Raw genomic sequence first — 230,686 nt, 5'->3', positions numbered from 1 at the left:
GTATCACTTGTTACAGCACCTAATAATTCGTCTTTAACAATACCGTTAACTAATGCAGCTTTTACAGAATCAACGTTCATTGCTTTGTCGAAAGTTACTAAAATAGCGTTGTCGCCAGCAGCTTCGATTGTTGCTGTTGGAGCTACAGTATCTACAGTTACTTCAAATGCTTTTGAAGCTTTAACTGATTTGTTACCAGCAGTATCTACTACATTGAATAATTCAACAGTGTGAGATTTACCAGCTTCAACTGTAACGCCTTCTAAAGTAACAGTTTTGCCTTCAACAGTAATTTTGTTAGAAGCTACATCAGTACCATTGATTTTCGCAGCACCGATTGAAGCTTTTTCAGATAAAGTTACTACTACAGTTTCTGTAGCTTTACCTTTTGTTACAGCTTTAACTGAAACGATTGATGGAGCTACTTCATCTTTGTAAGTTACTACAGATACGTATTTAGCAGTTTTTACTAAACGATCTTTAGCAGTACGGATAGGTTCTACTACTACAGCAGCATCTTTAACATTAATTGCTGATTGAGAAGTTAATGTTAATGTTTTACCGTCTTCAGATAAATTAGCTGTATCTAAAGTTGTACCTTGGATAGATACTTTGTTGTTAATATCAGATTTTAATACTGCTTCGCTGAATTTAACTTCAACAGTTACGCCGTCAACGATGTTAACTGACATTACTTTTGGAGCTTCAACTTTGAAAGTTACTGTAGCAGTATATTCTTTACCGTCGATTGTGAAAGTTACTTTAGTTGCTTCGTTAGCTTCTAAAGCTTTTTCTAATGCAACTACATGAGTAGAATCATCAGATAAAGTAACGTTTAAAGTTTTAGCATCTACTGCTACTGCTTCTTTAACAGTTAACTCAACAGAAGTGTTGATTGTTTTGTTTAAGAATGATGCGAATTGGCCACGAGTTACTGTATTTTTAGGGTTGAAGTTTTCAACTACAGAAATACCTAAGTCACGTAATGATTGGATAGCTTCACGAGCTTCTGCTTTAGCAGTAGCTAAGTCAGCAACTTTAACGTCTTCGATTTTAGTAGCTAATTCTACTAAAGAAGTTTCGTTGATTGCTTTGAAAGCGCGGTCTAAAACTAGAGCCATATTTTCACGAGTGATTTTGCCACCTGCATTTAATGCACCGTTAGAACCGTTGAATACGCCAGTGTCAGCTACTAATGCAGCATACTTTACTAATTCTTGGTCTTTAGCATCTACAGCTACGTCAGTGAAACGAGCTTTAGTTGCGAAGTCAGCTGGGATTTCAAAACCTTGTTTTTCTACCCATTTACCTAACATTTTAACAACTTGGCCACGAGTTAATTCTTGACCAGGCTTGAATGTACCATCTTCAAATCCTTTAATGATACCCGCTTCAACTAATGCTTCAATGTTTACAGCGTGTGAGTTAGTTTCAGCAACGTCCTTGAATGATGCAGCAGAAGCTACAGGAACGATTGCAGATGCTACTAGAGTAGCTGTAGCAGCAGCTGCTACGAATTTAGTATATTTCTTTGGTTGGTTAGCCATAGAATGATTTCCTCCAATAAAAACAAATTTTTATCATTTACTTACTTTGTGTCTCGTATATTACGATAACATTTTTAAGTATATTAGTAAGAAAATTTAATGTCAATGCTATTTTGTTAAATATCAACAAAACCTTACAAACACTGTTAAATTCAATGTTTAATTATCTGAACTTTCTAGTATTATTATTTACCAATAATTATTTTACATGGGAATAATTAGTTTTATAATATAATATCTATCCCTTTAAAATTTCGTTTCACATTATATTATTGACATTTTTTTGACTTTATAAAGTATTTAATTGGTAAAACTGGTATATATGTTTCCTATTAAAAAGCGAAAAAGCCGCCTCTATGTAAGAGACCGCTTCACCATAAAACAAACCATTAACTTTTAATTTTTCTTTTGTAAAATAAATATGCCCCACCAAATACGCTTAATACTAATGCTAATACAATTAGAATCATACTCCATGATACAGCGTTTTCTTCCTTAGTCATCTCCGCATTTACTCCCTTAGTAGCTGCTGATGCAATGAGCGGTTCTTCGGTTTGATCTACCTCAACTTCCCCTGCATTTTGCTGCTCAGCGATTAAGCTTTGCAATAGCGGTAATGTATTTTCATAAACTTGATACTTTTTAGTATCGATTAAATCAAGATTTGAAATAGTATCAATATATACCCATTCCATTCCGGATTTAAATGGAAGGCGCTTGAACACGACATAACCTTCCTGCAATTGTTCACCTGCAATTAACATTTGTTCGTTTGATTCTGTTACGGTTACATCAATAGGCATTTGATAATCAGCAAATCCAAGTACATCATATGTATTTTCGAACTGATCTACACTTAATAACTGTCGGTAAACATATGTGTCAGATGGTCCCTCATCCCCCTCTACAGGAAACTGGTACACCTTTTCATTGAGAAATCTATCCTTATCCAAAGCCAATGCATTAAATTCATCGGTATTAATAGTTGCTCCATAAAAATCCCCAATAATATTTTCGATTAGTGACCGATCAATATATTGTATATTTGGCTGTAGAGAGTCCACGTTACCTTTAGTGAATTGGCTAGCTCCATAACCTGGCAAACCATATTTCATTCCTTCTTCTACATTTTTTATCATTGTATATGCATTGCGCGAAACAGCCTTTTCATAAGGCATTTCTAGGAATACTGATTGGGCAAGCTTTAATTTCAGCGTTTCTATTTCTCCGGATAGCATTTCGGTCTTCTTCAATGAAGTCGCATTAGATGCTAAATTCAGCAATTCATTTTTTGCCCGGTTTAAATCAAACGTATATTTATCCGAAAGCGATGCTGAATTATAATCATCACTGTAGATTATTTTTGTACCCTTAGCCTTTTCGTACTTCGCAAAAAATTCCTTATACTCTTTTTCTGAAACTTCCACTGTTTTACCACCATTTGATAAGTGGAATTTTTCTAAATAGACCGTTTCATCATATTCATTCTTTTTTTCTCCGCCATAGAAATCTTTTGAGGTTACCTGTTCATGTGTAAAGGTAAGCTCTGAAAGTTTTCCATTGCTTGATTGCACGACAAAATAAGTATGCATATATGTATTAGCAACTATTTCGTATGAACTTTCCCCTTCACTAGCTTCATAATAATCCGTTTTTGCCTGATCATTTAATTCCGATAATTTAAGTTTCTTTTCGGAGTTTGTCTGTGCATGATGAAATAAATAATAATCTGTCGTATCTTTCAATACGGTTAAACCATGTTTTAAGTTTTTTTGATATATGACTGAATTGCCACTGTATATCTTTTCAATATATTGTCCTTTTGAAGGATCCGCATCAACAATGATATATAAATCTTCTATACCATCTTGTGTAAAATCATTCACTAATGCATAAACGAGATTCTCTGTCCCCTCAAGCAATTTATAATATATCGAGTAAATGGAAAGTAAGTCTTCTGCAAATGGCGTTATGGCTTCATTCCGCACCCAGCCAACCCGACCATTATATTCAACTTTCGACCAACTATCCTCCTGACGTATTAGCTTCACTCGACCACCCTGTTTCAATACCGCTACCTTCATACCATCCGGATTTGCTGTAGCTGTCATGTTGGTCCCTTGCTCAGCAGAAATAATGGCAAACTTCACTTCCTCTGCACCTACATCGCCTGCAAACCCAATCCCACCGAATAAAACTATAATAAATAGCATAAAGCTTTTTTTCATTAAAATTTACCACTCATTCCTTTAATATCCTTACGAAGTAATTTTAACAAAAATAGGGTTACTAAATGTGGATAATTTATGTTTATTTATAAATCGGCAGTGATAATTGCCTACAGGTATAATTTTGTATATACATATTAATTCATTTTCTTAACTAGAAAGTCTTATAATGGATTTAGCCCTCTAGGGACTGTAAATAAATGTGTTATTTCCTTTAACTTGGGGTACTTATCATATGTTATTAAAATTATTGAGGTGAATTTATGTACGAGTTCAAATTTTGGCAGCAGCTTTCTCACCCCTCACAGCTAATACATAACCTGGAAAGTAGCGAAGATCATAAACTTAAAGGGTATTTAACAAGTGTTTGGGTAATTTTTGGCTTTACGTTACTTTTCTTTATTGTACGTAACTTTTGGGGGATGAACACTGCGGATTTAACCGCTCTACTTGTAAATGGTGAAGATCATTTATATAGTTTTGCCCGCATGATGTCTTTATTTGGGGCCATTTTAGCAGGCATATTATTTTTTGTTTTCCATTATTATGTCATTACATACGTGATTTACTTACTTACGAAAATTCCTTTTCGTTGGATTCAAAAGGTACAACTTTATACGTTATTTTTCATTGTCCTTGAGAAAGCTCTGACAATCATCATTTTTGCAGTTGCAGGTTTTTCTACTCCATTCACATTGTTCTCATTGGCTCCGGCTATGGCATACGTGTATTATCAAGATTATTTATTGTTTTTCCTAAACCAATTAACAATCGCAACGATTATTACAGTATGGATACAATACATATTTTTATCGAATTGGGTTGAGCGTCCAAAAGTATTACTTATAAAATTAATATTGATTCAAGTTATATTTGCCTTGCTTGTTGCGTTATATAGCATTCTTCCTGTTTTAACTTGGATTGAAGGGTGGCTTGGTCTGTAATGCTTATTACAAAAAAAGTAAAATTCTTTAGTATACTCGCCCTGTTCTTTGTATCGATCAATGGCTATTTACTATTAAAGGACAACGATATTATTTTAAAGAAATACTATATTAATAATGTGCAATTTGCCGTAGCGGAAAATCATGAAAAAGTTTTTGAAACCGAGGCAGTAGTATCATCTAAATATGAACATTTCATCGCAGCACCTGTCCAGTCTATTAGCGAAGTGCTAGTATCAGAAGGCCAAAGCATTAGTGCACTAAGTGAACTCGCGATTTATAAGCCCGAAGAAGCCGAACGTGAAGTAGCGCGACTTCAAACTGACCGGGAAGCTTATGCAAATGAATTAGCTGAATTAGAGAGAATTGTTTCCGATTTACAGTATGAAAGCGGTAGTTCTACACCAAGTACAGCTACAGATTCAACAACACTTGGTGATAATGAAAACTGGAATATTAACTTAACACTAGAGCTTGGAATCGAGCAGAATACACCAACTGCAGAAGGCATCGCAGTTATCCAGCGCTCCATTGCTGAAACCGAGCGCCAGCTTAGTATATTAGATAGTATGATTTCCCAATTAAGCAGTAATAACTCTCTAACCTCTCCAGTTGACGGTGTTGTAAAAGAGATTGTACTCGAGGGCGATTCTATTACCTTTAAAATTCAGTCACAAGAAAAGAAAGTTGTGGCCTATGTAACATATAAAGACTGGCAGGAAATCGAAATAGGACAATCTGCTACAATTTCTTTTGATGGTAAGGAAGAGACTAACGTTGAAGGTCATATATTGGAAAAGCAGCAAATCCCAGCACGAAATTCAATAGCATTTGACGAAATGATCAAAAAGAAAAAGATCAATCGTGATGAGACGGTCTATGAAGTTAGTATTGAACCTACTGATTTGTTATTAGAAAAGCCTATAGGTACTCTAGCTACAGCAAAAATTACAACAATAGAAGCTAATGATAGTTTCCAAGTACGAGATCATTGGCTTGTCCAATATAAGGCGGACAATACAGAAAATCTGATCTATGCAGTTGGGGACGATGGAAGAACGAAGCTTGAGCCTGTCGATGTCATATTTAAGCATAAAGCAGAAATCAAGCAAAAGGATTTTATGTATGAAGAATCGGTTGAGGAAAACTCTGAAGAGACTAAGATACCTGCTGAACCGCGTATTCAAACTGTTCAACTAAAAGATCCAGACGAAAAAGAAGATGAGCCTACTAATCACGATTTGGAAGATACAGCCGTCTTCACAGCACCTATTGCTTCAAATCAGATTTTTATAGACGGAGATGAAAAAAACCTGTTTGCTCCGACATTCAGACCATATCCATTGCAGAAATTTGACTGGGACTATGTAGATGTCACGTGGAGAGAAACGTTATGGTATTTAATAAAATAGCGAGTGTTTGAGAATAAAGCAAGCGGGTAAAGTCAGAAATAAATAATGACTCCCGCTCTTTTTTGTAAACATAACCACTCACGAAAATAAATAGAAATAAAAAGGAGTAGAAACGAATGACAAAAAGAATGACAAAAACTTTCCTGGCCGCTACTTTCTTCGCTTGTGCATTATTCATAGCCAGCGATGACGCTTCTGCCAAAAAGACATTTTATGATGTAGAAAATAGCCGAAATTCCCACACAGAAGCTATTCAATATTTAAATAACCTTAACGTTTATGACTATAAATCCGGCAATCAGTTTAACTTTAGCCGCCCGGTTTCACGAGCAGAAGCATCGAAAATTCTTCATACAATATTATCAAATGATTCAAATTTAGCTATTCCGAAAATACGCTCTTATAATAATCAATTAAAGGATTTAATAAATTCAACCACTTTCTCTAAAGAAATTATTTGGGCATATGAAGCAGGTATTTTTGACGGCGATGAATACGGCAACTTCAATCCCGATCAGGCAGTAAAACGTTCACATCTATCAAAAATTTTAGTAGAAAGCTTTAAACTAAAAGGAAAAGATACTTATAGTTTTAGAGATGTTTCAAAATCTAGCTGGTATTACGACTATGTCAATATTTTGGCAAGTCTCGGTATTACAACAGGTAATGAATCGAATCGTTTTTTACCGAACAATAATGTAACGAGTGCGCAAATGGCTACTTTTTTATATCGTACACTAAACTATAAAAATACTGGACAAGTAGGTGGAAACACCCCTCCCCCACCAGCTGCAGAAAAACCTGATACAGCCACAACAACTTACAATAGTGAATATGACTTTGCCTGGAAACAGACTGGCAAGAATATAGATTTCGAGCTAGAGGGCGTTGATAACAATAAAATTGTCGCGCGATATATGACGAAAGAAGGAAAAAGCTTCTTCGGTGCCCAGGATTTAAAAATAGGAACCGCTACTGCAACGCAAGTAAAGGCAAAATACGGAACAAAAAATGCATCAGTACTTCGCGGAAACGTTAACTATAATACCGCATCGTCCAATGAATACAATTTCTATTTGATTGATGATTATTATGTGACATTTTTCTATGATTTGCATAAAAAGAATGTAATCCGTTCGATTTTATATGTACACAAAGATTATGAAGTGAAAAAGGATGGCTTCTACGGAAATATTTCCGATACGCAAAAGCATTCCGAGCAACTAATGGTCGAGCTCATGAACCAAGCACGTGCTGCTGAAGGCGTTCAGCCATTAACCCATTCACCGCAATGGGCCGCCATTGCCCGAAAACATAGTAAAGATATGATTGATAACAATTATTTCTCCCATACGAGTCTTTCAGGGGCCTCTCCTTATGACCGCATGCTTAGCGGTGGGATGAGTAAAGCCGAGCTTAGAACATGGGGCGAAAATATTTCATATGGCCACTATAATGTAATTTACGCACATGAAGGCTTTATGAACAGTAAAGGACATCGTGACAACCTGTTACAATCTCGTTTCAACAATGCGATTGTAGGCTTGGAGTATAGTAGTAAGAAGGCACCTTACTTTACGATTAATTTTTATTAGATAATAAGTAATGAAAACACATTTCGCCTCATAAAAGCGTAATGTGTTTTCATGTTTTAAATGTTCTAGTACCGTTTCATTAACAAGGGAATTAGTCCATCCACCAGTCAAATTGTTCATACCACTTTAATAGATTTTCATCATGCGCATACATTATTTTCTCTAATGGAAAAAGCTCTTCATGTATTTCACGCATTAGTAATTTTATATCGATTTTGTTGTTAGAGTGATAATACAATTCAGTTAATGCTAAGAGAATATGTTTATATTCATCATATAAAGGAATCGTATAAAGAGCTATATCAAGAGAATCAGCTGGTTTTATTTGAGGTAATCTTGACCATAGTTCAATTATTAATGGGTTAATAATATCCGTTTCATGTGGAATTGAGCTTCTCAAGTAATTGGTTGTTTTATGAAAAATATAATTATAAAGTTGAACAGCGTCATTATTTCTTTCCTTAGCTACTAACCATTCAGAAGCCATAGCCCCAACCATATATAAGTGAATTATTTGCTTATCCTTTTTATAAGTTGCATTCTTTGGTATACTCCACCCCTCTGAAATATGATTTATCCGATTCACTGCAAGTTTCAAACTTTCCAATGGTATATCCTGTTGTGTTAATATTCCTGCTGAAAGCCATAAAAATTGATAATCATCTAAATCCTTTTGAAGATTATAAGACCAAAAGAGTTCATCGTTCTCGATCATGGTTAAATATGCTTCCCAAAGCTTCTTACTATTTTTCGAATCAGGTACCTCAAAGTGCAGTAGCATTCCGACTAAAAGAGAAGTGTGTGTTTGTTTACTAATAAAAAACTCAATAGAATCATTCAAATGGGTTGATAGATGCTCTATACAGGCCTTCCTTATATCTAAATTTTTTTTCTGTAGAGGAAGAGTTTCTATTTGAATACTACTAAGTATAATTTGTACAATTTCAGTGAGTAATTCATTATTTATAACCGACAACTCTTTTAAAAATTGCTGAATATTTATTTCTTCGTTAGTCTCAAAATATTCATTTATTAGTAATGTTGCGAGCAATTTTATTTCTTCTTTACTTTTTTCACGATGATTAAGTCGGGAATACTCGAAAAGAATGATTAAACCCTCTTTCAAATCCTCAAATTGATTTCTTAATTGTACTGATTCATTTGATTTAAGGTCAGAGTATGTTTCAACTTCCAGTCCTAAAGAATTTAAAACACGTAAAGCCATTGACGCTGATAACTTCGACCAGAACTCAACTGGATAATTCATCAGATATTTACTTCTCTCACTCTTTTTTTGTATCTATCCCGTTGATTATTACTGTTATGGAATTGCCAGTCTTCTGAAATCATATAAATCCTCCAAGCATAAATAATCTATTTATTTGACTCATCACCATAAAACGGAGTTGCTTTTCCAATAAATTTTCACTTGATTGGTGGGCTACGGTAAGACAGCGCTAAAGCCACGTGATACATGTCTTTATCACTGCCTTTATTGCCGTTTGCGAGGCCCACCAATCTCCAAATTTTGCCCTCGTTATAAAGTGAAGTAAAAAATACCTAATTAAGCCGCTTGCGCTATCGCGAGGCGGTATTTTGTCATCCCCAACTTACGTTAATGAATCATTCGATTTACTTTTAATTTAATTTTTAACACAATATTATTTTGTCCTCATAAATTAACTGCTTATACGTATCAAATAATTTCACATTAACTTCTTTTACTATGTATGGTAATTTAATATGCATCTTATTTTCTAGAATCACTTTTTTTATTCGAAAGCCTTGACCAGAAATGCGAATATCCGTAATTTCAATTTCCCCGTCAATAATTGTTTTTCCCATTCTTTCGTAAAATGAGAGAATAACTGATGCTTCTTTTGGAATTCCTATTATTTTTATCATCCTTAAGTAGGGGTTTGGAAGTGCCATTAGCATTGCACCAAAGTATTCTTTATAAATAGACAAATTAAAACCGAGGTATTTTTCAGTCAAAGTATCTACCTTAAAAATGTCTTGCGCATTTAATTGACTTGATATTATTTGTTTGTCATCAAGAGTTGCCCATACCCGAAATGCAACAGATCTTTTCGGTAATATATATTCCAAATGCGTGCTTGGATATTTTGTTACTTTTGTTAAAATAGGATTTATTTTTTCAATTGAATCTATTGTTAAATTATCTTGTGAATTACTTGGAGATCTTTGCGAAATTTTAGGATTAAGAAAATAGGTCAACCCATCTTCCGGGTTATTTTTAAACTCTCTACTCATATAAAGTGTTCGATGTTGATCAAGTTTAAAATATACAAAGGGTACACTTTCCCCATTTTTTCTCATTGATTCAATTGGAAGTGAGTATTGCTGTTCAAATGGACAAAGTTCTACAATAGAGAAGACATTATAGTATTTATCTTCTATTCGATGATGCATCCATAATGTTGTTATTTCTGTTCTTGAATATTCTTGAATCAACGATTTTATATGTAAACCCATAACAATCCTCCCCTATATTTCTAGTATTCACTTTGCGCCATTGCATTATTTTAGCATCTATTTACCTATTTAAATTAAATGTCCACTATAATAGACTTTTTTATTATTTAAATAAAAAAAGTAGAATTTCTCACCATTGTTAATGGATAGAAATTCTACTTTTCAAGAATTATTTTTTTGTTATCTGAAAGGCAATCTCTAAGTTTTTATTCGTCTTTTTTTCAACTTGAAAATTTAATTTTTCTAAAAGTGCAATACACTGTTTTTGTTTATTACTCATATTGAAATATCCTAAATATGTTATAACCTTTTCTAAATCTTCTGTAGCTCGCTTTTTATTTGTAACTATTTCAAGAACTTCACGGAAATATATCCGCATCGTTTGAAAGTACATATCATTTTGCAACACTTCGTCCATTTCCTCATACTCTTTATAATATTTTTCAGCCACTCGGAAATTCGATTCTAGTATATTTTTATTAATAATATTTAAAAGAAGCATTGCGTATTCATTCCGGTATCTTCTTAATATACGGAAGTTTGTTATTATGTCTTTACTACGCTTAAACACAATATCAATCAAATCTTGTGAGAAGTAATTAATTGAATTGGAAAATAACATAATTTCATAATAACCCCATGAATCACAATTCATTAAATAATTACTTAATTGTTCGAAATCTTCGGATGGTGATTCGTTTTTTAGTATACGCAGCATATTTTCTACCATAATTTTATAATGGTAATACTTAATATTATTTGTTCTCTTATACTCTTCGCTTAATTTATTTATTAACAATATTAATCCTTCGATATCTTTTTTGTAATATACAGAAGCGATATCGGTAAACAAATGAAATTCAACACTTTCTTTTTGTGTATGAAGAACATAAAACTCGTCTAGTGAAATATTTAAACGATCCAATAAGATGAAAAACTTGCTTACCGTTGTATCACTCTCACCTTTCTCAAAATTGCTGCGAGCTTGGCGAGATAAAAGGTCCGTATAAAGCGATTGAGAAGGTATTTTTTTGGCTAGTCTTAATCGCTTGATTGTCTCACCAATATTATTCATTTCCATCCCTTTACACCTCTTGTCTAACAATTATTTACAATAATTATACCATGAAATTAAATACTATAATATAATATAATTGAAAATATATGGTATTAAAGGATAAACATTTAGGAAATAGAAAAAACCAGTTTCTTTTCCTGAATTTCTAGGAAGATACTGGTTTTCTGAATTAAATTCTAGTCTTTTAAATCACTATTTTAACCGTTTCAATAATTGTTCTTTTTCTTTACCATTCGGCAACTCACGTACTATTTTCATTGCTAAATTACGATTTGTCTCTGATTTTTTCTTCTCATAATTTGCGACACGTGTTTTTGCTTTTGCCATATTATTATTTACGGTTTTTTTAATTTTCAATTCGAGCTTTGAACGTTCCTTATCATCAAATACAGCTTTTATGGAATTTTCAGCATTTATATAATTTTTCAATGTCTGTTTTTTCTCATATGCAGAAATTTTAGCTGTTGCTTGCTTTACTGCAGTTTGTACTTGCTTCTTCATTTTTTCCATTAGCTCAGATTTGACAGACGAATCCGGTAAGCTATTAATTGAAAATAGAGCATAATCATAATGTTTTTTGGTTGGTTGCTTTTCATATTGTGCTAAGCCATCAATCGCTTTTTTGGCAAACTGTTGCAACCCCTCATTTAATGCCGCTTCAAGCTCCTGCTTCGGCTTTAGCGAAGGCAACTTTTTTAATTCGGTCTCCGCTTTTTTATAATTATAATTTGTTTTATTTCTGTTAAATACATTTACAGCATTAGTAGCCGGCTCAAATAATCTAGCAATAGTAGCGTCTAGTTGCTTTTGCTTGTGGAGCTTTATATCAACTGACACTACTCCTTCTAAAAGGCCGATTAATTGATTATATTTCTGCTCAGTAGGAGTTCTAACAAAGTCCGCTAATATTTGATCGATTTGCGAAATGATTGTTTGTTGCGATTTATTCCAGTCATTTTTTAATGCTAACTTTTCTATTGTATTAGGCATTGTTTCGATTTTACTTATCGTAGATGTTGCCGATAAGTCACTATTTAACATCTCACTCATCATCATACTATTTGGCATTTTAAATTTCGGTAGCCCATACCCATATAATGAATCATATCCAACTTCCCCTAAATCTTCTGCAATATAACGTAACCCATCACGTAATTCTGTCGCTGTTGCATAAGGATATTGCTCCATTAACAGTGCAAGCACCCCTGTAATATGAGGTGTTGCCATTGAAGTTCCGTTATATGTTGCATATTGCCCATTTAAATATGTACTGTAAATCTCTTCACCTGGTGCAGCAAAGTCATTTGTATTCCCTGTCCCACTAAATGAAGAACGTTTGAATTGTCGATTAATCGAGGCTACAGATATTACTTCATCATGACGCGCCGGGTAATTAATTGTATTTCCCGTTCCGCTGTCATTCCCTTCATTACCGCTTGCAGCTACAATCATAATGCCGTGGTCAGCCGCCTTTTTTACTCCTTCATGAAGAGATTTTGCATATTCTAAATCACCAAAACTTAAATTAATGATATGCATCTTGTTTTCAATTGCCCAGTCAATTGCTTTTAAGACATCGGCTACATCGCCTTTGCCATCTTTTCCAATTGCTTTTAAAGCATAAACTTCAGCATTTGGTGCAATTCCAGCTACACCAATTCCATTGTGCTTCCCAACAATAATACCCGCAACATGAGTACCGTGCCCGTGATCATCCTCATAACTATTTCCGACAAAGGAAGCCCCTCCTACAACTGTAAGGTCTGAATGGTTTGCAACTCCAGAATCGATAATTGCTATCTTTACCCCTTTACCAGTAAACCCAGCATTCCACCCATTCTGGACATCCATCGCTTTTAAATTCCAACGTTCCAATTCAGTAGATGATATGTTTGCTACTTTAAACTGATTTTGAATAGAAAAGGATTTATTTTCTTCATAAAATACAATATGTTTATTACTTATTAATTCTTGTAATACATCTTTAGAAATATTAATTTCCAGCAAAGGAAGCTGACTATATTCCTTAACGACCGAATCCGATTGTTGTATAATGAGCTTCTTATCATGCTCTGTTTCATATTTCACAATAATATTTGTTTGCTGTTCCGAAGCAGCCTCCCCACTAGATACCGGTGTTAATATCATCATTCCTAAAAGCATAATAATTCCCAAAAAAACTTTCTTCATACCTTCCACCTCTTACTTAATAAGTATAGATTACCTATATATAACATACCATATTAATCAAAAAAACCCAGCCTCTACTTTATAACTTTTAGAGACTGGGAACTATATTAATATTTTAATCTTTTATTAAAATTGATATCCATTACTTAAATTCAATTTCCTCTGCTGAAGCTCCTTTTGTATACGTAATGTTCGCTCCTGCAGGTAAATTGCGAATTTCTTTTACATTTTTTCCTTCAATAATAATTTTCCCTATTGGCGTTCCTTTAAAATCAATAATTGCCTTCCCTTTTTTCGGACTGATTGTGACTGTTTTGTCCGCAAATCCTACTCCGTGGAATTCTGCATATTGACTAAATACTGCAACTCCATTTTTAATATCCGTATTCTTCCCTAAAGTGAGAGAAATACTTGGACGATTCATGATTAACTTACCTGTTTTGTAGTTTTGATAGCTATAGATATCTTCAGGTACGATTGGTGCTGGTGTCTCTTCTTTTCCTGCCTTTAAGTCTATTTGCACTAATACTGGATCATGGTCAGATGCACGACCCTGCGCTTCTGTAAAGTTCGCATTAATATGAATCAAATCAATCTCCGTCACATTAGCAAGATTATTCGATACTAAAATATGATCCAGCACTTGGTTGTTCCCTTGGAAATAGTAAGTGAAACGATCTTCCTCCGGAGCTTTATCCACCATATTCGTTAAAATATTACCCTTTAATGTTTCAAGAGCCGGTGTGAATTCAAAGTCATTCATATCACCTGCTACGACAACATTTAAATCTGGATCTTTTGCAAGCCCTTCATTGATAAAATCATTGATTGCCTGTGCAAGCTCAAGGCGTTCTGGTACAGACCCTAAAACTGGTGGCTGTGTTGGTCCCCAAAGTGAATCATCCCCGCCTTTAGAGTTTAAATGTGCTCCAATCACGATAATTCGTTCTTCTTGGAATTCAAATTCTGCTGCAATTGGTTTACGTGTATCTTCAAATTTTGATGGATCGACAAAACCTGGATTCAATGTCAGGCTTCCATCTGCTGTCCATGAGTTTACTTGATTACCCGTTCCTTTTACACCTTCCACAAGTGATACACGTGTTGGGTTGTATAAGTAACCTACACGAATATTGCCGCCTGGTGCACCGCCAACTGTGTTGTTAATTGGCGTAACGTCAGTCCAATCATAAGAAGGACCACCTGCAGCTATAATTGCGTTAATTAAACGCATATAACTTTCCGATGCATCTGCATTGCCTGAATCAATTTGACCATCATTATCTTGTACTTCCACTAATGTGATAATATCTGGTGACTTCATATTATGCACAAAGCTTGAGGCAATTTTTCTTACTTTTTCATCTGGCGTATTGGCACTATTATTCGAGAAATTCTCGATATTATAAGCTGCGACATTCAGCTTGTCTGCTACTGGCTCGAGATGTGTTACTTCTTGCTGGATATTTGCCTTTGTTACTTCCGGGAATATTTTATTCGTATTTAGTCGGTAGCCATCCGAGAAATTTTCTACAAATCCAATCAGTTCTTCATTAAAACGATCGCCTGATTCATAATTTTTACCTGCTACCCCTTCAAGCATAATTTTCTCCGGGTTGTAATCATCGGCAGCAATATTTAAACCACCATTTACGTTAAATGTGTTATTTGTTGTACTTGGTACGACGATCGGAGAATCATTATTGTAGATTGGTCCAATTACTCTCGCGTCAGGGAACGATACACGCATGTACTCGAGTGATTCCCAGAAATCAATCCCGTCTTCCTGTGGATCAAAAATTGCAAAACTATCATTGTCGATAATTTTGTTCGGAGGGAATAAATCCTCTCCTATTACAAGAGGTTCTGGCATTACTGTATTACCTGTTTTTGTAATTGTTGTTGCTGAAATTTGCGTATCTTTTAAACGCGTATTTCCACCTACTTCAATTACATCTCCTGAAACTTCCACAATGTCTCCAACTGCCACATTATGTGCTGATTTATTTACTTTAATCGCTGTTGACTTTACGCCATCGAAAGCCGACTCATCTTCTTGCATAATAAAGCTCGATGAATCAATAACAAAAGTTATGACCCCTTCTACATCATTTACGGAAAAACCTAGATACGGGGATGTATGACCCGCCCCTTGAATATCGCTAATTGTGGCATTCTCAATATCAATAATTTCGTAAACAAACGTTGCAATGGCACTGTTTGTTAAGCCTTCTTTCACTGCAATCGCTTTAATCGTCATCGGATTATTAACGGTAATTTCACCTGTGTACTTTGTATTTGCTGTAGTTGGCGTTGAGCCATCCACTGTGTAATAAATTGTTGCACCTTCTGTAATTGTAGAAAGCGTTACATTGGTACCCGCTGTTACTCCCCCAATATGAGAAGCTTGAATGTCCTGAACTTTTGTTGTATCTTCAATGATTTGAATCGGAAGAAGCTGATGATTTGTAAATTGCCCAACGATTCCCGTAATTTCACCGTACGTTTTACCTGTAACCAAACCTGAATTTCTTGTTTTATCATAAATAGCGAATGTACCAGCCGTGTCTGTTCCTGTGAAATTTTGGCCTGATCCAGTAATCGCTACATTTTTTATCGTTACAAGTTTTGATTCATTTTCTTCTGCAATGCCTGCACTTGTCACAATATGTGGCTGTGGTACTGCCGATAAAATTGGTGTGCCTACGAGCTTAATATTAGTTAATTGTTTTAATCCACTGTACTCGGCCACTTTGCCTTGAACCGTTACAAGGTCTCCCACCTTAGCAGAAAGACTATCAACAGGGTAAATTGCAATAGCTGCCCCATCTTCATCTTGAATATGGGCAGTAGCTGTTTCGAGCTTTGCTGTCACAATACCTGATACAGTTACTACTTCCCCGATTGCAGCTTTACGTGCATCACCAATAGAAATAATTTCTACATCTGGAGGATCGGTTGGCTCAACAGGCTCAGTTGGATTATCTCCCACAAAACTTATGGCAGATAAAGATTTTATACCTGCATGGTTGCCAAAGTATTTTTCCAACGAGCCAGTTAATTTAATTTTAGCCCCTAAATTACTTGGGTTCGATTTTAAACCAAATTCTGCTCTAAATGTAGAAGGTGAAGATGGTAATTGAATATAAAGCATCTTCGCCACATCGGTTTCACCAGGTGTTTGTGCTATCGCAATATTCGTATCGCTTTCTGCTTCTACCACATAAGATGTTTCACTTTTGGCAAACCCTACTATATAACCCTCTACTGTAACATTTGGCTTAACAGCTGTTGCATCAAACAAACTGATAGCTTCATCAACACCAATGGCCTCTGTCGTTTCCGCATTAACAACTGCCAGATGAGGTAAAATCATCGATATAACAAGTAAAAATGATAATGCAATTTTAGAAATGAAATGATTAAATCCTGTTTTTTTCATTCTTTAAGCTCCTTATCTTGTTTTATAGTTTGCTAAAAACTCTTCATATTACTACAAAGGTTACATATCCTCTCCTTTATTACACTATTCTTATAAATTACTATAGTTAACGAATATATTTTAACAGGAAAATGTTAAATAAATTGTAAGTTAATATGAATTTTTAGAATTATAATAAAAATATATATTTGATACTATTATCCTTCTAAATAATGCATTACTTAATACCTTCTATTAGCTTAAAAATTTATGTAATTTGAACGGTCAGCTTTATCGAGCAAATTGACAATGTAAATTTTATTGTAAATTAATAAAATTTCTATAATCGGTTAATCTATAGAGTGAAAAGGTGAAGTCATATTCATGATTGGCTTTTTCAAAACTTAATGAAGGTTGAGGTATCAAATATGAGCAAAAATTCTAACAAAATTATTGTTAAGAAGGCACGTACTGTAAATAAGTTACAAGTAAATCAGCAGCTACGTCAAAAGTTCCTGCATGAAGAATTTGGTTCTGAATTACATCCCGATTCAGCAAATCCTCTTGCAGAAAAGCAAAGATCTACTGAAGAAAATCAACCTGTCAGTGAACGCACAGCTTGGAACTAGTTTATATTTGAATACATTCAACACATTAACGAGATGGAATCAAGGTGTATGTGCCTTGGTTTCTTTTCTTTTTGTAGAGGCGGATGCCCTTGAGCAGGTTTCTACATACTTCTTGAAATCTTCTATATTGCTGGCGATTCGTTCTACTTTTCCTTTTATATTTTCTACTTCTATAAATAAAAGGTTAACTTTATTCAGAAAATGTTCTACTTTTCATTAGAAACGCCCACTTTTGGGTAATTAGTAATCAGTAATTCAGCACTAAATATACTATACATATCAGATGAATTTACTAGACATTTGTGTTAAAGTAAAATTTATACAGAGATAGTAAAAAAATAGTAGTGAAAAGGAGCTTGAGAAAATGAGAACTATTCCATATTTAGTAGATGGCGACTGGTTAGAAGCACGTTTAAAAGATCCTAACTTGCGCTTAATCGATGCCTCTACTTTTTTAAAAATTCCAGAAGGCCAAGGTTTCCCAGAATTATGGTCTGGTTTTGAAGCCTATCAAGAAGAACATATCCCGGGAGCTGCTTATGCTGATTTACTGAAAGATTTCACTAATCATGAAGGCGCGGCACCATTTACAATTGCAACCCGAGAACAATTTCTAAAAGCAGTGGAACCATTAGGAATTACCAATGAAACATATGTAGTAATCTATGACCGTGGACCATTAGTAAATGTTGATATATTAGCATCGGATTGGTCAGCACGGTTACGCTGGCAGTTAAAATATGAAGGCTTTGATAATGTAGCTGTACTAGACGGTGGATTCCGTAAATGGAAGCTCGATGGACGCCCTACAGAATCCGGTATTTCGGAATATGTACCTGCACCATTTTCTGGAGAACGCCGTGAACATTTAATTGTTTCAAAAGAAGAGGTAAAGGCTGCTTTAGGTGATGAAAACACAGTATTAATCAATAGTTTGTCAGAGGCAGATTTCCGCGGTGAAACAACAACATACCCGCGCCCTGGTCATATCCCTGGAAGCAAGCATGCCTTTTTCGGAGCTCATTCTAATCCGGAAACTCGTTTACTTAATGATGATGCTATATTACGCGCGACTTTTGAAAAGTTAGGCGCACTTGATCCAAACAAAAAAGTCATTACTTACTGTGGTGGCGGAATTGCCGCGACATGGAATGCATTATTGTTGAATAAATTGGGGCAAGAAAATGTGGCTGTGTATGATGGGTCTTTAAATGAATGGGCTAGTGATGAGAGTTGTCCGTTGGTGATGGGGTAATTGAGAATTTCTCTTAAGTAAACAGTCCATAATTACAGGCTTTAAGAGCAGTAAAAATAAAGATTCAAACCCTATAAAAATACTAGCTCAATACATTTAGTAGATGCCAAGTGTATTAAAAATCATGAACACTAAAAGTATTGTTCCTATAGAGCTTTATATATCAACAACAATTACTGAAGATGAGAAAGTGTTATTCACTTTGAATGTTACGATAGTTATAAATAGAACCCCTTCCATAACAGTGGAGGGGTTCTATTTTTGGTATTATAAATAATCTCTGATATTTGGTATATATAGTACTTTTTTCAAGTACTTATAATTTTTTATTCTAAAGATGATGGCACAGTTAAAGTATATTCAACACTACCTAAAACATTTGAATTTCCTTCTAATTCTTCCTTATTAGCAAATTTATTATTTATATCTTTACGTGCCTTACCATACATTGTAACCGTAACTTTATATTCCCCTGGTATAACATCTGGTTTTAAAGTTCCAGTTAAATTAATTTTAACTATCGCATTTGCTTCAAAATTCACACCTGCAATGTTTGAATGTAATCCATAGTATAATGTGCCTTCTTCATTTATTAAATCTGTTCCATCCGCATAAATTTTAGTACCTTTATGCGTTATTGAATTTACGCCAAAGTCTCCACCTATACGTCCTGTGGAATTTTGAGAGTATTCTTGTACATTGGTACTTCCATCTGTTTGGATGTTAAAAGTCTCAAATATTTTGGCAAATTCAACTGGCTTATTATCACTATCAGTCAATGAAACTGAATAGAAAGCACCATCTGTTGTATAAATAAATTGTGATGTCTCCCACTCTTGTACCTTATAATCAATACCTTTAATACCATTAGATCCTAATGGATTATTTACTGTTTGAACAGTAAATTGATTAGTTTCATTTTGTCCAACTTTAAAGACCTTTTCATTTTGTGTTAAATTTACACTGCTATTCTCGCCTTATTAATCCTTTTCAGATATTTTATAACGAGCCTACACCGTACAGGCGACTTTCATCGCATACGGCGTGCCATCAGCATTCCACAATAAATACTGACTAGATTTCTTCGCTCCTACTGGTTTTATCCTTCTCATATGTTACCATACAAGTCCAATCGGCCAGCAATCTTCACTACTACAAACCTGCTGCCATTCTTTATATGTCTTAAAGACGACCATCCCTCGATATAAAGAACTTCAAACGTTCCATTAAGATGCTCCCTTAATTTAATTTCCTTAGGTTTCCACTTTGCATTCTAGAAGAACGACTGATTTAACAGTCAATTTTTTCAGCCACCTCGTCATCATTTCAGATTACGGGACTTGTACAAAACCCCTAGCGTAGCTTTTATATCGTACAAGCTTACTTCTTAGTGCTTTAAATAATGGATTCGTTGTCCTAACCATAGAAACCTTTTAAAGAGCTCCGCCTCAGAAATGCCTGAGTACGACTTCACCTGACTTCACCCCTTCAGCATGGTCGTGCTTCACTGGATGCAGGAGGATTAAGCTCATGTGATATGACTGTTTCACATGGGTTGGTATTACACCAACCTATACACCTTAATAGTTATCACTTCTTTAGTGACACACTTTTCGCCTCTTTATTGCTTATAGTGTAACGTTTCGTTTTGTTTTCTTAAGGGGTTACATCTAGTTTAATCGTAGGTATTTTATATTCATTACCTGTTACCCCTATTAAAGTTGTCAAGCTTGTTCCATCTTCAGATTTCAGAATAAATGTTACTGTACCTGCCACCCCTGCAGTTCCATTATTTCCTAAAGGTTTAATTATTAATTGTTTTCCTTCATCTGAACTCGCTATTGTCCCATATTTTACTTCCTCACCATCACCAAACTTCATAAATACTTCTGTACCATTTGGTAATTCAACTGCCTTATCAAAAGTTGCCACAATTTCAGTTGTTACAGAACCTTTAGTAACTTTTAGCGTTACTTCGCTCGAATCATTTGTAGTTGCTTGAACATCCTTATCGTTAACTTTTGCAATTAAGTTAGTTAAGATTGGGGCATCTTCTGCGTTCATAGAATTTTTATAGTATTGCGTTTGATTAATTTTAATAGTTGTATTTGTTGACCAAGAAGGAACATTTTTTACTGTTCCTTGACCATTTAATAACCATATTGTCGGTTGACCATACACTTCAGTTACATTAATTACATCTCCAGTTACGGTTAACTCTGAAGAACGTAAACCTCCAGCTGTTCCTTTCGATACCTCAATTCCACCGAATTCGTTTCCTGAAACGGTTGTAATACCAGTCAATTCAACTTCTGATCCGTTTACAAGAATACCACCATCTGCACCTGATGCAGTAATATCATTTAGGACAACATTCTCTGCATTATATACTTGAATGCCGTATACACCTTGCCATGAATTAGCACCATTCATTTCAACTGATAAATTACTGATTTTTACGTCATCAGCTAGCACTAGAATTCCTTGACGCTTTCCGTTTTCTAATGTGTTTAATGCTGAAGTAAATTGCAATTTATTACCTATGCCATTAATTGTTACTGCACGGTTTACAATGATTGCCTCTGAAATGTCTGAAATATCATTTGTAATATCAATAGTTACTATATTTTCATCTGCTAATGCTATTTTTAAATCTTCATATGTTTTGACTACTGCCACATCTGGAGTTGATGGACCTGTTACTGGAGAAAATGTAACAGTTACTTTCAACTCTTCAGTATCTGCTATATCGCCATCTTTTGATACCGTAAACACCACTTTAGCTGCATCCGTTGTTGTGGCTGCTGTATATGATTTAACCGTTACGCTATAACCTACTGTTACTTGTTTTTGTGCTTCCGCTGCTAATTCCGCTTTCACTTGTTCTTCGCTAGCATCTTCTAATACAGTTACAACTATATCTTTAATCTTTGCCGCTTCAATTTCTGCTGTTTCAGTTACCACCGGCGTTATATTTACAGTTACTTCCAACTCTTCAGTATCTGCTATATCGCCATCTTTTGATACCGTAAACACCACTTTAGCTGCATCCGTTGTTGTGGCTGCTGTATATGATTTAACCGTTACGCTATAACCTACTGTTACTTGTTTTTGTGCTTCCGCTGCTAATTCCGCTTTCACTTGTTCTTCGCTAGCATCTTCTAATACAGTTACAACTATATCTTTAATCTTTGCCGCTTCAATTTCTGCTGTTTCAGTTACCACCGGCGTTATATTTACAGTTACTTCCAACTCTTCAGTATCTGCTATATCGCCATCTTTTGATACCGTAAACACCACTTTAGCTGCATCCGTTGTTGTGGCTGCTGTATATGATTTAACCGTTACGCTATAACCTACTGTTACTTGTTTTTGTGCTTCCGCTGCTAATTCCGCTTTCACTTGTTCTTCGCTAGCATCTTCTAATACAGTTACAACTATATCTTTAATCTTTGCCGCTTCAATTTCTGCAGTATCTGCTGACGTAGTATCATCTGTTGGATCTGTTGGATCTGTTGGATCTGTTGGATCTGTTGGATCTGTTGGATCTGTTGGATCTGTTGAGTATCTGCTGACGTAGTATCATCTGTTGGATCTGTTGGATCTGTTGGATCTGTTGGATCTGTTGGATCTGTTGGATCTGTTGGATCTGTTGGATCTGTTGGATCTGTTGGATTTACTGGTGTCGGTGTTGCCCCACCTGTATTACCACCTGTCGAGCCGCCACCACCAGCTCCTGAACCGCCTGTTCCTGGTAATCCAGTACTTGGCGTAGTTCCCACAATAACATTCACAATTTGCGACGCTATTGCTGCATAATTTGAAACAATTCCTGCAGCTGTTGAACCGGCTGGAACAGTTAATTCATTGATTTTTAAATCAGTACCAACTGTAATTTTTGCTGTTGGGTTAGTAACTGCTAATTTCTCAATAGTACCTGTAATCTGTAATGCAAGTTCTACCGCTGACGTTAATAATAATTGAGCGATATTTGCATTACCTGACAATTCAAGTTTTGCTGTCGATTCAACTACAACTTTTGTAACCGTTCCATCAATGTTCATTACAGTAACTGTGGCAGCAACTGTAATTTCAGTAATGATAGAATCCGATTCAATAGCAGTATCATTACGTTTCACATGAATTTTACCTGCCTTTGAATTTTTAAGTTTTACTTTCGGACCTTTTTCCCCATCATTTGCAAACTTGTTATCTAATGAAGCCACTTTACCAACAATTGCATCATCTACGATTAAGTCACCATTTACCGTAGTACCGTTTAGTTCTACAGAATTTTCAACATTTGTTGTTACAGTAGCGTTTCCTGTTACTGTTAAACCAGACACAGATACATAGTCTGCATTAATTGTTAATGCATCAATCGTCGTATTTGCAGAGAAAGTTACTAATTTATCTGCTGTTCCTGCGTTATTTAATGTAAGAGAATTTACATTAGTTAAAACGCCATCTTTAACTGTTGCTACAATAGTTGCACCAATTAATGCTTCTTTGTTTCCTTCAGTAAAGATTGATTTTACAGAATCACTGTATGAATAAGTAGCGCCGTTCGCATCAATACCAGCTGTTGTATATTCTGCTACTTTGAATGTTACGCTTTGAGTTGTTTCCGGAGTTGCTTGAGCTACAGCTTCAGCACGTGTAATAAATGCTGCCATTTGTCCACGTGTAACACTTGAAGAACCGTCAAATTTCGTAGCTGTTTTACCAGTTGTTACGTTATTATCATATAAAGCAGCGATTGCTTCTTTATAATCAGCACGTACGTCAGTGAAAGGCAATGCATCAGCATATGTAGATTTTAAATTTAATGCGTTCGCAATAATTTTTGCAACGTGGTTACGTTGGATGTTTGCCCCTTGGCGGAAAGTACCATCTTCATAACCATCGATAATGCCAGCTTGCTTTAATGCAGCGATTGCTCCGTAATATTGATGTGATGTTGGAATATCTTTGAAGTTAGGATTGATTACATTAGTCGTGTCTAAACCTAGTACACCTGCAATAATTTTTGCTGCTTGACCACGTGTCAAGTTTTGTCCAGGTTTGAAAGTCCCATCTTGATAACCATTAATGATGCCACGATCACTTAAACTTTTAATCGCTTCTGAGAATTGATGTGATGATGGTACATCCTTAAATGTGCTTGCCTCAGGTGCGATTGGAGCAGCTACTGCTACAATTGAAGCGGCAACCGCTGCTGCTGTTGTTGCTTTTACGAATTTCGATTTTTCTCTTTTCTTCATACCTAATACCTCCTATAAATCATTTTATAGTCGTTTATGACTAAATCACATTATATTACTTTAGATACAAATTTTTATAAATGTCTATAATAGTTGACTTCGTGTTAATTACAAGGGATTAATTAATTGTAAAAAAAATAACATTTAAACAAGTGATTAAGTTTAATATCAACCTAAGACAGAAGATAAGTAAAAAAATTTATAAACCTCAAATAAGGTAAGGTAAACAATAATAGTAGGATGCGTAATGCATTAACCATTCTCTCGTTATACAAAAAACTGCGTGAATCCTTAATATTAGGATCACGCAGTTTCTATTATTATTAGTTAATGCTTACTTCAAGCTCTTTTGTTACACCATTTACATCACGGAAACGAATTATTACTTTAGTTACATCCGTCTCAATTAAGTTTGCAAATCTTGTTTTGTTAAATGTGACATTAATTATTCCTTGTTGAGAAGTTGTTACAGCAATGCTATCCGCACTTGTAATTGTTACTGTATCTGCAGTTGTACCAGTAATTAACTCAATTGAGTCAATTGTCGTTAAATGCGTAATTTCTGTGTTTGTAAACGCAATATTCACTGTGTCCGCTGTAGTCGTAATTACACCTGCCGTATCATTCGTAGTATTTTCTGGAGTTTCTGTTTCTTCTCCTGGGTTACCTGTGTTTCCTTCTGAATCCTCACTGTTTTCTGGGTTATCCGTATTATCTTCAGGATTTTCAGTGTCTTCACCTGGGAATTCATCTTGTGGTTCACGTGGCTCTGATAAAGTATTAACCGGACGAACTTCTACGTTTTCACCATTATTCGTTACAACTAAATCAAATACATTCCAATAAATTTCTGTGCCTTCACCTTCTGGTACTTCGAAAATATGGGCTGGAGCTGTCGCATTCCCTAAGAACACTTGAACTTTTGCGCCAGATGTACGTAATGTATTGCTACCATAGAAATGATGTACATAGAAACGGTATTCTCCGTCTAATAATTGACGAATTGTTGTCGTTTCTGGACCGTAAGAATCTACATCATCCCAATCCAAATCAGCATAAACAATTCCATTTGAAGTTGTACGCTTCTCCCCGTAATAAATATGGAATTTCTCGCCATCTATTGTTGGTCCCTCTAAATGTGAATCTAAATCTCTTGGATCCTTGTCCCAAGAAAGCATAATTTTAATTTCTTGTGAAGCGGCTGCACGGATAGCTGTTTCATGTTGATCCGTTAAAAATACATCCGCTGAAGCATTTGCAATCATGTAAGATGTTACATAACCAGGTGCTGAGAATTCCCCAGTATAAACACCTGCCGGTAAATTAATCGAATAGTAACCGTACGCATCTGTAGTTGCAGTTGCTACTACCTCACCTTGTGTTGTACCTGAACCTGCTCGGAATTTAATCGATAAGTTTGGAATACCAACATATTGAATATCTGTAATACGACCTGCAAACCCTGTTTTTACTTCGTATGAAGAAGCTAAATCAACCCCAGTTACTTTAGCATTTTTAGAAGTCACTTTTACTTCAACAGTTTTCCCAGCATTTTCAGCTACATTAAGTGGTGTAAACGTAATACGCTGTTTATTAGCATCATATTCTAAACCTTGTAATACCACTTCATTGCCATCAATGTATGCTTTCACTTCAAAATCAGACATCGTTAAGCCAGCAATAAAGTTTGTTAATTGTAACGAAATTGCATTTTGTGAAGCTAATGCCGATGTTAATGTTGCCGTTACATTAGGATCAGAATAGCTCTCCGTAATCGTTTCACCTGCAACCGTTACTGCATTGTATCCTCGATTAATGTCTAATACTAAGTTTTGTGGACGTTGAGATAGTGTAGAACCTTCTGCGTTAATGTGAGCTTGTTGAATAACGCCCGTACCTAATACTTCTGCTGCTGCATTTAATACTAAAGTACGAATATCCGTTTGTTCACTTAAATTAATACGAACATTTGTAGCTCGTGAGTTAATTGTTTCAAATACACCCGTTAATTCAACTTGGAAGCCTTCACCAGCTGTTTGCATTGCTTCAGAAACTGTGATGTCTTCAAAGCCAGAAGAACCTTCAGCTAAATTATGCTCGACTACTAAAGTTGGTGTTTCTAATTGTACTTCATATACTTGTGTGCTACCTTGTGCAACAATACGAACCGCACCTGTATTTTTATTTACAATTACTGTCGCTAATACTGAATCGGTAAAGTAAATACTGTTTTTACCGCCGCCTTTAACAATTGTTTGGCCAGTTACATTAACTCCTTTTAAATGAACATCTCCCTCTCCAATCCCTTCACCTAAAATAAGGTTTCCGTTAATTGTAACGTTTTGTAAGTTTACATTCGCTGTATTAATGAATAAGTCACCATTAATTACTTGATTGCCCGTTGATGGACCGTATGTACCGGCAGAAGAAATTGTAGAGCCTGAAATTTGTTCTACGCGATTATCATTTGATGTCGGAATGTATACTGAGTTCGAGCCAGAAGTTGTCGGTGCTTCTACCTTAACTCCATCAGACGTTACGATTTGAGTGATGTTAGATTTAATCGAGTCATAATTTTTAATAACATCAACCGCATTAACATCTACTGGTAATATAAGTTTATCAATTTTTGTATTCGCACCTAATGTAATGTTTGAATCTTTTCCAAGAACATTTAATGTTTTAATTGTTCCTTCGATATTAATTGAAACTTCTCCAGCTTTTACCACTGTTAATGTGTCAACAGTTGCTGTACCAGCTACCGTTGTTTCATTACGGTTTACTTCAATTGTAGGAGCAGTAACCTGGTCTAACGTAATCGTAGAACCTTTTGTACTATTTGCTACAATTGCACCTAAAGATGCTACTGGTGAAGCTTTAATAGGATCAATAACTAATTTACCTTGAATTATAGCATTTGATATTTTAACAGATGCACTCTTTAGTATTACATTACCTGTAATGGTAGCTTGACCTAAATCTAATACTGCCGGTGCTTCTTCAGAGCTAGCTGCTTCAATGGATAAAGACTTCACTTCTACGATCTCATTATTTTTTACAACTGCTGTTATTTGTGCACCTTTTAAAGCGGCTGTATTTGATTCGGTGAAAATTGCTTGTGTTGCTGAAGTTACTTTTAATTCACCTGTTGAAGTTTTAATAGTATTTCCTGTCACTTCATCAATCGTGAAGGTTGCTTCTTCAGTAGCCTGTACATTTTCTGCACGTACCACAAAAGTCGCTAATTGACCGCGCGTTACATTAGAGGCACCATCAAATGTAGTGGCTGTTTTACCAGTCGTTACTTTGTTTTCATATAATGCTGCAATATATTGTGCATAATCTTTACGAATATCTGTAAATGGTGTAGTACCTTCTAATGTCACTAACTTAAATCCATTCGCAATCATTTTCGCCATATGGTTACGTAAAATTGGTTCACCTTGACGGAATGTTTGATCTTCATATCCACTAATAATCCCAGCATTCGCTAAAGCTGCAATCGAACTGTAATATTGATGAGTTTTCGGAATATCTTTAAAACCTGGATTTGTTACGTTTACTGTATCTAATCCTAAAGCACCAGCTAAAATTTTTGCTGCTTGACCACGTGTAACCTCAGCATTCGGACGGAAAGTACCATCTGCAAAACCTTGGATAATTCCACGTTGTTGTAGATTTAAAATATCATTGTAAAAATAATCAGTCGTCTTTAAATCTTTAAAACTCGCCTCAGCAGTTGCCGGAGCCACTACGGCAACACCAGAAGCTACAAGCGCTGCTGCAAGTGTTGCATTGAAATACTTTTTCTTAGTCATTGTCTCATTTCTCCTTTTTCTCAGTAATATATTTAAAGGTTAATATGCGGATAAAATAATGAATTCACCACCTAAAAACCTAGATTAATTATAAGTAAAAATAAATATTTATATCCATAATTTTCAATATTAAAAGGTAATATGATATATAACAGTAGAAATAGGATGAAATTGAGAGGTATTAAGCGATAGAAGAAATTAAATATTTCATTTACATCTATGTATTATTTTTTATAATATTAGCCTCATGATAATCAGCCAAAAAATAATTCAGTAAATATGAAGTTTTCGGGTATATTTTACTGTTATTAATTTAATGAATGCAAAAAGTGTAACCGTCAACCCAAATTGAACATTTTTTGCTCATTAAGGATGAACACTTTTTATTCGTTAAAAATCTTTTGCTGATGTTTTAAACGATGACTTTCGTTGTTCATATGAATAACCTCGACTCGATGTAACAGCCGATCCAAAATAGCTGTCATCATTCCCTGATTGTCCACTAATTCTGTCCATTCTTCTGGACTTCGATTCGATGTTAAAATGAGTGAACTTTGCTCGTACAGCTGGTGCACGAGTTGAAAGAATAACGTTGCTTCGCGTTGATCTAAAGCCATATACATCACATCATCTATAATAATTAAATCTGACGCCCGCAAACGTTTTAATTGGATTTGTGAGCGATGCGTAAACTCCTCCGTTTTCAGTAACTGAATTAGTTCACCCATTGTAATAAAATAGACTTGAAAGCCTCCTTGTATTGCCTCAATGCCTAAGCCTACGGCCAGTAATGTTTTACCTGCACCAGGTGGTCCTAAAAGAATTAAATTATAACTTTGTTCTAACCATTGAAACTCTTGCAGCTGCTTCATTTGACGCTCTGTAATCGCTGTTTGTTCTTCTAGTTGAAACATATGCAAGGGTTTATGATAAGGAAATCGCGCCCAAGCCAAGCGTTTCTCTATGCTCTTTTCTTCACGTCTTCTAAGCTCTAATGTTGTTAATTCCTCAAGGAATTCTAAATAAGTCCATGATACTTGTTCAGCTTGACGGAGAAGCTCAGGGAGCCCCTCAGCCGTTTCTGCTAAACGTAATTGTTTAAAAGCTTGTTGAATATCTACCACACTTTTGCTCATTTTATTTACCTCCCATACGATGAATGTATTCTTTTAAATCTCTCGTTTGAACAGCTATTTTTAGAGATTCTTTTGATTCTTTTACAACAGTTGTGGGTTGCTCTGGTTCGATTTTTGTCCGCTTAAAATAGGCAACAACGTCTCGAAACTCATTTGCACTATATAACTTTTCTTGAATACATTTATCAATCGCTGCTGGAATCCATTCTGGACTCTCTTTCGCAACCTTTTGGAACAGTAATAATTGATCTCTACGATAACGACCGTATGTATGGCAAACATCTTCAATATATTGCTCAGCATCTTCATAAGGAAATAATGTAAGCACTTTTCGTTGTAATTGATCGAGCGATGTGGAGCGATCACGTCCATGATTTAAATTTTTTATAAGTTTTCCTTTTTCTAAACTAATTGTGTGTTCCGCAAGAATTTCTCCAGTATGCGGTGCTAAAATTTTTAGTTTCTGCCCTTGGGGCACTAAATGTATGATTGGATATTTCGTATAAGTCCCCAATGGAACCGAATATCGATTTGATGCGTACCGAACTGTATTGTCCTTGTTCACATTCCTTGTTATAATTTCTGTATGGTTGCTTTCTATTATAGAAAGCGGTGTAGAGACTTTTCTTAAGTGTTGCTTTTCCAGGAGAAACACTTCGAAAGGTCTTTTTTTTGTTGTATTGTGCACTTTATAATTACCTGTACGTTCTAACCATTTCAAAGACCGATGGTTCCAATCTTCAAGTGTTGTATAGATGCGATTTTTAGCGAAATTATACTTAATGTATTTTACAACGTTTTCTATTTTCCCTTTAGACTCAGGGTCTGCTTTTCGACAGAGGTATACTTTAAACTTACGGTCTTTGACATACTGCTGAAAATCCTTCGTTAAAATGAGATCGCCGGCATTTTCACTTACCGCAATTAAATTATCTTGATCATAAACAATTTCATCTGTCACACCTTCGTAAAACTGAAAAGCCTTTTCATGGCAACCAATGGTGTCCCTTGTTGTAAAAGGACGATCTAACCAAAGGACATATTTATGACGAGAATGTGCTAAAACAAAGGCGATAAAATATAATTTTACTTCTTTGCCATCTGTTGTTTTTTGAATCGTTTGTCCCCAATCTACCTGTAATTGTTTGCCTGGTGGTTGTTCAATTACCGCTTCGTATTCTCGAGGTTCGTCTATCTTTTCAATTTGATAAATCTCACGTATTTCATTTACATAGCGTCTTACAGTACTTTCTCCAACATTAATTGATGGAAACTGCTCCTGCAGCCAATCTAAAATTTGTGCACCCGTTAAACTAGGATACTCACGTAACCAATTCACAATCCAATCCCGGTATTCATCTAGCTTTTTCTTTCGACCAGTATGACTAAATTCAATTACTGCATCTTCAAATGACATATCTAAATATTTATACACAGTATTACGTGAAATTTTAAGTCGTTTAGCAATCTGTGCAATTCTTAAACGACGTTTTCGTAATTGATGGATTTCAATATGTAACACAAGCTTCTCCTCCATTGGGACAGCCTCCTTATAAACTGATATTTCCAGTTTACAGGAAACTATTATTTAGATGAAAAGTGTTCATTTGAAATGAGCAAAAACTGTTAAGTTTATTTTAGCGGTTACAAAAAGGCATAGCTTATTAAAAAGCTACGCCTTTATACTTATCAGTAGTTATACTAAAATGCTTTCTTTTAGTAACGCTAGGAATTTGTTTGCTCGTGTTCCTGGATCTGTAGTGCCATCTTATATTGCTGCCATTCTTGTTAAATAATAATTATACTTACTTTTAAACTCTTCTATTATATTCCTACTTTATTCAAAACTTAAAGTGACTTTATATAATAACTTTAAGTAAGCTAATTACTTTATTGATAAATTTTTTTCAAAATTCCAAGCATCTTTACACATATCTTCTAAATTACGTTTAGCAGACCATTTCAACTCTTTTTTTGCTTTTGATACGTCCGCATAACTAGAAGCAATATCCCCCAATCTACGTTCGACTACTTTGTAAGGAATTCTTAAATGATTGATACGTTCAAAAGTGTGAATAATTTCCAAAACACTTGTTCCAAGTCCTGTACCTAAGTTATAGACATGCAAACCAGGAGTTATATGTGTGAATGCTGCAACATGTCCTTCTGCTAAATCCATTACATGAATATAATCACGAACTCCAGTACCGTCCTGGGTAGGATAATCATCTCCAAATACTTTTAGCTCTTTTAACTTCCCTTTTGCTACTTGAGTAATATAAGGCATTAAATTATTAGGTACGCCATTAGGTAATTCACCAATCTCACCACTTGGATGAGCACCAATTGGATTGAAATAACGAAGTAAAGTCACTTCGAATTCTTTATTAACCTGTACAAAATCAGTCAAAATCCGTTCACACATAGTCTTTGTTTCACCATATGGATTTGTTGTAGGAAGTAATGGCATCGTTTCATCAAATGGGACTTGATTATCTCCATAAACTGTAGCCGATGAACTAAAAACCAATTTCTTAACCCCATACTTTTTACATGCATTTGCAATATTAATTGTACTTAATAAATTATTACGATAATATTTTAAAGGCTCTGTAACCGATTCACCTACTGATTTGTAGCCTGCAAAATGTATAACTCCCTTAAAATCATAACTTTCAAACAATCTATTCAATGATACTTCATCAGCTACATCTATTTGATAAAAAGGAATTTTCACTTTCGTGATATTTTCTATTGCATGTAAAACTTCTTTCTTACTATTACTTAAATTATCTGCAATTACTACTTTAAAATCTTGTTCTACTAATGCCACAACAGTATGAGATCCAATAAACCCTAGACCACCAGTTACTAATATACTCATCAAAAATTTTCTCCTTTTGCAAGCTCCAATATTTTACGTTTAAATATTAATTATAACAAGTTACTTGGAATTTATATGTATACACAGACAATAATTAGATATATTTATTATGACATAGAGAAAGGTAAACCAACCTGCAATATTTACAAGCTGGTCTTCAATAATACTTATTTGAATCTTAAAGTATTCTTAATAACTTTAATTACCCGTTCTTGCTCTTCCTCTGTCATTTTCGTATCAGAAGGTAAGCAAAGACCAGTTTCAAATAATCGTTCACTAACTATATCATTATCTATATGTGCATAAAAGTCACACCCTTCAAATAAGGGTTGCAAATGGAGTGGCTTCCAGATTGGACGAGCTTCAATATTTTCAGAATCCAATGCATCAATTAATTCATTTGGCGTTATAGAAATTTTTGCTGGGTCCAGCAACATTGTTGATAGCCACCGATTTGAAAAGGTACCTTCCAGTTCCGGCATCATAATGAGACCTTCGTACTTCTGAAACTCATCTGAATAACGAGTAAAAATTGCACGTTTTTGAGCAATACGTTCATCTAACACTTCCATTTGACCGCGCCCAATTCCCGCAACAATATTACTCATGCGATAATTATAACCAACGACACTGTGCTGATAATGCTTGGCTGCATCCCGGGCTTGAGTAGCTAGAAAACGCGAACGAGAAATCAATGATTCATCTTCTGAAACAAGCATTCCTCCACCTGAAGTAGTAATAATTTTATTACCATTGAATGAATATATACCAAATTTGCCGAAAGTCCCACTAGCTTTCCCTTTATAGATAGAGCCTAAAGATTCTGCAGCATCTTCTACTATTGGAACACCATATTGCTTACAAATTGCCATTAACTCGTCCATTTTAGCACTTTGTCCATATAAATTTACAATAATAACAGCTTTCGGCATGGTTTTTTTTTGATATGCGACTTCAAACGCTTTTGTTAAAGCTTGTGGAGACATATTCCATGTATCCGGTTCAGAATCAATAAATATAGGTTCTGCGCCTAAATATAAAATCGGATTCGCACTCGCAATAAAAGTTAGTGTAGAACAAAACACTATATCTCCTGTCTTAATACCTAAAAGATCTAGAGCAAGATGAATCGCACCAGTACCGGAGGTCGTTGCCGAGGCTGCCTTACTTTTCACATACATTGCTAGTTCATGCTCAAATCCATTGACATTCGCTCCTAATGGGGCAATCCAGTTAGTATCAAATGCTTCTTGAATATATTTTTGCTCTCCCCCCCCCATATGTGGAGATGATAATAAAATACGATTTGTCATTTAATAACTCCTTCTTTCTTTATGACAGTTGTTGGCACACCTGCAACAGTTACCATTTCTGGAATGTTTCGAATAACTGCACTCCCAGCTCCAACGACGCTCCATTTCCCTATTTCCACTTGTGGATTCACAGAAGTTTTAGCTCCTATTTGAGTACCTGTTCCCACTTCAACTCCCCCGGTTAATACCGCTCCTGGAGAAATATGTACAAAATCATTAATATTGCAATCATGTTCGATAATACTTGATGTATTTAAAATAACATGCTGACCTATCATACTATTAGCATTAATTACAACATTCGGCATAATCACTGTACCAACACCTATAGAAGAAGACGGACTGATTACTGCGGAAGGATGCTTAATAATTCCATACCAATCTTCTGATAATGCCAGCCTTTCTTCTATCTGACTACGAATTAAATTATGACCAATTGAAATAATAACTTTTGTCTCTTCACTTAATAGTTCTTCAACCATAGAAATTGGACCTTTTAAATATGGACCTTCTTGAAATTTCGTATTATATTTATCATCAAGTTTTGCTACTACACAATTTCCGTTTGCAACTATGCAGTCTTCAATTACTTTTGCATGTCCACTGTCTCCGATTAGTATATATTTTGTCATAGTCTAATCCTCCGTTCGGGTACCTGTAAACTTCTGCATCGTCGCTTGACCTTGTTGTGAAATTCCTTCTCTTTCAAAAACCTTTTTCACCGTTAGTAACAATATTTTTAAATCTAACCGCAAAGATTGATTTTCTACATACCAAACATCAAACTCGAATTTTTCCTCCCATGTTATAGAATTTCGACCATTAACCTGTGCCCACCCAGTAATTCCTGGGCGCACCTCATGACGGCGTGCTTGTTTTTCATTATAAAGCGGCAAATATTCTACAAGCAGCGGTCTTGGCCCCACAAAACTCATATCACCCTTTAAAACATTCCATAATTGCGGCAACTCGTCTAAACTCAATTTCCGCATTAATTTTCCAAAAGGTGTTAAACGTTTTGCATCTGGTAACAATTCACCTTGTGGATTCCTTATGTCTGTCATAGTTCGAAATTTGTATACATAGAAAATTTGCCCATTCATACCCGGACGAGGTTGCTTAAACAATACAGGAGCACCAATCTTACATCGTACAAATAATGCAACCAATGCAATTACTGGCCATAATATAAGCAATATAATAAAACTCACTATAAAATCTATTAATCTTTTCATTATTAACACCATTTTCGATTCTAAGACTTAACCTTCATTTATTGATAATACCTTATCGTACATAATCTAACCAAATTTCCCATCTATCGTTGCATAATCATTTTTATTGAACTAATAAAACCTAGATGTATGTGGAATACTTTCGTCTATAACAATTTTTCATATATCTCTATATATTCCATTAATACATTTTCTAATAAATATGGCTTAACTAATTCTTTGGCTTGTCCACCAAGCTCTCTTCTTAATTCTTTCGATTCTATCAGTTGTTCAAATGCAGTCACAAGCGCTTCCTCATCTCCATGGTTCACTACATAACCATTCTTTCCATCTGAAATTAAGTCACGTAAACCTCGCGTATTCGTTACAACACAAGGTAACCCTTCAACCATAGCCTCCATAATACTTTTAGGTAACCCTTCACGATGAGACAATAACGTAACCATGTCTGATATTTGCAATAAAGAGGCTACATCTCGACGGTAACCTAAAAAATAGACATCATCCAAATTTTCTGCTTCAACAAACCTTTCTAGTTGTTTAGCTAACTCACCTGTCCCAATAATGCAAAGAGCTATTTGTGGGCATCGCTTTTTCAAACGATTCCAATTGCGAAGCAAAAATTGATGATTTTTATTTAAATTTAATTCTGCTACAAAGGAAATCATTACATGTTCTTCTGTTAACCCAATTTTTTCTCTTAAGTTCTTTTTTTCTTCTTCACTCAACCTCACAGAATTAGATTCAACACCAACTCCGTGGACAAATGACAATTTATGATTTGGTAATAACCTATTGGCATTGACATAATCTTCTTTATTAATCGTTATAAGATGGTCAGTCCACTTCGCTGCAATCTTTTCCACCGTGTAATAAATAAGCCAATTTCGCTTTGGCGCACCTTTAAAAAAATGAAACCCATGTGCTGTATAAACAATCTTGCCGTACTTAGCTACCTGAAAAGCCCTTCGGGTCAATAGAGCAGCAACAGGAGTATGAACGTGAACCAACTCAAATTTCATTTCACTAAACAGCTTCTTTAATTGTTTATATGCATAAATATTATCTTTACTTATTGGGCTTCTACTAAATACTATATCTATACAATGTACATTTAATGCTTCCAACTCTTCACGAACCTTAATATCTTCGCCCGCTCCAACATATACTTCATAGCCATTACGTTGAAAATATTGTATATATGGAAGATGGAAGGCAGTTAAATGGCGGTAGACAGAAGCGACAAATAAAATATTTTTCCCCATGAAGCACCTTCTTCTTAATCAATATGTTTGCCCTTTTTTCCTCTCAAGTCAATATTCAAAGTCGTTTATTTTTCAGATCGAAATTCCATCAAGTAGATGTCAATGACTTAAATGCTAATGAAAGAGCTCGTTCTTAGTCTTAATCGATAATCTTAAGACAGTCATTAATACATATACTGGATTTAAAATTTAAATTTATTATCAAATTCAATGCTTAAATTGAAGTACTGGTTCTTAAATCTGTACAACAGTATTCAGACTACGGAAACATAGTTAAAATATTTATTTTCTATTAAATACTAAGCATTTTCCACTTTTAATTTTTTCCTTCGGAGGATTTTATAGATAAAATAGGGTAACGCTCCTATTAATAATGGTCTTAATATTTGAATATAATAGATTGGTGAAATTTCAAGTAATCTAAACCCTTTATATTTCACTATACTTTCATTCAATCTATATTTAAATTTCCGTCGATTAAAAGCTTCTCTATTGTCATACATGGTATATAAAACTTCCTCTAAATTAATCCCTCTAAACCCTTTACTATATACTCTAAACCATAATTCATAATCTTCGACTCTTAATGCATAAGCTTTTTCTGAATATCCATTTACTTTCTCAAAGACGGTATTTCTTAGCATTATAGTAGCGTGACAAAACGGTGTGCCTTTAATAAAATTTTTTTTTGTTGGTGACATCACTACTTGAGACCTACCCCAAACTCCTTCTTCATCCATATATTCCATATTTGTTCCTACCAAGGAAATTTCAGGATTCATTTCCAAGTAGTTAACTTGTTTTTCTAATCTATCACTTTTAGAATAATCATCTAAGTCATGACGTGCTATATATGTACCTGTTACATAATTAAGACATTTATTTAATGATTTATTTAAACCCAAATTTCTTTCATTTTTTAAAATCAAAAATTTATCTGGATATTTTTTTTTATAAGTATTCAAAATCTCTAAAGTTTTATCATTAGACCCATCATCACAGATAATAAATTCCCAATTTTTATAGCTTTGATCTAATATAGAATTAATACTTTTTTCTAATGTTTTCTCAACATTATATGCACCAGAAATAATTGAGACTTTACACATCATTATCACCCCAATTGAAAATTCTTCTATAAAATCTCCCAAAATTTGTACGAATTTTGGTTTTTTTACTTAACCATGACCCATTAAAATGGTGAATTGAATAAGTATTTTTTGTTGATTTTAATATACCTGTCTTATAATCTTTAGCACAAAAATATTCAAATGGATATATTGTCAAGTCTTGCGATTCATAAACTCTTTTTGGGTTAGAATTTTCGATATCCTTATATATCTGCTTCGTAATTTGAGTAATTATAACTGTATTAGTTAAATGACCATTTGAATCATAAAAACTTTTATTTGTATAGTAATCTAGAAGCTCTTTTATCCATAAATGGCCTTTTTCCGCTCCCAAAGTACCTGTAACATATGAATCATCAGATTCCCTACCAGTAAAAGCTTTTAGTCCCAATAAATTATTTAGAGATTTTTTAACTTCTACGTCTGTATCTAAATATATTCCCCCATAATTATATAAAACATATAACCTAACATAATCAGATACAAATGCATATTTCTTTGCCTCGTAAGCCTCTTTAACAAATTGATTTGATTTTATATCAAAGTTACTTTCATTCCACTCGATTAACTCATATTCCGGTAAATATTTCTTCCAAGATTCTATGCAATCTTTCATTAATTGTGGATATTCGTTACCTCCGAACCAACAATAATGAATCTTTTTCGGTATCATATTTTACCTCCTTTACTGAATTTTCCTTTTAAAAAACGAACTATAAAATCAACTTCCCTATTTTTGAACAATATACTCAGAAAGATGTATATAAATAACCCAATACTAGATATTAATATAAAAGTAATTTCATTATATTTAAAATACGTTTTATATAATATTTTTAAAGGAAGAAAAGTAATTATACTAACTATTATAGTTTTATATAGAAGTGAAATTAATTCATAAGGTTTAATTCTAATCTTAATTTTCCTCAAACTTCTAAACATTAATATAAATGCTACAATACTTGCTAAACTTGTTGATAATGCTAAACCTTTCAAACCTAAATAATGGGATAAAATAAAATTCAACAGAATACTTACCAACATTGAAATTGCCGTATTTACCATGGGTGTAATTGTATCATTTAAACTAAAAAAAACTCGACTTAATATTTCTCTCATACATAATGCAAAGACTCCAATTACATAAAAAGACAAAATTTCAGCTGTCATAATAACATTTTCAAACGTAAATTCTCCTCTTCCAAAAAGTAGAGAAATAATTTCTTTTGAAAATAACAAAATAAACAAACTGATTGGAATCACAAAGTACATTACTAAGGAAATTGATTCTAACAAAGTATTCTTAAATTTTTTTAGATCCTCTTCAATAGCCTGTATACTGAATTGAGAATAGTAAAAGTTAGCAATTGTTAAAGCAAAGACTGTAAATATAAAACTGTTTACTGTTCCAGCATAATTTAGAGCTGATATACCACCAATAGATATTGTGGATGCCAATGATCTGTCTATTAATGAATTTAATTCATTTGCCGACACTCCAATTAAAACTGGCAATGAGAGCTTTATCATTTTTTCTATATTTTCGTCAAAGGAAAGATTTATTTGAAATTTAAATTTTTGTTTCTTTAAACTTGGAAACATAATTAACATCTGAAAAAAATAACCGCTTAAAATTCCTAAAGGTAAAACAAGTAAATTATTTGTATAGAAACTAATAATAATACTTAAAATAATGCATATATTTAAAGGTATTCCTAAAATACTAATTATAAAAAATTTTTTTCTAACCTGTAAAAAACCTTGAAAAACAAAGGTAAAACCTAAAAAATACAAAGAAAAAATAGTTATTCTTGTAAAATTCACCGCAAGATTTAAGGTCTCTTTATTAAATCCAATCGCAAATAATTTTACAATATGTGGTGTGAATATAAATAAAATCACAACTAGTATTGAAATTATAATGAATAAGTAATTTAATACTTTATTTGTAAATGCAATACCTTCTGTAAAAGATTTTTTAATAAATACTTCAGTAAGTAATGGTAAAAATGAAACTAAGATTCCCGTACCTACTATGGCAAATAAAAAAGCAGGGATTGTAGTAGATATAAAATAAACATCACTAATATCTGTTATTCCATAATATTTTGCTAAGATTATTTCACGTACAAAACCTAGCAACTTTGAAAGTATTGTTAATAGAATCATTATTAAGGCTATTTTTTTCATATTTATAATCTCTCAATACATTATTTATTTTTATCCTTTAAATCCAATTGGTTCAAAATTAATAGTACCATTATTATTGGTACATATATTACTAATAAATTATAAAATGTATATCCAGAGAATAACACTACTAAGAATGGTAATATAGAATTGAGATAAACATATTTTTGGTTGAAACTTTCTATAATTTTTAGAATTAACCCCATAACTATACTGTATAATAATAGCCCTACAATTCCACCATTAATTATCGCTTCTGTGATACCACTTAAAGTTACCCCCCAATTTATATCACTTATTGATAATACTCTCCAAGTTGATTCATAATAATTCCCCATATTAAATACAAACCATGTTTCAGTAGAATATCCTTTGAAATAGGCTATACTTCTAGGTATAAAGGTGAACAAAGTATATATATATCCTTCAAAGGTATTATCCATAAATTTGTTAGTAAGAAAACCAGTATTATCAATAGCCATCCAGAAAGTCCAATTTCTGTCAATATCACCTTTTAATATTTCGATAGCTGCATTTACTATATTCAAATTTAAATTCTGTAAATTTGTTTTCAGGGTTGTAGCATAATATGAACAAATAATTAATGCACCAGAAAACCCATATAAAAGTATCTTAAAATTTCGGCTCTTAAAAAAATAATAAAATATAGGTAAGAGTGGAATTAGTATTAAATCCGTTCTTTGTCCTCTTGAAAATGCTACTATTAATGCTATAAATGTAAATAAGAAAATTGATATAAAGTTTTTTAAAGACTTGTCTCCATTAATAAATTTTATCCAAAAATATGTACTGTATCCTATTGGTAAAAGTAATATAATCGAAAATGGACCTAAAACTGATATTTTTGATCTTAAAATATTGTTATTTGAAATATTTTCAATCCCTATCGATAATATATTATTAATAGCAAATAAAAAAGAAAATAAAACTAAAAATATCAGTATATAGTTTAATAGTCTTAAAAATAAACTATTAAATTTTAAATTAAAATTTATTCTATAACTTAATTTATAGAATATATAAATTATCAAATTTGATAAAATTAAAATTAACCATCCTTTTAATTTTACTTCTAGCGAAAAATTATATTTAAATTCAAAATTGAAAATTTCAATTATTGAATATGGAAGTACAAAGAAAAATATTTGACCTAAAATATACCAAGAATATAGATTTATAGATTTTTTATTTTTTAAATTACTAATAAAAAAATAGCTACCAAAAAGTATTAATATTAAATACAAAAAAAGTATAATTATCTCTCCAATCTTTTATTCAATTTCAAAGCTTAAAAAAAGCTGAGTTGTTAAAATACCTATTCGAGAGAAAATCCAAAATAAGTTAATACAAATCATATGTTCTAAAAGATACTAGTAATGCTTTCTAAAAAAATACGCCTAAAATTTATACTAGTAAAGGGATTTATAAGATATTTAAGAAAGAGTTGTGAATCACTTAATTTTGGCTATTAACTGGGGAGAAAAATTTCCCTGTTTATACAAGTGATACTGAGAAATTATTTTGTAATGCATGAAGAATGGCGCGCATTATCTTCTCCCACGATGATGCGCAGAAATTCTATCATTCTCCAAATAAAAATGTTTGGTGTCATAGACAACCTGTGAACTAATAGCTCTTGTTTTTATGTAAATAAGTATTAACAATCAACATTTAACAAGGCAAACAATCTCTTTATCCGACAACAAGCTTTCGAGAGCTATCCTAAACTTTGTATAAAGGAATTATTCTGCACTACTAACTTTAATTCTATTATTCGCTATATCAATTAATAAAGACTTCATCCCTTCGATGGGTTCGTTCTTGATTTGCCTTAAAAGTTCATTCAGTTCCTGCTGTGATAAAGTATTCGCTTTACCAATATGGATTTTGGGATACACATGCTGTTGTTGTATTTCTTCTGGGTTAAGCAACTCTTCAAACATCTTCTCACCTGGACGAATTCCAGAAAATTTTATTTCAACATCTTCTTCTGTGTAACCTGAAAGTTTAATTAAATTATTTGCTAAATCTACAATTTTTACAGGTTCCCCCATGTCCAACACAAAAACTTCTCCTCCATTAGCAAGAGCTCCTGCTTGTAAAACCAATCTACTTGCTTCTGGAATGGTCATAAAATATCTTGTCATTTCTGGATGTGTTACCGTTATTGGACCCCCTGCAGCAATCTGTTGTTTAAATAATGGAACTACACTTCCTCTAGAACCCAAAACATTACCAAAACGAACCGCAGCAAAAATAGTATTACTTCTTGTAGCTAACTCCTGTATTACCATTTCTGCTACTCGTTTAGTTGCACCCATTACGTTTGGTGGATTAACAGCCTTATCCGTGGAGACTAGCACAAAATTTTTTACATTAAACTTATGTGCTGCCTCCGCTACGTTTTCTGTACCAAAAACATTATTTTTCACGGCTTCTCTAGGATTGTATTCCATCAAAGGTACATGCTTATGTGCAGCAGCATGATAAATGACGTCAGGTTTATAATTTCCTATAATCTCAAAAATCCGCTTTCGATCCTGAATATCCGCAATAATCGGAATTACTTCAATACCTTTTCCAACTTTTTGTGTAAGTTCATAATGAATGGTGTAAATAGAGTTTTCACCATGGCCCAGTAAAAGTAGCTTTTTAGGTTGGAACTTCATAACTTGCCGGCAAATTTCGGAGCCGATTGAACCCCCGGCACCAGTTACTAAAATAACTTTATCTGTTAGCTTTTCAGAGATAGCAATCATATCAAGCTTTACTTCTTCACGACCTAATAAATCATTAATATCTACATCTCGCATTTCGTTAACAGATACTTTCCCAGTCATTACATCTTCAATTTTTGGCATAATTTTAATTTTCACATCTGCTGTTTTACATTTATCATATATCGTTTTTATACCTGTTTTTGAAAGCGATGGTATCGCAATAATAATCTCATCAATTTGTTTTTCTTCTACTATTTTTACAATGTCACCTATTGTTCCCCATACAGGTAAACCCATTATATTTAAATACTTTTTATTGACATCATCATCAACAAATCCAACTGCCTGGATATCTTTTTCGCTTCTATTTTGAAGGTTTTTTGCAAGCATTGAGCCACCTTGTCCTGCTCCGACAATTAATACACGTTTTATATCATGTGGGTTTTTGAAAGATTCCTTGTCGTTTAACAACCTAAGCAAAAATCTAGAACCACCAATCATTATAATGTGAAGCATCCATGTAACTGCCAGTACGCGAAAATAAATATCATTGTTAATAAATTGCTGTAACATACTTGCTGTCCCTACAGAAATAGTAACTGCATAAGCGATTGTCAATAATTCACGAACAGAGGCAACGCTCCATACTCTTGTATACAGCTTAAAGAAATATGCTGCGATATGATGGCTTATTAATAAAGTAATCGCACTCAATACAATAACTTTATTAGAATATACGTTTAACGTTGGATGAAGTAGCCAATAGCTCATAAAAATAGCAGAGAGTACAATACATGAGTCCATTATAAAAAATATGATATACCTTAGCTTATAACTCATTTTTGATCCCTCTTTCCCATTATTTTTTGGCTAATACTTTCCATGAAGAACGGAAAAATACTAATCCTATACCAATCAATAATCCTAAGACTAAACCAATTGTTAAAATTAAAAATTTATTTGGAGATATTGAATCTTCATTTAAAGTCGGATCAATAATTACACGAATAAATGGATCAGTTTTAAAACTATCTAATTCTGTTTTTACAGTTTGATATTTAGTTAATACCTCTGTATACTCTGCCGACTTAGTATCTATTTGCGCTTTTAGCTGTAATAATTCATTTTGTATAGTCCCCGTTACATTTGATAATGCATTTGATTGTTCTGTTGTTAAATTCAATAAAAATTGTGAAGACGTTATTGTTTGCAATATTAGTACTTCTGGTAGCTTATTCTTTGTAATTACACTATTATAATTTGACATTAGTTCTTCAATTTCATTTGATAAACTATTAGATTCGTTTAAATATGTTTTCTCTAATTGATTTAGTGTTTCCTTAATGGAGGTACTAACTTCATTTTTGGTTTTATCCATTAGAAGCTGCAAATGTTTTTGTGCATCTTCTGGGTTTGTTTCCGTATATTTCATTTCCACTAAATTTGTGTCCAACTGATTAATAACCGTTAAATTATCTTTATTAAAATCCTCTAAACCATTTGCTTGGAAATACTTTTTATTTTGTTCAACATTTTGCATTCGATGCATGTATACTGTAGGTGTAAATTCATTTGAAACAAAATTTGACATAATCCCTGCATCCTGTACACCACTTGAAATTTGCACAATAGCTTTAGACTCATATTGTTCTTCTAACAGAAACCAACTCACAATACTTGAAATTATCATAGCAATAATTGTACAAAGTACTATAATCCACTTACCTTTTAATAAAATATTTAATATTTCACGAAATTCAATTGTATCTTCCATCTGTATTCTCCTTATTCTCAAATTGTCCTATCGAAATCAACATACCCATAATAATAAATACAAATGCCGAAGTCGCAGGTAATGAATCATTAAACATAGCTTGTGCAAAATATGCTAAAGCGGTAATAGCTATAATAAAATTCGACCACTTTTTTGTAAAAATTAGGTTAACTGTTTTAAGTACAATTATAGATAATAAAATTATAAATGCACAAAAGCCTGCTATTCCAAAACCATGTAGTATTCCGACAAATTCATTGTGCGGTTTATCTATGATTGTGTTTTCATCCCACATTCCTGCGCGTGAATCAATATTGTAATGAGGAAAATTGTATACTAATGAATCCTTTCCGTAACCTAAAAAAAGACGATCTTGCACTAACTTTATCGTCTTATCCCAAATATAAACACGTCCTGATCCAGCAGCAGTTTCACGATTAGGTAAAATCGGTAGATCGAAATGATTCTCACTTGCAAAAGCAACATTATTATTCTTAATAATTGTTGAAGAGTCTTCTAAAAAAGGATTTTTATCTATAAAGAAACCAAATGACTCATTCCATATACGTAAATCTTTTTCAGCTAAAGAATAGAATACAGGTGCTGAAATAACCAGGAAAATACTTAAAGCAATTAATCCACGCTTTTTATTTTCTAGTTGGAATATAACCAATAAAATCAAGGGAAACAAGAGAGCCACTGTTAAAAATCCACTTGTAGAGATAGACATAAACATAATTGAAATAGAGACACTTGCTGTAATAATTCCTACAAACATTACAACCCATCTCTTCGAAGTAACTGCCCATGCCAAATACATAATCGTCATCATAGCAAACATACCACTCATATAGTTCCACTGGTTAAGTGTACCTATCAATGCAGAGCCTTCTGAAATACTTGCTCCTTCAGGTAAAAACAACGAAACAAAACCTTGCACCCGTGTGTTATTAATTAATAAATCCTTTCCTAGGAAATTCATTGTAATTATATAAAGGTTTATGTATACAAAAGGAATCATTGTATACATAATATAAGAAACTACTTCTTTTGGATATTTAATATTTATCGCTATAAACATTAAAGCTATATAACAAAGCCAGCTAACCGCACCCTCTGACCGGTTATGTTGCCCTGTTAATGCAATTGTAATATTTGGAGAAGCTATAGTTGAAACTACTATTGCTACTACAAATATACCAAGTACATAGTTTAAATATGTTTTTCGAATCGTTCCACCCATAAATAAGATTTTAGCTAAAAGCATCGTGCCTGTAATAATCGTTATCACTAGCACAAACAAGGCTTTATAATGTGTAAATAAATCTCCTTTTACGCCTGATGAAAGTAGCTCTACATTCGATATTAAAGGGCTGATTACTTCTTCTACTTTTGCCATTACGATTAATGGCATAAGACCGATTAATAATAATAATAATCGAAAAATCCATTTATCTATTGTGGCACGGGACTGAATATTTTCAGTTTCGTCACTAAATTTTTCGGTTTTGTGAAGTTCTTCATAAAATGAAGTCATTTTAATTTACCTTCCTTATTACATATTCTCTATTTGAGTTAACAATTCTGTCACACGTTCTTGATAGGTAGGATAAGATTCTGGTATCCAACCCCATTCACGGCATTTTTCGAGAACAATTTTAGAATCTCCAAAGCGTTCAGCAAATAACAGTACCTCTCCGAATTGCAACATGAACATTGGATCCTCTACTTTATGGGGATTAATATCCATTGTCTTTTGAAGTAAAATAACAGATTGTTTATAATCACCATTATTGGCTTTAATTAACCCCCCCAAATAATTGACGATTTCAGAATTTGGTTGGCGTAATAGTAAATCATCAATTAATTCCCCTGCGGCTGGATAATTCCCCTCGTTATATAGTTGACTCGCTTGTTGATAAAGCGTATCATCTATTAAAAACTCTTCGTCCTGTTTACTTCCTAGAACTTTTGCCGTAATAAAACCAATGATAATAAAAGCAACAAACCCTAATAATATATATTTTCTTCTCGATTCTGTAAATTGCATTGCTCACAATCCTTTATGTATTGACTTTTGAATAACATTTACATTATACACTATCATTCACTCTTTTTCCTTATAATTCCCTATATTTATAATTTAAACTAGAATTCAGATTACCTAACATAAGTGTATTTTAAATTAATTCAATGCATTTAATAAATTCTAAATCGTAATATTGGATTAGATTTTTTAAGTTATAAGACCCAATTTAAAAATGATTTAGCTGATAAAAAGTTATCACAGGGCCATTACCCCCATTACAAAAAAGAATACATACTAAATATTGGGATTAAAATTAAAAAGCAGAATTGCATACGCAATTCTGCTTTTTATACTAGTATTATATTAATCCTAGCATTTTAACGTAAAAATATTATTGTGCTCTGAATACGTTTCTACCGTTAGCATTTGTTTCATAAACAAAGTTGTAAACTTTACCTTTGTAAGAAATAGATACTGTTTCTCCAACAGATACAGGGTCAGCACCAAAGCCTACATATAGAACTTTGTTGTTAGCAGCGTCAGTAGTGATTGTACCACGTGTACCACCTGTTTTAGTTGCTTCAATACTTGTAGCTGCTACAGCTTCAGTAAATGTTAATGTAATTGACGCAGCATCTCTAGAAGTAGGATTAGTTTCAGTAGTTTGTACTACATCCGAAATCGTGAAGTAAGAAGTACTTGCACCTGATAAGAATGTTGCTGTTTTAGTAACAGATGTTAAACCAGATAAACCAGTGTTCGTTGGTGTTGCAGTAACACGAACATCTGAACCGTTAGATTTTAAGTAGATAGAAACCTCAGTTTGCCCAGCAACTACAGTACGGTTTAAGATTGTTTTTGAAGTATAAGCAGGAATTACAACAGCTGCTCCATTTTCTACAACAGGGTTACCAGCTGCATCTACTAATTCAACTGCTTGTGCACCTGCACGTACTGTAAATTGTACTGGTGTATCTGAGCCGTATGAACGAGCTTTACCATTTTGATCAGATAATTGGTAAGCAAACTCTGCAATAGTGTCACTTCCAAATGTTGTAACTTCTTTATCATCTTCATTTGTAACTACTAATTCACTTCTGTAATCAGCAGCTCTTGTAGTACGGAAGTAAGTAATTTCACCAGTAACTTGTAAATCTTTAGCATCTAATTTACCTTGTTCAGAACCTGTACCTGTACCATTATCAATAAATACGATAGGCGTTACGAATGCATCTGCATCAGGGTGTGAAACTGTAAATTTAGCAACTCCGTCTTTATCAGTAACAATACGGAATGTTACTGAGTCAGTAGTTGTTGTGTTTACACGATCACCATTAACATCATATACACGTACTTCATTACGCTCTGTTGTTGTTTCATTTTTAAATGTTACTAAAAGTTCTGCATTCGCTAATGCTTTACCTTCTCTATTCTTAAGTGTTGCAACATAGTCGCGTCCACCTGTTTGAACATCATTTAAGTTAATAGAAGCTGTTTGGTTACCTTCAGCTTTAATTGATAAATCAAATACTGATTCTTTAGCAAAAGTTACAGTTGAACCTACAGCTTGTAGAGCAGTAGCATCATACTTAGCGTTTGTACCAGGGTTGTTAACGAAAGCAATTGGAGTTACCGCTGCGTCATCACCAGTTAATACTAAGTTTGCTTTACCTGTAGCGTCTAATTTAAGAACACCAACAGCGTATCCGCCAGTTGTATATTCATAAGCAAATTTTGCAGTACCTGAATCACCAGTTGTGTTTAAACCTAAGAATTCAACTCCACGAACAGCTTTCTCAGGAGCAACATTGATGTTCTCTTTGAATGCCACATATACTGTTTCGTTAGCCTCACCAGTAATTTGGTAAACTTTTTGCTCACCATTAGCTAAAGTTGTTCCTTCAGTAACATCTTTAATTGCTAATGTTGCATCCCAGTAAACTTTTGCAGCCGCTTTTAATGCAGGTTTGCCAGTTGCATATGCATTAACAGTGTCTGTTACACCTTGTGAACGAGTATAAGTATAAGTTGCTACACCATTTTCGTCAGTCTTAACAGTTTCTGTAATTTGAGGAACGATAGTTGTATCGTTAGCTAATTTTTCATGGAAGATATCAAACTTCACAGGAATGTTTGTTGCTGATTCCCCTTCTGCTACAGTTACTTTAGCTTTTAAAGTTACTGTTACACCGTAAGTACCTTGGATTGAAGATTCTTCAAACGCGATTGCAGTTGGTAATACTGCTGAAACTGTTTCATCTTCTTGACCAGCAGCTGTGTAATCAGCAGTGATTGTTTTGTGTAAGAATGATGCGAATTGACCACGAGTTGTGTTACCTTTTGGGTTGAACGCTGGTGCAGCTGGGTTTGTAATGTCATAGAAGTCTAATACAGAAATAGCTGTACGAGCTTCTGCTTTAGCTTGGTTTAAGTCAGTTACATCACCTTTGAAGTCTTGAGAAGCAACGAATTCTTCTAAGCTAACATTGTATACAGTGTTAACTGTACGTACTAAAGTGATAGCCATGTTTTCACGAGTGATTGGGTCACCAGCTAAAAGGTTACCGTTAGATCCAACGAATACGCCTGCTTCTTTAACTACAGAAGCATATTTTAATAATTCTTCGTTAGTTTTTGTAGTTAAGTCAGCGAATGCTGGACGAGTTTTGTAGTCAGCAGCAGCTTCATAACCTTTAGTTTCTAAAAACTTACCTAATAATTTAACTACGTCAGAACGAGTTAATTCTTTGTTAGGCTTGAATGTGCCATCTTGGTAACCAGAGATGATACCGTCACTTACTAATGCAGTGATCGCTTCCTCGTGTGTGTTACCTGAAATGTCCGATAATGATGCAGCAGATGCAACTGGTACGATTGCAGATGCTACTAATGTAGCTGTCGCAGCTGTTGCTACGAATTTTTTGTATTTCTTTGGTTGGTTAGCCATTGAAAAATTTCCTCCTCATAAGTGAAAATAATAATTTTAGTTACCCACACGAAAAATGTGCAGAAAAACTAACTACACATAAATTCTAGTAGTATACATTTACTATGTCAATCTTTTTTTACCAATAAACCCACAAATCACCTGTTTATATTAGGTAGAAGATATATAACAGCAAATATATTCAGATAACTTAAAATTTCTTTAATTATGACACACATATACTCACAAAGACAACATTTTCTTTCACAATTAATCAATAAACCTATTTCAATATAGTGATTTTATTTGTAAATTTTAGGTTTTCATAACTTAATAAGGTATTATAATGGTTATATAATACAGTAATACCAAGGTTTTAAACGGAATTATCACATTACAAAAATTACTAAAATATTACTTTTATAATATAATGATTATTTATGTGAACATATTTTTTACTACCTAGCTAGTATATTAATCCTGCAAATTTATAGAACCAATTCGATAAATTTCGACAAAAATAAAAAAAGAAAAAGGCTTTAGCATATAGATGCTAAAGCCTTTTTCTCGGGCTACCAACCGTTTTTTTCCTTGCAGGGAAAAGTATAAATTTAACTATATATTGTAGAGGAAATCTTACTACTGAATTTAGTGTAACACTTACATTACAAATACACAATCAAATATTACAAACATTACACTATTTTTTTTCCATTACTTGTTCCTTTTAGAATTCCGTGCCACTTCCAGCAAGAATAAAGGAAGCGCTACTTGACGTTTAATCCGATGTGGTTCTTTCATTAAACGATAAAACCACTCCATACCCACTTTTTGGAACGCTTCTGGTGCACGCTTCACATTTCCTGCAAGCACATCAAATGACCCACCTACCCCTTGATAAATTGTTGGGTGAAGTTGGTCTCTATTTGCGTTAATCCAATTTTCCTGCTTCGGTGATCCCATTGCAACAAATAATAAATCAGGCTTTGCTTCATTAATCTTAGCTAGTACCTTTTGATTATCCTTTTCATATCCATCCTGTGTACCAGCAATTTGAATCGTTGGGTAAAGCTCTTTTAACTTCTCTGCTGCTTTATCAGCAACACCTGGCTTTCCGCCGTATAAAAAAATCGGCTTTCCTCGTTTTGCTGATTCTTCACATAGACGGAGCATCATATCTACACCAGTAACACGTGATGTGATTTGTCCCTTTTGTATTTTGGAGGCTAAAATGACACCGATGCCATCTGGAATTTGAAATTCAGCATTATTGAGAAGTGTTTTTAATGCTGGATCTTCTTTTGCTTTTATAATTTTTTCTGGGTTAATGGCCACAATTAATGATTTTTGCTCTTTTTCGATCTGATCGAATACAATTGGCAACAAATCATCATAGCTTTCGGTATTCACTTGTATGCCGAGTACAGTTTCTTTCATTTCACTCTTCCTTTCTCAATATTGCTTCTATAAAAACAGCAGGCAGTACGTTTTATACGCACTGCCGAATTTACTTTATTAGTTCTTCGCATCTCCTAGTAAGTGGAACTGGAAGCCTGCTTTTTCCCACACTTCGCGGTTTAAGCAGTTTTTCGTATCAAATACGATTTTGCTTTTTGCATTTAACGTTGCAGGATCAAGCTCACGGAATTCTTTATGATCTGTTAGGAATACTAAAATATCCGACTGCTCCAATGCTTCCTGCATGCTTTGTGTTTGTGTTTCATGCTTATTTTGCTTAATATGCGGGTCATGTGACACAACTGTTAAGCCAAGTTTTTGCAATTCATCAATAACAATTGTTGATGGGCTTTCACGCATATCATCTACATTTCCTTTGAATGCTAAACCGAAAGCGCCTACTGTTGCACCAGCAATACCATTTTTATTTAAAATAGCTTGTGTTTTTTGTGCAGTGAAGCTTGGCATAGAGTCATTTGTATTACGGGAAAGGTGAATAATTTGGGCTTGTTCGCCACCTAATTCCACTAGGAACCATGGATCTACTGCGATACAGTGACCACCTACACCTGGACCTGGGAAATGGACGTTTACACGTGGATGGTAGTTTGCAAATTTAATTGCTTCCCAAATATTCACGTCTAATTTCTCTGCCATTTTCGCTAATTCATTGGCAAACGCAATGTTTACATCACGGTAAGTGTTTTCCATAACTTTTACTAATTCTGCTGTCGTAGCGTCTGTTAAATGGATTTCGCCTTTTACAAATGTTTCGTATAGCTCCTTTGTAAGCTCAGCTGATTTTTGAGAAATCCCGCCAACAATACGATCATTGTTAACTAGCTCTTCAAAAATACGTCCTGGAATAACACGCTCTGGAGAATGGGATACAAATAGTTCTGTCCCAATTTCAAGACCAGATTTCACTAATTCCGGCAACATTACATTTTCAACAGTTTTTGGAGGAACTGTTGATTCTAATATTACTAAATCGCCTTTTTTCACGAAAGGTACGATTGAAGCCGTTGCCTGACGAACATATTCTAAATTCGCTGTATTGTCCGGATTAATCGGTGACGGTACCGCGACAATGTACACATCTGAAGTTACCGGTGTTGTAGATGCAGTTAAAAAGCCTTCATCTACTGCCTTATTCAGGCGCTCCTGCAAGCCATTCTCCTCGATATGTAATTGTTTCTCCTGAATACTTTTCACAGCTGCTGGATTCACATCAACACCGTGTACCTTTACGCCGTGATTTGCAAACATTACCGCCGTTGGTAAGCCGATATATCCTAACCCAACGACACAGATTGATTTTGTCATGATCGTTTCTCCCTTTCACTTTCAAAAAAGCTATATCTCATTGTTTGATTATTGTTTATTTTGTTCCGCGCATTTCGCCCGCATTCAATTTTATACGGTTTTTAGATCCGCTTTATATATGTAACGAAATTATTAATCGAATGGTTGCAGTTTAATGCTTAGAAAAATAGTCCTGCCTTACAGTATACAACTTTCTATACGCTGTGTGAAATAGTTTTTATTTTTTGTTGAAGTAGCATATTTAATAAGGAGAGCGTTCAGTATAAATCCGCATTTTATTATAAACTTCCCCTTTTGGGAGGTATTATACGGACTGTTGTGAATTGGGGTAGACCAACATTCCACTTTTTGTAGTAACTTTAATGATTTTTTCACAACCAACTTTATTCGCCGCTATTTTCTTCTTATTCGCCACTTTCGAATCGATAATCGACTATTCTCATGTGATATTAGACACTCGGCAAAAAATAATGTCCACTTCTCCATTGATATTCGTCAATCAGAAATATTTTAGACACTTTTAAGTTTTAATCGTCACTCGCATCCGCATATTCGCCACCCTTTGCAATTACTTCTCCGTTAGCTACTGCACAAAACTTTATTCGCCACAATATTTGATTTATTCGTCACTTCAGAACTGATAATCGCCTACTCCAATGTGATATTAGACACTTAGCAATAAATAATATCCACTTCTCCCTTGATATTCGTAAATCAGGAATATTTTAGACACTTTTAAGATTTAATCGTCACTCACATCCGCATATTCGCCACTTTTAACTAATAGCGATTCACCTGCCATTCACTTCCCCCACATTCAAAAAGAAAAAACCCCATTAGCTACACTAAGCTAACAGGATTTAATATTGATGTTGGTCGATCACGATGCATAGCCTCCAGTTAATTTTGCTTTCTCTGCCATTAGGTCATGGAATAATGCTTCGTTGCGTGCTTCTAGGGCATCATCGATTAAGCGTGTTAAATTATGCTCTTCTAAGTTACGCACAATACTTTCAACCTCTTCATTAAATTGGTACTGCTTTTCACTATCCGTAGGTCTTACTTGATTGGACACTTCCTCGATAAGAGGCATTAAATATTCATGTACGTTAGATACAAGTAAAAGTTGATAAAGTGGAAGACGTACAAATCGATTACCGCGCTGGAAGACAAATACTTCTGATAAATTTTCAACTTGCATTGAATTTAAATCAATAATCATTTCTTTGCCCTCGATCGGAATGAAGTGGAAAATTTCCTCTTCTTTTGTGATTGAAAAATATTGATAAGCAAAAACTAAGCGTAATTTTGTACCTGTCATTTTTGTATAGAATGGCTTCATAAATTGAACTTGAATCATTGGAATTCCTCCTTTATTTTAATTTTCACGCAATTTATTCGAGTCCTAAGACCTAATTTCAATTATCATATGGATTGTTTCACCGAAAAGTTCCTGCTGCTTTACTCATTTCTTATAGTTTCCCCATACTTTCTTTTTTTCAAACTTCCTAAACTTAACATTCCTATAAAAAATTTATTCTGTACTATTCAAATTACCGCTTTGTAGTAATTCGTATTATAATGGAAGGAACGACTTTTTTAACTTCTTACAGGAAAACCCTTTTTTTAGGTTATTGACGTATACAGACCGCTCCTCCCATCGGGTGGCAAGATCGCTGTAAATTTTAACCTGTTTTTTGCGGAAGTTAAAGCCTCCAACATTCAAGTAAGGATTCTTTGCGCTATCGAACAGCAAATCCGAACAAATAACACGAGGCGTAATTGATAATTAGGAGGGGAAACCCGTTTTGAGTTTAACGTTTTCTGAAATTGCTCATGCTCATAAAGATTTTATTCAACATACATTACAAACTTTTGAAGATCAGCTTCACCCTTCAGCAGATGAAGATGCAGAATTGGTGACTCGCGCTATGTTTTCTATTCGCAATCAGGCAATCAAGCCGCCACATTATTCTACATTCACTCAAATCCTCGTATGCCAAATACAGGATGTGAATACTGCTGAAGTGACAATTAATTTCCCCCATAAGGAAATTAGCTGTAGTTGCCCTAAAAAGGAGCTGTGCAGGCATCAGCTCGCAACTATTTTAAAGCTATCGCAATACTTTATTTCCTTACAGCAATGGCTTACCAATTGGCGTTCTAAAAAATCAATTCCTTTGCATTCACTGGCAGCAACACGAAGCCCGGAAAACTGGCAAAGGATGGCCGACGAAATACTGAATTATGCGGTAAAAGGTCCCCAGCCGATTGAGCCGTATGCAATGTCTGCACTAAGCGAAAGTATTCGTTCTAAAATTCAGCGTCATCGTCCGTATGAGCAGGAATGGCAAGAGCTATACCAATTGTTTATGGACGTTGCCATTTTGAAGCATTTTCTTTTGCATGCGGTTAAAACAAAAACAGATATGGAACATCATTATTTTCAATTCTTTTTGGAAAATACATTAAGCCGCATTCAACGTTCGATTGATGTATTAAGTAAAACGACACGCTTATTTGCTACAGAACCGTTTTATGATGCCTTGCAACAAAGTGTACGAGACATTCTCTTTATTGAAAAGGGAGCAAAATCATTCCGCCTGGCACTGTATTTGCAATTTTGGACGAAACTCTTTGATGAAAAGAAACGCATTACAAACGAATTAACACTTTTGGAACAAAGCTCTGATATCGAAACGGATTTGGATTTAGATGTAGTATTGGCGATTTTCTATATTTTATTAGGTTCTACATCACCTTTGGAGCGTGTAACGGAAATATTGGATGAAGATAATGTAGAAAGCTTTATAGAAGTCGCACAATACGCTCTTCATAAAGGACATGTCGATGAAGCAGCGATTATATTGAAAAAGGCGCTTCCTTTATTACAGACGTTTGTACAGGACAATTTGCTCCCAATTCGTCGTCAGAAATTTACACGTAAGCTAGATAAATTATATGGGCAAATTTCGTTAACTGAAGAAGAAGAGCTGGCATTATACGCTTCTTTTGGACGATATGGCATTGAGTCGTTTTCCAATTATTTATTGCGCCACAATCGCTTGGATGAATGGGTCGCTCTGCATCAGCTTTATAAGTCCTCCATTCCTTATTTGGAGCAATGTGGCTTAAAGGATGTTGTTACGCAATCTCCCGAAACTGCGCTTCCTCTTTATCATTACTATGCGATGGAGGAAATTCAGCAAAAGTCACGTCAAAACTATAAACAAGCCGTACGAATTTGGCGTGCCATGAAAAACGCTTCCAAAAAAGCCGGAAAGCTCGACTATTTCACATCATATATCGAGGCCGTACAGCAACAATTCAAGCGTTTGCGTGCGCTACAAGAAGAAATGAACAAAAGCAACTTACTCGGATAAGTTATGTATTTTGCTAATAGGAGGTGACATTGCGTTTTTAGCGCAAATACTATGCATTATTTATTTAATACAAAGCTACCCTTTTTAAAAGTATTTCGCATTAAGCTTACGGAGTTACGTCCTGGTTACTTCCGCGCTACTGCGTACAATAAAAATGACTTAATTTTACCGACAGCCAACTGGATTCCGTCGCTATTTTTTAAGTTTGAACAAAATTTCTATGGATTAAGCACTTCGTTGGAAGAACGTGATTTAATCCTATCAGCAGCTCAATTGCTCGATGTTCTATCACCTGCTAACCGTCATCCATTTTTGGACTTTGCTGCTTATGACGAAGAAACCGCTGAGTACTTTAAGACATTGCAAACGACTTTACCACTATGGAACGCTCCAACACTTTGGCAACAGGCAACAGTGACAGCAGATGATTTTGCTTTTCCAAATGACCTATTACAATATGCGGTTGAACAAAAATTGATGGACGCAGGATTAACTAAGGAAGATACATTGGCACTCATTCCTTTTTTCCAAAATGGTGGTTGGCCGATGCAAACTTCACATGTTTTTGACGGTGTTAAAATGGCACTACGCTTAAGCGAACCAGAAGAAAATGAAGAAAACTGGGTTTTAGAAACCGTCCTTATTAGCCCCAGTTCCGTTAAACATTGGACACCTGCTTCGTCAAAACGCAAACTTCTAATTGAAGAGGCATTGCCGAAAAAATGGAGTACGATTGCAAATAACATTGAAGAGATACAAAAGCAAATAATTGATTTAATTCAATTAAATGCGGAAAGTACGCACTTTATTCATACCCAATTCAATGATCTTGAAGTTCGTGATTTTCTGCGTCAGGAACTAGCCAAATTACAAGCATTAGGTTTTGAAGTAATTTTACCTGCATGGCTTAAAGAATTAAGGCAATCTAAAATGCGCGTACGAGTAAGTGCAAATAACCAATCCGCTCGAAGTGTGGCAGGTCTTGACGATATATTGACATTCAAATGGCAGTTTTCGATGAATGGCGAAGAAATTTCAGCTGAGGCTTTCCAAAAACTTGTGGACGAAAAACGGGAATTTGTTCGTGTCGGTACAGAATGGTTCCGAATCGATGCAGAATGGCTCAATGAAATGCGTGAACTGATGGAACAGGCGAAAGAAGAAAATTGGACAGTACGCGATTTACTGTTCCGTGAACTCCCTGAAACGCTGACTGCGCCTTTGGAAGATGAAGGAGATTCAGATGCCGAGCGTGATGACCCATTATTCGCATTTGAAATGCAGCAATCGCTTCAATCTTATATTAACCAGCTGCAAAATAAAAAAGGATTACCAAAAGTCAAAGTGCCAGCTAAGCTCCATGCTGAATTACGTCCATATCAACAGGAAGGTTTTGAATGGCTCGTCTTTATGCGTGACCAAAAATTCGGAGCCTGTTTAGCAGATGATATGGGGCTTGGTAAGACTGTACAGCTTATTACGTACATGTTGCATACCGTATCTGTGCTTCAAATAGATAAACCGACATTAATTGTATGCCCAACATCTGTTGTCGGAAACTGGCAAAAAGAGCTGACTCGCTTTGCTCCTGATTTAGAAGTGTATACACATTATGGTCCTCGTCGTCTAAAAGGGGATGACTTAACAAGCTATGTAGCGTCGCAACGTCCTCATGTCATTCTTTCGACATATGGAACAGTTACTCAGGATTCGGATGATTTACAGCAAATTGATTGGTCGACAATCGCTTTGGATGAAGCGCAAAACATTAAAAATATGCAAACATTGCAATCCCGTGCGATTCGTAAATTAAAGGGCGACCATCATATCGCGCTAACTGGAACACCTGTTGAAAACCGCCTTTCAGAGCTTTGGGCCATTTTTGATTTTATCCATAAAGGTTACTTAGGTAGTTTTACGAGGTTTGCGGATAATTTTATTACGCCAATTGAACGCGATGAATCAGAAACTCATAAACGCGTTTTACGGATGAAAATTCGTCCGTTTTTACTACGTCGTTCAAAACGCGATCCAGATCTTCAGTTAAACTTACCGGAAAAGCAAGAATCACATGAGTTTTGTGCACTTACACCTGAGCAAGCTGCACATTATGAAGGATATATTCAAGATACACTTGCATCACTTGAACAACTGACAGGTTTTGAGAAAAAAGGGCGTATTTTAAAAATGCTCAATAAATTAAAACAGCTATGTAATCACCCTGCGTTATTCTTAAAAGAGCCATTTGATAGTGCCAATAGTATGGTCAAACGTTCAGTAAAGCTAAAGCGTATTATTGAAATGACAAAGGAAATTATTGATAATGGTGAGCAATGTTTAATTTTCACTCAGTACATCGGAATGGGTAATTTAATCCAGCATTGCTTAACAGAGCTTTATGATGTGGATGTACCGTTCCTGACCGGGAGCATGCCAAAACAACAGCGCGACAATTTAGTCGAACAGTTTCAGGCAGGTGAATTCCCTGTATTTTTACTTTCGCTTAAAGCGGGCGGTACCGGGCTCAACTTAACTGCAGCTACACATGTACTCCATGCCGATCGATGGTGGAATCCAGCAGTTGAGAACCAGGCGACAGACCGGGCTTATCGAATCGGGCAAACACAGTTTGTCCAGGTGCATAAGTTTGTTACGATTGGAACAATTGAGGAGAAAATCGATAAAATGATTGCAATGAAATCTACACTGTCCGAAGAATTAATACAATCGAGCAAATGGCTGACTGAGCTTGATGATTCAGAACTAATGGATTTACTCGTTCTCGATACCGGTAATTTAAAATAATAAAAAGAGTCTACTTTTACGCCATGAAGTAGACTCTTTTTTATGCTTACTTCACTACTTATATTCAGTTGTTATAGGATTGTGAGAAAGAATGTACTACTGTGCGGTCAAACAGTAGATTAAAGCTATTCACCTCCGCTATAGGAATTTACTTTTAGGAGAGTACACAATAATTTAAAGTGTTTTTACGAGTTTGCTGTCATGTTCGGGTAGTACGAAATCTGCTGAAATAGAGGGGGATGATGCAAGTATTTCTGCTTCACCAGGGGTTTTTAATGCATAAAATTGGACTTCCTCCGCATTCACTTCCATCGTATACACCTTTTGGTTATCACGATTTGTATAAGTTCTTGACTGTATACGTCCTTTAATACCGATGAGCGAGCCCTTTCCACAATACTTCGTGATTACTTCGGCTATTTTCCCCCATGCAATACATTGTACGAAATCCGCATCGACCTTCCCTTCACTATTTTTATATGGGCGGTTAATAGCGACTGCAAAACTTGTCTGCACACGCCCTTCCGATAATTGTCTGAGTACAGCATCTTTCGTCGTTCGTCCAACAAGTCCAACATGATTCATTCTTTGACCTCCCTTCTTTCGGAACTAGCTTTATCATAGCCGACATGATTCTTTTTTGGCAAAACGGCAAAATGACAATTTCAAGCCATATGAGCTTCGAAAAAATTAATTTAACCTCCTTGGTTACAGACGGATTTTCAGGTAAATGCTAATAAACAGTAGCTTGAAAGCATTAATTTAAGTATGCTGATTCTTACAGTTTCGCATTTTTTATATGTTATACTTTTACAAAAGACAATTGAGGGGGATTTAATAATTGAAGACATTTAAAATGCTTGGTTTCGATTTATTACTTTCGAATGAAATTAAAAAGATCCCTTTAATTGATGGGATTATTATTAACCAGGAAAACAGCCATCAAATGTGGATTTTAGAACTTTTTACAGAAGATACATACTATGATTTTTTCCAAAACTATATCACATCCGGCGAAGCAATTGATGCACGTGCCATTATCTCTCTTCCTGACAATGAACCCGCACCATTCGCTGTTGTCGTGCATTCCATTACAAAATTGGACGATAAAATTTCAGTACTTATAAAAGGTCGGTTAAAAGCACAGCGTAAAAAGTACGCAGAGCTATTATTAGGAAAGCTGCTTGAGGATGGTTTACGTAACGATGAACTTCTTGAGGCATTTGAACAAGGAATGCGTAATCGTCCTTCATTAAAAGATAAAAAGTGAAAGTACAGTAATTGATACTGTGCTTTTTTTGTAGAATTGAATATTTAATATGAGCAGATATGGTGAAAAAAGCAATTTACTTTAGCAAACGATTTGAAATTGAAATTTTGGTGTAATTTGTAAATGAATTTCACACATCGTATATTTATGGTGGAGGTGAAATCAGTGCAAAAATCAAGGCATTACCTTTATACAGAAACCTTAATAAAACGAATTTTACCAGATGACTATGAGGTGAGTTCAATTCAGCAGGAGTTTTATCGGTTGGAGGCGGGATTATCGGGTGAAGTGAAGCTAAAGCAAGCTCTTTCTGACTATTTTTTTAAAACGGAATATCACATTATTTATAATTTCGAATGTATAAATGAAAATGGCTTCTCGCACCAAATTGATGCGATTTTAATTACTCCATTCTTTGTTTTGATATTTGAAGTAAAGCAACTATCCGGCGCATTATTCTACAAACCTGGACAGCATGAATTTTTCCGCATCCATAACGACAAGCGTGAAAATTTCCGGAATCCGCTTGATCAAGTATACCGCCACCAACTATTTTTGGAACAATGTTTGCGGAAATGGCAAATCAATATTCCTGTTTATTTTGCTGTCGTCATTGCAAATTTCCAGGCAACCTTGGATGCATCATTGGACAAATTCCCTATTTTTCATATTAGCGGTGTTCCTAGTTTTATCGAAAATCTATACTGCACTACATCTAAAACAAATGCTAATATTGATGTTATTTTTGCAAAGCTTAATCAACTTTATAACCCTCTTCCTCCACGCCGTTTCATAAGCCCGAATCGACTTCGTAAAGGTGTCCTCTGTAAACAGTGTAATTTTGAAAATACTATGTATTATCATTATGGTTTATTTATTTGTAATTTCTGTAATTTGAAAAGCCGTTCTGCCCTTTTCGAAACATTCTATCACTACCGTACTTTAATTAGCGAAAAAATTACTAATCAACAGTTCCGCGAGTTTTTTGGAATTCAAAGTATCCAAGCTGCTTCAAAGCTTTTAGTACGACTCGGCCTCGAGCGCCATGGTACGAAAAAAGGTACTTATTATATTATTCCCGAAGACATTTTACAATGGGAAGAAAGAAGACCGCGAAAAGCACGCATTAAGTAACTTTAGCGGATGAAGATTATAATAAAAAAATGGCATATTTTCTATTTGACGATTATCATCGCTGAAGTGGCGAATATCCGATGCTAGGTGACGAATACCTCAGTCCAATTGACGATTATCGATTCATAAGTGACGATTATCTTGATCAAAGTGACGATTTTTTTCTATTTGACGATTACTGAGGCTGAAGTGGCGAATATCTGATGCTATGTGACGAATACCTCAGTACATTTGACGATTATCAATTCATGAGTGACGATTATCTTGATCAAAGTGCTGATTTTTTCTATTTGACGATCACTGAGGCTGAAGTGGCGAATACCTCAGTACATTTGACGATTATCGATTCAGAAGTGACGAATAACTTGATCAAAGTGACGATTTTTTTCTATTTGACGATTATCATCGCTGAAATGGCGAATATCCGATGCTGAGTGACGAATACCTCAGTTCATTTGACGATTATCTTGATCAAAGTGACGATTTTTTTCTATTTGACGATTACTGAAGCTGAAGTGACGAATATCCGATGCTAGGTGACGAATACCTCAGTACATTTGATGATTATCAATTCATAAGTGACGAATAACTTGATCAAAGTGGCGGTATTTTTTCTATTTGACGATTATCATCGCTGAAGTGGCGAATATATAATGCTAAGTGACGATTATGACAGAAGACTTGACGATTATCGATTCAAAAGTGACGAATAACTTGATCAAATTGACGAACAACCCCAAAAAGCTCACTCGGAACCAAAAAAACCAGCGTCCTAATTGAACGCTGGTTTCCTTTTATTAACGGTTGTCTATCTTGTCTTTATCATCGCGGTCTTTTTTATCCTCAATGATATCTTCTTGGTTAACGGATGGTGCACCTGGTGCAGTTACGCCGTTATCACCATTTGGACCGCTTGAGCCATTCGGTACATTGGTATTGTTGTCCATTGTACTTTCATTTGTTTGCCCGTTTTGGCCATTTGCATTTGGATCAACCGTGTCAACCGTATCATCAATGACGTCACGTGTATCATCCATTACATCATTGACACCATTTTTAACATCCCCCGCAGGAGTATTGCCGTTTTGAGCGTTGTCGTCGTTGTTACATGCCGCTAAAAATAACGCCGAACCAAGTGAAAGTGCTAACAAAAATGATTTTCGCATAAAAAAATCCCTCCTCTCCGTATGCATTCATTGCTCAATCACATCATGTCCTCATGTGATCGTACATAGATTGCCCGGGAAAAGAAGGATCTATCCTACAAAAAAAGTGTGGTTATTTTAATTTATCTTTTAAAAGCTGTTCAACATAAGCGGCTTCTGCTTTGCAGTCAAATTTGAAATTTGTTCCTAATTTTTTCTGCAATTGAGCAATGTCTTTCTTTTGCTTTTCTGTTGGCTCTTCATTTAAAATTTTTGCAATGACCTCATCCATTTTCTTTGCAATTTCTTCATGGAATTCTGTGCTAAGCAAAATGTCTGCCGGTATTTTATCAATCCAAGCTGCATTTTCCTTAAAATAATTTTGCCAGCTTGCCATGAAGTCTTCCATTGAAAACTTTTCTTCATCCCAGCCAATGCTTGCTAAATAAGCTTCAAACGACGTCGATATTGATCGTGTAATGCTAATTTTTACGCCTGAAGACAGTTGTTTATACATCTATTTTAAAACCTCCTACGTTTAAAGCCGAACTTCGCTCATTATATATGAGTGTTTGAAACTTCCATAAAAAGGGGTAACTTACAATAATCTCACTCTTTGTAATATTTGGTAACTTTTTGTGAAAAGATGTCGGATAATATCTTTAACCTTTATATTTTATAATCTTTATGTTATAAATGCAAATCGCTTACTTTGGCTGTTCTGGTCCAATAGCAAACAGAATTTCACATTCACATACGAGCTCGCCGTCAACCGTTGCAGTTCCTCGGCCTTTACCCATTTGTCCACGCAATTTTATAAATTCGACTTCCAACTTTAATTGATCGCCCGGTACAACTTGGCGTTTAAAGCGACAATTATCTATACCTGTTAGGAAAACAAGTCTCCCTTTATATTGTGGTGCATTTAATAGAGCAACACCGCCAACTTGAGCCAATGCCTCGACAATTAAAACCCCTGGCATAACCGGATAGCCCGGAAAATGACCATTAAAAAATTCTTCATTTATCGAAACGTTTTTTAAACCTAGTGCACGCTTTCCTTCTTCTATTTCCAGAATACGATCTACTAATAAAAACGGATAGCGGTGTGGTAATATATTTTGAATTTGTTCTGAGTTTAACAAAATAATCCCCCTCATTACTCTATAATATTATGTATATAAATGTTCCCAAATATGTATGGCTCATTAAAACAACGAAAGGATGGAAGAAAAGCGCATATTTCCTTGCTGCTTTTGTTCCGCATATACTTTTTCGTTGCAAAGGGATTGCTCGGTAATGATCTTCCCGACAATCCCTACTCTTTCCCATTTATAATATTGAGAAGATGCTGCCATGTATCGCCTTTTAAAACATCTGATGTCGCGCCATCCCCTATAATACTATAGCCAACAATTAGCCCTGCAATTGTTGCGATGCCAAAGACAAGGATGACAACTATTATACGCAGCCAAATGGGAATTAGACGAAGTCGGACCCAGCGAGTAGGCTGATCCGTATTGGGCTCAGAAGCTTCTTTTAAGCTACGTCTCGTCTTTTTTGCTGGAGACGCTTGTTCTACAACTCGTCTATCTAACTCTTTTGTCATAAATTTTCTCCCCTAGAAATACTGCTTAGCGAATGCCGTTAATTAGTCCAAGCATTTGGTCTGCAATAGTTACTGCACGTGTATTAAATTGATATGAGCGTTGTGCCTGAATCAGATTGGTCATTTCTTGCGATAAATCTACATTCGACATTTCAAGCGCACCTTTTTGAATACCTACTTGACGATTCGCTCCCTGTAAATCCGTTAGCACTTGCGCTTGTGTAAATCCAAGCTCATCTAAGTTTTCCGGTAACCCAATATATGTCCCACCCTGTAATTTTTCCATTACTTGTGGTTTTTGCAATGATGAAATACCTAATTGAAACGTTAAGGTTGTACCATTCTCATAGTTCGCAACTAAAGTACCATCTGAATTCATCGTGAATTGTGTCACATCATCTGGGAAAGTAATCGGTTGACCGTTTGCATCTGCTACTTGGTATCCGTCACTGTTCACAAGTGTCACAATTCCAGCTTCTGTAGGAGATACGTAAAAGCTACCATTACGTGTGTATGCAGTACGCACTTCACCTGCATCATTTTGCATCAATACATTAAAGTATTGATTTTTCGTTGTTAAAGCAAAATCCAAATCACGTTCTGTTAATTGGATTGAACCCTGTGCCTGGTTTGATTGAATTTGACCAATTTGTGCCCCAACACCATAACGAATGCCTACTGGCGTATCCCTTACAGTACGGTCATATTCATCGTTTTTAAACTGTTGATAAAGCATTTCAGAAAAATTTGCCTGCTGCGCTTTATAACCATGCGTATTACTATTTGCAATATTTGAACTGATTGTATCTAGTTGCTGTTGAACTTGTGACAATGTGTTTGTCGCAGTCATCATTGTACGTAACATTTTCTAGTACCTCCTTAATTATACGAAACTTCGACGGTTAATGAAAATCATTTGCCATTTCCTTATTTAGTTAACGCGCCCAATTTCGTTTACGGCTTTCTCCATGCTCTTATCATATGCCTGCAGCACTTTTTGATTTGCTTCAAATGCGCGATATGCGGTTAAAAGGTCTGTCATTGCTTTTGATGCATCGACATTTGAACCTTCTAAATACTGTTGTTGCATTGAAAACTGAACATTTGCCTGGCCGTATGCTGAAGGTAAATCGACACCATCCAATGTCGTAAATAAACCATTCTCTTGTTTCATAAGTACATCTGGATTTTCAGAAAATGCGACACCTAATGTGCCAACCTGTACATCATTTTCGTCAAAAATTGCACCATCTGCACTAATACGAATATTGTCGTTTGAAAATTGCAGACGCTCGCCATTCGAATCTAATACAAATAGTCCTTGAGGATTTACTAGATTCCCTTGTCCGTCCATCGTAAAGTTCCCGTTACGTGTATAGCTTTCTACACCATTTTCATTTTCCAGACGGAAAAATATTTGAGCAGAATTGCCTGAAGCCTCGTCAATTGGTAACGAACTATTTATTAATGCTACATCTGTCGTTAGGCCTGTAGAGTAAATTTGGCCTTGCGCTTGATTAGGCATTGTTTCTTGTAAATATACGCCAGCATTTAACGCGCCCACTGGATTTAGCTTTTTTAATGCAAAGCCCTTTTCGGTAGGGATTGTTGTCGAATTTACTGCAGACATTAACATATCCGGAAAAGAACGAATTGTCGTTTGGTCTGATTTGAAGCCAGGTGTATTAGCATTGGCCATATTATTTGTCAGAATTTCTGTTTTACGTTGTTGTGCAACCATTCCTGTAGCTACTGTATAAAAACCTTTAAACACCCTTTTCACCTCTAATTATGTTTGTATTTATAATTTATCGGTAAAATTTAAAGAATTATTAGTAATTTAACTTATTTATTTACCGCACGATCAATATTGTCTAGCATAATTCCAGTTCCAATTGCGACACAATCCATTGGGTTTTCCGCAACAAATACAGGTACTTTCAGCTCTTCAATTAACAGCTGGTCAATCCCGTGCAATAATGCACCACCGCCTGTTAAAATAACACCTCGATCGATAATATCTGCCGATAATTCCGGTGGCGTTTTTTCCAGTACATCTTTCGCTGCCTGAACAATCATCCCAATCGATTCTCGCAATGCTTGCTCAATCTCTTCTGAATTGATCTCGATTACTCTTGGTAAGCCAGTAACCATATCTCGACCGCGAATTTCCATTGTGTCTTTTCGTCCACCAGGGAAAACTGTACCGATTGTTGTTTTAATATTTTCTGCTGTGCGTTCACCGATTAACAGCTTGTATTCTTTCTTTATGTATTGCAAAATATCATTATCGAATACATCCCCTGCGACTTTTATAGATTCGCTTGTTACAATATCCCCCATAGATAGCACCGCAACATCCGTTGTACCTCCACCGATATCAACGACCATATTGCCACTAGGCTGGAAAATATCCATTCCTGCTCCGATTGCTGCAACTTTAGGTTCTTCTTCCAAGTATACTTTTTTGCCGCCTGATTTTTCTGCAGCCTCACGAATAGCTTTTTGCTCAACGGAAGTAATATTAGTTGGACAGCATATTAAAATACGTGGCTTTGACATAAAACCTTTTAAGTCCAATTTATTAATAAAATGCTTTAGCATTGCTTCTGTTACATCAAAATCAGCAATTACTCCATCTTTTAATGGACGAATTGCAACGATGTTTCCAGGTGTACGTCCTACCATTTGACGTGCTTCTTCACCGACTGCCAGTACTTTATTTGTCTTTTTATCAATCGCTACTACAGATGGCTCATTTAAAACAATCCCTTTACCTTTTAGGTGAATGAGTACATTTGCAGTACCTAAATCTATCCCAATATCTTTAGAAAACATGTTTTGTAATTCTCCTTCCGACCTTTTCAACATGCATACGAATCTTTATATCTGTATCTTAGTTATTTTATCATATACAATACTTAATTACATCAATATTATGGGAAGGTTTTTCCTTTATAATGGATTTTAATGGAATAATTCTGGAGTTATAATCACTTAAAAAAGCATTTAGTTGCTATAAAAACAGCCTAAATGCTTTTTTCTTGTTGCTTTGATATCCATTTTTTACGTGTTGCTTCACCACCGCGTAAATGGCGAATTGATTTGTTGTAGGATAATACCTGTTGTACTTGTAGCGCAAGTGGTTCATTCACTTGTTTTAGGCGCTCTGTCAAATCTTTGTGTACAGTACTTTTAGAAAATCCCGTCATTTTCGCGAGTGCACGCACGGTTACCCCTGTCTCTACCAACAGTTCACCCAATCGAACGCAGCGTTGCCGAATATGTTCGTGCACGTCCTCTCCCTCTCTATCTCAATTCTAAAAAGCCTTGCTTTCTTAATATTTCACCTTATGTGAGTTGGCTCTTATTTATTCGAGTTAGAATGAAGGAATCGATGAGATCTTGCTAAAAACATTTCCGTATCTATCCATTTTGTCAGGAAATCAAAAGGATAAATATTTGTTCGGGTTCACTAATACCCCATTTTCAACAACTTCGAAATGTAAATGGATACCTGCTGTAGGATTCCATTCATTTTCTTGGGAAGTAGCGATTGGCTCTCCTTGAGAAACTTTATCTCCTTGTTTTACAAGAATATCTGCCACTGAGTTATAGCGCGTTTGCATACCGTTTGGATGCGTTAGGGTAATCATATTGCCCGTAAATGAATCCATCTTAACCTCAGTCACTTCACCGCTCATTGCAGCTACTACTTCAAAAGGCTCGCTATTAATCGCAATTGATACCCCAGTTGATGTTGTAAACACTTGATTAAATACTAGTAATGCATTTTCTCGTGTTGCTTCATCTTTTGTCACATCATAAAAATCTTGTAAAATTGTTACTTCACTTAAGTATTGTTCTTTAAATGGATACTTTAATGTTTCCTGAGCTGTAGAAGTTGGAATAATTGTTTCTTCCACTGGTGCAGTTACTTCAGTTAATAATTCTTTTTCTTCCTGACTTTCGTATAAAGCGGTAAAACTAAAAATTACAGCCACAATCATTAATGCCATACTACTGTACGCTACCGGCCAAAACCACTTTTTTTGTGTAAATGGTTTCTGAGAAGGCTTTTGTTTAACTTCTCTCATGTTCATCACCTCAAGTGAAAGTGTAGACAGGAGTTTCAAAAGTTAAACATTATTTTTTACAATAATTTATCAATTTTAAGGTAGTATTTGGATAATAATGCGCAAGTATTTGTTCAGCTGCTGTTCCACTATGTGCCATCGCATTGGCCCCATACTGGCTCATACCTACCCCATGCCCGTACCCATAGGTCGTAATTGAAATACCGGTAGCTGTAGCTGACCATGTAAAACTGCTGGATTTTAAATTTAAAAGTGTTCTGATTTCTCGTCCTGACCAGATTTTTTTCCCAATTTTTATCTGCTCTATACGTTTAGAATCATTGAGCTGAATTTTAGCGTTTTGTAATTCGGATTTCGTGAATTTCTGTTGAAGCATTTTATTTAGTTGCTCAAATGTGTAGTGCGTTTCTTCAGGGTCGACTTTTTCAGGTGAAGTGGTAGTTTTTAAGTATGGAATGGAATTACCGCTATAATTTTTGGCGGATTCTGTTTGTTGATAGGACGCAGCATGAAACATTGCGGTAATTAGTTCATCATTGTAGGTGAGGATTTGATTGGCTGTTTGCTGAACGGCTTCTGTTAGTTTTTGTTCATATTCTGCAAAGGTAGTTTGCCATTTTTGTTCACGTAAATTTTGATCATTGTATACTTGGTGTGCGGTCGTTGTAAGAATTGGTTTTGCTCCATAGTCTGTCTGCTTCAATACGTATGTGCGTGCAGCAATAGCCTGAGCTTTCAAAGCTTCTAAATGGAAGCTTGCCGGCATCTCTCCTGCAAGTACACCGATTAAATAGTCTTCAATTGGTATTGTTTCATTGTTTGCAGTTATAAGTAATGGACATGACGCTGTTTCTGTTATTGGATCAGCTGAAGTAATATTTGGTTTTTTAGTCTTAAAAGTAAGAGGGATTAAAAATAACAAAACACAAATGATAAAATAAATTATAATTTTTTTCATGAGACAGTATATGAGAAGGTTGGAGGATTATGAGTTGGATTATTTAAGAGAAAATGTGGTATGAACATTCTACTTTATATTGTCATTATCTGTTTTTCGGGACATATATTTTACTGAATAGGAATTTTCGTTGATTCCTATATAAACTCTCTATTATTTATAAAATCTCCCGAAAATTAAAAAGCATTCCGAAAACTTTACTAGTCCTCGAAATGCCTTAAACTATTTATTTTTATACTGATACGATTGTTTCCTGTAAGATTTCTTCTTCTGTATCAATACGCTCAATATGGGCACCTAGAGAAGCCAATTTTTTGTGGAAATCAACATACCCTCGGTCTAAATGGTGTAATTTTGTTACTCGTGTTATACCTTCCGACACTAACCCAGTTAATATAAGTGCTGCTGCTGCGCGTAAATCTGTAGCTGAAACTTCAGCTCCCTGAAGATTTTTTCCACCTTCAATAAATACAGAGCGTCCTTCGATCTTTGCATCTGCATTCATTCGACGGAATTCTTCAACATGCATGAAACGGTTTTCAAAAACTGTCTCCGTAATGATGCTTGTTCCGTTCGCTGTTAACATTAAGGCCATCATTTGTGATTGCATATCGGTAGGGAATCCTGGATGTGGCATAGTTTTGATATCCACCGCTTTTAAGGGGTCATTTGAACGTACGCGTACGCCTTCATCTTCCTCAATAACTTCAACGCCCATTTCGCGCATTTTCGCGATTAATGCCGTCATATGCTCAGGTACTGCATTTTCGATAAGTACATCACCACGTGTAATTGCTGCTGCTACCATAAATGTTCCTGCTTCAATACGATCTGGAATAATGTAATGCTCGCAACCTTTTAGTTCCTTAACACCCTCGATGCGTATAGTATCTGTACCGGCACCGATAACACGACCACCCATTGCGTTAATAAAGTTTGCTAAGTCTACTATCTCAGGTTCTTTTGCAGCATTTTCAATAATCGTTGTACCTTTTGCAAGTGCTGCTGCAGTCATGATATTTTCTGTAGCGCCAACACTTGGGAAGTCTAAATAGATTTCTGCGCCTTTTAATTCATCTTTCACCTTTGCTTCCACATAACCATGTCCAAAGGAGATTTCAGCACCCATTGCCTCAAAGCCTTTTAAATGAAGTTCAATAGGACGAGAGCCAATAGCACATCCACCAGGTAATGCAACACGTGCATAGCCGTTACGTGCCAAAAGCGATCCCATTACTAAAATCGATGCTCGCATTTTACTAACAAACTCAAATTGTGCTTCACTTGATAGTTTCATAGAGGCATCTATAATCATTTCATTATTCTCAGCATTAAACTCTACAATTGCATTTAAACTTTTTAATACTTCACCAATCGTTCTAACATCTGCTAGGTTCGGTACGTCTTTAATCATATTTTTATTTTTAGAAGCTAATAGAGAAGCAGCTAAAATTGGTAATACGGCATTTTTTGCACCTTCAACACGTACTGTACCTTTTAGAGTCTGACCCCCAGTAACAATAATTCTCTCCACAATTCGTCCCTCCGAATTCAATTCTCATATAATAAATGGATAAGTTCAATTTAATAATAATTATTTTAAACTTCATTTGACTTCAATTTTACACACAAAAATCATACTACATTTATTGGCACTGTATTTCAAGCACCCAAATTACTATTTTAAGCTAATTTTTCTGAAAAGGCTATTAAATTATAATACGCAGTGCAACTATTTAATGTGAATAGACAAATTTCCACAAATAAGTACCACCATCTACTAACTACCCAAAACCTGTATATTCGCAAACGTCTATATTTCCTAGGAAATTTTATTTCTTGGAGTGAAAAACAAACAATTATTGCTCCCTGCAAGAAATAAAATGGTCACATCCCCTTTAACCGAAAATATAAGGGATAGTTTTAGACCAATCCAAAAAATTTAAAAAGAAGTCTGCTACAGCTGAGCCGATTGCAATACTCACAAATATATAGAATAGCTGGATCTGAAACGTTTTCCCTTTTTTAAATAATTGTTCAATACGTAAGCCCTGTAATGCATAAAGAGCCATTCCTATAAATATAATATATGCTAAAACATTAATGATTGCCTGTTGACCAGCTTCAACAAATAAATCCATTTTTCTCCACTCCTTTTATACAACGAAAATATGTTTTGTGCAATATTATGACGAATCCTACTTTCAACTTTTTTTGTTACTCGAAAATATGTTACACCCAAAAAAAGCGGGCAGAGAGACCTCTGCCCGCGTATCATCAAATTTAGATGTTACCCTCATGAACGTTGATACGATTCATCGCACGATTTAAAGCTAGTTCCGCACGTTTGAAATCGATGTCATCTTGTTTCTTTTGAAGGCGACCTTCAGCACGCGCTAAAGCTTCTTTAGCACGTGCAATATCGATTGAAGCAGCAACTTCAGCAGAAGGAGCCAAAATCGAAATTTTATCAGGACGAACTTCAATGAAACCACCGCTAATCGCTGCAACTTCTGTCGTGCCATCTGCTTTTTTAAGCTTCACTGCACTAATAGCAAGTGGAGCAACCATAGGAATATGGCCAGCTAAGACACCGATTTCACCTGAAGTCGTTTTAGCGATTACCATCGTAACCTCTGAATCGTATACTGAGCCGTCGGGAGTGACAATATTGACTGTAACTGTCTTCATATTTTTTCCTCCTCGTCAGCTAATTAAACTTGTACGCCCATTTCTTTAGCTTTCGCTACTACTTCATCAATTGAACCAACTAAACGGAAAGCATCTTCTGGTAAGTGATCCCATTTGCCATCAAGGATTTCCTTGAATGAACGAACAGTTTCTTTAACAGGTACATAAGAACCTTTTTGACCAGTGAATTGCTCCGCTACGTGGAAGTTTTGAGATAAGAAGAACTGGATACGACGAGCACGTTCTACAGTTTGTTTATCTTCATCAGATAACTCATCCATACCTAAGATAGCAATGATATCTTGTAACTCACGGTAACGTTGGATTGTACGTTGAACACCAGTTGCGATTGCATAGTGTTCTGGTCCAACGATTTCCGGTGATAATGCACGAGAAGTCGAAGCTAGTGGGTCTACCGCTGGATAGATACCCATCTCAGATAATTTACGCTCAAGGTTAGTTGTTGCATCTAAGTGGGCGAATGTTGTAGCCGGAGCCGGGTCAGTATAGTCATCGGCTGGTACGTAAATCGCTTGGATAGAAGTTACAGAACCTTTTGTAGTAGATGTGATACGCTCTTGTAATTTACCCATTTCTGTAGCAAGTGTTGGTTGGTAACCTACCGCTGAAGGCATACGACCTAATAGGGCAGAAACCTCAGAACCTGCTTGTGTGAAACGGAAAATGTTGTCGATGAATAAAAGTACGTCTGCACCTTGCTCATCACGGAAGAATTCAGCCATTGTTAAACCAGTTAAAGCTACGCGCATACGTGCTCCAGGTGGCTCATTCATTTGACCGAATACCATTGCAGTTTGTTTGATTACGCCTGAATCTGTCATTTCGAAGAATAAGTCGTTACCCTCACGAGTACGCTCACCTACACCTGCGAATACAGAGATACCTGCGTGTTCTTGTGCGATGTTGTTGATTAATTCTTGGATTAATACTGTTTTACCTACACCGGCACCACCGAATAGACCGATTTTACCACCTTTGATGTATGGTGCTAATAAGTCTACTACTTTGATACCTGTTTCAAGGATTTCTACAGTAGTTGATAATTCATCGAATGTTGGAGCTTCGCGGTGAATTGAATCACGACGAACGTCTGCAGGAATTTCTTCACCTAAATCGATAACTTCACCAAGTACGTTAAATACGCGACCTAATGTAGCATCACCAACTGGTACTGAGATCGGTGCTCCTGTGTTTGTTACTTCTGCTCCACGTTGTAAACCATCAGTAGATGACATGGCAATTGTACGAACAGAATCGTCACCTAAGTGAAGCGCTACTTCTAATGCAAGAGTAGTCGGAGCTTCGTTAGGACGTTCAATTTTAACTGTTAATGCGTTATAAATATCTGGTAATTGACCATTAGCAAACTTTACGTCTACTACTGGACCCATTACTTGAAGAACGTGTCCGTTGTTCATTACTTTGTACCCTCCTATCGTATTCTTATACGACGTTGGTGAATGCGCCTATTCTAAGGCAGCAGCTCCACCAACGATTTCTGTAATTTCTTGTGTAATCGCCGCTTGACGTGCACGGTTATATTGTAGAGAAAGGTCTGCAATAAGATCGTTTGCATTGTCTGTAGCGTTTTTCATGGCTGTCATACGTGCTGAATGTTCACTCGCTTTTCCATCTAATATAGCGCCATAAATTAAGCTTTCCGCATATTGTGGAAGTAATACTTCTAAAATGGCTTCACCTGATGGCTCAAATTCATAAGCAGCATCGCTTGATGAAGGTGCAATATCAGTTAAAGGAAGAACTTTTTTCACAGTCACTTCGTTTTGAATAGCAGATACGAAGTGATTGTAGTACATATAAAGTTCATCATACGTACCGTCAATGAACATACCAACAGCATTACGAGCGATTTCTTTAATATCAGCAAATGATGGTTGGTCTGGAAGACCGATAACATCTGCGATAACATTGTGTCCACGCTTTACAAAGTAATCACGAACAACACGACCTACTGCTAAGATTACATACTCATCTGTAGAGTTGTGACGTTTAATAATAGTGTTTTGAACCTCACGTAAAATGCTTGAGTTGTAAGCACCTGCTAACCCGCTATCAGAACCGATAACTAAGTAAGCTGTTTTCTTAACAGGACGAGACGTTAACATTGGATGTCCACTATCTTTAGTACCTGCTGCGATTGCGCCTACTACCTCTTGAATTTTCTCCATATATGGAACGTAAGCCTTAGCGTTTTGCTCTGCACGGCGCAACTTTGAAGAAGAAACCATTTGCATTGCTTTAGTAATTTGTTTCGTAGACTTTGTAGAGTTAATACGACCTTTAATTTCGCGTAAGTTTACCACTGGTATTTCACCACCTTTTGATTTTTATCAAGCTCTTATTAAAAAAGAGTTGTCCAGTTTTTCACGCTTTATAAACATGCGTGAAAAACCGTTCAATTCTTACTTACTCAGATTTAGCGAAAGTCTTTTTGAATGCGTTAATTGCTTCAACATACTCTGCATCTGGAGCAAGTTCTTTAGTTGTACGAACATGATCTAAAACATTTGTGTGGTTTGTATCTAACCAGCTTAAGAATTCGTTTTCAAAACGAACGATATCTTGTACTGGAATATCATCTAAGTGACCTTTAGTTAATGCATAAAGGATCGCAACTTGTTTTTCAACTTTAAGTGGTTTGTTTAAGTCTTGTTTTAACACTTCAACTGTACGTTTACCACGCTCTAATTTACCAAGCGTAATTGGGTCTAAGTTAGATCCGAACTGAGCGAATGACTCTAATTCACGGAACGCTGCTAAGTCAAGACGTAATGTACCTGCTACTTTTTTCATCGCCTTGATTTGTGCAGAACCACCTACACGTGATACTGATAAACCAGCGTTGATCGCAGGACGTACACCTGAGTTGAATAAGTCAGATTGTAAGAAGATTTGACCATCTGTAATAGAGATTACGTTTGTTGGGATATATGCAGAGATATCGCCCGCTTGCGTTTCTACGAATGGAAGCGCTGTAATCGAACCATTTTTGTAAGTTTCGTTTAACTTCGCAGCACGCTCAAGTAGACGGCTGTGTAAGTAGAATACGTCACCAGGGTAAGCTTCACGACCTGGAGGACGGCGTAGAAGAAGTGAAAGTTCACGGTATGCTGATGCTTGTTTAGTTAAGTCATCATACACGATTAATACGTGCTTACCATCTAACATGAATTCTTCTGCCATAGAAATACCTGCAAATGGAGCAAGGTATAATAATGGAGCTGGTTGTGATGCAGAAGCTGTTACAACGATTGTGTAATCTAATGCACCGTGCTTACGGAAAGTTTCAACTACGTTACGTACAGTTGATTCCTTTTGTCCGATTGCTACGTAGATACAAATCATATCTTCGCCTTGTTGGTTTAAAATTGTATCGATTGCTACAGATGTTTTACCAACTTGACGGTCACCGATGATTAACTCACGTTGACCACGACCGATTGGAACTAAAGCGTCAATCGCTTTAATACCTGTTTGTAATGGCTCATGTACTGATTTACGTGCCATTACACCGAAAGCAGGACTTTCGATTGGACGAGATTTTGTTGTGTTGATTGGACCTAATCCATCCACTGGCATACCAAGTGGGTTTACAACACGGCCAATTAGTGCTTCACCAACTGGTACTTCCATAATACGACCTGTACGACGAACCTCATCGCCTTCTTTGATGCCTAGGTAGTCTCCTAAAATTACGATACCAACGTTACCTTCTTCTAGGTTTTGTGCCATACCCATAACACCGTTTGAGAACTCTAAAAGCTCTCCAGCCATGGCGTTGTCGAGGCCATGAGCACGAGCGATACCGTCACCAACAGTGATAACTGTACCTACTTCGCTTACTTTTAATTCCGATTGATAACCTTCAATCTGCTGTTTAATCAGACTGCTGATTTCTTCAGCTTTGATGCCCATGTATGTTCACCTCTCACATTTCTTAAGATTTAGCCAACTAATACTCGTTTTAAGTCCTCTAGCTTAGAAGCTACAGTGCTGTCGAAAATATAGTTGCCGATTTGAACGCGTACGCCACCAATTAATGACGCATCGATAATGTTTGTAATGTTCAGTTGCTCTTTGCCGACTAACTTACTGAAAGCAGCAGAAATTTCTGCTCTCTCCCCTGCCGTTAACTCGCGCGTAGAGTAAACTTTTGCATCTGCAGAGCCTTGAGCAGCTGCTGCTAATGCTTGATACTGTTCTGCTACAGCTGATAATTCGTTTAAACGTTTCTTTTCGATTAAGAATTGAACCATGTTAATTACGATTGGCTGTGCACCAGTTAAAACTTGTGCAATCAGTTCTTTCTTACGGTCAGTAGAAATTTTAGGAGCAGATAGTAATGCTATAAACTCATCGTTTAAAGCCATTACTTTTGTAAGTTCCTGCAAATCTGCACTTACTTCAGTAAGAACGTTTTGTTTAATTGCTAATTCATACGTTGCTTGAGCATAGCGATTTGCTACAGTCGATTGACTCATTTCGCTTCGCCTGCCTTCGCAATCGTTTCTTTAATTAATGCGCTGTTATCAGCTTCGGAAATTTCTTTCCCAAGAACTTTAGACGCAGCAAGTACTGATAATGAAACGACTTCTTCACGTACAGCAGCGATTGCTTTTTCTTTCTCTGCTTCGATATCACGAACAGCAGATTCTTTTAAACGGTTCGCTTCAGCGCGTGCAGCGACAACGATCTCTTCGCGTGTTGCTTCGCCTTGCTTTTTAGCACCTTCAATAATTGATTGCGCTTCCGTACGAGCTTCTTTAAGAAGGCTCTTTTGTTCTTCTAATAGTGCTTGTGTTTCTTTTTTGGCTTTTTCAGCCGCGTCGATACCGTTTGCAACTAACTCTTCACGTTCGCGCATAATACCCATTAAAGGACCCCAAGCGAACTTTTTAAGAAGTGCCATTAATCCTAAGAAAATCACTAATGTTGCGATAGCGTCTCCTAAGTTAAGGCCAGTAGCACCTGCACCTAGTACAAGATAATCTAAAAACACGATTGTTTCACTCCCTTCAAGAGCTTGAATAGAAATCTATATTTTGTATTACTTTTTATTCATTTTAAAATTTGTAAAAAAAGGGTACTCCTTTTTTATACAAAACTAATGGCGAAGGGTTTCAAAAGAATTCTACTTCGCCACTGGGTTTAAAATAATCTTAATGAAGACTATTGGTTCATTACGATGAATGCGATTACTACTGCGATGATCGGTAATGCTTCTACTAACGCTACCCCGATGAACATTGTAGTTTGAAGAACGCCACGTGCTTCTGGTTGACGAGCGATACCTTCTACTGTTTTTGAAACGATAAGACCGTTACCAATACCTGCACCTAGTGCTGCTAAACCGATTGCGATTGCTGCTGCTAATAAACCTACTGAACCTACCATTGATAATATCCTCCTTGGATGTGTTGTTTTTTTTTTTTTCAAATTGCCGCGCTACAATGAATGCGGAAATTTATAATTAATGGTCTGCACTCACTTTGTGAGCCATATAAACCATTGTTAACATAACGAAAATGAAAGCTTGGATAAACCCGATGAAAATTGAGAATCCCATCCATGCCATCATTGGTACGATTGCACCGAAGAAACCAAACACACTTGAAACTGCTAAACCAGTTAGCAACGTTAGTAAAATCTCACCGGCGTAAATGTTACCGTAAAGACGTAGACCAAGAGTTAGCGTATTTGCGAACTCCTCGATAATTTTTAACGGGAACATAAATGACATTGGTTGGACGAATGTTTTAGCATAACCACCTGTACCTTGCATTTTCACGCCGTAATAATGTGTTAATACTAGAATCATCGACGCTAATGTCATTGTAACGACTGGATCGGCTGTTGGTGATTTCCACCATAAATCACTGCCATACAAAATACCACCCATTGGTAAACCAAGTAAGTTGGATACGGCAATGAACATGATTAATGTAATACCTAGAATGTGGAAGCGACCGCCTGTTTTCCAGTCCATGTTACTCTTAATAATATTTTTCACGAAATCCATAATCCATTCCATGAAGTTTTGCATACCAGTCGGTTTTAATGCGAGTCTTCTTGTAGATACAACTGCGATTAAAAATACGATGGCTGCTGCTGCTAAAAGAGTTAACACTGTAGATAAGTTGAAAGTAAGCGTCATAAAGCCTAAATCCAAGTGGAGCTCTGGAGCTGTATGATCCATTTTTGCATTCACCTCTCTTTCAAATGCACCTTAGTGGCTTTTTGTTTGATGTACGATTCTTTCTACTACTAAAAAGATGTACGGAATCATCAGCCCAATGACCGTGCTTATTAAATGAAAATATTGTGGCAACGATATTGCGATTGCGACTGCGGCAACACCTGATCCAAAGCGAAGCGCTGTACCGATAGATGCTACTTTTGTCCCTTCACTAATGGAACGGTCAAATTTTTCCATACGTCGAACTAATATCCAAAAGTTATACGTACCAAAGAACGCACCCAGGGCTATACCAGCAAATACAGAATCATATGGCGAAAATCCCCAGCCTAACGCACAAACAACAAGCAAAAAAAAGAACGCTTTCTTCTGCATTGTAAAAATGTGATGCAAATTTAGCATTGGCAATTAATCTCCTGAAACTTTTTCGAGTAAAGAAAGTGTTCATCGACCATTAAATGAATTAAAATCGTAGTGAATGCACTACAAAATTAGAGGCCGTTACAAGTACTAAATAATTTTTACTATAGACAAATCACATAGTAAACATTCATTTCATACTTCTAAATGTCTCTTAATCTTCACGGACTTAATCCAGACGCAACGTTGCAAATTGACGAATTTCGTTTCAACCGTCAATCTAGTAGAAACTTGATATAACAAGTGTTTCAACGTCTTCAGACTAAACGAAACCCTTATCATTCTTACCCTTTGTAAGCATACAATAGGGGGTTTTTGATGTCAATTAGTAATGGTGAAAAACTTCACACAGTTAAATTCCTTGTCAAATTGTTGACAAATTTGTGTATTCTTGTTCATAATTATTCTCTGCTTTTTTTCACTAAAGCTAAAATTCGCTATTTCATGCATTTTTTCCATTCCCACTTAATATGAAGCATCATAGAAAAAATTTTTTAGCAATAATAGCGAATTTTGCTATTGACAAAATAGAAATAAGTGTAATCTCCTATTTTTCCCTCTTAAATGTTAAAATTATTGCGCTAGGATAAGTTTATCTAGTTTCTGCATTTTTAATTATATCTTCCAATAGTTGCTTTTGTGCGAACTTTAACAATGCTTCCACGATACGAGCAGATGCAAATCCATCACCATATGGGTTCGATGCATGAGCCATCGCTTCGTATGCTTTATTATTTGTTAATAGTTCTTTCGCCATTGAGTAAATAACTTCCTCATCTGTACCAGCAAGCTTTAATGTACCAGCCGCAATACCTTCCGGACGTTCAGTCGTATCGCGTAATACGAGCACTGGCTTCCCTAACGATGGCGCCTCTTCCTGTACTCCACCTGAATCAGTTAAAATCATATACGAACGGGCTGCAAAGTTATGGAAATCAAACACTTCCAATGGTTCAATTAAGTGAACTCTCGGGTTGTCACCTAAAATTTCATTTGCAACTTCTCGTACTGCCGGATTCATATGCACTGGATACACCACTTGAATATCTTTATGTTCATTTAATAAACGCATAATAGCACGGAACATATTGCGCATTGGATTACCTAAATTTTCACGACGATGTGCCGTCAGTAAAATCATTCGGTCTGTCCCTATCTTTTCAAGTACTGGGTGGGTATAGTTTTCGCTAACAGTAGTTTTCAGCGCATCTATCGCCGTATTACCTGTCACGAAAATTGATTCATCCAATTTATTTTCTTTTAGTAGATTTGCTCTTGATTGTTCTGTAGGAGCAAAATGCAAATCCGCCATTACACCCGTTAACTGTCGATTCATCTCTTCTGGATAAGGCGAGTATTTTTGCCCTGTACGTAAACCTGCCTCTACATGACCAATTGCAATCTGATTATAAAAAGCAGCTAAACTTCCGACAAATGTTGTCGCAGTATCTCCATGAACTAATACAATATCCGGCTTTGCCTCTTTCATTACGCGGTCAAGACCAAGTAATGCATTTGTCGCTACATCGACTAATGTTTGGCGATCCTTCATTATATTTAAATCATAATTTGGTGTTATATCGAACGTTTCCAATACTTGATCAAGCATTTGACGGTGTTGCGCTGTCACAGTTACGATGGATTCAATTTCCCCTGGATGCTTTTCTAACTCCAACACAAGTGGTGCCATTTTAATTGCTTCTGGACGCGTCCCAAAAATCGTCATAACTTTAAATTTTTTCGTCATCATTCTTCTCCTTGTCTAATCTAGAGTATTAATTATTGCATTGATCCAGCAGGTGTTTCAAACACTGCCGATTCAAGATAAAACGCCCGTTACTTGTGTACGGGCGTTTGTTGTTTTCATTATTTTGTACCGAATAAACGATCCCCAGCATCACCTAAACCTGGTACGATATAGCCGTGGTCGTCTAGTTTTTCATCTAAAGATGCAATGTAAATATCTACATCCGGGTGTAATTTTTGAATTTCTTCTACACCTTCTGGAGCAGCAATTAAGCACATAAACTTAATGCTTTTAGCGCCACGTTTTTTCAGTGAGTTGATTGCTTCAACAGCTGAACCACCTGTTGCTAACATTGGGTCGACAATAATAAAGTCACGCTCTTCAACATCAGCTGGAAGTTTTGCATAATATTCTACAGGCTTTAGCGTCTCTGGGTCACGGTAAAGACCAATATGTCCTACTTTTGCAGCAGGAATTAGCTTTAATACTCCATCTACCATTCCGATACCTGCACGTAAAATTGGTACAATCGCAATTTTCTTACCTGACAGTACTTTTGCCTTTGCTTTTGTAACAGGTGTTTCCACTTCAATTTCTTCAAGTGGTAAATCACGTGTAATTTCAAAAGCCATCAATGTTGCGACTTCATCTACTAGCTCGCGGAATTCTTTTGTCCCAGTATCTTTATCTCGAATATAAGTTAACTTATGCTGAATTAATGGGTGGTCAAATACGTATACTTTACTCACATTGACATCTCCTTACTGTTGTTTATCTAAGTTAGTATAACAGAAAATAAAGTTAACGAAAACTCTCACAGGAATGTTTTGAAAAACGTCTTATTTTGTATAGTAGAGTTTATATTTCACAATAATTAAAATGGATATATTTATCACTAAAATAGCTAGTATATGTCCACTCTCTCTTTCAGCTAGCTTTATCCTTAACTTGCCCTCCATATAAAAAAATACCCTTCTTAATATTTGCATGCAGAACATAATAAAAGCCTTTCTAACTACAAATGCGTAGTTGGAAAGGCTGAAATTTAATTAAGCATATAATGGGTATTTCGCTGTTAAAGCTTCTACACGTTTAAGAGCTTCTTCTTTTACTGCAGCGTCTTCATGATTTTTAAGAACAGATGCTATGATTTTGCCTACTTCAATAACATCCTCTTCTTTAAAGCCACGAGATGTTACAGCAGCTGTACCTACACGAATTCCAGAAGTTACAAATGGAGATTCAGTATCGAATGGAATTGTATTTTTATTTGTTGTAATCGCTACTTCATCTAATACATGCTCCGCAACTTTACCTGTTAAACCTAAAGATTTTACATTTAATAGAAGTAAGTGGTTATCTGTACCACCTGATACGATTTCAACGCCTTCTTCCATTAAAGATTTAGCTAATGCTGCTGCATTAAGTTTAATTTGTTTTGCGTACTCTTTAAATTCTGGTTGTAATGCTTCACCGAATGATACTGCTTTTGCAGCGATGACATGCATTAATGGACCACCTTGAATACCTGGGAAAACTGATTTATTTAATTCTTTTTCCCATTTCGCATCATTTGTTAAAATCATACCGCCACGAGGACCACGTAACGTTTTATGTGTTGTTGTTGTTACGAAATCTGCGTATGGTACTGGGTTTTGATGTTCACCCGCAGCAACTAGACCAGCAATATGTGCCATATCTACCATGAAGTATGCGCCTACTTCATCAGCAATTTCTCGGAATTTTGCGAAGTCAATTTCACGAGGGTAAGCTGAAGCACCTGCAACAATTAACTTTGGCTTAGATTCCAACGCTTTTTGTCTTACATCTTCATAGTCGATAACATTTGTATCTTCAGTTACACCGTACTCTACGAAATTATATAAAATACCAGAGAAGTTAACTGGAGAACCATGCGTTAAGTGACCACCGTGAGATAAGTTCATGCCTAATACTGTATCACCCGGTTTTAAAACTGTATGGTAAACTGCCATGTTTGCTTGTGCACCTGAGTGAGGCTGTACGTTAACATATGTAGCACCGAATAATTCTTTTGCACGGTCGCGCGCAATATTTTCAACTACGTCTACGTGCTCGCATCCCCCATAGTAACGTTTCCCAGGATAGCCTTCTGCATACTTATTTGTAAGGTATGAGCCTTGTGCTTCCATTACAGCTTCCGATACGAAGTTTTCTGAAGCGATTAACTCAATGTTCGTGTTTTGACGTTTTTTCTCTAAAAGAATTGCGTCTAAAATTGCTTTGTCTTGTCCAGCTAAGTTTTCAAATGCCATTATAAAAATCCCCCTAAATTTTGTTCCGAACAAATCGGAGTTTCCAATTCAAAATGATGTATGTAACGTTAAAGCGTTACTTATATTGCGCACGTTCTCCACCGATAAGTTTTGGACGTGTTGTCGCTAATGTAATGACAGCATTACCTAAACGTTTAACAGATGTCCGAATAGGTACCGCTACGGCCTTTAAATGCATGCCGATTAAAGTTTGACCGATATCAATCCCATAGTGTGCCTGAATTGATTCCACAACAACAGGTTCAGTCATTTGTGAAAAAGCATAGGCGGACATGGAGCCACCCGCTGTACGCACTGGAATGACTGAAACTGGTTCTAAGTGATACTTTTTAGCCACAGCTGACTCAAGCGTTAAAGCTCGATTAATATGTTCGCAGCCCTGAAAAACTAAATAGATATTGTTTCTTTGTGCGAATTTTGAGAATTCTTCATATAAAACTTCTGCAACATTGAGTGCGCCGGCTGTACCAATCTTTTCGCCCATTACTTCCGACGTGGAACAGCCAACGACAAAAAGCTGATCTTCGGTAAACTTCACTTGTTGCTCAAATTCAATTAATGCTTGTTTTAAATCATTTTGCAAATCGTGTAAGTCCGTCATTAGATCACTCCTTGTTACCCTTCAATTTCTGAAATCTTTTCTACGCGGCGAATATGACGTCCACCTTCGAATTCAGTATTCAACCAAGTTTCAACAATTTCTCTAGCCAATCCTGGTCCAATTACACGCTCGCCCATCGCCAATACATTGGAATCATTATGACAGCGTGTTGCTTTCGCAGAAAATACGTCATGTACAAGTGCACAGCGGATGCCTTTAAACTTATTGGCAGCAATCGAAATACCAATACCTGTGCCGCAAATTAGTATTCCACGGTCGAACTCACCTGCTGCTACACGTTCTGCTACGGGACGAGCATAGTCTGGATAGTCTACAGAATCATTCGTTTGTGGACCAAAATCTTCATAACTTATCGACATTTCGTCCAATAGTGACATAATTTCTTTTCTTAAATTATTTCCACCGTGGTCTGATGAAATCGCAATTTTCATAAAGGTACCTCCTACCTCTTTTTTACTCAATTATATTCAACATCAGTGTACCATTTATTACATCAAAATGACACGTGTTTTCCTCAGAAGTTTCGCATTATCAGTTCAAAACACGAATATTCAACCTATAACATTATTATATTGTTATTTTTTTGGACAATTCGCTTTAAAAGTTTACATAAAAAAGATCACCCTTATCAGAGTGACTTTTTCCAATTATTGTATGGATAATAAATAATCTGCTACTGCTTCTTCTTCACCTGCTGCAGTTCCTGCTGGCATTGCGCCTTTACCATTTTCTAAAATATCGATAATTTCCTCTTTAGATAATGAGATGTTAGTTAAGTCCGGTCCCATTGCCCCTGATAAATCTCCCCCGTGACAGCCGATACAGCTGGCATTCACTACTTTTTCCCCTTCTGAAACATCTGACGTAGCTGAGTCATTTGATTCGGTTGATTCAGTAGGTGTTGAATTTGTAGTGTCCGTATCTGTTTCTTCTGCATCCCCACATGCAGCTAAACCAGCTACTACTACACCCATTAATAACCAGTATTTGAGCTTTTTCAAAACGATCCCTCCAGGATTAATTTTTATACGTAATATTCCGTACATACCCTATTCATTTCAACATGAAACGACAAACCCCTTTTATAATGCACATAGAGTCATAATTTTGACAAATAGAAACCCCTTATAAAATTGGATTTTGTCCAAGTCTATAAAGGGTATTGACAATCTATTGATTGCGGTCGAATTGCTGAATCATTCGATATAGCTCAGCAGATTGCTGTTTTAGATCGCTCGCCAATGCTTCTACTTGCTTAATAGCATGCGCTTGTTCTGAAGAAGCAGCACTTACTTCCTGCGCACTTGCGGATGTTTGTTCAGCAATTGCGGCTACTTCTTGTGATTGATGCGATGTATGCTCGATATTTTTCATTTGCTGTTCAACCAATTGAGAGATTTGAACAACATCATCTGCCATTTCATACACTGATTTCGTCATACCTTCAACGGCTGTTGTCGTTTCAGATACACGCGAAGACTCGTTGGCAGCAAATGAAACTTGTTCGTTCATTTGTTTTACTACAATAGATACATTTTGTTGCATCGTCTGAATTAATTTTGTAATTCCTTGAACCGCGTTAGCACTTTCATCGGCTAAACCACGTACTTCTTCTGCTACTACCGCAAAGCCTTTACCGTGCTCGCCTGCTCGTGCTGCTTCAATTGAGGCATTTAATGCAAGTAAATTTGTTTGACCCGCAATATCTCCAACTAAGCCGATAATTCGTTCAATTTGCTCTGCATTTTTTTCTAATTCGCGAATATTAACTAATGAATTTTCATTATCCGCCGCAATTTTTTGAATACTATTTACGACTCCGTGAATCGCATCTGTAGTTGACGTTAAATTTGATAAAAGATCTTTCGAACGACTAGCTGTATGTAATGCTTTATTGTTTACTTCAGATGCTAGTGTACGTACTTCTTCAATAGCTTCTACTGTTTCCTGAATCGCAACTGCAGAAGATTCAGCTCCTAATGAAATTTGACTGATATTGCTCGTAATTTGCTCTGCATTATTTGTTACAGATATACTTTCATCTGAAAGCTTTCGAATAGTTTCATCTGTAGTTTTATAATTCCCCTCAATGCCATTAACCATTTTGCGCAAATTAACGACCATCGCCTGAAATGCCTCAGCTACAGTCCGGATTTCATCATTTGTTTTCGGCATGTCGACATCTTTTCCAATTTTACCCTCAGCTACCTGATTGGCACTGCTCTCTAATCGCTGTAATGGACGTACAATTACTAAACTAAACACAGCTGCCAATGCACAAGACCAAAAGATTCCTAATACATATGTAATAATTTGAAACATGCTCGTACTAGTATTTTCGAAAAACATCGGACGTAAATATTCGATAAATACAAAACTACATGTATATGTAATAAGCGCTAATATCCCGACAAATAATACGAGCTTCCGACGTAAACTAAATGATTTTTTCTGTGAATCCATGTTAAATTTTTCCCTCCAACTGTAATTTGGTCTCTAGTTTATTAATCGCTTCGTTTAGTTGGTCATATGTCTGCTCATATATTTGCAGGTTGCCTCCAAATGGATCTTGAATATCCGGTCCACCCTCCATCGCTACATATTCTTTTAACGTAAACGTTTTATGTGCAGCTTCTTCAACAAGATTAATGACCATTTCTTTATGTGCCGTCGTCATAGTTAAAATCAAGTCTGCCCACTGTGCATCGTTCTTTGTAAATTGCGAAGAATGATGGGGTTGAAAAATATCCTTTTGCAATAATATTTCTTCGGCATTTCGGGACATCCCATTTCCCTCGTAGGCATAAATACCCGCAGAACGTACATTTATATTCTCATAATTTTTAGCTTTTAAAATTGCTTCTGCCATAGGACTTCTACATGTGTTTCCTGTACAAATAAAGTAAATATTTATCTTCCTCACACCCTCTAATCTACCATTTTAATAACATAATACTCATTACAATCAGTAATAATCCAGCAATTTTCTTTAATGCGTTATTTCTCAAAATAGTAGTTTTTTGCGCTACTACTAAAGCTGCATAAGACAATAAGAATGTGGATAACCCTGCACTGATAATAAAAACATATTTTTCTAAATTTAGCATACCAAAAGATAGGCTAACTGAAAAGGTATCAATGCTCGCAAATATGGCAATAATCGGTAAAGATATGGCAGGGAAACTTTCATCTTTTTTTGACAGCAGTAATTGCAAACCTACAAAGAATAGTAATATTGTAGAAAGGCTTGTTGCCCAGTTATTTAAATACACGGCTATCCATTCCCCAAAACGGTATCCTATTAACGGGAAAATCATATGTAATAATGCCGTCCATAACGCTAATAACCACTTAGCTTTAACATTTGTAGCAATTAAATAAAGTGCAACGACATCAAACGACATTAATATCCCAGCAACCACTTCCTGCATTTTTTCCCCTCTTCCTCTATGCGCTGTTGTAATTTATGCTTTTCCAATTAAAATTATCCTACAGATTTACACACAACAAAAAAAACCACATCTACAAAATTTGCAGAATGTGGTCATAAAGATTATTTAAGGGAAAACCAATTGCCGCCAGCTGCTTTTTCCAGGCGGTTCATAATTGCTGTCCCTACCCCGGATTTTGTTGTAGCCGTTGCTAAAATAATTGTTGCATCTGTTTTATCACAAGCGCGCAAAGCATCATACAAAGTTGCACTCATCTGTTCAAGATTATGCGCTTCGCCAAAGGAAAAATAGTAGTCTACTTTTATATCTTTAAAGCTTTCTGGAGCCAATAGAGCAACTTTATGCTCAGATTTTAATTGTTTTATTGCATTTTCAATTGTTTCTTTATTTGCATCTATTAAATAAACAGGTGCATTTGGTGCATAATGGATATATTTCATCCCTGGTGCTTTCGGTGTCGACTCAATTTTTTGTTGTTCAATGCTTGGCTCATCTACCGGACCGATTACTGCTTCTAGCATTTCTTTCGTTACTCCACCTGGACGTAAAATAACAGGGGTATTTAACGTAACATCGAGTACGGTTGATTCTACACCGATCCCTGTCATTCCCCCATCTAAAATGCATGGGATAATACCCTGTAAATCTTCGAAAACATGATCCGCTTTTGTCGGGCTTGGCTTCCCACTGCGATTTGCACTTGGCGCAGCTAATGGTGCTTTTAAAGTTTGCAGCAGTTTGAGAGCAACCGGATGATTAGGCATACGGATGCCAACTGTATCTAAACCCGCTGTTACGCTCGGTGCCAATATATTTGGTTTTGCATGCATAACAATTGTGAGTGGACCTGGCCAAAAAGCCTCCATGCATAATTTAGCAACTTCAGGAATATATGATGTATAGAGGGATACTTCTTCCGCAGTTCCAATATGTACAATAAGCGGATTATCGGAAGGACGACCTTTTGCATCGAATATTTTTTTCACTGCTTTCTCGTCTGTTGCCACTGCACCCAGCCCGTAAACTGTTTCGGTAGGAAATGCAACAACTTCCCCCTTTTTCAACAAATCCACAGCTTGTGTATAATTTTCTGAATTATCCACAAAATAATCCACAGTTAATTGTAAAGTTCGCATCATTTCATCCCCCTATCTATAAGTATTTCAAAAGATTATCCACAATTTGTTAATAACTAACAGTTACCTGTGTATATTCTTTTATTTTCTGTTGATTACTTTTTTGTTTATTTTTCTTCCACCATTCAGAAATATAAAATGTTGGTCGTTCAGTTTTCGCTGGTTCATCTTTTTTACAAAGCGTTGGAAATACTGCACAGAACCAATTTTCTCCGCGTCCTTGTCCAATAACAAAATTGACAGAATAATATTTATTTTGTGGATAAAACTGCCCTAAATACCATTTTGGCGGCATTAAGTTATCCCCAAATTTATATGAAACTTTTAATTGTGGGTAAGTTTTCTGAATTTCTTGATAAATCTTTTCCACACTGTGGATATCTTCCGAAAAATCTGATGTTTCCTGCATATAACCTTGAATTGTTTCTACGACCTCATACTTTACCAATTGATCAGCTTTTGTTGAGCTATTTGCAATTACACGGATTTTTAACTGCTCATCGCTTAGCGCCTGCCCTTCACGTACCCCCTCTACAAAATCAGGTACTATACAAGCTGCACTATATATAAACAACACACTTATTAGTAATTTAGCAACCGCTAAAAATAGATTGGATTCATTTTTAATATCGTAATCATGTAACATTTTCATTCCCCCTTGCAAAACATTGTTTACAAGGAATCTAGTTTTTATTCACTAATCTCACAAAAAATAATTCGATCTTTTTTATTTATATCTTTAACTATTGTTACATCAGCATTTGGGAAGCTCTTTTTGAAAAATCCAGCTACAGCTTCTCCCTGGGTATAGCCAATTTCAAGTCCGATTAAGGCAGGTGTATTCATAATCGCCGGTAAATTTTCTGCTAGTTTACGATAAAGCAACAGTCCATTTTCCTCGGCAAACAATGCACTATGTGGTTCATGTGCTACGACTACATCCGACATGTCCTTCATTTCATCAAACGCGATATAAGGCGGATTAGATAATACGATATCCCATTTTTCATTGGCAATCGGTGTTGTTAAATCACCTTGCTTAAATGTAATTTGTGCGTGGAGTTGCTCTGCATTTTTCTTCGCTTTTTCCAATGCGGCTTCCGAAATATCCGTTGCTGTTACATCAAGATTCGGGCATTCTTTTTTCATCGTAATAGCGATTGCTCCACTACCTGTTCCGATATCCGCAAATTTAAGTTCTTTTTTTTCACCGAATAGCTTTTGTATCCGCTCTATTGTCCCAACGATCAATTCTTCCGTTTCAGGACGTGGAATTAAAACCGACTCATCCACATTGAAAGTTCTTCCATAAAATTCTTCTATACCTGTAATGTATTGTATAGGGCGTCCTTTAATATGTTCCTGCAAATAAGCGTCAAATTGCTGATGATGTTGAACTGCGAACGGCTCATGCATTTTCATCATCAAGCCTGAATAATTTGTCTGTAAAATATGCTGCAATAGTAATCTTGCGGCATTTCCTTCGCGACCGTTTTCCTCTAAAAAAGAAGAAGCCCCATTCAGGGCCTCAAAAATAGTTTTATGCATCTTCATTTAAGTTGGCTAAGCGTGTTGCTTGCTCATCTAAAATAAGTGCATCAATGATTTCATCCAACTTACCTTCAACAATTTGATCAAGTTTTTGAATCGTTAAGCCAATTCGGTGATCTGTTACACGGTTTTGTGGATAGTTGTAAGTACGGATACGTTCAGAACGGTCGCCTGTTCCTACTGCTGTCTTACGTGTTGCATCGATTTCAGCCTGTGCTTCTTGACGGTGTTTATCCGCTACACGCGCTACTAAAATTTTCATCGCTTTTTCTCGGTTTTTAATTTGTGAACGCTCATCCTGCATCGAAACGACAACCCCAGTTGGTAAGTGGGTCATACGTACAGCGGACATAGTTGTATTTACTGACTGACCACCTGCACCTGATGAAGCGAATGTATCAACGCGAATATCCTTTTCATGGATTTCCACATCTTCTACATGTACTTCCGGTAAACACGCAACTGTTGCAGTTGATGTATGAATACGGCCTTGTGATTCCGTAGCCGGAACACGTTGAACACGGTGTGCACCGTTTTCATATTTGAATTTTGAATAAGCACCTTGACCGTTAATCATCAAGATTACTTCTTTATAGCCACCTGCCGGATTTGGCGTTGCTTCCATAATATCCACTTTCCAGCCTTGTGTTTCTGCATAACGTGTATACATACGGAACAAGTCACCAGCAAAAATATTCGCCTCGTCACCGCCAGCAGCACCGCGGATCTCCATAATTACGTTTTTCGAATCGTTCGGGTCTTTTGGAATTAATAAAATACGCAGACGTTCTTCCAAATCGGGAACTTGTTTATTTAAGTCGTTAAACTCTTCCTTCATCATTTCAAGCATTTCTGCATCTTTTTCAATTTCCATTAATTCGCGTGTATCAGCTAGTTGCTCTTTTACTGATTTGTATTCACGATATACGTCTACCATTTCCTGAATATCGGATTGCTCTTTTGAATACTCACGTAATTTGTTCGAATCACTTACGATATCTGGATCGCTCAGTAATTCATTTAATCTTTCATATCGGTCCTCAACCGCCTGTAAACGATCAAACATTTGTATTTCACCTCTAAAAGTTATTTTATTTTATTTCCTCACATTACCATGTGTTGATTTCCATTCCGGGTCGGACGCTTTCCGCGGGCACGAGGCCAATACGATGTTGGTCACAAAAGCGTCGCCACAGGACGTGGCGTTCTTAGCTTTTGTTCCTTTTGCTCTACCTCGTGCTCCTGCGATTACTCGTCGCAAATAGCCATTTGCTATTCCCGCAGGAGTCGCCTCCCCTCCATTCCAATCAACGGTCTTTAACATCTAGTTTTATTATCTTCATCTTTAATGAAGCATCAAATTAATTTCTCGAGTTACGTTAAAATGCACCTTTACTAGTATAAAGAAATTTCACGGTTGTTGCTACCTCTACGGCGAACTTTATTCATATCATTTATACTTTGCATAAATACATTTAGGATTCCAGTTTTCTTTGAAATATATACTATATGCCTGAAGTTATAAAGGTGGGTTTGAATGACATTTACGACAAACGGGATAATAACTATCATTACCCCCAATTTGGATTTGATCACCTGTACGAACGGGTTTTTTATTTTCATCTACTCTTAAATTCATCGTCGCCTTTTTATGGCAGAACCAGCAAATTGTTTTCATTTCTTCAATTTTGTCAGCATAAATCGTCATGTAACGGCTACCTTCAAACAGTTCGTTCTGGAAATCATTTTTTAAGCCGAATCCCATAACCGGTATATTCAACTCATCGACAATTTGAGTCAATTGAAGAACATGCTCTTTTGATAAAAATTGAACTTCATCAACGAGTACACAGTATAATTTCCCTTCATGATCTTTAACGATCTCATAAATATTTGTATCATTAAAAACGGCAATTGCCGGGCGTTTTAAACCAATTCGGCTTGATACCACTCCTACTTCATCACGTGTATCAATGCCTGATGTAAATATAAGAACTGATTTATTTTGTTCTTCATAATTGTGAGCAACTTTTAAAATTTCAATTGATTTCCCGCTGTTCATTGCACCATGTTTATAAAATAATTGAGCCATTATAATTCCTCGTTTCTCCACGTAATTACAGACAAAAGAGCATGGGACAAAACGAAAAATATCTATTTTTTCAAAGAAAAAATAGATATTTTTCTGTTTCTGCCAGAATTGATTTCCGTTACAGGGACGCTTTCCGGGGGCACGGCCTGAGCCTGTAGTCTCAGGCGTCGCGCTATTCCCCCAGGAGTCGCCCCTTCACTTCAATCAATTCATATAATATCAATTTCTACATAAGAGTATTTTCCTTTTACAAAGAAATTTCTACTTATGTCCCAGCCTCTTTACTTTTTATTTTTCTTCTTTTATCTTAGCTATTTTTTCACGATTCGTCTATTGCAAACGATGCTGTACTTTAAGAAAACTTGTGTGAAAGACTTCTAATATAACTAAATTTTTGCTAATATAATTTTATTTTTTCTAATAAAACTCGTGTCTTCTAATAAAGTATGTATATTTTCTAATATACGTTTTCCGTTTTCGAATATACTTTTCATGCTTTCTAATAACCATTAAAAGTATTCTAATAACTTCACAATATGATCTAATATAATTATTTTGCTTAATATAAAAATCAAAAACCCATCTCCAACAACGTGGAGATGGGTTAAGGTATTATTTCATACCATATTTTTTGTTGAACTTATCAACACGTCCGTCAGCAGAAGCGAACTTTTGACGACCTGTATAGAATGGGTGACATTCGTTACAGAACTCGATTGAGATCTTTTCTTTAACTGAACCTGTTTCAAAAGAATTACCACAAGAGCAAGTTACTGTTGCTACTTTGTAATCTGGGTGGATACCTTGTTTCATATTCGTTTTCTCCTCTCGCCCTGAACCATCCGGAACAGAGTATTTTCGAACTGCACCTTACATAGCCCGAATATGTCACTACATACGTAATGTGTGGAGGTCAGCTATATATGTGCACGTTTCATACTTAAAGAATTATAGCAACAATTAAAATAGGTTGCAACTATTTTTGATTATTTTATGAAAAGCATTGGAATACAATTCGTTACCTTCACATGAAGATTGATTTCCATTCCGGGTCGGACGCTTTCCGCGGGCACGGCTCGAGCCTATAGTCTCTCCCTCGCGCTATTCCCGCTGGAGTCGCCTCCCCTCCATTCCAATCAACTTTCCTAAAATAGCTTATAATCTTTCAGCAATTACTTGATGAAAGATTACAATAACCCTTTACCGTTCGTTGCTTTTTTCATATCCGTATCAAGCTTCTCGAAAAATTCTTCATTTGATTTCGTTGTGCGTATTTTGCGTAAAAACTTCTCGCCGAAATCATGAGAGTCACTAAATGTTTTACGGATTGCCCATAACTTATCCAACTGATCTTTCGGAATAAGAAGCTCTTCTTTACGCGTACCTGAACGGCGAATATCTAGTGCCGGGAAGATACGGCGCTCTGCCAAGCTGCGGTCTAAGTGTAATTCCAAGTTACCCGTCCCTTTAAACTCCTCGTAAATCACTTCATCCATACGGCTACCTGTATCGATAAGAGCAGTCGCCAAAATTGTTAAACTACCACCCTCTTCAATATTACGAGCCGAACCGAAGAAACGTTTTGGACGATGGAATGCAGCTGGGTCAATACCACCTGAAAGTGTACGGCCACTTGGCGGAATAACTAAGTTGTAAGCACGTGCTAAACGCGTAATGGAGTCCATTAAAATAATGACATCACGCTTATGTTCTACTAAACGACGTGCACGTTCTAGTACGATTTCCGCTACTTTCACATGATTTTCCGGCACTTCATCAAAAGTAGAAGAAACAACATCAGCGTTTACTGAGCGCTCGATATCTGTTACTTCCTCTGGACGCTCATCAATTAATAATACGATAAGTTCCGCTTCCGGATGATTTGTCGTAATTGCATTGGCAATTTCTTTTAATAAAGAGGTTTTACCTGCTTTTGGCGGTGCCACAATTAACCCACGTTGACCAAACCCAACAGGAGCTACTAAATCCATAATTCGTGTTGAAAGTTTTGTAGGTACTGTTTCCAATTTAATATGACGGTCCGGGTAAAGTGGCGTTAATGCAGGGAAATGCACTCGCTCTTTAGCTACTTCCGGATCTTCGCCATTTACTGCATCAACTTGCAATAGTCCATAATAGCGTTCGTTTTCTTTTGGAGGACGAACTTTTCCAGATACTTTATCTCCATTTCGTAAATCAAAACGGCGAATTTGCGAAGCTGAAATGTAAATGTCCTCTTTCGAAGGGGAATAGTTAATCGGGCGTAAAAATCCGAAGCCATCTGTAGGAATGATTTCTAAAACACCTTCCATGAAAAAGAAGCCTTCCTGTTCAGAGCGTGATTTTAAAATCGCAAAAATAAGTTCCTTTTTATTTAGCTTACTAGCATTCATAACTTTAAATTGCTTCGCTAAAGCATATAATTCTTTTAATGTCATGCTTTCTAATTGAGCAATGGTTAATGCTGTCATAGGTTTTCTCCAGTCTATTAATTTTTTGGGCTTTTACATATAGAAAATTTAGGAATGCGCGTTGGAAGAAGATTCACTTATTTGAAAGATGCCCGGCTATTATACCGGGCATTAATTATATAATATCGTAAATTAAATGAAAATGGGTTTTTCTATGTTAATTACAATATATGAGAAGTTAGAGTTGACCGTACTTTGGCTTTTTGGCAATACTGTGGCGCCCTTCGATAAAGCGTACTGTACCGGATTTTGCGCGCATTACAACCGAATGTGTCAGTGCATAGGAACCTTTATATTGAACACCACGTAAAAGTTCTGAGTCAGTAACAGCAGTCGCTGCAAAAATTGCATCGTCGCCCTTAACTAAATCATCCATCATTAATACTTTATCTACGTCGATGCCCATTTTTTTGCAACGTTCTAGTTGTTCTTCATCTTCCGGAACTAGTTTAGCTTGGAAATCGCCACCTAAACATTTTAATGCTACTGCTGCGATAACACCTTCCGGAGCGCCACCCATACCAAACATAATGTCGATACCTGTTTCGTCAAAAGCTGTATTAATTGCAGCCGCTACATCGCCATCTTGAATAAATTTAATACGAGCACCTGTTTCACGAATTTCATCAACAATATGCTGATGACGCTCACGATCTAAAAGTGTTGCTACAACATCAGAAATATCTTTATTTTTTGCCTTAGCTACTTGCAGTAGGTTATAAGTAACAGAGGCATTAATATCAACTTTACCTGCTGCTTCTGGACCTACTGCAATTTTATCCATATACATATCCGGTGCGTTTAAAAGATTTCCACGGTCTGCAATAGCCAGTACTGTCATCGCGCCATTTGTACCTTTTGCTACGATATTCGTACCTTCTAATGGATCCACTGCGATATCAACTTCAGGTCCGCCATTTCGAAGCCCTAATTCTTCACCGATATAAAGCATCGGTGCTTCATCCATTTCTCCTTCACCAATTACAACTGTCGCATGCATTGGGATTGTATCAAACATAACACGCATCGCTGTTGTTGCTGCGTCATCTGCTTCATTTTTAAGTCCGCGTCCCATCCATTTCGCTGATGCAATCGCTGCTGCTTCTGTTACACGTACTACTTCCATTGATAAACTACGTTCCATTTTGTGTTTGCCTCCTGTAATCGGGTAAAGCCGATTTTAACAGCATTAAAAACCGCTGTTTTGAAATTGTATAATTAACTTAACATTATTTTCAAATTTAATTTTAACATATTCTAAAGGTGCACGAATTTGCGCATCAATTATGGCAAATTTTATGCTTTATTATTCGTTTTAATGACTGATGACTCTTTGCGGATATTCGCACCTAACGCACATAATTTTTCAATTAACGAACTATACCCGCGTTCGATATGATGAATCTCATGGATTTCTGTCTCACCTTTTGCAATTAAACCGGCTAAAACCAATGCCGCACCTGCACGTAGGTCAGTTGCTGTTACAGCCGATCCTTCTAAAGAAACGGGTCCTTGTATAATTGCGGTATTCCCTTCTACTCGTGCCTTTGCACTCATGCGACTTAATTCATCGATATGTTTGAAGCGTGCTGAATAAATTGTGTCCGTTATCATTGAAGCGCCTTCTGCTTGGGTCATTAATACCGATAATGGCTGCTGTACATCAGTTGGAAACCCTGGATATACAAGAGTTTTAACATCAACTGCCTGTAAATTCGTTTGTTTTGGAATGTACAAACTTTCTTCGTTTTCTTCCACGATTACGCCCATTTCCCGAAGCTTCGCTGTCACTGCCTCTAAATGTAGTGGAATAACATTGTCGATTACTACGCCATCACCAATCGCCGCTGCCATTATCATAAATGTTGCAGCTTCAATTCGATCCGGAATAATCGTATGCTTCGTTCCTTTTAACTCATCGACACCTTCAATACGTATAACACTTGTACCAGCACCTTTAATATTTGCGCCCATATTTGTCAAAAGTGTCGCAACATCAATAATTTCAGGCTCTTTAGCAGCGTTTTCAATAGTTGTTTTACCTTTTGCCCGCACTGCTGCCAGCATTATATTAATTGTTGCACCTACACTTGCCACGTCTAAATAGATTTTTGCGCCGATCAGTTCATCTGCACGCAAATAAATTGCACCGTGCTCATTCGTCACTTTTGCACCTAAAGCTTCAAATCCTTTAATATGCTGATCAATTGGACGCGGACCTAAAAAACAGCCTCCTGGCAAACCAATTACGGCTTGCTTAAAACGTCCTAACATAGCACCCATCATATAGTAGGATGCCCGTAATTTTTTTACATTGCCATTCGGCAGAGGCATTGCTACCATTTTCGACGGGTCGATTGTCATCTTCCCATCTTCAAATGTTACTTCCCCACCGATTTCTTCAAGTAGTGCTTTTAATGTCCACGCATCCGAAATCTCGGGAATTCCTCCAATTGTAACGGAAGAATCCGCCAAAATTGATGCAGGAATTAAAGCAACTGCACTATTTTTTGCACCACTAACAGTAATTTTCCCTTTTAGTCGACGTCCGCCTTGAATTTTAAATACATCCATTTTGTGTTCTCCCTTATAATTGGACAAATTTCACAATGAACCAGATTGCTGTGAAGTATTCTTATTATTTCCCTTCACGCTTTGCCCAATCCGCTAAAAATCCTTCAATTCCTTTGGCTGTTAATGGATGGTTAAACAGTTGCTGTAAAACTTTGTATGGTGTAGTTGCAATATGTGCACCTGCCAATGCAGCTTGCGTAATATGTTGTGGATGACGAATAGAAGCAGCAATTATTTCAGTATCAATCTCATGGATTGCAAACATTTCTGCAATTTCACGAATTAATTCAACACCGTCTTGACCAATATCATCTAAACGTCCTAAAAATGGAGATACATATGATGCGCCTGCACGAGCGGCCATTAATGCTTGGTTTGCAGAGAAAATTAATGTCACATTTGTTTTAATCCCTTTTTCAGAGAAGTGTTTACATGCTTTTAAACCATCTGGAGTCATCGGCAGTTTTACAGTAATGTTTGGGTGAATTGCCGCTAATTCTTCCCCTTCACGAATCATGCCTTCAGCATCTAAAGAGATTACTTCACCAGACACCGATCCGTTTACTAATTCCGCGATTTCACGTAAGCGATCGTGGAAATTTACACCTGATTCTTTCGCTACTAATGAAGGGTTCGTTGTTACACCTGAAAGAATACCCCAAGAGTATGCTTCTTTAATCTCGTCAAAGTTTGCTGTATCAATAAAAAATTTCATTTATATGTCCTCCGATTTATGTGTACTTAGAAAAACACATCCCGCCCAGTTGTGAACGAGATGCTTGAAGTTGAAAACAAGTGTTCACAAAGAAATGTGCTCTACTTTGCGCATTTCTTTTGTGGAATCATTTATTTGTTAAGCTTTCCCCGAGCTACCGAATTCACGCATTTTTCCGATAACTGTCGCTTTAATCGCTTCTCGAGCCGGCCCTAAATATTTTCGTGGGTCATATGTTTTCTTGTCGCCATCCAAAAATTCACGGATCACTTTAGTCGCCGCGATTTGGTTTTCTGTATTTACGTTAATTTTAGCTGTACCTAACGAGATAGAACGTTGAATATCCTTTGTTGGTATTCCAGTACCACCATGTAAAACTAAAGGTACATCCGTTAGTGTAGAGATTTCTTCCATTTCAGTGAATCCTAAGTTTGGCTCCCCTTTATAAGGACCGTGTACTGAACCTAGTGCTGGTGCAAGGCAATCTATTCTTGTAGCTTCCACTAAAGCTTGGCACTCTTGTGGGTTAGCATACATAATACCACCGATAACACCATCTTCCTCGCCACCTACTGTACCCAATTCAGCTTCTACAGAAACACCTTTTGCATGAGCATATTCAACAACAGATTTTGTTGTTTCTATATTTTCTTCGAATGGATGATGTGAAGCGTCAATCATTACAGAAGTAAAGCCAGCATCGATTGCTTCTTTACATTTATCGAAGCTCGAACCATGGTCTAAATGAATGGCAACTGGAACTGTTGTTTTATAGCTTTCCATTAAGCCCTCAACCATTTTTACAACAGCAATGAATCCGCCCATATATTTACCGGCACCTTCTGACACACCTAAAATTACCGGTGATTTTTCTTCTTCTGCTGCCTGTAGAATAGCTTGTGTCCACTCTAAGTTGTTAATATTGAACTGACCTACTGCATAACTTTCTGCTTTTGCTTTAATTAACATTTCTTTCATTGAAACTAACGGCATTATTAAAATCCTCCTCGAAGATACATAAATAGTTTGCTACTAGAAAAACATAGTTTGTGCAATATGCTTTTTTTAAGTATTTTTTCTATTGTCAATTCTATGCAAATTTAAAAGAATTGATATAAACAATCAGATTAATCATAACAAAAACAGACAGTATGCGCTACTGCCTGCTCACCGGTTAATTTATATTTTTTCGTGGATTGTTAATATTTTTTTGACCTCATCACGTATTTCAAATATATTGAATGGCTTAGAGAAGTACTTTGTCACGCCGAGTTCTGTTGCGGTATCAATCATATGCTGTTCAACGTACGCTGTCATCATTATTACCGGTAAATCTGGATTTTCACTTTTTAAATGAGCTAAAATCTCCAATCCATCCATTCCAGGAATTTTCATATCCAGTAAAACGCAATCTATTGCATTTTCCTTTGCTATTTTTAATGCATCGTAACCATTTGCAGCCAGATGTGTAATAAATCCTTCTTTTTTAAATAATTCATCTAACAGCAGCCTTATCCCTCTTTGATCATCTACGATTAATATATCCCTCATAGTCATTCCCCATTTACGATAATGATTTTATATTACTAAATTCAATTTTTATCTTTATTTTCCTTCTTTTACAATAAGTATATATGATTTTGCTTTTTCTTGAGCACAATTTTATAATAGCTTTGAGGTGGAATTATGTCTAAAATTTTAACTACTCAATTAACAGGGCTATTTCAGCGCATTCAACAGTCCGAAGAAGAACCGATTGAGGAAACAGCCCGTTTATTGGCACAGGCGGCAATCGGACAAGGAACTATTTACTTTGCTTCTTTTGGTGAAATGGAAGCTGTCGCAATCCATGCAGAGCTTGGCGCAAATCCTTTTGCAAAGTTTGCCCGTTATACGGATGAGGTAGAGTTGCTGCCAGCCGATCGTCTCATTATTTTTACGCAGCATGCAACGGATGAACAAGCGTTAAAGCTCGCGCAAAAACTACATGATGACTTTATTCCCTTTGCAGCTGTCGCAAGTGAGGTTGCTGAGACCGGCAATAAATTAAGCGAGCTTGCCTATACGTATATTTCATTAAAAGTACGCGGGGGAATTTTACCCCATCCAACAAAGCTTGGTGAGCGAATTGTATTTCCTCATTTAATGGCTGCTTTATATATTTATGAAGCAATTAAAATGGAATTTGATGAAATGCTGGTCGATGATGAAGAAGATGACGAAGAGGAGTCTATTTCTCCATTTGCTTAATTCGCAAACGATTCTTATTACGTTTCAATACGTAATAGGGGTCGTTTTTTATACGGACTTTCAGTTTCCCCAAAATAAAAGCGTGCCCCATTTAAAATAGGACACGCTTCTGAAGCATTATTTTCGGTTGTTAAACGCAGCTCCAACAAACTCACGGAATAGTGGCTGTGGGCGTTGTGGGCGAGAAATTAATTCTGGGTGGAATTGACCTGCCACAAAGAATTTTTTCTCTGGTAATTCAATAATTTCTACTAACTTATTATCGGGTGATACGCCTGAGAATACCAAACCTTCCGCTTCCATTGCTTCACGGAATTCATTGTTGAACTCGTAGCGGTGACGGTGACGCTCATACACTAATTCTTCACCATTGTATGCAGCGCGTGCGCGTGATCCTTCTTTTAATTTACATGGATATAGTCCAAGACGTAACGTACCGCCTAAATCGATCTCCTCAGATTGATCTGGCAGGAAGTCAATGATTGGGTACTTCGTGTTTTTATCTAATTCTGTTGAATGTGCACCATCTAATCCCATTACATTACGCGCAAATTCAACAGTAGCCATTTGCATACCTAAACAAATACCGAAGAATGGAATGTCATTTTCACGTGCATAGCGAATGGATTCGATTTTACCTTCAACACCACGGTCGCCGAAACCACCTGGTACTAAAATACCGTCTGCTTGTCCTAATAATTGCTCCACGTTTTCAGCTGTAATATTCTCAGCATTAATCCAGTCAATTTCGATATCCGAATTGTAAACATAACCTGCATGCTTTAATGCTTCTACTACTGAAATATACGCATCCTGAAGCTCTACATATTTACCGACTAATGCGATACGTGTTTTATGTTCTAAGTTTTTCACTAAATGTACAAGGTCTTTCCAATCTTCCATATTTGCCTGTGGTGCGCTAATGCGGAAATGGTCAAGAACGATTTGGTCGAATCCTTGTGCATGTAAGTTTAATGGTACTTCATATAAATGTTCGGCATCACGCGATTCGATAATATCAGAAGATTGCACGTCACAGAATAGCGCAATTTTCTCTTTCATATCCTGAGGTACCGGCTGTTCAGTACGTAAAACGATAATGTTTGGCTGAATACCTAATGAACGCAACTCTTTTACAGAGTGCTGTGTTGGCTTTGTCTTCATTTCTCCTGCTGCTGCGATGTAAGGCATTAATGTACAGTGGATATACATGACATTTTCATGACCTAGATCACGACGCATTTGACGAATTGCTTCAAGGAAAGAAAGGGATTCGAAGTCACCTACTGTACCGCCAATTTCCGTAATTACCACATCCGCCGAAGTTTCACGGCCTGCACGTTGAATACGGTCTTTAATTTCATTTGTTACATGAGGAATTACTTGAACTGTGCCACCGTTGTAGTCACCACGGCGCTCTTTATTCAATACAGACTGATATACTTTACCAGAAGTTACTGTTGAGTGTTTTCCTAAATTAATATCAATGAAACGCTCATAGTGTCCTAAGTCTAAATCCGCCTCTGCGCCATCATCAGTAACGAAAACTTCACCGTGCTGGTAAGGGCTCATTGTACCTGGATCGATGTTTAAATACGGATCAAACTTTTGGATTGTTACTTCCAATCCACGGTTTTTTAATAAACGACCTAAAGAAGCAGCTACAATTCCTTTACCAAGAGATGATACTACCCCACCTGTTACGAATATATACTTTGTCATATAATAAATTCCTCCTTCTTTCTAAAACAAATTAGAAAAACACCCGGTTACTTGCTTGAAGCAAGTGAATGTTTTTCTAATATACATATAAAAAAATAAAAAACGCTCCTCCTGCATCAGTTTGCAGGGGGAGCGTATTACTTATACGGTCAATCTCCTTTTTAAAGGAGCCCAAGTAAAAGATTATACGTAACTGAAAAAGAAGTCAAGCACTTTCAATTTTTCAATTGAAACACTACTTATTTTAAATCTTCTTCCTCTTCCAGCTCTTCATCCAATTCCTCTTCGTCGTCATCCTCGATAATAAATGTATCATCTTCATCGATCAGCTCTTCATCGATGTCGGCGTCGATTTCCTCGATGTCTTCTTCTACAAAGTCAATGTCTTCTTCCACTTCATCTTCATCGTCTTCGTCGTCTACGAATTCATCATAATCTTCCTCGAATAATACATCCTCTTCTTCAAGGTCAAGTACTTCTTCATCTTCGTCATCCGCGACTTTAGCTTTCTTTTTACGCGTCTTAATAGTCGGTGCAGTTTCTTCTTCGATTGTTTCTACTTTATACCATTCACGTAATCCCCAACCATTTTCCTGGTTTAATAAGAAACGACCTTCTACATTTAAGTCTGTATAAAATTGCACTAAACGAGATTTCAAGTTTTCATCGGAAATTCCATTTAATTCTTGGATACCTTTTAATAATTCATTTAAAGGCATTGCTTGTTTTTTTTCTTCTAGTAGTGCGTATGCTAAGTCGATTAATGACTCTTCTGCTAATTGTTCATCTGTCATACCACGAAAGTTCAAATCGTGCACGTCCTTTCTTATCTTACATATCTATTTATCCAGAGGCACTATGTTCATTCAACCACACTCAAACACCAGCCGAATGAAGATAAGCATAATACCCATTATATACAAACATGCCATCACTATGCTAGTTTCATTTCTTGTTTTTTAAATTTGTTGCTTTTTTATATGCTACATAAAATAAAATGAATGATAATATCAGCAAAGGGACTGCTGCTAATTGCTGATTGTATAAAAAGAAGGTTGCGATCAGGCATGCTAATATCAAAATGTAATGTAAATATTGCTGCACAATGCCGCACCTTCTTCCTTTAAAATATCATGTGTTTACTAGTATAACGAAATTTACTGTCCACGTGGTATGCCAAATTAATTTATTTGCAATTTTTGCAAAATATTAGTGATTTTTTGCTTTTTCTATTACATATTGCGTCGGTATTGACCGCCAACTTCATAAAGTGCTTGTGTAATTTGCCCTAAGCTTGCTACTTTTACAGTTTCCATAAGCTCTTCGAAAATATTGCCACCCGTTTTTGCAACTTCCTTTAACTTATTAAGTGCTTCAGCACAAATATCCGCATTTGCACCTTTAAAACTTTCTAAATTAGCAATTTGTAAATCCTTTTCTTCTTTTGAGGCACGTGCAATCTCCATATTATTGATCGTATCCTCAGAAGGCGGATTTGGATTTAGGTACGTATTTACCCCAATAATCGGCAGTTGCCCTGAATGCTTTAAATGCTCGTAATACATTGATTCTTCCTGAATTTTTCCGCGCTGATACTGTGTTTCCATCGCACCGAGCACACCACCGCGGTCATTCATGCGATCAAATTCCTCAAGCACTGCCTGCTCCACCAATTGTGTAAGCTCCTCGATAATGAAAGCGCCTTGTAAAGGGTTCTCATTTTTCGATAAACCATGCTCTTTTGTAATAATCATTTGAATCGCCATTGCACGACGAACCGATTCTTCTGTCGGGGTAGTTATAGCCTCATCATATGCATTTGTATGCAATGAATTACAGTTATCCTGTAACGCCATTAATGCCTGTAATGTTGTACGAATATCATTAAAATCGATTTCTTGTGCGTGCAGGCTGCGACCCGATGTTTGGATATGATACTTCAGCTTTTGTGAGCGTTCATTTGCCCCATACTTTTCACGCATAACGACTGCCCAAATACGGCGGGCTACACGGCCGATCACTGTATATTCAGGGTCCAGACCATTCGAGAAGAAGAAACTTAAGTTTGGTGCAAAATCGTCAATGTTCATACCACGACTTAAATAGTATTCCACATACGTAAAGCCATTTGCGAGTGTAAATGCCAGCTGTGAAATTGGATTTGCTCCTGCTTCGGCAATATGATAACCCGAAATCGAAACAGAATAGTAATTGCGGACTTTATGATCGATGAAATATTGTTGAATATCCCCCATCATACGAAGTGCAAATTCTGTAGAGAAGATGCATGTGTTTTGCCCTTGATCTTCTTTTAATATATCCGCTTGTACAGTACCGCGTACAACTTGCAATGTTTGTTCTCTTGTTTCCGTAAACTCTTCCATAGTTAATGTACGACCAAGCTCTTGTTCGTGCTTACGTACTTGTTGATCTATTGCTGTATTCATAAACATCGCCAAAATAATCGGTGCCGGTCCATTTATAGTCATCGAAACGGACGTTGAAGGTGCACATAAATCAAAGCCTGCATAAAGCTTCTTCATATCTTCAAGTGTACATATACTTACTCCTGATTCACCAACCTTCCCGTAAATATCCGGGCGTGTATGAGGGTCCTCCCCATATAGTGTTACTGAGTCAAATGCAGTTGATAGGCGCTTTGCATCATCATCCTTCGATAAATAATGGAACCTTTTATTTGTACGTTCTGGTGTTCCTTCGCCAGCAAATTGACGTTTCGGATCTTCTCCTTCTCGTTTGAACGGAAACACGCCTGCTGTATAAGGGAATTCCCCTGGTACATTTTCTTTATACACCCAGCGTAAAATTTCACCGTAATCTTTATAGCCCGGTAATGCTACTTTTGGGATTTTTAAGCCGGCCAAAGACTCTGTTCGTAAAATGGTTTTAATTTCTTTATCGCGTACTTTAGTAATTAGCTCATCACCCGCATACGCTTCTTTTAATGTTTGCCAATTTTTTAGAATACGCTTTGATTCTGCTGTTAGTTCATTTTGTACCCCTTCCAATAAAGAATTAATCGACAAAATCAATGCTGTTTCACTTTCGTTCAGCAATGCTTTTGTTCCTTCGAGCTGATACCATTTTGTTGCGAGGTTTACCTGTTGTTCTGCATGCTTATGATAGTTACGTACTGTTTCTGATATTTCGCGTAAATAGTAGCGGCGATCATTTGGGATGACAATGTTTTGCTTTTGGGTTTTCACAAATTGCTCATAGGAAGTTTCCCAATTGTAGCCGAACTTTTCGTTGATTTTGGATACGAGTGCAGCAAACAATGAATTCGTTCCTAAATCGTTAAATTGTGAAGCGATTGTCCCGAATACCGGCATTTTTTCAATTGGCTCTTCCCATAGCTCACGTGAACGCTGGAATTGTTTTTGCACTTGGCGTAGTGCATCTTCTGAGCCTTTTCGCTCGAATTTATTGATTGCGATTAAGTCGGCAAAATCTATCATATCAATTTTTTCGAGCTGTGTTGGCGCACCAAACTCACTTGTCATTACATACATTGAAAGATCTGTATATTTTGTGATTTCTGCGTCCCCTTGCCCAATACCGCTTGTTTCGACAAGAATTAAGTCAAATCCTGCTGCTCGTACTACATCGAGTACATCGCCAATTGAGCTTGATAATTCTGTATGCGAGCCACGTGTTGCCAAACTACGCATATAAACCCTATTATTAAAGATGGCATTCATACGAATACGGTCACCAAGCAATGCACCGCCTGTTTTTTGCTTCGTTGGATCGACTGATATAATAGCGAGCTTTTTATCCGGAAACTCTTGCAGGAAACGGCGGATTAATTCATCCGTTAATGAAGATTTCCCTGCGCCACCAGTACCGGTAATTCCAATAACTGGTGTGTTTAAGTTCTTGCTACGTACAAGCTGCAGCATATTTTGAATCTCTTCTCCATCACCATTTTCGGCAGCTGTTATTAAATTCGCCAAAACTTCCGGTGTATCTGTCGAAAGCTTTTCTAAAAGCTCTTTATAACTCCCTTTTAATGTAGAAAAGTCCGCGCCTTCTAGCTTTTTATTAATCATTCCTTGTAAGCCTAATTGACGACCATCCTCCGGCGAGAAAATGCCGGCAATCCCATACTCATGGAGCTCTTTAATTTCACGTGGTAAAATAACTCCCCCACCACCGCCAAAAATCTTAATATGCGGGGCACCTTTTTCACGAAGTAGGTCATACATATATTTAAAATATTCCATATGTCCACCTTGGTATGATGATATCGCTATCCCTTGTGCGTCTTCCTGTATAGCAGCGTTAACAACTTCCTCTACTGAACGGTTGTGACCTAAGTGAATTACTTCTGCACCACTTGATTGTAAAATTCGGCGCATAATATTAATCGAAGCATCATGACCATCAAAAAGACTAGATGCTGTAACGAAACGAATATGATTTTTTGGTTTGTATACTTCAATTTTCCCCATTTTATTACCCCTTTGTTATAGTGAAATAATGAAAAAACACCATACAAAGCACACTTCCTAAAATAGTTGCTCTACATGGCGTTTTTCCTTTCTTATTTTTCAAACTGCATAATGCCTTGTAAAAACATTGTTGTTTGCAATTCAATATATTCTTCAATTGTATAGCGTTTTTGTAACGCCCATTTACGGAAAGCCCAACTTTGCCCCTGAACGACAATTTGATGCGCCGCCAAATAGATGGCATCGTTTGATAACGATAAATTACCAGAGTCGACACAATCTTTTAGTATACGCTCAAAAATCGCGACCATTTCAATCTCCTTGTCGAGAATATAATGCATTGCTTCTTTCGGCAGTGACTTCGTTTCCTGATACATAATCGTAAACTCTTCAGGCATTTTATCAATGAGCAAATAATATTGACGGATTGCTTTTTCCAAACTTGCCACTGAACCTATTTCAGAAGGAAATTCCAATAAACATTCCGTCACTTCATTGAAGATATTGTCACATACTAAAAATAAAACATCTTCCTTAGTCCGAATATATTCATACAATGTCCCAATTGAAAATCCGGCAGCCTTTGCAAGTTCTCGTGTTGTTGCACGGTGGAAGCCTTTTTCCTTAAAGAGCTTCACGCCTGCATCGATAATTTGCTGGCGACGCTCTATAATTTTATTTTCATCCTTTATTGACGATCGTACGTGCAGCTTATCATTGTTCGCCATACACTATTTCGTAATCATACGCGAAATTACGAGGCGTTGAATCTCTTGTGTGCCCTCATAAATTTGCGTAATTTTCGCATCACGCATATAACGCTCTACCGGATAGTCTTTTGTATAGCCGTAGCCACCAAAAACCTGAACAGCTTCTGTCGTTACTTTCATCGCTGTATCTCCCGCAAGCAGCTTCGCCATTGCCGATGCTTTTCCGTATGGTAAATCGTTTGATTCCAACCATGCTGCTTGGTACGTCAATAAACGTGAAGCTTCAATTTCTGTTGCCATATCTGCAAGTTTAAACGAGATACCTTGATTTGCTGTAATCGGTTTTCCGAATTGGACACGCTCTTTTGCATAGTCAACCGCTGCGTCCAATGCGCCTTGTGCAATTCCTACTGCCTGTGCAGCAATCCCGTTACGTCCACCATCAAGTGTTTTCATGGCAATTTTAAAGCCTTCTCCTTCTTCACCTAACATATTTTCTTTCGGCACACGGCAATTATCAAAAATAATTTCAGTTGTAGGAGATGAACGAATTCCTAGTTTTCTTTCCTTCTTGCCTACTGAGAAGCCTGGGAAATCCGCTTCAACGATAAAGGCAGTTGTACCGTTTTTCGCCTCTGGATCTGTTACTGCAAACACGACATAAATATCTGCGATTCCACCATTTGTTATAAAGATTTTTGAGCCATTTAAAATGTAGTCATCGCCGTCTTTTACCGCATATGTTTTCATCCCGCCAGCATCTGAACCTGATGCCGGCTCTGTTAAGCCGTAAGCACCGATTTTCTTGCCTTCAGCCATTGGTCGAAGATATTTTTGTTTTTGCTCTTCATTTCCGAATTTAAAAATTGGCCATCCTGCAAGTGATGTGTGTGCAGACAATGTTACCCCTGTTGATGCACATACTCGTGATAGCTCTTCTACTGCGATACAGTACGCTAAGTAGTCAAAGCCTGCTCCGCCGTATTCTTCCGGCCATGGAATACCCGTTAAACCTAGCTCTGCCATTTTGTCAAAAATGCCGCGGTCAAATTCTTCATGCTCATCGCGGTGTTCCGCTGTTGGTGCTACTTCATTGATTGCAAAGTCGCGAATCATTTCGCGTAGTTGTTGGTGTTCTTCTGATAATTGAAAGTTCATATCCCCATATCCCCTTTAAATTTAGATTACCTGTTAATTTCCGTTACGGTTACGCTTCCCACGGTTTTAAGCATTTGTTCCTCTTTACTTGCGACCACCGAGAAGCAACCTTAACTACATATCAAAAATGCCTATCCAATCACATGCTTACTAATAACAATGCGTTGGATTTCGCTTGTGCCTTCATAAATTTGCGTAACTTTTGCGTCACGGAAATAGCGTTCTACTGGATAGTCTTCTGTATAGCCATAGCCACCGAAAATTTGTACTGCTTCAATTGCCGTGTCCATCGCTGTTTGTGAAGCAAATAATTTGGCCATTGACGCTTCCTTACCGCATGATAATCCTTCACTTCGTAAGTTTGCAGCACGGTAAACGAGTAGCTTTGCCGCTTCAACTGCAGTCGCCATATCGGCAAGCTTAAAACCAACACCTTGCTGCTGGGCTATCGGTTTTCCAAATTGAATGCGCTCTTTTGCATAATTCGTCGCAGCTTCCAACGCAGCTTCGGCAATGCCTAAGCTTTGGGCTGCAATACCAATCCGACCTACATCTAAATTGGCCATTGCAATTTTAAAGCCTTCCCCTTCCTGCCCTAAAAGATTTTTGGCAGGAATACGCATGTTTTCGAATGTTAGCTGTACTGTTCTAGAGCCATGCAGTCCCATTTTGCGTTCATCTTTGCCGATAATTAGGCCTGGTGTATTCTTTTCTACAATAAATGCTGAAATACCGCGTGATCCCGCTTCAGGATTTGTAGAAGCAAAAACGATATATACATCGGCTTCCCCGCCATTAGTTATGAATACTTTTGCACCATCCAGTACATAATGCTCTCCATCTCGGATTGCCCGTGTTTTTAAAGACGCTGCATCACTTCCTGCACTTGGTTCTGTTAAACAAAAGGCCCCAATATATTCACCACTTGCAAGCTTCGGTACATATTGTTTCTTTTGTTCATCATTGCCGAAATACAAAATCGGATTTGTGCCAACAGACGTATGGACTGATAAAATCACACCCATTACTGCACTCACTTTCGATAGCTCATTGATGGCAATAATATAGGAAGTAAAGTCCATTTCCGCCCCACCGTATTCAGCAGGTGCTGTAATGCCCATTAGGCCGAGCTCCCCCATTTTTGTTAGTAAATGCCTGGGGAATTCACCCGCTTCCATTTGCTCGATAAATGGCTCGATTTCAGTTTTGGCAAAATCACGAACCATGTTACGCATCATTATCTGCTCATCAGTAAATTGTAGATTCATAGGAGTCCCTCAGCTTTCGTATATGTAGAAACCTCGGCCGCTCTTTTTGCCTAACCAGCCGGCTGCCACATATTTGCGTAATAATGGACAAGGGCGATACTTACTATCACCAAGTCCTTCGTGTAAAATTTCCATAATCGATAAACATGTATCCAGCCCAATAAAATCAGCTAATGTGAGTGGACCCATCGGATGATTCATCCCCATCTTCATCACATCATCAATCGCTTCTTTCGTTGCTACCCCTTCATATAAGGCATAAATCGCCTCATTAATCATAGGCAATAAAATACGATTTGAAATAAAGCCTGGGAAATCATTTACTTCTACACCTGTTTTACCAAGTTGCTTTGTCATGTCGGCAACCATTTCATATACTGCATCTGTTGTTGCAAGACCTCGAATAATTTCCACAAGCTTCATGACAGGTACAGGATTCATAAAGTGCATGCCAATAACCTGCTCCGGACGCTTAGTAACTGCTGCAATTTCTGTAATTGGCAAACTTGAAGTATTCGTTGCCAAAATCGCATGTTTTGGTGCAATTTCATCAAGCTGTTTAAAAATTGATTGTTTAATATCCATATTTTCAACGGCCGCTTCAATAATAATATCGGCGTTTTTTGCATCTTCAATGGTCAAAGATTTTGTAATGCGTGCTAATATAGCTGATTTTTCCTCTTCTGTTTTACGACCTTTTTCTACATCACGTGTCAGGTTTTTCGTAATGTTATTTAAACCACGTTCGAAAAACTCATCCTTCATATCATTTAAAATGACTTCATAGCCTGCTTGTGCACAAACTTGTGCGATCCCGGAGCCCATTTGTCCTGCACCGATGACCATAACTTTTTGAATCGTCATTTATTTCATCCCCTTAGTTTGTTACTTCGATTAAAACTGCGTCCCCTTGACCACCGCCTGAACAAATTGCCGCAATCCCTAAACCACCGCCACGACGCTTTAATTCGTAAGCGAGTGTTAAAATGATACGGGCACCACTTGCTCCAATCGGATGACCTAATGCAACTGCGCCACCATTGACATTCACTTTATTCTCATCTAATCCGCTAATTTGATTGCTTACTAGCGCAACTGCTGCAAATGCTTCATTAATTTCGATTAAGTCAATGTCTGCCAATGTTTTACCTGACTTTTTAAGTAACTCATTTATTACAAGTCCCGGTGTTTGAGGGAAGTCTTCCGGCGCTACGCCCACTTCTGCATGTGCTAGGATTGTTGCAAGTGGCTGGCGGTTTTCCTGTCTTGCCTTTTCTTCACTCATAAGTATTAATGCACAAGCCCCATCATTCACACCCGGTGCATTTCCGGCTGTAATGGATCCATCGCTACTGAATGCCGACTTTAATTTTGCAAGCGTTTCCACTGTTGTCCCTAAGCGTGGTGCTTCATCCGATTCAATGTGGAGCGGCTCACCTTTTCTTTGTGGAATTTCTACAGGTACAATTTCCTCAGCAAATTTGCCTGATTCAATTGCTGCAAGCGCTTTTTCATGGCTACGTGCTGCCCATTCATCCTGCTGTTCACGGGATACCTCAAACTTGCTCGCTGTTTCATTTCCGTAAATGCCCATATGCACTTGTTTTGGATGAAATGCACATGACAAACCATCATAAATCATTCCATCTACTAAACTCGCATCGCCCATACGTAAGCCGAATCTCCCTTTCGGCATATAGTACGGTGCATTTGACATCGACTCCATTCCACCTGCAACGATTACATCTTCTTCTCCTAAACGTATAAGTTGATCGGCAAGTGTGACACTGCGCATTCCTGATGCACAAACTTTATTAATCGTTTCTGTTTTCACATTCCATGGTATACCGGCTTTATTTGCTGCCTGTCGTGAAGGAATTTGCCCCTGACCTGCCTGCAAAACTGTCCCGATAATCACTTCATCTACAGCTTCTGCTGCTACATTTGCTTTTGCCAATGCCTCTTTAATTGCAATTCCACCTAAATCACTCGCTGTTAATGAACTTAAACCACCGCCCAATTTACCGAATGGTGTTCGTGCTCCGTCTAAAATGACTGTTTTCGACAATCCATACACCCCTTTGTTTGAATCTGCTGATCTTGCAAAATCCTAAGTAGAATTTTGCCTTTTTCCATACCTTTAAGTAACCCCTTACTTAATATCCCTTTGTTTAAATCACTTTTTTAGTTGTTCGACTGAACGCTCGCTCAATCAATATTTAGAAAAAAATGAGAGTAATAGCTACTCCCATTTTTTCACTTAATTTCATTGTATTAAATAGTATTCTAAACTGCAACAATTATTCAAATATACTGACTTTAAATATTATTCTCTTTAATTCTTATTTTCTTTATCTTGTTCGCTATTTTCCTCTAAAGGAGTATTCACCGAATTTTCATCCGTTGCGACTTGCTGTTCTTCTGTAATTGATGATTGTTCCACAGGTGGTGCTTCTTTTTCAACTTCTACAAGTTCTGTTTCCTGCACTTTTTCGATAGTCGGTTCTTCAAAAACTTCCACTGGTGCTAAAACAATTTCTTCTTCAATTTCTTCTACTTGCTCTTTTTGTACTTGAACTTTTTCCGGTGTACCGAATACTGCTCGCTCTAAAATTTCCGCAATATCAAATGTTCCAACCGTTTCTTCCACTTCTTTTGCTTTCGTACCATCTGAAAGCATTGTTAAACAGTACGGACATCCTGATGAAATTACAGAAGCCTGTGTTGCCAGAGCCTGCTCTGTACGTGCTACGTTAATACGGTTTCCGACATGTTCTTCCATCCACATTAAGCCACCACCAGCACCACAGCACATACCGTCTTGACGATTACGTGTCATTTCAACCAGCTTAACACCTGCTATGCCTTTTAAAATTTCACGTGGTGGATCATATACATCATTGTAACGACCTAAATAACATGAATCATGGAATACAATCGTTTCATCCACACGATAGTCCATTGTTAGACGACCTTCTTGGATTAAATCGTATAAAAGTTCTGTATGGTGAAGTACTTCACCTTTCCAGCCGAAATCCTGATATTCATTTTTGAAAATATTGTATGCGTGCGGGTCAATTGTAACAATTTTCGTTACACCATTTTTTTCAAATTCATCAATATTTGCTGTTGCCAGCTCTTGGAACAGGAATTCATTTCCTAAACGACGTGGTGTATCACCAGAGTTCTTTTCCTTGTTACCTAAAATTGCGAACTTAACCCCAGCCTTATTCATTAATTTAGCGAATGCTAATGCAATTTTTTGTGAGCGGTTGTCAAATGAACCCATTGAACCTACCCAGAATAAATATTCCATTTCTTCGCCTGATTTTTTAAGCTCTTTAACTGTTGGAACATGAACAGATTCGTCCAACTCTCTCCAGTTTTCTTTTTCTTTACGGTTTAAGCCCCATGGATTACCTTGGCGTTCGATATTTGTCATCGCTCGCTGTGCATCCGGGTTTACTTTACCTTCTGTCATTGTTAGGTAACGGCGTAAATCAATAATTTTATCCACGTGCTCATTCATTACTGGACATTGATCTTCACAGTTACGACATGTCGTACAAGCCCAAATCTCCTCTTCTGTAATAACATCGCCAATTAATGATGGGCTATAAATATCTTCAATTACCGCGCCTTCAGCACCAGCTGCCATCGCTAATTGGTTCCCTTGTGTATTATTGAAGAAAGAAAATGGTACCCATGGCTTTTTCTTTAATTCAACTGCTCCTGTAAATGTTAAGTGATCACGTAATTTTACAAGTAAATCCATCGGAGACAGCATTTTCCCTGTACCTGTTGCCGGACACATATTCGTACAGCGCCCACATTCTACACAGGAATATAAATCGAGCATTTGCTTTTGCGTGAAGTCATGGATTTTACCAACACCGAGCGGCGGCATACTTTCCTCGTCTTCCGCTTCTTCCAAAGCAGCAAAATCGATTGGACGTAATGTACCCATACGTTCCTGACGATTAAAATAAACGTTTAAAATCGACGTGATTAAGTGGAAATGCTTACCTTGTGGAATATAAACAAGGAATGCTAATAGCGCTAATAAATGCGCCCACCACATTACAAAGAACATTACAGCAGCAATTGTTGGGTTCATCCATTGGAATACCCATGCAATAGCTGAGGCAACAGGTTCAGAGCCTGTTAAGCCATGATCATGCCAAATTAAATAAAAACCGTTACCAAATAGTGTAGCAAACATTAAAATTGCTAAAAACATGTATACTAAACCGTTTTTAAATCCTTGCTTTAAACGAGCAAGCTTCTCCATATAACGACGGTAAAATGCGACTGCAACTGCGATTAAAATCGTTAGTACGACAAGCTCCTGTGTAAATGTAAATACTGGGTATAAGCCCCCTAATGGCAAATGTGAACCTGGTGCCAGCCCTTTCCAGATCAGGTCAATTGCTCCGAACTGAACCATTAAAAACCCGTAGAAAAACAGAACGTGTACAAGTCCCATCTTTTTGTCTTTTAATAATTTTGATTGACCAAATACTTTCTCAATAATATCTTCCATACGCTCAGAAAATTTTTGATTGAACTCCTCTTTACGGCCAAGCTGAATGTAGTCATAGCGTGTTTTCAATAAGTATGCAAATAACCCTAATGCATAAAGTAGCACAGCAATGAATGCAATCCAGTTAATAATTAAAAATGTATTCATACTTTTCCCCCCTGGAATACTAAGTTTCCGAACCCCTTTGTTCCTATAAACTATATTACCCTATTAATCTATAACCTCATTGTAGTTATGAATGAGCATTCAGTCAACAGATTTCATCATTAATTCTGAAAATTAAATCAAAATATAAAAAATGCTAGATTGACAATTTATTTGTCTAAGCTAGCATTTTACTACTTTATTTAAAGACGTCACCACTGCGAATATATTCAACATCCGGGATGGATAAGCGATAATTCACTACCCGTGCTGCAGCAAATAGATAATCCGATAAACGATTTAAATATTTTTGTACAACAGGTGAAACATCTTCAATTTCTTTCATTAACGATACAGTTTGTCGTTCTGCGCGACGGGCTATCGTGCGAGCAATATGCAATGTGGCAGCAGCAGGTGCGCCTCCTGGTAATATGAAACGTTTTAATGGAGGTGCTTCTTCAGATAATAGGTCAATCCGATTTTCTAGAACTGCAATAGGTTCCTCTGCTAATTTATAGTGACGTTCCTTCATTACATTGGCCAAATCGCCGCCGCCATCGAACAATTCATGTTGGATAGCTGTTAAATCTTCAATAATATCCTGAAATTTACTTGAATCGAGTTCCGATACTGCTTTACCGATAAATGAATTTAATTCATCAATTGTTCCGTATGCCTCTACACGTAGATGATCTTTATCAACACGCCCTCCAATAATGCTGGTCTTCCCTTTATCGCCTGTCTTTGTGTATAATTTCATCAAATTTCATCCTTTCGATTTAGCGTTGCATTAAAGAATTGTATGATCTTTATACTTTTTTATTGCGGACACAGTAACTTCGAAAACTGCTCTACCGATTAATTTTCCGACTTCAGTAATTGGTCCTGCATACGGCATTTCTTCACCTTGCTGGGTCGCGGCGATTAATAAGCTGTCCGTTGCGGTACTAGTTGCCGTTGTGTTTGTTAAAGGGTCTTTAATTTGTTGGTCTGCCATTGCTTTTGTTTTCGCTTCTGTTGCCGTAATCATAGCTTGGATAAATGCTTCATCCGTTAGTTTACCATTAATAAAAACCCATGTATTAATAGTCCCGATATGCGGCTCATCTTCGCGTAAATAAGCCTTTGTGACATCAACACCATTTCCTACCCCTGCTGTTACCATAACACTAATTTCAACATTATCTTTTGAAAAATGCTGAATGGCTGCACATTTCGTTTTCACAGCTGTTAACATAACAACCGTATTTGTTGGTGAAAAGTGATTTATTTGTAAAAATTGTTCTGTTTCTTCTTTCACATTGTATATATCATATTCCGGTGCAATCGCACGGTTTAAAAATGTATCATACCAGCCTATTCCCGCATTATGTACTGCCGAAGAAATAACTTTTAATGGGGATGGAGAAATGTACTTAACATATTCATCTGTTATTTTGAAATTATTTTTATTTATAGTCGATTGTTTTTGTTCTAATTCATTTGTTGGCATCATTGTTATTTGTGGCTTTGGCAGTTCAGGATGTGGATAAGTCACCACACGCGCCTGGTAGACATCGGCAATTTGATCTTGCATGATGACTTCATGTGGCTCCCCAAAAGCACGTATTTCCCCATTTTCAATTAAAAGCAGTTCATCACAATATAGCGACGCCAAATTAATGTCATGAAAAATTGATACAACCGTTAATCCATTAAGTTCTACTTGCATTCGAATCATGTCCAAAATTTGCTTCTGGTGAGCAATGTCCAAATGATTTGTCGGCTCATCCAAAAGAAGCAGCTCCGAATCCTGTGCTAGTGCCTGTGCAATAAATACACGCTGTTGCTCACCACCAGAAAGAAACTCCAGATGTCGATTTCTGTAATGCGAAACCCCGGTGCTTTCCATTGCACGATTTACAAGGTTTTCATCTTCCTTTGACCATGTGGAAAAAAAGCCACTTTGGTGTGGATATCTGCCCAGTGAAACAGCGTCGTATACACTGTTCGTAAATACACTGGCGTTTAATTGAGGAAGAACAGCCATCTTTTTTGCCAACTGTTTAATATCGTAGCTATTAATCGGGCGATCTTCAATTATGATTTCCCCCCGTGTAGGTTTTAAAACGCCACTGATCATTTTTAATAATGTCGATTTCCCACTACCGTTTGGACCAAGAATCCCGAGGATTTTACCTTTTTCCACGTGAAACGTCATATTTTTCACAATCTGTTTTCCGTCATAACCACCTGACAATTCGTTCACTTTTAACACTATGCAACAACCTTTCTACGTTGCTTAAAGAAAATATAGGCAAATACCGGTGCACCAATAAACGAAGTAATTACGCCAATTGGGAGTTCTACAGGTGAGATGATCGTCCGTGATACTAAGTCGCAAATGACGAGTAGACTCGCACCATTTAAAAAGGATAATGTCAGTAAATGTCGATGATCGGCTCCGACTAATAGACGAATCATGTGCGGCACAACTAAACCGACAAAACCAATCGTACCGGAAGCAGCTACAGCAGATCCCGTTAAGATGGAGCCACCTGCTAAAATCATATATTTACTGCGCTTCACATTTACCCCTAAATATTGAGCACGTTCCTCTCCATATATCATTGCATTCAGCTCACGGCGGTTGAACCATATAATACTCGTACCGATAATCATGAATGGTAAAATCATATTTACATATGACCAGCCACGCATCGATACACTACCAAGCAGCCAACCAATAATTGCTCTAAGCTCTTCCCCCGTTAAAGCAACCATTAATGAGATACATGAACCTAAAAACGAGCTAAATATAATTCCTGTTAAGATTAACGTTTCCATTTTCATAGAACGATCCACAAGTCGCGCAAATGTTAATACTATGACCATTGTACATGCGGCACCTGCCATACTGAATACTGGTAATGTAAATGCACCAAGAAACGGAATCGATATACCTAAAAAAATTGTCATAACGGCTCCGACTGATGCACCTGATGAAATCCCTAGCGTATAAGGATCGGCCAATGGATTTTTTAATAGCCCCTGGAAAGCCGCCCCTGCAATCGCCAGTGATGCACCAACGATTGCGGCTAAAATTACCCGTGGCATTCGAATTTTCCACAGTATACTGTAAGCTATCGGATCTGTCGTTTTATCCCATAATGTCGAAAGGGGGATATTAACCGTTCCAAATGATACTCCGATCCACAAGCTGCAAAGAAGCAATGCAATGGAAGTAGCATAAGCATATATATATTTTCTATTCTTTAAATACATCTGGATAAATTGCCTCACCTAGTGATTCAATACCTTCTACAATACGTGGACCTTGGCGACTCGTCGTATCCCCATCTACGACATGAACATTGCCATTTTTAATTGCATCCATTTCGTTATAGGCAGAGTTATTTACGATGCTTTCATAGTCGTTTTCATATGTTACAATCACTTCGTCTGGATTACTATCAACAAATTGCTCAGAGCTATACATCGGCCATCCAAGCTCTTGTACTGCATTTTCTACATTTAACACTTCTAGCATTTCATTAATAAATGTTTCTTGTCCTGCTGCATATAAGTCCGGCTCTGTGCCCACTACGATAAACACAGATTTTTCTTCTAAATCAGCCACTTTAACTTCAATGTCTTGAATTCCTTTTTGAATGGATGCAATCATCTCTGTTGCCTCCGCGGTTTTCCCTGTTAATTGCCCAATTTGTTCAATAGTCGTATATGTTTCTTCAAATGTTGTAGTATTTTTCACTACAAATACAGGAATGCCCACTGATTCAAGCTGCGCAATACCTTCTTCGTTAAAGCTATAAAGACCTGATTCATGAGCTACTACTAGATCTGGCTGCAATGCAATCAATTGTTCCAAGTTAAATTCCATCCCACCGACTTTTTCTTTTGTCTGAGCTTCTTCCGGGTAATTATCATTATCGGATACTCCAATAATTTGTTCATTTAAGCCTAAGCCAAATAATATTTCTGTATTCGATGGAATAAGGGAAATAATGCGTTCAGGAGCTTTTTCCACTGTCACTTCTTTGTTTAAAGCATCCGTTACCGTTATAGGGAACTGTGCTTGTTCCTCAACCATGTCTTTCGATTGTTGAGCTGAATCTTTTTCTACTGCTGTTTCTTCAACCCCACAGCCTGCAAGAAGCATAATTGAAATAATTCCTGTTGAAGAAAGTCGCTGCCAAGTTTTCATATGTAATTAATTCCTCCTAAAATTGTTCTAACTTGTTATTTTACACAAAAATAAAAAGCCTCCTACATACTAGGAAGCTTTATGAAAGCAAATAAATTCAAATAAAAAATTCATTCACCACATCCTATCCGCGTAGGTATTAATCGGGCATTATAAAGGCAGGTCTCCTGGCTTATGCATTAACGTTTATGAGCTGCCTTCCCGAAAATTTCAGTGGCATATAGCTCCAAACTAGCAATTACAGTGGCGGGACCGCATCGGATTTGAACCGATTTCCCTTTTACTTCTTACTTTAATTAGATATAGTAAGAACCTTTATAGTACATATTTAATTAATATTTTTATTATAGCGGATATTTCACTTAATGTATGCAAAATTACCAAAGTTTCAGATAATTTGTTTATAATTCAGTTTCTGCGTAGTAAATAACACAGATCATTCTTTTGTTTTTAAATTGTTTTCAATTGCTGTCTCTGCTAAACGCTTAATTGTAATGTCATCCATTGGTGGATTGTGTAAGCCTGCACGTACATCACGGTAATAGCGTTGAAGTGGGTTGGACCGTTGAAGACTCTTTGCGCCAACTAAACGCATCGCTTTATCAACGACTTCAATCGCTGTATTTGCCACAACATGTTTAGCAATATTGATTTCGTTAACTAAGGTCGCCTTCTTCGTCGGGTCATCATACAGTCTTGCTACCCCATAAATAGTAAAACGAGCTTTTGTTAATGCTAAATCCATTTCTCCGATGAGCGTTTGAACATTCGGCAATTGTGCAATTGTCCCTTGAATACTATTTGGTGAATGGCTATTCGCAAAATCAACCGCATAATCACGTGCTGCCTGTGCAATCCCTAAATAAGTCGCCGGGATAAGCAGTAACCAGCCGTTTAACTTAAAACCTGTTGTATAGTTTGGGATTTCCACTAAGTTCGTCTGATCAATGCGTACATTGTCGAGCACTAAATCATCGCTTCCCGTACCGCGCATTGATGCCACATCCCACGTGTTTTCGACCAATACTCCTTCAGCTGTTTTCGGAACAAGGAAAAACCCTAACTGATCCACATCTTCAATCCATGCAGATACTAAAAAATAATCGAGATCCGGTGCACCGCTCGTATAGTTTTTACGCCCGTTAATTATATAATGTTCGCCATCACGTTTTGCGGAAGTCGCCGGACGCCCACCACGCACTGGACTTCCCATCGCAAACTCACTTACTGCACGATTTACTGTCGCACCATTTGCAATTTCTCCACCAAACCAATCAAGCTTTTGAGGATTCCAGTAACGGTTTTCAAAAATCTCGCCTACATTTTGAATTGTCCACGAAACTGCCAACCCCGTACTTCCGCAATAGCTTGCCAATGTTTCATGTAGTAAAAGCGCATCATATACGGTGAAGCCATCTCCACCGTATTCCTTTGGCAACGTTATTTTTGTATAGCCAATTTCGCGTAGCTTTTGGAAATTTTCAAATGGAAATGTCGCTTGCTCATCTGTTTGTTGTGCCAATTGCTTTATACTCTCTGAAATTGTTTCGAGCTTTTCCAACCATTGTCGCTGCTCGTCCGTTTCAATAAATAATTCCTTGCTCATGGAAAGCACCACCCTTGTCTGTTGTCTTACGTAGTTATTTCTTCAAATTAATAGTACGTTTCGGGAATTTACAAGTCAATAGATATCCCTAGTTTCTTTGTAGGGATTCACTCACTTAATAAATAAGGGAGGGATTTCCAGTTTAAAGTGGAACGGTGGTAGGAGAAAGGCGAAAATATTCACGCTAATGTAGAACGTTTCGATCCAAAAGGAGATCCTTTACAACAAAAGGTAGAACGGCTCAGCTAAAAAGTAGAAACATCGCATTTTCAATGAAAAAACACCCTATTTTCCGTTAATAGAAAATAGAGTGTCGTGAAATTTTGTATTACATTTTCTCTGGTGCACTTACGCCGATTAATTTCAACGCATTTGCTAAAGTTGTTTTTACTGCTGTAATTAACGCTAAACGCGCTGCAGTTAACTCTTTGTTATCTTGGTTTAATACTTTTTCAGCATTGTAGAAGCTATGGAATGCTGCTGCTAAGTCTTGAATATAGTTTGCGATTCTGTGCGGTGTACGGTGTTTCGCTGCATCTGCCACGATTTGTGGGAATGCGCCGACCTTTTTCAGAACATCTTCTTCTTTTTCTGCTACAAGTAAGTTCAGGTTTTCTAATGATGCTTCAAAACCTTGCTCGCTTGCTGCACGTAAAATTGATGAGATACGTGCATGTGCATACTGCGCATAATACACTGGGTTTTCATTAGATTGTGATACTGCTAAGTCTAAATCGAAATCCATGTGTGAATCACCTGCAGTTTTTACGAAGAAATAACGTACTGCATCCAAGCCTACTTCTTCTACTAATTCACGCATAGTTACGGCGTTACCTGTACGCTTACTCATTTTGAACTTCTCACCGTTTTTGTAAAGCTGAACCATTTGAATTACTTCAACTTCCAATGTTTCACGCTCGTAGCCAAGTGCTTCAATCGCTGCTTTCATACGTGGGATATAACCGTGGTGATCAGCACCCCAAATATTGATTAATTTATCAAATCCGCGACGTAATTTATCTTCATGGTAAGCAATATCTGGTGTTAAATATGTGAATGAACCGTCGTTTTTAATTAATACGCGGTCTTTGTCATCGCCAAATGTAGTTGAACGGAACCAAGTTGCTCCATCTTCATCAAATACGTGTCCATTTGCCTTTAGTTTCTCTAGAGCAACATCGATTTTGCCGTTTTCATATAATGAAGTTTCAGAATACCAAACGTCAAATTCAACACGGAAGTTTTTCAGATCGTTTTGTAATTTTGCCAACTCTAGCTTCAAACCGTGCTCACGGAAAAATTTAAAACGTTCTTCTTCTGATTTATCTAAAATTGCAGCACCGAATTCTTCAGTTAACTTCCCTGCAATATCAATAATATCTTGTCCGTGGTAGCCATCTTCCGGCATCTCGGCATCCATACCTAAAGCTTGTTTATAGCGTGCTTCCAATGAGTAAGCTAAGTTGTTGATTTGGTTACCTGCATCGTTAATATAGTATTCACGAGATACATCAAAACCGGCAAAATCCATAACGTTACATAAAGAATCCCCTACAGAAGCACCGCGGGCATGTCCTAAGTGTAAGTCCCCAGTTGGGTTCGCTGATACGAACTCGACTTGTACTTTTTCCCCAGCTCCAGCAGTAGAACGACCGTAATTTTCACCTTGTTCGAATGCTGCTTTTACTACACCTGCTAAGAAGTCTTTACGAACTGTAATGTTTAGGAAGCCAGGACCTGCGATTTCGATTTTTTCGATATCTGTCCCTTCTGTTTTTACATTCTCTAAAATGCTTTCTGCAATGGCACGCGGTGGCTTTTTCGCCAATTTAGTTAATTGCATCGCTACGTTTGTAGCAAAATCACCGTTTGCTTTGTCTTTTGGTGTTTCCAGGTGAATATTTAGTTCTGTGCCAGCTTCGACTAAGCCTGCCTGATTGATCGCTGCTTTTAAAGCGTCTTTAATCGATTGCTGTAATTGTTCTACTGCATTCATGAATATACCTCCGTAAATTGAATTTCCAATGTGTATTGTCCGACAGAATTGCCGCCTATTATAAGATCATATTGCGTTTTAAAACGCCCTGATACTTTTTCGCTTTGTGTTACTTCAATGGATAACTGATGCGTATCGGTAACGATTGGCAATGATCCGAATGGACTTTCATAATGTCCATTTTCCCGTAAGCCCAGATTTAAAGGAAGACGCATGTTGACACCACCGCTTCGCATTATAAAGGCTTTCGCTTCATCTAGCTTTATCGTCGTTTGAATTCGTGTCTCTTCCTGAACTTCTTCATAGCGTAAATAATGATTTGCGCCTTTTTCTACACAGTTGCCTTCTAGCCACATTTCATATTTTTCAAGCTCGCCCTCGGTAGGAATGATGGAGGAAATTAGCTTAATTTTGACTGTTTTCCCATTCTCGTTCGCCACAGCAGTCAGCTCCTATGCATATATTTCTATAACCTTTTTATTATAGGATAAGTTCCTCTCTTTAAGCAACATCGAACTTAAACTTTGCCTTAGTACTTTTATCATCTAGTTTTGAGTATTTTTCCGTTATTTAAATCATTTTTATAGTATTTTGGGTAGAAAAGAGTAATGATTATTTTATAAAGGAGTTAATTATGTTTATCGAAATATTATCTTATTTTTGTATATTATTTACGTTTACACTTTTAATTTATTGGCCATTTATTAATTATTTTAAAATTACACCATTGATTAATCGATCAATTCCATATGTGACAGGTATAAAATTTGGCGTGACGGGGCTTATTTTAACTTATTCTGCAATACATCTTGTTGATGGCGTATTGGTAAATTCCCAGTTTATTTCCGTTCTGTTTAGTGGATTATTAGGTGGACCTTTTGCGATATTAATTAGCGGCCTAATTATAGGGATTGGTCGATTTTTCCTGTCAGAAATATCGATGGCTTCTACTATTTTTAACTACAATTTTATTTTACTAGTATTGGTGCTATTTCTAATTACACGAAGGTATGCAATGACCGCTAAAACAGTATTCATATATTTTTGGTTATGTTTGATTGAAACGATATTGATTTCTTTTATCGGACTTTGCTTTATTAGTAAGGGATTCGGATTCCTCCTGTTATATGGTTTATTTACTATTTTCGCATTTTACTTTATTTTCATCGTAATTCATCATGTAAAACGTACGAATGATACTGTACAGGAAACTACTTATTTGCGAAAAATTGATTATTTAACACAGTTGCCTAATACAGCAGAATTAGAGAAGTGTCTTCAACAACTTGTTAAGAAAAACGGTGTATTCAGTTTATTATTGGTAGATATTCGGGATTTTAAAATGATTAATTCCCGATACGGATTTTCAACAGGCGATTTAATTATTAAGCAGTTGGCTTTTCAGCTAAAAGAGTATGCAGCTAAAAATGATGCATTTGTTGCCCGGTTAGGCGGCGAGGAGTTTGCCATTATTTTAAGGGATATCCCTCCAGCTCTAGCGATTTTTGAGGCGGATAATTTAATAAAGACTATAGCCCAACAGCCTTTTAATGAAATAGGAAAAGAGGAAATTTATATATCCGTTACGATTGGATTAAGCTCTTATCCGGATAATGGCCCAAATTCACATAGTATGATTGAAAATTTAATTAGAGCTTCTCAACATGCCAAATCGAATCTAACATCAGGCTACTTTCATGCAAACAACTTAAAGTAAATACTTAAAAAGCGAGCGACAAAATTTCGTCGCTCGCTTTATTTTTCTTTTTATTTCACCCAACCTAAAATCATTTCGCGAATTAACTTTGCTGCTGTGTTTACTGTTATTTCTGAATGGTCGTAAATCGGTGCCACTTCTACAAGGTCAAAGCCGACAACATTAACTTCAGCGTGCGCGATTTCATGAATCGATGCTAAAAGTTCTTTTGGTGTAATGCCACCTGCATCTACAGTACCTGTGCCTGGAGCATGTGCCGGGTCCAATACATCAATATCAATTGTCACGTAAACATTGCGCCCTTTTAATGTTGGCAGGATTTGCTTTAAAGGCTCGAGTACTTCGAATAATGAAATGTGCATCCCGTTTTCCTTTGCCCACTGCAATTCTTCCTTTAAGCCTGAACGAATTCCGAATGAATAGACATTTTCAGGTCCGATTGTATCCGCAATTTTACGAATTGGCGTTGCATGTGAATACTGTTCACCTTCATAATCGGTACGCAAATCTGTATGCGCATCAAAATGAATAATTGCTAAATCATCATACTTTTCGTATACCGCTTCCATTACTGGCAATGATACTAAGTGTTCGCCACCCATGCCAACTGGAACTTTGTTGTCTGCCAATACTTTACGAACAAATGTCTTAATTTCCGCCAAAGATTTTTCCGGATTACCGAATGGCAACGGAATGTCTCCCGCGTCAAAAAATGGAACATCCGCTAATTCGCGGTCTAAGTAAAAACTGTATTCTTCCAAACCGACTGATACTTCACGGATTCTAGCTGGCCCAAAACGTTGACCTGGACGATAGCTTACTGTCCAATCCATTGGCATGCCGTAAAGAACTGCCTTACTTTCTTCGTAATTTTGGTGGCTTTTAATAAACATATTGCCAGCATAAGTTTCATCAAATCTCATTTACGATCACCTACATCCTTCTCTATTTTAAATTATCAATTATAAATCAATTTGTTCTCAATTTCGTATGCATAGCGACCGGTGATTTTGCTCATACTAAATCTAACAAATGAAACTTTTGATCGCTATTTTCGTATAATTAAGTACAACTGACAAAATTCGACATTGTGAATACGTATAGTCATAGCAGTATTAATGCTTATTTCCATTTAATGTGCTACGACAAAAGTATAGTTGTTTTCATTGAAAGTGCAATAGAATTTTTATAACTTTTCATAAATGACTGAAAATTTTTTGCTTACTATAAAAAAGAAATGAGGTGGAAAAACTTGAAAAGACAGCAATATAAAAAACGAAAAAGCCGTAAAAGATTTATAAAAAAAGTAGGACTCGTTACTATTGCCCTTTTATGTTTTTTCGCTGTAACGTTCCTTTCATTGCGTATATATGCACAAGTTGCCGGAGCACCACCACTTACTGTTCCGAAAGCTTCGATCTTTTTGGATAGCAACAATAATAAAATTGGCGATTATTTTACCGAGGAGCGTCGCTATTGGACAGAATTGGATGATATTTCACCTTATTTAATTGACGCTACTGTAGCCGTGGAAGATAAAGACTTCTTTGACCATAGTGGTTTTGACTATTCCCGAATTGCCGGTGCCGTTTTAGCAGATATTAAAGCGGGAGGTAAAGTCCAAGGAGCTAGTACACTCACTCAGCAATATGCGCGTAACCTTTATTTAACTCATGAAAAAACATGGACCCGAAAAATAAATGAAGCCTTATTTGCCTATCGTTTAGAATTATTTTACTCAAAAGAGGAAATTTTAGAAGGCTATTTAAATACGGTTTACTACGGACATGGAATGTATGGTGTAGAAGCAGCGAGCCGTTATTTTTATGACAAATCAGCAAAGGATTTAACATTAGCCGAAGCTTCTATGCTTGCCGGTGTTCCAAAAGGGCCGACGTATTATTCGCCACTAAATGATTTAAAAAAGGCGACAAATCGTCAGCAAGTTATTTTACGATTAATGGCTGATCAAGGAAAGATTACAGAAGATGAAAAAACACGTGCTACGTCTGAACAAGTTGTACTTAAAAGTGATCAATGGATTGCGTCAAAGTCGATAGCACCTTACTTTTTGGATGTTGTTAGGGAAGAAGCGACTGACATATTAAAATCCAAAAACCTTAGTATTAATGAAGGTGGATGGACGATTCAAACAACATTGAACCAGGCGCATCAGCGTGCAGCTGAAAATGCGATTGAAAAGAATATGCCTAATAGTGATTTACAAGTTGGTTTAGTCAGTATGGATGCGTACACTGGCTATGTAACAGCTCTTGTAGGAGGACGTGATTATGGTGTAAGCCCCTTTAATCGGGTCTCATTGGGAAATCGTCAACCCGGCTCCGCCATCAAGCCGATTTTATACGCAGCGGCTCTTGAAAAGAATTTTACCCCAATGTCGTTTTTGGATGTTAGTGAGACAACATTCACTTATGATAGTGGGCGAGCAACTTATACACCACAAAACGTCAATAATAAGTTTGCAGATCATGCCATTTCCTTAGCCCAAGCATTAGCTATTTCCGACAATATTTATGCAGTAAAGACATTGGAAGGGATCGGCTACCGTTCCTTCCGAGATATTCAAAAACGCTTTGGACTTCAATATTCTGAAAAAGATATCCCATCCATTGCTTTGGGAACCGCTGAAAATTCGCTGTATGATTTAACAAATGCATATAACATACTTGCAGCTGGTGGAGAAAAGAGAAAACCGGTTACCGTATTATCGATTACTGATGCAAAAGGGAAAGTTGTTTATAAATATAAAAAACCGGAGAAAGAACAAGTAATTTCTGAACAGGATGCTTTTGTTCTCACACAAATGATGACAGGAATATTCGATCCTGTATTCAGTGATTACTCTCCTGCAACCGGCCTATCTTTACGCTCTAGAATGTCCCACACGTATGCAGCAAAATCGGGGACGACAAATAGTGATCAATGGATGATTGGCTTTACACCTAGCTTAACTGCCGGTGTATGGAATGGCTATGACCAAGGGAAAACACTATCTGTGCAGGCAGATATGGCAGCTTCCAAACAAGTGTGGATCGATTTTATGGAAACCGCCCTTGATGGAAAAGCAAACGAAACTTTTAAAATGCCAAGTGGCGTCGAGCCTGTTACGGTTGATATTCTAAGTGGTAATTTAGCCGATGCCTCCTGTCCGAACCAGCGTGTCGTTTATATGAAAACGGCAGATATCCCAACGGAATCATGTGGAACATTCGATTTCTTCGATACTGATACATGGGGTAATTTCTTCGAAACATTACCATTTGAAGCATTTAAAGGTTTTTGGGACTAAAAATTAAAAAAGCTCTTTCGTTTCCGGTTCTAGTCCGTAAAACGAAAGAGCTTTTCTATTGTGGTTAACGAAAGGATGAGAATCATGGGGCATTCGGCTTGGGAATGTTCAAATGCCGCTTAATACTCATCACTATTCATTTTCCACGTGTCCTAGCCTACTACTTTGCAAGCTTTAAAATCAGTTTACTTTCTTTTGGAAGCAGTTTCAACCACCGATTAGTATGTTCTTTAAATGTCACATATTGTTCACCGGATGAATTCATTTTCCCAAAAAATAATTGACTGATTATAAATTTATTTGTGTCTTATATTTACCCTATAAGTAGTTTTACGCTAAATCATTTGCTAATTTTTCATCGCTATTGTTCCACATTTCTTCATTGTGGCTTTTCAGGAAGTCTGCCAATATTTTTTTCGATGGTGCATCCATATGGTCAACGATGATATGGCGCTTCATAGATTTATCCATTCTATTTACATGATCCGCCAATATTTTGTAGCCGCGGCGCTTTTCACGGTTCACAACCATTTCACATGCAGTTACGCCTGCAAAGTAGGCACCGGATTCCTTATGGTCAATCGTCACCCATACTAACCAGTAATTCTTCCCGCCTGCAGAGTCTTCACGGTTCGTTGTAAATTTAATGCCACGCTCTACTTCACTTTTTGCATGCATTGCACCTATATCAACAATCGCCGTTCCTTCTGCGACATCGACAATGACTGGCGACACATTTTCCAGAGAAAGTGAGCCAATGCCAAAACCTTTATGCCCATCGGTTGGATCATTTTTAATAATCGTAAAACCCATTTTTGGTTTAGATTTTTCTTCATTTGCCATTGTAAATACCTCCAAATACGCTAATATAAATACTATACACTATATCTTAACTAGGAGGCGACTATATGCCAATCGTTACAATTAAAATGGTTGAGGGGCGTACAGAAGAACAAAAGCGAGCGCTTGTAGAAGAAGTGACACAAGCTGTTTCAAAAACAGTTGACGCACCAGTAGAAAATGTATCCATTATCATCGAAGAAATGTCTAAAAACCACTTTGCAAAAGGTGGCGTGCGATACAGCGACAATTAATTTGTCCTATATTTCAGTTGACTACGCAGTACACAATGAACATTGCAGTACAAAAGGGATGAATCTGTAAATGATTCACCCCCTTTTTTATATATGCTCAATTAGTTTCTGTATTTCCTGACGTAAAGTTTCCGGAATGTTCTCGTCATCGAATAACTCTTCCGGGTAATAAACTTTATGATCCACTTTTATACGGCCGGCAATTGCTTCAACTATTTGACTTTCCTCTGATAGCTCACACTGCCCACCGTCTTGCATAAGTAAGTATATCGGCTTTTTTGTCCCTTCAATTCCAGGTCGATAAAAGTCATATGGTAAATCGGATGTGGAATCATGTACTAAATAATAATCAGGGTCCATACCCGCCTCTAAAAATAGACGGCGCAGCTCTGCATAAACTTCAGGTTGCTTGAATGGGTTGAGATTTGTATATTGGAACAATTTCCGATTAACGAACCTTCTACATAAATCACGTAAAATCAGGTCCTCTTCCTTCATCCAAAATTGGAAGTATGCGAGCATAATACTTTCATCTAATGCAATATAATCTTCTAGCGTGACATCACCTTTGAAAAAAGCAATAAAAGGCGTTGGCTCATATTTAAACACATAATTACTAGCACATAACACTTTTACCCGCTTTAAAATATTATTGAGTACAACTTCCGCACTCCGTGATACAGGGTGGAAGTAAATTTGCAAATACATTTGGTAACGGCTCATAATATAATGCTCTACTGCATGCATTCCACTTTCTTTTATAACTACGCCATTTTCGCGGGGGCGCATAACACGCATAATACGTTCCATATCAAAATGACCGTAGCTAACGCCTGTATAATAAGCATCACGCTGTAAATAATCCATTCGGTCGGCGTCAATTTGACTTGAAATTAAGCTGACAACCAATTCATTCGGATATGTTTTTTCTATCACTTGGGCGACTTTCTCAGGGAAGTCCTGTGAAACCCTGCGCAGTACTGCATTTACTTCAGTCTCCCCTAGTAGAATTTGACGCGTAAAATATTCATGATCGGTCTCAAATACATTTTCAAAGGCATGGGAAAACGGGCCGTGCCCTAAATCATGCAAGAGCGCTGCACATAAAACAAGTAACCTCTCAGATTCGTCCCATTCTTTTCTTCCTCTGAATACGTCATCTACAATACGGCGTACAATTTCGTACACTCCTAGTGAGTGATTAAAACGGCTATGTTCCGCTCCGTGGAATACTAAATATGTGGTACCTAGCTGTTTAATACGACGCAGTCTTTGAAATTCTCTTGTTTTTATTAAATCCCAAATCACTTGATCCCTAACATGAATATAACGATGGACAGGGTCTTTAAAAACTTTTTCCTCTTGCAGTTTTGTTTTTGCGTATGTCGTCAACATAGCCGACCTCCTTATCCCTTTTCCTTATTATAAGTGAGTTCTCAGTGAAAAAGAAATGAATCCATTAGGCAAAGGTATTATTGCCTTAAATTATTTAAATTCTTTATAAATTATTTTCATCTGCAAAACCCTTATAAACGCGAAAAGGACCTATTCTGAAAATTATTTCAGGACTGGTCCTTACGTCGTTACTTTTTTAGTTTGTCGAGTACCTTTACCATTAACTCCTCTTCAGTTAATGCGGCAACCGGACGATTATTTACAAATGTAAATGTTTTTTTGCGGCCTGGACCACAGTATGAATGACAGCCAATTTCAATCGTTGCTTCTGGATCAATTTCTTTTAATTTTGGAATTAACGTCTTTAAATTAACGGCCTGACATTCATCGCAAACGTGAAATAAGTTTGCCATAGTGTCAACACCTTTCTCTTAGCTATTTTAACCTATTCTTTATTGTATCGCATATTGCTTATTCCATTCAAGTATATACTAGCAATTCCGTCAAAGGTCTGATAGGAATATATTTCTCATTATTCTATCAACAATTTACGATATAGTGAATAAATGTTTTCCTCTTTGGACATGATAGATTTACAACAACAAAACTATCAAAAGATCAGGGGGAGTTTTAAATGACAAAAACAAGACAAGATGCGTGGGTAAAAGAGAATGATGAGTTATTAGCAGAAGCTGTTTTGCGCCATGTTAAAGAAGGAAGCACACAGCTTAATGCTTTTGAAGAGGCTGGTGATTTACTGAACCGAACAGCTGCAGCGTGTGGTTTCCGCTGGAATGCAGTAGTACGACGCATTTACGAGGAAGATTTAGCACAGGCGAAAAAGGAACGAAAAGAGCGTATGCGTATGATGAATACAGCAACAAAGCGCAGAACAACGCCTTTATACTTAATGCCTTCAAATGAAAATCAGCCGACTTCCATTCCACTATCGGCATTATCATTGGATATCGTTATTGCATATTTAGTAAAGTTGCAACATACGAACTCAAATGAGCAAGATTTAGTGAAGTGGCGTAAATTAACATCACTGTTAACAGAACAAAAGAATCAGCTTGAACAACAATTGGCTGCACTTCAAAAAGAAAATAAAGCAATTAAAGAAGATTACGAGCAATTTGTATCTATTATGAATCGCGCTAGAAGACTTGTGGCACTAGAAGATTCAGAGCCGAATGCACCAACATTCAAAATGGAGCGAAACGGCAACTTAATTTCACAATCATCATTAAATGATTCAGGCGAAGCGCTATATTAGCACCTCGCCTTTTTTTATTTATTTAACATTGATTCATTGCGTTTCAATACGCGTTGTAAATAATATTCATATAGTTTCAGTTCACTTTGCTGCAATGGTTTTTCATTTAACTGTCCATTCCATTGAGCTAATAATTTTCGGAGGCGCTCATTCACTTGGGACACAGTGATGTCTTGTCCTGTCAGTTGCTGTAATGAGGCCATAACGTCCGGTTTAATGTCCGGATATTGAAATTTCGTTTCCTCACCTTTTAGACCTGCCCCGTAAAATTGCTTAATCAGCTCTGCTCGCTCACTTCCGCTACCCTCTACACATAAGTAGATTTGTACAGCAATTCCATTTTTCATACGGCGCTGTGATATTCCGGCAAACTTTTTACCATCGATACTTAAATCATATGAACCTGGACAATACGAGCCAACAATTTCATATGCTTCTATTTTAGTTGCGACTTCCGGAAAAAGCTTTCGAATCAATTCAACCATCATTTCAAAGGCATTGTTAATACTAAGAGGTTTGTCTTCCCCTATGACAATGGAAATGTTCAGCACTCCCCCGTCCAGTACAACAGCTAACCCTCCTGAATTCCGGACAATCGGTTCATGACCGTGAAAAATTAATGTTTGCATGCCTTCTTCTATATGCGGTAATCGGTGATCCTGAATGCCTAACACTACTGAATCATCATGCACCCATGTACGAATTGTGGCATCTGACATGTGCTGTCCAACAAGATGGCAAAGTGTGTCATCCATCGCAAATGACTCTAAAGGTGAGCGTTTGTTTGCACTAATCGATTGATCAATGAATCGCCACTTCGTTTGTTTTAAAATTTCGTTCATACATATACTCCTAGCTTAATTTCTCTTCACTTTAGCATACCTCAATTCAAAGTGATGTCAAATTGGTGAAAATATCGATTATGCAGGGTTGAAATGATTTTTTTTTATTGATTTATGCTACACTAACTGTGAATCATTTTCATTTACAAGGAGTGTTTAAGCACATGAATGAAGCAGCAATTACTTTAGATGGCTGGTATGCATTACATGATTTCCGTTCGATTGATTGGGCATCATGGAAATTAGTTTCAGCTGAAGAACGCGAAGCCGCTACGAAAGAATTTATCGCATTTTTAGAAGACTTAAATAAAGATACAGGTTCGAATGCTTTCTACTCTATTATTGGTCAAAAAGCAGATTTCATGATGATGACATTACGCGAAACACCGGAAGAGCTAGGAGAAATCGAAACAAAATTTGCTAAATTGGCAATTGCAGATTTCACTATTCCAACCTATTCTTACGTTTCGATTGTAGAATTATCAAACTACCTAGCTGGTAAGTCGGATGAAGATCCATACCAAAACCCACATGTACGTGCGCGTTTATATCCTGAATTGCCAAAATCAAAATATGTTTGCTTCTATCCAATGGATAAAAAGCGCGATGGCAATGACAACTGGTACATGCTTTCAATGGAAGATCGTAAAAAACTGATGTATGACCACGGTCTAATCGGACGCAGCTATGCAGGTAAAATCAAACAAATCATCACTGGTTCAGTTGGATTGGACGATCATGAGTGGGGCGTTACATTATTCTCTGATGATATGCTTCAATTCAAAAAAATCGTTTACGAAATGCGCTTTGATGAAGTATCAGCCCGCTATGGCGAGTTTGGTGAGTTCCTTGTAGGTAACTTATTAGACAATGAAAAACTGGAAAAATTATTAGCGATTTAATACTCATATACCCGTTCAACCTCTTGATATTTGGTTTATCCATTCATTCGAGTTGCTGAACGGGTTTATTTATGACCTCAAGTTAACGAGAAAATTTTTATTAAACACTTTTCTCTTATCTATCATCAATCGTCCCCACTTATTCACCACTCCCCTATACATAATCGACATTTTATAATGCATATTCGCCACCATCCCCATGAAACGGAAAAAAGATGATTCGATTAGTTCGACTCACCTCAGATCGTCGACAAAAGTCTCGAGAGACCTTTTGTCTTTTTATTATAAATTTTTACTAGATGCTTGCAGGAATAGTTGTTCATGTTCATTGATTTGAATTGATTACTAGTCATCGTAGATATCGTATCTCACTTTATTTAAAGCGATGAATAAGTTGATTGGAGTGGAGGGACCGTGACTCCACCGGGAATCGCACGCGCGGAAGATCCACTAAATTGTGCCTGCCGCCCTTGGCACAATTTAGTTAGCTGGAGCCGTGCCCGGGGAAAGCATCGGTCCCGGAACGGAAATCAACGGTTTTCATTAGTTAACTTTATTTTAATAAAAAAGACTGTAGGCAATCTCGAATTTCTTCGAGTTTGTCTACAGTCTGAGATGAGTCGATTAGTTCGACTCACCTTCAGTATGATCATCCTGTAATTTTAAAATAATAATAATGGTATTAATGAACAAACCCGTTACGATGAGAAGGATTAGTAAATACCAATGAATCGGTTGTTCATAGAATATCGCAACTGCATAGGACAAAAATGCACTAATTATTATCCCTAACCATATACCTATTTTCATGAGGTTCCACTCCCGCGATTTTCATTAACAATGGGCAACAATCTTCTATTTATGTAATTTATATTACCCATTTCATTAAAATTTATTACATCTCCCCAAATAAATTACTCTATAGTATGTTAGGTATTCAAAAAATAACACTGTATCGGTGTTCAACTTTTTTTTTATGCATATACTAAAACGAAAAAGGAGGTTACTTAGAACGCCTATAGTTCAAACAAAAGATAATCTTCCTGTTCGATTAAGACGCTACAAAAGGTTATTCAGTTGACCTGCCTAGTAGTATGGACAATAGCGTAGTAGTCACATATTGAATCTGAGTGTGATGAGTATCGGCAACTGCAACTTGTCTAGCGGTAAACTAAATTTATTTAATGAAAGGATGCAAAATTGACTTATTACTGGACGTCTCCAATGCAACAAATGAACCCTTCGGCGGTTACAATGCCTTCGACTATGCAAGGGGTAGGCTTTCCACGAGAGGAATCCTATATTGAAAATATTCTACGGTTAAATCGTGGGAAACCAGGTACGTTTTATTTTTCATTTGATAATGCGGTAGCTGGCAGCAATACGCGTGCTGTTCGCGGTGTTGTCGAAGCAGCAGGACGCGACCATGTTATTTTACGTGATTTAAAGAATAACCATCGCTTCTTGTTCCCGATGATTTACTTTGATTATGCTGAATTTGATGAGGAATTAAGCTACTTTACACAAACACCTTAATAGGCGGTAAGTCTTTTAAGGTGCATGAAAAAGCAAGGTGCCTTCACAAAGCACCTTGCTTTTTATATTTACACTTTAAATTGCTGTATTTCCTGTTGTAGGTTTTGGGCATTGTCACTTAATGTAGCTGCCACTGCATTGACTTGCTGCATCGTTGCCGTTTGTTCTTCCACGGCTGCTGCTATCATTTCGAGGTGGCTACTCGATTCGTTTGAGCCATTGGCAATTTCATTTACCGAAGCAGTTACTTGTTCTGCACTTGCCGAAAGCTGTTCCGATGTAGCTGAAATTTCTTCTATTTGCATAGACATTTCGGTTACTGCATCCACAATCGATGTAAATGATTGTCCTGCATTTGTAATGATATTCACTCCGTCGTTTACAGATATTAAAGAATCCGATACAGCACGCTCGACATTTTCTGTATCTGCTTTAATTTCAAGTGTTAAGTTGACGATTGAATTGGCTGAGTTTTTCGATTGCTCCGCCAGCTTACGTACTTCATCCGCTACAACTGCAAATCCTTTTCCGTGCTCCCCTGCCCGTGCTGCTTCAATGGCAGCATTTAATGCAAGCAGATTCGTTTGATCTGTAATTGCCGTAATAATTTGCGAGATATTATTGATTTCCTCTGTTTGTTGGGCAAGCTTTTGCACTAAATCATTAACTGAATTTGTAGAGGAACTAATAATTTTCATTTGCTGTTGTGCATCATGAATAATTTGACCACCATTTCTCGCTGTTTGTGTCGCATCAACAGAATTGCCATGTAATTTTTGAGTCGCTTCTGCAATTCGCTGTACTCCGGCTGCTGTCTCTTCCATTGCACGAGCACTTTCGTTCGAAGCATGTGCAGAGATTTGAGATCTTTCTGCGGTATGACTAACACGTGTCGTCACATCTTCTGTTGTTGCCGTAATTTCTTCTGTACTCGCTGAAAGTTCTTGCGCAGCAGCACTTACTTGCTCTGAATTCATTTGCATATTTTTAATAAGGTTCGCTAAATTGCTTTTCATCAAATTGAAGGATTTACTTAGCTGACCGATTTCGTCAGTTGTTTTCACAACAAAATCCTGCTGTGATAAGTCTCCTGATGCAATAATATTCGCTTCTTTTACTATGTTCTTTAACGGTGATGTAATTGTTTTACGAATAAATAACATCACAAGTACAGCTATAAATATACTAATTGCCAAGGCAATACTTGCAACCGTTTGAGAAAAGGAAATTGAATTGGCGGCTTTTGTACTAATCACTTCAAGCTGCTGCTCCTGATATGAAACAATCTGATTTGTCACATCAAACATGCCGTTACTTGCCACATGAAGCTTCGTATTAATAAATCCATTTGCCAGTATTTGGTCTCCGCGATTATATGCATCGACCATATCTAGGTAACCATTGTTAAAATCATCTCGGAACTTCTTTACTTGCTCCATATATTCCTGCATTGTATTACTTACAACCAATGATTCCAAATAATCAATTTCCGTGTCCAATAATTCATTGTACTGCTTAAAGTTATCGAAAGATTCCTCTTTGCCGTCCAACACGATGGCACGTGCATACATCCCTTGCATTCCTATATTCAGGCGGATTTGATCGACCGAACGGATTTGTTCAACACGATGGTTTAGTGCTTCATCCATATCGCCCTGAATTTTATTTAAACTAATAAAGTTAAGAACTACAGTAATCGTAATTAAAACAATCATTAAAATGAAAGCAGAATTTAACTTTTTCCCAACACTCATTTTGATATCCCTTCCTTCTGTCAATCATTCTCTAGAAAGTCCAATGCAGCCTGTCCTAAAACTTTTGCGGCAATCAGCATGGCTCTTTCATCAAAATTAAATTTGGCATGATGATGTGGGTAAACCGTTTCCCACTGTGGATCTTTGGCTCCAGTAAAGAAAAATGTGCCTGGAATATGCTGCATATAATAGCCATAATCCTCACCAATCATAAACGGAGGACACTCCGTCACCTTTTCTACTCCACTTGTTTGCTCTGCTACTTTTGCTATAAACTTTGTTTGTTCTTCATGGTTAACAACAGGTGGATATCCATCAAAATATTCATAACTATACGTAGCGTGCATTCCTAAACAAGTTGCTTTTAACAATAATTCGATTTCTTCTTTTATTTGCCTGCGGACCTGTTCATCTAGAGCACGTACTGTCCCTTGTATTTTCACTGTATCGGCGATGACATTAAACGGATTGATTGCTTCAAACTGACCAATTGTCACAACCCCCGATTGCAGCGGTGCGATCCGGCGGGAAATAATCGTCTGTACTTGCGTAACAAAGTGGGCTCCTACGACTATTGCATCCACCGAATGCTGTGGCTCTGCGCCATGTCCGCCCTTACCTTGAATTACAATTTCAAATCGGTCTGCTGCTGCCATAATTGCCCCATCTTTTACAAGCACTTCTCCTAATGGGGTTGGTGCCCATAAATGTGTCCCAAAAATAACGTCCACACCGTCTAGGCAGCCATCTTCAATCATGGCCAATGCACCACCAGGAGCTAACTCCTCTGCATGCTGATGAATAAAAACAATATTACCGGACAATTGATCCTGCATACCGACCAATACTTTTGCTAAAACGAGTAATGTTGCCGTATGACCGTCGTGACCACACGCATGCATTACACCATCGTTTTTAGATTTATAAGGCACATCATTTAATTCCTGAATAGCCAATGCATCAAAATCCGCACGTAAAGCAACCGTTTTTCCTGGCTTGGTACCTCTTAGTGTGGCTACAACTCCACGTCCCCCTACATACTCGCGCACTTCTAATCCAAGCTCACGATGAAAATTTGCAATATATGCGGGTGTATGTACTTCCTCATGCGATACTTCAGGATGCTCATGTAAATAGCGACGTATAATCACCATTTCTTCAAAATGATCTTCCAGCTTTAATAATAATTGGTTCATTTTCCTTACCCCTTTACTAACCTACTTTATAACTATACAATAAATTCAAACAATTTAGATAAAAGATTTATTTTTCCTAGTAAAATAATAAAAAAAGCATATACTACCATTTTTAGGAGTATATGCTTTCTATTTACCTATGACTTTTTTACTACTGATATTATAACCATTATCCAACCAATTAAAAATAGGACACCACCGATAGGAGTAATAGCTCCCAATATGCCGATTCCTGTTAAAGCTAATAGCATTAGACTTCCTGCAAAAATGACGATTCCTGCATTAAAACAAATCATTGCTATTTTCAATTGCTTTACTTCACCTAAAATAGCCTTTGACATTAATATACCGACTAATATGAGTGCTGTTGCATGGAACATTTGATATTGTATGGCTGTATCCCATATTCCTGTACTGTAGTCATCTAGCATATCTTCCAGTGCATGTGCTGCGAATGCGCCTAATGCAACTGCTAAAAAGCCATGAATCGCTCCTGATATTATTGAACCTTTCATTATCTTACCTCTTTCTTTTATATATTCAACGATTCCCTATTTAGTAATAACAATTAAAAATCAAAAAGTGAATCCCCATTTGCATCCTCTTCCTCGAGCTTTTGCGACGGAATTGCAACAGGCTGTGTATATACAGGTGAGGAAACAGTCGTACTAACAAGATTTGTAGCCGGGAGCTTTGTAGAGTTTATTTTTTCGTCCAATACGACATCACACAATGCACGAATAGCCGTGAGCTTTTCACGAGCCCGTTGCTCCGTTGTCGCATGAGTAGCTTCTGCGGTCAACTTTTCAATTTGTTTGATGATTGTTTCATACGTGATCATCTCCCATTGTCCCCTCCTCTATTTTTCGGCACAAACTTTAAGCAATCCATTCCCGATGACTGTTTTACAACGAGAGATGGTAGCTGCTTCGTTTTAAAACCATAAGCCGTACACCCGCGCGGATTATTTTGATCCCATGTCACACGGAAAAAATGACATTTAAAGCAATCAACTTTCATTTGCCGCTCCCTCTCTTTCTATCATTACTTTACCATGCTTCACAGTAAAAGTTTAGATTGTTTAGAACCATTCTCATCTAAACACCAATTTATGGGCTTTTCACCTATCGACTGAAGTGCTTCATTTGTTTTTGAGTAGGGTCTGCTTCCAAAAAATCCACGATGGGCACTTAATGGGCTTGGGTGAGGTGCCTGGAGAATAATATGCTTATCGGAAATTCGTTCAATTAAAATCCGTTTACTTTGCGCTGGCTTTCCCCATAATAAAAAGACGATTGGTTGAACGCGCTCTGCAAGTTTTTCTATAACTGCATTAGTAAACTGTTCCCATCCTTGTCCTTTATGAGAATTCGCTTTTCCTGCCTGGACAGTTAATACAGTATTCAGCAATAAAACACCTTGTTTTGCCCAAGATGTTAAGTCTCCATGCTCAGGTATTTCGCAGCCCATGTCCTGCTGTAACTCTTTCATCATATTTCTTAAGCTTGGTGGCAATTTTTGACCTTGTTCGACCGAAAAACTAAGTCCATGCGCCTGATTGGGACCATGATATGGATCTTGTCCTAAAATGACTACTTTAACCGAATCATAATCTGTCAGCATAAAGGCATTTAAAATATGTTCTTTTTTTGGATAAACAGTTTCCAACTCATACTGCGTGGATAAAAAACTTTGCAGGTTTTTATAATAAGACTGCTGCACTTGTGCTGCCAAAATTTCCTTCCAACTATTAGTTAATTGTTCAATCATAGTTTCACCTCACCTCAAACGGTATTGAAATTTATAGAGAAGTTCAAGTAATTTCTTCTGACCTTAAAGTTTTTTCTTTTTCTGGCTATTTTTATATAGTCAGATAAGCGCTATACTAAGCATTATTATTATTCGAATATTCACTTTAAGGAGATATGTTTTATGACACTAAAAAAAACTTTAACAATTGCAGGTTCTGACACTTCCGCAGGTGCAGGGATGCAGGCAGATTTAAAAGCTTTCCAGGAACATGGTACTTACGGAATGGTCGCATTAACAGTAGTCGTAACAATGGATCCTATAACTTGGAGCCATACTGTGACACCATTGCCGACAGACCTTTTGCAAAAACAAATCGATACAGCCCTTTCTACAGGAGTAGATGCAATTAAAACAGGAATGCTTTCTACAGAAGAGATTATACAAATGGCATCACAGGCCATTCAATCTTCAAGAACGGATAAAGTAGTTATCGATCCAGTAATGGTATGTAAAGGCGATGACGAAGTATTAAATCCTGGCAATACAACAGCTATGGTTAATTATCTATTACCTCATGCTACAGTTGTTACACCTAACCTTTTTGAAGCAGGTCAACTGGCTGGAACAGGTACACCAAAATCAATTGAGGAAATGCAGGCTGCCGCAGTAAAAATACATGAGCTTGGGGCAAAAAATGTTGTCATTAAAGGCGGAAAAGCATTAGTACATGATAAAGCGGTTGATTTATTTTATAATGGACAGGAATTCAAATTACTTGAATCCGAAAAAGTCACTTCAACTTATAATCATGGGGCAGGCTGTACATTTGCAGCTAGTATTTGTGCCAATTTAGCAAATGGTCTTTCTGTTGAAGAATCCGTAATAGAAGCGAAGGAATTCGTTTCGGCTGCAATTAAACATGGCTGGGCTTTAAACGACCATGTCGGTCCAGTTATGCATGGTGCTAAACCCCGATTTGGCGCACCGAAAGTAACGGTCACAACGATCCCTAACTACATTAATGCATAAAATATACTAAGTCGCACAGGAATTCGCTTCTTGTGTGACTTTTTCTTTTCATACTCCACAAAATTTGACTATACTATTAACAGATAGATTCGAAAGGAGTTAATAAGAGTGATGAAGGAAGTAAATACTAACGAGCTCCAGGAATTACTTAATTCTTTTGCGAACAAAGACGTTTTTATTCATCTAGAAACTACGAATGGCTCTTATGCAACACACTATAATGAAAACTTTTTCAATGCAGGGGCGTTTATCCGCAATGTACAATTACGTTATGAATTAGGGAAAGTTGTAGGAGATGCCCCGCACCGTGTTGGCTTGAAAATGCCACATGGTTGGGTATATGCACAAGGAATTACACATTTTGAATTAGACGATCAAGGTCGCTTATTAATGGCTGGAATTGATAATACAGGAAAGCTAGCGATTGCGTTGGAAATTAGCGAATCGCCATTTGCTTATTAAGGAGGTTGCTTACATGACATTACAAGAAGAACGCCATGTTTTGGTCGTTTACCCTCACCCAGATGATGAAGCCTTTTCGGTTGCAGGTACATTACGCTTATATCACAATATGGGAGTTCCTGTTACATATGCTTGTTTAACATTAGGGGAAATGGGCCGGAATCTAGGAAACCCTCCGTTCGCCACTCGTGAATCATTACCGGAAATACGTAGAAAAGAACTGATTGCTGCTTGTGAAGCAATGGGTATAGAAGATTTACGTATGATGGGTTTACGTGATAAAACGGTGGAATTTGAAGATGATGAAAAGATGATCAAACTCGTAACCGATTTAATTGTGGAACTTAATCCTTCTTTAATTTTCACATTTTTACCTGGTTTTGCAGTGCACCCTGATCATGAAGCAACTGGTCGTGCAGTAGTAGAGGCCGTTCGTCGAATTGATAAGCAATATCGTCCTCGTATTTTAGCATGCGCTTTTGCCAACGATACAGTCGAGAAAAATGGAGAGCCCGATGTAACAATAGATATTAGCTCTGTCAAAGAAGACAAATTAAAGGCGTTAAAAGCCCATATTTCCCAAACGGGCTGGATGTTGCAAGAAACAGAAAAACGTATCGATGAAGGTGAAGTTTTATCGGACAGCTGGTTAAATACTGAAAAATTTTATAATGTTACATTTAACGATTAATTCTTTCTATATTCTTAAAAGGTATTGAATTTACATCAAAAATAATCAAAATAAAAAGCGTCGCAAATTTTGTTTTGCGACGCTTTATTGTCTATCTGGAATTAGAAATAGTTCCCCTACTCTTCTACATAAGGAATAGTCAATGGACCAATTGGTAATATTGCAATAGAATAGTTTGGACCATATTTCTCCTTCAATTGCTCCAGTAATACTTCAATATCTTCTACATAATTTAACATACTATTCTCAACTTGCTCTCGTGTTAATGTTGAATATAAATGAACATCCGCCCATACTTGGATTACAGCTTGTTTTTGAACTTGCCATTGATCAAACTTTTTAAAATTTTCATCATTAATCATGTCAAGCAGTTCTTGTGGGGTTTTTCTCATTTGCAATATTTCTGCATAATTTCCGTGGTTAGGTAAACCATCTATACACTCTGCAGCACAAATAATCGTACCACCTTCTTTTACAATTTTTTGTGCGGCACTCATACCTTTAACCGCTTGATATAAATTTTGGTCTAATGGATAACCAGAATTCGATGTAATAACTACATCAAATCGATCTTCGCATTTCACCATCGTATGTTCTTTTACATATGCACAGCCTAAATCATGAGCTTCAATTAATTCTCCTGCAAATACATTTGTAATTTTCTTTTCGCGATTTAATGTAACATTTAACATAAAATGGGGTTTACACATACCATTAATTTCACGTGTCATATCTTGCAATGGATTATCAATCATATTTCCCCATGTAGCTAAAGGATGTCCAATCATTTTTGCATTATGAAATGTCATAATTGTTTCAATACCGGCAATACCAGGCATTATTCCTTTTGGTCCTCCAGAAAATCCAGCAAAAAAGTGTGGCTCTATAAATCCTGTTACAATTCGAAAATCTGCTTCTACATATTCAGAATTCAGCCAAACATCACAGCCAAATCTGCTTGTTCCAACTTTTGTTTGAGTAGATTTATCATGACAACTATTATTGATAATCCGAATATTTTTGACAATATCTTCACCCAACATTTGAATAAATTCTTCTTCCGTTTGATCACGATGTGTCCCCGTACCATTTATAATAACAAAATTCTCTTTTGGGACATGGGGTAGCGCATTAATAATCGCAGGAACGATTTTTTCATTTGGTGTAGGACGTGTAATATCACTTATAACAATTGCAACTTTGTCTGTTTCTTTTACGATTTCATGAATCGGTGAAGTACCAATAGGGTTTAATAACGCTTCGTTCAATGCCCCCATCTCATCATCCATACCGTTAATGCTTTTTGGTTCTAAAACGACAGAATGGTCAGGTACATTAATTTTTAATTCTCCTTTTCCATACAATAAAGACACTTCCATTGTATTTCCCCCTCTATGCATTCACTTGTGGAAGCTGGTTTTGTGTTTGAAATTTTTCAATTGCTTTTACAAGTGGAATAATGATTAATAATTGAATTAGAATTCCTGGTAAAGCTATTATAAATGCGGCTTGAATAAACATTTGGAAACCAAAATCGAAATTTGAGAATCCATATAAAATAGCGGCTGCAACTCCGTATACTATTCTTCCTATTAGCATCGAAACTAAAAGACTAACATATGGGTTTAACTTCAAGTTTTTATATGTGTAACCAGCTACAAAACCATAAGTAGCCAATTCAAACATCATACTAAGACCTACAGGGAAAATAATTGGCATGCCCGAAATTAAAAAGGCAACAAATGGAGTAAGCATTCCTGCTAGTAAACCATATTTTTTACCACATATAAAACCACATAGTAAAATCGGAATATGCATCGGTAATAAAACAGCTCCTGGAGTACCGATTGGTATAACCTTAACAATTTGTGCCAAAACGATGGCTATCGCAATAAACAATGATGTATATACTAAATAACGTACCTTCAATTATTTCACTCTCCCATTTGGTTTAAATATTCAAAATATCTGTCCTCCAAAGGAATCCATTCTTGAATATATTTTTCTACTATTTGAGGTGTATTTCTCTTTTTAAGTCTAGTCATTTGTTCTGACTTTGTAATTTCTAAAATTAACGCATAATCTATATATTTTTGTAGTGTTGGATGTAACGCATATACACCTTCTAATAGCAAAACTGTACTTTGCTGTCCTTCTTTTTCTTCATAGGTTTTTGTTTGACAATTAAACGCTCTGTAATGGGAAAATTCACGATTTTTAAAAGGAATGCAAATCTCTTCTTCCACTCGTTTATAATCCACATTTCCGCCTATTTCAGCTAACCTTTCTGGCGTTTTCATATTCATTGGCAGGAAGAAATGATCCATCGGTATCATAACTATATTGAATTTTTCTTTTAATTTTTGAGCCAACGTGGTTTTTCCGCTTGTTGCTGGACCATCTATCGCTATAATAACGGGTTCATTTTTTTCTAGTGATTGCTGAATTATAAATTCTATATCCTTTATTTTTTCCATTAATACATCCTCCAATTTTTTATAAAAACATAATATTTTGTATTTTTAGAATCTTACTATTATACTTTACTAATATACCAATTAAAATAAAATTTAACAGAAATTAATAGTCTGACTAATTTATTGAGGTGCAAATATGTTAACAAAGGTTTTAGCTGAAGCTATCGTTAATGAAACTTCAAAAGTACTTTCATTAAACGTTAATATAATGGATTTGGAAGGAATTATAATCGCTTCTAAAAATCCTTCTAGAATTTCTCAATTTCATGAAGGTGCTTTAATGGTCCTTAAAAAGAAAAAAGTTATTAAAATTTTTAAAGAGGATACTCAAAAATACCAAGGAACACAGGAAGGCATTAATATTCCAATTGAATTTAATAACGAAATTGTTGGTGCAATTGGAATCACTGGCAACCCTAATGAAATTGAAGAAATTTCCAATATAGTAAAAATGCTTGCTGAATTATTATTAAAGCAAGCACATATAACTTCTGCAAATGAATTTAAAAATATTCAACAATCCTTAATTATTGAAGAGCTACTGCAACCTTCCATAAATATCGTAAATTTAAAACGCCTTCTTTTTAATTTGGATATATCTGTAGAGAACAAATATTTAATTTCGGTTATGGAAACTAATAATCATTTTGAAACAAATACAAAGGAATATTTTATTTTCATGAATGATTTAGTTACTCGGGCCACATTACATAAAAAAATGTCCATTAGTCGCTATTTATTAGTGTTCGATCTTTTCAAACAACCAATGGAAACAGTAATCAACGATTTCAAAAATTTTATCAATCTTAGTAAAAACATTAAAATTGTTTATACGGCCCCTATAGATAATATTACAAATTTAAAATTTGCTTATGAGGAATGTGAATTACTTTTAAATTTAAATATAGAAAGCAACATTATTAATTATCAAAATCATCTACTAGAAGGGATGCTTGCACAAATTCCATTGAATGCTGCAAAAAAATTTTTACATAATCCAAATTATCAATTTATCCTTGATAATGAAGAATTGCTCTCTACTTTTATAAACTCAAATTTAAATGTTACTATTGCAGCTAAAGCATTATTCATTCATCCCAATACATTAAAATATCGATTAAATAAAATTCAGAAAGAATCTCTCCTTAATCCTCGTAATATTAACGATATTATTACAATCAAATTTATTATTTGGCTAAATCAATTTACATTTCAGCAAAATAAATTATGAGTAAAATAGCAAATGGCTGTAGCATATTGGATGATACAGCCTAATAGCTTTATTTTGTTACACTTTTATCTAAGCCAGGGTACTCATCCGTACCAATAATACCTCTCTTTCTTTGATACCTATCTACTAAAATTACTGCTAATGGACACAGAATGGATGTAGTAATAGTTGAAATCGAAATCTGTGCAGTTGCAATAGGTACTATCGCTTCAATTTTTGCATATTCAGCTGCACTCATCGCGCCTGAAGAAACTGCGACAGCGGCTGCAGCTAAAATGGCTGCTGGAGTTGCTGCTGCATTACCTGCTGTTGAAGCTTCTGCAAACGGTGCAATATAACTTTTTTCTTTGAAAAGTTTAAATACTAAGGCACCTGTTACTGAAGTAACACCGAATGTTAAAAATGCTAAAACTAAACCGCCTGCAAGCACTTCCGGATTAAAGAAATTTGATAAGTTCATACCAGCTCCTAATGAAAAAGCAAAGAAGGGTATTAAAATAGATTCTCCTGGTTTTAAAAAATCACGCATTTTTGGATCTAAATTTCCTAACAGCATACCGATACCAATTGGTAATAATACCGCAACAAACGAAATTACCGGGAATGCTGTTCCTAACATACCTAGCGAAACTAAAGTTAGAAATGGACCATCGTTAATTGCTAGAATAGATAAACCCCCTACATCAGAGCGGTTACCATATTGTCCAGTTAAAGCTGCGTACATACCACTATTACTATTTGTCATACCTGCAATAATAGCTAGCGTTGAAAGCCCAAGAATACCAGTCCATGGGTCAAACATCATCCCAAACAGCATCCCTACTCCAAGCCCACCAAAATATTTAGTTCCGGTTAAAAGGACGCCTTTTTTTAAGGATCTTCCTCCAACTTTTAAATTCATTTGACTCCCTACGATGAATAAGAATAAGGCGATCAGAACTAATGCGCTATCTTTAAATAAATATTGTGAAAATCCGCCAATTCTTAAAAATTCATAATAGCCGTCACTTGTCGGAGCAGTACCTAAAGCTTTTAAAATATTCATTACAAACGGAATATGCAATTGATCAATTGTATTTAATGTAGCCCCTAATAATAGTGGTATCACCATCATCCCACCAGGTACTTTTTCAATCGTATCCTTGATATTCAATATAAAAACCCCCTATTAATTTTTTATTTCGTTGTAAAAAAATGTCCTAACGACTTGCTCAGTTGTTGAAACCAATAACTCCCCTGCATGTAACATGGCCTCTTCTAAGTTCATTGGACAATTAATGATGCTATTTACACTGACAACCCCATGCTCATATAAACTTTCAAATCCTTTACCTATGGATCCGGCTATTATAATTGTCGGTACATTTTTTGATTTTGCCCTTTGCGCTACTCCAAGTGGTGTTTTTCCATACACTGTTTGGCTATCAACTTTTCCTTCACCAGTAATCACTAAATGTGCATCATTTAAATACTCATTTAATTTAATAAAATCTAAGACGACATCTACACCTCTTTGAAATTCAACAGGGAAAAATGCTTGAAATGCTCCACCAATTCCACCTGCGGCACCTGCACCTGCTTTTTCATGAAGTGTAATACTTGTTGTTTCCTCAATCATATTTGCCCAGTGCATTAGATTTTCATCTAAAATTATGACCTCTTCTTTTGTCGCCCCTTTTTGAGGTCCGAAAACGTGGGAAGCCCCAGTAGGACCAATTAATGGGTTTTGGACATCTGAAGCTATTAAAAACTTACATTCTTTAATTCTTTGATCGAAATGGGATAAATTAATATAGTGAATATTATTTAATTCACCCCCTCCAAATTTTATTTCCTCTCCCTTTTGATTTTGTAGCTTCATTCCTAATGCTTGTAACATGCCAGCCCCGCCATCATTTGTTGCGGAACCACCCAATCCAATAACGAATGACTTATACCCTTCATCTAATGCATGCTTTATAAGTTCTCCTGTTCCATAAGTTGTTGTAGTTAATGGAGATAATTGGCCATTTGGGACTAGGTGTAATCCAGAAGCAGTTGCCATTTCAATTACACATGTTATTCCATCACCTAACACTCCGTAAGATGCATTCACCTGATTTCCTAATGGTCCTGTCACTGATAAGCTTTTTTTTGTACCTCCAGTCGCCGCAACCAAAGTATCCATCGTACCTTCTCCACCATCTCCTACTGGAAGCTTTATAGTTTTAACATCTCTAAAAGCCTGTTTTATTCCCATTTCTATGTAATTTGATACTTCAACGGCACTTAGGCTCCCCTTAAAGGAGTCCGGCGCTATAATAATGTTCATTATTACCCTCCTAATTTGTAAACGCTTCCAACTAACTGAATTATAAGTTTATTTATTGGGTACTTCTATATTAATAGTGACAAAAAAAATCCTCTTTTCGCTTATAAATTTATTAAATCTAACAAAACTTACTATTTTACATCCTAAGAGTTCTAAAAATAAAAACCCAGGAGAATTTTTTAGACTGTATGTTGTTACATCAATTTGGTTTTAATTCCATTGCATAGGGTAAAGATAAACCCCTCCTACTCAACATATATTTCTGAAAATTTAATCTTTACGCAAAACAGTAGACAAATGAATATTCAAGATTTATAGTGTATAAATATTCAACTAACAAATTAAAGAGGTTATATATATGACAAAGAAATTTTCTTTTTATACGTGGTTTCTTTTTATAGCGTTTTCTGTACTTGGTGTGTTTATTTTTATTACTCCGATTGGAACAGATGATGGCATAAAAGTACCGATTGCTATTCTTGCTAATTTTTTGGCAGGTAAAGTCGAACCATTTATTCATTGGTTCGCATTCATTGTGTTTGTAATTGCTGCTGCGGGTTCTGTAGCAATGCAATTCATTCCACAAAAAGGTTCTCGTACATTAGCGGATTCTTTATTCCGTGTTAACTGGTTCTGGACAATTATGCGTGTGCTTGCAGTTATTTTCGCAAGTATGTATGTTTTCCAAATTGGGCCTGAGAGTCTGACAAGTGATGTAACAACAGGTGTGCTGCTTGATCCTGCTGTTGGACTTGTAACATTCATGTTTGTATTATTCCTTTTTGCCGGATTATTACTACCATTATTGACGGATTTCGGTTTACTTGAATTTTTCGGGTCTATGATGGTAAAAATTATGCGTCCCCTATTCAAAATTCCTGGTCGATCAGCAATTGACAGCTTAGCTTCATGGGTTGGTGACGGGACAATTGGTGTCTTACTGACGAGCAAGCAATATGAAGACAAAAATTATACGGGACGTGAAGCCGCAACAATCGCCACAACGTTTTCTGTCGTTTCGATTACATTCTGCCTAGTCGTTGTTGAAACAATTGGTATTGGGGATTACTTCCTTGAATTTTATGCTTCTGTAATCATCTGTGGTTTAATTTTAGCGTTTATTATGCCACGTATTTACCCGCTTAAACAAAAGGCGGATACGTTAATTGACGGTAGTGAAGTACCTGCCAATCGTGAAGATGTACAAGAAGGCTTTAATGTATTTTCATACGGCTTACACAATGCATTAAATAAAGCGAATTCAAATCGCAGCTTAGGCAAAATGGTGAAGAACGGGTTTGTGAATGTATTGGAAATGTGGTTTGCGGTAACACCTATTATTATGGCATTTGCAACAATTGCATTAGTTTTAGCTGAATTTACAAGCTTCTTCCGTATTTTAGGAATGCCGTTTGAACCAATTTTAGCGCTTCTTCAAATTCCAGAAGCAGGTGAAGCCGCACAAACAATGATTGTCGGTTTTGCTGATATGCTATTACCATCAATTTTAGGCGCAGGTATTGAATCGGAAATGACGCGTTTCTTCATTGCAACGGTATCCGTTACGCAATTGATTTACATGTCGGAAGTCGGTGGATTAATATTAGGTACGAAGCTTCCATTAAAGCTTTGGGATTTATTCATTATCTTCCTAATCCGTACAATTATTTCGATTCCAATTATTGCTGCAATTGCACATTTACTATTCTAAATCGAACAAAAAATAAAGGGCTGCCGAAATATCAGATTTCCCTCTGACATTTCGAGCAGCCCTTTTTATATTTTATTTTGTGCTTGTGAATCCACCGTCGATACGAATGACTTCCCCATTAATATATTCTGCTTTTGATGTTAATAAGAATGTTACGAGCTCCGCCACTTCCTCAGGTGTCCCTAAGCGTTTTTGTGGGATTCCACTTGTTGCATTTTCCTTCATTTGTGGGTTTGCTTCAAAGAATGATTTTACCATTGGTGTTTCGGTCGGTCCTGGTGCAATGGCATTGACACGTAATCCGTCCTTTGCGTACTCTGCTACCATACTTTTCGTTAAGCCAATTATGCCATGTTTCGTTGCTGAGTACGTGACAACGGAGTCTTGACCTATGACACCAGCACTAGAAGCTGTATTCACGATTGAACCGCCACCATTTTTTAGCATCACTTCCGCTACATAACGTACCCCGTATAATGCACCTAACAAATTGATGCCAACAATCTGTTCAATTTCTTCGATTGTTGTATCTAAATAGTATTTCCCGCTTCCCGAAATACCCGCATTATTGAAGAAGTAATCGAAAGAACCGAATTTCTCCATTGTTTGGTCTACATATTTTTTTACTTCCTCTGCTTTCGAAACATCTGCTTTTATAAAAATAGCATCAACGCCAAGTGCTTTTACTTTTTCGACGGTTTCATTTCCGCCTTTTTCGCTTACATCCACTACTGCAATATTTATACCTTCTTGGGCCATACGGATAGCTGTCGATTGACCTAATCCGCTTCCCCCACCTGTAATAATAGCTGTTTTAGTCATATTTAATTCCTCCTAGATATGTTCTTGGAACTTGTAAAAAATTGATTTACTATAAAACAAAATTCCACTGCCATAGCATTGTATTTTTTACCCCTTCACTTCTTTACATAAACAATAAAACGGTAAATACGGGTTCTGACAATTCTTCATAAGGCTATCCGATTTGCTAAACAGATATGCAACTTTCTTTATTAAGGTAGTATGAAATAAATTACTTTCTTCAATAAAACGCTTTCATTATGAATAATTTAAGAACTTTCTAAATTTACTGACTTTTTAGGTCTCATAAGCACAAATTTATGATAGAATGATGTAATCTTTAAACTGATTACGGAGGTCACATGAAAATGGAAGTTGCTCAACCTAAAACAATTGCAGTTGAAAATGTATTGATTGCCCATCATTTTTTAAAAGATGTAGTCGTGCATACCCCGCTGCAATTAAATGAATATTTATCCGAAAAGTATGGTGCAAAAATTTATTTTAAGCGTGAAGACCTACAGCATGTTCGGTCCTTTAAATTACGCGGTGCCTATTATAAAATTAAGAAAATCGAAAATGAGGCACGTGCTTCAGGTGTCGTATGTGCAAGCGCCGGGAATCATGCACAAGGTGTCGCTTATGCCTGTGCAAAGCTTGAAATTCAAGCAACCATTTTCATGCCAAAAACAACACCAAAACAAAAGATCGATCAGGTTCGTATGTTTGGCCGGAACTTTGTTGAAATTGTGTTAGCCGGTGATACATTCGATGACTCAGCGGAAAGCGCAGTAGCTTATTGTGAAGAAGAGAACCGTATTTTCATCCACCCATTTGATGATGTTGACGTCATGGCGGGTCAAGGAACTGTAGCCGTCGAAATTATGAATGATATCGAGGAACCGATTGACTATATTTTCGGCAGCATAGGTGGGGGCGGTTTAATGTCCGGCGTATCCGCCTACATTAAAAACTTATCACCTACAAGTAAAATCATTGGGGTAGAGCCTGCCGGTGCAGCAAGTATGAAGTCTGCCTTTGAAAATAAGGAGCCTATTGCTCTCGACTGGATTGATAAATTTGTCGATGGTGCTGCTGTTAAATGTGTCGGGCAGGAAACGTATGAAGTATGTAAGCATTATTTGGACGATATTATTACTGTTCCAGAAGGAAAAGTGTGTACTACGATTTTAGACTTATATAATAAGCATGCAATTATTGCCGAACCAGCTGGAGCTTTGTCAGTTGCAGCTCTTGATTTTTATGCGGAACAAATCAGGGGGAAATCCGTTGTTATCATTATTTCAGGTGGAAATAACGACATCGGACGGATGCAGGAAATTAAAGAACGCTCGCTTATTTACGAAGGACTATTACATTACTTCATCGTTAGCTTCCCACAACGTTCCGGGGCGCTAAGACAATTTTTGGCCGAAGTGCTTGGGCCGAATGATGATATTACAACTTTTGAATATACGAAGAAAAACAATAAAGAGAGTGGTCCGGCATTAGTAGGGATTGAACTTGCCCACCCTGATGACCGCGCCGGTTTAATCGAGCGCATGTTGGCCAATGGTTTTGAATATAAAGAGGTTAATAAGGACAGTACATTGTTTGCACTTCTTGTGTAATCCCGGACAAAAATCTCCTTTATTCCATCTATAAAAAAATCCCGGCAGTCATTCTAACAATGACTGCCGGGATTTTATTTTAGCCTAATAGCGCGCGATCTGAATTCATTTTTTCTCCGCGGATATGCTCGAATTCGGTCATTAAATCTGGAATCGTTAGTGCCGGTTTTCGGTCTTCCCCTACCTCCAGGATAATCTGCCCTTTGTCCATCATAATTAAGCGATTACCTAAATCCAACGCCTGCTGCATATTATGCGTAACCATCAGCGTTGTCAGCTTACTTTCCTCCACCAATTCTTTCGTCAGCTTTGTAATAAGCTCTGCACGTGATGGGTCCAGTGCTGCTGTATGTTCATCGAGCAGCAAAATGGAAGGCTTCGTAAAGGTCGCCATTAATAGACTTAATGCTTGGCGTTCACCACCTGATAATAGACCTACCTTTGCATTTAGGCGATTTTCCAAATTCAGGTGTAATTTTTCTAATGAGGATTTGAAAAATTCACGGCGTTTTTTATCTACACCGAATCGAAGTGTGCGTTTGGCATTTCTTGAATAGGCAATCGCCAAATTTTCTTCAATCGTCATTGTAGGTGCTGTACCAGCCATTGGATCCTGGAACACACGGCCAATATGTACCGCCCGCTTATGTTCAGGTAAACGTGTTAAATCATTGCCATTAATAATGACAGATCCAAAGTCGGGTGTTAGGGCACCGGAAATCATATTCATCATTGTCGATTTCCCTGCACCGTTACTTCCAATTATGGTAACAAAATCACCAGGCGCTAAGTGCAAATTAATATTATCCAATGCAATTTTCTCATCGGGTGTTCCTTCGTTAAACACTTTATTGATACTATCCAATTTAAGCAAGGCCATTCCCTCCCTGCTCAACTTTTAAATTTGCCTTTTGTAGTGCCATTCGTTCTTCCAAACGTTTTGCCTTACGTTTCTTTTCTTTATACTTGTTAACGATTTGCGGAATTACTAATGCCAAAATAACGATAAATGCTGTAATTAATTTCATATCACCTGAATCCAGCCATTTTACACGCAACGCTAAAGCGTAAATCATACGGTAAATTATTGCCCCGGCAATAACAGCGAAGGTTACACGGACAATCGACTTCGTACCGAAAATTGCTTCCCCGATAATAACAGAGGCCAATCCGACAACAATCATCCCGATACCTAATCCAACATCCGCAAATTTTGTATATTGCGCAATTAATGCTCCTGACAGTGCAACCATACCGTTTGAAATACCTAACCCTAAAATAACTAATGAATCAGTATTTGCCGAAAAACTGCGAATCATCCGTTTGTTGTCCCCTGTAGCACGAATCGCCAAACCGACTTCCGTTTTTAAGAACCAGTCAACGATAAGCTTAATAATAATCGTCACAACGAGCATAAAGGCTAAAATACCCCAAGTTGTTGGCACCGTTGCCAGACCCATTGACTTTAAGGCATTTGAGATGACTGAATCAATGCCTAAACTTGCCCAAAAATTACCGAACACTGTAAAAATTGTTTCTGAATTTAACAGTGGGATATTTGGTCTTGTTACACCCGTATCGGAGCTTAATCCCATAATGCGAAGATTAATAGAATAAAGCGCGATCATCATTAAAATCCCTGCAAGCAGCGGATTGATTTTCCCTTTAGTGTGTAAAATTCCTGTCATACATCCAGCAATAAATCCAGCAACTGTTGCGACCAATGTTGCGAGTATCGGATTATAGCCAAGTACAATCATCATTGCGGCCGTACCTGCACCCGTTACAAAGCTTCCATCAACCGTTAAATCCGGAAAATCCAGCACTCGGAATGTTAAATAAACACCCAGTGCCATAATTGCATAGATGATTCCTTGCTCTACCGACCCAAACAAAGCTGTAAACATCTCGAATCATCTCCTATAATTTTTATCCATTGAACCTTTAGAGCTTATGAGCACCCATTAAAAAGTAGTTAAACGTTAATTCGCGCTAGGACCTTCTAGAATATTAGCCTTGATCTCATTACGATGACTTTAGGCAGACCTTCCTTAAGGGCACAAGCGCGAATATTTATTCCTGGCTATTTACCAGCATTCAAATTATTGTACTTCTGCTTCCCACTCAGGTTTAACTTCTAAGCCTAAATTTTCTGCAGTTTCTTTATTGATGACTAATTTTAAGTTTGCTGGGTATGCTGCCGGAATTTCAGAAGGAGATTTCCCTTCCAATAAAATTTGAGCTGCCATTTGCCCTGCTTCATAACCGATATCGTAGTAATTGAAACCGTATGCTGCTAATCCACCACGTGCTACAGAATCCAACTCACCAACGATTAATGGTAATTTGTTTGCATTTGCTACATCGATAACTGATTCTAATGCATTTACAACTGTGTTATCTGTAATGATGTAATACGCTTCTACTTTACCTAATAATGATTCTGTTGCTTGTTTTACTTCCGCTGATGTTGAAGCAGATGCTTCTACAATTGTAATACCTTCTTTTGCTGCTAATTCTTTAGCAGTTGAAATTTGGGCTACTGAATTTTGCTCTCCAGCGTTATAAACCATCCCTACATTTTTTACACCAAGTTCTTTTAAAAATGCCATTGTTTTTGGCATTGTCTCCGGATGTAAATCAATTGTTCCAGTAACGTTTGCCCCTGGAGTTGCCATTGATTCGATTAATTCCGCACCTACCGCATCGGTTACCGATGTGAAGATAATTGGAATATCAGCAGTTGCACCTTTTGCCGCTTGGGCAGATGGTGTTGAGTTTGCAAAAATCAAATCTACATTATCGCTTACTAATTGTTGTGCGATTGACATGTTAGCACTGTTATCTCCATTAGCTGATTTATCCACATACTCTGCTTTAATCCCTGCGTCTTCAATCGCCTTTTTGAATCCTTCTTTTGCAGCATCTAATGATGGGTGCTCTACGATTTGAGTTGTTCCGATTTTAAATGTTTTTGCTTCATCAGTTTGTGCAGACTCTGTTCCTCCGTCACTAGCTGTAGCATTAGTAGCAGTATCTTTCTCTTCTCCACCGCATGCTGCTAAAAGTAAAAGAAGCCCAAATACTAAAAAGGAAAGCTTCGTTAATTTACGTGTCATATAATTTATCCCCCTATTATTCTCTGTCACTTTAAAGCGACGAACTTCATTTGGATGAAGTGTGAATTAAAATTATATTACCTCTTCATTTTCAGATAGTCAATAAGATTTAGAATGTTCAGATATTAAATTAATTCACTACATATCTCTTCATGATAATTTCGCGCTTTAAACCACTGAATTATATATGCATTATTCATAATTTTATCATTTGTCAATTTATTGAACTTTGAAGGGGATTTAGTTCTATAATTCTTTACTTTCTTTTTCAATATTGCTATGATTGCAGTTGCTTTGCGTGGTTCGTAACCATCCCACGTTAAAAAACTAGGAGGAATTTAATATGAAAGTAAAGTTTCTTGCAACGAGTGCAATTATTGCAGCATTATATATTGCAATTACTATGCTAGTTGCCCCGATTAGTTTTGGACAAGTACAGTTCCGTATTGCCGAAATATTTAATCATCTAATCGCCTTCAACCCTCGTTTTATGTTAGGTGTTGTATTGGGTGTATTTTTTTCAAATTTCCTTATGTCATCGGTCGGTCCAATTGACCTAATTTTTGGCGTAGGACATACTATTCTTACACTTGGGATTTTTATTTTCATCTGTAAGTTTGTAAAAAACATTTGGGCACGTTTAGTTATTAATACGACACTCTTTACGTTTACAATGTTTATCATTGCGGCACAGCTTAACCTAGTGTTGGACTTTCCGTTTTGGGAGACATGGTTATTTGTAGCATTTGGGGAGTTTGTAGTTTTAGCGGTTGGTGCACCTATTATGTACACTTTAAATAAACGACTTGATTTCAAAAAATTGATCTAACATATATCGTTTCACCCACTGGTCATTAGCCGGTGGGTTTTTTGTTAAGTTTTTTTAGAATTGTTTGACATTTTTATTTTCAGTGTTAGAATAAGCATATTCAAAATATTACATTACGGTAGCAGGTTGCGGGAGCGCGACCACCGTTTCAGTTGAGAAGAGTTTAGTTGAGTAAATTGTTGAATAAGAAGAGTAGCATTTTCCATTTTGTGCAGAGAGCGTATGGTTGGTGAAAATACGTCAAAAGGTAAATGTGAATGGGCCTTATGAAAGCTGCCGGCATTAGTCGGCGGACGGTACCCTGCCGTTATCAGGTTTAAGTGGAGGCTATTTTATAGCTTCAATCGAGGTGGCAACGCGGTGCAGATCGTCCTCAGCAAAAGTTTATTCTTTTGCTGGGGACTTTTTTTATTCCCAAAATTAAAAGGAGTGTGTCGAATGGCAATTCAACAACGTTTTCGTACATCAATGAAAAAAGTGAACGGTGATCTACTGACACCAATCTCCATTTTCCAACGTTTAAAGGGCGAACGAAAATTTCTTTTAGAAAGCTCATCCAAATATGAGGGTAATGGACGCTACTCCTTCATCGGCGTCAATCCAAGAAAAACCTATAGCGGCAACGGACAGCAGCTTATTGATAAATCGCATCTATCCAATAGAGAGTACACATATGACGGTGAGCTTATTCAATTGATTAAACAAGTAATGCCGCGCATATCATCACATACCGAATATCCTTTTACGGGCGGGGGGATCGGCTATATTCATGCATTGCAAAAACCATTGCCTGAACTGCAGTTTCATGTTTACGATACACTCGTTATTTTCGATCATTTAACAGACGAGATTGCTGTTTTCCATACGAATATTGAAGCCGAGCAGGAGGAGCCAAATATTGATGTACTGATTGAGCAGTTGTTTACAAGCACAACACCAGAAGAAACATCGTATACCCTAAATCATGTCGAAAAAGAACGAAACGGTCATTATGCCGCACAATTTAGCGGCGATGCCCTTTCACTTTATCGAAAAATGCGAATTGATTATGCTGCACCATATATGTATTATGTCGAATTTGATGATTGCACTTTACTTGGAACATCACAGGCAAACTTTATGCAAGTACGGGACGGATCTATTTCAGTTACAAATGAAGCATTGCCAATTGAACCATTTAGTGTGGAAAATTCAGTGCAGAAATTGGCGACAACAACACAAGGCTCACTGAACCCAACGTTGCATGCGATTGATGTAGTAAAGGAGCTTCTGCCGGCACAAGGATTAATCGGCTATATTGGCTTTAACGGGCAAGTCGATTTCACGACACCCGATAATACGATAACGATTCAGGGAAATGTTGCACATCTTCACACAGAAACGAGTGAGGATGCCCCATTCCACTCACTATTGAAAGGATGAGTATGTATGTCTTTAACTCCTTACATTGAACAAATCGAGCGAAAAGAACATTTAGTTTTTAAAGAGATGCAGCAGGCTGCACAACTCATTTTTAATGAGCAGACACCGAAAGAACAGATAGCTGCCTTTTTAACAGCGATGAGTATCAAAGGCGAAACAGCACATGAAGTTGCCGGACTCGCTTCTGTCATGAAATCACATGCCGTCTCTGTTGATGCACCAGAAGGTATTTATATCGATAATTGTGGTACAGGTGGCGATGGCCTCCAAAGCTTCAATATTAGTACGACCGCCGCTTTCGTGTTAGCTGGCGGGGGCATTTTAGTCGCGAAGCATGGTAACCGGAAAGTGTCGAGTGCTTCAGGCAGCTCGGATGTTTTAGAAGCACTTGGCATTACCCTACTCCCGGATACGGCACAGACGATAGATTTATTGAAACAGCACGGAATTGCCTTTTTACATGCACCAAACATGCATCCAAAGCTAAAGCGAATCGGCGAAGTTCGACAATCACTTGGAAAGCCGACAATCTTTAATTTAGTCGGACCTTTAACAAATCCTGTACCTTTGAAAACTCAATTCGTTGGTATTAACCGCCCTAACTTTACTACGGATTATGCTGAAGTGCTGCACATGCTCGGTCGTGAGCGCGCGATTGTCGTATCGGGTGCACAAGGAATGGATGAGGCATCATTGGACGGTGAGAATACATTCGTCCTTTTAGACCACGGTGATATTATTCCGTTTAAGCTTCGTGCGGAAGATGTAGGCTTAACTGCAAAGCCATTATCGGCTATCCGTGGTGGCACCCCTGCTGAAAACGCAGTAATTATGCGCGATTTATTAAAAGGAAAGCAAAGTGTATATTTCGACACAGTCGTGTTAAATGCCGGCATTGGGTTCTTTGCATATGGCTTAGCGAGCACGATGAAAGAAGGTATCGACATGGCAAAGGACAGCATCCTGTCGGGTCGTGCATATGAAAAGCTAGAAAGTGTTGTTGCCTATAACAAAAAAGTGATGCAGGAGGAAACGATTATATGACTATTTTAGACCGAATTATAGCGCAAAAAGAGCTTGAATTACCTGCTTTACTTGCATCAGCACCAAACTTCCCAACAATTGATAAGGTACGCCCCTCTTTGTATGAAACATTAATTACCGCCAGTAAGTTGCAAGTCATTTCTGAAATGAAACGCGCCTCACCATCAAAAGGTGATATTGCGACACACATCGACCCTGTTGAACAGGCTAGACAGTATGAGGAAGCCGGTGCTGCCTGCATTTCCGTTTTAACAGAGCAGGCATTTTTTAAAGGCAGTTTCGAAGATTTACATGCGGTAGCAAATGCGGTGAATATTCCGGTGTTATGCAAAGACTTCATGATTCATGAAGTACAGATTGACTACGCAAAGGCTGCAGGCGCCTCGGTCATACTATTGATCGTGGCAGCATTGACGGATGAACAATTAAAGGCACTATACACATATGCAACCGAAAAACAGCTCGAAGTCCTTGTAGAAGTACACGATACGGAGGAGTTACAGCGTGCACTCAATATTGGCGCGAAAATTATCGGAGTTAATAATCGTAACTTAAAGACATTTGAAGTTTCCTTAACAACTACCGCTGAAATTGCCCAGCATCTTCCCCCTTCTTCCATTGCGTTTATTAGCGAAAGTGGCATTTGGAACGCAGAAGATGCACAGTTTGTGGCGAATGCAGGCGCAAAAGGAGTTTTAGTTGGCGAATCATTAATGGTGAGCGGAAACGTCAAGAATTCCCTTAAAGCACTACAAATCGACATCATAGCGAAGGTTGGCGAAAAGAGATGACTAAAGTAAAAATTTGCGGATTGAAAGAAATCGAACATGTCGAAGCTGCGGTAAAAGCTGGAGCGGATTTTATCGGGTTTATGTTTGCGCCCAGTAAACGACGCATTACAGTAGAGGAAGCAACCGAGCTGGCAAAGAGTATTCCAAGTACGATAAAAAAGGTTGGAGTTTTTGTAAATGAAAAGAACGATGTCATTCGACAAATTGCCGATCAAGTCGGACTCGACTATATCCAGTATCACGGAGATGAAACGCAGGAGGAAATACAGGAAATCGGTCTGCCAGCTATTAAGGCATTTTCGATTCGTGGGGAAGAAGACGTTAAGCGAGCAGCAACATATGATGTCGACTACTATTTATTCGATGCGCCAGGTACGAACTTCCGCGGAGGTAGTGGAGAATCATTTGACTGGATGCTTTTGGATAAAGTAAATATTCCGATGGAAAAGGTCATTTTAGCAGGTGGATTAAATGAAGAAAATGTAGGACTGGCGATTATGCTTGTCGAGCCATTTGCGGTAGATGTTTCAAGTGGTGTAGAGGTAGATGGTCGAAAAAGTTCGACAGCGATTACGAATTTTATTGAAATAGCAAAAGGAGAGTTGATTTTATGACGACGACTGTAAAAGGGCGCTTTGGACGATTTGGCGGTCAATTCGTGCCCGAGACATTGATGACTTCACTTGAGGAATTAGAGCTTGCATATGAGGAAGCAAAAAAGGACCCTTCTTTCAAGGAAGAACTTGACTATTATTTAAAGCAATATGTCGGACGGGAAACTCCCCTTTATTTTGCTGAGCGTTTAACGAAAAAAGTCGGCGGTGCAAAAATCTATCTAAAACGCGAAGATTTAAATCATACTGGCGCTCATAAAATAAATAATGCGATCGGCCAAGCACTTTTAGCAAAACGTATGGGGAAGAAGAAAATTGTTGCTGAAACTGGTGCAGGTCAGCATGGAGTCGCAACGGCAACTGCGTGTGCATTGCTTGATATGGAATGTATCGTTTATATGGGGGCAGAAGATGTACGCCGTCAGCAACTGAACGTTTTCCGTATGGAGCTGCTCGGAACAAAAGTTATTGCGGTAGAAAAAGGTTCCGCAACATTAAAAGATGCGGTTAATGAAGCATTGCGTCACTGGGTCACTCATATTGAAGATACGCATTACATTTTAGGTTCGGCACTTGGCCCGCACCCCTTCCCTACAATTGTCCGTGATTTCCAACGTGTTATTGGGGATGAAACACGTACCCAAATTTTACAGCAGGAAGGACGTTTACCCGATACGATCATCGCTTGTATTGGCGGTGGTAGTAATGCGATTGGAATGTTCTATCCGTTTGTGGAAGATCAAAATGTTGCATTATACGGGGTTGAAGCTGCAGGTTCCGGTGTAGATACAGATAAACATGCCGCAGCAATTCATGTCGGGAAAACAGGCGTCCTGCACGGTGCTTTCATGTATTTACTGCAAGACAAAGATGGTTTTGTACAAGAAGCACATTCTATTTCAGCAGGGCTCGATTATCCAGGTGTTGGTCCTGAGCATTGTCATTTACATGAAACAGGCCGTGCATCCTACCCTTCTGTTACAGATGAACAGGCACTTGAAGGTGTGAAGCTGTTATGTGAAACGGAAGGAATTTTACCGGCATTGGAAAGCGCGCATGCCGTTTACTATGCAAGTCAATTTGCCAAAGACCGTCCTGCTGATGAAATTGTTGTCGTGTGCTTATCAGGACGCGGAGACAAAGATGTGCACACATTAATGGATAAACTTGGAGGTGGCGTGAAATGACATTGCAAAAACAGCTTGAAAACGTATTAGCTGCAGGGGATAAAGCATTTGTTCCTTATATAATGGCAGGCGATGGCGGGCTTGAAACGTTAAAACCTACTATATTAAAGCTTCAGCAAATCGGAGTTTCCGCAATTGAAGTCGGAATTCCATTTACAGATCCTGTAGCAGATGGACCAACAATTGAACAAGCCGGCGAACGTGCACTTGCACACGGTGTGACATTGAAAAAGGTGCTGGATGAACTGCAAAGCTTTGCACAGGAAATCCGTATTCCTCTTGTTGTCATGACTTACTTAAATCCGATTTTAGCTTATGGAATTGAAGCATTTGCAGAGGATGCAAAACGTGGTGGTGTTCAAGGACTGATTGTACCGGATATGCCTTACGAAGAAAGTGCTTTATTGCATGACGCTTTAAAAGAAAACGGCATTGCGCTTGTTCAGCTCGTGTCATTAATGAGCCCTCCTGAACGTATTAAGAAATTAGCCACTGCAAGTGAAGGCTTCGTTTATGCCGTTACGGTAAACGGTATTACTGGTGAACGTGCAAGCTTTGCTACAGAACTTGCCGGGCACTTTGCAAACTTGAAAGCAGCGAGCAATATTCCGGTGTTAGCAGGATTCGGGATTTCAACAACCGAACATGTGAAGAGTTTTGGTGAGATTGCAGATGGCGTAATTGTCGGCAGTAAAATTGTCACTGCCTTAGTTGAGCAAGACTGGGCAACGATTGAAGCGCTAGTGCAAGCGACGAAAAAAGCTACGATAAATTAGTCTACTTTCTCTTTCCTTCCTGTGGTATCGTTTACTTATTAAGTAGTAGCGGATGGAGGCCAATGAATGAGTGTAAAGGATTTTTTTGCTGGGGTATTTTTCATCGCACTTGCAGGTTATTTTACGTATGCTTTAGTCGACAACATGTCATTACTCTTTATTGAGAGTACGACCGTTTGGCAATATTTTGTTGCATTCTTTCGTGTAGCGCTTATTATTTTCCTTTTCAACTTAGGACTTTCCTTAATGAAACGTTTTTTCACAGGTGGAAAAACAACAAAAAATGGGGACGCTCGGTAATTCGATGCGGTCCCATTTTTTTGGCAATTCTATATTATACTTGGAGCTGTGGATAAATTTCATTTACATTTTCACGCAGCTTCGCCTTTAAAAACTTCCCTACAGAGGTTTTCGGAATTTCTGTTAAGAAGACGATATCATCTGGTAGCCACCATTTGGCAAATTGCCCTTCCAAAAATGCAATTAATTCTTCTTTTGTAGCGGTTGCTTCCTCTTTTAATACGACACATGCCAGTGGCCGCTCCTGCCATCTCGCGTGTGGGATAGCAATTACTGCCGCTTCAAATACAGCTTCATGCGACATAAGCGCATTTTCCAAATCAACCGATGAGATCCATTCGCCGCCTGATTTAATTAAATCTTTTGTGCGGTCTGTTATTTTAATGAAACCCTCCTTTGAACGGACTGCTATATCGCCCGTGTAAAGCCATCCGTCTGAAAATGCTTCCGCTGTGCGCTCATCTTTATAATATTCAGCTGCAATCCAAGGTCCGCGTAAACGTAGCTCCCCCATCGTTTCGCTGTCCCAAGGTACTTCACCGTTTTCGTTTACGATGCTCGATTCAATTCCCGGAACTGTTAGCCCCTGCATTGCGCGTGTTTCAATTTTTTTATCTAACGGCCAGTCATCCATATGTGACATATCACGTGACATCGAAACAATCGGTGAAGTTTCCGTCATACCGTACACCACAATATAATTGACGCCCATTTCTTCATATTTCTTAATAAGTCCTTTTGGCGAAGCTGATCCCCCGCAGAAAATGGCCTGTAATGACGATAAATCACGCGCCTTCTTTTCTAGCTCCTGTATTGCGCCAAGCCAGATTGTCGGTACTCCTGCTGTTTTCGTCACACTATATTGCTCGATGAAATCTAAAATTAAAGCTGGTGTAAATTGTGGGCCGATTAACACTTGCGTCGCCCCAACATTTACTGCTGCAAATGGCATTCCCCATGCATTTACATGGAACATCGGGACAATCGGCAAAATCGTGTCACGCTCCGAAATCCCCATCGTATCCACCATTGAGATGGACATACTATGCAGCACGAGTGAACGATGTGTATAGACAACTCCTTTTGGATTGCCTGTTGTCGCACTTGTATAACACATACTTGCCGGTTCATTTTCATCCAAATCTTCCGGGAACTCGAAGCTGTCTTCTGCTTCTTCAAGCAGTGCTTCATACGATAAGACGTTTGGTAAAGTTGTGTTTGGCAAGTCTCCATCTGCCATTATGATGTAATGCTGCACTGTTTTTAATTCGTGCTGCACTTCTTCAATTAACGACACTAAATCTTCGTCTATTAAAATAATTTTATCTTCTGCATGATTAATAATGTACGCAATATGTTCCGGTGATAGGCGAATATTGACCATATGCAATATTGCACCTGAACATGGAACTGCAAAGTATGCTTCTAAATGGCGGTGTTGATTCCAGGCAAATGACGCAATTTTATCGCCGCGTTCCATGCCTAACTTTGTTAATGCGTGCGCCAGCTTTCTTGTGCGCTTTACCCATTGCCCGTATGTAAGGCGGTGAACCTTATTCTCACTTGTACGTGATATTATTTCCTTGTGTGCATAATACGTTTCTGCACGCTTGATCATATCTGTTAGAACGAGTGGTGTTTGCATCATCATAGTTTGTTTCCCCCTTGTATTAAGCGTTTCTTTTATTGGCAAATCCCCATCCCCAATAGTCGCCTCCCAATTTATCCCACAATATCATTCTAATATAATATACTGAAAAATGAAAATATTTTGTTAATAATGGCACTTTTTGCTTATTATGGTTTGTTAATTTCAGTTGAGATTAGGCGATTGTGAGGGAACTGAGAAGTGAAGTGAGGGGTTTTTAAAAAAACAAGAAACTCATCTACAATAAAAAGCGAGTGAAACTGCTTTTCAACAATTTCACTCGCCAACATTATTTTAAATTGCGTTTTGTGCTAATCGTACTTTTAGTTTTTCCAGCATATCGACCGTCATTTTTTCCAAATCGTAGCTTGCTTTAAAGCCCCATTCTTCAATAGCAGCTGATGAATCAATAGCATTTGGCCAGCTGTCTGCAATTGCCTGACGTATCGGATCTACATCATAATCCATTGTGAAGCTTGGAATATGCTTTTGAATTTCCGCTGCAATTTGCGACGGCTCGAAGCTCATCGCTGATATATTAAACGCATTACGGTGTATAAGCTTTGCCGGGTCTGCTTCCATTAAATCAACAATTGCCTGCAGTGCATCCGGCATATACATCATATCCATAAAAGTACCTTCTGCAATATAAGATGTGTAGCGACCTTCCGCAATCGCCTTATAATAAATATCTACCGCATAATCCGTCGTTCCCCCACCTGGTGGCGTTACATAAGAAATTAATCCTGGGAATCGGACTCCGCGCGTATCCAGTCTATAGCGTGTATAGTAATAATCACATAATAATTCGCCCGCTACCTTGTTTACTCCGTACATTGTAGTTGGACGCTGTAATGTATCTTGTGGTGTATTGTCCTTTGGCGTAGAAGGACCGAATGCGCCAATTGAGCTTGGCGTGAAAAACTGCATATCGAGCTCACGTGCTACTTCAAGTGCATTCATTAAACCGCCCATATTTAAATTCCATGCGAAAACTGGATTTTTTTCTGCTGTTGCTGATAGTAGTGCAGCCATATGAATCATCGTATCTGCGCCAAAATCATGTGCGAGCGCATGCATGCGTTTCCCATCTGTTACATCCAATACTTCAAATGGACCTTCATGCTGATCAATTTTTCGAATATCTGTTGCCAATACATTGTCAACGCCATACGTATGACGTAATTTTTCTACTAATTCCGAACCAATTTGACCTAAAGCACCGGTCACCATAATTTTTTTCACGATGAAGCCTCCCTATCCTTTAAAAGATGAATCCACCCCTAAATATTGCTGAACTCTATCTATTATTTCTTATTCATTAAAACAATTGTCTTTGTGGAAAGTACAATAATCCACAGCGAAAACTTGATGTTCAAAGATTTCCATGAAATTGATTATAGGGTGTTCTTTTGTAAAAAACAATATTTTTTGAATATTCTTTTTCAGCGATACATTTGTACGTGTACAAAATCCGAATGGCGAATGCCCGCTAGATAGATATAGTGGGAATTTTATTCATCCAATATGGCTTCATAAATATTGTGAAATAGAATTTTTTGGTTGTCTGTTAGCTTCACATATTGTTCGTGTACATTTACTTTTTGAATAATACCTGTAATTGTGTAAATGCCTGTTTGCTCCCATACCTTCAATTGGATGGGGCTAGCTTCTGAATAGGCTCTCTGTAAATTTATATTAATTTGCTCCAACTGAGCTTCATCCAATTCAGGCTGCATCACCAGCGAGTCCTCTTCCTGCCATTCACGCAATAACTTTACATGCTCGGGTAACATCATCGCGGTCCATTTAATCACACCTCTATCTTTGTTCATCGCGTTCACTCCCTTATTGTTTATGTCCGCCTACTAATGTCGACCGTGCAAGTGCTGTACCCGCTTCTGTATAGGAAACTGCACGTAATAAGGCAGTCGTTCCGTATTTTGTACGTAAACGGTCCATTGTTTCCCCGAGCTTACGGTTGCGCCACCTCTTCTCATCAAATAAGCTGAGCTGCATTGAATATTCACTTTCGATATTACTTAATGTAATCGTAATTTTGCGTGCTGGGCGTTCTGCATAAAATTCGTCGAGTAATTGTTTGCATACTTCAAAAATCTTCAATGTATCATTTGTCGGCTCATCAATTGTGCGCGAACGATGGAATCCACCTCCGAAAGCATCTTTACTATAGCTAAGTCCCAATGATATCGTTCGTCCGGTTTTCTTTGCTTCCCTTGCATGCCTTGCTACGTCTTCGCACATTTCAAGCAGTACGACTAAAATTTCCTTTCGGCTGCGGTAATCACGCATGAGCATTTGCCCTTTTCCGAAGCTGATTTGCCCCTGCATGATTGGTGCACCAACAGTCGAGTGATCGATTCCCCATGCATGATAATAGAGCTGATTACCCAACACTCCAAAGCGTTTTTCCAGTAGGGATAAATCGGTATGCGCTAAATCATAAACAGAGTAAATACCCATATGATTCAGCGTTTTTTCTGTACGACCACCAATTCCCCACATTGTGGATAGCGGCATTATCGGCCATAATTTTTCCGCTACATCATTATATGTCCATTTCGCAAATCCCGTTTTCTTTGCTTCAATATCCAGCGCCAGCTTTGCCATAAGCATATTTGGTCCAAAACCGACTGCACATGGAATGTCAAATTGGTTGTAAATAAGTTGTTGAATATACTGCGCTGTTTCTTCAGGAGTTCCCCATAACTTTTCTGTGCCGGTCAAATCGATAAAGCTTTCATCAACGCTATATACATGAATGGCCTCTTTTGGAACGAAATTATTGAACAAACGTGTAATTTCCATCGACATACGAATAAAGAGTGACATTCGTGGCTCAAATAGGCGAATATCCGGATGTGGCGGGATTTCAAACAAACGTGATCCGGTGCGAATATTAAAACGCTTTTTCATTGGTGGCGATGCAGCAAGTACAACGCTTCCCTTTTGCTGAAAATTCCCGACAATGGCAATTGGCACTTCCATTACATTTAAGTTTTCTAACGATGCGATACAGCTCGCATAAAAGCTGCGCATATCAATACATATAATCGAGCGTTCTGGTGCATTTTCATACATGAAGCTCATCTCCTTAAAGAGAACATTTGTTCTTATATTAAAATGAGACATGTGAGATGGCAAGTGGTAAGTAATGGGGAACTTTGCACAAAGGATTATTTTTTCGTCAGATATTTTATGTTATTCACCTAATTTGTGCTCTTTTTAGACAATCTATTGGATATTATAGTCTTTTTAAGGGCGGGGAAATTTTATTCGCCTCTTCTTTATTCTTATTCGTCAACTGTAGTGACTTAATCGTCAACTTCAAAAACTTAATCGTCAATCGGTTTTACATATTCGTCACTTAAGCACGGATAATCGTCACTTTCACTTTTATAGACAGCTTGATTTTTTATTCGCCACTTAATACAACTTAATCTCCACTCTCTATTTTGAAATATAAAAAAGCGTACCCATATCTACCAGGTACGCTTCAAAAATTTATTCTTTTATCACTTTCTCATAAAGACCCGGACGGCGATCCTCGTAAACCGGGATTCGTCCGCGCACTTCCTCGACATTCGAAAAATCAACATCAATAATCGCCAGCTCCTCATCTTCTGCACCTGTCCAAAGAACCTCTCCCCATGGACCGATAATCATCGATTGCCCGTTGAAATTTTCCACTTTGCGTGCAATGCGATTTACCGCCACGACGAAGCACTGATTTTCAATGGCACGGGCCTGCAATAAAATTTTCCAATGATCGATACGTGGCGTTGGCCATTGTGCGGGGACAAATAATACCTTTGCACCATCCAATGCATGAGTGCGTAACCATTCCGGGAAACGAATATCATAACAAATGACACCACCAGCTTCCAGCTCCCCTAATGCAAAGCGGTTCATCTCATTACCTGACTCCAAATACAAATGCTCATCCATTAAACGGAATAAATGTACTTTACTATACTCGCCGACCAATTCCCCATCACGATTATATGTGTACATTGTATTATAAAACTTGTCGTCACGTTTTACCGATACGGAACCACCGACAATATGTATCGCCAATTCCTTTGCTAGCCCGCTTAAAAATACTTTTGTACGCTCTCCGTTAACATCAGAAAGCTCATCTAATTTTTCAAGTGCATAACCAGTATTCCACATTTCCGGTAATACGATGATTTCTGCACCACCTGCTGCCGCTTCACGAATGAACTTTTCCGCACGCTCATAGTTTTCATCTACTTTTCCAAAACCTACATTTAATTGAATACAGCCGATTTTCATAAATAGACACCGCCTTTAAATAATTTTCCTACAATATCGTTTTCACATACTTGCCTTCTATTGTAACATTCTACTTTGAGTTATCAAAATCTTCGCTTTACTTAAACCTAGAAAAGTACTAAGATTAATTTTAATATTTTTAAAGGGTGATGAATAATGGAATTCTCAAAAAAACTACAGCAGCTTCCTCCACAATTTTTTGCAGCGCTTGTGAATAAGGTGAATGCAGCAATGGCAGAAGGTCGCGATGTCATTAATTTAGGTCAAGGAAATCCAGATCAGCCAACACCGGCACATATTGTTGAAGCATTGCAGATGGCGGCAACTGATCCGCAAACACATAAATATTCCCCGTTTCGCGGCATTGCGGAATTAAAACAGGCAGCAGCCGACTTTTATAAACGTGAATATAATGTGGATATTGATCCGCATACAGAGGTTGCGATACTTGGTGGGACAAAGGTAGGTTTAGTCGAACTTCCGCTTGCGCTATTAAACCCTGGAGACTATATGCTTCTTCCAGACCCAGGTTATCCTGATTATTTGTCGGGAGTAGCACTTGCAGATGTTAAATTCGATACAATGCCACTAAAAACAGAACATCAGTTTTTGCCGGACTATAGTGCCCTGGCAGATGAAGTAAAGCAGCGCGCCAAGCTTATGTATTTAAATTATCCGAACAACCCTACTGGCGGTATCGCCACAAAAGAATTTTTCGAGCAAACCGTTCAGATGGCGAAGGAAAACCGTATCGCTGTTGCACATGACTTTGCATATGGTGCCATTGGTTTTGATGGAGAGCGTCCGCCAAGCTTTTTGCAGGCTCCTGGTGCGAAGGAGGTTGGCATTGAGCTTTATACTTTGTCGAAGTCCTATAATATGGCGGGGTGGCGTATTGGATTTGCTGTAGGAAATGCGCAAATAGTAGAAGCAATTAATATTATTCAAGACCATCTCTTTTGCAGTCAGTTCCCTGCAATTCAGCATGCCGCAGCCCTGGCACTGAATGAAGAACAAACTTGCGTGGAAGAACTGCGGGATTTATATGAACGACGACGAAATGTCCTTTTGGAAGAAACTCAAAAAATCGGCTGGCATATTACTGCACCTAAAGGCTCGTTTTTTGCCTGGCTTCCAGTCCCTGCACCGTATACGAGCGAGCAATTTGCCGACCTTTTACTGGAAAAAGCAGATATTGCTGTTGCTGCGGGAAATGGATTTGGTGAGTATGGTGAAGGTTATATTCGTGTCGGGCTACTCGTGGATGAAGAGCGGTTGCGCGAAGCCATCCAACGTATTGCGAAGCTTGAGCTCTTTACAGAAATGCTGTCAAAATAACCAAGCTTGGTCATTTAAAAATGTCAAAATTGAATTACAAAGAAGAAGCGGGAAATTTATTCGCCAAATGAAAATTGTATTATCCACTTAATTAACGATAATCGCCATTTAGATAAGCTTATTCGCCAACTTCACTCGGATAATCGCCACCCCTTACTTAATAGACACTTTCTTCTGGGTATTCGCCATTTCCACAAAAAGCCCGGCACTATGTGTAAATAGTGCCGGGCTTTTATTTTACTTAATCACTTCTAACTCACGGCCAACTTTCTCGTAAATCGCCAATGCTTCATCCAGCATTTCTTTCGTATGTGCTGCTGTTGGCATATTGCGTACACGACCTGTTCCTTTTTGGACTGTTGGGAACACGATTGCTTTTGCGTAAACGCCTTCCTCAAGCAAACGCTTTGAAAACTGCTGCGTCAGCTTTTCTTCACCAATAATACATGGTGTAATCGGTGTTTCGGATTCTCCAATATTAAAGCCTAGTTTTGCTAAGCCGTCTTTTAAATATTGACCGTTTTCCCAAAGCTTGTCATGCAGCTCTGTAGATTCCATAATCATTTCCACTGCGCGTGTAATTGCAGCTACATCCCCTGGTGGTAAAGCGGTAGAGAATAAAAATGGACGAGAACGGACCTTTAGCCAATCAATCAAGTTTTTCTTCCCTGCTACATAACCGCCAACAACACCAATTGCCTTTGATAATGTACCGATTTGGAAGTCAATTTCGTTTTGCAGACCGAAATGCTTCACTGTTCCTGCACCTTTACCTGTAACGCCTGAACCGTGTGCATCATCTACATACGTAATTAGGTCAAACTCTTTTGCGATTTCTACGATTTCAGGAAGCTTTGCAATATCGCCATCCATCGAGAATACACCATCTGTAATGACCATTACTTTATTGTAAAGACCTGATTCCTTTGCATCTTTTGCCTTTGCGCGTAAATCATCCATATCTGCATGGGCAAACGGAATAATTTTTGCCTTTGATAAACGGCAGCCATCAATTATCGAAGCATGGTTTAATGCATCCGATAAAATCGCATCATTTTTATCCATTACAGCGGAAATTGCCGCCATATTACAATTGAAGCCTGATTGATAGCTAATTGCTGCTTCTGTACCTTTAAATTTCGCTAATGTTTCTTCAAGTTTTACGTGTAAATCAAGTGTGCCATTAATTGTACGAACAGCACCAGCACCGACACCGTAAGTAGCTATTGTATCTTGTGCAATCTTCTTCAGCTCATCATTTGTTGCCAAGCCTAAATAGTTGTTTGATGATAAGTTAATCAACTGTTTGCCTGCTACTTGAATAATCGGGCCGTTTGCACCTTCTACCGGATCGATTTCATTGTATAAACCTTGTGCTTGTAATGCCAATAAATTTTCATCTAAAAAGGTATTTAATACGTTTGACATGCGCGTTCATCCTTTCGATTTCTATCTCCACTTTATTTTAGCATATAGGGAAATTTTTTTATGTAAGTGGCTCTCCTATTATTTCCTCAAGCTTTCTTCTAAAGAAAAAGAGCGATGGCTGAATGACATAGCCGGTGCCGAGCGCTAAAATAACCGTCCCTACACCAACAGGTCCACCAAGTAACCAGCCTGCACTTGTTGCAAATACTTCCATAATCATACGTCCTGTTTTGACAGAATAGCCTTTACTCGCAATGATCATCATAATCGTATCACGAGGCCCTTCACCTAAATTTGGTGCAATATAAAGTGCACAACCAATACTCATGATAAAAAATCCTGCCGTAAAATAGGCGAACTCAAACAAAAATATATTTGCCACAGGTAATAGCCAGTTGAAAAAATCAATAAACGAACCAATCAACAGCATATTTAAAATTGTCGCCCGCTTCGGAATCCGCTTTAAATAAAGAGATGTCGCGATAATAATAAAAAGCCCTGTCAAAATAGACCACGAACCAATCGTTAGTCCAACCTGCTTATACATGCCTATATGAAAAACATCCCATGGACCTGTCCCGATCACATTACCTTTAATCGTCATCGTTATACCCAGAGCCATAATAATTTGCCCTATAAAAAAACTTCCCCATTGCCATTTAAATTTCTTCGACACAACAATCCTTCTTTCTATTTCACGGCAATCACTGCATAATGACCGTTTGTTGCCTTTACTAAATCTGTCGGTGCAAGCTTAATTTGCATCCCTATTTTGCCTGCACTCACAATGATATAATCAAGTGCTGCAGCGGCTTGGTCGATAAATGTTGGAAACGGCTTTTTCATACCAATTGGCGAACAGCCTCCGCGCACATATCCTGTTAAGCCAAGCAACTCTTTCACTGGAATCATTTCAACTTTCTTTTCCCCTACTACTTTTGCAGCTGCTTTTAAATTGAGTTCAGCGTCGACTGGGATGACGAAAACGAAGTATTTCCCCTTACCGGCAGTGGCAATTAATGTTTTATATACCATTTCCACAGGCTGACCAATTTTACTTGCCACAGTGATGCCATCAACCGCTCCCCCATTTTCTGTTGTATATTCAAAAATCTCGTGTGCAATTTTTTGCTGCTCAATTAAACGAATTGCATTTGTTTTGGCCTGTTTCTTCGCCAACGAAAACACTCCTTTTTATCTTATACATCTCGGCATAATTGCGTCTGGATCCGGCTTTAAAATCGCCGGATGCTGCCCGGTCAGCAGTTATTTATTTTTAGGCGGCTTAACTTCTTTTTATGAGAGCATTTAAACATAATAAAAAAGAAGCAAACTTTGAAAATAGTATATCATTGAATGCACTATTAAGGGGCTTTCACAAATTAAAAATAAAAACCCCCTCTAGTAGTTCCACTAAAGAGAGCTTGTTGTTATGCAATTTGGGAGAAAATCGGTTCATCTATTGAACGATAACCGTTATTTACCATCGCAATATGCGAATTATACTTTTGTGTAGCGGTATTGAATGAACGCTGAAATAACAGCTTATCCAGGTCATTTAACGTTTGCTCGTCTGGATTACGTGCCAAATCCTTTTGGAATTTCTTAGGCATAACAAAAGATACATCTACGTTCTCCAAAGGATTGAATTCCTTAGGTTGATTTTTGCTTTCCCCGACTGGTAGGTGCGAACTTGTGCGTGCTGCTACATCCGTGTCGTGCAATTCTTTTTCCGTTTTACCAGAAAGTAAATGTTCAAGTGCTTCAAGCAGTGGATTTTTACTTGTATCTGTATATTTTGCATGCTTCTTATAAATTTCACTTGCCTCTTTGCGCTGTAGTGATCGTTTTCTATCTTCTAATGCGAGGTTGGATCCTTGGACAATGCTAGAAATTTTCACCTGTTTTCACCTCTCTTGTAGTTTCCCGAATAAAATTTATTTAAATATACCAATATAGTTAAGAAATAAATAGAGAATATTCACACAATATCCACATTCAGAACTTTCATACTAAAGCCCACCTCTTCCATTTACCTATAAATTGATATTTATATAAAAGTACCCAATACCTAGAGGAAAAAACATTCCCTAGCATTATCCCTATCCTTTTTAATAAAATAAGAATGTGTTAAAAGTCAATTCGGCTTTTAACACATTCTTATTTAGTAACCGTTGAAATTCACAAATTCTCCAACAGGTTTACGATATCCGCGGGCGCGTACTTTATCTACACTTTTTCCAATCGTAATCATCATGATCGGCTCCAAATGATTTGGAATATTGAATACTTTCCTTAATTCATCCACATTATGTACATGCATTGGACATGTATCAAAGCCATAATGTTTTGCGCTTAGCATAAATAACATGGCGTGAAGACCCGCATTTAATGACAATTCCAAATCCAGTGCACCTTGTTTCCCCTTTAAACCATCACTATAGTTTTTGATGGTACTAATTGTTGTTTCATAGTCCACTTCATCCATCATTTTCAGCATTTTTAATGGGCTATAAATTTTCTCAACATCCGGTCTTTCAATACTATTTTTATTGCCCATTACAATGACAACGCCGCTTGCTGTATGAATTTTATATTGGTTGTAGCTTAGCTCCCTAACCTTCTCTTTCTTCTCCTTATCCGTAATGACTAAGTAATTTGTAAATTGTAAATTATACGCACTCGGTGCTGTTTTAGTAAGTTCAAATATTTTTCTAAAGTCTTCTTCAGTCATCTGTTCATTTTCAAGAAAATTCATTGCGGAGTGGCGAGATTTTACTAATTCTTCAAAGTTCATATTTTTTACCTCTTCCCGTGAAATTTTATCTCTAATTAAAATATCTTTATTTCGAGATAAATTTACCACACTTTGAATTTAACTGTCAATAATTACATTTATAAATATTGCACCTAAATTTTTAAGGTCTACATTTTGTAAAAGCGGTTAAACTATTTGGCAGGCTATTTTTACTTCAAATTAAGGAGATGGAAAATGAGTTTGGATAATAAAGTAGTGATCGTAACAGGGGCAGCAGGCGGTATCGGGAAAGAGGTTGTAAGAAAATTAATTGGGCTACAGGCAAAAGTTGTGTTAGTTGATTTAAATGAAGATGCAATCAAAGCAGTTCAAACAGAGCTTTCTCTTACTGTAGATAACAGCTTAATCGTAAAAGCCGATGTATCCAAAGAGGACGATGTGAAGAACTATGTGGACCAAACTATTTCGAAATTTGGACGCATCGATGGTTTTGTAAATAATGCAGGTGTAGAGGGTCCAGCAAAGCCTCTTGAGGACATTACAGAAAAAGAGTTTGATTTCGTTTATAGCATTAATGTAAAGGGTGTTCTTTTCGGTTTAAAATATGTATTGCCCGTAATGAAAGGGCAAAAATACGGTTCTATAGTAAATACATCATCTGTAGCAGGCTTAATTGGTTCCCCAAGTATGGCACTATACAATTCCTCTAAACATGCCGTAATGGGGCTTAATAAGGTGGCGGCTCTAGAGGCAGCGGCATTCAATGTTCGTGTAAATACCGTGAATCCGGGTGTCATCAATACACAAATGATGCGTAAAATCGAAGCAAATGTTGCCCCAGGCGCAGCGGAGGCCGCTCAAGCTGCATACAATGATGCCGTACCGATGAAGCGCTACGGTGAGCCAGAAGAGGTAGCAAATGTCATTGTCTTTTTGCTTTCCGATGAGGCTTCTTATGTAAGTTCTTCTTCATTTACAATAGACGGTGCTTTATACAATATTTAACTTTAACTAAAGGAAACCGAAACTCAAAAGAGCTTATCTTTTGGGTTTTTTTACATATTAAAAAAAGCGTATCAATAAGGATCTATTGATATGCTAAATTGGATTTATTTAAAATCTGAAAAGGTTAAGCATTGCACCAACCTGCCTCATCGTATTTACTCCATTTGTAATAGTTCCAACGTGACCCATCATTGTATTTAAATTATCTGTTAGCCCTCCAAATCGTGAGCCAGGTGCCTGGGAATTAGGATTAAACTGTTGCTGGCCTTGCCTTGGATCAATTGGATACGGAGAGTAAAAGGAATCCCTAGGTCTTGCAAATTCATTTGGTCCAGGGTAACCCATACGTTGTCTACCCATTTGAGGAGGGCCGAATTGTTGGCCAGCTGGTGGTGGATATCCCATTCTAGGGTCCTGTCTAAAAAATACCACATTATTCACCTCCCTACTATTACGAACTCTAATCTAATATATGTTCGTGATTTTTTGTAACTTAGACATTAATACTTTATTTTTTTACAATAACGTATCCCGAGGGCAATATTATGTAAGTGCTTTTGTTATCCCCTCTTACTTAAAGTGCAGTGCTTCGTCACCATAAACAATTAGGTCGCATATTGATAAAAAAAGATGATGGGAGTAGTGACATGAGTAAATTTGAACCTGAAAGGCTTACTGTTGAATATAGAAATGGTGTAACAGCTCAAGAGCCAATTATTCCAAGGCATCACACATTAACGCACTCCGATTTTACGGGACAATTATTTTTGACCATTGGGACACAGTTTGCCTGGGACAAAGTTAATAAGGAGTTGAGAGATGAAGTATTAGGACAGTGGATAATGAATGGTAATTCCCTAATCTACAATGTATATATTTATATAGATCAAAAAGAGCATGATGTAGAAGCAGCAATACGCCGAAACGGCATTTTCAGGCGGGAATTACCGCTTGCATTGACAGCAATCCGTTATGGGGATCGATTTTTATTCGGCATATACCCAGTGTTGGATTATGCAGTAATAATGGTAAACTTTATATCCTCTTATCCACCACTATATAAACAGGAGTATTGGGGAACTTTTAGTAACTTTTCGAGCTAAATATTTGGTTATACCTTGAAACCAAAACTTCCCCCTTTCTCCTAAAATACTTGACGCAATTCAATCTGCCCTTCTCCATGTCCTTGCGGGTCGGGCATCCGCATTGCCCACTCGATCGCTTCTTCCTTCGACTTCACCTCAATCAATATAAACCCAGCAACCAGTTCATTCGTTTCAGTAAAAGGACCTTCCATAACAACCGGCATTTCCCCTGGAACGGGAAATGAAATGCGCAGACCATTTGAACTCGGATGAAGTCCTTTCGCCATTACTCTTACACCCGCCTGCACTAATTCCTCGTTGTACTTGTCCATCGCTTCCATAAGCTCTGAGCTCGGAAGATTCCCTTTTTCCGAATTACTTGAAGCTTTTACAATTAACATAAATAGTATAAAAATCCACCCCTCTCTCTATTATTTGTAAAATTATAACAAAATTAAATCTAATTTTATACTTAAAATAAGTGTAGTTGGTTTAGAATTCTTTACCTGATTGTTTTTTAGTCAATGTCACACTTTTTTAGTATTTGTCTGTTGAATAAAGGAAATAATATTAATATATAATGTCGTCATTTCTTGAGGTGTTTTATCTAAATCATTTTGAACCCATTGTTCGATTAATCCTAAAAAGGCAGATGTGATAAACGATAAAAAATATTCCATTGGGACCTCTAACGTAGCTTTGAAACTTTCGTTTTTCTCTAAATTGAGACGTACCTTTTCTGAAAATGCCGCCCTGAATCGAAGGTGAAAACCCGCTCTACCATGATCACTTAGAAAAATTTTAAGTAAAGGGGATTGTATTTTAATAGCACTGAATAAAGTAGCCGCTAATTGCTCCTGCTCTTTTTCAAACGTATGTGTAGATGAATAGTTCGATTGCAATTCATCAATACGATTACCTAGATCCGCAAATAACTGCTGTTCTATTTGATCCAATAAATCAAATTTATCTATAAAGTGTAAATAAAATGTTCCGCGATTAATTTGTGCTTGTTTTGCAATATCGCCTACGGTAATAGATTCAAAAGTTTTATTCTCTAAAATTTTTATAAATGACGTTTGAATAAGCTCTTTTGTTTTTCGATTTTTTTCTTTATAGATACTCAAAAAAACACCCCTCCATACAAAATTGAACAATCTGTTCATTTTGTTGATTGCTTTGCACTTTTCTCGATTATAAAATAAACAGGTACCACTAAACAACATGTTCAAAATTGAGAAAGGAAGATTTCCATTGAAATTATTTAAAGAAAAATTAGCCTGGGCCGCTCCCATTGCCGTTATATTAATAATTGCTCTATTTTCGGTAAACTTATTCGCACAAGGAGATCCACAAGTAAAAAATCTGCCGGTTGCACTAATTGTAAATGATGAAGGTGAACATGTAGAGTCTGTGAAAGCAGCTGTAGCGCAAATGAGTCAAGGTGTTGATGGCGCAGAACCAATGCTTGCTTTTACAGATGAAAAACTGGAGGATATTGAAGCATTATTTAATGAAAAACAATATTATGCAGCATTAGTTATTCCTGAAGGCTATAACGTTGACGTGCAAAATACATTGGCTAATAATAGTGCCGCGACATTGGAAATTTATCTTAACCAAGGCTTTAACATGACAGGTGCCAACGTCGCTAAAACAGCATTAAATGGTTTAATTACACAGTTAAGCAATCAATACTCAGCAAATTTTATAGCACAAATGGGTGACCAGCAAATTGATGCTGAAAAAGCTGCTGTGCTAGTGCATCCGATTGTAGCGAATGAACAGATATTTAACCCAATTACTTCAGCTACAGCTAATGGCAGTGCACCAACTTTATTGGCAGTACCTGCTTGGGTAGGGGCGCTAATTGGTGGTTTCGTATTATTTTTATCCACATCCATCATTTTGAAAAGAGATAATTTAACTCGTAAACAAGTAGTACGATTAATGGGTGAACAAGTATTATTCGGTGTTATTATTGCCCTCTTCTCAGGGTTTACTGTAGCCACATTGGCTTACATCGCTGGTATTAATATGCCTGGCTACTTCCTAGTTGCTTTCTTTGTATCATTTGCAGCATTCTGTTTCTTCTTATTAGTAACTGCAATTACTGCATGGATCGGGAAACCTGCTATTACATTATTCATGGTAGTCATGCTTCTAGGTATGGGTGTACTAATGACACCACAGGAAATGCTTCCAAGCTTCTTTGTAAACTTCATTCGCCCTTGGGTACCGATTCGCTTTGCTTCTGAAGGATTGCGCGAAATCTTCTACTTCGGCAGCGGCTTTTACACAGGTGCTTCCTTCAATACTATTTTAGGAATTGGGATTACAGGTTTGTTAATTTTCATTCTATCTATTTTCAAACCGGTAAAAGCGCAGAAATAAAAACCAAAACCGCTATTTTGCATTTATTGCAAAATAGCGGTTTTTATCTCTACTTATCATTTATCAATTTAAAGGCATGTTGGCTAAAAATTACTGACATAAGAAAAATTCACTTATTAATGATACGATACTAACCAATAAATAAAAGTGCGGATTTCAATTAACTTAATTCTATCTGTAACACTAATGTGTAAATTATAATCGCCAAATTCCAATATGAATATTACTGTAGAATAATGATGTATAAAATACTAGAGGTAACCTATTTATTTAGAGGATAGTTAGGGGAAATGATATAAATTACTCTTTTAGCTCTCCATTTCGTAATTACACTGAATCCCTTTTTTGTTCAGGTTGTATAAAACGCTGTGTTTTATACCATTTGACTTCTTGTTTTAATAACACCCTCTTTGCTTCGAGGAAAACGGCCTGCACTACTAGAAGGATCCATAATTGCGAATAAGTAAAATACATTAATAACACAATAAGAAAGTTTTTGGTGGTAAGCTGTTTCTTCTCCATACTTAAAGCCAAACAAACTTCCGTCACAAAAAGAAGAAATCCGATAATCAGTAATGCATAGGAAACAATTCCAATTGATAACTTCAAATCATGTACCAAATTAACGACAAATATAATGTGAGAAATCATAGCTCCGCCAAAAAAAAGAAAATACGTAAATAAGAAATATGCTATATCGATAACTATTTTTTTATTTTTTAATTTATGAATTTGGAATAGATATTTTAAAATAACATATATGTTTCCTCTGGCCCATCTTGTTCTTTGGCGCCACCATACGCGAATATTTTCTGGTTCCTGTTCCCAAGTAACAGCTTCCGGGAAAAAACGGATATAAAAACCCAGATTATAGACCCTGATGCTTAATTCCGTATCTTCCGATAAAGCTTTTTCATCCCACCCTCCAAGCTCCTCCAAAATGGACCTACGGATCGCAAAGTTCGTTCCAGGAATCGTTGTCATTCTGAACCAAAACCAGCGTCCAGCTTGAGCTAGCCATTGAAACGTTAAAGTTTCGATGTTTATTAGTCGTGTTAATAAATTTTTATTTGCATTTACTACACGAAATTTACCTACCATAGCCCCTGCTTCTTTATCTTTCAATAATCCCAACGCCAAATTACGTATAGCCGCTGGTTCAGGAGTATTGTCGGCATCATATACAACGATAATTTCTCCACTAGAATGTTTGAGCCCTTGATTTAATGCGCCTGATTTCCCTTTTCCTGCATGCGGAGGCTTCGTATGGACGGCGTGGATATAAGAATATTCCTTTGCATACCTGTCAATAATGGCACCAGTTTGGTCACTCGAATTATCGTTAATAATAAACACTTCGAGTTTTTCTTTTGGATAATCGAGCCTAATCATTGATTGAATCGTATCTTCAATGACTATCTCTTCATTATGAGCAGGTATGAGAATACTTACCTTTGGATATTCTTCCAGTGGAATGTTAAATCTCCTCTTAAAGTCTTTATATTTTAGTGAGTGGAAATACCCCCCTAACATTAGGAAGGCATGGTAAAATAGCATAGTCCAAATCAAAAAAATAGAAATATAGATGAATAAATTTGCTATTACGGTCACCCTTCTATCTGTTTATTTCTCATTATTAAGCGGAAGGTAAAAACAATAAACATACAAACTGCAGCACCTCCTATAACAACCATTATCCAAGCTGCAAAACGAACAAATTGGCTTAGATAATAAAGGGGTGCTTCCATAGAAGAAGAGACAATTTTTAAACGGTTAAAATCTTTAATGATTTCACCATTCACAGTATGAATAGAAACATTTTTGCCCTTTACCCATACATCCATTTCTTTTAGATCGATCCAGGAAACATTCGGTAATTTATCTAGCTCATCCAGTAATTCCTTAAACCCTTCTGCCCCTAGATAAGGATGATAAAAGGCAGCTAATATCCCGTCTCGAGATAATCTAATTCTTCCTGTATTATCCATCATTTTTTGAACAGCTTGCTCTACACCTGGCTTAATATATCCCATTGTTTCAGGAAGTAGCTTCATTCCATGCAAAAATGTAGGGGAAGTGATATATGGAGAGGTGTCCATTATTTCCCAATCTTTATCACTGAGCTGTACCTGACCTACATAAGTAGAGAAATACTCAGATAATATTTCGTAACCATATTGGGACATAGTATAATGCGGAGCTTCAAAAGCCAATGGATATAAACCATATTTAGCTAACTCATCGATTCCTTGATTTATTTTTGTTTCTATATACTCTCTTTCATATGCTTTTAAATTATTAATGTAATTCAAATAATCTTCTTTTGAAGAAAAATCCTTTTCTTCTTTTAATGTATATTCCTGATTTTCGGGGAAATATATCGGCGAGTTGTTCTCTACATCCCAAAACTCAAATCCCTCGCCTGTCTCAGAAGCTCTAAATTGATGTGTATATCCATGGAGTACAATACTTCCCCCATCCTTCTGTATCTGTTTTAGAACTTTCAGCAATTCCGGCGAATCAGCAAAGGTACTTCTCTTTCCCGTAATCTGGTTTGTGTAAATCGGTATTACAGCAACCATATAGGGTATATCCTTTTCCTTTAACATGCTAGCTATTTCTTGAAGTGGTTTAGGGTTCACTAAGGGGTGGACATCTTCTAATCGGATATAACCAGGGGATATTTCCTCATGTTCAATTTTGAACACATCGTGGAGAGCTTCAGCAAATAGTGTGGCTTGACTCGAATCAACGGTGTCAAATGCATAATAGTAATTTCCATTTCCCTTTACCATTACCGGATAGTGCACATCCCCTTCCTTCATACGTCCATTAATCAGAATCTCAGAGCCTTCGTAAACTTTAATTTCGACAATATACATTTTAGTAATATCCAATAATTTATCTGAACTCTTCATAGAAATTTGATCGATGGTAACCTCATGTTTTGGATCAATAAACGAAAATTGATTTCCTATCTTTTCTGAGTTATAACCAATTGCTACAATCGTACCTTCATATTCATCAAATAATGTATTAAATTTGACTGGTAGCTGCGTTGAGTATTGACCAAAATAAAATAGATGTGTCGCTGAAGATAAATCGCTTTTCTCTACATCGTCACTGCTTATAAATCGAATATTGGATGTGAAGTGACCGATTAATAAATCTAAATAGCGCTGCTCCTCATTCATTTTTCCGTCCATTGTTGTATATATAACTAGTACTTCCGGCTCTTTAGCCTCCTTGGCAGCTTCCACTGAAACATTTGGTAATATAGTACAGAGAGTGATACAAATAATGAAAATCAATATCTTTTGTCGACCCATAGTCCTTACCTGCATTTACATACTCCTTTACACTGTCCCTTTAACAGTCATTTATCAGTAATGAACAAAATCATTTAAAATTTGGCATCTTCCTTTATAAAATATACTCCTTCTCAAAAAATACACCGATGGGTTTATCAACATGATAAAATTACATTATTCTTGCTTCTATAGAACTATACCGAAAAAGTGAAAATAAATTATAAATGTTTTTAAAGAGAAAAAAAAAGGCTGATAACCACATTCAACGTGGTTTCAACCTTTTATCATTAAGTTATTAAGAGTATATAATGACCGAACAGCGACCGGCCCTATGGAACTATAGTGACAGCATATCTATTTTCTTTTATTTATCATTAGTAATTTTGAAGAAAGTGCTTCTTAATCACTTCTTCTGTTGGTAATCCTAAAGGAGAGAAGCTAATTTCATTGGGATCCTGGCCAAGTGTAATAGCCCACCAATAAATCCCTTCCGCTTTCGGCTTCCAAGTATTGTATGTTGCTTCATAATAATTAACTTGTGCCTTAGGGTCAAAAGTACCATCAGGGAAACTCCATGAGTAAGGGGTACGATATGCACCGTCAATAGGGTGGATTCCAACTTCAGTTACGATAATGGATTGTTGCCACAACACTTCTTCCAACTGATTGATTTGGTTCTTCCATTCTTCCTCCAGCATATTTGTCGTAGCTCCATTTGGTAAATCTAACGGGAAATATGCATCAACCCCAACCTGATCAAGTAATTTAACAAACTCAAGAGAAGGAATTTCTGAAACTGTATCATAGTTAAAGGAATACAATAGCTCTCCCTTGTAAACCCCACGTACACTTTCAATAAGTTCTGTCCATCTATCCTGATATTTATTTTGCATTGAGTTCAGTTCCGTCCCAATATTTAATGATTTTGCATTAGTCGTCTCAGCCAAAGTAGCGTATGTGAGTATTAATGCTTGATAGCTGTCAAACCAAGAATCCGGGTCTGTCGGTTTTATCTGCCCTCTCCACATATTTGAGGATAGAAAAACTTGTTCATCCATGATGGGTCTAATCATGACACTGAGCTCAGACGCATGTGCAAATTCTATGATTTTTCGAAGTTCTTGAATCGTCGGTGTATAAGCCTGACTTACAGTTACCTCATTTGCTTGCGAATCTGATTGATAAAAAGGGAAATTTATTGCCACACTGTTAATCCCCAAGTTTCTTAAACGATTAAATACATTTCTAGTCTCAGCCATATCTGGATGACCATAAATCAGTATATTCATACCAGCCTGAAATTCATCACTACTGTATTTTAATTGCGGTCTCTCTTCATTTCTTTCAGATCCCTTCAACGGTAAATCTTCCATTTCTGAAGTCTCCTTTATAGAAAGTTTTGAATCCTCATCAACTTCTTGCTTCGAAAATCTTTCCTTCCCTAAGAAGATGCCCAATAATAGAAGTAGTGTAACAAATAAAGTCCCGATAATTAGCTTCTTATTTAACATAATTCACACCTCGTAAATACTACGATTAAATCAGATATACAACCTACACTCGACGGAAATAAAAAAACAGAATTCCCCTGTTCTTCATTCTCTTATTATTCCCTACTGTTCTGCAAAAAATACCCTTTCTCAACTGCTAATGTATGCTACAGATAAAAACCCTATTCGTGTGGAAAGCCCCTCCCAAAAAGTGTCTTTCTAATTTTTAATTTCAAATTCTTTAAATAAAAAAAACGCAAGAACATTGTCACTTCCACTGACTTCATGTTCTTGCGTTTAGTTATTTAAAATAATTAGTTAAAAAGATGATTAATCGTCAAATTTCATACCTTTTAATAAGTCCGCAAATGCATTATTAATCGGCTCTGCTTCTTTTTCTTGCGCTTTTAAATACTTTTGGACACTGCGTTTGTCCACTTTGCCGCCGCCTTCTTTTTTTCGGCGCGCTTCAAAGGCAGACAATTTTTCACGATATCCGCATTTACATACGAAAATTTGGCCATCGCCTTGTCCATGCAATTCAAGCTTTTTCTTACATTGAGGACAACGGGCATTCGTTACGCGGGAGACATTTTTACGGTGACCGCATTCACGGTCCTGGCATACGAGCATTTTGCCTTTCTTCCCGTTCACTTCTAGCATCGGTTTCCCGCAGTCCGGACAGGATTTTGTTGAAATATTATCGTGCTTGAATTTTTTGTCGCTCTTTTTTATGTCCGAAACGATCGCTTTTGTATGTTGTTTCATTTCATTAATGAATATATCTTTTTTCAACTTACCGTTAGCAATTTGTTCAAGCTTTTGCTCCCACTCAGCTGTCGTTTCAGGAGATTTCAACTCGTTTGGCACTAAGTCCAATAACTGGCGGCCTTTTGACGTAATGTGAATATCTTTCCCACGCTTTTCAATAAGGAAGGAATTAAATAATTTATCAATAATATCAGCACGAGTTGCAACAGTACCTAACCCACCTGTTGATTTTAATGTATCGGCAAGCTTTTTATTTTGTGTATTCATATATTTTGACGGATTTTCCATCGCTGTTAGTATTGTAGCCTCTGTGAAACGGGCTGGTGGTTTCGTTTGCCCGGAAGTTTGAGCTAGTAAATTAACCTGCAGTACTTGTCCTTTTTCGAGACGTGGTAACAATTGCTCCTTCACGTCTTCATTTGAATCTTCATCGTCAAATCGATTTGAGTAAACTTCTTTCCATCCAGCAGATAGCACCGTTTTACCGCGCGCAATAAACTTCTCCTTACCGATAAGGGCCTGCACTGTCAATTGCTCATATTCATGTGCCGGGAAAAGAACAGCCAGAAAACGCTTAACGACTAAATCATAAATTTTACGCTCTTTATCCGTAAAATTCGCAAAATTAACGTATTCTTCAGTTGGAATGATGGCGTGATGATCTGAAACTTTGCTGTCATCTACAAAAGATTTATTTGCTTTAATTGGTTTCGTTAATACTTTATTTGCCAATGTACGATATTCACCTACGATACATGCTTTTAGACGCTCTGATAAAGTACCTACAATATCAGAAGATAGATAGCGAGAATCTGTACGTGGATATGTTAGCACTTTATGTGATTCATACAACTTTTGCATAATATTTAGCGTTTCTTTTGCGGAATAGCCAAATAGTTTATTCGCATCACGCTGTAATTCTGTTAAATCATAAAGCCCGGGAGAAAATGTTTTTTTCGGCTTTCGTTCCACATCGATTACTTTTGCATCCTGCTTGTCCAGTTCATTAACTATCGAATCAATCTTTTCCTTATTAAAGCTGCGTGAATTTCCAGTAGCATCTTGCCACGTTAATTTTAATTCCTTCGTTTGTGCCTCGATACCGTAGTATGTTTGAGCTTTAAAGTGCTTTATTTCATCCTCACGTGCCGCTACCATTGCGACCACGGGAGTTTGTACGCGTCCTGTGTTTAATTGTGCATTAAATTTCGTCGATAATGCACGACTCGCATTCAGCCCAATATACCAGTCGGCCTCACTTCGGGCAACTGCTGCATGATATAAATTTTCATACGCTTTGCCTGGCTTTAAATTCGCAAAGCCTTCTTTAATTGCTTTATCAGTAACAGAAGAAATCCAAAGACGTTTAATCGGCTTATTCACTTTTGCACGGTCTATAATCCAACGTGCGACAAGCTCTCCTTCACGTCCCGCATCTGTTGCGATAATGATTTCATTGACATCACTACGTGTCAGCTGTGATTTCACTGCATTATATTGCTTACTCGTCTGTTTAATAGTCGTTAATTTCAAACGTTCCGGAAGCATCGGTAAATCTTCTAGCTTCCATTGCTTATATTTTTCATCATAGCTTTCGGGATCTGCCAGTGTCACTAAATGGCCTAGCGCCCAAGTTACAATGTATTTATCCCCTTCCAAAAAGCCATTTCCTTTTTTATGACACTTCAGCACATTTGCAATATCTCGTGCTACTGAAGGTTTCTCTGCCAATACTAAACTTTTAGCCATCGTACACAATCCTTTCATACCTCTTTAACCCAACTATACCATACATTAATTAAGCCTTGGCGTAATTGTGTCCAACGTTTGTGGGACTACATGTTTAGCAATTCCAATCTTTAAATTATGTAAAATATATCAAGACAATTCTTCAATTAATTTCCTTTTAATTAAAATTATTGTAAAAAAAGCCTATATTTTTAATAAATACGCAAAATTTTAATCATTCCTTTAAAATTTAAGTGGTAAAATAAGATTATTTCCGATATAATTTAATCGTTCTTTCCCTTCATTTGTATGAAAAATCAAAAATTTCACCCCTTTACGAGAAAAATTAGTAGACAGTTGGATAATCTTGTTATATAATAAGGTTAATTAAATTGCTTAAGCTGTTTACGATTAATTCACATATTAAAAAAGTGAACGTGTACGCTCCCTTTTTTAATGTGTGAATTTTTTTATACATTTAGCAATTCAATAATTAATTTTTTTGGAGGTTTTCTCTCATGCAACAAGGTACAGTAAAATGGTTTAACTCAGAAAAAGGTTTCGGTTTCATCGAAGTTGAAGGCGGTAACGATGTATTCGTACACTTCTCAGCTATCCAAGGCGAAGGTTTCAAAACTTTAGACGAAGGTCAAAAAGTTGAATTCGACGTTGAAGAAGGTAACCGTGGCCCACAAGCTACTAACGTAACTAAACTTTAATTTTAACGATTTAAGTATATAGTTAGTTGCAAGAAGCATACTCACACTGAGTATGCTTCTTTTTTTATAGTTTCATAATGAACGAATAAAGAAGTTTGTCCTTTAAACATGCCACTTTCCTTCTGCTTTAAAATTTCAACATCAAAAAGGGCTTCCCGAAGTAAATTCAGAAAGCCCCGTATACTATAAATCTTTTGTACGTTTATTAAACAGTACTACCGATATTGCGATAACACCTGCTGTCCATGCAGTGATAATGCTAAATGCACCTATTAACTCAGTGAATGCTGCATTTGCCTGTGACAGCTCTGCCAATCGGATTAATTGTGTACTCGGTAAAACTTCGACAATTTTGTATAATAGATGATCTTCTCCTAAAGCTAATGCCAATGGACCGAATGTAAAAATAATCATTACTGGTAGAACAGCTAAAGAAGCTTCCATAATGGACTTTGTAAATAATCCGCAAATTGTTCCTAACGCCAAGTAGAAAGCTGTCGAAAGCACTAAAGCAAGTGCAATTACTATAATTTGCTCAGGTACAAACCCTACTAAATAGCAAGATACGGCTAAAATGATGGCTGTCATTAAAAATACTAGTAAGCTTTTGCCAAATAATATATCAAATGTTGAAGCCGGTGACATCATCAAACCACGTAGCGTATTCCTTTCTTTCTCTTCAGCAATCAGACATGCCTGAACATACGTAGTTACCATTGAAAGTGTTATATTCAGAGGCAAAAAGTACATCTCAATGGAGTTAGAACCCATTCGTCCATAAAAAAGTGCTAAAACTAACGGCATCAATACAACAGATGATATTACATAATTACGGGAAAACTCTTTATAGTCCTTCATGAAAATGGCTTGAATACGTTTTACTGAAATGTTCATTATAAATCACTCCCTGTTATTTGTACGAAAATATCGCCTAATGTTGGTTCATTGGAATACATACGTGACACACGCTTTGCCTTCATCCACTCCATTAATTGCACCGCACCCTGTTCGCCATTATAGACAACATGATTTTCTCCATTTTCCAGTTCCACTGTAAATGAGTGGTCGCTATATTTTTTCTTTAGAGCAAGTGGTGTATCAATTTCTCGAATTTCGCCTTTATGTAGGAAGGCAACACGATTACATAGCGATTCTGCTTCTTCCATATTGTGTGTTGTTAAAAAGATGGTCGTACCTAACTCATTTAATTTACGAAGCCCGTTATAAATATGCTGGGCATTTACTGGATCGAGTGCAGATGTAGGTTCATCTAGAAACAGCAATGGCGGTTTATGCATAATTGTGCGGGCTAGAACAACACGCTGCATCATCCCTTTGGAAAGCTGATTAACTTTCTTTTTACGATCCTTCTGCAAATTCACGAATGCCAATGCTTCTTCTATTGTACTTTTAGGCAAATTGTATAATTGACTGTACAGTAATAAATTTTCTTCAATAGAGAGACGTTGGTATAGCCCACTATTGTCTGACAAAATCCCAAACTTCGATTTATTGTGCCCTTTATTCATTTCACTGGCTGGTTGTCCAAAAACGGATACTTGACCACCTGTATGTGTTAACTGTGCTGTCAGTATTTTAATAGTTGTTGTTTTCCCTGAGCCGCTTGGACCAAGAAAGCCGAAAATTTCTCCTTTACGAATGGAAAAGGAAACATTTTTTAATGCCTCTTCTTTTCCGTACTTCATTTGTAGATTTTGCACCTCAATAATTGCTGTCATTTTATTTCCTCCCTTGAAATCGTTGATACCATTAATTTAAAGGAAGGACGCATTCACCGCATTATAATATCGGTGAATTGTCGCTTTATAGGGTTGTTTGGTGTTATAAATCGATGAGTGGTGCAAACTATTTCCCAGGAAATCTTTTATATTCCGACAATTTCTTTTAGCTCCGAAAGCTTTGTTCTTGAAAGAGGCACCTCTAATTTCCCTGTACCTTGCAGTGATAGACTATAGCTATTGCGCGTCCATGAGATTATTTCCCTTACTTTTTGCAAATTGACGATATATGAGCGGTGACAACGGAAAAAACCGAAATGATGCAGTCGTTTTTCCAGTTCACTCAATGTTAATGTACATGGATATGCTTCTCCCGCTACATAAACAAACACTTCCCCTTCGACACTTTCAATATAGTCAATTTCAGGTGGATTAAATAGAATGATCTTTTCATTTTTTTTCGTCGGAATCTTTTCGATTTTCAACTGAATCGTTTCAATCGGGCCTTGTCCTTGTTCCTGTTGCTCTTCTTTAACGTCCATTTTATGTAAGCCTTCTTCATCCAGCCTTAATATTTCGCCTTCCGAATTAATTAAATGCTCTAAATTATTCGATAGTAATACTATTTTTTTGCCTGCAAGTTGAAGTTGTATAATTAAATGCATTAGAACTTTACGTTCAACTTGTTGTAAATTTTGAAAGGGTTCAATTAATACAATTGCTTCCTTCCGCTGTACATAAGCCTTTAAAAAGTTAAGCAATTGGCGTTCACCAGAAGTTAATTCATTTACACGGATTTTTTTTAATTGTTCTAAGCCAAATGCCTTCATAAGGGCCTCAACAGAATCGTTCATATTATGTAATTTTAAATAAAACTGAAATGTTTCCTCTACAGTTAATCGCTCGTAATGCCCTTCTTCATGTGCATGAACGTAAACTTTAGGCATTTTCAATAGTTGCAGCTTTAAAAGATTCATTTTTGTTACGTCTGTATAAATATTGACTAAAGGTTTTTCTGTACATAATTCCACTGCAGGTAAAAGTACTTCCCCAAACTCTTCAATTACTTCAATAGTTAATTTCAATATCGTACACCTCGTTCAAATGGGTATTTTATAAAACATTATACTACTATTTTACAAATTTCCTATAAATGGTTTATATAAAAAAGCTATTGCTTGAATGAATCAAACAATAGCTTCAAAGTATGAATTTACAAAATTTCCCCTAATCGTTTAATGCCTTCCTCAATAATTTCTGGGGTAGCGTTTGTATAGTTAAGGCGCATCGTATTTACTTCCTTTTTCGATGTGTAAAATGGATTGCCCGGTACAAAGGCCACTTTTTGATCCATTGCTTCATGGAATTTTTCAAGGGCATTTACCCCTTCTGGCAACGTTACCCAAATAAACATGCCGCCTTCAGGTTTTGTATAGGAAACGTATGGCGGGAAATATTTTTCCATTGCGGTCAACATCGCATCTGATTGTTCCTTATAGAGAGCAATTATTTTTTCAACATGCTTCTCATAGGTATTATTCGTTAAATAATGATGTAACGTGTATTGCACAAAAATGTTCGTATGCAAATCCGATGCTTGCTTTGCCGTTTCAACATGACTTAAAAATTCATGGTTTTTCGTAAGCATATAGCCTAGGCGCATACCTGGTGCAACTGTTTTTGAAAAAGAACCTAATAGGACGCTATTTTCCATCTTACCTGCTACAATGTATGGTAAATGCTCACCTGTAAAACGCAACTCGCCATATGGATCGTCCTCAATGAAAATGATATCTTCATTTTTCACCGCTTCATAAACTTCTGCACGGCGCTCCTGTGTATAAGTTAAACCGGTTGGATTTTGAAAATTTGGTACTGTATAAACCATTTTAATATTCGGCTTTTTCAGTGCTTCTTTCAATTCCGCTACATTTATACCTTCCGTTTCTAAAGTGACACCGTGGAACGTCGGTTCGCGCAATGTAAATGCCTGAATTGCCCCTAAGTATCCCGGCTCTTCTATAATAACGCCATCGCCCTTATTTAAAAGTACTTTTGAAATCAGCTCTAATGCCTGCTGTGATCCAGTTGTAATAAGCACATCATCAGCTGTATAATCCAGATCCGGCTGCTTTTTGTTATATTTTTCTGCAATATACTGACGTAGTGGTAAATACCCTTGAGTCGTGGAATATTGGAAAACCTTCGCACCACTTTCATCAATCGCATGATTAACGGATTCTTTCAACTGCCCTATTGGAAATGAAATCGGATTTGGCAATCCCCCGGCGAACGAAATGACATCCGCTGAGTCCGTTACTTTTAAAATGTTTCGGATAAATGATGATGGTGTGTTTAAAATACTATCAGAATACTGCATTGATGTTTCTCTTCTTTCACTTCGAATTTTCAAAATTTTAGCACTTTTCTATTCAATATGCAATAGGTAAGTATCAAATTAGAAAATGCATAACTCTTGCTAGTTTATTTATGACATGGATGTGTCAGTTACACCATTTTTGTTTTTCTTCCTACTAAAAAATAATAAAGTGGAATACAGATTAAAATAAGCGGAATCATGGATGCAAATATCATACGGTAAGTTGTATGCGGCTCTACCATCCCTAGAATAAACGGTCCAATACCTAAACCTAAATCATATAAAATAAAGTAAGTTGATGTAGCTAAACCAAAACGATGTGGTTCAGTCACTTTAACAGCAATTGTTTGGGCAATTGAATTAAAGTTCCCATAACCAAGTCCTATCAAGGCAGCAGCAACAAGTAACATCCAGCTAGCTGAAGCTTGACTAAATAACAGCATACCGACTGCAAAAATAACGAGACATGGGTACACAATAATGTTTGGTCCACGTAAATCCATTAATTTCCCTGTGTAAGGACGTGAAAATATAATGATAAAGGCATATGCTAAAAAGAAGTAGCTTGAAGCTTCTACTAAATTGATTTCCCTTGCATAAAACGTTAAAAATGACATAACACCTGAATAGGCAAAACCGATTAGTAATGCAACAAAGGAAATCGGCAATGCTTTCGGTTCGATAAATTTTTCAAGTAATGATAATTTTTTTGATTGATGCTCTGAATTAGTATTCTTTTGAATTATTGATACTTTAACAAATAATGAGGCAATTAATAAAAGTAGTGATAATACTGTATTTGTATAGAAAATTACATCAAAGCCATTTTCAAGTCTCATCATAAACATCCCTACAAAGGGCCCTATTGCTGTTGCCAAAACAGCACTTAAGCTAAAGTAGCCAATTCCCTCTCCCTTACGTGTTGCAGGTAAAATCGTGGCAACAATTGTCCCTGTTGCTGTACCAATTGTGCCGACTGCGACCCCTTGTAATAAACGGATTACCAATAAATACGAAACCCCCCACTCAAATAAATAAAGGGTTGTCGTAATAAAAAATACAATTAAACCAGTCAACAGTATTTTTTGCGAACCGCTATTTCCAATCAATCGTCCTGCTCCTAATCGACCCATTAATGTTCCTATAATGAAGATACTCGATACAAGACCTGCAATACTTGTTGATACATGATACGTTTCGACTGCATAGCTAGAGATTGTTACCATCAACAGAAAGAATATTAAAATAGACATAAAATTAATGATTGATACAACAATAAAATCCTTTGTCCAAATAGGTTCTTTTACTTCATTCATGTTAATCCTTCTTTCAATAATTGTTCCATATCATTTAAGGCTTGCTGAAATTTCTTTTGTTGTTCTTCCGTTAATGTACTTAATAACCGCTGTTGCAGTAATTTAATTTCCGGAAAAATGATTCCATACAAATCTTCTCCGCTTTCTGTCAAACTCAAATATTTTTCACGCTTGTCCTCCCCGTATTTTATTTGGATTAGTCCACGCTGGGTTAACGTTTTGACATTTGCTGATACAGTTGGTTTTTCCACATCCCAGTATTTTGCTATTTGACTTGTTGTCGTTAAACCATGTTCCATTAAATAATGTAAAAGCGACCAGTTAGCATTCGATAATTCGTGTGGAGCCAATATAGTAGTTAAATGTGTAGTATAACGTTTATGAAAACGATGTATTTGTAAAAAGAATGTCATGTCACTTCTTCACCTCCGAAATTAGTTAGTTAGACTAACTAATTAAATAAAAGTTTGCATGCTTTGTCAATATGCAATATATTAAAGCCCCTAAAAAGAAAAGCACGTTCCGAAATGCCCTTTCGAAACGCGCCTCACTTAACTAATAGAAAATTAACAATAAAGTACCAACTAAGAAACAGTAATAAGCGAAATAATGCAACTTACCATTTTTCATGATTCCCATAAACCAACGCATAGCAAAGTATGTCATAAATAACGTTGCAAGGAACGTTACTGTGTAGGGAATGGCTAAGTCCATTTTATTTGGCTCATCTAAGAAATCCGAATAGCCTAATACTACTCCACCTAAACTTACCGGAATATACAGCATGAATGAGAATCGTAAAGCTGTCTCTTGGTTCATACCAACTGCAATGGCAGATATAATTGTCGCACCTGATCGGCTAATACCCGGTGTTAATGCAACCGCTTGCCCTAAGCCAACTAAAAACGCATCTTTAGTTGTTAGATCTCCGTCACGTTTTGTACCACGCAAATTACGAATTAGCCATAAGGCAATCCCTGTAACAAATAACATGATGGCAATGATTGTCATGCTTACATTATCTGCAATTACATCACTAAGCAATACACCTAAGACACCGGCTGGAATAGAGCCGATTATAACGTATATCGCAAAGTTAAAGTCTGCACGGTACCTAGCATCACGTGTTTTAATAAACAGTAAAAATCCAGTAAGCAATCGAATAATATCTTCACGAAAAATGAACATAATAGCGATTAATGATGCAGTATTCGTTAAAATGGCGAACATAAAACCTTGCTCACCCATCCCTAAAATTTCACTGGCAATCATTACATGACCACTGGATGAAACTGGAATTGGTTCTGTTAAACCTTGCACCAATCCGATAATAAAGTGCTTTAAAACTAAAATCAAATCAAAGTTTTCCATTTGTATCTCCTAAAAAATGTTGTTATCTTCTGTTAGACGAAAAAGTACGCCTAAATGTTCTCCTCTTTACGATAATACTGTTCGCCAATGTCTGCAAGGGCTTTTGGTAAAGTTCCACCTGTCACAAAAAATAATTGGCGTGTAGCACGCGAAGCCATTGTATAAAGTAAATAAGCATCCATCTTTTCGGTATAGACCCCAGCATTCGCATCCGCTACAACCACTGTCGTAAATTCAAATCCCTTCGCCATATAGCCCGGCATAATTAAAATGCCCTTCATATATACCTTTTGCTCCTCCGTTACGAGCTGCAATTGTGGTACGAGTGGCTTTAATTCATGATATAACTGCTCACAGGCTAACTTATTTTTGCATAATATGACAAAGCTGTCCTGCTCTTTAAATTGTACTTTTACGAGTTGGGCAAGCGTATCAGTTACAGTCACAGTCTCAATAACTTGCGGCTTCTCCCCTGATACACCGAGCGATTGTGTCGTCGTATTGTTCAATATGGCACTCATAAAATCGGTAATCTCATTTGTTGAGCGATAGGATTTATTCAGCTCGACTACTTTGAAATGCTTTGCCAATGGACCAGCCAGTGAATCCTTCATTTGTGGATGCACGAGTTGATTTTTGTCGCCCAGCAATGTGTAATGGGCTTTCGGATGCATCGCTTTAATTGTTAAGAGCTGTAAATAAGAATAATCCTGAATTTCATCAATAACGATATGTTTGATTGTATTATTGGCATACAAGCCTTTGACAATTGCCTGCAAGTACATAATTGGCGCTAAATCTTCATAATACAATATGCGATTTTTTAATGTTTCAGTAGTTGCCTCTTGAATCGCCTGCATAAATAAATCATCTTTTTCGAATCCGAGTGAATTAATATACATTTTATTGATGTTAACGAAACCGAGTTGCTGAATTGTACTTTCTAGCTTTCCATATCTTTTTTGCAGCTTTTCATTTACTTGTTGTTCAATTTCCTTATCCGTTCCGATGTAAGCATTAACAGCCTTTAGCTCCTTCGTCAATACTTTACGGTCCTTCGATTTTTGCTGCGCCACTTTTTCCAATAGAACATTTCGGATTTTTTTCAGGCGAAAATCAATGTCCAGTGCACCGTATTTCTCATAAAACAATTCGGTTAGTTTTTTTGCAGAAACGAATAATTTCCCTTCTACCTTTAAGTTATAAAATGGCATGCCCGTCTTTTTTATGCTTGCAATATAATTGAGCAGTTGTTTTACATAATTATGCGACCCCTTAAATGCATAATGTTCACGCCCTTCATCGGTCGCAAGTTGCAGCCGCTCAATATTTTCGTAGCTTGTTTCCGCTTTGTAATGAGTTAATTTTAAATCGCGTAATAAACGATAATATGTTGTATGCTTTACATTTTCTTCACCGAGCTCCGGCAAAACATTTGAAATATAATCATTAAACAAATCCGATGGAGAAATGAGTAAAATGCTGCGCGCATTCATTGTCTGACGGTATTCATAAAGCAAAAAGGCAATTCGCTGCATTGCTACTGACGTCTTCCCACTACCCGGTGGTCCTAGTACAATGAGGTTGTCTTTATTTGAAGAACGAATGACGATATTTTGGTCACTTTGGATTGTAGCAACGATCGACTTCATCTTTTCCTTTGCGGTATCAGATAAAAGGCTTTGTAGTACTTCATCTCCTACGTAAATATCCGCATCCAATACCTGCAGTAACTCATCATATTTTACTTTGTATTGGCGGCGTCCTTGAATCGTTACAGAAATATATTCACCGTCCGGAATTTGATAGCGTGCCTGTCCAACTTTGTTTTCATAAAAAAGACTCGAAATCGGTGCACGCCAATCATAAATTAGAACATCATCCGTTTCTGGCTCCCTAAAAGTCGATAGGCCAATATATAAATGCTCGCGCTCACCTTGTTCATTTTCGAGTGATATGCGTCCGAAATAAGGACTTTTATATAAAATTTGCATCTTGGCAAGTTGTTCACTTTGCTGTACATATTCGCGTTCTCGTAATTGCATCGTCTGTAGCATTTGTGAAAACTGGATGGCACTTTCCCCTGAAATATCATTAAACTCCGAAGAGGCTTGTGTACGTTCCTCGACAATGTCGCCTTTTTGCTTTTTTAAATGGTTTGTCTGCACTTCGATTTGTTGTTTTAACAGCGCACTAATTTGTTTTAAATGCGCCTCTTCCTTTTGCCAAATCGTTTGTTCCATCTTCTGTTCGCCTCCAAATGCTCCAAAAGTAAAAATTTTACTTACTTATTTCCAGATGAATATTCATGCTACAACAAAATCACATGAGATTCAATCTGAAGGATGCATTATTTTCCATTATTTAGTATCCAACTAAAGATGATATACCCAATACAGCAGATAACAAGTTAAACAAAAAAGTGAAGCATCCATTTGCGGGACGCTTCACTTTATTTTACTGAATATCTACTGGCTGCTTTGACAATGTTTTTGTCATTTCACAATATTGAACGAATACTCGTGCCAATTCACGAAGACGGTTGTGCACATCTTCATCGGTAATTTTATTATCCTTATCAAAGTGATCAGCATGCGTATATACATAGTTTGGTGTAACTAGGCATCGGAAATAGTCCAAAATCGGACGTAATTGGTTTTCTAATACTAAATGGTGCTGATACGTACCGCCATTACCAATAATCGCTGCTGGCTTGTAGCGCATTGCTTTTGGTGGAATCATATCAAACGCATTTTTCAATACGCCAGGAATAGATGCCTGAAAGATCGGTGAAGCAAAAATATAAGCATCAGCTTCTTCAAATTTTTGAATCATCATTTTCATATCGTCATTAAGCGGACTGCCGTCTAAAATTTGATGCTTTAGTTTTGAGAAATATAATATCTCCAGCTCCAGTGAAGGGTTAAAAGCTTCGATATATTGTTGAACTTGCTCCAAAAGAACGCCGGTTTTACGGCCAAATATGGTGCCGTCGACAAGTAATATTTTCATAATTGTTCCTCCATGTAACTCGTTGTACTCATATTGTATCAGAATAACTTATTTTGATAATAGGTAGTTGCTTAGGATAGATCAATTTCAGTCTTTTGTCTGACATTGTTATGTCGGAATAGAAATGCTATTTTTCTTTGTCCGCTTCCTTTAATTTACTGCGATCCATTTCTGTATCTTTATCTGCAGGTGTTAGCTCTTCTTCATTGAATTTCTTCCAATTAAAGGTTACTTCCTCGTCTACAAATGAGTCTTTTTCTACATTCATCGGCATTTCCAATTCCAAAAGCTCATCTGATAAATAAATCGATACTTTTTCCTTTTTACCATGCAGCGCGATGACTTTCATAGCTTTAGCAATTTGCTTTGCAGGGATTGAGCGTACCTTTTTCATCGGACCTACTAATAAGGGATTAAGTACCTTTAATACCTTTTCTCCCACCGTCTCCCCTAACCGAAACTCCGGACGGTTTCCTGTTATTAATGAGGGGCGCACAATGGATAATTTCGGGAAATCCATATTAATCAATTCCCTCTCTAAATTCCCTTTTACCCGACTATAATATGCGAACGCTTTTTCGTTTGCACCCATTGCCGAAATAACGATAAAATGACCGACTCCCTTATTTTTAGCAAGTGCGGCAACTGTCAATGGATATTCAAAATCAACCTTTTCAAACTGCTCTTTTGACCCTGCCTTTTTCATCGTTGTTCCTAAGCAGCAAAACACTTCATGCGCAAACTCAAAATCACACTCATCAATTTGATCAAATTCACAAATTTTTACATCTAATTTTGGATGGGAAAAATCAAGCGGTCTTCTCGAAAGGACATTTACTGCCGCGTATTCATCACTTTCACACAGTAGCTTAACGAGTGCAGACCCAACTAATCCTGTTGCACCTACAACTAAAGCTGAACGCATTACTTTCATATCTTTCCTCTTTTCTACGATTTAATGTATGTACTCTCTCATTCATAATTTCGGTTATTCCACCATATTTTATAGAGATAGTGGAAAGGATGGGATATACGTGCAAAAAAGAAAAATTATCTGGATTATCGAGCATTGTGATATTAAAGGGACGTATCCTTTTGAACGTGCGGTAACATTAGCAAATTTATTGCAGGATGAGAGTGTCATTCTATTCGTTAAAACTACTAACCAGCAGCTCATTGATAAATTGGCCCAAACAGGCTTAAATATTATTCTTTTCGAACGTTTTACTGAGCTTAAAAAGAAAATTCGTGAAATTGAACCGCATTTAATTATTCATGACGGAAAAGATACTCTAGTAGAACAAGTTGAAATGATTAGACCATTTTGCTCTACGATTGTTCACTTTGATGATTTTGGAGTGGGCGCACAGCTGATAGACTGCCACCTTGTCGCTCTGTTTGGCGAATCTCATGAAGATTCCCATGTACACGAACTTGCGGGCAGCTATGCATTTGCCGTCTCACCGAACTTGGAGAAAGTTGCATATGAAATTCTCGAAACACCTGACAGCTCTATAAAAGGCGAACTCCCGCACATTGTTGTCGCCTTTGAAGATGGAGATAACAATAATTTAACATACCGTACATTGCGCCACCTAACACAATTGCACATCCCGTTGAAAATTTCCGTTGCCATTGACGATGATTATAAACATGACTTGGATAGTTTAAAATTAATGGCTTTGAGCCGGAAAAATACAGTCATTGTCCAAAAGTCCGATGCACTTCTTCAGTTAATGCCACAAGCGGACTTAATTATTTGCAATGCCAACTATACACCATATAAAGTTGCAGCAGCCGGTATTCCTTGCATTACAACCGCTCAACATGATAATGAACTAAATTATGCTTTTACGCGTGAAATGAATGGCTTTATCCATATCGGTTTAGGCCGGAAAATGAAACAATCAATTATTCAAAATGCGGTAATGGAGCTTTTACTTCATGAACAACGTCGCGAACGAGCTGTCCGTAAACAACGCAACCTTGAAATTTTGACAAATAATGAGATATTAAAAAATTTACTGTTGGATTTAGCCTATGCCCGCCACAATATGGCACACATTTAAGTATTGGTAATTGTAGTCTGCACCTTTCGGGTATATATTAATGTATTTCTTATATAGATTCCGCAAAAAATTAAGGTTTCTTATCCTCCATATTAGAATGCATTATGTTACAATATGAAAAGATAAATTTTCGTTCGTAAAGGAGCAATTATCGATGTTAACAAAAGATCAGCTGCAGCAGCAAATCGCCGAATTAAAGATGGATTACATTAATCTTCAAGGCGATATGGAAAAGCTTGAATCAGTAGGCCATCCAGACTCAGTCAATCAAGCGCTCGTACGTCTTGAAAATATGGAAGCACGGCTAGCAGAACTAAACAAACAGCTCGCAGCACTTTAATGTTGCGGGTTTTTTAATTGATAAATTTTTTTATAAAGAAGAATATAGTTGATTGGAGTGTAGGCGGCGACTCCTGGGGGAATAGCGAAATTTATTTTGCGACGAAAGCGAAGCGGCAGGAGCACTGATACCTGAGACTACAGGGGAACAAAAGCTAAGTACGCCACGTCCTGTGGCAACGCTTTTGTGACCGACTTCATGTCGGCCTCACGCCCCCGGAAAGCGTCCGCCGAAACGGAAATCAACGTTATTAGTAGGAAACACTAAAACACTCGGAGGATTATATATGGCAATTTTAACTGTTGAAAAGTTAGGTCACTCATTTGGTGACCGTACATTATTTAAAGATGTATCGTTCCGTCTTGTAGAAGGCGATCATATTGGTTTAGTAGGTGCAAATGGTGTTGGGAAATCGACATTAATGAGCATTATTACAGGTCAGGCAATTCACGATGAAGGAAAAGTAGAATGGCTACCTGGCACACATTACGGTTATTTAGATCAGCATACGGTTTTAACGGCTGGTCGTTCGATGCGCGATGCATTGCGTGATGCGTTTTTACCGCTGTACAAAAAAGAAGCTCGCTTAAATGAGATTTCAGCTGAGCTTGCAGAACCAGATGCAGATTATGACAAACTTTTAGAAGAAATGTCTGAAATACAAGATGCACTTGATGCCGGTGATTTCTATACATTAGATATGAAAATTGATGATATTGCACGTGGTTTAGGATTAGATGCAATTGGTCTTGACCGCGATGTTGCGGCATTATCAGGTGGTCAACGTACAAAAGTATTGCTTGCCAAGCTTTTACTGGAAAAGCCAAAAGTACTTTTACTGGATGAGCCGACGAACTATCTGGATGAAGAACATGTAACTTGGTTAAAAAATTACTTAAAAAATTATCCGTATGCTTTCCTTTTAATTTCACATGATACGGAATTCATGAATGATGTAGTCGATGTCATTTTACATTTGGAATTTGCAAAAATGACGCGTTATACGGCAACATATGAAAAATTTATTGAGCTTGCAGAAATTAATAAACGCCAGCATATTGATGCATATGAAAAACAGCAGGAATTTATTAAGCAACAGGAAGATTTCATTGCCCGTAATAAGGCACGTTATTCAACAAGTGGCCGTGCGAAATCACGTGCGAAACAATTGGATCGTATGGAGCGTATTGATCGTCCAGAAACTGCTGTTAAACCTGAATTCAGCTTTAAAGAAGCACGTACACCTGGCCGTTACGTAGTTGAAGCGGAAAACTTAGTTATTGGCTATGATAAAGAAAAGCCGTTACTGCCACCTCTTACATTCCAAATTGAGCGCGGCGAAAAGATTGCACTAGTCGGCATGAACGGTGTCGGGAAATCGACTCTATTAAAAACAATGCTAGGAAAAGTCCAACCGTTGGACGGGAAAGTCATTTTAGGCGATTATTTAGAGCCATCTTACTTTGAACAGGAAGTAAAGGCTGATAAAATTACACCGATTGATGATGTATGGAATGCCTTCCCTTCTATGGAACAGGCACAAGTCCGTGCAGCATTGGCACGCGCTGGTCTAAAAACTGATCATATTACTCGCCCACTGAATTCACTTTCTGGTGGTGAGCAGGCAAAAGTACGTCTTTGCAAGCTGATGATGGACCAAACAAACTGGTTAATCTTTGACGAACCGACAAACCACTTAGATGTTGATGCAAAAGAAGAACTAAAACGTGCGATGAAAGAATTTAAAGGCACAATCGTTCTTGTATCGCATGAGCCTGAGTTTTATGAAGGCTTAGCAACAAAGGTATGGAATGTACAAGACTGGTTCACTACGCGTGAAACGAAGGAATTAAACGAATTTAAATAAATTGGTGGAGCAGTATACTCTTTTTATGGAGTGTACTGCTTTTTGTTTTTTATTTTAATTTGAATATTTTAAGTTCTTTTTAGAAAAAGTGGGGAATATATTAGAAATTCGAGGATTTATTTCTTCTATATTATTAATCTCCTTCTCTCTTAGTTTCTTTACAAAACTGTAATATAAAAGTTGAAACTTTTTTTTACACGAATACGTATATTTTATTAGAAGAATGGGTATACAGATAAAGGTAAACATATAAAAAAACCAGTTGCATTATAAGTAGCTTACTGGTAAGATATTATTATAAATAAATGTCTTACAACTAAGCTATCACCAAATTATTGATTATGGGAAAGCGAGGAAAATTATTATGACAGTAACAATCTATACACAATCAAGCTGTTCCTCATCACGAAAAGCATTAAAATGGTTAAATGAAAATAACATTGCTTATACGGAAAAGAGAACAACTTCTCAACCTTTAACATTAGCAGAATTTAAACATATTTTAAGTATGACAGAAGACGGTACAGATGAAATTATTGCAACAAACTCGAATGATTTCAAAAACCTTGATATTGATATTGATCAGTTATCCATTCAGGAACTGTACAATTTGATTCAACATCATCCACGCATGCTGCGTAGCCCTATTTTACTTGATGAAAAACGCATTCAAATCGGCTATAACGAAATGGACATTCGTCGTTTCATTCCACGAAAAGTGCGAGCATTTGAATTAAATGCCCTTCAAAAATTAGCCGTAGAATAGCGATAACATTTGGAGTTGACACTTAAATGAATGAGCATAAACGCGAGCAATTATCCGACCTTTTTGAAAAGATGACATCGTTAGAACGCAAAATTGCCAATCAATGGAATAGTCAAAATCAGCTAGGCTTTTCAAAATCACATATTTTAATACTAGCTTACTTACATACAGACGGACCAAAGCGTCCTTCTGCCATTGCCGAGAAGCTAAAAGTGACTACAGGCGGTGTAACGGTTTTGACGACGAAGCTTATTAAAGCTGGACTAATTGAAAAAACTCAAAATGAAGCGGATCGCCGCGCTTCGCAAATTCATATTACAGAAGCAGGAATCGAAATACTCGAACGCTCTCGCCAGCAAGTAGATAATCTTTTTGAAAATCTGTTTGGTATGTTAACAGAAGATGAAATTAAAACTTTAACAGCTATCTTTGAAAAATGTGCGAAATTTTAAACCACGGGAGCTTTCACTGCTCCCGTGGTTTTTTAGTTTAGATCGGGAATCAGGTGAACGTGCTTTAATTTTATCCGTCATTTTTTGTGAGTTATTCGCCATACTTGCTTCTATATTCGCCAACTGAGCTATCATAATCGTCTATACCAATGTCATAATATCCACTTTTAGAATTTTATTAGCTACTTCCACATATATTCGCCACTTAATTTTTTAATCGCCCTTTTACACAACTTATTCGCCATTATAAAGGGCAATTTAACATAAAAAAGCTACAGCAACTTTTTGCCATAGCTTTCGTCCTAAAAATTATTAAGCTAATACTGCTTCTGCGACACCATTGTCGGATAGTAATATTTCTTTTAAGCGTGCTTTTGCGCGGAATAAACGTGATTTCACAGTACCAATTGAAACTTTCATCAGATCAGAAATTTCAGCTAATGAAAATTGGTCCACATAGAAATACCATAATGTTTTTTGATAAATATTATCAAGCTGGCTCATTTTTTCCTGTACAATTTTCGTGATTTCTGTTTTTTCTACAATTTCTTCTGTCGTAAAATCATTGTTGGGAACCAAATCTAAAATTGGTACGTCTAATTGTTCAGGTTGATTCATCATGTATTTACTGCGACGAACATTTTTACGATAGCGGTCGCGGAATGTATTCATCGTAATCGTTGTCAGCCAAGCTTTCACATGGTCTACTTTTGCTACTGATTCTTCATAGCGAACAACTTTTACCCACACTTCCTGCATCAAATCTTCTGCTTCATTTTGATTGCGAGTTAGTTTTAAACAAAGGTGATAAATGTAACGGTTATACTCATCATAGATATTTGTTAGTAATTCATTCATTTTTTTATCCTCCGATAGAATGTATTTTATATAAGGTCAATTTATGTGCAATTTTATAAATATCCATTATGCATCGGCATAATTTGGTATGACCTTATTGTGCCAAATAAAATACTTACGCTCTATCGGATTGGCTTTCAATTACCTTACAATGCTGTAAGAATCGAAGAAATCATTTGAACTGTATAATCTTCTATGTAACTCCCTCACTACATCGCTTTCACTATCCCCCTTTTCTTACAAAGTCTCCATCATATACGAAATAAGCTCCATTACTTTTTTATAATCCTTTTCAAAGTTCGGCTGTATCGTACTAATTTGTGCAAGATTGCGTTCCTTTAAGTAGGCACTGTCACCATGGAGCAAAAAGCCATTTAGTTCACATGTTTGCATAATGTGAGGCATTTTTTCATGTTGCCACGATGCAATCATCGGATACATCGCCTTTACAGGTAACCCTGAGCTTTTTATTAGATCCATCCGTTTGTTCAATACAGTATAGCGTTCTGGGTAAGCTTTTAACGCATCGCTTACTGCCTTAATATAAAAATGCGGTAACGTAAACGGAATTTGTCTTTCAATATAATAAGGTAAATTTAAATAAAGAGGCGCATCACTCGCACACGGCAATTCTCTACAAAAGACGAAAGCCAGACCTGCTATCGTTCCAAGTGCCTTGCCACTAACTGCTGTCGCATAATGCAACCCATCCATCGAAAAAGGCAGCGCAGCAAATGAGCTAATACAATCTGCACAAAGCTTTACCCTATATTTTTTTACCAGCTCTAAAAGAGGCTCGAGTGGATTTAATAGGCTATTGGATGTCTCGCCATGGACGAAAACAATATAGTGGTAGTTACCTTGCTGTAAAGCCGACTCAATTTGCGGCATATCAAATTTATTACCCCACCCAAAGTCCAGGCACTCGACATGTAACCCCCACTGCTTTGCCTGATTTTTTAGGCGATTGCCGAATTCCCCATTTACTAAAATAAGCCCCTGCTCCTGAGGAAATTCACTTTTCAACTGACCGAGCATTGCTTCGTTAGCTAGCGTTCCTGTACCAATTAGCGGAATGACATAATTGGCATGCGCCAGCTCACATAGCTGCTGCTTCATATCCTGCAGTTCCTGATTAAATTTATTGGAACGATGCGAAATGGTTGCTGGTGCAATCGAATGTTCAAGCGCAACCGGACCTGGATAAAACACAATATTTTGCTCACGCAGTCGTTCACGAAATACTTCACTATCTTTTCGGGTTAATACCATGGGCAAATAGCTTGCCTCTTGTGTACCTACTGCTGGCGCAAACTGTTTAAATCCCATTTGTGTATATAGCTTTTCTTCTCTTACTGTCCCTGAAATGACACAAGCAGTATAGCCCACATCATAATAATAACGATAAATGGCAGTGGCAAGCTTTGTAAACACACGCCCATTACGATGTGCCTTTTTCACAGCAAGCAACCGGATTTCACATAAATATTTGCAAACTTCAGGGTCTAAGTAATTTTCTACATTTCCAATTTTTTGGTCAATTGAAAATGGTCTTTTGTCTCGAAATGCAGCCATTCCAACTATTTCGGTGTTCTTATAAACAATGAGGTAAACATTTTCATGATGAAATTTATCAATAAGATGCTTGGAAGGATTGGGCTGATGCTGTGGTATTTCTTCTACAAACGTTTCATAATTTAATGCAGCAATCGCCTCAAATTCTTTTTCCGTTGTAGCAATTTTACTCCAATACATTCGGCTTCACTCTTTCTATAATGCTGTGTCTTTGCTTCCAAATAACAAGTAGAAGTGCAATGGATACGATAAACCCTACTTCTATATAAATGCCTGTAACAATTCCATATACGATAAAGCCCCCACACATACTAAGCGTTGCACTTTTCGTAATGCCCAGACATATTAAAAATCCAGCTAAAAACGATAAAAATATTAAAGGAGAAAAAGCGAGCATTGCACCGATAACAGTTGCGACACCTTTTCCACCTTTCCCGCTATTCCAAAATGGATACAAGTGACCAAGCACGACGGCTAGAATTGCCACTGCAATTGTCAGCTCAGGTAACTCAAGAACACGCCCTGCAACTACAACGGCCACACCCTTTAGCCCATCACCAATTGCAACAATGACAAAAGCTGATTTGCCAAGTGTTCTTCCCGCATTCCGCGCCCCTAAATTCCCACTGTTTTGCTCGTGTAATTTGACTCCCCTAATCTTTGCGACAACTGCCGCTATTAAAATTGTCCCAAGTAAATAACTCGCTATAATAAAGAGCATTATATGATCCCCTCTTTTGCCTGGCTAACTTGCCATGCTTTATTCACAAGTTAACAAACCATCTTCCTTATACTCAAAGGTTACCGTTTTTTGCTGTTGTTCAAAATCTTCAAAACATATATCAATTGTTTCCATGTTTTTATTGTGTGTTTGGGTAATACTTATAAAGGCTATGCCCGTACCGGCAATAATTGCACCGATTGAACCTGCCAGAATTTTTTGCTTCCATTTACTCATCTATTTTCACTCCCATATAATACATTTGTTCAGGTATTTTCTTCCCTTTTATTAAAAAAAACTATTATACTACTAATATCTATTGCCATTTACAAGGAGTAATGTATGAAAAAAATTGGAATTCCCCTAGGCATTGTTTTTATCATTTTACTATTCATTGGGATTATTTGTATAGCAATTGCCGCAGAGGTTGGAGTTTTATTACTCGTCGGCATTGAATTTAAACATTGGAAATACCTAGTTGGATTCATCGTTTTATACGGTATCATTGAGTTTGCACTTGTGATGCTGTCCGATGTCCTCATTGAATTAAAATCTGAGCAACTTCACCGTTTCCATCAATATTTTGCACATTTGCTTATATCTTTTACGCTTTTAATGACGATTTCAATATTAATGGAATCTATTTATCTTCCTATGTACGGTGGCATAATCTTTGCAATTACAACTGCTACCCTCTATTTACTGTTTGATTCCGGCTCAAAAAAAGAGCGGATAGAAAGCTGAATTTTATAGGTTGTATGCTATACTTATTTCTATAATCGAAATATAAGGAGGCACTCTTTAATGAGTCACTTACAAACTTTAGATGCTTATTTCACAGAGCATCGCGAACGTCATTTATCAGAGTTAAACGAATTTTTACGCATTCCAAGTATTTCTGCTTTATCTGAACATAAAGACGATATGACAAATGCAGCAAACTGGTTGGCAGATCACTTAAAATCATTAAACATCGAAAATGTATCTGTTGATGAAACAGCCGGTCACCCTGTTGTGTACGGGGAGTGGCTGCATGCAGAGGGCAAACCGACTATTCTGTTTTATGGTCACTACGATGTACAACCAGTAGATCCGCTTCACTTATGGGAAACACCTCCTTTTGAGCCGGCAATCCGTGATAATAAGCTTTTTGCACGTGGTTCTTCAGATGATAAAGGACAAGTGTTTATGCACTTAAAAATGATTGAAGCGTTATTTGCAACAGAAGGCACATTGCCAGTCAATGTAAAATTCATCTATGAAGGTGAAGAAGAAATCGGTAGTCCGTCCCTTCCGCAATATACGGAAGACAACAAGGCAAAATTAGCAGCAGATTTAATCGTCATTTCCGATACGGGTCTTTATGCTAAAGGGAAACCGGCAGTATGCTATGGCTTACGTGGGTTAACGGGGGTTCAAATAGATGTGCGCGGAGCAAAAGGCGACTTGCATTCAGGTCTATATGGTGGCGGCGTTCAAAACGCAATTCACGCATTGACTGAAATTCTGGCGTCATTCCGTGATGAGCATGGAACAATTCAAGTAGATGGTTTCTATGATAAAGTGTTGCCATTAACTGATGAAGAGCGTCAGGCGTATCGTGACCTGAACTTTGACGAAACTGCTTTAAAAGAAGAAGTAGGTGTGCAGGAGCTATTCGGTGAAGCGGGCTATACTTATTTAGAACAAACTTGGGCACGTCCTACATTGGAAATCAACGGCGTGTTCGGTGGTTTCTCCGGTGAAGGGATTAAAACAGTTTTGCCTGCTGAGGCTGGCGCAAAAATTACTTGCCGCTTAGTACCAGATCAGGACCCTGAAGAAATTGTAGCATTATTAAAAGCACATATCGAAAAGCATAAGCCTGTTGGTGTAGAAGTAACGATTTCTGAATTCGATAAAGGAAAGCCTTACATTACACCATTTGATCACCCAGTGATCCAAGCAGCTGGCCGTTCTTATGAAAAAGTATACAACGTACCGACAGCTTATACACGTGGTGGTGGCTCGATTCCAATCGTTGCAGCATTCGATGAAATTTTGGAATTGCCGGTTGTGTTAATGGGCTTCGGTCTTTCAAGTGAAAATTTCCATGCACCGAATGAGCACTTCCATTTGGAAAACTTCGACCAAGGTTTACGCGTACTTGGTGATTACATGTTTGAAGTTGCTAACATTAAACTATAATAACGATCTCACTAAAAATAAAAAAACTCCGATGCACACTACTGCACCGGAGTTTTTTGTTTCCGTACGAGACCATATAAAAATAGGGGGTTTTATATGTTGTCGAAGTCGTATACGAAAAAATTTGAGTAAAATAGCATATTAGATTAGAGTGCAAATTAACTTCCAAGCAATTCGCCTCGCTTGTTGATTCCATCATAACATTTCCATTTTCCGAAAAAAATATGACCAATGCGTTTGACATATAATCATCACAACTTCTGTTCACAATTTCTTAACAAGCGATAATCCTTAACAAAAAAAAGCGCACCAAAAGTCGAAACTTCCGGTACGCTTTTCTATTTAAAGTACATTTAAAATCATGCCGACCGATGCATAAATGAAAACTGTTCCAAAAACAGCCATCATATGGAATAGCGAGTAGCCGAACATAATATTAGCCCACTTTTTCTCTTCTTGCTTCTTTGATGCCGTAATACTCATACATAGCCAAATGACACTTAGAACAAGCGAAACGATTGTTAACCCTAAGCTAAGCGGGTAAAACAGAAAGCTTGATAAACATAACAACACTAAATAAATATTTGACTGAATATAAGTGCGTTTCTCTCCCTTTGCTACAGGGAGCATCGGGATATTCGCTGCGGCATAATCTTCTTTTTTACGAATGGCAATAGCATAAAAATGTGGCATTTGCCAAATCACCATAATTAAGAAAAGAGCCCATGCTGCTGGGTGCCAAATATCCGGAGCTACAGCTGCCCACCCGATTAACGGTGGCATGGCGCCTGAAATACTCCCTACTTCTGTATTCCAAATGGTACGGCGTTTCGTCCACATTGTATATGGCACAACATAGAAAAATACACCTAAAAATCCTAATAAAGCCGCTAATGGTGAAGCTAAATATAGCGCCACACACCCTAGTATTAATAAAATCGTCGCAACAATCAGTACTACCTTTGCTGATAGCTCTCCAGTAACTGTTGGACGTGTTTTTGTTCGGGGCATAATTTGATCAATGTCTCGGTCATATACGTTATTATACGCACCTGCTGCAGCAATGACTGCTGCAGAACCAAGAATTGCAAAAATAATAGCTGGAATATGTTCAATAAAATTTAATTCATATGTGTATAGGGCAAGCATTAATGCCGCGATCATCGGAATTAAGTTTGATTTAATAATGCCAGTCTTCACAGCTTGCGCCCACAATTGTCGATTCGATTGCGTTTGCATATTTCCTAATCCTACTTCCTAATTAATCACTTTCTCTAGTATAACCCAAATGGGTCATAAAGGGTTAATATCCAGGCTTTTTTTCTCATTTTTTCATAGAATACTCTGAGATAATGTAGACACAATTACATTGCCAATTAACTCAATTCCTTTTCTCTCTCGCGATAAATCCATTTAATCAGCGGCAAAATACAGAGGAAAATAAAGAGCAAACGAAAGAGTTGGAATACTGTTACGACTGAAATATCCGCTTTTACAGCTGCAGCAAGCAAGCCCATTTGGTCAAGTCCTCCAGGTGCTGTACTTAAAAAACTCGTTGCAAAGCTTAAGTTTAAAAATTCAGCGATCAGCAGGCTAGTGCCATAGGTAAGTACAATCATCGCAATAGTACTCAATACTCCCCCGGCCAGAACTTTTGCAGGTAAACGCAAAGTTGATGGTTTTAACAATAAGCCGATATATGCACCAATCAATAGCTGTGCTATATGAAGAACATCACTCGGCATTGTCGGTGTATCAATACTAAATAACTTCAAAGCAATCACAACGATAATTGGAGTCAAAAAATGTGCAACAGGCAGCTTTAACCTTTTACCGATTGGCACAAGTGCAGCGGACAAAATAATGAGCAGAACTACTTGCCAAACATCCAAAGTAAGCGGAATTGAAGCCCCTCCTACGACATTGCCGGATACTAAAAATGGGATAAGCAGCACAACGCCCAATACACGCACTATATGAAAATAAGTGACCGCTGTTAAATTAACATCCCCTTCTTCTTCCGCAAACAATACGAGTTGCGACAATCCTCCAGGTACATTTGCAGCAACTGCTGTCTTAAAAGTAAGTCCTGTCGTACGAGAAATACCCCATGCAATTCCTAAACAAAATAAAAACAGCAAAACATTCACAATAACCATGAATAACATTAACGACTGAAAATCGGAAAACAAAGCAAAATCAAACTGCTGGCCAATTGCGACTCCAACGATAATGAGCCCCGTATTTCGTAAAGTGGCCGGCCACCGAAGACGGTCTTTTATAAAAAACTGTGCAATCAGTACAGAAAAAATAGGACCGATCAGCCATGGAATCGGTAAAGAGAGGGCTGAAAATAAAAGTGCACCGATTAGTGCAATGATAAATGCAAGAAACATAACGCCCCTCCTCTTTCATTAGTAGTTTGTTTTATTTTAGCTGAAACTATTTCGTAAAGCGAACAAGTAGGGTGTATTAACAGAAAATGTTAAAATTTATTTTTACAATAATTAGGTGTTCCACCCACCTTTTATGCTACAAAAAACAAAAAATAGGTATTTTAATAGTATTATTGATAAATTTTTTAAAAAGAATTTTTATCATTACAAATTTATATTTATACATCATTTTTTATTGTTAAATCTTGTTATATAATAAACATAAATTATAATACTATAGAGTTAAACCAACAATCCACTCAATTAATAGACGCTATAATCCCTTCTGTATCAGAACATAACAATACTACCCTAAATTAAAGAAATATACATTTTCGTTTTGTAAATATAGTTATGAAGTTATTTCTGTAAGCCTTTTCATTTGTAACTTCTCTTTTGCAGATGCATAATCAAATTATAAAGTTAATAAACTTTAAATCGAGTGATAGAGGTGTAGTTAAATGATCTATGCAAATCCTAATACTGCTGGTGCAGTAGTTAACTTTAAAGAAAAATACGAGAACTTTATCGGTGGCGAATGGGTAGCGCCTGTAAAAGGACAATACTTAGATGTAAAATCTCCTGTAACTGGTAAAGTATTTACATCAGTTGCTCGTTCAACTGAAGAAGATATTGAATTAGCATTAGACGCAGCACATGCAGCTAAAGGTGCCTGGGCACAAACTTCTGTTGCATACCGCGCGAATATTTTAAATAAAATTGCAGACCGCATTGAAGAAAACTTAGAAAAAATCGCTGTTGCTGAAACTTGGGACAACGGTAAAGCAGTACGCGAAACGTTAAACGCTGATATTCCTTTAGTAGTGGATCACTTCCGTTACTTTGCTGGTGCGATTCGTGCACAACAAGGTGGAATTTCTGAAATCGATAACGATACAGTAGCATACCACTTCCACGAGCCAATCGGTGTTGTAGGTCAAATTATTCCTTGGAACTTCCCATTATTAATGGCTTCTTGGAAAATCGCTCCTGCATTAGCGGCTGGTAACGTAATCGTAATGAAGCCTGCTGAGCAAACACCTGCTTCAATCATGGTATTAATCGAATTAATCCAAGATTTATTACCAAAAGGTGTATTCAACGTTGTAAATGGTTTAGGTATTGAAGTTGGTAAACCACTTGCTACGAACCCACGCATCAACAAAGTGGCGTTCACTGGTTCTACTGGTGTTGGTCGCTTAATTATGCAATATGCTACAGAGAACATTATCCCTGTAACATTAGAGCTTGGCGGTAAATCACCGAACATCTTCTTCCCAGATGTAATGGATCAAGACGATGAGTATTTAGATAAAGCAATCGAAGGTTTAGTAATGTTCGCATTAAACTCAGGCGAAATTTGTACTTGTCCTTCACGTGCATTAGTTCACGAATCAATCTATGATAAATTCATGGAACGTGTATTAGAACGCGTTAAAGCAATCAAAATCGGTAACCCGTTAGATACAGAAGTTATGATGGGTGCTCAAGCTTCAAACGAGCAATTACAAAAAATCTTATCTTACATCGAAATCGGTAAAGAAGAAGGCGCTGAGTTACTAATCGGCGGCTACCAAAACCAATTAGATGCTGACCAAGAAGGCGGCTACTATGTGGCACCAACAGTATTCAAAGGTCACAACAAAATGCGTATCTTCCAAGAAGAGATCTTTGGCCCAGTTCTTTCTGTAACAACTTTCTCTACTTTCGAAGAAGCTTTAGAAATCGCTAATGATACTGAATTCGGTTTAGGTGCTGGTGTATGGTCTCGTAACATGGATACAGCTTACCGCGCTGTTCGTGGTATCCAAGCTGGTCGTGTTTGGACAAACACTTACCACCAATACCCTGCACACGCTGCATTCGGCGGATATAAAAAATCAGGTATCGGTCGCGAAAACCACTTAATGATGTTAGACCACTACCAACAAACAAAATGTATGTTAGTAAGCTACAACAAAAACGCTCAAGGTTTCTTCTAAGCCGAAGCGATATGAGGGATGTGCTAATGTAGCACATCCCTTTTTTAAATACTTAAAATGAGGTTGCTGTGGGCTGTAAGGAAGCTGAAGGCGGCTTATCGAAGCAGGTCCGCTCTGCTGCGTTGCGGGGCATGCTTTTCTGGGGGCGTGGCTCCAAAGCTTTTTTAAAAGCTTTGCGACGAGTAACCGCAGGAGCAACGTGGATTTTCCGCGCACGCTGATCCCCTAGAAGTCAGCCCCTCCACTCCGCGCCGCTCTGTTTTGGCAGTGAGTTGTTGTCTCAACCTCCCACAGCATTATTCACAGAAAAGAGGTCATCTATATGGAAAAGCTAATCGCTACTGCAAAAGCTATGGATGTAATCGAACGGTTAAAGGTTAAACACGGTAACTTAGTATTTGAACAGTCTTCCGGGTGCTGTGATGGCACGGTGCCGATATGTTTCCAATCGGACGGTCATTATATTAGCAGTCAGCTTGTACTCATCGGGGAAATTGCAGGTGTTCCCTATTACATCGATAAGCAGCAGGCGGAGTATTTAAAGCATATGCAAATTGTTGTTGATGTAATGGAAGGACGCGGTGCTTCGTTTTCATTGGAAAGCGCGGAAGGCTTTGCTTTTTTAATGAAGTCAAAGGTAATGAAATAATTGTAAAACGCCACCCAGTAGCTTATATAAAGCTTCTGAATGGCGTTTTTTATTAGGCTAAAACTGGGGGATAAATTGGGATAGACAATGTCACCAATGCCACACTTAATAATAATAGCGATAATTTAACGTTTTTCTTCATATTCCTCGTCTCCTTTATAATTAAATGAATTGGATTGCTTTTTCAAACTTCTTTTCCTGTCGGTAGTACTCACCCAATAAATAAGAAAATTGCTGATGGATTACTTTAAATTCTTCATTATTTGCTGTAAACGGAATTAACCTCCCTTCTAAAAAACCCATTGCTTTCTTTTCTTCTCCTTTGAGCAAATATAAATAAAAAGAAGCAAATAAATTAAAACTTAGTTTTTTCATCTTTTTTGCTTCGTCCTTTAAAATAGTAAAGGTTTTCAGGCTCTCTTCCCCTTGGTTAAGGCGATATTGTGTAAAGCCTAAATTGTATAAACAAAATAAATAGTTATCGCTGTTCTTTTCCATTAAAGAAGCACTTTTTTCAAAGTAAACTAATGCACTTTCATATTCTCCTCTAATTTGATACAAATCCCCTAAGTTATGATAGATAGCAGGCAGTAGCTGCTGTTGCTGCAAAAGTTCTACATTCCTCAATAGATGTTCATAGATTTCGATTGCTTCATGAAATACTTTTCCTTGAGAATAATAAAGCGCCAACGACATGGATGTATAAATAATTCTTTTAAAATTAAACTGGTCCTTATAAAATTGAAGGGCTTTTCTCCCGTAAATAATTGCCTGGCTTGTCTCTTCCAGCCGCCCCTTTATTAAGGAGAAATGATAATAAAACTCCCCTTCCAGCGACCCTAGTTCCGGATGTATGTAGAGAATTTGAGTAAGTTCTGCAGCTGCTTCAGCATACTTCCCTCTTGTTATTAAAACTAATGCATAATAGTATGAATGTAAATATTTCTCATGTTGGGAAAAATTCTGGCGGTGGGCATTTAGCCACTTTAACTGGTCTTCTGCCAATTTATATTCATTTACAAACACATAATAACGCAATTTATAAAGCTCATATAAATAAATACATTCCGTAAAACCGATAATTTCTTCGTATTTTTTTAATTCCCTAACTATTTCTATCGCTTTTTCATTCTCTAAGTAGTTTATATGTTTTTGTAAATCATTCAGTAATTTAATAATATTCTGCTCGCTGATTTCTACATCATGTATATTAATATTCAACCGTTCCAGCAACAGACGAATTGTCTCGCTGTTTGCTTCCTTATTATTGTTCTCGATTTTGCTTAAATGGGGAATTGAGCAAATCCCCGCTGCCACCTCATTTTGTGTCATTCCCAGCTTTGTACGATAGTACTTAATTAATGATCCAACTTTCATACAAATAAACGCTCCTTTCAAATAGCTAGGTATTTTATCCAGTATACTTAAATTTTTCCCAATAATCAAAAAAATGAAAATATGATAGATTCAAATAGTAATCTTATCACTCATATGGAAAAGGGGTCAGGACAAAATGAAAAAAGTTAAAAGTACATTATTAGGTCTTTTGATGGCAGGAGCATTAGTAAGTCCCGTGCAGGCCACAACACTGAATACCGAAGATAGCTCGGCAAACAACGTCGGTCAGGAAAAATTCCGCGTATACGTTGAAGCGAATAACCAATCGGCAAAAGCCTCAGCAAAAGCACAGTATTCTGCTCGCTGGGAGTTAACAGACAACGGCTTTTCTACTGAAATGAATGAAAAACAGTTCCAGGCGTTACAGAAAAATAAAAATATCACAGTTACAAAAGTTCCTGTCGTTAAATTAGATACAATTAACCTGGAAGAGGATTATACATTAGAAAATAAAGAACCGGATGCGTCGATTTATGCTAGAGCTTCCCAGCAAGTACCGTGGGGCATTAAAGCAATTTACAACAACAACTCGTTAACATCAACGTCTGGCGGTAGCGGCATTAATATCGCCGTACTGGATACGGGTGTCAATACATCTCACCGCGACCTTGCTAATAATGTGGAACAGTGTAAAGACTTTACGACTGCAACACCACTTGTAAACAATAGCTGTACTGACAGAAACGGGCATGGCACACACGTTGCCGGTTCAGCATTAGCTAATGGAGGAAGCGATAGAGGCGGTGTTTACGGTGTTGCACCAGATGCCGATCTTTGGGCTTACAAAGTATTAACAGACAGCGGTTCTGGATATTCGGATGATATTGCTGCAGCAATCCGACACGCAGCAGATCAAGCAACTTCTACTCGCACTAAAACAATCATTAATATGTCACTAGGTTCTTCAGCCAATAACAGCCTTATCTCAAGTGCTGTCAACTATGCATACAGTAAAGGTGTTCTAGTTATTGCTGCAGCCGGTAATTCAGGCTATTCGCAAGGGTCAATTGGTTATCCAGGAGCATTACCGAATGCAGTTGCAGTTGCTGCTCTGGAAAATGTACAACAAAACGGGACGTACCGTGTAGCTGACTACTCATCTCGTGGATATGCCTCAACAGCAGGTGATTATGTAATCCAGCAAGGAGATATTGAAATTTCAGCTCCAGGTTCGGCAATATATTCTACATGGCATAATGGCGGTTATAACACAATTAGCGGCACATCAATGGCTTCTCCTCATGTTTCAGGTTTAGCAGCAAAAATTTGGGCTCAAAATCCATCATGGTCTCACACGCAACTGCGCTCTAACTTACAAACAAGAGCAAAGGCTGTAGACATTAAAGGTGGTCACGGTGCCTCTACTGGTGATGACTATGCTTCAGGATTCGGTTTCGCCCGCGTTCAGTAATTAATAGAAATATAAATTAAGTTTATTAACAATAGTAGCCAAACCGAGACCATAGTTTTGGTTGGGCTGCTATTTTTTATCGTTTTAAATGAAACTATTTGATATAACATAGAGGATGTACATACTTGATTACTTTACATAAAAAAACACCAATTCCACATCTAGGCAGATGTAAAATTAGTGTTTCAAAAATTAATAACTCTAAGTAATATTCTTTACTTTTTCTAAGTATTAAGTGAATCTTTGGCAAGTCGATATTTACTGTAGAAACCTTAGAATACATCGATACCTATTAACCATACATCTAATGCTGTAACTAATGACATTAAAATTTCCATCTCAATCCCCCCTTTCACTTAAAAATATTACTATATTTTGAAAAAAAGTAGTAATATTATTCGTATACGAATAGGAGGTAGTTTATGTTTTTATCAAATGCAGTCCGTGATGTACGTTTATTAAAAGGAATGACTCAACGGGACGTTAGCGAGGGAATTATTTCTCAAGGTACATATTCAAAGTTTGAAAAAGGAACTGCAGATATCCCTACCCAAGCGCTAATCGGTATCTTGAATAATCTTAATATCGATTTGGAGGAAGTACTCTTTATCGCAAACGGCTATAGCTATACAGAAGAAGAAAAACTGTACCGCGAGTTTTTTAGATTTTCTGTTACAAATACTAAATCATTGGAAGAGTTCATTGATAAGTGTGAAAAATATTTGGAAGTAAGAAACGAATCAACAATTGCTTTCCTTCATCAAATTTCAAAGTTTTTATTAGAAGCTTTTCGAAATGAGGATATATATTTCAACAAATCTCAGGCGCTTCACTTTTTAGATTTCTTTTCGAACAAAGAACAACTATTTATAAAGGACTTATATATAATAAACGCTATTTTCTTCCTTTTCCCGGTAGAAGTCGCCCATTTAACGATTGAATATGTAGAGAAATCCCTTAAAAAATATAAGGACTTCCAATCAATTAACCGGATAGAAGTTAATTTCAGACTGAATTATAGCTTAATGTTAATAAAGGATAAATTAGAAGATAAAGCTTTGCAGCAACTTGATCTGCTTATACCTAAAGTAAAAAGTTTTAAAATGCATTATCAAATGGCTATCGTCTATATACGCAAAGGAATTTGCCTACATAATTTAAATCAAAAAGAAGAAGGTGCCGACTATATCCAGCGGGGGTTATTAATATTGGAAACTATCGAAGAACATGAATTATATAGTCACATGCAAAAGGAAATTAGTAAGTATCAATCAAGTAACAAATGAATAAACAATAATGAGACTACACCCGGAAAGTGTTAAAAGCCGATTCACACTATTTTTTTAGTATAAATCGGCTTTTGTAATGGAAAAATCAATACATTCCCACAAAATTATTAATTTTCAAAAGCAACTTTGATATAAATCCAATCCTATGTGCCACTAATTTAAAACCCTCCGCTTCTTTTCTTTAAAAAGCATTACGATAATAATTAATGCACAAAAACTGCTTACACAAGCTAAAAAAGCCCCTGCATGTAAATAACTCGTTTGATCTAAAATATATCCAAATAGTGGCGGGATAATAAAAACACCTACAGAAGCAAACGTCACGCTATATCCACTCGCTGAGCCACTTAACATTTTCGGAACACTTTCAACAGCTAAGTTCATCCAAATACCATTAAATCCGGATAGCGAAAAGCCGATTGTTGCAATGATTATTACTAACAGCAGACGATCTTGCACTATATGTAAACCATATAAACCGGATGGTATCCAAACTGCGATTATTAATAGTACCACCCAGCGGTTGCTGCGTAAAAGCTTGTCACTAATTATTCCCCATAAAACGCGACCAAGTGCGCCGAAAATTTCAGAGCAAGCAAGCGCTAAACCAGCTAAATAAACGGCCCATACCTTTACCTCTATCAAATATAATAGAAGATACGTATTAAACGTAACTTGTATACCCATTAAAATGAGCGCAACTAAAGTTGAAAAAAATAGCGGCGTTGAACTCATTAATTTTTTCATCTGGGAAATTAATGACACTTCTGTAGCACTATGTGAACGGAAGGTTTCCTCGTACGGTTTTAGTAACATATATACGGATATGCCAATTAACAATAATAAAATGGATGCCATCGCAACTGTTTGCTGCCAGCCGATATATTCTGCAATGGCGATTAATACAATACTTGATAAAGCAGAGCCTAGCGTAATGGACATTTGTTTTACGCCCATCGGCAATGCTATTTTTTGCATAGGATATAGCTGGACGAGCATTTTATTCGTTACAGGATGCATTCCCCCATAACCAAGCCCTGCCATCATAATGAAAAGCAACGCTATAAAGTAATTACCATCAATTGTTGCGAGTAACAGAAAACCACTACCGACAATGGACATCAATAACAGCATCAGACGATTGGTTGCCACTTTATCAGCGATAAACCCCATTGGCAATGTCGCTAAAAACTGTCCAACGAATAACGCGGTTGGAAGAAAGCCAATTTGAAGGTTGGTCAGCATAAAACTTTCTCCAATATAAGCGGCAAATGGATTTAGGCTTCGTCCCACAAACGCAGTAAATAGCTGAGAAACAATAATAAGCCAAACGAGCCACCTTACTTGTTTCATATTAGAACCCTAGGAATCTGGGAATAACTAAAACTAAATCCGGAATATACGTAATAATGAATAATACGATAACAGATACTATAATGAATGGGAAAACAGCCTTTACTAGTCGTTCAAACTTAATATCTGCCATCGATGATACGATGAATAATCCTGTACCTACCGGCGGTGTTAACAAACCTAGCGTCAAGTTAATACAAATAATAACTCCGAAGTGTACTGGATCAATTTGAAGCGCGTGTACGAGCGGCATCAATACAGGTACTAAAATAACAAGTGCTGCAATACCATCGATTAACATACCGACAACTATTAATAAAACGTTAACTAATAGTAAAAATACCCACGGACTTTCTGTAAAGCTTAAAATTAAGTCGGCCATTAGCTGTGGAATTTGCTCAAACGCTATCATCCAACCAAAAATGTTGGCCATTATAATTAAAAATGTCACTGTCGCAGTATTTGTTACTGTATTTACTAGCATTTTTGGAAACTTTTTAATATCTAGCTCTCGGTAAACAAATAATCCAATGATAATGGCTAAAAAACAGGCAACAGCTGCTGATTCTGTCGCTGTAAAAATACCGCGTAATATCCCTACCACTACAATTAAGGGAATCAGTAATGCCGGTAACGTCTTAAGTATCCCCTGAAAAATCTCTTTGAAAGAACTGCGTTTACTTTTTGGGAAGTTATGTTTGTATCCCATATATGCAATCATTCCCATGAATGCACCCCCATACAAAATCCCCGGTAAAATCCCTGCCATGAACATTGCACCAATCGATGTGCTCGACAATGTTCCATAAATAATGAAAATCATACTCGGTGGAATAATCGGTGCGATAATGGATGAAGCTAGCGTAATTGCGCCTGCAAACTCACGCTTATAGCCCTCTTTTTCCATTTGAGGCACCATAACTTTACTCATCATTGCAGCTTGGGCATTGGCAGAGCCCAAAATAGACGCTAGGAACATATTTGCTACGACCGTTACATACGCTAATCCCCCGCGAAAATGCCCTAAAATTAACTTTGCAAAGTTAACTAGCCTTGTCGTAATACCGCCCTCATTCATAATTTCACCCATTAACATGAACAATGGAATTGCTAATAAACCAAAATTTTCGAGCCCCGAAAACATGCGGAGCGGTGTCGATTCCAAGAGTAAAGCCTGCCCGTTGATTAAAAAGTAAATAACTGTCGTAATCCCCAAAACTAAAGAAATTGGAATACCTAAAATTAATAAAATGACAAATACAGCAATCGTTATAAATGTCATACTAACTCATCTCCAATCTCTTCTTGTTGGGATTTTTCTTCATTTTTAAATAAACGAATTAGACGTGCAACAATGTGAATCGTGGCAAATAAAATGCCTATCGGTACCGCACTGTATGGAAGCCACATTGGCATACCAAGGGACGTAGACTTTTGAAGCATCGTTGAAGGTAACATAAGCCATTTGACGGAATATACAAAAATAATGATTAAAAAAGCTAACATAATCACATCTTGGACAATTTTTAAAATCCTTTGCTTATTCTCTGATAACGCATCGAGTAAAAAAGTAACTGCGGCTTGTGTACCGTACTTCAAGCCCCAGCTACCTCCTATGAATGAAAACCAAATGAATAAGTAAATCGAAACTTCTGTTGCCCAAGGGAGTGGATCAGATAATACGTAGCGGAAAAATACAGCTGTTACCATGATAACCGTTAAAATTGCCATTAAAACGCCCATGATAACTTCCTCTACTTTTGTAACAATATTACTGAGCTTCGTCATCCTGCACCCTCCTAATCGCTGTTCGAATACTATATTTGATTAACGGTTTGCTTCAATGAATTGCTTAATTAAGTCTGACTGACCTCCGTACTCACTATCGAATGCTTCAATTTGTTGCTTAAATACAGTTGGATCTAAGTCATATACTTCCATACCTTGACCTTCAAGCTCTTTGCGGAAATCCTCTTCCTGACCAGAACGCGTTGTTACTGCGTAATCACTGGCTACCTTCCAAGCTTGTGTCACAGCATCTTGTGCATCTTTTGAAAGAGCATTGAATTTTTTGTCATTTGTTAAAATTGTTGAAGGCCACACCATGTGATTCGTTACTGCTACATATTTTGCTATTTCAGCATACTTATTTGTAATAGTTGCGTCTAAGTCCATGTCCATCCCATCAATTACGCCTGTTTGTAACGCTGAATAAACTTCCGTTAATGATAATGATTCTGGCGCTGCACCTGCATTACGGTAGAATGACTGTAACGCTGGACTTGGTGTTACACGTAATTTTAAGCCGTTTAGATCATCTGTAGAGTTGATTTTTACGTCCTTTGTTACAATCGTACGTTGACCTGCAAATAAGTACGTTAAACCTTTAAGACCCGTACCCTCTACTTTTTTCAACACTTGCTGTCCTAAGTCTGATTGCGCTGCCGTATTCGCTTCTTCTAATGTATCGAATAAATATGGTGCAAACCATGCCGCCATTTCTGGTGTACGAGATGTTAAATAGGCTGCTGTAATCATCGCCATATCAACTGACCCTGCTTCTACTTGCTGAACCATGTCTGCCTCAGAACCTAATTGACTCGCTGGGTAAATTTCAACTGACATTTTGCCGCCTGTAATCGTCTCCAACTCTTCTTTGAATTTCTCAGAAGCCTGATGCCACATATGATCCGTTGGTGTAATATGTGCTAATTTAAATGTTACTTCTGGATACTCGCCTGTCCCTGCTGAAGCGCTATCCTCCGCCGTTTCTTTATCATTATTACACGCCGCCAAAACTAGAAGTAACATAAGCATTACTGCAAAACTTATAAGCTTTTTCATGAAATTGCCTCCCCTTTTATCCTTTTTTATGATACTAGATCTTCTTCTCACTCTGATTTCTTTATCGGATCGGTAACTGCTAGACAATCGTTATTCATTAATAATGGCTCGTTCCTTTTTTGCATTGCAATAAAATCCCTGTTATTGGCACGCATTGATACCTAGCATTCCATGTTACTTCACATTAATTGTTAAGCTGCCCAGTACACCATAATCGGCTGTTACTGTATCACCAGATTTCACAGCCACCGCATCAGTCATCGCACCAGCCAACACAAGTTCACCCGGCTGAATACCACGCCCTTCTTTGCTCAACAGATTCAGTAACTCAATCACCGAATTAATCGGATGCTCTAAAATGGCTGCACCAGTTCCTTCATATTTCAGCTCGTTATTGTAATACACATTCACTTTTATTTGTGCCCAATCAGTTGTGGTTGGTGCATATGGCTGACTGCCCAACAAAAATTTTGTGGATGAGGCATTATCTGCAATTACATCCATTAAAGAAAAGGAAAAGTTTTCGTAGCGACTATCAATAACTTCCAGCGCTAAATACACATATTCCACTGCCGACCATACTTCGTAAGGCATCAAGTTTTCTCCCGCAATCGGTTTTTTAAATGTAAACGCGACTTCCGGTTCGATGCGTGGATGAATGTGATCTGCTGCTGTAATTTCATTGTGGTTCATCAGCATATTATTCGTTAAACGCCCGTAAATCGTTGAATCCACACCAACTTGAAGTTGCTTCGCTTTACTCGTTAACCCCATCTTCCAGCCAATAAATGAATTACTTGCTGAAATTGATTTTTCGATACTAAGGCGTTGAATTTCATACGCTTCCTCGAATGTTAATGCCGGGTTACTAATCGTAATTTTTTCGATTGCTTTTTTTTCTGATTGTGCAGTAGCAATACGCTCTACATATTCATAAATTGTACTCACGATATACTCACCCTTTTTTCCGCCATTTGTTGTGCTACTTCAATAATCATATCTTCCTGTCCACCTACTACTTTACGCTTCCCAAGCTCTACTAAAATATCACGGGCATCCACCCCGAATTTCTCTGCGGCAACGACAGCATGACGTAAAAAGCTTGAATAGACGCCGGCATAGCCCATAATAAAGCTGCCACTCGTAATATCCTGGGGGGCTGGCAAAATATTAGTGCGCACATCATCTGCCAAGTCGAGCATTTTGTAAAGATCAATGCCTGTTTCATAACCTAAGCGGTCTAATACACCAACTAAGACTTCTGTTTGCGTATTTCCTGCCCCTGCACCTAGACAGCAAACACTACCATCAATACGAGTTGCACCAGCCTCAACAGCTGCTAGAGTGTTCGCAACGGCTAATGATAAGTTATTGTGTGCATGAAAGCCGATGTCTACTGACAAATAAGCCTTTAACAAACTAATACGTGCCGTCACATCACTTGGCAGCATTGCACCTGCAGAGTCAGTTACATAAACAGCATCTGCCCCATATGCTTCCATTAGCTTTGCCTGTTCCAAAACAACTTCCGGCGGAGCACTATGGGCCATCATTAAAAATCCCACTACCTCCATGCCCATCGCTTTAGCTGTTTCAATATGCTGCTTTGATACATCCGCCTCTGTGACATGTGTTGCTACACGTACCATACGGGCACCTGCATCATATGCCTTTTTTAAGTCTTCAATCGTACCAATTCCCGGTAAAAGTAAAACAGCAATTGTTGAATTACCGGCCTCTTCTACCGCGACTTTGACCAGTTCTATGTCATATACCTTTGAAAAGCCATACTGTAAAGAGGAGCCCCCTAAGCCATCGCCGTGAGTCACTTCAATATAAGGAACCCCGGCTGCGCTTAGTTGTCTTGTTACACTGCGCACCTGTTCTTTTGTAAATTGGTGTCCTACAACATGGCTGCCGTCACGTAACGCTACTTCTGTTATCCATAACTTTTTCATGATATATGCACCCCTTCTTGCTGGAGCTGTTGCGCAATCATTTCAGCGACTTTCAAACCTGCAGCTGTCATAATATCCAGGTTACCGGCGTACACCGGCAGATAATCTCCTAGCCCTTCCACTTCTAAAAACACCTTTACTTCGCGTCCATCCACCAAAGGCTCCATCTTCAAACGGTAGCCTGGTACATATTCGTTGACTGCCTGCACTATTTCTTCAATCGATTGCTTAATTTGCAATGGATGGATTGCCTCTTCCTCTAATAAACAAGAAACGGTATCACGCATAAGCATTGGTGGCTCTGCGGGATTTAAAATAATGATTGCTTTTCCTTGTTTTGCACCGCCAACTTGCTCAATGGCACGCGCTGTTGTTTCTGTAAATTCATCAATGTTAGCTCGAGTTCCTGGACCAGCGCTTTTTGAGGCTATTGTGGCAACGATTTCTGCATAGGCAACATTTTGTATACGTTGAATTGCATATACAATCGGTATAGTCGCCTGTCCACCGCACGTAATCATATTTACAACTGGCTGATTGATATGCTTGTGTAAATTAACAGCCGGTACAACAAATGGCCCGATTGCTGCCGGTGTTAGGTCAATAATACGTTTTCCTAGCGGCACCAATGCATTAACATGCGTTTGATGTACTTTTGCTGAAGTAGCATCAAATAAAATATCCGCTAGCTCAGGTTGCTGCAAAAATCCTTCAATACCGTTTGAAATCGTGTGTATCCCAACGTCTTGCGCACTCTTTAATCCATCAGATGTTGGATCAATACCGATTAACACCGACATTTCCAAAGAATCCGAGCGCATAACCTTTTTCATAAGATCCGTACCGATGTTGCCGGAACCTATAATTCCTACCTTCACCTTTTTCATAGAACCTCCTATTAAACACAGCTTAATTGAATTTTCCCGAGCGTTTCACCAAAGTCCGCTGTAAATTCGTCCCCTGGGCTTGCATCAAGTGCAGCGGATAGAGCACCCGATAAAATTACTTCGCCTTTTTTCACTCCAATATTAAAATCAGCTAAACGATTTACGAGCCATACAACACATGCGGCAGGATTGCCTAAAACATCTGTCCCTTTTCCGCTATTGACCAATACACCATTTTTATAAAAATTCATTTCTACAGCAGGTAGGTCAATTTCCTCAATTGGCTTCTTTATATCCCCTAACACATATTTCGCTGAAGACGCGTTATCCGCTATCGTATCTAGCAACTTAATTTTCCAGTCTTTAATGCGACTATCAACGATTTCAAGACTCGCAACGATATAATCGGTTGCTGCAAGTACTTGTTCCAACGTAACATTCGGACCAATTAAGTCCTCCTTCATGACAAACGCAATTTCAGCTTCTACTCGTGGTTTAATACACTCACTGCAATCGAGGACATTATTTGTTATAGCCATCGACGCCAGTAAATGACCATAATCTGGTTCATCTACATTTAGCAGTTGCTGCATCGCGCGTGAGGTTAAGCCAATTTTCTTGCCTGTAATATTGTCGCCGGCATTTACTTTACGATGTATTTGCTCAAGCTGTATTGAATAGGCATCCTTCAAACTTAAACTGTCGATTTGTTCCGTCAAGGGTGCAATACCTTGACGCATTTTTTCTGCCTGCGAAATTCTACTTGACCATTCAATTAAATTTACACTCACCATGGGTCACCTGCTTTTATAATTTGATTGTTACGTTCGATTGCTCACAGTAAAATTCGAAGCTATGTGCGCCGCCTTCACGCCCAATTCCACTTTGCTTCATACCGCCAAACGGTGTACGTAAATCCCGTAAATACCATGTATTCACCCATACAATTCCCGATTCGATTTGCCCAGCAACACGGTGTGCACGCCGTAAATCATTCGTCCAAATTGTCGCCCCTAAGCCGTACGTTGTATCATTCGCATAACCAATTACTTCTTCTTCTGAATCAAATGGCAATACCGTAACGACTGGACCAAAAATTTCTTCTTTGACACACCGTGAATGTTCATCCAATCCAACAATAATTGTCGGTTCGATAAAGTAGCCCTTTTCCATATGGGCCGGTCGCTTTCCGCCTGTTAAAATTGTGCCGCCCTCTTCTTTCGCAATATCAATATAGTGCATGACTTTTTCGTAATGTTCCTTCCCTACTAATGAACCGATATTCGTCTTAGCGTCAAATGGATCTCCGACAACCAGCTCTTTCGTACGGGCTACAAATTTCCGCAAAAATTCATCCATGATGGAACGTTCTACGTATATGCGTGATGCACATAAGCATACTTGCCCTTGATTACGGAAGCTTGAATGCAGTGTCGTTTCCACTACTTCTTCAATATCTGAATCTGCAAAAATGATGGCAGGGTTTTTGCCGCCAAGCTCAAATGAAACTTTCTTTAACGTTGGAGCAGCTGCCTTCATAATTGTTGTTCCTGTACGCGTTTCCCCGGTAAAGGTTATCGCATCCACTAATGGGTGCTCTGATAAAAACGCCCCGGCAGAATCTTTTCCGAAACCATGTACAACATTGACAACGCCATCCGGCACGCCAGCTTCCTTACAAATTTCCGCTAGCCTCGTTGCAGTCATCGGTGTTAGCTCCGCAGGTTTCATAACGGCTGTACTCCCTGCAGCTAAACATGGGGCAAGCTTCCACGTTAATAATAAGAGCGGCAAGTTCCAAGGGTTAATCATTGCCACTACTCCTACCGGTCGCGTTACTGTATAATGCAGTGCAATATTGTCCTGGTTATACGCTTCGTTTCCTAACGAAGTCATATAATCTGCGAAAAAGTGGAAGTTATGTGCCGCGCGTTTAATATCCATTTCCATCGCTAATTCATAAGGCTTTCCTGTATCAAGCGCTTCAAGCATTGCAAACTCTTCTACATTTTCTAAAATAAGATCGCCAATCTTGCGAATAATTTGTGAGCGTTGTTTTACTGTATAGGTAGACCATTCGCCTTTTACGGCTGCCTTTGCTGCTTTCACCGCAAAATCAACTTCATCTTGCGTTGCCTCTGCTACCCAGCCGATTATTTCCTCTGTTGCTGGATTAATGTTTAAAAATTTTCGATCTTCAGTTGCTTCCACATAATGACCGTTAATAAAATTACGGCAATCGATGCCTTTTATCTTTACTTGTTGCATATTTTCCTACACCTCTGTGCAGGATTCACCTCGCTTTACGTCGATGTATAAAATAAGGCAACCTTAAAGAAGATAAAGCTATTACTTCCTTAAAGCTGCCGCACGTGCTGTTATTCTTCTACTTCAACAATCATCTCGATTTCGATCGCTGTATTATTCGGCAACTGTGCCATTCCCACCGCTGAACGCGCATGTTTTCCCTTTTCACCAAATACTTCAACAAGTAAATCCGATGCCCCATTCATAACTTTTGGCTGCTGTGTAAAATCAGGAGCAGAATTAACCATCCCCAAAATTTTTACAATGCGTTTCACCTTCGACAATTCTCCTAATTCATGCTTCAGCACTGTAATTAAGTTAATCATCGATTGGCGTGACGCTGCATAGCCCTCTTCAACTGTTAAATCCTCACCAAGCTTACCGTGATATTGATCAACACCTTGACCTGATGTGAAAAGTAAATTTCCCGTACGCACACAGCCTACATAATTCCCAACTGCCGAACGTGGTTTACCTAGCTCAATGCCGAGCTTCTCCAATTGTGATTCTGGCGTTTGTGTATCATTCATTATTTACTCACACCAATCTTTGCTAAATTTAAAAACTGACGGGCATTTTCGCCAAGGACAGCATTCTTCACTTCGTCTGAAAGCTGCAGCGATTCATCGATGACTTTACCTGGATTGATCTCACGTAGTAGGAATGGATAATCAGAGCCCATAATAATTTTGTCAGGACCAAAGCGCTCTAACAAAAAGGCAAAATTGTCTTTGTCATATACGAGCGAATCAAAGTAAAACTTTTTGGCATAATAGCTTGGTGGGTACTCTGTTAGACGCAAATGCGGCCAGACATCCCAACCTTGATCTAAGCGGGGTAAAATATATGCAAATGACCCACCTCCATGTGCAAAGCACACTTTGAGGTTCGGATATTTTTCCATCACACCACTCCAAATTAAACTTGCAGCGGCAAGTGCCGTCTCACTTGGCATGCCTACTGTGTACATAAAGTTATGGCGTGGTGTACGATCTTTTGCCATCGTTTCCCAAGGATGAATAAAAAGTGGCATTTCCAACTCTTCAGCCGCTTGGAAGAATGGCAGCAAATAGTCTGCATCTAAGTTTTCTCCATTGACGTTTGTTCCAATTTCAATACCGGCTAACCCAAGCTCCTTACAGCGGTGCATTTCTGCAATCGCTGCCTCCGCATCCTGCATTGGTACAGTACCTAACCCAGCAAAATGCGCTGGATATTCCTTAACTATGTTAGCGATAAAATCATTTTGAAATTGTGCCATTTCCAATGCCTGCTCAACCGGTGCCCAGTACGAAAAAGTAACAGGTACAGGTGATATTACTTGCATATCGACGCCTTCTTTTTCCATATCCTCTATTCGCTTTTTCGGATCCCACACTTGGTCTGTTACTTCCCGAAACAGATTACCGCTTACCATTATGTCCGCTCCACAAGAGCATTTTTGTTCCATTATTGGCCATCTATCGTTATCGTATTTCTCCGCAAAATTAGGTAAATTTAATGGGTAAATGTGCGTGTGGAAGTCGATTCTCATACTTGCCATTCCTCAACTTTTTCTGACATCACGTGACCGCATTTATCGCACGTACGTAATTCTTCCGAGCCATTGAACTTCGCAATTCCTTCTGCAATCTGTGGTCCGATATTTGTTACTTGCAGCGTTACGCGGTGTACTTCGTGATCGCATTTTTCACATAGCCATACTAAGTCCTCTAGTTCGCCTTCTTGACGTTTATATTCAATTACGATGCCGTATGTGTCAGCTACGCGGTGTGGAGAGTGTGGTACGCTTCCTGGTAAAACAAACATTTCACCCTCTTTTACTTCGATTACTTCACGTTTGTTTTCATCGTTAATAATTTCAACATAGCAAGAGCCTTTTACTTGGTAGAAAATTTCGTCTGAAGGGCTTACGTGGAATTCACGACGTGCGTTTGGACCGCCAACTAACATCACCAAAAACTGGGAATCATTCCAAAGTACTGTATTATTTACTGGTGGCTTTAGTAAATCTTTGTTTTCCTCTATGATTTTCCAAATGTTTTGAGACCGTGCTTGCATTTTGCTTACTTCAGTAAAATTATTCATTGTAAAACCTCCTATTTTTTTGTGCTATGCGCGTTTACAGTTTTCTATTAAATAGAAATTAAGCTATCACGCTAGCATTTAAATTGTTATATAGCCAATCTCCCGCGAAATGGCCTGCGCAGAGCGGATAACCTCATTTAAAATAAGCTGATAATTATGTTCCTGAACGTAATTGATATCGCATACGAAGTTTAGTGCAGCAATAACTTGCCCACTATAGCTTTTAATTGGGGCGGCAATTCCAAATGTCCCTGTTTCATTTTCACCCTTGCTAACAGCAAAGCCCTGTTTATAAATCTCTTTTAGCTCAACCTTCAAATCAGCAATATCAGTTATCGTATTTTCCGTAAACTTTTCCATACCATGATGCTCAACCGCCTTCACAAAAGATGGGTTATAGGCAAGCAGCACCTTACCGATACTTGTGGCATGAGCAGGGAATCTTGTTACACCGATATATGTCGGCAATACATCTGAATGGGGTGAAACACTTTTAAATATGAATCGAACTTGGCCGTTATCGAACATCCCAACATGAACACTGCCTTTATAGCGATTTACAAGACTTGCCGCAATTGGTGCAACCTTTTCATTCATCTCCTGCTGATACATGACTTTATTACTCCACTCTAAAATACGCCAGCCGAGTCGATATTTACGGTCTTTATCTTGCATTAGTATATTTTCCTTGCACATCGTCTTTAAAAAATGATGTGCAGAGCTAACAGGAAGACCTAACATTTCTGCAATTTGTTTGTTTGACAAAGCTGACTCACTTTCAAAGAATAAATCAATAATTTGTGCCATTTTACTTACAGAAGCGATCATTCCTATTACCTCCTGATTAGTTTATTTGTGGCTCTTTTATTGTGTCTTCCTTCGTTAAAATTGCTTCAGCTAGATCAAGTGCATTTTCCTTTTTGTACTTATTGTAGAAAATTGCACGCTTACGAATTGGATCTCCAGTGTAATAACGCTCATATTGTAGTGCGCGCATCCCAAACGCCTCTCCACATAAATCCCAGGCTAGCTTGAAAATTTTCATACGTGCCTCTGCGTCGATACCTGCACGACCACCATAATGGCGATCAATCGTTGGACGGAGCTCATCACTTAAGAAGTCTGCCTCTGTTGGCATCATAAGTAATCCCCCTGCTCCAATTGTCTGCATTACTTCGATTGTGCGTGGGTACATGTCTGGCATCATACCGCGAATTGTTTCCAGTACGACTGGGTTTAATCGTGCCTCTCCGTATTCGGTAATTGTATATTCATGCTCTGCTGTACGCAGTAGTGAACGAATAACCTCTGTATTTTGAATTAACTCCCCTAAATCCCGTTGCACATGTAAATATTGGTCTGCTCCGATTGAATCTGCAACTTTACATGCAACTTCCACCGCAAATTTCAGCTTAATATAGCCACGTACACCCGATTGATGTGCTGGTTGTTCAGCGATACCTGTCATAGGATACAGCAAGTTTGCTGCCTCAACATTGTTGTAAAGGAATACTTTATCCCAAGGTACAAGTACATCTTCGAATACCAGTAATGCATCCATTTCTTCATATCTGGATGCAAGTGGATGATCGAATGTCGAACGTGTCCCATCTTGCACTGGCTCTCGGCAAATAATTTTCAGCCCTTTTACATCAACCGGTACAGCAAACGCCAGCGCATAACGCTCATCGCCAGGCGCAAAACCCGGGAAGGAATAAACAATCACTTCATCTGTCAACGCCGCTAATGTCGCCAGCATTTTTGCCCCGCGTACAATAATTCCTTCAGGTCGTTCCTCTACAACACCAAGATGCGTAAATTTATCAGCTTGTTCATGTGAATTTTTACTTCGGTCATTTTGAGGATTGACAATCGCATGTGTTAAGAAAATATCGTTATCTCGTAAATGCTTATAGTAGTTTTCGATATTCGTTGCCCAGTCCTCATTATATTTGCGTAAAAACCAAGAGTTTTGAGCCAATGATGTTACAACTGTATTTAAAAAATCCGGTGTACGACCCATTAATCCAAAAGTTTGACGTGCCACCACCTCAAACGCCTTACTACGCTTCATAATATCCTCATAATTATGTGGCATTAAAAAGGATGTCGCCATACGCTCTCCCGTTTCCTCGCACACTACGGTTAAATCATCCTGATATACGGGATCATGCTGCATATCATACAACTTTGCAATTTCCTGTGCAGGTTGTTTAAAGTATGGTTCATCCAAAATATTTTCTACGATCTTCCCGTTTAACCAAACTTCTGGCTTGCGTGACTTTAATGCTTCAATATATTGTGCTCCAGTACGAATCCCCACCATATACACTCCCTTTATATTTATTGCACTTCCTGGCTTTTATACATTGCTGTCGTTCCCATCCTGCCTTCAAAGAATGTTAATGAATCACCGTCTTGACGTTCAAATTTTGTAACCTCTCCAATAAAAAGCACATGATCGCCAGCATCGTATTGTTGCCATTGTTTGCATTTAAAGTAGCTCGAAACACCGATAATGCTTGGCGAATCCCCTTCCTTATTCCAAGGAATATCCAGTCCCTCCTGAGGACGCCCCGCAAACTGCCATGCAATCGCCTCTTGATCATCCGCCAACACATTGATCGTGAAAGGTTTATTTTGTAACTGTTTATATGAATTTGCTTTTTTATCAATCGATACAAGTGCAAGTGGTGGCTCTAAAGACACCGATGTAAATGAATTCACCGTAATTCCATTAATCCCATCTTCATCAAACCAAGTCACAACTGTTACACCTGTCGGAAATTTTCCAAAAGCCTGTCTTAATAATTTTCCGTCCATAATAAAAACCCCCTCTCAAATTATTAATCTCATATTAACAAGATGAATATAGTGGTTATACCGAGAAATTTCACAATATGGAATTATCTTAATTTTTTTAATATTCTTTATACTTTTAATTCTTCTTTCGTTAATTACAGTTAATAATCCTCCATTTCCATTTACTCAATTGAGGAATAAATTTTTCTATATTAACTTTGTAATTCATCACAAAAAGCACCAATGCCTTTCTCATTAGGCATTTGGTGCTTTAAAATTGATCAACTCAAAAAAGGGATATCCTAATTCCGGATATCCCTTTCATAATAATTATTATAACTCACAAGCCCAACCATCTTTATCCCCGTCTCTTGCTGCTGCATAAGCAGGGTGAGATGAGCTGACACCAGAAGGGTAATATTTACGCATTTCTGTACAGTTTTTAAATGAAGTTGGTGCTCCCGGAATAACATAAGTACCTGAGCTTACATCACCTGTTGGTTTCGTAGGCGTTGTTGGTGTTGTTATCGGTACAATGAATTCTTTTGCATTAATCGAATACGTTTGACCACTTGTTGTAGCAACAATTGTACCTGCCTCAGCTGTTGCATAAGCTTTTGTACCGATTGTTTTAATATTTGCCATCACTTCTTTATGTGGATGTCCATAGCTGTTGTCTTTTGCGTAGCTTAAAACAATTGCTTCAGGCTTAACCTTTTGTAAAAATGACAGTGAGCTACTTGTACTAGATCCATGATGACCCGCTTTTAATACCGTTGCCGACACATTATATGCCTTTGAGATTTGTGCCTCTACTTCAGTGTCAGCATCACCCATTAATAAAAATGATACATTTTTATACGTAAGCTTCAATACAATGGATGCATCGTTTGTGCTACTTGTCTTTGCATCGACTGCTAATACTTGTGTTTTAACTTCACTATCTAAATTAATGGTTTCCCCTACAGTTGGTTCCTTATAGCGGATATTTTTGCTTAAAACGGTTTCCAGTAATTTCTCATACGTTACTGTTGTATGGGATTTACCACTGTTGATAAACTCCCCTACCTGAAACGCTTGAATGACTGCATTTAACCCGCCGATATGATCTGCATCAGGATGGGTTGCGACAATGTAATCGAGCTTCTTCACATTTTGTGCTTTTAAGTACGAAACAACTGTATTGCCATAATCCTTTGTCCCGGCATCTATAAGCATTGTTTTACCATTTGGCGCCTGAATGAATATCGAATCCCCTTGTCCTACATCTAAAAAGTGGACTTTCATTTTTTTTGATGAATTTAGGTTTTCCTGATACTTCACTGCTCGTGCTAAAAAGGCAGAAATATGCGCACGCGTTAAGTTATTGGCCGGCTTAAACGTACCATCTTCATAACCGGTTGTAATTTTTGCTGCTGCTAATTGGCTCACGGCTTCATATGCAGTATGACCTTTTTTTACGTCTTTGAAAGTTTTCGTACCGTTTGGCAGATCGAATGCACGTGCAATAAACGCCGCCATATGTCCACGCGTTACTTTTGTTGTCGGCTTAAACGTACCATCTGTATAACCGTTGATGATCCCTGCTTCCACAGCAGATTGTATATAGCCACTATTGGCATGTGATTTTGGAATATCTTTAAATTTCGTGGCACGTTTTGTACCATCCAGTCCGACAGCTTTTGCTACCATGACTGCTACTTCCTCACGCGTCACAATATCCTTCACACCATACGCTTTTTTGTCGGCAGAAATAATACCTTTATTTAATAAATAAGCTATATCATTATAGTTACTATGCTTTGGAGGTACATCTGTAAAGACCTGCTCTGCCTGTGCAGTAGTTGCTGGGAAAGACATTGATATTATAAGAATCAATGTTAGTAATGCACTAAATATTTTATTCATTTTTTAACCTCCTGCTATTTATTATAAATTTTTTAGAATAGAAAGGAAGTTATTTTCAAATAATATATAAGGTTATTTAATACCATTCGCGGATATTTAACCCTTACTTTATAGAAGGCTTCCAATATTGGAGGAGAAACTTTAATGAGTCGAATCTTAAGATGTTAAAATGAATTTATTTTCCGATTATTGTTTATAGTATGGATTGGCAACATATATGTTATGTTTCAATAAAATTTTATTTTTTCATTTTTTGTCTTTTGTTTTGTACCCAAAAAATTAGTAGCAATTGCATCGTATTCCTGATAAAAATAAAAAAGCATGCAGCCTATGCTACATGCTTTAAAATGACCCGTACGGGATTCGAACCCGTGTTACCGCCGTGAAAGGGCGGTGTCTTAACCACTTGACCAACGGGCCTATTTGGCTCCGAAGGCAGGACTCGAACCTGCGACCTGCCGGTTAACAGCCGGATGCTCTACCAACTGAGCTACTTCGGAATAATGAATTATTTGGTGGGCCTAAATGGACTCGAACCATCGACCTCACGCTTATCAGGCGTGCGCTCTAACCAGCTGAGCTATAGGCCCTTATTAAAAAACTGGAGCGGGTGATCGGAATCGAACCGACAACATCAGCTTGGAAGGCTGAGGTTTTACCACTAAACTACACCCGCATAAATGGTGGGTTTGGACGGAATCGAACCGCCGACACTTAGAGCTTCAATCTAATGCTCTACCAACTGAGCTACAAACCCACAAATGGCGGTCCCGACCGGGATCGAACCGGCGATCTCCTGCGTGACAGGCAGGCATGTTAACCGCTACACCACGGGACCATTTGGTTGCGGGGACAGGACTTGAACCTGTGACCTTCGGGTTATGAGCCCGACGAGCTACCACTGCTCCACCCCGCGACAATATTATTTCTTCTCTTGTTTAAATATGTATTAATACCATATAGATAAAATGGAGGAGGTAGAGGGATTCGAACCCCCGCGCGGTGTTATCCGCCTGTCGGTTTTCAAGACCGATCCCTTCAGCCGGACTTGGGTATACCTCCGAAATAATTAGATGAATCTATAAATTCATAAGATGGCTACCGAGGGAGTCGAACCCACGACCTTTCGGGTATGAACCGAATGCTCTAGCCAGCTGAGCTAGGTAGCCATAAGTATTATTTTATCTTAATTTTAATGTGGTTATTCATTGCTGATATTCTCAAGCAAGCTACATTAATATATATATGGCGCGCCCGGCAGGAGTCGAACCCACAACCTTCTGATCCGTAGTCAGACGCTCTATCCAATTGAGCTACGGGCGCTTATTATTAAAGATGGTGCCGAGGGCCGGAATCGAACCGGCACGGTGATCACTCACCGCAGGATTTTAAGTCCTGTGCGTCTGCCAGTTCCGCCACCCCGGCATTTATAATATAGAAGTAATAACTACTTCAGTAATAAGCTATACATAGGATATTTTTATTCTGACAGTATATAGTTTATAAAAAAACTGGTGAGCCATGAAGGACTCGAACCTTCGACCCTCTGATTAAAAGTCAGATGCTCTACCAACTGAGCTAATGGCTCTTGCATAAAATGGTGGAGGATGACGGGCTCGAACCGCCGACCCCCTGCTTGTAAGGCAGGTGCTCTCCCAGCTGAGCTAATCCTCCAAAAAAAATAAGCGAAGCGATGTCCTACTCTCGCAGGGGGAAGCCCCCAACTACCATCGGCGCTAAAGAGC

At 37.4% G+C, this 230,686-nt stretch carries 207 protein-coding genes, 13 tRNA genes, 1 rRNA gene, 2 riboswitches and 1 other annotated feature (2 of these 224 cut by a window edge); of the genes, 47 read left to right on the top strand and 174 right to left on the bottom strand.

Features of this window, described 5'->3' with window-relative positions; genetic code table 11:
• Window positions 1–1,547: the 5' portion of an S-layer homology domain-containing protein gene (locus MKY13_RS03000; protein ID WP_191698715.1), read on the bottom strand. It extends 1,162 nt beyond the left edge of the window; only the first 1,547 of its 2,709 coding nucleotides appear in the window; it begins with the start codon at window positions 1,545–1,547; its stop codon lies beyond the left edge, outside the window.
• A gap of 389 nt (window positions 1,548–1,936) precedes the next feature.
• A complete protein-coding gene (locus MKY13_RS02995) occupies window positions 1,937–3,760 on the bottom strand; it encodes an SH3 domain-containing protein (protein ID WP_339215209.1) in 1,824 nt (607 codons plus the stop codon).
• A gap of 278 nt (window positions 3,761–4,038) precedes the next feature.
• Here MKY13_RS02995 and MKY13_RS02990 point away from each other — a divergent pair, with 278 nt between their 5' ends.
• The 3 genes from MKY13_RS02990 to MKY13_RS02980 all read left to right on the top strand — a co-directional run bounded on the left by MKY13_RS02990 (window position 4,039) and on the right by MKY13_RS02980 (window position 7,726).
• Window positions 4,039–4,719, top strand: a complete 681-nt coding sequence (locus tag MKY13_RS02990) for an amino acid transporter (protein WP_339215207.1) — start codon at window positions 4,039–4,041, stop codon at window positions 4,717–4,719.
• Window positions 4,719–6,131 (top strand): HlyD family secretion protein, encoded by a 1,413-nt coding sequence (locus tag MKY13_RS02985; protein ID WP_339215205.1) that lies wholly within the window; start codon window positions 4,719–4,721, stop codon window positions 6,129–6,131. Before MKY13_RS02990 ends, MKY13_RS02985 begins: the two co-directional genes overlap by 1 nt.
• Before the next feature lie 116 nt (window positions 6,132–6,247).
• The gene (locus MKY13_RS02980; protein WP_339215203.1) at window positions 6,248–7,726 is read left to right on the top strand and encodes an S-layer homology domain-containing protein; all 1,479 of its coding nucleotides are present in this window, start codon (window positions 6,248–6,250) and stop codon (window positions 7,724–7,726) included.
• Window positions 7,727–7,817: 91 nt separating this feature from the next.
• On the opposite strand, the gene MKY13_RS02975 is transcribed toward MKY13_RS02980, so the two are convergent.
• The 5 genes from MKY13_RS02975 to MKY13_RS02955 form a co-directional block, all read right to left on the bottom strand.
• Window positions 7,818–8,951: a hypothetical protein gene (locus tag MKY13_RS02975; protein ID WP_339215201.1), complete on the bottom strand. Its 1,134-nt coding sequence runs from the start codon at window positions 8,949–8,951 to the stop codon at window positions 7,818–7,820.
• 425 nt (window positions 8,952–9,376) lie between these two features.
• The gene (locus tag MKY13_RS02970) at window positions 9,377–10,222 is read right to left on the bottom strand and encodes a hypothetical protein (protein WP_339215199.1); all 846 of its coding nucleotides are present in this window, start codon (window positions 10,220–10,222) and stop codon (window positions 9,377–9,379) included.
• A 169-nt stretch (window positions 10,223–10,391) separates the two neighbouring features.
• Window positions 10,392–11,303: a hypothetical protein gene (locus MKY13_RS02965; protein ID WP_339215197.1), complete on the bottom strand. Its 912-nt coding sequence runs from the start codon at window positions 11,301–11,303 to the stop codon at window positions 10,392–10,394.
• 189 nt (window positions 11,304–11,492) lie between these two features.
• A complete protein-coding gene (locus MKY13_RS02960) occupies window positions 11,493–13,490 on the bottom strand; it encodes a S8 family peptidase (RefSeq protein WP_339215195.1) in 1,998 nt (665 codons plus the stop codon).
• Between the two features lie 142 nt (window positions 13,491–13,632).
• Entirely contained in the window at window positions 13,633–16,932 is a 3,300-nt protein-coding gene (locus tag MKY13_RS02955) for a DUF6359 domain-containing protein (protein ID WP_339215194.1), read from the bottom strand.
• 407 nt (window positions 16,933–17,339) lie between these two features.
• Between MKY13_RS02955 and MKY13_RS02950 the strand changes: the two genes are divergently transcribed.
• Both MKY13_RS02950 and MKY13_RS02945 read left to right on the top strand, forming a co-directional pair.
• The gene (locus MKY13_RS02950) at window positions 17,340–17,540 is read left to right on the top strand and encodes a hypothetical protein (protein WP_191698725.1); all 201 of its coding nucleotides are present in this window, start codon (window positions 17,340–17,342) and stop codon (window positions 17,538–17,540) included.
• Window positions 17,541–17,904: 364 nt separating this feature from the next.
• Window positions 17,905–18,795, top strand: coding sequence for a sulfurtransferase (locus tag MKY13_RS02945; protein ID WP_339215192.1), 891 nt, complete (start codon window positions 17,905–17,907; stop codon window positions 18,793–18,795).
• A gap of 326 nt (window positions 18,796–19,121) precedes the next feature.
• Here the strand turns inward: MKY13_RS02945 and MKY13_RS02940 are convergent, their stop codons facing one another.
• The 23 genes from MKY13_RS02940 to MKY13_RS02830 form a co-directional block, all read right to left on the bottom strand.
• Window positions 19,122–19,574, bottom strand: coding sequence for a hypothetical protein (locus MKY13_RS02940; protein WP_339215191.1), 453 nt, complete (start codon window positions 19,572–19,574; stop codon window positions 19,122–19,124).
• A gap of 877 nt (window positions 19,575–20,451) precedes the next feature.
• The gene (locus MKY13_RS02935; protein WP_339215190.1) at window positions 20,452–22,197 is read right to left on the bottom strand and encodes a pectate lyase-like adhesive domain-containing protein; all 1,746 of its coding nucleotides are present in this window, start codon (window positions 22,195–22,197) and stop codon (window positions 20,452–20,454) included.
• 35 nt (window positions 22,198–22,232) lie between these two features.
• On the bottom strand, window positions 22,233–24,059 hold the full coding sequence (locus tag MKY13_RS02930; RefSeq protein WP_339215188.1) for an S-layer homology domain-containing protein: 1,827 nt from the start codon (window positions 24,057–24,059) through the stop codon (window positions 22,233–22,235).
• A 323-nt stretch (window positions 24,060–24,382) separates the two neighbouring features.
• Window positions 24,383–27,877, bottom strand: coding sequence for an S-layer homology domain-containing protein (locus tag MKY13_RS02925; RefSeq protein WP_339215187.1), 3,495 nt, complete (start codon window positions 27,875–27,877; stop codon window positions 24,383–24,385).
• A gap of 383 nt (window positions 27,878–28,260) precedes the next feature.
• Window positions 28,261–29,013: an IS21-like element helper ATPase IstB gene (istB, locus tag MKY13_RS02920; RefSeq protein WP_191701900.1), complete on the bottom strand. Its 753-nt coding sequence runs from the start codon at window positions 29,011–29,013 to the stop codon at window positions 28,261–28,263.
• A gap of 1 nt (window position 29,014) precedes the next feature.
• On the bottom strand, window positions 29,015–30,535 hold the full coding sequence (istA, locus tag MKY13_RS02915; protein ID WP_318245237.1) for an IS21 family transposase: 1,521 nt from the start codon (window positions 30,533–30,535) through the stop codon (window positions 29,015–29,017).
• 363 nt (window positions 30,536–30,898) lie between these two features.
• The gene (galE, locus tag MKY13_RS02910; RefSeq protein WP_339215185.1) at window positions 30,899–31,897 is read right to left on the bottom strand and encodes a UDP-glucose 4-epimerase GalE; all 999 of its coding nucleotides are present in this window, start codon (window positions 31,895–31,897) and stop codon (window positions 30,899–30,901) included.
• A 167-nt stretch (window positions 31,898–32,064) separates the two neighbouring features.
• Window positions 32,065–33,210 carry a DegT/DnrJ/EryC1/StrS family aminotransferase gene (locus MKY13_RS02905; RefSeq protein WP_339215183.1) on the bottom strand — a complete coding sequence of 382 codons (1,146 nt, stop codon included), beginning with the start codon at window positions 33,208–33,210 and terminating at the stop codon, window positions 32,065–32,067.
• On the bottom strand, window positions 33,207–33,842 hold the full coding sequence (locus MKY13_RS02900) for an acetyltransferase (protein WP_339215181.1): 636 nt from the start codon (window positions 33,840–33,842) through the stop codon (window positions 33,207–33,209). Before MKY13_RS02900 ends, MKY13_RS02905 begins: the two co-directional genes overlap by 4 nt.
• 3 nt (window positions 33,843–33,845) lie before the next feature.
• The gene (locus tag MKY13_RS02895; protein ID WP_339215179.1) at window positions 33,846–34,445 is read right to left on the bottom strand and encodes a sugar transferase; all 600 of its coding nucleotides are present in this window, start codon (window positions 34,443–34,445) and stop codon (window positions 33,846–33,848) included.
• Between the two features lie 146 nt (window positions 34,446–34,591).
• Window positions 34,592–35,710, bottom strand: coding sequence for a glycosyltransferase family 4 protein (locus tag MKY13_RS02890; RefSeq protein ID WP_339215177.1), 1,119 nt, complete (start codon window positions 35,708–35,710; stop codon window positions 34,592–34,594).
• Window positions 35,711–36,009: 299 nt separating this feature from the next.
• The gene (locus MKY13_RS02885) at window positions 36,010–36,861 is read right to left on the bottom strand and encodes a glycosyltransferase (RefSeq protein WP_339215175.1); all 852 of its coding nucleotides are present in this window, start codon (window positions 36,859–36,861) and stop codon (window positions 36,010–36,012) included.
• Complete coding sequence (locus tag MKY13_RS02880) at window positions 36,812–37,513, bottom strand: glycosyltransferase (RefSeq protein ID WP_339215174.1); 702 nt, start codon at window positions 37,511–37,513, stop codon at window positions 36,812–36,814. Before MKY13_RS02880 ends, MKY13_RS02885 begins: the two co-directional genes overlap by 50 nt.
• Window positions 37,510–39,030, bottom strand: a complete 1,521-nt coding sequence (gene murJ, locus MKY13_RS02875; RefSeq protein WP_339215173.1) for a murein biosynthesis integral membrane protein MurJ — start codon at window positions 39,028–39,030, stop codon at window positions 37,510–37,512. Before murJ ends, MKY13_RS02880 begins: the two co-directional genes overlap by 4 nt.
• 20 nt (window positions 39,031–39,050) lie before the next feature.
• Window positions 39,051–40,295, bottom strand: a complete 1,245-nt coding sequence (locus tag MKY13_RS02870; RefSeq protein WP_339215172.1) for an O-antigen polymerase — start codon at window positions 40,293–40,295, stop codon at window positions 39,051–39,053.
• 498 nt (window positions 40,296–40,793) lie between these two features.
• Complete coding sequence (locus MKY13_RS02865; protein WP_339215170.1) at window positions 40,794–42,611, bottom strand: nucleoside-diphosphate sugar epimerase/dehydratase; 1,818 nt, start codon at window positions 42,609–42,611, stop codon at window positions 40,794–40,796.
• 19 nt (window positions 42,612–42,630) lie between these two features.
• Complete coding sequence (locus tag MKY13_RS02860; protein ID WP_339215168.1) at window positions 42,631–43,545, bottom strand: Wzz/FepE/Etk N-terminal domain-containing protein; 915 nt, start codon at window positions 43,543–43,545, stop codon at window positions 42,631–42,633.
• Window positions 43,529–45,082 carry an O-antigen ligase family protein gene (locus MKY13_RS02855; protein ID WP_339215166.1) on the bottom strand — a complete coding sequence of 518 codons (1,554 nt, stop codon included), beginning with the start codon at window positions 45,080–45,082 and terminating at the stop codon, window positions 43,529–43,531. The genes MKY13_RS02860 and MKY13_RS02855 overlap by 17 nt, the downstream gene beginning before the upstream one ends.
• 18 nt (window positions 45,083–45,100) lie before the next feature.
• A complete protein-coding gene (locus MKY13_RS02850) occupies window positions 45,101–45,595 on the bottom strand; it encodes a hypothetical protein (RefSeq protein ID WP_339215164.1) in 495 nt (164 codons plus the stop codon).
• A 370-nt stretch (window positions 45,596–45,965) separates the two neighbouring features.
• Window positions 45,966–48,521, bottom strand: coding sequence for an S-layer homology domain-containing protein (locus tag MKY13_RS02845; RefSeq protein ID WP_339215162.1), 2,556 nt, complete (start codon window positions 48,519–48,521; stop codon window positions 45,966–45,968).
• A 693-nt stretch (window positions 48,522–49,214) separates the two neighbouring features.
• On the bottom strand, window positions 49,215–49,937 hold the full coding sequence (locus tag MKY13_RS02840) for a WecB/TagA/CpsF family glycosyltransferase (protein ID WP_339215160.1): 723 nt from the start codon (window positions 49,935–49,937) through the stop codon (window positions 49,215–49,217).
• A 78-nt stretch (window positions 49,938–50,015) separates the two neighbouring features.
• Window positions 50,016–51,284 (bottom strand): nucleotide sugar dehydrogenase, encoded by a 1,269-nt coding sequence (locus MKY13_RS02835; protein WP_339215158.1) that lies wholly within the window; start codon window positions 51,282–51,284, stop codon window positions 50,016–50,018.
• Between the two features lie 880 nt (window positions 51,285–52,164).
• On the bottom strand, window positions 52,165–52,644 hold the full coding sequence (locus MKY13_RS02830) for an IDEAL domain-containing protein (RefSeq protein WP_339215156.1): 480 nt from the start codon (window positions 52,642–52,644) through the stop codon (window positions 52,165–52,167).
• A gap of 448 nt (window positions 52,645–53,092) precedes the next feature.
• Here MKY13_RS02830 and MKY13_RS02825 point away from each other — a divergent pair, with 448 nt between their 5' ends.
• Both MKY13_RS02825 and MKY13_RS02820 read left to right on the top strand, forming a co-directional pair.
• On the top strand, window positions 53,093–54,667 hold the full coding sequence (locus MKY13_RS02825) for an SWIM zinc finger family protein (protein ID WP_191700831.1): 1,575 nt from the start codon (window positions 53,093–53,095) through the stop codon (window positions 54,665–54,667).
• Between the two features lie 51 nt (window positions 54,668–54,718).
• Window positions 54,719–57,472, top strand: coding sequence for a DEAD/DEAH box helicase (locus tag MKY13_RS02820; RefSeq protein ID WP_339215154.1), 2,754 nt, complete (start codon window positions 54,719–54,721; stop codon window positions 57,470–57,472).
• 174 nt (window positions 57,473–57,646) lie between these two features.
• Here the strand turns inward: MKY13_RS02820 and MKY13_RS02815 are convergent, their stop codons facing one another.
• Entirely contained in the window at window positions 57,647–58,057 is a 411-nt protein-coding gene (locus tag MKY13_RS02815; RefSeq protein WP_339215152.1) for a single-stranded DNA-binding protein, read from the bottom strand.
• A gap of 256 nt (window positions 58,058–58,313) precedes the next feature.
• Between MKY13_RS02815 and MKY13_RS02810 the strand changes: the two genes are divergently transcribed.
• The 3 genes from MKY13_RS02810 to MKY13_RS02800 all read left to right on the top strand — a co-directional run bounded on the left by MKY13_RS02810 (window position 58,314) and on the right by MKY13_RS02800 (window position 60,310).
• Complete coding sequence (locus MKY13_RS02810) at window positions 58,314–58,742, top strand: YwpF-like family protein (protein WP_191700828.1); 429 nt, start codon at window positions 58,314–58,316, stop codon at window positions 58,740–58,742.
• 165 nt (window positions 58,743–58,907) lie between these two features.
• On the top strand, window positions 58,908–59,876 hold the full coding sequence (locus tag MKY13_RS02805; RefSeq protein WP_191700827.1) for a nuclease-related domain-containing protein: 969 nt from the start codon (window positions 58,908–58,910) through the stop codon (window positions 59,874–59,876).
• A 248-nt stretch (window positions 59,877–60,124) separates the two neighbouring features.
• The gene (locus tag MKY13_RS02800; protein ID WP_339215151.1) at window positions 60,125–60,310 is read left to right on the top strand and encodes a hypothetical protein; all 186 of its coding nucleotides are present in this window, start codon (window positions 60,125–60,127) and stop codon (window positions 60,308–60,310) included.
• A 363-nt stretch (window positions 60,311–60,673) separates the two neighbouring features.
• Here the strand turns inward: MKY13_RS02800 and MKY13_RS02795 are convergent, their stop codons facing one another.
• The 42 genes from MKY13_RS02795 to MKY13_RS02590 form a co-directional block, all read right to left on the bottom strand.
• On the bottom strand, window positions 60,674–61,042 hold the full coding sequence (locus tag MKY13_RS02795; RefSeq protein ID WP_191700825.1) for a hypothetical protein: 369 nt from the start codon (window positions 61,040–61,042) through the stop codon (window positions 60,674–60,676).
• A 112-nt stretch (window positions 61,043–61,154) separates the two neighbouring features.
• A complete protein-coding gene (locus tag MKY13_RS02790; protein WP_191700824.1) occupies window positions 61,155–61,538 on the bottom strand; it encodes a hypothetical protein in 384 nt (127 codons plus the stop codon).
• A 190-nt stretch (window positions 61,539–61,728) separates the two neighbouring features.
• Window positions 61,729–62,166, bottom strand: a complete 438-nt coding sequence (gene fabZ / locus MKY13_RS02785) for a 3-hydroxyacyl-ACP dehydratase FabZ (protein WP_191700823.1) — start codon at window positions 62,164–62,166, stop codon at window positions 61,729–61,731.
• Window positions 62,167–62,339: 173 nt separating this feature from the next.
• Window positions 62,340–62,630, bottom strand: coding sequence for a DNA-directed RNA polymerase subunit beta (locus tag MKY13_RS02780; protein WP_339215147.1), 291 nt, complete (start codon window positions 62,628–62,630; stop codon window positions 62,340–62,342).
• Between the two features lie 25 nt (window positions 62,631–62,655).
• On the bottom strand, window positions 62,656–63,495 hold the full coding sequence (locus MKY13_RS02775; protein ID WP_339215145.1) for a flagellar hook-basal body protein: 840 nt from the start codon (window positions 63,493–63,495) through the stop codon (window positions 62,656–62,658).
• 66 nt (window positions 63,496–63,561) lie between these two features.
• The gene (locus MKY13_RS02770) at window positions 63,562–64,404 is read right to left on the bottom strand and encodes a flagellar hook-basal body protein (RefSeq protein WP_191700820.1); all 843 of its coding nucleotides are present in this window, start codon (window positions 64,402–64,404) and stop codon (window positions 63,562–63,564) included.
• A gap of 71 nt (window positions 64,405–64,475) precedes the next feature.
• Entirely contained in the window at window positions 64,476–65,468 is a 993-nt protein-coding gene (locus tag MKY13_RS02765) for a rod shape-determining protein (RefSeq protein WP_318245218.1), read from the bottom strand.
• A 191-nt stretch (window positions 65,469–65,659) separates the two neighbouring features.
• Window positions 65,660–65,926, bottom strand: a complete 267-nt coding sequence (locus MKY13_RS02760; protein WP_191700818.1) for a sporulation transcriptional regulator SpoIIID — start codon at window positions 65,924–65,926, stop codon at window positions 65,660–65,662.
• Between the two features lie 150 nt (window positions 65,927–66,076).
• A complete protein-coding gene (locus MKY13_RS02755; RefSeq protein WP_191700817.1) occupies window positions 66,077–66,727 on the bottom strand; it encodes a M23 family metallopeptidase in 651 nt (216 codons plus the stop codon).
• Window positions 66,728–66,776: 49 nt separating this feature from the next.
• Window positions 66,777–67,685: a stage II sporulation protein D gene (gene spoIID / locus MKY13_RS02750; protein ID WP_339215140.1), complete on the bottom strand. Its 909-nt coding sequence runs from the start codon at window positions 67,683–67,685 to the stop codon at window positions 66,777–66,779.
• A gap of 232 nt (window positions 67,686–67,917) precedes the next feature.
• The gene (gene murA / locus MKY13_RS02745) at window positions 67,918–69,219 is read right to left on the bottom strand and encodes a UDP-N-acetylglucosamine 1-carboxyvinyltransferase (RefSeq protein WP_191700815.1); all 1,302 of its coding nucleotides are present in this window, start codon (window positions 69,217–69,219) and stop codon (window positions 67,918–67,920) included.
• A gap of 364 nt (window positions 69,220–69,583) precedes the next feature.
• The gene (locus tag MKY13_RS02740; protein ID WP_339215138.1) at window positions 69,584–69,826 is read right to left on the bottom strand and encodes a DUF1146 family protein; all 243 of its coding nucleotides are present in this window, start codon (window positions 69,824–69,826) and stop codon (window positions 69,584–69,586) included.
• 142 nt (window positions 69,827–69,968) lie between these two features.
• Window positions 69,969–70,376 (bottom strand): F0F1 ATP synthase subunit epsilon, encoded by a 408-nt coding sequence (locus MKY13_RS02735; RefSeq protein ID WP_191700813.1) that lies wholly within the window; start codon window positions 70,374–70,376, stop codon window positions 69,969–69,971.
• Window positions 70,377–70,399: 23 nt separating this feature from the next.
• Window positions 70,400–71,815, bottom strand: coding sequence for a F0F1 ATP synthase subunit beta (gene atpD / locus MKY13_RS02730; RefSeq protein ID WP_191700812.1), 1,416 nt, complete (start codon window positions 71,813–71,815; stop codon window positions 70,400–70,402).
• 48 nt (window positions 71,816–71,863) lie between these two features.
• Window positions 71,864–72,721: an ATP synthase F1 subunit gamma gene (gene atpG, locus MKY13_RS02725; protein WP_191700811.1), complete on the bottom strand. Its 858-nt coding sequence runs from the start codon at window positions 72,719–72,721 to the stop codon at window positions 71,864–71,866.
• Window positions 72,722–72,824: 103 nt separating this feature from the next.
• Window positions 72,825–74,333 (bottom strand): F0F1 ATP synthase subunit alpha, encoded by a 1,509-nt coding sequence (gene atpA / locus MKY13_RS02720; protein ID WP_191700810.1) that lies wholly within the window; start codon window positions 74,331–74,333, stop codon window positions 72,825–72,827.
• Between the two features lie 29 nt (window positions 74,334–74,362).
• A complete protein-coding gene (locus MKY13_RS02715) occupies window positions 74,363–74,899 on the bottom strand; it encodes a F0F1 ATP synthase subunit delta (protein ID WP_339215134.1) in 537 nt (178 codons plus the stop codon).
• Window positions 74,896–75,417, bottom strand: coding sequence for a F0F1 ATP synthase subunit B (gene atpF / locus MKY13_RS02710; protein WP_191700808.1), 522 nt, complete (start codon window positions 75,415–75,417; stop codon window positions 74,896–74,898). Before atpF ends, MKY13_RS02715 begins: the two co-directional genes overlap by 4 nt.
• A 170-nt stretch (window positions 75,418–75,587) precedes the next feature.
• A complete protein-coding gene (gene atpE / locus MKY13_RS02705; protein ID WP_191700807.1) occupies window positions 75,588–75,812 on the bottom strand; it encodes a F0F1 ATP synthase subunit C in 225 nt (74 codons plus the stop codon).
• 76 nt (window positions 75,813–75,888) lie between these two features.
• Window positions 75,889–76,614: a F0F1 ATP synthase subunit A gene (gene atpB, locus MKY13_RS02700; RefSeq protein WP_191700806.1), complete on the bottom strand. Its 726-nt coding sequence runs from the start codon at window positions 76,612–76,614 to the stop codon at window positions 75,889–75,891.
• Window positions 76,615–76,644: 30 nt separating this feature from the next.
• Window positions 76,645–77,016, bottom strand: a complete 372-nt coding sequence (locus MKY13_RS02695) for an ATP synthase subunit I (protein WP_191700805.1) — start codon at window positions 77,014–77,016, stop codon at window positions 76,645–76,647.
• 610 nt (window positions 77,017–77,626) lie between these two features.
• Window positions 77,627–78,781: a UDP-N-acetylglucosamine 2-epimerase (non-hydrolyzing) gene (gene wecB, locus MKY13_RS02690; protein WP_339215131.1), complete on the bottom strand. Its 1,155-nt coding sequence runs from the start codon at window positions 78,779–78,781 to the stop codon at window positions 77,627–77,629.
• Between the two features lie 119 nt (window positions 78,782–78,900).
• Window positions 78,901–79,530 (bottom strand): uracil phosphoribosyltransferase, encoded by a 630-nt coding sequence (gene upp / locus MKY13_RS02685; protein WP_191700803.1) that lies wholly within the window; start codon window positions 79,528–79,530, stop codon window positions 78,901–78,903.
• Between the two features lie 300 nt (window positions 79,531–79,830).
• Window positions 79,831–81,075 (bottom strand): serine hydroxymethyltransferase, encoded by a 1,245-nt coding sequence (gene glyA, locus MKY13_RS02680; protein WP_191700802.1) that lies wholly within the window; start codon window positions 81,073–81,075, stop codon window positions 79,831–79,833.
• A 76-nt stretch (window positions 81,076–81,151) separates the two neighbouring features.
• Window positions 81,152–81,697, bottom strand: a complete 546-nt coding sequence (locus MKY13_RS02675; RefSeq protein WP_339215127.1) for a TIGR01440 family protein — start codon at window positions 81,695–81,697, stop codon at window positions 81,152–81,154.
• Between the two features lie 14 nt (window positions 81,698–81,711).
• Window positions 81,712–82,149: a ribose 5-phosphate isomerase B gene (gene rpiB, locus MKY13_RS02670; protein WP_191700800.1), complete on the bottom strand. Its 438-nt coding sequence runs from the start codon at window positions 82,147–82,149 to the stop codon at window positions 81,712–81,714.
• Window positions 82,150–82,365: 216 nt separating this feature from the next.
• Entirely contained in the window at window positions 82,366–82,719 is a 354-nt protein-coding gene (locus MKY13_RS02665; protein ID WP_339215125.1) for a cytochrome c, read from the bottom strand.
• Window positions 82,720–82,888: 169 nt separating this feature from the next.
• The gene (locus MKY13_RS02660; protein ID WP_191700799.1) at window positions 82,889–84,181 is read right to left on the bottom strand and encodes a HAMP domain-containing methyl-accepting chemotaxis protein; all 1,293 of its coding nucleotides are present in this window, start codon (window positions 84,179–84,181) and stop codon (window positions 82,889–82,891) included.
• A gap of 1 nt (window position 84,182) precedes the next feature.
• A complete protein-coding gene (locus MKY13_RS02655) occupies window positions 84,183–84,641 on the bottom strand; it encodes a low molecular weight protein arginine phosphatase (RefSeq protein WP_318245217.1) in 459 nt (152 codons plus the stop codon).
• A 10-nt stretch (window positions 84,642–84,651) separates the two neighbouring features.
• Window positions 84,652–85,149 carry a manganese efflux pump gene (locus MKY13_RS02650; RefSeq protein WP_191700798.1) on the bottom strand — a complete coding sequence of 166 codons (498 nt, stop codon included), beginning with the start codon at window positions 85,147–85,149 and terminating at the stop codon, window positions 84,652–84,654.
• Between the two features lie 122 nt (window positions 85,150–85,271).
• Window positions 85,272–86,306: an L-threonylcarbamoyladenylate synthase gene (locus MKY13_RS02645; protein WP_191700797.1), complete on the bottom strand. Its 1,035-nt coding sequence runs from the start codon at window positions 86,304–86,306 to the stop codon at window positions 85,272–85,274.
• Between the two features lie 49 nt (window positions 86,307–86,355).
• Window positions 86,356–86,952: a stage II sporulation protein R gene (locus MKY13_RS02640; RefSeq protein WP_191700796.1), complete on the bottom strand. Its 597-nt coding sequence runs from the start codon at window positions 86,950–86,952 to the stop codon at window positions 86,356–86,358.
• A gap of 44 nt (window positions 86,953–86,996) precedes the next feature.
• On the bottom strand, window positions 86,997–87,860 hold the full coding sequence (prmC, locus tag MKY13_RS02635) for a peptide chain release factor N(5)-glutamine methyltransferase (RefSeq protein ID WP_191700795.1): 864 nt from the start codon (window positions 87,858–87,860) through the stop codon (window positions 86,997–86,999).
• Window positions 87,847–88,923: a peptide chain release factor 1 gene (prfA, locus tag MKY13_RS02630; protein WP_191700794.1), complete on the bottom strand. Its 1,077-nt coding sequence runs from the start codon at window positions 88,921–88,923 to the stop codon at window positions 87,847–87,849. The genes prmC and prfA overlap by 14 nt, the downstream gene beginning before the upstream one ends.
• 453 nt (window positions 88,924–89,376) lie before the next feature.
• Entirely contained in the window at window positions 89,377–89,949 is a 573-nt protein-coding gene (locus tag MKY13_RS02625; protein ID WP_191700864.1) for a thymidine kinase, read from the bottom strand.
• 612 nt (window positions 89,950–90,561) lie between these two features.
• Entirely contained in the window at window positions 90,562–90,762 is a 201-nt protein-coding gene (rpmE, locus tag MKY13_RS02620; RefSeq protein ID WP_191700793.1) for a 50S ribosomal protein L31, read from the bottom strand.
• Window positions 90,763–91,136: 374 nt separating this feature from the next.
• Window positions 91,137–92,420 carry a transcription termination factor Rho gene (rho, locus tag MKY13_RS02615; RefSeq protein ID WP_191700792.1) on the bottom strand — a complete coding sequence of 428 codons (1,284 nt, stop codon included), beginning with the start codon at window positions 92,418–92,420 and terminating at the stop codon, window positions 91,137–91,139.
• Between the two features lie 178 nt (window positions 92,421–92,598).
• Window positions 92,599–93,564 (bottom strand): class II fructose-bisphosphatase, encoded by a 966-nt coding sequence (gene glpX / locus MKY13_RS02610; protein ID WP_191700791.1) that lies wholly within the window; start codon window positions 93,562–93,564, stop codon window positions 92,599–92,601.
• A 152-nt stretch (window positions 93,565–93,716) separates the two neighbouring features.
• Window positions 93,717–94,994 (bottom strand): UDP-N-acetylglucosamine 1-carboxyvinyltransferase, encoded by a 1,278-nt coding sequence (locus tag MKY13_RS02605; RefSeq protein WP_191700790.1) that lies wholly within the window; start codon window positions 94,992–94,994, stop codon window positions 93,717–93,719.
• Between the two features lie 64 nt (window positions 94,995–95,058).
• Window positions 95,059–95,709: a fructose-6-phosphate aldolase gene (fsa, locus tag MKY13_RS02600; RefSeq protein ID WP_191700789.1), complete on the bottom strand. Its 651-nt coding sequence runs from the start codon at window positions 95,707–95,709 to the stop codon at window positions 95,059–95,061.
• A 138-nt stretch (window positions 95,710–95,847) separates the two neighbouring features.
• A complete protein-coding gene (locus MKY13_RS02595; RefSeq protein WP_339215118.1) occupies window positions 95,848–96,702 on the bottom strand; it encodes a class II fructose-bisphosphate aldolase in 855 nt (284 codons plus the stop codon).
• 186 nt (window positions 96,703–96,888) lie between these two features.
• The gene (locus MKY13_RS02590; protein WP_191700787.1) at window positions 96,889–97,266 is read right to left on the bottom strand and encodes a response regulator; all 378 of its coding nucleotides are present in this window, start codon (window positions 97,264–97,266) and stop codon (window positions 96,889–96,891) included.
• Between the two features lie 129 nt (window positions 97,267–97,395).
• On the opposite strand from MKY13_RS02590, the gene MKY13_RS02585 reads away from it, so the two are divergent.
• The gene (locus tag MKY13_RS02585; RefSeq protein ID WP_339215115.1) at window positions 97,396–97,959 is read left to right on the top strand and encodes a DUF2529 family protein; all 564 of its coding nucleotides are present in this window, start codon (window positions 97,396–97,398) and stop codon (window positions 97,957–97,959) included.
• A 117-nt stretch (window positions 97,960–98,076) separates the two neighbouring features.
• Here MKY13_RS02585 and MKY13_RS02580 read toward each other — a convergent pair whose 3' ends face one another.
• From MKY13_RS02580 to MKY13_RS02505, 16 genes are all read right to left on the bottom strand, one after another.
• Window positions 98,077–99,681 (bottom strand): CTP synthase, encoded by a 1,605-nt coding sequence (locus MKY13_RS02580; RefSeq protein ID WP_339215113.1) that lies wholly within the window; start codon window positions 99,679–99,681, stop codon window positions 98,077–98,079.
• Between the two features lie 239 nt (window positions 99,682–99,920).
• Entirely contained in the window at window positions 99,921–100,499 is a 579-nt protein-coding gene (gene rpoE / locus MKY13_RS02575; protein ID WP_191700784.1) for a DNA-directed RNA polymerase subunit delta, read from the bottom strand.
• Window positions 100,500–100,913: 414 nt separating this feature from the next.
• Window positions 100,914–104,156: a fused isobutyryl-CoA mutase/GTPase IcmF gene (gene icmF, locus MKY13_RS02570; RefSeq protein ID WP_339215111.1), complete on the bottom strand. Its 3,243-nt coding sequence runs from the start codon at window positions 104,154–104,156 to the stop codon at window positions 100,914–100,916.
• A 92-nt stretch (window positions 104,157–104,248) separates the two neighbouring features.
• On the bottom strand, window positions 104,249–104,884 hold the full coding sequence (locus tag MKY13_RS02565) for a TetR/AcrR family transcriptional regulator (protein WP_191700782.1): 636 nt from the start codon (window positions 104,882–104,884) through the stop codon (window positions 104,249–104,251).
• Between the two features lie 3 nt (window positions 104,885–104,887).
• Window positions 104,888–106,024, bottom strand: coding sequence for an acyl-CoA dehydrogenase (locus MKY13_RS02560; RefSeq protein WP_191700781.1), 1,137 nt, complete (start codon window positions 106,022–106,024; stop codon window positions 104,888–104,890).
• A 131-nt stretch (window positions 106,025–106,155) separates the two neighbouring features.
• Complete coding sequence (locus tag MKY13_RS02555) at window positions 106,156–107,292, bottom strand: acyl-CoA dehydrogenase (protein ID WP_191700780.1); 1,137 nt, start codon at window positions 107,290–107,292, stop codon at window positions 106,156–106,158.
• A gap of 9 nt (window positions 107,293–107,301) precedes the next feature.
• Entirely contained in the window at window positions 107,302–108,156 is an 855-nt protein-coding gene (locus MKY13_RS02550; protein ID WP_191700779.1) for a 3-hydroxybutyryl-CoA dehydrogenase, read from the bottom strand.
• A 13-nt stretch (window positions 108,157–108,169) separates the two neighbouring features.
• A complete protein-coding gene (locus MKY13_RS02545; protein ID WP_339215107.1) occupies window positions 108,170–109,360 on the bottom strand; it encodes an acetyl-CoA C-acetyltransferase in 1,191 nt (396 codons plus the stop codon).
• 267 nt (window positions 109,361–109,627) lie between these two features.
• Window positions 109,628–111,982, bottom strand: a complete 2,355-nt coding sequence (locus MKY13_RS02540) for a (Fe-S)-binding protein (RefSeq protein ID WP_339215105.1) — start codon at window positions 111,980–111,982, stop codon at window positions 109,628–109,630.
• A gap of 196 nt (window positions 111,983–112,178) precedes the next feature.
• Window positions 112,179–112,739, bottom strand: a complete 561-nt coding sequence (locus MKY13_RS02535) for a cob(I)yrinic acid a,c-diamide adenosyltransferase (protein WP_191700777.1) — start codon at window positions 112,737–112,739, stop codon at window positions 112,179–112,181.
• 30 nt (window positions 112,740–112,769) lie between these two features.
• Window positions 112,770–114,236 carry an adenosylcobinamide amidohydrolase gene (locus MKY13_RS02530; RefSeq protein ID WP_339215103.1) on the bottom strand — a complete coding sequence of 489 codons (1,467 nt, stop codon included), beginning with the start codon at window positions 114,234–114,236 and terminating at the stop codon, window positions 112,770–112,772.
• Window positions 114,236–115,243, bottom strand: a complete 1,008-nt coding sequence (locus MKY13_RS02525) for an iron ABC transporter permease (protein ID WP_339215101.1) — start codon at window positions 115,241–115,243, stop codon at window positions 114,236–114,238. The genes MKY13_RS02530 and MKY13_RS02525 overlap by 1 nt, the downstream gene beginning before the upstream one ends.
• Entirely contained in the window at window positions 115,227–116,183 is a 957-nt protein-coding gene (locus tag MKY13_RS02520; protein ID WP_339215099.1) for an ABC transporter substrate-binding protein, read from the bottom strand. The genes MKY13_RS02525 and MKY13_RS02520 overlap by 17 nt, the downstream gene beginning before the upstream one ends.
• A 139-nt stretch (window positions 116,184–116,322) precedes the next feature.
• A riboswitch (cobalamin riboswitch) is annotated at window positions 116,323–116,515 on the bottom strand.
• A 104-nt stretch (window positions 116,516–116,619) separates the two neighbouring features.
• Complete coding sequence (locus MKY13_RS02515; RefSeq protein ID WP_339215097.1) at window positions 116,620–117,789, bottom strand: acyl-CoA dehydrogenase family protein; 1,170 nt, start codon at window positions 117,787–117,789, stop codon at window positions 116,620–116,622.
• Between the two features lie 328 nt (window positions 117,790–118,117).
• Complete coding sequence (argS, locus tag MKY13_RS02510; RefSeq protein WP_191700772.1) at window positions 118,118–119,785, bottom strand: arginine--tRNA ligase; 1,668 nt, start codon at window positions 119,783–119,785, stop codon at window positions 118,118–118,120.
• Window positions 119,782–120,225, bottom strand: a complete 444-nt coding sequence (locus tag MKY13_RS02505) for a DUF1934 domain-containing protein (protein ID WP_191700771.1) — start codon at window positions 120,223–120,225, stop codon at window positions 119,782–119,784. The genes argS and MKY13_RS02505 overlap by 4 nt, the downstream gene beginning before the upstream one ends.
• Window positions 120,226–120,419: 194 nt before the next feature.
• On the opposite strand from MKY13_RS02505, the gene MKY13_RS02500 reads away from it, so the two are divergent.
• Window positions 120,420–121,502, top strand: coding sequence for a diguanylate cyclase (locus tag MKY13_RS02500; RefSeq protein WP_339215094.1), 1,083 nt, complete (start codon window positions 120,420–120,422; stop codon window positions 121,500–121,502).
• A gap of 50 nt (window positions 121,503–121,552) precedes the next feature.
• Here MKY13_RS02500 and speB read toward each other — a convergent pair whose 3' ends face one another.
• A complete protein-coding gene (speB, locus tag MKY13_RS02495; protein ID WP_191700769.1) occupies window positions 121,553–122,425 on the bottom strand; it encodes an agmatinase in 873 nt (290 codons plus the stop codon).
• 329 nt (window positions 122,426–122,754) lie between these two features.
• Between speB and MKY13_RS02490 the strand changes: the two genes are divergently transcribed.
• Window positions 122,755–124,812: a PBP1A family penicillin-binding protein gene (locus MKY13_RS02490; protein WP_191700768.1), complete on the top strand. Its 2,058-nt coding sequence runs from the start codon at window positions 122,755–122,757 to the stop codon at window positions 124,810–124,812.
• A gap of 330 nt (window positions 124,813–125,142) precedes the next feature.
• Here the strand turns inward: MKY13_RS02490 and MKY13_RS02485 are convergent, their stop codons facing one another.
• A complete protein-coding gene (locus tag MKY13_RS02485) occupies window positions 125,143–125,655 on the bottom strand; it encodes a YwhD family protein (protein ID WP_191700767.1) in 513 nt (170 codons plus the stop codon).
• A gap of 65 nt (window positions 125,656–125,720) precedes the next feature.
• Between MKY13_RS02485 and MKY13_RS02480 the strand changes: the two genes are divergently transcribed.
• Window positions 125,721–125,906 carry a 2-hydroxymuconate tautomerase gene (locus MKY13_RS02480; protein WP_191700766.1) on the top strand — a complete coding sequence of 62 codons (186 nt, stop codon included), beginning with the start codon at window positions 125,721–125,723 and terminating at the stop codon, window positions 125,904–125,906.
• An 87-nt stretch (window positions 125,907–125,993) separates the two neighbouring features.
• Here the strand turns inward: MKY13_RS02480 and MKY13_RS02475 are convergent, their stop codons facing one another.
• On the bottom strand, window positions 125,994–127,301 hold the full coding sequence (locus MKY13_RS02475) for an HD domain-containing protein (protein WP_339215091.1): 1,308 nt from the start codon (window positions 127,299–127,301) through the stop codon (window positions 125,994–125,996).
• A gap of 188 nt (window positions 127,302–127,489) precedes the next feature.
• Window positions 127,490–127,714, bottom strand: a complete 225-nt coding sequence (locus MKY13_RS02470; protein WP_008404549.1) for a DUF1450 domain-containing protein — start codon at window positions 127,712–127,714, stop codon at window positions 127,490–127,492.
• A 221-nt stretch (window positions 127,715–127,935) separates the two neighbouring features.
• Between MKY13_RS02470 and MKY13_RS02465 the strand changes: the two genes are divergently transcribed.
• Window positions 127,936–128,577 carry an RsfA family transcriptional regulator gene (locus MKY13_RS02465; RefSeq protein ID WP_191700764.1) on the top strand — a complete coding sequence of 214 codons (642 nt, stop codon included), beginning with the start codon at window positions 127,936–127,938 and terminating at the stop codon, window positions 128,575–128,577.
• Between the two features lie 14 nt (window positions 128,578–128,591).
• Here MKY13_RS02465 and MKY13_RS02460 read toward each other — a convergent pair whose 3' ends face one another.
• Window positions 128,592–129,419 (bottom strand): biotin/lipoate A/B protein ligase family protein, encoded by an 828-nt coding sequence (locus tag MKY13_RS02460; protein WP_339215090.1) that lies wholly within the window; start codon window positions 129,417–129,419, stop codon window positions 128,592–128,594.
• Window positions 129,420–129,583: 164 nt separating this feature from the next.
• Here MKY13_RS02460 and hemQ point away from each other — a divergent pair, with 164 nt between their 5' ends.
• Window positions 129,584–130,321, top strand: a complete 738-nt coding sequence (hemQ, locus tag MKY13_RS02455; RefSeq protein ID WP_191700762.1) for a hydrogen peroxide-dependent heme synthase — start codon at window positions 129,584–129,586, stop codon at window positions 130,319–130,321.
• A 624-nt stretch (window positions 130,322–130,945) separates the two neighbouring features.
• On the opposite strand, the gene MKY13_RS02450 is transcribed toward hemQ, so the two are convergent.
• Window positions 130,946–131,131, bottom strand: coding sequence for a hypothetical protein (locus tag MKY13_RS02450; protein ID WP_191700761.1), 186 nt, complete (start codon window positions 131,129–131,131; stop codon window positions 130,946–130,948).
• 414 nt (window positions 131,132–131,545) lie between these two features.
• Between MKY13_RS02450 and gerQ the strand changes: the two genes are divergently transcribed.
• Window positions 131,546–131,857: a spore coat protein GerQ gene (gene gerQ, locus MKY13_RS02445; protein ID WP_191700760.1), complete on the top strand. Its 312-nt coding sequence runs from the start codon at window positions 131,546–131,548 to the stop codon at window positions 131,855–131,857.
• Window positions 131,858–131,925: 68 nt separating this feature from the next.
• On the opposite strand, the gene MKY13_RS02440 is transcribed toward gerQ, so the two are convergent.
• The 6 genes from MKY13_RS02440 to MKY13_RS02415 all read right to left on the bottom strand — a co-directional run bounded on the left by MKY13_RS02440 (window position 131,926) and on the right by MKY13_RS02415 (window position 136,577).
• Window positions 131,926–133,611, bottom strand: coding sequence for a methyl-accepting chemotaxis protein (locus tag MKY13_RS02440; protein ID WP_339215086.1), 1,686 nt, complete (start codon window positions 133,609–133,611; stop codon window positions 131,926–131,928).
• 20 nt (window positions 133,612–133,631) lie between these two features.
• Window positions 133,632–134,807: a M20 family metallopeptidase gene (locus tag MKY13_RS02435; protein WP_191700759.1), complete on the bottom strand. Its 1,176-nt coding sequence runs from the start codon at window positions 134,805–134,807 to the stop codon at window positions 133,632–133,634.
• A 137-nt stretch (window positions 134,808–134,944) separates the two neighbouring features.
• Window positions 134,945–135,322, bottom strand: coding sequence for a DUF423 domain-containing protein (locus tag MKY13_RS02430; protein WP_339215083.1), 378 nt, complete (start codon window positions 135,320–135,322; stop codon window positions 134,945–134,947).
• A 53-nt stretch (window positions 135,323–135,375) separates the two neighbouring features.
• Window positions 135,376–135,648: a YwdI family protein gene (locus tag MKY13_RS02425; RefSeq protein WP_191700757.1), complete on the bottom strand. Its 273-nt coding sequence runs from the start codon at window positions 135,646–135,648 to the stop codon at window positions 135,376–135,378.
• Complete coding sequence (locus MKY13_RS02420) at window positions 135,645–135,827, bottom strand: uracil-DNA glycosylase (RefSeq protein WP_225223709.1); 183 nt, start codon at window positions 135,825–135,827, stop codon at window positions 135,645–135,647. Before MKY13_RS02420 ends, MKY13_RS02425 begins: the two co-directional genes overlap by 4 nt.
• Window positions 135,828–135,866: 39 nt before the next feature.
• Window positions 135,867–136,577 carry a uracil-DNA glycosylase gene (locus MKY13_RS02415; protein ID WP_339215081.1) on the bottom strand — a complete coding sequence of 237 codons (711 nt, stop codon included), beginning with the start codon at window positions 136,575–136,577 and terminating at the stop codon, window positions 135,867–135,869.
• A 162-nt stretch (window positions 136,578–136,739) separates the two neighbouring features.
• Between MKY13_RS02415 and thiD the strand changes: the two genes are divergently transcribed.
• From thiD to bshB2, 3 genes are all read left to right on the top strand, one after another.
• A complete protein-coding gene (thiD, locus tag MKY13_RS02410; protein ID WP_339215079.1) occupies window positions 136,740–137,588 on the top strand; it encodes a bifunctional hydroxymethylpyrimidine kinase/phosphomethylpyrimidine kinase in 849 nt (282 codons plus the stop codon).
• 111 nt (window positions 137,589–137,699) lie between these two features.
• Complete coding sequence (locus MKY13_RS02405; RefSeq protein ID WP_191700754.1) at window positions 137,700–138,050, top strand: YojF family protein; 351 nt, start codon at window positions 137,700–137,702, stop codon at window positions 138,048–138,050.
• A gap of 13 nt (window positions 138,051–138,063) precedes the next feature.
• Complete coding sequence (gene bshB2 / locus MKY13_RS02400; RefSeq protein ID WP_191700753.1) at window positions 138,064–138,741, top strand: bacillithiol biosynthesis deacetylase BshB2; 678 nt, start codon at window positions 138,064–138,066, stop codon at window positions 138,739–138,741.
• 116 nt (window positions 138,742–138,857) lie between these two features.
• Here the strand turns inward: bshB2 and larA are convergent, their stop codons facing one another.
• The 3 genes from larA to MKY13_RS02385 are packed head-to-tail and all read right to left on the bottom strand — an operon-like array spanning window position 138,858 to window position 141,218.
• Complete coding sequence (gene larA, locus MKY13_RS02395) at window positions 138,858–140,120, bottom strand: nickel-dependent lactate racemase (protein WP_339215077.1); 1,263 nt, start codon at window positions 140,118–140,120, stop codon at window positions 138,858–138,860.
• 13 nt (window positions 140,121–140,133) lie between these two features.
• Window positions 140,134–140,670 carry an ECF transporter S component gene (locus tag MKY13_RS02390; RefSeq protein ID WP_339215075.1) on the bottom strand — a complete coding sequence of 179 codons (537 nt, stop codon included), beginning with the start codon at window positions 140,668–140,670 and terminating at the stop codon, window positions 140,134–140,136.
• A gap of 5 nt (window positions 140,671–140,675) precedes the next feature.
• Window positions 140,676–141,218 carry a hypothetical protein gene (locus MKY13_RS02385; protein ID WP_339215073.1) on the bottom strand — a complete coding sequence of 181 codons (543 nt, stop codon included), beginning with the start codon at window positions 141,216–141,218 and terminating at the stop codon, window positions 140,676–140,678.
• Window positions 141,219–141,354: 136 nt separating this feature from the next.
• Between MKY13_RS02385 and MKY13_RS02380 the strand changes: the two genes are divergently transcribed.
• Entirely contained in the window at window positions 141,355–142,449 is a 1,095-nt protein-coding gene (locus MKY13_RS02380; protein WP_191700749.1) for a sugar diacid recognition domain-containing protein, read from the top strand.
• A gap of 49 nt (window positions 142,450–142,498) precedes the next feature.
• On the opposite strand, the gene MKY13_RS02375 is transcribed toward MKY13_RS02380, so the two are convergent.
• Window positions 142,499–143,602 (bottom strand): 2-keto-3-deoxygluconate permease, encoded by a 1,104-nt coding sequence (locus MKY13_RS02375; RefSeq protein WP_191700748.1) that lies wholly within the window; start codon window positions 143,600–143,602, stop codon window positions 142,499–142,501.
• Between the two features lie 15 nt (window positions 143,603–143,617).
• Window positions 143,618–144,760, bottom strand: coding sequence for a glycerate kinase (locus MKY13_RS02370; RefSeq protein ID WP_339215070.1), 1,143 nt, complete (start codon window positions 144,758–144,760; stop codon window positions 143,618–143,620).
• A gap of 358 nt (window positions 144,761–145,118) precedes the next feature.
• Here MKY13_RS02370 and MKY13_RS02365 point away from each other — a divergent pair, with 358 nt between their 5' ends.
• Complete coding sequence (locus tag MKY13_RS02365) at window positions 145,119–146,471, top strand: YjiH family protein (RefSeq protein WP_191700746.1); 1,353 nt, start codon at window positions 145,119–145,121, stop codon at window positions 146,469–146,471.
• A 72-nt stretch (window positions 146,472–146,543) separates the two neighbouring features.
• Here MKY13_RS02365 and MKY13_RS02360 read toward each other — a convergent pair whose 3' ends face one another.
• A complete protein-coding gene (locus MKY13_RS02360; RefSeq protein ID WP_339215068.1) occupies window positions 146,544–147,293 on the bottom strand; it encodes an SDR family oxidoreductase in 750 nt (249 codons plus the stop codon).
• Window positions 147,294–147,640: 347 nt separating this feature from the next.
• Between MKY13_RS02360 and ilvA the strand changes: the two genes are divergently transcribed.
• Entirely contained in the window at window positions 147,641–148,903 is a 1,263-nt protein-coding gene (gene ilvA / locus MKY13_RS02355; protein ID WP_191700744.1) for a threonine ammonia-lyase IlvA, read from the top strand.
• A gap of 79 nt (window positions 148,904–148,982) precedes the next feature.
• On the opposite strand, the gene MKY13_RS02350 is transcribed toward ilvA, so the two are convergent.
• The 3 genes from MKY13_RS02350 to MKY13_RS02340 form a co-directional block, all read right to left on the bottom strand.
• Window positions 148,983–149,777, bottom strand: coding sequence for an ABC transporter ATP-binding protein (locus MKY13_RS02350; protein ID WP_339215065.1), 795 nt, complete (start codon window positions 149,775–149,777; stop codon window positions 148,983–148,985).
• Window positions 149,770–150,810: an ABC transporter permease gene (locus MKY13_RS02345; protein ID WP_339215063.1), complete on the bottom strand. Its 1,041-nt coding sequence runs from the start codon at window positions 150,808–150,810 to the stop codon at window positions 149,770–149,772. Before MKY13_RS02345 ends, MKY13_RS02350 begins: the two co-directional genes overlap by 8 nt.
• 195 nt (window positions 150,811–151,005) lie before the next feature.
• Window positions 151,006–152,022, bottom strand: coding sequence for an ABC transporter substrate-binding protein (locus MKY13_RS02340; protein ID WP_339215061.1), 1,017 nt, complete (start codon window positions 152,020–152,022; stop codon window positions 151,006–151,008).
• Window positions 152,023–152,314: 292 nt separating this feature from the next.
• Window positions 152,315–152,359, top strand: a riboswitch (PreQ1 riboswitch).
• Window positions 152,360–152,365: 6 nt separating this feature from the next.
• Between MKY13_RS02340 and MKY13_RS02335 the strand changes: the two genes are divergently transcribed.
• The 8 genes from MKY13_RS02335 to MKY13_RS02300 all read left to right on the top strand — a co-directional run bounded on the left by MKY13_RS02335 (window position 152,366) and on the right by MKY13_RS02300 (window position 158,985).
• Entirely contained in the window at window positions 152,366–152,851 is a 486-nt protein-coding gene (locus tag MKY13_RS02335; RefSeq protein ID WP_191700740.1) for a QueT transporter family protein, read from the top strand.
• Between the two features lie 170 nt (window positions 152,852–153,021).
• Window positions 153,022–153,229: a binding site (T-box leader), on the top strand.
• 60 nt (window positions 153,230–153,289) lie between these two features.
• Window positions 153,290–154,273 (top strand): metal ABC transporter ATP-binding protein, encoded by a 984-nt coding sequence (locus MKY13_RS02330; protein ID WP_339215058.1) that lies wholly within the window; start codon window positions 153,290–153,292, stop codon window positions 154,271–154,273.
• A gap of 6 nt (window positions 154,274–154,279) precedes the next feature.
• On the top strand, window positions 154,280–155,317 hold the full coding sequence (gene trpD, locus MKY13_RS02325) for an anthranilate phosphoribosyltransferase (RefSeq protein WP_339215056.1): 1,038 nt from the start codon (window positions 154,280–154,282) through the stop codon (window positions 155,315–155,317).
• Window positions 155,314–156,108: an indole-3-glycerol phosphate synthase TrpC gene (trpC, locus tag MKY13_RS02320; RefSeq protein ID WP_339215054.1), complete on the top strand. Its 795-nt coding sequence runs from the start codon at window positions 155,314–155,316 to the stop codon at window positions 156,106–156,108. Before trpD ends, trpC begins: the two co-directional genes overlap by 4 nt.
• Window positions 156,105–156,722, top strand: a complete 618-nt coding sequence (locus MKY13_RS02315; RefSeq protein ID WP_339215052.1) for a phosphoribosylanthranilate isomerase — start codon at window positions 156,105–156,107, stop codon at window positions 156,720–156,722. The genes trpC and MKY13_RS02315 overlap by 4 nt, the downstream gene beginning before the upstream one ends.
• The gene (gene trpB / locus MKY13_RS02310; RefSeq protein ID WP_339215050.1) at window positions 156,719–157,909 is read left to right on the top strand and encodes a tryptophan synthase subunit beta; all 1,191 of its coding nucleotides are present in this window, start codon (window positions 156,719–156,721) and stop codon (window positions 157,907–157,909) included. Before MKY13_RS02315 ends, trpB begins: the two co-directional genes overlap by 4 nt.
• Window positions 157,906–158,685 (top strand): tryptophan synthase subunit alpha, encoded by a 780-nt coding sequence (gene trpA, locus MKY13_RS02305; protein ID WP_339215048.1) that lies wholly within the window; start codon window positions 157,906–157,908, stop codon window positions 158,683–158,685. Before trpB ends, trpA begins: the two co-directional genes overlap by 4 nt.
• A 66-nt stretch (window positions 158,686–158,751) precedes the next feature.
• Window positions 158,752–158,985, top strand: coding sequence for a sulfate permease (locus MKY13_RS02300; RefSeq protein WP_191700733.1), 234 nt, complete (start codon window positions 158,752–158,754; stop codon window positions 158,983–158,985).
• Between the two features lie 34 nt (window positions 158,986–159,019).
• Here the strand turns inward: MKY13_RS02300 and MKY13_RS02295 are convergent, their stop codons facing one another.
• The 5 genes from MKY13_RS02295 to MKY13_RS02275 all read right to left on the bottom strand — a co-directional run bounded on the left by MKY13_RS02295 (window position 159,020) and on the right by MKY13_RS02275 (window position 164,950).
• Window positions 159,020–160,633 (bottom strand): long-chain fatty acid--CoA ligase, encoded by a 1,614-nt coding sequence (locus MKY13_RS02295; RefSeq protein ID WP_339216835.1) that lies wholly within the window; start codon window positions 160,631–160,633, stop codon window positions 159,020–159,022.
• A 294-nt stretch (window positions 160,634–160,927) separates the two neighbouring features.
• A complete protein-coding gene (locus MKY13_RS02290; RefSeq protein ID WP_191700732.1) occupies window positions 160,928–161,878 on the bottom strand; it encodes an L-threonine 3-dehydrogenase in 951 nt (316 codons plus the stop codon).
• Between the two features lie 269 nt (window positions 161,879–162,147).
• Window positions 162,148–162,468: a YolD-like family protein gene (locus tag MKY13_RS02285; protein WP_191700731.1), complete on the bottom strand. Its 321-nt coding sequence runs from the start codon at window positions 162,466–162,468 to the stop codon at window positions 162,148–162,150.
• 13 nt (window positions 162,469–162,481) lie between these two features.
• The gene (locus MKY13_RS02280; protein WP_339215045.1) at window positions 162,482–163,735 is read right to left on the bottom strand and encodes a UV damage repair protein UvrX; all 1,254 of its coding nucleotides are present in this window, start codon (window positions 163,733–163,735) and stop codon (window positions 162,482–162,484) included.
• 423 nt (window positions 163,736–164,158) lie between these two features.
• Window positions 164,159–164,950 carry a carbon-nitrogen family hydrolase gene (locus MKY13_RS02275; RefSeq protein ID WP_339215043.1) on the bottom strand — a complete coding sequence of 264 codons (792 nt, stop codon included), beginning with the start codon at window positions 164,948–164,950 and terminating at the stop codon, window positions 164,159–164,161.
• Between the two features lie 156 nt (window positions 164,951–165,106).
• On the opposite strand from MKY13_RS02275, the gene MKY13_RS02270 reads away from it, so the two are divergent.
• A complete protein-coding gene (locus MKY13_RS02270) occupies window positions 165,107–166,288 on the top strand; it encodes a pyridoxal phosphate-dependent aminotransferase (protein WP_339215041.1) in 1,182 nt (393 codons plus the stop codon).
• 237 nt (window positions 166,289–166,525) lie between these two features.
• Here MKY13_RS02270 and MKY13_RS02265 read toward each other — a convergent pair whose 3' ends face one another.
• From MKY13_RS02265 to MKY13_RS02245, 5 genes are all read right to left on the bottom strand, one after another.
• Window positions 166,526–167,716, bottom strand: coding sequence for a glycine C-acetyltransferase (locus tag MKY13_RS02265; RefSeq protein ID WP_191700727.1), 1,191 nt, complete (start codon window positions 167,714–167,716; stop codon window positions 166,526–166,528).
• Window positions 167,717–167,774: 58 nt separating this feature from the next.
• The gene (locus MKY13_RS02260) at window positions 167,775–168,392 is read right to left on the bottom strand and encodes a YitT family protein (RefSeq protein WP_191700726.1); all 618 of its coding nucleotides are present in this window, start codon (window positions 168,390–168,392) and stop codon (window positions 167,775–167,777) included.
• Between the two features lie 14 nt (window positions 168,393–168,406).
• A complete protein-coding gene (ybaK, locus tag MKY13_RS02255) occupies window positions 168,407–168,895 on the bottom strand; it encodes a Cys-tRNA(Pro) deacylase (protein WP_191700725.1) in 489 nt (162 codons plus the stop codon).
• Window positions 168,896–169,146: 251 nt separating this feature from the next.
• Complete coding sequence (locus tag MKY13_RS02250; protein ID WP_339215039.1) at window positions 169,147–169,617, bottom strand: hypothetical protein; 471 nt, start codon at window positions 169,615–169,617, stop codon at window positions 169,147–169,149.
• Window positions 169,618–169,880: 263 nt separating this feature from the next.
• Window positions 169,881–170,513, bottom strand: a complete 633-nt coding sequence (locus MKY13_RS02245) for a nitroreductase family protein (RefSeq protein ID WP_339215037.1) — start codon at window positions 170,511–170,513, stop codon at window positions 169,881–169,883.
• 195 nt (window positions 170,514–170,708) lie between these two features.
• Between MKY13_RS02245 and MKY13_RS02240 the strand changes: the two genes are divergently transcribed.
• Entirely contained in the window at window positions 170,709–171,479 is a 771-nt protein-coding gene (locus MKY13_RS02240) for an SDR family NAD(P)-dependent oxidoreductase (RefSeq protein WP_191700722.1), read from the top strand.
• Between the two features lie 108 nt (window positions 171,480–171,587).
• On the opposite strand, the gene MKY13_RS02235 is transcribed toward MKY13_RS02240, so the two are convergent.
• Window positions 171,588–171,911, bottom strand: coding sequence for a hypothetical protein (locus tag MKY13_RS02235; protein WP_191700721.1), 324 nt, complete (start codon window positions 171,909–171,911; stop codon window positions 171,588–171,590).
• A gap of 215 nt (window positions 171,912–172,126) precedes the next feature.
• Between MKY13_RS02235 and MKY13_RS02230 the strand changes: the two genes are divergently transcribed.
• Complete coding sequence (locus tag MKY13_RS02230) at window positions 172,127–172,582, top strand: staygreen family protein (protein ID WP_191700720.1); 456 nt, start codon at window positions 172,127–172,129, stop codon at window positions 172,580–172,582.
• 41 nt (window positions 172,583–172,623) lie between these two features.
• Here the strand turns inward: MKY13_RS02230 and MKY13_RS02225 are convergent, their stop codons facing one another.
• Together MKY13_RS02225 and MKY13_RS02220 are read right to left on the bottom strand one after the other, a co-directional pair.
• Entirely contained in the window at window positions 172,624–172,974 is a 351-nt protein-coding gene (locus MKY13_RS02225; RefSeq protein WP_191700861.1) for a YciI family protein, read from the bottom strand.
• 117 nt (window positions 172,975–173,091) lie between these two features.
• The gene (locus MKY13_RS02220) at window positions 173,092–173,691 is read right to left on the bottom strand and encodes a TetR/AcrR family transcriptional regulator (RefSeq protein ID WP_191700719.1); all 600 of its coding nucleotides are present in this window, start codon (window positions 173,689–173,691) and stop codon (window positions 173,092–173,094) included.
• A 127-nt stretch (window positions 173,692–173,818) separates the two neighbouring features.
• Between MKY13_RS02220 and MKY13_RS02215 the strand changes: the two genes are divergently transcribed.
• Entirely contained in the window at window positions 173,819–174,958 is a 1,140-nt protein-coding gene (locus tag MKY13_RS02215; protein WP_339215034.1) for an ABC transporter permease, read from the top strand.
• 327 nt (window positions 174,959–175,285) lie between these two features.
• Here MKY13_RS02215 and MKY13_RS02210 read toward each other — a convergent pair whose 3' ends face one another.
• The 4 genes from MKY13_RS02210 to MKY13_RS02195 all read right to left on the bottom strand — a co-directional run bounded on the left by MKY13_RS02210 (window position 175,286) and on the right by MKY13_RS02195 (window position 182,279).
• Window positions 175,286–176,560, bottom strand: a complete 1,275-nt coding sequence (locus MKY13_RS02210; protein WP_191700860.1) for a glycosyltransferase family 2 protein — start codon at window positions 176,558–176,560, stop codon at window positions 175,286–175,288.
• A 5-nt stretch (window positions 176,561–176,565) separates the two neighbouring features.
• On the bottom strand, window positions 176,566–178,287 hold the full coding sequence (locus tag MKY13_RS02205) for a polysaccharide deacetylase family protein (protein WP_191700717.1): 1,722 nt from the start codon (window positions 178,285–178,287) through the stop codon (window positions 176,566–176,568).
• A 356-nt stretch (window positions 178,288–178,643) separates the two neighbouring features.
• On the bottom strand, window positions 178,644–179,780 hold the full coding sequence (locus MKY13_RS02200) for a hypothetical protein (protein ID WP_339215032.1): 1,137 nt from the start codon (window positions 179,778–179,780) through the stop codon (window positions 178,644–178,646).
• 309 nt (window positions 179,781–180,089) lie between these two features.
• Window positions 180,090–182,279 (bottom strand): DNA topoisomerase III, encoded by a 2,190-nt coding sequence (locus MKY13_RS02195; protein ID WP_339215030.1) that lies wholly within the window; start codon window positions 182,277–182,279, stop codon window positions 180,090–180,092.
• A 497-nt stretch (window positions 182,280–182,776) separates the two neighbouring features.
• Here MKY13_RS02195 and MKY13_RS02190 point away from each other — a divergent pair, with 497 nt between their 5' ends.
• Complete coding sequence (locus tag MKY13_RS02190) at window positions 182,777–182,977, top strand: cold-shock protein (RefSeq protein ID WP_008404655.1); 201 nt, start codon at window positions 182,777–182,779, stop codon at window positions 182,975–182,977.
• Between the two features lie 183 nt (window positions 182,978–183,160).
• On the opposite strand, the gene MKY13_RS02185 is transcribed toward MKY13_RS02190, so the two are convergent.
• The 10 genes from MKY13_RS02185 to MKY13_RS02140 form a co-directional block, all read right to left on the bottom strand.
• Window positions 183,161–183,871, bottom strand: a complete 711-nt coding sequence (locus MKY13_RS02185; RefSeq protein WP_339215028.1) for an ABC transporter permease — start codon at window positions 183,869–183,871, stop codon at window positions 183,161–183,163.
• A complete protein-coding gene (locus tag MKY13_RS02180) occupies window positions 183,871–184,716 on the bottom strand; it encodes an ABC transporter ATP-binding protein (RefSeq protein ID WP_339215026.1) in 846 nt (281 codons plus the stop codon). Before MKY13_RS02180 ends, MKY13_RS02185 begins: the two co-directional genes overlap by 1 nt.
• A gap of 146 nt (window positions 184,717–184,862) precedes the next feature.
• Window positions 184,863–185,801: a LytTR family transcriptional regulator DNA-binding domain-containing protein gene (locus MKY13_RS02175; protein ID WP_191700712.1), complete on the bottom strand. Its 939-nt coding sequence runs from the start codon at window positions 185,799–185,801 to the stop codon at window positions 184,863–184,865.
• A 128-nt stretch (window positions 185,802–185,929) separates the two neighbouring features.
• Window positions 185,930–187,129, bottom strand: a complete 1,200-nt coding sequence (locus tag MKY13_RS02170; RefSeq protein WP_339215023.1) for a PLP-dependent aminotransferase family protein — start codon at window positions 187,127–187,129, stop codon at window positions 185,930–185,932.
• 95 nt (window positions 187,130–187,224) lie between these two features.
• Window positions 187,225–188,412 (bottom strand): MFS transporter, encoded by a 1,188-nt coding sequence (locus tag MKY13_RS02165; RefSeq protein WP_339215021.1) that lies wholly within the window; start codon window positions 188,410–188,412, stop codon window positions 187,225–187,227.
• The gene (locus tag MKY13_RS02160) at window positions 188,409–188,825 is read right to left on the bottom strand and encodes a winged helix DNA-binding protein (protein ID WP_339215019.1); all 417 of its coding nucleotides are present in this window, start codon (window positions 188,823–188,825) and stop codon (window positions 188,409–188,411) included. The genes MKY13_RS02165 and MKY13_RS02160 overlap by 4 nt, the downstream gene beginning before the upstream one ends.
• A 142-nt stretch (window positions 188,826–188,967) precedes the next feature.
• Window positions 188,968–189,783, bottom strand: coding sequence for an undecaprenyl-diphosphate phosphatase (locus MKY13_RS02155; protein ID WP_191700708.1), 816 nt, complete (start codon window positions 189,781–189,783; stop codon window positions 188,968–188,970).
• Window positions 189,784–189,833: 50 nt separating this feature from the next.
• A complete protein-coding gene (gene helD / locus MKY13_RS02150) occupies window positions 189,834–192,026 on the bottom strand; it encodes an RNA polymerase recycling motor HelD (RefSeq protein WP_339215016.1) in 2,193 nt (730 codons plus the stop codon).
• A gap of 214 nt (window positions 192,027–192,240) precedes the next feature.
• Window positions 192,241–192,795, bottom strand: a complete 555-nt coding sequence (locus tag MKY13_RS02145) for an NADPH-dependent FMN reductase (protein WP_339215014.1) — start codon at window positions 192,793–192,795, stop codon at window positions 192,241–192,243.
• Between the two features lie 127 nt (window positions 192,796–192,922).
• Entirely contained in the window at window positions 192,923–193,729 is an 807-nt protein-coding gene (locus MKY13_RS02140; protein ID WP_339215013.1) for an NAD(P)H-binding protein, read from the bottom strand.
• A 100-nt stretch (window positions 193,730–193,829) separates the two neighbouring features.
• Between MKY13_RS02140 and MKY13_RS02135 the strand changes: the two genes are divergently transcribed.
• From MKY13_RS02135 to MKY13_RS02115, 5 genes are all read left to right on the top strand, one after another.
• Entirely contained in the window at window positions 193,830–194,864 is a 1,035-nt protein-coding gene (locus MKY13_RS02135) for a CMP-N-acetylneuraminic acid synthetase (protein WP_339215011.1), read from the top strand.
• A 154-nt stretch (window positions 194,865–195,018) separates the two neighbouring features.
• Window positions 195,019–195,204: an SE1832 family protein gene (locus tag MKY13_RS02130; RefSeq protein WP_191700703.1), complete on the top strand. Its 186-nt coding sequence runs from the start codon at window positions 195,019–195,021 to the stop codon at window positions 195,202–195,204.
• A gap of 286 nt (window positions 195,205–195,490) precedes the next feature.
• Window positions 195,491–197,071 (top strand): ABC-F family ATP-binding cassette domain-containing protein, encoded by a 1,581-nt coding sequence (locus MKY13_RS02125; RefSeq protein ID WP_191700702.1) that lies wholly within the window; start codon window positions 195,491–195,493, stop codon window positions 197,069–197,071.
• A gap of 364 nt (window positions 197,072–197,435) precedes the next feature.
• The gene (spx, locus tag MKY13_RS02120; RefSeq protein ID WP_191700701.1) at window positions 197,436–197,837 is read left to right on the top strand and encodes a transcriptional regulator Spx; all 402 of its coding nucleotides are present in this window, start codon (window positions 197,436–197,438) and stop codon (window positions 197,835–197,837) included.
• 26 nt (window positions 197,838–197,863) lie between these two features.
• Window positions 197,864–198,289: a MarR family transcriptional regulator gene (locus MKY13_RS02115; protein ID WP_191700700.1), complete on the top strand. Its 426-nt coding sequence runs from the start codon at window positions 197,864–197,866 to the stop codon at window positions 198,287–198,289.
• Between the two features lie 312 nt (window positions 198,290–198,601).
• Here MKY13_RS02115 and MKY13_RS02110 read toward each other — a convergent pair whose 3' ends face one another.
• The 4 genes from MKY13_RS02110 to MKY13_RS02095 form a co-directional block, all read right to left on the bottom strand.
• The gene (locus tag MKY13_RS02110) at window positions 198,602–199,147 is read right to left on the bottom strand and encodes an RNA polymerase sigma factor (RefSeq protein ID WP_191700699.1); all 546 of its coding nucleotides are present in this window, start codon (window positions 199,145–199,147) and stop codon (window positions 198,602–198,604) included.
• Window positions 199,148–199,384: 237 nt separating this feature from the next.
• Window positions 199,385–200,902 (bottom strand): aminotransferase class V-fold PLP-dependent enzyme, encoded by a 1,518-nt coding sequence (locus MKY13_RS02105; protein ID WP_339215009.1) that lies wholly within the window; start codon window positions 200,900–200,902, stop codon window positions 199,385–199,387.
• The gene (locus tag MKY13_RS02100) at window positions 200,889–201,443 is read right to left on the bottom strand and encodes a glycerol-3-phosphate acyltransferase (protein ID WP_339215007.1); all 555 of its coding nucleotides are present in this window, start codon (window positions 201,441–201,443) and stop codon (window positions 200,889–200,891) included. Before MKY13_RS02100 ends, MKY13_RS02105 begins: the two co-directional genes overlap by 14 nt.
• A 39-nt stretch (window positions 201,444–201,482) precedes the next feature.
• Window positions 201,483–201,680, bottom strand: a complete 198-nt coding sequence (locus tag MKY13_RS02095; RefSeq protein ID WP_339215005.1) for a hypothetical protein — start codon at window positions 201,678–201,680, stop codon at window positions 201,483–201,485.
• A 105-nt stretch (window positions 201,681–201,785) separates the two neighbouring features.
• On the opposite strand from MKY13_RS02095, the gene MKY13_RS02090 reads away from it, so the two are divergent.
• On the top strand, window positions 201,786–202,187 hold the full coding sequence (locus MKY13_RS02090; protein WP_339215003.1) for a histidine kinase: 402 nt from the start codon (window positions 201,786–201,788) through the stop codon (window positions 202,185–202,187).
• Window positions 202,188–202,247: 60 nt separating this feature from the next.
• Window positions 202,248–203,630, top strand: a complete 1,383-nt coding sequence (locus MKY13_RS02085; protein ID WP_339215001.1) for a dipeptidase — start codon at window positions 202,248–202,250, stop codon at window positions 203,628–203,630.
• A 342-nt stretch (window positions 203,631–203,972) separates the two neighbouring features.
• On the opposite strand, the gene cyoE is transcribed toward MKY13_RS02085, so the two are convergent.
• Together cyoE and MKY13_RS02075 are read right to left on the bottom strand one after the other, a co-directional pair.
• Window positions 203,973–204,869: a heme o synthase gene (cyoE, locus tag MKY13_RS02080; RefSeq protein WP_339214999.1), complete on the bottom strand. Its 897-nt coding sequence runs from the start codon at window positions 204,867–204,869 to the stop codon at window positions 203,973–203,975.
• A gap of 137 nt (window positions 204,870–205,006) precedes the next feature.
• Entirely contained in the window at window positions 205,007–206,026 is a 1,020-nt protein-coding gene (locus MKY13_RS02075) for an AbrB family transcriptional regulator (RefSeq protein WP_191700692.1), read from the bottom strand.
• A 500-nt stretch (window positions 206,027–206,526) separates the two neighbouring features.
• Here MKY13_RS02075 and MKY13_RS02070 point away from each other — a divergent pair, with 500 nt between their 5' ends.
• The gene (locus MKY13_RS02070) at window positions 206,527–208,047 is read left to right on the top strand and encodes an aldehyde dehydrogenase family protein (protein ID WP_339214996.1); all 1,521 of its coding nucleotides are present in this window, start codon (window positions 206,527–206,529) and stop codon (window positions 208,045–208,047) included.
• Window positions 208,048–208,369: 322 nt separating this feature from the next.
• Complete coding sequence (locus MKY13_RS02065; protein WP_339214994.1) at window positions 208,370–208,696, top strand: DUF779 domain-containing protein; 327 nt, start codon at window positions 208,370–208,372, stop codon at window positions 208,694–208,696.
• 162 nt (window positions 208,697–208,858) lie between these two features.
• On the opposite strand, the gene MKY13_RS02060 is transcribed toward MKY13_RS02065, so the two are convergent.
• Window positions 208,859–210,073 (bottom strand): helix-turn-helix transcriptional regulator, encoded by a 1,215-nt coding sequence (locus tag MKY13_RS02060; RefSeq protein WP_339214992.1) that lies wholly within the window; start codon window positions 210,071–210,073, stop codon window positions 208,859–208,861.
• Between the two features lie 136 nt (window positions 210,074–210,209).
• Between MKY13_RS02060 and MKY13_RS02055 the strand changes: the two genes are divergently transcribed.
• The gene (locus tag MKY13_RS02055; RefSeq protein WP_339214990.1) at window positions 210,210–211,505 is read left to right on the top strand and encodes a S8 family peptidase; all 1,296 of its coding nucleotides are present in this window, start codon (window positions 210,210–210,212) and stop codon (window positions 211,503–211,505) included.
• Between the two features lie 422 nt (window positions 211,506–211,927).
• Window positions 211,928–212,791: a helix-turn-helix transcriptional regulator gene (locus tag MKY13_RS02050; RefSeq protein WP_191700687.1), complete on the top strand. Its 864-nt coding sequence runs from the start codon at window positions 211,928–211,930 to the stop codon at window positions 212,789–212,791.
• A 156-nt stretch (window positions 212,792–212,947) separates the two neighbouring features.
• Here MKY13_RS02050 and MKY13_RS02045 read toward each other — a convergent pair whose 3' ends face one another.
• The 30 genes from MKY13_RS02045 to rrf all read right to left on the bottom strand — a co-directional run.
• Window positions 212,948–214,147, bottom strand: a complete 1,200-nt coding sequence (locus MKY13_RS02045; protein WP_339214986.1) for an MFS transporter — start codon at window positions 214,145–214,147, stop codon at window positions 212,948–212,950.
• A gap of 1 nt (window position 214,148) precedes the next feature.
• Window positions 214,149–215,429 (bottom strand): TRAP transporter large permease, encoded by a 1,281-nt coding sequence (locus MKY13_RS02040; protein WP_191700685.1) that lies wholly within the window; start codon window positions 215,427–215,429, stop codon window positions 214,149–214,151.
• Window positions 215,426–215,935 (bottom strand): TRAP transporter small permease, encoded by a 510-nt coding sequence (locus tag MKY13_RS02035; protein WP_191700684.1) that lies wholly within the window; start codon window positions 215,933–215,935, stop codon window positions 215,426–215,428. The genes MKY13_RS02040 and MKY13_RS02035 overlap by 4 nt, the downstream gene beginning before the upstream one ends.
• 39 nt (window positions 215,936–215,974) lie before the next feature.
• A complete protein-coding gene (locus MKY13_RS02030) occupies window positions 215,975–216,991 on the bottom strand; it encodes a TRAP transporter substrate-binding protein (RefSeq protein ID WP_191700683.1) in 1,017 nt (338 codons plus the stop codon).
• A gap of 174 nt (window positions 216,992–217,165) precedes the next feature.
• Window positions 217,166–217,939: a fumarylacetoacetate hydrolase family protein gene (locus MKY13_RS02025; protein ID WP_339214983.1), complete on the bottom strand. Its 774-nt coding sequence runs from the start codon at window positions 217,937–217,939 to the stop codon at window positions 217,166–217,168.
• Entirely contained in the window at window positions 217,936–218,949 is a 1,014-nt protein-coding gene (gene dmpG / locus MKY13_RS02020; RefSeq protein ID WP_339214981.1) for a 4-hydroxy-2-oxovalerate aldolase, read from the bottom strand. Before dmpG ends, MKY13_RS02025 begins: the two co-directional genes overlap by 4 nt.
• Complete coding sequence (locus MKY13_RS02015) at window positions 218,946–219,836, bottom strand: acetaldehyde dehydrogenase (acetylating) (protein WP_339214979.1); 891 nt, start codon at window positions 219,834–219,836, stop codon at window positions 218,946–218,948. The genes dmpG and MKY13_RS02015 overlap by 4 nt, the downstream gene beginning before the upstream one ends.
• Before the next feature lie 11 nt (window positions 219,837–219,847).
• Window positions 219,848–220,630 carry a fumarylacetoacetate hydrolase family protein gene (locus MKY13_RS02010; RefSeq protein ID WP_191700679.1) on the bottom strand — a complete coding sequence of 261 codons (783 nt, stop codon included), beginning with the start codon at window positions 220,628–220,630 and terminating at the stop codon, window positions 219,848–219,850.
• A 13-nt stretch (window positions 220,631–220,643) separates the two neighbouring features.
• Window positions 220,644–222,104, bottom strand: coding sequence for an aldehyde dehydrogenase (locus tag MKY13_RS02005; protein ID WP_191700678.1), 1,461 nt, complete (start codon window positions 222,102–222,104; stop codon window positions 220,644–220,646).
• Window positions 222,105–222,214: 110 nt separating this feature from the next.
• Window positions 222,215–222,673, bottom strand: a complete 459-nt coding sequence (locus MKY13_RS02000; protein WP_191700677.1) for a RidA family protein — start codon at window positions 222,671–222,673, stop codon at window positions 222,215–222,217.
• The gene (locus MKY13_RS01995) at window positions 222,673–223,677 is read right to left on the bottom strand and encodes an amidohydrolase family protein (protein ID WP_191700859.1); all 1,005 of its coding nucleotides are present in this window, start codon (window positions 223,675–223,677) and stop codon (window positions 222,673–222,675) included. Before MKY13_RS01995 ends, MKY13_RS02000 begins: the two co-directional genes overlap by 1 nt.
• Window positions 223,674–224,231: a 3-hydroxyanthranilate 3,4-dioxygenase gene (locus MKY13_RS01990; protein WP_339214974.1), complete on the bottom strand. Its 558-nt coding sequence runs from the start codon at window positions 224,229–224,231 to the stop codon at window positions 223,674–223,676. Before MKY13_RS01990 ends, MKY13_RS01995 begins: the two co-directional genes overlap by 4 nt.
• A 78-nt stretch (window positions 224,232–224,309) precedes the next feature.
• Window positions 224,310–225,059, bottom strand: a complete 750-nt coding sequence (locus tag MKY13_RS01985) for an IclR family transcriptional regulator (RefSeq protein ID WP_339214972.1) — start codon at window positions 225,057–225,059, stop codon at window positions 224,310–224,312.
• Window positions 225,060–225,075: 16 nt separating this feature from the next.
• Window positions 225,076–226,554: a 4-hydroxyphenylacetate 3-hydroxylase N-terminal domain-containing protein gene (locus tag MKY13_RS01980; RefSeq protein WP_339216832.1), complete on the bottom strand. Its 1,479-nt coding sequence runs from the start codon at window positions 226,552–226,554 to the stop codon at window positions 225,076–225,078.
• A gap of 20 nt (window positions 226,555–226,574) precedes the next feature.
• Window positions 226,575–227,054 carry a flavin reductase family protein gene (locus tag MKY13_RS01975; RefSeq protein WP_191700675.1) on the bottom strand — a complete coding sequence of 160 codons (480 nt, stop codon included), beginning with the start codon at window positions 227,052–227,054 and terminating at the stop codon, window positions 226,575–226,577.
• Between the two features lie 312 nt (window positions 227,055–227,366).
• A complete protein-coding gene (locus MKY13_RS01970; protein ID WP_339214970.1) occupies window positions 227,367–228,941 on the bottom strand; it encodes an S-layer homology domain-containing protein in 1,575 nt (524 codons plus the stop codon).
• A gap of 348 nt (window positions 228,942–229,289) precedes the next feature.
• Window positions 229,290–229,361: transfer RNA gene (locus MKY13_RS01965), tRNA-Glu, on the bottom strand.
• A 4-nt stretch (window positions 229,362–229,365) separates the two neighbouring features.
• A tRNA-Asn gene (locus MKY13_RS01960) sits at window positions 229,366–229,441 on the bottom strand.
• Between the two features lie 13 nt (window positions 229,442–229,454).
• A tRNA-Ile gene (locus MKY13_RS01955) sits at window positions 229,455–229,531 on the bottom strand.
• Window positions 229,532–229,543: 12 nt separating this feature from the next.
• Window positions 229,544–229,617 (bottom strand) — tRNA-Gly (locus MKY13_RS01950).
• Window positions 229,618–229,622: 5 nt separating this feature from the next.
• Window positions 229,623–229,698, bottom strand: a tRNA-Phe gene (locus MKY13_RS01945).
• Between the two features lie 5 nt (window positions 229,699–229,703).
• Window positions 229,704–229,779, bottom strand: a tRNA-Asp gene (locus tag MKY13_RS01940).
• Between the two features lie 3 nt (window positions 229,780–229,782).
• Window positions 229,783–229,857 (bottom strand) — tRNA-Met (locus tag MKY13_RS01935).
• Between the two features lie 53 nt (window positions 229,858–229,910).
• Window positions 229,911–230,003: transfer RNA gene (locus tag MKY13_RS01930), tRNA-Ser, on the bottom strand.
• A 33-nt stretch (window positions 230,004–230,036) separates the two neighbouring features.
• Window positions 230,037–230,110: transfer RNA gene (locus MKY13_RS01925), tRNA-Met, on the bottom strand.
• Between the two features lie 77 nt (window positions 230,111–230,187).
• A tRNA-Arg gene (locus tag MKY13_RS01920) sits at window positions 230,188–230,264 on the bottom strand.
• A 13-nt stretch (window positions 230,265–230,277) separates the two neighbouring features.
• Window positions 230,278–230,366: transfer RNA gene (locus tag MKY13_RS01915), tRNA-Leu, on the bottom strand.
• An 87-nt stretch (window positions 230,367–230,453) separates the two neighbouring features.
• A tRNA-Lys gene (locus MKY13_RS01910) sits at window positions 230,454–230,529 on the bottom strand.
• Window positions 230,530–230,539: 10 nt separating this feature from the next.
• Window positions 230,540–230,615, bottom strand: a tRNA-Val gene (locus MKY13_RS01905).
• A gap of 11 nt (window positions 230,616–230,626) precedes the next feature.
• A 5S ribosomal RNA gene (gene rrf / locus MKY13_RS01900) occupies window positions 230,627–230,686 on the bottom strand; it runs 56 nt beyond the window's last position.

Origin of the sequence: Solibacillus sp. FSL W8-0372 (assembly GCF_037969735.1) — a bacterium.
Taxonomy (GTDB): Bacteria; Bacillota; Bacilli; order Bacillales_A; family Planococcaceae; genus Solibacillus; species Solibacillus faecavium.
Note: the sequence above shows the minus strand (reverse complement) of the source record. Positions and strands in the feature narration are given on the sequence as shown.

Excerpts from the sequence above, each read along its gene's own strand:
- MKY13_RS02085 (WP_339215001.1), top strand. The coding sequence starts at position 202,248 with ATGAGTCACTTACAAACTTTAGATGCTTATTTCACAGAGCATCGCGAA.
- atpB (WP_191700806.1), bottom strand. The coding sequence starts at position 76,614 with ATGGATCATACAGCTCCAGAGCTCCACTTGGATTTAGGCTTTATGACG.
- MKY13_RS02430 (WP_339215083.1), bottom strand. The coding sequence starts at position 135,322 with ATGAAAGGTTCAATAATATCAGGAGCGATTCATGGCTTTTTAGCAGTT.
- MKY13_RS02205 (WP_191700717.1), bottom strand. The coding sequence starts at position 178,287 with ATGGGTCGACAAAAGATATTGATTTTCATTATTTGTATCACTCTCTGT.
- MKY13_RS01990 (WP_339214974.1), bottom strand. The coding sequence starts at position 224,231 with ATGAATAATTTTACTGAAGTAAGCAAAATGCAAGCACGGTCTCAAAAC.
- MKY13_RS02385 (WP_339215073.1), bottom strand. The coding sequence starts at position 141,218 with ATGGAAAAAATAAAGGATATAGAATTTATAATTCAGCAATCACTAGAA.
- MKY13_RS02535 (WP_191700777.1), bottom strand. The coding sequence starts at position 112,739 with ATGAAATTATACACAAAGACAGGCGATAAAGGGAAGACCAGCATTATT.
- MKY13_RS02185 (WP_339215028.1), bottom strand. The coding sequence starts at position 183,871 with ATGAACATTTCAGTAAAACGTATTCAAGCCATTTTCATGAAGGACTAT.
- MKY13_RS02065 (WP_339214994.1), top strand. The coding sequence starts at position 208,370 with ATGGAAAAGCTAATCGCTACTGCAAAAGCTATGGATGTAATCGAACGG.
- MKY13_RS02520 (WP_339215099.1), bottom strand. The coding sequence starts at position 116,183 with ATGAAAACTTGGCAGCGACTTTCTTCAACAGGAATTATTTCAATTATG.
- MKY13_RS02890 (WP_339215177.1), bottom strand. The coding sequence starts at position 35,710 with ATGGGGAAAAATATTTTATTTGTCGCTTCTGTCTACCGCCATTTAACT.
- MKY13_RS02555 (WP_191700780.1), bottom strand. The coding sequence starts at position 107,292 with ATGAATCTACAATTTACTGATGAGCAGATAATGATGCGTAACATGGTT.
- MKY13_RS02985 (WP_339215205.1), top strand. The coding sequence starts at position 4,719 with ATGCTTATTACAAAAAAAGTAAAATTCTTTAGTATACTCGCCCTGTTC.
- MKY13_RS02190 (WP_008404655.1), top strand. The coding sequence starts at position 182,777 with ATGCAACAAGGTACAGTAAAATGGTTTAACTCAGAAAAAGGTTTCGGT.
- MKY13_RS02775 (WP_339215145.1), bottom strand. The coding sequence starts at position 63,495 with ATGTTACGTACAATGATGACTGCGACAAACACATTGTCACAAGTTCAA.
- MKY13_RS02345 (WP_339215063.1), bottom strand. The coding sequence starts at position 150,810 with ATGTTTACAGCTTTGTTTGGGTCGGTAGAGCAAGGAATCATCTATGCA.
- MKY13_RS02925 (WP_339215187.1), bottom strand. The coding sequence starts at position 27,877 with ATGACTAAGAAAAAGTATTTCAATGCAACACTTGCAGCAGCGCTTGTA.
- MKY13_RS02465 (WP_191700764.1), top strand. The coding sequence starts at position 127,936 with ATGACAAAAACAAGACAAGATGCGTGGGTAAAAGAGAATGATGAGTTA.
- MKY13_RS02035 (WP_191700684.1), bottom strand. The coding sequence starts at position 215,935 with ATGACGAAGCTCAGTAATATTGTTACAAAAGTAGAGGAAGTTATCATG.
- MKY13_RS02660 (WP_191700799.1), bottom strand. The coding sequence starts at position 84,181 with ATGGATTCACAGAAAAAATCATTTAGTTTACGTCGGAAGCTCGTATTA.
- rpiB (WP_191700800.1), bottom strand. The coding sequence starts at position 82,149 with ATGAAAATTGCGATTTCATCAGACCACGGTGGAAATAATTTAAGAAAA.
- trpC (WP_339215054.1), top strand. The coding sequence starts at position 155,314 with ATGACTATTTTAGACCGAATTATAGCGCAAAAAGAGCTTGAATTACCT.
- MKY13_RS02560 (WP_191700781.1), bottom strand. The coding sequence starts at position 106,024 with ATGAACTTTCAATTATCAGAAGAACACCAACAACTACGCGAAATGATT.
- prmC (WP_191700795.1), bottom strand. The coding sequence starts at position 87,860 with ATGAAGATGCATAAAACTATTTTTGAGGCCCTGAATGGGGCTTCTTCT.
- wecB (WP_339215131.1), bottom strand. The coding sequence starts at position 78,781 with ATGACGAAAAAATTTAAAGTTATGACGATTTTTGGGACGCGTCCAGAA.
- MKY13_RS02030 (WP_191700683.1), bottom strand. The coding sequence starts at position 216,991 with ATGAAAAAGCTTATAAGTTTTGCAGTAATGCTTATGTTACTTCTAGTT.
- MKY13_RS02435 (WP_191700759.1), bottom strand. The coding sequence starts at position 134,807 with ATGAACCAATTATTATTAAAGCTGGAAGATCATTTTGAAGAAATGGTG.
- MKY13_RS02970 (WP_339215199.1), bottom strand. The coding sequence starts at position 10,222 with ATGGGTTTACATATAAAATCGTTGATTCAAGAATATTCAAGAACAGAA.
- MKY13_RS02280 (WP_339215045.1), bottom strand. The coding sequence starts at position 163,735 with ATGTATGAAAATGCACCAGAACGCTCGATTATATGTATTGATATGCGC.
- MKY13_RS02045 (WP_339214986.1), bottom strand. The coding sequence starts at position 214,147 with ATGAAACAAGTAAGGTGGCTCGTTTGGCTTATTATTGTTTCTCAGCTA.
- MKY13_RS02370 (WP_339215070.1), bottom strand. The coding sequence starts at position 144,760 with ATGAACATTATTATAGCGCCGGACTCCTTTAAGGGGAGCCTAAGTGCC.
- MKY13_RS02240 (WP_191700722.1), top strand. The coding sequence starts at position 170,709 with ATGAGTTTGGATAATAAAGTAGTGATCGTAACAGGGGCAGCAGGCGGT.
- thiD (WP_339215079.1), top strand. The coding sequence starts at position 136,740 with ATGACACTAAAAAAAACTTTAACAATTGCAGGTTCTGACACTTCCGCA.
- MKY13_RS02580 (WP_339215113.1), bottom strand. The coding sequence starts at position 99,681 with ATGACAAAGTATATATTCGTAACAGGTGGGGTAGTATCATCTCTTGGT.
- MKY13_RS02415 (WP_339215081.1), bottom strand. The coding sequence starts at position 136,577 with ATGATTGAACAATTAACTAATAGTTGGAAGGAAATTTTGGCAGCACAA.
- murJ (WP_339215173.1), bottom strand. The coding sequence starts at position 39,030 with ATGAAAAAAATAGCCTTAATAATGATTCTATTAACAATACTTTCAAAG.
- MKY13_RS02145 (WP_339215014.1), bottom strand. The coding sequence starts at position 192,795 with ATGAAAATATTACTTGTCGACGGCACCATATTTGGCCGTAAAACCGGC.
- hemQ (WP_191700762.1), top strand. The coding sequence starts at position 129,584 with ATGAATGAAGCAGCAATTACTTTAGATGGCTGGTATGCATTACATGAT.
- MKY13_RS02200 (WP_339215032.1), bottom strand. The coding sequence starts at position 179,780 with ATGTTAAATAAGAAGCTAATTATCGGGACTTTATTTGTTACACTACTT.
- fsa (WP_191700789.1), bottom strand. The coding sequence starts at position 95,709 with ATGAAATTTTTTATTGATACAGCAAACTTTGACGAGATTAAAGAAGCA.
- istB (WP_191701900.1), bottom strand. The coding sequence starts at position 29,013 with ATGAGCAAAAGTGTGGTAGATATTCAACAAGCTTTTAAACAATTACGT.
- MKY13_RS02995 (WP_339215209.1), bottom strand. The coding sequence starts at position 3,760 with ATGCTATTTATTATAGTTTTATTCGGTGGGATTGGGTTTGCAGGCGAT.
- MKY13_RS02340 (WP_339215061.1), bottom strand. The coding sequence starts at position 152,022 with ATGACACGTAAATTAACGAAGCTTTCCTTTTTAGTATTTGGGCTTCTT.
- MKY13_RS02005 (WP_191700678.1), bottom strand. The coding sequence starts at position 222,104 with ATGCAACAAGTAAAGATAAAAGGCATCGATTGCCGTAATTTTATTAAC.
- MKY13_RS02295 (WP_339216835.1), bottom strand. The coding sequence starts at position 160,633 with ATGATGCAAACACCACTCGTTCTAACAGATATGATCAAGCGTGCAGAA.
- MKY13_RS02740 (WP_339215138.1), bottom strand. The coding sequence starts at position 69,826 with ATGGATTTATTTGTTGAAGCTGGTCAACAGGCAATCATTAATGTTTTA.
- MKY13_RS02515 (WP_339215097.1), bottom strand. The coding sequence starts at position 117,789 with ATGAGCAAGGAATTATTTATTGAAACGGACGAGCAGCGACAATGGTTG.
- MKY13_RS02485 (WP_191700767.1), bottom strand. The coding sequence starts at position 125,655 with ATGGCAAATGAAGAAAAATCTAAACCAAAAATGGGTTTTACGATTATT.
- MKY13_RS02125 (WP_191700702.1), top strand. The coding sequence starts at position 195,491 with ATGGCAATTTTAACTGTTGAAAAGTTAGGTCACTCATTTGGTGACCGT.
- MKY13_RS02865 (WP_339215170.1), bottom strand. The coding sequence starts at position 42,611 with ATGAGTTATAAGCTAAGGTATATCATATTTTTTATAATGGACTCATGT.
- MKY13_RS02265 (WP_191700727.1), bottom strand. The coding sequence starts at position 167,716 with ATGTCAAACGTATTAAATACCTTTTTAGATGAAAATTTATTGGCATTA.
- MKY13_RS02595 (WP_339215118.1), bottom strand. The coding sequence starts at position 96,702 with ATGCCGTTAGTTTCAATGAAAGAAATGTTAATTAAAGCAAAAGCAGAA.
- MKY13_RS02695 (WP_191700805.1), bottom strand. The coding sequence starts at position 77,016 with ATGCTAAATTTGCATCACATTTTTACAATGCAGAAGAAAGCGTTCTTT.
- MKY13_RS02755 (WP_191700817.1), bottom strand. The coding sequence starts at position 66,727 with ATGAGAGAAGTTAAACAAAAGCCTTCTCAGAAACCATTTACACAAAAA.
- MKY13_RS02160 (WP_339215019.1), bottom strand. The coding sequence starts at position 188,825 with ATGACATTCTTTTTACAAATACATCGTTTTCATAAACGTTATACTACA.
- MKY13_RS02815 (WP_339215152.1), bottom strand. The coding sequence starts at position 58,057 with ATGAATCATGTTGGACTTGTTGGACGAACGACGAAAGATGCTGTACTC.
- MKY13_RS02130 (WP_191700703.1), top strand. The coding sequence starts at position 195,019 with ATGTTAACAAAAGATCAGCTGCAGCAGCAAATCGCCGAATTAAAGATG.
- MKY13_RS02540 (WP_339215105.1), bottom strand. The coding sequence starts at position 111,982 with ATGAATACATTTTTAATTATTAACTGGATTGCATTCATTGCTGTGCTA.
- MKY13_RS02965 (WP_339215197.1), bottom strand. The coding sequence starts at position 11,303 with ATGGAAATGAATAATATTGGTGAGACAATCAAGCGATTAAGACTAGCC.
- cyoE (WP_339214999.1), bottom strand. The coding sequence starts at position 204,869 with ATGCAAACGCAATCGAATCGACAATTGTGGGCGCAAGCTGTGAAGACT.
- MKY13_RS02425 (WP_191700757.1), bottom strand. The coding sequence starts at position 135,648 with ATGATCACGTATGAAACAATCATCAAACAAATTGAAAAGTTGACCGCA.
- MKY13_RS02590 (WP_191700787.1), bottom strand. The coding sequence starts at position 97,266 with ATGACTATGAGGGATATATTAATCGTAGATGATCAAAGAGGGATAAGG.
- MKY13_RS02795 (WP_191700825.1), bottom strand. The coding sequence starts at position 61,042 with ATGCGAAAATCATTTTTGTTAGCACTTTCACTTGGTTCGGCGTTATTT.
- MKY13_RS02675 (WP_339215127.1), bottom strand. The coding sequence starts at position 81,697 with ATGACGGACTTACACGATTTGCAAAATGATTTAAAACAAGCATTAATT.
- MKY13_RS02365 (WP_191700746.1), top strand. The coding sequence starts at position 145,119 with ATGACAAAGAAATTTTCTTTTTATACGTGGTTTCTTTTTATAGCGTTT.
- MKY13_RS02095 (WP_339215005.1), bottom strand. The coding sequence starts at position 201,680 with ATGAGTAAATGGAAGCAAAAAATTCTGGCAGGTTCAATCGGTGCAATT.
- MKY13_RS02090 (WP_339215003.1), top strand. The coding sequence starts at position 201,786 with ATGAAAAAAATTGGAATTCCCCTAGGCATTGTTTTTATCATTTTACTA.
- MKY13_RS02955 (WP_339215194.1), bottom strand. The coding sequence starts at position 16,932 with ATGAAAAAAACAGGATTTAATCATTTCATTTCTAAAATTGCATTATCA.
- MKY13_RS02500 (WP_339215094.1), top strand. The coding sequence starts at position 120,420 with ATGTTTATCGAAATATTATCTTATTTTTGTATATTATTTACGTTTACA.
- icmF (WP_339215111.1), bottom strand. The coding sequence starts at position 104,156 with ATGGGGAAAATTGAAGTATACAAACCAAAAAATCATATTCGTTTCGTT.
- MKY13_RS02275 (WP_339215043.1), bottom strand. The coding sequence starts at position 164,950 with ATGAAAATCGGCTGTATTCAATTAAATGTAGGTTTTGGAAAAGTAGAT.
- MKY13_RS02855 (WP_339215166.1), bottom strand. The coding sequence starts at position 45,082 with ATGACTTCATTTTATGAAGAACTTCACAAAACCGAAAAATTTAGTGAC.
- MKY13_RS02845 (WP_339215162.1), bottom strand. The coding sequence starts at position 48,521 with ATGGCTAACCAACCAAAGAAATACAAAAAATTCGTAGCAACAGCTGCG.
- speB (WP_191700769.1), bottom strand. The coding sequence starts at position 122,425 with ATGAGATTTGATGAAACTTATGCTGGCAATATGTTTATTAAAAGCCAC.
- galE (WP_339215185.1), bottom strand. The coding sequence starts at position 31,897 with ATGAGTATATTAGTAACTGGTGGTCTAGGGTTTATTGGATCTCATACT.
- MKY13_RS02640 (WP_191700796.1), bottom strand. The coding sequence starts at position 86,952 with ATGTTACATGATTACGATATTAAAAATGAATCCAATCTATTTTTAGCG.
- glyA (WP_191700802.1), bottom strand. The coding sequence starts at position 81,075 with ATGGCATTTGAAAACTTAGCTGGACAAGACAAAGCAATTTTAGACGCA.
- MKY13_RS01995 (WP_191700859.1), bottom strand. The coding sequence starts at position 223,677 with ATGAGAATCGACTTCCACACGCACATTTACCCATTAAATTTACCTAAT.
- trpA (WP_339215048.1), top strand. The coding sequence starts at position 157,906 with ATGACATTGCAAAAACAGCTTGAAAACGTATTAGCTGCAGGGGATAAA.
- larA (WP_339215077.1), bottom strand. The coding sequence starts at position 140,120 with ATGGAAGTGTCTTTATTGTATGGAAAAGGAGAATTAAAAATTAATGTA.
- MKY13_RS02285 (WP_191700731.1), bottom strand. The coding sequence starts at position 162,468 with ATGAACAAAGATAGAGGTGTGATTAAATGGACCGCGATGATGTTACCC.
- MKY13_RS02040 (WP_191700685.1), bottom strand. The coding sequence starts at position 215,429 with ATGACATTTATAACGATTGCTGTATTTGTCATTTTATTAATTTTAGGT.
- MKY13_RS02000 (WP_191700677.1), bottom strand. The coding sequence starts at position 222,673 with ATGAATGATACACAAACGCCAGAATCACAATTGGAGAAGCTCGGCATT.
- MKY13_RS02550 (WP_191700779.1), bottom strand. The coding sequence starts at position 108,156 with ATGACGATTCAAAAAGTTATGGTCATCGGTGCAGGACAAATGGGCTCC.
- MKY13_RS02070 (WP_339214996.1), top strand. The coding sequence starts at position 206,527 with ATGATCTATGCAAATCCTAATACTGCTGGTGCAGTAGTTAACTTTAAA.
- MKY13_RS02270 (WP_339215041.1), top strand. The coding sequence starts at position 165,107 with ATGGAATTCTCAAAAAAACTACAGCAGCTTCCTCCACAATTTTTTGCA.
- MKY13_RS02230 (WP_191700720.1), top strand. The coding sequence starts at position 172,127 with ATGAGTAAATTTGAACCTGAAAGGCTTACTGTTGAATATAGAAATGGT.
- MKY13_RS02405 (WP_191700754.1), top strand. The coding sequence starts at position 137,700 with ATGAAGGAAGTAAATACTAACGAGCTCCAGGAATTACTTAATTCTTTT.
- MKY13_RS02715 (WP_339215134.1), bottom strand. The coding sequence starts at position 74,899 with ATGAGTCAATCGACTGTAGCAAATCGCTATGCTCAAGCAACGTATGAA.
- MKY13_RS02565 (WP_191700782.1), bottom strand. The coding sequence starts at position 104,884 with ATGGCGAACAATGATAAGCTGCACGTACGATCGTCAATAAAGGATGAA.
- MKY13_RS02790 (WP_191700824.1), bottom strand. The coding sequence starts at position 61,538 with ATGTATAAACAACTGTCTTCAGGCGTAAAAATTAGCATTACACGATCA.
- MKY13_RS02830 (WP_339215156.1), bottom strand. The coding sequence starts at position 52,644 with ATGATTCAAGTTCAATTTATGAAGCCATTCTATACAAAAATGACAGGT.
- MKY13_RS02905 (WP_339215183.1), bottom strand. The coding sequence starts at position 33,210 with ATGACAAATCGTATTTTATTATCATCTCCACATATGGGGGGGGGAGAG.
- MKY13_RS02195 (WP_339215030.1), bottom strand. The coding sequence starts at position 182,279 with ATGGCTAAAAGTTTAGTATTGGCAGAGAAACCTTCAGTAGCACGAGAT.
- MKY13_RS02800 (WP_339215151.1), top strand. The coding sequence starts at position 60,125 with ATGAGTGACGATTATCTTGATCAAAGTGCTGATTTTTTCTATTTGACG.
- MKY13_RS02895 (WP_339215179.1), bottom strand. The coding sequence starts at position 34,445 with ATGAAAAGATTAATAGATTTTATAGTGAGTTTTATTATATTGCTTATA.
- MKY13_RS02115 (WP_191700700.1), top strand. The coding sequence starts at position 197,864 with ATGAATGAGCATAAACGCGAGCAATTATCCGACCTTTTTGAAAAGATG.
- MKY13_RS02735 (WP_191700813.1), bottom strand. The coding sequence starts at position 70,376 with ATGAAGACAGTTACAGTCAATATTGTCACTCCCGACGGCTCAGTATAC.
- MKY13_RS02100 (WP_339215007.1), bottom strand. The coding sequence starts at position 201,443 with ATGCTCTTTATTATAGCGAGTTATTTACTTGGGACAATTTTAATAGCG.
- MKY13_RS02165 (WP_339215021.1), bottom strand. The coding sequence starts at position 188,412 with ATGAATGAAGTAAAAGAACCTATTTGGACAAAGGATTTTATTGTTGTA.
- MKY13_RS02180 (WP_339215026.1), bottom strand. The coding sequence starts at position 184,716 with ATGACAGCAATTATTGAGGTGCAAAATCTACAAATGAAGTACGGAAAA.
- MKY13_RS01985 (WP_339214972.1), bottom strand. The coding sequence starts at position 225,059 with ATGATCGCTTCTGTAAGTAAAATGGCACAAATTATTGATTTATTCTTT.
- MKY13_RS02330 (WP_339215058.1), top strand. The coding sequence starts at position 153,290 with ATGGCAATTCAACAACGTTTTCGTACATCAATGAAAAAAGTGAACGGT.
- MKY13_RS02880 (WP_339215174.1), bottom strand. The coding sequence starts at position 37,513 with ATGATACCGAAAAAGATTCATTATTGTTGGTTCGGAGGTAACGAATAT.
- MKY13_RS02245 (WP_339215037.1), bottom strand. The coding sequence starts at position 170,513 with ATGAACTTTGAAGAATTAGTAAAATCTCGCCACTCCGCAATGAATTTT.
- MKY13_RS02850 (WP_339215164.1), bottom strand. The coding sequence starts at position 45,595 with ATGCAATTTACAGAATCGAGAAGAAAATATATATTATTAGGGTTTGTT.
- MKY13_RS02765 (WP_318245218.1), bottom strand. The coding sequence starts at position 65,468 with ATGTTTTCTAAAGATATTGGGATAGATTTAGGTACTGCAAATGTACTC.
- rho (WP_191700792.1), bottom strand. The coding sequence starts at position 92,420 with ATGACAGCATTAACCATTGCTCAATTAGAAAGCATGACATTAAAAGAA.
- MKY13_RS02010 (WP_191700679.1), bottom strand. The coding sequence starts at position 220,630 with ATGGTGAGTGTAAATTTAATTGAATGGTCAAGTAGAATTTCGCAGGCA.
- MKY13_RS02480 (WP_191700766.1), top strand. The coding sequence starts at position 125,721 with ATGCCAATCGTTACAATTAAAATGGTTGAGGGGCGTACAGAAGAACAA.
- trpD (WP_339215056.1), top strand. The coding sequence starts at position 154,280 with ATGTCTTTAACTCCTTACATTGAACAAATCGAGCGAAAAGAACATTTA.
- MKY13_RS02975 (WP_339215201.1), bottom strand. The coding sequence starts at position 8,951 with ATGGCTTTACGTGTTTTAAATTCTTTAGGACTGGAAGTTGAAACATAC.
- MKY13_RS02960 (WP_339215195.1), bottom strand. The coding sequence starts at position 13,490 with ATGAAGAAAGTTTTTTTGGGAATTATTATGCTTTTAGGAATGATGATA.
- MKY13_RS02335 (WP_191700740.1), top strand. The coding sequence starts at position 152,366 with ATGAAAGTAAAGTTTCTTGCAACGAGTGCAATTATTGCAGCATTATAT.
- MKY13_RS02140 (WP_339215013.1), bottom strand. The coding sequence starts at position 193,729 with ATGAAAGTAATGCGTTCAGCTTTAGTTGTAGGTGCAACAGGATTAGTT.
- trpB (WP_339215050.1), top strand. The coding sequence starts at position 156,719 with ATGACGACGACTGTAAAAGGGCGCTTTGGACGATTTGGCGGTCAATTC.
- MKY13_RS02300 (WP_191700733.1), top strand. The coding sequence starts at position 158,752 with ATGAGTGTAAAGGATTTTTTTGCTGGGGTATTTTTCATCGCACTTGCA.
- MKY13_RS02450 (WP_191700761.1), bottom strand. The coding sequence starts at position 131,131 with ATGAAAATAGGTATATGGTTAGGGATAATAATTAGTGCATTTTTGTCC.
- MKY13_RS02945 (WP_339215192.1), top strand. The coding sequence starts at position 17,905 with ATGAGAACTATTCCATATTTAGTAGATGGCGACTGGTTAGAAGCACGT.
- MKY13_RS01970 (WP_339214970.1), bottom strand. The coding sequence starts at position 228,941 with ATGAATAAAATATTTAGTGCATTACTAACATTGATTCTTATAATATCA.
- MKY13_RS02470 (WP_008404549.1), bottom strand. The coding sequence starts at position 127,714 with ATGGCAAACTTATTTCACGTTTGCGATGAATGTCAGGCCGTTAATTTA.
- MKY13_RS02110 (WP_191700699.1), bottom strand. The coding sequence starts at position 199,147 with ATGAATGAATTACTAACAAATATCTATGATGAGTATAACCGTTACATT.
- MKY13_RS02475 (WP_339215091.1), bottom strand. The coding sequence starts at position 127,301 with ATGTTGACGACATACGCAAAAACAAAACTGCAAGAGGAAAAAGTTTTT.
- MKY13_RS02930 (WP_339215188.1), bottom strand. The coding sequence starts at position 24,059 with ATGAAGAAAAGAGAAAAATCGAAATTCGTAAAAGCAACAACAGCAGCA.
- MKY13_RS02360 (WP_339215068.1), bottom strand. The coding sequence starts at position 147,293 with ATGACTAAAACAGCTATTATTACAGGTGGGGGAAGCGGATTAGGTCAA.
- gerQ (WP_191700760.1), top strand. The coding sequence starts at position 131,546 with ATGCAACAAATGAACCCTTCGGCGGTTACAATGCCTTCGACTATGCAA.
- MKY13_RS02585 (WP_339215115.1), top strand. The coding sequence starts at position 97,396 with ATGTCTAAAATTTTAACTACTCAATTAACAGGGCTATTTCAGCGCATT.
- MKY13_RS02625 (WP_191700864.1), bottom strand. The coding sequence starts at position 89,949 with ATGGCTCAATTATTTTATAAACATGGTGCAATGAACAGCGGGAAATCA.
- MKY13_RS02650 (WP_191700798.1), bottom strand. The coding sequence starts at position 85,149 with ATGCAGGAAGTGGTTGCTGGGATATTAATGTCGTTTGATGTCGTTGCA.
- MKY13_RS02840 (WP_339215160.1), bottom strand. The coding sequence starts at position 49,937 with ATGAAAGAAACTGTACTCGGCATACAAGTGAATACCGAAAGCTATGAT.
- helD (WP_339215016.1), bottom strand. The coding sequence starts at position 192,026 with ATGGAACAAACGATTTGGCAAAAGGAAGAGGCGCATTTAAAACAAATT.
- atpE (WP_191700807.1), bottom strand. The coding sequence starts at position 75,812 with ATGGTAGGTTCAGTAGGTTTATTAGCAGCAGCAATCGCAATCGGTTTA.
- MKY13_RS02055 (WP_339214990.1), top strand. The coding sequence starts at position 210,210 with ATGAAAAAAGTTAAAAGTACATTATTAGGTCTTTTGATGGCAGGAGCA.
- spx (WP_191700701.1), top strand. The coding sequence starts at position 197,436 with ATGACAGTAACAATCTATACACAATCAAGCTGTTCCTCATCACGAAAA.
- MKY13_RS02460 (WP_339215090.1), bottom strand. The coding sequence starts at position 129,419 with ATGAACGAAATTTTAAAACAAACGAAGTGGCGATTCATTGATCAATCG.
- glpX (WP_191700791.1), bottom strand. The coding sequence starts at position 93,564 with ATGGAACGTAGTTTATCAATGGAAGTAGTACGTGTAACAGAAGCAGCA.
- MKY13_RS02605 (WP_191700790.1), bottom strand. The coding sequence starts at position 94,994 with ATGGATGTATTTAAAATTCAAGGCGGACGTCGACTAAAAGGGAAAATT.
- MKY13_RS02015 (WP_339214979.1), bottom strand. The coding sequence starts at position 219,836 with ATGAAAAAGGTGAAGGTAGGAATTATAGGTTCCGGCAACATCGGTACG.
- MKY13_RS02075 (WP_191700692.1), bottom strand. The coding sequence starts at position 206,026 with ATGTTTCTTGCATTTATCATTGCACTAATCGGTGCACTTTTATTTTCA.
- MKY13_RS02525 (WP_339215101.1), bottom strand. The coding sequence starts at position 115,243 with ATGTATTTAAAGAATAGAAAATATATATATGCTTATGCTACTTCCATT.
- MKY13_RS02950 (WP_191698725.1), top strand. The coding sequence starts at position 17,340 with ATGAGCAAAAATTCTAACAAAATTATTGTTAAGAAGGCACGTACTGTA.
- MKY13_RS02990 (WP_339215207.1), top strand. The coding sequence starts at position 4,039 with ATGTACGAGTTCAAATTTTGGCAGCAGCTTTCTCACCCCTCACAGCTA.
- MKY13_RS02380 (WP_191700749.1), top strand. The coding sequence starts at position 141,355 with ATGTTAACAAAGGTTTTAGCTGAAGCTATCGTTAATGAAACTTCAAAA.
- atpA (WP_191700810.1), bottom strand. The coding sequence starts at position 74,333 with ATGGGCATCAAAGCTGAAGAAATCAGCAGTCTGATTAAACAGCAGATT.
- MKY13_RS02420 (WP_225223709.1), bottom strand. The coding sequence starts at position 135,827 with ATGAAAGTTGATTGCTTTAAATGTCATTTTTTCCGTGTGACATGGGAT.
- MKY13_RS02900 (WP_339215181.1), bottom strand. The coding sequence starts at position 33,842 with ATGACAAAATATATACTAATCGGAGACAGTGGACATGCAAAAGTAATT.
- MKY13_RS02050 (WP_191700687.1), top strand. The coding sequence starts at position 211,928 with ATGTTTTTATCAAATGCAGTCCGTGATGTACGTTTATTAAAAGGAATG.
- MKY13_RS02060 (WP_339214992.1), bottom strand. The coding sequence starts at position 210,073 with ATGAAAGTTGGATCATTAATTAAGTACTATCGTACAAAGCTGGGAATG.
- spoIID (WP_339215140.1), bottom strand. The coding sequence starts at position 67,685 with ATGAAAAAAATTATAATTTATTTTATCATTTGTGTTTTGTTATTTTTA.
- rpmE (WP_191700793.1), bottom strand. The coding sequence starts at position 90,762 with ATGAAACAAGGTATCCACCCAGATTACAAAGTAGCAACAGTAACTTGC.
- MKY13_RS02980 (WP_339215203.1), top strand. The coding sequence starts at position 6,248 with ATGACAAAAAGAATGACAAAAACTTTCCTGGCCGCTACTTTCTTCGCT.
- bshB2 (WP_191700753.1), top strand. The coding sequence starts at position 138,064 with ATGACATTACAAGAAGAACGCCATGTTTTGGTCGTTTACCCTCACCCA.
- MKY13_RS02440 (WP_339215086.1), bottom strand. The coding sequence starts at position 133,611 with ATGAGTGTTGGGAAAAAGTTAAATTCTGCTTTCATTTTAATGATTGTT.
- MKY13_RS02315 (WP_339215052.1), top strand. The coding sequence starts at position 156,105 with ATGACTAAAGTAAAAATTTGCGGATTGAAAGAAATCGAACATGTCGAA.
- MKY13_RS02105 (WP_339215009.1), bottom strand. The coding sequence starts at position 200,902 with ATGTATTGGAGTAAAATTGCTACAACGGAAAAAGAATTTGAGGCGATT.
- atpD (WP_191700812.1), bottom strand. The coding sequence starts at position 71,815 with ATGAACAACGGACACGTTCTTCAAGTAATGGGTCCAGTAGTAGACGTA.
- MKY13_RS01975 (WP_191700675.1), bottom strand. The coding sequence starts at position 227,054 with ATGGACGGAAAATTATTAAGACAGGCTTTTGGAAAATTTCCGACAGGT.
- MKY13_RS02820 (WP_339215154.1), top strand. The coding sequence starts at position 54,719 with ATGCATTATTTATTTAATACAAAGCTACCCTTTTTAAAAGTATTTCGC.
- argS (WP_191700772.1), bottom strand. The coding sequence starts at position 119,785 with ATGAATGCAGTAGAACAATTACAGCAATCGATTAAAGACGCTTTAAAA.
- MKY13_RS02780 (WP_339215147.1), bottom strand. The coding sequence starts at position 62,630 with ATGACAAAAGAGTTAGATAGACGAGTTGTAGAACAAGCGTCTCCAGCA.
- ilvA (WP_191700744.1), top strand. The coding sequence starts at position 147,641 with ATGGAAGTTGCTCAACCTAAAACAATTGCAGTTGAAAATGTATTGATT.
- MKY13_RS02155 (WP_191700708.1), bottom strand. The coding sequence starts at position 189,783 with ATGGAAAACTTTGATTTGATTTTAGTTTTAAAGCACTTTATTATCGGA.
- MKY13_RS02645 (WP_191700797.1), bottom strand. The coding sequence starts at position 86,306 with ATGCGAACTTTACAATTAACTGTGGATTATTTTGTGGATAATTCAGAA.
- prfA (WP_191700794.1), bottom strand. The coding sequence starts at position 88,923 with ATGTTTGATCGTTTACAGGCGGTTGAGGACCGATATGAAAGATTAAAT.
- MKY13_RS02835 (WP_339215158.1), bottom strand. The coding sequence starts at position 51,284 with ATGACAAAATCAATCTGTGTCGTTGGGTTAGGATATATCGGCTTACCA.
- MKY13_RS02860 (WP_339215168.1), bottom strand. The coding sequence starts at position 43,545 with ATGGAAGATACAATTGAATTTCGTGAAATATTAAATATTTTATTAAAA.
- dmpG (WP_339214981.1), bottom strand. The coding sequence starts at position 218,949 with ATGAAAAAGTTATGGATAACAGAAGTAGCGTTACGTGACGGCAGCCAT.